The 230686-nt window shown below is 38.0% G+C and carries 213 protein-coding genes, 2 tRNA genes, 1 other RNA gene, 11 pseudogenes and 1 riboswitch (1 of these 228 cut by a window edge); of the genes and pseudogenes, 116 read left to right on the forward strand and 111 right to left on the reverse strand.

The annotated features are described in order from the left end of the window. Positions 1 to 41: 41 nt before the first annotated feature. A complete protein-coding gene (dacB, locus tag GG9_RS04010; protein ID WP_005631571.1) occupies positions 42 to 1481 on the reverse strand; it encodes a serine-type D-Ala-D-Ala carboxypeptidase in 1440 nt (479 codons plus the stop codon). A 163-nt stretch (positions 1482 to 1644) separates the two neighbouring features. On the opposite strand from dacB, the gene greA reads away from it, so the two are divergent. After that, positions 1645 to 2121, forward strand: coding sequence for a transcription elongation factor GreA (gene greA / locus GG9_RS04005; protein ID WP_005628917.1), 477 nt, complete (start codon positions 1645 to 1647; stop codon positions 2119 to 2121). Positions 2122 to 2160: 39 nt separating this feature from the next. Here the strand turns inward: greA and yhbY are convergent, their stop codons facing one another. After that, positions 2161 to 2460, reverse strand: coding sequence for a ribosome assembly RNA-binding protein YhbY (yhbY, locus tag GG9_RS04000; protein ID WP_005628915.1), 300 nt, complete (start codon positions 2458 to 2460; stop codon positions 2161 to 2163). A 126-nt stretch (positions 2461 to 2586) separates the two neighbouring features. On the opposite strand from yhbY, the pseudogene rlmE reads away from it, so the two are divergent. The 8 genes and pseudogenes from rlmE (at position 2587) to bioD (ending at position 9961) form a co-directional block, all read left to right on the forward strand. Next, positions 2587 to 3219: pseudogene (gene rlmE, locus GG9_RS03995) on the forward strand (23S rRNA (uridine(2552)-2'-O)-methyltransferase RlmE). Between the two features lie 89 nt (positions 3220 to 3308). Next, positions 3309 to 5216, forward strand: a complete 1908-nt coding sequence (gene ftsH, locus GG9_RS03990) for an ATP-dependent zinc metalloprotease FtsH (RefSeq protein WP_005631577.1) — start codon at positions 3309 to 3311, stop codon at positions 5214 to 5216. 111 nt (positions 5217 to 5327) lie between these two features. Beyond that, entirely contained in the window at positions 5328 to 6170 is an 843-nt protein-coding gene (folP, locus tag GG9_RS03985; RefSeq protein ID WP_005631580.1) for a dihydropteroate synthase, read from the forward strand. Positions 6171 to 6207: 37 nt separating this feature from the next. Further along, a complete protein-coding gene (gene glmM, locus GG9_RS03980) occupies positions 6208 to 7542 on the forward strand; it encodes a phosphoglucosamine mutase (RefSeq protein WP_005631581.1) in 1335 nt (444 codons plus the stop codon). 58 nt (positions 7543 to 7600) lie between these two features. Beyond that, positions 7601 to 8098: a phosphohistidine phosphatase SixA gene (sixA, locus tag GG9_RS03975; protein WP_005631583.1), complete on the forward strand. Its 498-nt coding sequence runs from the start codon at positions 7601 to 7603 to the stop codon at positions 8096 to 8098. Positions 8099 to 8318: 220 nt separating this feature from the next. Beyond that, complete coding sequence (locus tag GG9_RS03970) at positions 8319 to 8786, forward strand: hypothetical protein (RefSeq protein WP_005631585.1); 468 nt, start codon at positions 8319 to 8321, stop codon at positions 8784 to 8786. A gap of 78 nt (positions 8787 to 8864) precedes the next feature. Further along, on the forward strand, positions 8865 to 9131 hold the full coding sequence (locus tag GG9_RS03965; RefSeq protein ID WP_005631587.1) for a YcgL domain-containing protein: 267 nt from the start codon (positions 8865 to 8867) through the stop codon (positions 9129 to 9131). A 101-nt stretch (positions 9132 to 9232) separates the two neighbouring features. Then, on the forward strand, positions 9233 to 9961 hold the full coding sequence (bioD, locus tag GG9_RS03960; RefSeq protein ID WP_005631588.1) for a dethiobiotin synthase: 729 nt from the start codon (positions 9233 to 9235) through the stop codon (positions 9959 to 9961). 85 nt (positions 9962 to 10046) lie between these two features. Here the strand turns inward: bioD and metF are convergent, their stop codons facing one another. Then, positions 10047 to 10928 (reverse strand): methylenetetrahydrofolate reductase, encoded by an 882-nt coding sequence (gene metF / locus GG9_RS03955; RefSeq protein ID WP_005631590.1) that lies wholly within the window; start codon positions 10926 to 10928, stop codon positions 10047 to 10049. A 310-nt stretch (positions 10929 to 11238) separates the two neighbouring features. Between metF and rplM the strand changes: the two genes are divergently transcribed. From rplM to GG9_RS03935, 4 genes are all read left to right on the forward strand, one after another. Then, positions 11239 to 11667 (forward strand): 50S ribosomal protein L13, encoded by a 429-nt coding sequence (gene rplM, locus GG9_RS03950; RefSeq protein WP_005631592.1) that lies wholly within the window; start codon positions 11239 to 11241, stop codon positions 11665 to 11667. A gap of 16 nt (positions 11668 to 11683) precedes the next feature. Continuing rightward, positions 11684 to 12076: a 30S ribosomal protein S9 gene (gene rpsI, locus GG9_RS03945; protein WP_005631594.1), complete on the forward strand. Its 393-nt coding sequence runs from the start codon at positions 11684 to 11686 to the stop codon at positions 12074 to 12076. 173 nt (positions 12077 to 12249) lie between these two features. Continuing rightward, entirely contained in the window at positions 12250 to 12888 is a 639-nt protein-coding gene (gene sspA / locus GG9_RS03940) for a stringent starvation protein SspA (protein ID WP_005631597.1), read from the forward strand. Beyond that, complete coding sequence (locus GG9_RS03935; RefSeq protein WP_005631599.1) at positions 12888 to 13340, forward strand: ClpXP protease specificity-enhancing factor; 453 nt, start codon at positions 12888 to 12890, stop codon at positions 13338 to 13340. The genes sspA and GG9_RS03935 overlap by 1 nt, the downstream gene beginning before the upstream one ends. Positions 13341 to 13375: 35 nt before the next feature. On the opposite strand, the gene dxs is transcribed toward GG9_RS03935, so the two are convergent. The 3 genes from dxs to xseB all read right to left on the reverse strand — a co-directional run bounded on the left by dxs (position 13376) and on the right by xseB (position 16440). After that, positions 13376 to 15244: a 1-deoxy-D-xylulose-5-phosphate synthase gene (gene dxs, locus GG9_RS03930; RefSeq protein ID WP_237702620.1), complete on the reverse strand. Its 1869-nt coding sequence runs from the start codon at positions 15242 to 15244 to the stop codon at positions 13376 to 13378. A 66-nt stretch (positions 15245 to 15310) separates the two neighbouring features. Then, positions 15311 to 16201, reverse strand: a complete 891-nt coding sequence (gene ispA, locus GG9_RS03925; protein WP_005631604.1) for a (2E,6E)-farnesyl diphosphate synthase — start codon at positions 16199 to 16201, stop codon at positions 15311 to 15313. Further along, positions 16201 to 16440 carry an exodeoxyribonuclease VII small subunit gene (gene xseB, locus GG9_RS03920; protein WP_005628882.1) on the reverse strand — a complete coding sequence of 80 codons (240 nt, stop codon included), beginning with the start codon at positions 16438 to 16440 and terminating at the stop codon, positions 16201 to 16203. Before xseB ends, ispA begins: the two co-directional genes overlap by 1 nt. 159 nt (positions 16441 to 16599) lie before the next feature. On the opposite strand from xseB, the gene thiI reads away from it, so the two are divergent. From thiI to cspD, 5 genes are all read left to right on the forward strand, one after another. After that, positions 16600 to 18060 carry a tRNA uracil 4-sulfurtransferase ThiI gene (thiI, locus tag GG9_RS03915; protein ID WP_005631606.1) on the forward strand — a complete coding sequence of 487 codons (1461 nt, stop codon included), beginning with the start codon at positions 16600 to 16602 and terminating at the stop codon, positions 18058 to 18060. A gap of 10 nt (positions 18061 to 18070) precedes the next feature. Further along, on the forward strand, positions 18071 to 18391 hold the full coding sequence (locus tag GG9_RS03910; protein WP_005631608.1) for a YqcC family protein: 321 nt from the start codon (positions 18071 to 18073) through the stop codon (positions 18389 to 18391). Beyond that, entirely contained in the window at positions 18385 to 19104 is a 720-nt protein-coding gene (gene truC / locus GG9_RS03905) for a tRNA pseudouridine(65) synthase TruC (RefSeq protein ID WP_005631610.1), read from the forward strand. Before GG9_RS03910 ends, truC begins: the two co-directional genes overlap by 7 nt. Further along, positions 19097 to 19255 carry a YoaH family protein gene (locus GG9_RS03900; protein ID WP_005628875.1) on the forward strand — a complete coding sequence of 53 codons (159 nt, stop codon included), beginning with the start codon at positions 19097 to 19099 and terminating at the stop codon, positions 19253 to 19255. The genes truC and GG9_RS03900 overlap by 8 nt, the downstream gene beginning before the upstream one ends. 144 nt (positions 19256 to 19399) lie before the next feature. Continuing rightward, on the forward strand, positions 19400 to 19618 hold the full coding sequence (gene cspD, locus GG9_RS03895) for a cold shock domain-containing protein CspD (protein WP_005628872.1): 219 nt from the start codon (positions 19400 to 19402) through the stop codon (positions 19616 to 19618). A 67-nt stretch (positions 19619 to 19685) separates the two neighbouring features. Here the strand turns inward: cspD and matP are convergent, their stop codons facing one another. Then, positions 19686 to 20132: a macrodomain Ter protein MatP gene (matP, locus tag GG9_RS03890; protein ID WP_005628871.1), complete on the reverse strand. Its 447-nt coding sequence runs from the start codon at positions 20130 to 20132 to the stop codon at positions 19686 to 19688. A gap of 126 nt (positions 20133 to 20258) precedes the next feature. Between matP and GG9_RS03885 the strand changes: the two genes are divergently transcribed. Both GG9_RS03885 and fabA read left to right on the forward strand, forming a co-directional pair. Next, on the forward strand, positions 20259 to 22034 hold the full coding sequence (locus GG9_RS03885) for an AAA family ATPase (RefSeq protein WP_005631613.1): 1776 nt from the start codon (positions 20259 to 20261) through the stop codon (positions 22032 to 22034). Between the two features lie 169 nt (positions 22035 to 22203). Then, entirely contained in the window at positions 22204 to 22737 is a 534-nt protein-coding gene (gene fabA / locus GG9_RS03880) for a bifunctional 3-hydroxydecanoyl-ACP dehydratase/trans-2-decenoyl-ACP isomerase (RefSeq protein WP_005631615.1), read from the forward strand. A 108-nt stretch (positions 22738 to 22845) separates the two neighbouring features. Here the strand turns inward: fabA and GG9_RS03875 are convergent, their stop codons facing one another. Further along, a complete protein-coding gene (locus GG9_RS03875; RefSeq protein ID WP_005631617.1) occupies positions 22846 to 23418 on the reverse strand; it encodes a YceB family lipoprotein in 573 nt (190 codons plus the stop codon). A 79-nt stretch (positions 23419 to 23497) separates the two neighbouring features. Between GG9_RS03875 and GG9_RS03870 the strand changes: the two genes are divergently transcribed. The 6 genes from GG9_RS03870 to infB all read left to right on the forward strand — a co-directional run bounded on the left by GG9_RS03870 (position 23498) and on the right by infB (position 29266). After that, positions 23498 to 24214 (forward strand): BUD32 family EKC/KEOPS complex subunit, encoded by a 717-nt coding sequence (locus GG9_RS03870; protein WP_005631619.1) that lies wholly within the window; start codon positions 23498 to 23500, stop codon positions 24212 to 24214. Between the two features lie 2 nt (positions 24215 to 24216). Then, positions 24217 to 24354, forward strand: a complete 138-nt coding sequence (locus GG9_RS03865) for a hypothetical protein (protein ID WP_005631621.1) — start codon at positions 24217 to 24219, stop codon at positions 24352 to 24354. A 107-nt stretch (positions 24355 to 24461) separates the two neighbouring features. Beyond that, positions 24462 to 24538 (forward strand) — tRNA-Met (locus GG9_RS0108725). A 222-nt stretch (positions 24539 to 24760) separates the two neighbouring features. After that, the gene (gene rimP, locus GG9_RS03860) at positions 24761 to 25216 is read left to right on the forward strand and encodes a ribosome maturation factor RimP (RefSeq protein ID WP_005631623.1); all 456 of its coding nucleotides are present in this window, start codon (positions 24761 to 24763) and stop codon (positions 25214 to 25216) included. 16 nt (positions 25217 to 25232) lie between these two features. Continuing rightward, the gene (gene nusA, locus GG9_RS03855) at positions 25233 to 26720 is read left to right on the forward strand and encodes a transcription termination factor NusA (protein WP_005631625.1); all 1488 of its coding nucleotides are present in this window, start codon (positions 25233 to 25235) and stop codon (positions 26718 to 26720) included. Between the two features lie 11 nt (positions 26721 to 26731). Then, positions 26732 to 29266 carry a translation initiation factor IF-2 gene (gene infB / locus GG9_RS03850; RefSeq protein WP_005631627.1) on the forward strand — a complete coding sequence of 845 codons (2535 nt, stop codon included), beginning with the start codon at positions 26732 to 26734 and terminating at the stop codon, positions 29264 to 29266. A gap of 54 nt (positions 29267 to 29320) precedes the next feature. Here the strand turns inward: infB and GG9_RS09780 are convergent. The 3 genes and pseudogenes from GG9_RS09780 to GG9_RS03845 form a co-directional block, all read right to left on the reverse strand. Next, positions 29321 to 29849 (reverse strand): annotated as a pseudogene (locus tag GG9_RS09780) (IS3 family transposase); the annotation flags it as partial. Positions 29850 to 29900: 51 nt separating this feature from the next. Next, a pseudogene (locus GG9_RS09795) lies at positions 29901 to 30146 on the reverse strand (IS3 family transposase); the annotation flags it as partial. Then, positions 30131 to 30484 carry a helix-turn-helix domain-containing protein gene (locus GG9_RS03845; protein WP_005631634.1) on the reverse strand — a complete coding sequence of 118 codons (354 nt, stop codon included), beginning with the start codon at positions 30482 to 30484 and terminating at the stop codon, positions 30131 to 30133. The gene GG9_RS03845 and the pseudogene GG9_RS09795, both read right to left, overlap by 16 nt. 234 nt (positions 30485 to 30718) lie before the next feature. Between GG9_RS03845 and rbfA the strand changes: the two genes are divergently transcribed. The 9 genes and pseudogenes from rbfA (at position 30719) to pntB (ending at position 41951) form a co-directional block, all read left to right on the forward strand. Beyond that, positions 30719 to 31105, forward strand: a complete 387-nt coding sequence (gene rbfA, locus GG9_RS03840; RefSeq protein WP_005631636.1) for a 30S ribosome-binding factor RbfA — start codon at positions 30719 to 30721, stop codon at positions 31103 to 31105. Beyond that, positions 31105 to 32026, forward strand: a pseudogene (gene truB / locus GG9_RS09315) (tRNA pseudouridine(55) synthase TruB). Before rbfA ends, truB begins: the two are co-directional and overlap by 1 nt. 89 nt (positions 32027 to 32115) lie before the next feature. Beyond that, the gene (gene tyrA / locus GG9_RS03835; RefSeq protein ID WP_005631642.1) at positions 32116 to 33240 is read left to right on the forward strand and encodes a bifunctional chorismate mutase/prephenate dehydrogenase; all 1125 of its coding nucleotides are present in this window, start codon (positions 32116 to 32118) and stop codon (positions 33238 to 33240) included. A gap of 77 nt (positions 33241 to 33317) precedes the next feature. Further along, on the forward strand, positions 33318 to 33671 hold the full coding sequence (locus tag GG9_RS03830; protein WP_005631644.1) for a helix-turn-helix domain-containing protein: 354 nt from the start codon (positions 33318 to 33320) through the stop codon (positions 33669 to 33671). Continuing rightward, positions 33659 to 34477 (forward strand): IS3 family transposase, encoded by an 819-nt coding sequence (locus GG9_RS03825; protein ID WP_237702622.1) that lies wholly within the window; start codon positions 33659 to 33661, stop codon positions 34475 to 34477. Before GG9_RS03830 ends, GG9_RS03825 begins: the two co-directional genes overlap by 13 nt. Before the next feature lie 114 nt (positions 34478 to 34591). After that, entirely contained in the window at positions 34592 to 36022 is a 1431-nt protein-coding gene (gene glgA, locus GG9_RS03820; RefSeq protein ID WP_005631647.1) for a glycogen synthase GlgA, read from the forward strand. A gap of 227 nt (positions 36023 to 36249) precedes the next feature. Beyond that, positions 36250 to 38718, forward strand: coding sequence for a glycogen/starch/alpha-glucan phosphorylase (locus GG9_RS03815; protein WP_005631650.1), 2469 nt, complete (start codon positions 36250 to 36252; stop codon positions 38716 to 38718). 259 nt (positions 38719 to 38977) lie between these two features. Further along, positions 38978 to 40516, forward strand: coding sequence for a Re/Si-specific NAD(P)(+) transhydrogenase subunit alpha (pntA, locus tag GG9_RS03810; protein WP_005631652.1), 1539 nt, complete (start codon positions 38978 to 38980; stop codon positions 40514 to 40516). Between the two features lie 10 nt (positions 40517 to 40526). Further along, entirely contained in the window at positions 40527 to 41951 is a 1425-nt protein-coding gene (pntB, locus tag GG9_RS03805; protein ID WP_005631654.1) for a Re/Si-specific NAD(P)(+) transhydrogenase subunit beta, read from the forward strand. Positions 41952 to 42010: 59 nt separating this feature from the next. On the opposite strand, the gene GG9_RS03800 is transcribed toward pntB, so the two are convergent. Continuing rightward, positions 42011 to 42928: a LysR family transcriptional regulator gene (locus GG9_RS03800; protein ID WP_005631657.1), complete on the reverse strand. Its 918-nt coding sequence runs from the start codon at positions 42926 to 42928 to the stop codon at positions 42011 to 42013. A 95-nt stretch (positions 42929 to 43023) separates the two neighbouring features. Between GG9_RS03800 and topA the strand changes: the two genes are divergently transcribed. Beyond that, positions 43024 to 45630: a type I DNA topoisomerase gene (gene topA, locus GG9_RS03795; protein WP_005631659.1), complete on the forward strand. Its 2607-nt coding sequence runs from the start codon at positions 43024 to 43026 to the stop codon at positions 45628 to 45630. Between the two features lie 75 nt (positions 45631 to 45705). On the opposite strand, the gene GG9_RS03790 is transcribed toward topA, so the two are convergent. After that, the gene (locus GG9_RS03790; protein ID WP_005631661.1) at positions 45706 to 46290 is read right to left on the reverse strand and encodes an FMN-dependent NADH-azoreductase; all 585 of its coding nucleotides are present in this window, start codon (positions 46288 to 46290) and stop codon (positions 45706 to 45708) included. A 283-nt stretch (positions 46291 to 46573) separates the two neighbouring features. On the opposite strand from GG9_RS03790, the pseudogene thrS reads away from it, so the two are divergent. Next, a pseudogene (gene thrS, locus GG9_RS0108740) lies at positions 46574 to 48512 on the forward strand (threonine--tRNA ligase). 122 nt (positions 48513 to 48634) lie between these two features. On the opposite strand, the pseudogene GG9_RS0108745 reads toward thrS, so the two are convergent. The 5 genes and pseudogenes from GG9_RS0108745 to ttcA all read right to left on the reverse strand — a co-directional run bounded on the left by GG9_RS0108745 (position 48635) and on the right by ttcA (position 55716). Then, positions 48635 to 51416 (reverse strand): annotated as a pseudogene (locus tag GG9_RS0108745) (M16 family metallopeptidase). A 103-nt stretch (positions 51417 to 51519) separates the two neighbouring features. Next, positions 51520 to 53964: a TonB-dependent receptor plug domain-containing protein gene (locus GG9_RS03785; protein ID WP_005631670.1), complete on the reverse strand. Its 2445-nt coding sequence runs from the start codon at positions 53962 to 53964 to the stop codon at positions 51520 to 51522. A 162-nt stretch (positions 53965 to 54126) separates the two neighbouring features. Beyond that, positions 54127 to 54336 (reverse strand): TOBE domain-containing protein, encoded by a 210-nt coding sequence (locus GG9_RS03780; protein ID WP_005631673.1) that lies wholly within the window; start codon positions 54334 to 54336, stop codon positions 54127 to 54129. Between the two features lie 107 nt (positions 54337 to 54443). Beyond that, positions 54444 to 54773, reverse strand: coding sequence for a TusE/DsrC/DsvC family sulfur relay protein (locus tag GG9_RS03775; RefSeq protein ID WP_005631675.1), 330 nt, complete (start codon positions 54771 to 54773; stop codon positions 54444 to 54446). 1 nt (position 54774) lies between these two features. Next, positions 54775 to 55716, reverse strand: a complete 942-nt coding sequence (ttcA, locus tag GG9_RS03770; RefSeq protein ID WP_005631677.1) for a tRNA 2-thiocytidine(32) synthetase TtcA — start codon at positions 55714 to 55716, stop codon at positions 54775 to 54777. A 149-nt stretch (positions 55717 to 55865) separates the two neighbouring features. On the opposite strand from ttcA, the gene mukF reads away from it, so the two are divergent. The 7 genes from mukF (at position 55866) to ftnA (GG9_RS03735) (ending at position 66681) form a co-directional block, all read left to right on the forward strand. Beyond that, positions 55866 to 57200, forward strand: a complete 1335-nt coding sequence (gene mukF, locus GG9_RS03765; protein WP_005631679.1) for a chromosome partition protein MukF — start codon at positions 55866 to 55868, stop codon at positions 57198 to 57200. Between the two features lie 149 nt (positions 57201 to 57349). Then, positions 57350 to 58084 carry a chromosome partition protein MukE gene (gene mukE, locus GG9_RS03760; RefSeq protein WP_005631681.1) on the forward strand — a complete coding sequence of 245 codons (735 nt, stop codon included), beginning with the start codon at positions 57350 to 57352 and terminating at the stop codon, positions 58082 to 58084. Next, positions 58084 to 62616 (forward strand): chromosome partition protein MukB, encoded by a 4533-nt coding sequence (gene mukB, locus GG9_RS03755; protein ID WP_005631684.1) that lies wholly within the window; start codon positions 58084 to 58086, stop codon positions 62614 to 62616. The genes mukE and mukB overlap by 1 nt, the downstream gene beginning before the upstream one ends. Positions 62617 to 62685: 69 nt before the next feature. Further along, positions 62686 to 63561: a DMT family transporter gene (locus GG9_RS03750; RefSeq protein ID WP_005631685.1), complete on the forward strand. Its 876-nt coding sequence runs from the start codon at positions 62686 to 62688 to the stop codon at positions 63559 to 63561. Between the two features lie 12 nt (positions 63562 to 63573). After that, positions 63574 to 64995 (forward strand): exodeoxyribonuclease I, encoded by a 1422-nt coding sequence (sbcB, locus tag GG9_RS03745; protein WP_005631687.1) that lies wholly within the window; start codon positions 63574 to 63576, stop codon positions 64993 to 64995. 684 nt (positions 64996 to 65679) lie between these two features. Then, a complete protein-coding gene (ftnA, locus tag GG9_RS03740) occupies positions 65680 to 66168 on the forward strand; it encodes a non-heme ferritin (RefSeq protein ID WP_032825091.1) in 489 nt (162 codons plus the stop codon). Between the two features lie 15 nt (positions 66169 to 66183). Further along, complete coding sequence (ftnA, locus tag GG9_RS03735) at positions 66184 to 66681, forward strand: non-heme ferritin (protein WP_005631690.1); 498 nt, start codon at positions 66184 to 66186, stop codon at positions 66679 to 66681. A 116-nt stretch (positions 66682 to 66797) separates the two neighbouring features. Here ftnA (GG9_RS03735) and GG9_RS0108750 read toward each other — a convergent pair. Continuing rightward, positions 66798 to 66883: transfer RNA gene (locus GG9_RS0108750), tRNA-Leu, on the reverse strand. Between the two features lie 284 nt (positions 66884 to 67167). Here GG9_RS0108750 and fnr point away from each other — a divergent pair. From fnr to GG9_RS03720, 3 genes are all read left to right on the forward strand, one after another. Beyond that, positions 67168 to 67941 carry a fumarate/nitrate reduction transcriptional regulator Fnr gene (fnr, locus tag GG9_RS03730; protein WP_005631691.1) on the forward strand — a complete coding sequence of 258 codons (774 nt, stop codon included), beginning with the start codon at positions 67168 to 67170 and terminating at the stop codon, positions 67939 to 67941. A gap of 133 nt (positions 67942 to 68074) precedes the next feature. Continuing rightward, positions 68075 to 69004, forward strand: coding sequence for a universal stress protein UspE (gene uspE / locus GG9_RS03725; RefSeq protein ID WP_005631692.1), 930 nt, complete (start codon positions 68075 to 68077; stop codon positions 69002 to 69004). Positions 69005 to 69209: 205 nt separating this feature from the next. Continuing rightward, on the forward strand, positions 69210 to 70046 hold the full coding sequence (locus tag GG9_RS03720) for a DUF4198 domain-containing protein (protein ID WP_005631693.1): 837 nt from the start codon (positions 69210 to 69212) through the stop codon (positions 70044 to 70046). Between the two features lie 83 nt (positions 70047 to 70129). Here GG9_RS03720 and purN read toward each other — a convergent pair whose 3' ends face one another. After that, entirely contained in the window at positions 70130 to 70768 is a 639-nt protein-coding gene (purN, locus tag GG9_RS03715; protein WP_005631694.1) for a phosphoribosylglycinamide formyltransferase, read from the reverse strand. Positions 70769 to 70822: 54 nt separating this feature from the next. Further along, positions 70823 to 71857 carry a phosphoribosylformylglycinamidine cyclo-ligase gene (gene purM / locus GG9_RS03710; RefSeq protein WP_005631696.1) on the reverse strand — a complete coding sequence of 345 codons (1035 nt, stop codon included), beginning with the start codon at positions 71855 to 71857 and terminating at the stop codon, positions 70823 to 70825. Positions 71858 to 72036: 179 nt separating this feature from the next. Here purM and GG9_RS03705 point away from each other — a divergent pair, with 179 nt between their 5' ends. From GG9_RS03705 to trpA, 3 genes are read left to right on the forward strand one after another with little or no spacing between them, the layout of a single operon-like run. Continuing rightward, positions 72037 to 72795 (forward strand): SDR family oxidoreductase, encoded by a 759-nt coding sequence (locus tag GG9_RS03705; protein WP_005631698.1) that lies wholly within the window; start codon positions 72037 to 72039, stop codon positions 72793 to 72795. A 16-nt stretch (positions 72796 to 72811) separates the two neighbouring features. Then, on the forward strand, positions 72812 to 74008 hold the full coding sequence (gene trpB / locus GG9_RS03700; protein WP_005631699.1) for a tryptophan synthase subunit beta: 1197 nt from the start codon (positions 72812 to 72814) through the stop codon (positions 74006 to 74008). Continuing rightward, positions 74008 to 74814 carry a tryptophan synthase subunit alpha gene (gene trpA / locus GG9_RS03695; protein WP_005631700.1) on the forward strand — a complete coding sequence of 269 codons (807 nt, stop codon included), beginning with the start codon at positions 74008 to 74010 and terminating at the stop codon, positions 74812 to 74814. Before trpB ends, trpA begins: the two co-directional genes overlap by 1 nt. Before the next feature lie 46 nt (positions 74815 to 74860). On the opposite strand, the gene GG9_RS03690 is transcribed toward trpA, so the two are convergent. Together GG9_RS03690 and GG9_RS03685 are read right to left on the reverse strand one after the other, a co-directional pair. Continuing rightward, complete coding sequence (locus tag GG9_RS03690) at positions 74861 to 75217, reverse strand: DsrE/DsrF/TusD sulfur relay family protein (protein WP_005631701.1); 357 nt, start codon at positions 75215 to 75217, stop codon at positions 74861 to 74863. 25 nt (positions 75218 to 75242) lie between these two features. Next, a complete protein-coding gene (locus GG9_RS03685) occupies positions 75243 to 76196 on the reverse strand; it encodes an oxidoreductase (protein ID WP_005631702.1) in 954 nt (317 codons plus the stop codon). Between the two features lie 58 nt (positions 76197 to 76254). On the opposite strand from GG9_RS03685, the gene ybaK reads away from it, so the two are divergent. After that, positions 76255 to 76731, forward strand: coding sequence for a Cys-tRNA(Pro) deacylase (gene ybaK, locus GG9_RS03680; RefSeq protein WP_005631703.1), 477 nt, complete (start codon positions 76255 to 76257; stop codon positions 76729 to 76731). Positions 76732 to 76776: 45 nt separating this feature from the next. On the opposite strand, the gene recD is transcribed toward ybaK, so the two are convergent. The 14 genes and pseudogenes from recD to GG9_RS09500 all read right to left on the reverse strand — a co-directional run bounded on the left by recD (position 76777) and on the right by GG9_RS09500 (position 91518). Further along, entirely contained in the window at positions 76777 to 78699 is a 1923-nt protein-coding gene (gene recD, locus GG9_RS03675; protein ID WP_005631704.1) for an exodeoxyribonuclease V subunit alpha, read from the reverse strand. Next, on the reverse strand, positions 78699 to 82334 hold the full coding sequence (gene recB, locus GG9_RS03670) for an exodeoxyribonuclease V subunit beta (protein ID WP_005631705.1): 3636 nt from the start codon (positions 82332 to 82334) through the stop codon (positions 78699 to 78701). Before recB ends, recD begins: the two co-directional genes overlap by 1 nt. A 136-nt stretch (positions 82335 to 82470) precedes the next feature. Beyond that, entirely contained in the window at positions 82471 to 83055 is a 585-nt protein-coding gene (locus tag GG9_RS03665) for a tetratricopeptide repeat protein (protein ID WP_005631706.1), read from the reverse strand. A gap of 146 nt (positions 83056 to 83201) precedes the next feature. Further along, on the reverse strand, positions 83202 to 83783 hold the full coding sequence (locus tag GG9_RS03660; protein WP_005631707.1) for a hypothetical protein: 582 nt from the start codon (positions 83781 to 83783) through the stop codon (positions 83202 to 83204). Positions 83784 to 83795: 12 nt separating this feature from the next. Further along, positions 83796 to 84107, reverse strand: coding sequence for a tetratricopeptide repeat protein (locus GG9_RS03655; RefSeq protein WP_005631708.1), 312 nt, complete (start codon positions 84105 to 84107; stop codon positions 83796 to 83798). Between the two features lie 337 nt (positions 84108 to 84444). Beyond that, on the reverse strand, positions 84445 to 84798 hold the full coding sequence (gene rplT, locus GG9_RS03650; protein ID WP_005596075.1) for a 50S ribosomal protein L20: 354 nt from the start codon (positions 84796 to 84798) through the stop codon (positions 84445 to 84447). A gap of 65 nt (positions 84799 to 84863) precedes the next feature. After that, on the reverse strand, positions 84864 to 85061 hold the full coding sequence (gene rpmI, locus GG9_RS0108755) for a 50S ribosomal protein L35 (protein ID WP_005596065.1): 198 nt from the start codon (positions 85059 to 85061) through the stop codon (positions 84864 to 84866). 210 nt (positions 85062 to 85271) lie between these two features. After that, complete coding sequence (gene infC / locus GG9_RS03645; RefSeq protein WP_474509138.1) at positions 85272 to 85817, reverse strand: translation initiation factor IF-3; 546 nt, start codon at positions 85815 to 85817, stop codon at positions 85272 to 85274. Positions 85818 to 85946: 129 nt separating this feature from the next. Then, positions 85947 to 86759: a D-hexose-6-phosphate mutarotase gene (locus tag GG9_RS03640; protein ID WP_005631711.1), complete on the reverse strand. Its 813-nt coding sequence runs from the start codon at positions 86757 to 86759 to the stop codon at positions 85947 to 85949. Between the two features lie 84 nt (positions 86760 to 86843). Next, positions 86844 to 88289 carry a sulfatase family protein gene (locus GG9_RS03635; RefSeq protein WP_005631712.1) on the reverse strand — a complete coding sequence of 482 codons (1446 nt, stop codon included), beginning with the start codon at positions 88287 to 88289 and terminating at the stop codon, positions 86844 to 86846. Then, a complete protein-coding gene (locus GG9_RS03630; RefSeq protein ID WP_005631716.1) occupies positions 88289 to 89968 on the reverse strand; it encodes a solute:sodium symporter family transporter in 1680 nt (559 codons plus the stop codon). The genes GG9_RS03635 and GG9_RS03630 overlap by 1 nt, the downstream gene beginning before the upstream one ends. A 203-nt stretch (positions 89969 to 90171) precedes the next feature. Next, positions 90172 to 90421: pseudogene (locus GG9_RS0108760) on the reverse strand (serine/threonine protein phosphatase); the annotation flags it as partial. A gap of 54 nt (positions 90422 to 90475) precedes the next feature. Continuing rightward, complete coding sequence (locus GG9_RS03625; protein WP_005631720.1) at positions 90476 to 91321, reverse strand: SIR2 family NAD-dependent protein deacylase; 846 nt, start codon at positions 91319 to 91321, stop codon at positions 90476 to 90478. Next, positions 91318 to 91518: pseudogene (locus GG9_RS09500) on the reverse strand (DNA translocase FtsK). The gene GG9_RS03625 and the pseudogene GG9_RS09500 overlap by 4 nt, the downstream one beginning before the upstream one ends. 217 nt (positions 91519 to 91735) lie before the next feature. On the opposite strand from GG9_RS09500, the gene GG9_RS03620 reads away from it, so the two are divergent. After that, positions 91736 to 92737 carry a virulence RhuM family protein/type II toxin-antitoxin system death-on-curing family toxin gene (locus tag GG9_RS03620; RefSeq protein WP_005631724.1) on the forward strand — a complete coding sequence of 334 codons (1002 nt, stop codon included), beginning with the start codon at positions 91736 to 91738 and terminating at the stop codon, positions 92735 to 92737. A gap of 51 nt (positions 92738 to 92788) precedes the next feature. On the opposite strand, the gene GG9_RS03615 is transcribed toward GG9_RS03620, so the two are convergent. The 8 genes from GG9_RS03615 to GG9_RS03580 all read right to left on the reverse strand — a co-directional run bounded on the left by GG9_RS03615 (position 92789) and on the right by GG9_RS03580 (position 100532). Further along, on the reverse strand, positions 92789 to 93499 hold the full coding sequence (locus GG9_RS03615) for an SIR2 family NAD-dependent protein deacylase (RefSeq protein WP_005631726.1): 711 nt from the start codon (positions 93497 to 93499) through the stop codon (positions 92789 to 92791). 3 nt (positions 93500 to 93502) lie between these two features. Beyond that, positions 93503 to 94393 (reverse strand): 5' nucleotidase, NT5C type, encoded by an 891-nt coding sequence (locus GG9_RS03610; protein ID WP_005631727.1) that lies wholly within the window; start codon positions 94391 to 94393, stop codon positions 93503 to 93505. A 58-nt stretch (positions 94394 to 94451) separates the two neighbouring features. Next, positions 94452 to 95405, reverse strand: coding sequence for a helix-turn-helix transcriptional regulator (locus GG9_RS03605; protein WP_005631728.1), 954 nt, complete (start codon positions 95403 to 95405; stop codon positions 94452 to 94454). Between the two features lie 64 nt (positions 95406 to 95469). Further along, on the reverse strand, positions 95470 to 95955 hold the full coding sequence (locus GG9_RS03600) for an NlpC/P60 family protein (RefSeq protein ID WP_005631729.1): 486 nt from the start codon (positions 95953 to 95955) through the stop codon (positions 95470 to 95472). Between the two features lie 52 nt (positions 95956 to 96007). Then, positions 96008 to 96298 (reverse strand): integration host factor subunit alpha, encoded by a 291-nt coding sequence (locus tag GG9_RS03595; protein ID WP_005631730.1) that lies wholly within the window; start codon positions 96296 to 96298, stop codon positions 96008 to 96010. A gap of 1 nt (position 96299) precedes the next feature. Continuing rightward, complete coding sequence (pheT, locus tag GG9_RS03590) at positions 96300 to 98687, reverse strand: phenylalanine--tRNA ligase subunit beta (protein WP_005631737.1); 2388 nt, start codon at positions 98685 to 98687, stop codon at positions 96300 to 96302. Positions 98688 to 98720: 33 nt separating this feature from the next. After that, complete coding sequence (pheS, locus tag GG9_RS03585) at positions 98721 to 99710, reverse strand: phenylalanine--tRNA ligase subunit alpha (protein WP_005640625.1); 990 nt, start codon at positions 99708 to 99710, stop codon at positions 98721 to 98723. A gap of 144 nt (positions 99711 to 99854) precedes the next feature. Beyond that, positions 99855 to 100532, reverse strand: a complete 678-nt coding sequence (locus GG9_RS03580) for a hypothetical protein (protein WP_005631744.1) — start codon at positions 100530 to 100532, stop codon at positions 99855 to 99857. 48 nt (positions 100533 to 100580) lie between these two features. Between GG9_RS03580 and yfaE the strand changes: the two genes are divergently transcribed. After that, entirely contained in the window at positions 100581 to 100829 is a 249-nt protein-coding gene (yfaE, locus tag GG9_RS03575; protein ID WP_032825099.1) for a class I ribonucleotide reductase maintenance protein YfaE, read from the forward strand. On the opposite strand, the gene dapB is transcribed toward yfaE, so the two are convergent. From dapB to ribH, 6 genes are all read right to left on the reverse strand, one after another. Beyond that, positions 100824 to 101636: a 4-hydroxy-tetrahydrodipicolinate reductase gene (gene dapB, locus GG9_RS03570; protein WP_005631750.1), complete on the reverse strand. Its 813-nt coding sequence runs from the start codon at positions 101634 to 101636 to the stop codon at positions 100824 to 100826. The genes yfaE and dapB overlap by 6 nt on opposite strands. 16 nt (positions 101637 to 101652) lie before the next feature. Continuing rightward, complete coding sequence (locus tag GG9_RS03565) at positions 101653 to 102282, reverse strand: LysE family transporter (RefSeq protein WP_005631753.1); 630 nt, start codon at positions 102280 to 102282, stop codon at positions 101653 to 101655. After that, a complete protein-coding gene (locus GG9_RS03560) occupies positions 102282 to 102773 on the reverse strand; it encodes a phosphatidylglycerophosphatase A family protein (RefSeq protein WP_005631756.1) in 492 nt (163 codons plus the stop codon). The genes GG9_RS03565 and GG9_RS03560 overlap by 1 nt, the downstream gene beginning before the upstream one ends. Beyond that, entirely contained in the window at positions 102770 to 103756 is a 987-nt protein-coding gene (thiL, locus tag GG9_RS03555; RefSeq protein WP_005631763.1) for a thiamine-phosphate kinase, read from the reverse strand. The genes GG9_RS03560 and thiL overlap by 4 nt, the downstream gene beginning before the upstream one ends. A 66-nt stretch (positions 103757 to 103822) precedes the next feature. Continuing rightward, positions 103823 to 104257, reverse strand: a complete 435-nt coding sequence (gene nusB, locus GG9_RS03550; RefSeq protein WP_005628659.1) for a transcription antitermination factor NusB — start codon at positions 104255 to 104257, stop codon at positions 103823 to 103825. A gap of 3 nt (positions 104258 to 104260) precedes the next feature. Continuing rightward, a complete protein-coding gene (gene ribH, locus GG9_RS03545) occupies positions 104261 to 104734 on the reverse strand; it encodes a 6,7-dimethyl-8-ribityllumazine synthase (RefSeq protein WP_005628657.1) in 474 nt (157 codons plus the stop codon). A 227-nt stretch (positions 104735 to 104961) separates the two neighbouring features. On the opposite strand from ribH, the gene asnS reads away from it, so the two are divergent. Both asnS and can read left to right on the forward strand, forming a co-directional pair. Next, positions 104962 to 106365 (forward strand): asparagine--tRNA ligase, encoded by a 1404-nt coding sequence (gene asnS, locus GG9_RS03540; protein ID WP_005631768.1) that lies wholly within the window; start codon positions 104962 to 104964, stop codon positions 106363 to 106365. A 75-nt stretch (positions 106366 to 106440) separates the two neighbouring features. Continuing rightward, positions 106441 to 107130, forward strand: a complete 690-nt coding sequence (gene can, locus GG9_RS03535; RefSeq protein WP_005631770.1) for a carbonate dehydratase — start codon at positions 106441 to 106443, stop codon at positions 107128 to 107130. A gap of 26 nt (positions 107131 to 107156) precedes the next feature. Here the strand turns inward: can and GG9_RS03530 are convergent, their stop codons facing one another. The 4 genes from GG9_RS03530 to GG9_RS03515 all read right to left on the reverse strand — a co-directional run bounded on the left by GG9_RS03530 (position 107157) and on the right by GG9_RS03515 (position 111818). Further along, on the reverse strand, positions 107157 to 109100 hold the full coding sequence (locus tag GG9_RS03530) for an ABC transporter ATP-binding protein (protein WP_005631772.1): 1944 nt from the start codon (positions 109098 to 109100) through the stop codon (positions 107157 to 107159). Between the two features lie 93 nt (positions 109101 to 109193). After that, positions 109194 to 110549 (reverse strand): anti-phage deoxyguanosine triphosphatase, encoded by a 1356-nt coding sequence (locus tag GG9_RS03525; RefSeq protein WP_005631774.1) that lies wholly within the window; start codon positions 110547 to 110549, stop codon positions 109194 to 109196. A 122-nt stretch (positions 110550 to 110671) separates the two neighbouring features. Continuing rightward, the gene (locus GG9_RS03520) at positions 110672 to 111367 is read right to left on the reverse strand and encodes a CidB/LrgB family autolysis modulator (RefSeq protein ID WP_005631777.1); all 696 of its coding nucleotides are present in this window, start codon (positions 111365 to 111367) and stop codon (positions 110672 to 110674) included. Positions 111368 to 111386: 19 nt separating this feature from the next. Continuing rightward, on the reverse strand, positions 111387 to 111818 hold the full coding sequence (locus GG9_RS03515) for a CidA/LrgA family protein (RefSeq protein ID WP_005631778.1): 432 nt from the start codon (positions 111816 to 111818) through the stop codon (positions 111387 to 111389). 119 nt (positions 111819 to 111937) lie between these two features. On the opposite strand from GG9_RS03515, the gene GG9_RS03510 reads away from it, so the two are divergent. Genes GG9_RS03510 through queF form a run of 5 tightly spaced genes read left to right on the forward strand, consistent with a single transcriptional unit; the run spans position 111938 to position 115668 of the window. Continuing rightward, positions 111938 to 112432, forward strand: coding sequence for a thermonuclease family protein (locus GG9_RS03510; protein WP_005631779.1), 495 nt, complete (start codon positions 111938 to 111940; stop codon positions 112430 to 112432). Then, a complete protein-coding gene (locus tag GG9_RS03505; RefSeq protein ID WP_005631780.1) occupies positions 112422 to 113621 on the forward strand; it encodes a cysteine desulfurase in 1200 nt (399 codons plus the stop codon). Before GG9_RS03510 ends, GG9_RS03505 begins: the two co-directional genes overlap by 11 nt. Next, on the forward strand, positions 113618 to 113998 hold the full coding sequence (locus tag GG9_RS03500; protein ID WP_005631781.1) for a SufE family protein: 381 nt from the start codon (positions 113618 to 113620) through the stop codon (positions 113996 to 113998). Before GG9_RS03505 ends, GG9_RS03500 begins: the two co-directional genes overlap by 4 nt. Next, positions 113989 to 114774, forward strand: coding sequence for a Zn-ribbon-containing protein (locus tag GG9_RS03495; protein ID WP_005631782.1), 786 nt, complete (start codon positions 113989 to 113991; stop codon positions 114772 to 114774). Before GG9_RS03500 ends, GG9_RS03495 begins: the two co-directional genes overlap by 10 nt. A gap of 54 nt (positions 114775 to 114828) precedes the next feature. Continuing rightward, a complete protein-coding gene (gene queF / locus GG9_RS03490) occupies positions 114829 to 115668 on the forward strand; it encodes an NADPH-dependent 7-cyano-7-deazaguanine reductase QueF (RefSeq protein ID WP_005631783.1) in 840 nt (279 codons plus the stop codon). Positions 115669 to 115712: 44 nt separating this feature from the next. Here the strand turns inward: queF and GG9_RS03485 are convergent, their stop codons facing one another. The 9 genes from GG9_RS03485 to glnS all read right to left on the reverse strand — a co-directional run bounded on the left by GG9_RS03485 (position 115713) and on the right by glnS (position 126801). Further along, positions 115713 to 116303, reverse strand: coding sequence for an IS3 family transposase (locus GG9_RS03485; protein WP_005631784.1), 591 nt, complete (start codon positions 116301 to 116303; stop codon positions 115713 to 115715). Next, positions 116221 to 116421, reverse strand: coding sequence for an IS3 family transposase (locus tag GG9_RS09785; RefSeq protein ID WP_420167075.1), 201 nt, complete (start codon positions 116419 to 116421; stop codon positions 116221 to 116223). The genes GG9_RS03485 and GG9_RS09785 overlap by 83 nt, the downstream gene beginning before the upstream one ends. Before the next feature lie 95 nt (positions 116422 to 116516). After that, on the reverse strand, positions 116517 to 116870 hold the full coding sequence (locus GG9_RS03480) for a helix-turn-helix domain-containing protein (protein ID WP_032825100.1): 354 nt from the start codon (positions 116868 to 116870) through the stop codon (positions 116517 to 116519). A gap of 78 nt (positions 116871 to 116948) precedes the next feature. Continuing rightward, on the reverse strand, positions 116949 to 118250 hold the full coding sequence (gene glgC, locus GG9_RS03475; RefSeq protein ID WP_005631787.1) for a glucose-1-phosphate adenylyltransferase: 1302 nt from the start codon (positions 118248 to 118250) through the stop codon (positions 116949 to 116951). A 22-nt stretch (positions 118251 to 118272) separates the two neighbouring features. Beyond that, positions 118273 to 120249: a glycogen debranching protein GlgX gene (glgX, locus tag GG9_RS03470; RefSeq protein ID WP_005631789.1), complete on the reverse strand. Its 1977-nt coding sequence runs from the start codon at positions 120247 to 120249 to the stop codon at positions 118273 to 118275. 3 nt (positions 120250 to 120252) lie between these two features. Next, complete coding sequence (gene glgB / locus GG9_RS03465) at positions 120253 to 122442, reverse strand: 1,4-alpha-glucan branching protein GlgB (protein WP_005631791.1); 2190 nt, start codon at positions 122440 to 122442, stop codon at positions 120253 to 120255. Positions 122443 to 122451: 9 nt separating this feature from the next. Beyond that, positions 122452 to 124542 (reverse strand): 4-alpha-glucanotransferase, encoded by a 2091-nt coding sequence (gene malQ / locus GG9_RS03460; RefSeq protein WP_005631792.1) that lies wholly within the window; start codon positions 124540 to 124542, stop codon positions 122452 to 122454. 70 nt (positions 124543 to 124612) lie between these two features. Next, on the reverse strand, positions 124613 to 125065 hold the full coding sequence (locus GG9_RS03455; RefSeq protein WP_005631793.1) for a YcgN family cysteine cluster protein: 453 nt from the start codon (positions 125063 to 125065) through the stop codon (positions 124613 to 124615). 65 nt (positions 125066 to 125130) lie between these two features. Next, the gene (gene glnS / locus GG9_RS03450; RefSeq protein WP_005631794.1) at positions 125131 to 126801 is read right to left on the reverse strand and encodes a glutamine--tRNA ligase; all 1671 of its coding nucleotides are present in this window, start codon (positions 126799 to 126801) and stop codon (positions 125131 to 125133) included. Positions 126802 to 127104: 303 nt separating this feature from the next. On the opposite strand from glnS, the gene tdeA reads away from it, so the two are divergent. Together tdeA and GG9_RS03440 are read left to right on the forward strand one after the other, a co-directional pair. Continuing rightward, the gene (gene tdeA, locus GG9_RS03445; protein ID WP_005631795.1) at positions 127105 to 128472 is read left to right on the forward strand and encodes a toxin/drug exporter TdeA; all 1368 of its coding nucleotides are present in this window, start codon (positions 127105 to 127107) and stop codon (positions 128470 to 128472) included. A 90-nt stretch (positions 128473 to 128562) separates the two neighbouring features. Further along, complete coding sequence (locus GG9_RS03440; protein ID WP_005631796.1) at positions 128563 to 129192, forward strand: histidine phosphatase family protein; 630 nt, start codon at positions 128563 to 128565, stop codon at positions 129190 to 129192. Between the two features lie 180 nt (positions 129193 to 129372). Here GG9_RS03440 and pepT read toward each other — a convergent pair whose 3' ends face one another. Continuing rightward, positions 129373 to 130611, reverse strand: a complete 1239-nt coding sequence (gene pepT, locus GG9_RS03435; protein ID WP_005631797.1) for a peptidase T — start codon at positions 130609 to 130611, stop codon at positions 129373 to 129375. 296 nt (positions 130612 to 130907) lie between these two features. Here pepT and potA point away from each other — a divergent pair, with 296 nt between their 5' ends. The 4 genes from potA to GG9_RS03415 all read left to right on the forward strand — a co-directional run bounded on the left by potA (position 130908) and on the right by GG9_RS03415 (position 134851). Continuing rightward, complete coding sequence (gene potA, locus GG9_RS03430) at positions 130908 to 132026, forward strand: spermidine/putrescine ABC transporter ATP-binding protein PotA (RefSeq protein WP_005631799.1); 1119 nt, start codon at positions 130908 to 130910, stop codon at positions 132024 to 132026. Further along, positions 132010 to 132870, forward strand: a complete 861-nt coding sequence (gene potB, locus GG9_RS03425; RefSeq protein WP_005638601.1) for a spermidine/putrescine ABC transporter permease PotB — start codon at positions 132010 to 132012, stop codon at positions 132868 to 132870. Before potA ends, potB begins: the two co-directional genes overlap by 17 nt. Beyond that, the gene (gene potC, locus GG9_RS03420) at positions 132870 to 133640 is read left to right on the forward strand and encodes a spermidine/putrescine ABC transporter permease PotC (protein WP_005631803.1); all 771 of its coding nucleotides are present in this window, start codon (positions 132870 to 132872) and stop codon (positions 133638 to 133640) included. Before potB ends, potC begins: the two co-directional genes overlap by 1 nt. Positions 133641 to 133768: 128 nt before the next feature. Beyond that, positions 133769 to 134851 (forward strand): extracellular solute-binding protein, encoded by a 1083-nt coding sequence (locus tag GG9_RS03415; RefSeq protein WP_005631805.1) that lies wholly within the window; start codon positions 133769 to 133771, stop codon positions 134849 to 134851. Between the two features lie 107 nt (positions 134852 to 134958). Here GG9_RS03415 and folE read toward each other — a convergent pair whose 3' ends face one another. Beyond that, positions 134959 to 135615 carry a GTP cyclohydrolase I FolE gene (gene folE / locus GG9_RS03410; RefSeq protein ID WP_005631807.1) on the reverse strand — a complete coding sequence of 219 codons (657 nt, stop codon included), beginning with the start codon at positions 135613 to 135615 and terminating at the stop codon, positions 134959 to 134961. A gap of 137 nt (positions 135616 to 135752) precedes the next feature. On the opposite strand from folE, the gene moeA reads away from it, so the two are divergent. The 3 genes from moeA to GG9_RS03395 all read left to right on the forward strand — a co-directional run bounded on the left by moeA (position 135753) and on the right by GG9_RS03395 (position 138092). Further along, positions 135753 to 136967 (forward strand): molybdopterin molybdotransferase MoeA, encoded by a 1215-nt coding sequence (moeA, locus tag GG9_RS03405; RefSeq protein WP_005631809.1) that lies wholly within the window; start codon positions 135753 to 135755, stop codon positions 136965 to 136967. A gap of 3 nt (positions 136968 to 136970) precedes the next feature. Beyond that, positions 136971 to 137702, forward strand: coding sequence for a molybdopterin-synthase adenylyltransferase MoeB (gene moeB, locus GG9_RS03400; RefSeq protein ID WP_005631811.1), 732 nt, complete (start codon positions 136971 to 136973; stop codon positions 137700 to 137702). A gap of 66 nt (positions 137703 to 137768) precedes the next feature. Continuing rightward, positions 137769 to 138092, forward strand: coding sequence for an HI1450 family dsDNA-mimic protein (locus GG9_RS03395; protein ID WP_005628170.1), 324 nt, complete (start codon positions 137769 to 137771; stop codon positions 138090 to 138092). Positions 138093 to 138159: 67 nt separating this feature from the next. Here the strand turns inward: GG9_RS03395 and GG9_RS09615 are convergent, their stop codons facing one another. From GG9_RS09615 to msrAB, 4 genes are all read right to left on the reverse strand, one after another. Further along, positions 138160 to 139077, reverse strand: coding sequence for a LysO family transporter (locus GG9_RS09615; protein ID WP_005631813.1), 918 nt, complete (start codon positions 139075 to 139077; stop codon positions 138160 to 138162). A gap of 237 nt (positions 139078 to 139314) precedes the next feature. Beyond that, a complete protein-coding gene (locus tag GG9_RS03385) occupies positions 139315 to 139785 on the reverse strand; it encodes a redoxin domain-containing protein (RefSeq protein ID WP_005631815.1) in 471 nt (156 codons plus the stop codon). Between the two features lie 41 nt (positions 139786 to 139826). Next, complete coding sequence (locus GG9_RS03380) at positions 139827 to 140468, reverse strand: cytochrome c biogenesis protein CcdA (protein ID WP_005628783.1); 642 nt, start codon at positions 140466 to 140468, stop codon at positions 139827 to 139829. 11 nt (positions 140469 to 140479) lie between these two features. Further along, positions 140480 to 141541, reverse strand: a complete 1062-nt coding sequence (gene msrAB / locus GG9_RS03375) for a bifunctional peptide-methionine (S)-S-oxide reductase MsrA/peptide-methionine (R)-S-oxide reductase MsrB (RefSeq protein WP_005631817.1) — start codon at positions 141539 to 141541, stop codon at positions 140480 to 140482. Between the two features lie 174 nt (positions 141542 to 141715). Here msrAB and GG9_RS03370 point away from each other — a divergent pair, with 174 nt between their 5' ends. After that, positions 141716 to 142579, forward strand: coding sequence for a DMT family transporter (locus GG9_RS03370; protein ID WP_032825094.1), 864 nt, complete (start codon positions 141716 to 141718; stop codon positions 142577 to 142579). A 95-nt stretch (positions 142580 to 142674) separates the two neighbouring features. Here the strand turns inward: GG9_RS03370 and GG9_RS03365 are convergent, their stop codons facing one another. The 6 genes from GG9_RS03365 to rng all read right to left on the reverse strand — a co-directional run bounded on the left by GG9_RS03365 (position 142675) and on the right by rng (position 148000). Further along, entirely contained in the window at positions 142675 to 142848 is a 174-nt protein-coding gene (locus GG9_RS03365) for a zf-HC2 domain-containing protein (RefSeq protein WP_005631822.1), read from the reverse strand. An 8-nt stretch (positions 142849 to 142856) separates the two neighbouring features. Beyond that, positions 142857 to 143402, reverse strand: a complete 546-nt coding sequence (locus tag GG9_RS03360) for a sigma-70 family RNA polymerase sigma factor (RefSeq protein ID WP_032825095.1) — start codon at positions 143400 to 143402, stop codon at positions 142857 to 142859. Positions 143403 to 143659: 257 nt separating this feature from the next. Continuing rightward, on the reverse strand, positions 143660 to 145177 hold the full coding sequence (locus tag GG9_RS09705) for a YadA-like family protein (RefSeq protein WP_005631827.1): 1518 nt from the start codon (positions 145175 to 145177) through the stop codon (positions 143660 to 143662). Between the two features lie 611 nt (positions 145178 to 145788). Then, positions 145789 to 146181 carry a type II toxin-antitoxin system VapC family toxin gene (locus GG9_RS03355; protein WP_005631829.1) on the reverse strand — a complete coding sequence of 131 codons (393 nt, stop codon included), beginning with the start codon at positions 146179 to 146181 and terminating at the stop codon, positions 145789 to 145791. Next, positions 146182 to 146442 carry an antitoxin gene (locus tag GG9_RS03350; protein ID WP_005631831.1) on the reverse strand — a complete coding sequence of 87 codons (261 nt, stop codon included), beginning with the start codon at positions 146440 to 146442 and terminating at the stop codon, positions 146182 to 146184. A gap of 82 nt (positions 146443 to 146524) precedes the next feature. Next, positions 146525 to 148000 (reverse strand): ribonuclease G, encoded by a 1476-nt coding sequence (gene rng / locus GG9_RS03345; RefSeq protein WP_005631834.1) that lies wholly within the window; start codon positions 147998 to 148000, stop codon positions 146525 to 146527. Between the two features lie 114 nt (positions 148001 to 148114). Between rng and putP the strand changes: the two genes are divergently transcribed. Both putP and cmoB read left to right on the forward strand, forming a co-directional pair. Then, a complete protein-coding gene (putP, locus tag GG9_RS03340; RefSeq protein ID WP_005631836.1) occupies positions 148115 to 149629 on the forward strand; it encodes a sodium/proline symporter PutP in 1515 nt (504 codons plus the stop codon). Beyond that, positions 149626 to 150591 (forward strand): tRNA 5-methoxyuridine(34)/uridine 5-oxyacetic acid(34) synthase CmoB, encoded by a 966-nt coding sequence (gene cmoB / locus GG9_RS03335; RefSeq protein ID WP_005631838.1) that lies wholly within the window; start codon positions 149626 to 149628, stop codon positions 150589 to 150591. Before putP ends, cmoB begins: the two co-directional genes overlap by 4 nt. Positions 150592 to 150638: 47 nt before the next feature. Here cmoB and cdd read toward each other — a convergent pair whose 3' ends face one another. Next, positions 150639 to 151517 (reverse strand): cytidine deaminase, encoded by an 879-nt coding sequence (cdd, locus tag GG9_RS03330; RefSeq protein WP_005631840.1) that lies wholly within the window; start codon positions 151515 to 151517, stop codon positions 150639 to 150641. A gap of 269 nt (positions 151518 to 151786) precedes the next feature. Between cdd and GG9_RS03325 the strand changes: the two genes are divergently transcribed. The 16 genes and pseudogenes from GG9_RS03325 (at position 151787) to GG9_RS03250 (ending at position 166144) form a co-directional block, all read left to right on the forward strand. Continuing rightward, the gene (locus GG9_RS03325; RefSeq protein ID WP_005631842.1) at positions 151787 to 152269 is read left to right on the forward strand and encodes a Dps family protein; all 483 of its coding nucleotides are present in this window, start codon (positions 151787 to 151789) and stop codon (positions 152267 to 152269) included. A gap of 245 nt (positions 152270 to 152514) precedes the next feature. Continuing rightward, positions 152515 to 153396 carry a glycosyltransferase family 2 protein gene (locus GG9_RS03320; RefSeq protein WP_005631844.1) on the forward strand — a complete coding sequence of 294 codons (882 nt, stop codon included), beginning with the start codon at positions 152515 to 152517 and terminating at the stop codon, positions 153394 to 153396. Positions 153397 to 153499: 103 nt separating this feature from the next. Next, positions 153500 to 155050, forward strand: coding sequence for an anthranilate synthase component I (trpE, locus tag GG9_RS03315; protein WP_005631847.1), 1551 nt, complete (start codon positions 153500 to 153502; stop codon positions 155048 to 155050). Positions 155051 to 155062: 12 nt separating this feature from the next. Beyond that, entirely contained in the window at positions 155063 to 155644 is a 582-nt protein-coding gene (locus tag GG9_RS03310) for an aminodeoxychorismate/anthranilate synthase component II (RefSeq protein WP_005631848.1), read from the forward strand. Between the two features lie 48 nt (positions 155645 to 155692). Then, a complete protein-coding gene (locus tag GG9_RS03305) occupies positions 155693 to 156079 on the forward strand; it encodes a tautomerase family protein (RefSeq protein WP_005631850.1) in 387 nt (128 codons plus the stop codon). A gap of 52 nt (positions 156080 to 156131) precedes the next feature. Further along, positions 156132 to 157133 carry an anthranilate phosphoribosyltransferase gene (gene trpD / locus GG9_RS03300; protein ID WP_005631851.1) on the forward strand — a complete coding sequence of 334 codons (1002 nt, stop codon included), beginning with the start codon at positions 156132 to 156134 and terminating at the stop codon, positions 157131 to 157133. Between the two features lie 40 nt (positions 157134 to 157173). After that, positions 157174 to 158606 (forward strand): annotated as a pseudogene (trpCF, locus tag GG9_RS03295) (bifunctional indole-3-glycerol-phosphate synthase TrpC/phosphoribosylanthranilate isomerase TrpF). 184 nt (positions 158607 to 158790) lie between these two features. Beyond that, positions 158791 to 159936, forward strand: coding sequence for a hydrogenase 2 small subunit (gene hybO / locus GG9_RS03290; RefSeq protein ID WP_005631853.1), 1146 nt, complete (start codon positions 158791 to 158793; stop codon positions 159934 to 159936). Between the two features lie 2 nt (positions 159937 to 159938). Further along, entirely contained in the window at positions 159939 to 160955 is a 1017-nt protein-coding gene (hybA, locus tag GG9_RS03285) for a hydrogenase 2 operon protein HybA (protein WP_005631854.1), read from the forward strand. Continuing rightward, positions 160939 to 162173 (forward strand): annotated as a pseudogene (gene hybB / locus GG9_RS03280) (Ni/Fe-hydrogenase cytochrome b subunit). The gene hybA and the pseudogene hybB overlap by 17 nt, the downstream one beginning before the upstream one ends. Before the next feature lie 109 nt (positions 162174 to 162282). Next, a pseudogene (locus tag GG9_RS03275) lies at positions 162283 to 162876 on the forward strand (nickel-dependent hydrogenase large subunit); the annotation flags it as partial. After that, positions 162876 to 163364 carry a HyaD/HybD family hydrogenase maturation endopeptidase gene (locus GG9_RS03270; RefSeq protein ID WP_005631859.1) on the forward strand — a complete coding sequence of 163 codons (489 nt, stop codon included), beginning with the start codon at positions 162876 to 162878 and terminating at the stop codon, positions 163362 to 163364. The pseudogene GG9_RS03275 and the gene GG9_RS03270, both read left to right, overlap by 1 nt. 96 nt (positions 163365 to 163460) lie before the next feature. Continuing rightward, positions 163461 to 163970, forward strand: coding sequence for a hydrogenase-2 assembly chaperone (gene hybE / locus GG9_RS03265; protein WP_005631860.1), 510 nt, complete (start codon positions 163461 to 163463; stop codon positions 163968 to 163970). A 29-nt stretch (positions 163971 to 163999) separates the two neighbouring features. Further along, positions 164000 to 164275, forward strand: coding sequence for a hydrogenase maturation factor HybG (gene hybG, locus GG9_RS03260; protein WP_005631861.1), 276 nt, complete (start codon positions 164000 to 164002; stop codon positions 164273 to 164275). A gap of 310 nt (positions 164276 to 164585) precedes the next feature. Next, entirely contained in the window at positions 164586 to 164864 is a 279-nt protein-coding gene (locus GG9_RS03255) for a helix-turn-helix domain-containing protein (protein WP_005631862.1), read from the forward strand. After that, entirely contained in the window at positions 164864 to 166144 is a 1281-nt protein-coding gene (locus GG9_RS03250; RefSeq protein WP_005631863.1) for a type II toxin-antitoxin system HipA family toxin, read from the forward strand. The genes GG9_RS03255 and GG9_RS03250 overlap by 1 nt, the downstream gene beginning before the upstream one ends. A gap of 82 nt (positions 166145 to 166226) precedes the next feature. Here GG9_RS03250 and valS read toward each other — a convergent pair whose 3' ends face one another. From valS to GG9_RS03225, 5 genes are all read right to left on the reverse strand, one after another. Next, positions 166227 to 169091, reverse strand: coding sequence for a valine--tRNA ligase (gene valS / locus GG9_RS03245; RefSeq protein WP_005631864.1), 2865 nt, complete (start codon positions 169089 to 169091; stop codon positions 166227 to 166229). 69 nt (positions 169092 to 169160) lie between these two features. Continuing rightward, positions 169161 to 169868, reverse strand: coding sequence for a DUF8095 domain-containing protein (locus tag GG9_RS03240; protein WP_005631866.1), 708 nt, complete (start codon positions 169866 to 169868; stop codon positions 169161 to 169163). Between the two features lie 25 nt (positions 169869 to 169893). Further along, positions 169894 to 170214, reverse strand: coding sequence for a N(4)-acetylcytidine aminohydrolase (yqfB, locus tag GG9_RS03235; RefSeq protein WP_005631867.1), 321 nt, complete (start codon positions 170212 to 170214; stop codon positions 169894 to 169896). Between the two features lie 77 nt (positions 170215 to 170291). Continuing rightward, positions 170292 to 170750, reverse strand: a complete 459-nt coding sequence (locus GG9_RS03230; protein WP_005631868.1) for a hypothetical protein — start codon at positions 170748 to 170750, stop codon at positions 170292 to 170294. A gap of 15 nt (positions 170751 to 170765) precedes the next feature. Continuing rightward, a complete protein-coding gene (locus GG9_RS03225; protein WP_032825104.1) occupies positions 170766 to 171200 on the reverse strand; it encodes a DNA polymerase III subunit chi in 435 nt (144 codons plus the stop codon). Positions 171201 to 171436: 236 nt separating this feature from the next. Between GG9_RS03225 and fumC the strand changes: the two genes are divergently transcribed. Both fumC and GG9_RS03215 read left to right on the forward strand, forming a co-directional pair. Further along, positions 171437 to 172831: a class II fumarate hydratase gene (gene fumC, locus GG9_RS03220; RefSeq protein ID WP_005631870.1), complete on the forward strand. Its 1395-nt coding sequence runs from the start codon at positions 171437 to 171439 to the stop codon at positions 172829 to 172831. Between the two features lie 127 nt (positions 172832 to 172958). After that, on the forward strand, positions 172959 to 173567 hold the full coding sequence (locus GG9_RS03215; RefSeq protein WP_005631871.1) for a chalcone isomerase family protein: 609 nt from the start codon (positions 172959 to 172961) through the stop codon (positions 173565 to 173567). Positions 173568 to 173665: 98 nt separating this feature from the next. Here GG9_RS03215 and rnm read toward each other — a convergent pair whose 3' ends face one another. The 6 genes from rnm to GG9_RS03185 form a co-directional block, all read right to left on the reverse strand. Next, entirely contained in the window at positions 173666 to 174490 is an 825-nt protein-coding gene (rnm, locus tag GG9_RS03210; RefSeq protein ID WP_005631873.1) for an RNase RNM, read from the reverse strand. Continuing rightward, positions 174490 to 175509 (reverse strand): quinone-dependent dihydroorotate dehydrogenase, encoded by a 1020-nt coding sequence (gene pyrD, locus GG9_RS03205; protein WP_005631875.1) that lies wholly within the window; start codon positions 175507 to 175509, stop codon positions 174490 to 174492. The genes rnm and pyrD overlap by 1 nt, the downstream gene beginning before the upstream one ends. Before the next feature lie 181 nt (positions 175510 to 175690). After that, positions 175691 to 177961, reverse strand: a complete 2271-nt coding sequence (gene metE / locus GG9_RS03200) for a 5-methyltetrahydropteroyltriglutamate--homocysteine S-methyltransferase (protein WP_005631877.1) — start codon at positions 177959 to 177961, stop codon at positions 175691 to 175693. A 199-nt stretch (positions 177962 to 178160) separates the two neighbouring features. Next, positions 178161 to 179021 carry a BRO family protein gene (locus GG9_RS03195; protein ID WP_005631879.1) on the reverse strand — a complete coding sequence of 287 codons (861 nt, stop codon included), beginning with the start codon at positions 179019 to 179021 and terminating at the stop codon, positions 178161 to 178163. Positions 179022 to 179054: 33 nt separating this feature from the next. Then, complete coding sequence (gene pepN / locus GG9_RS03190; RefSeq protein WP_005631881.1) at positions 179055 to 181664, reverse strand: aminopeptidase N; 2610 nt, start codon at positions 181662 to 181664, stop codon at positions 179055 to 179057. A gap of 53 nt (positions 181665 to 181717) precedes the next feature. After that, complete coding sequence (locus GG9_RS03185) at positions 181718 to 182062, reverse strand: type II toxin-antitoxin system HicB family antitoxin (protein ID WP_005631883.1); 345 nt, start codon at positions 182060 to 182062, stop codon at positions 181718 to 181720. Between the two features lie 317 nt (positions 182063 to 182379). Between GG9_RS03185 and purE the strand changes: the two genes are divergently transcribed. The 3 genes from purE to GG9_RS03170 all read left to right on the forward strand — a co-directional run bounded on the left by purE (position 182380) and on the right by GG9_RS03170 (position 185362). After that, complete coding sequence (gene purE, locus GG9_RS03180; RefSeq protein WP_005631885.1) at positions 182380 to 182874, forward strand: 5-(carboxyamino)imidazole ribonucleotide mutase; 495 nt, start codon at positions 182380 to 182382, stop codon at positions 182872 to 182874. Positions 182875 to 182943: 69 nt separating this feature from the next. After that, positions 182944 to 184032 (forward strand): 5-(carboxyamino)imidazole ribonucleotide synthase, encoded by a 1089-nt coding sequence (purK, locus tag GG9_RS03175; RefSeq protein ID WP_005631886.1) that lies wholly within the window; start codon positions 182944 to 182946, stop codon positions 184030 to 184032. Positions 184033 to 184171: 139 nt separating this feature from the next. After that, positions 184172 to 185362: an amino acid aminotransferase gene (locus GG9_RS03170; protein WP_005631887.1), complete on the forward strand. Its 1191-nt coding sequence runs from the start codon at positions 184172 to 184174 to the stop codon at positions 185360 to 185362. Between the two features lie 45 nt (positions 185363 to 185407). Here GG9_RS03170 and moaE read toward each other — a convergent pair whose 3' ends face one another. The 4 genes from moaE to moaA all read right to left on the reverse strand — a co-directional run bounded on the left by moaE (position 185408) and on the right by moaA (position 187692). Beyond that, positions 185408 to 185860: a molybdopterin synthase catalytic subunit MoaE gene (gene moaE, locus GG9_RS03165; RefSeq protein WP_005631888.1), complete on the reverse strand. Its 453-nt coding sequence runs from the start codon at positions 185858 to 185860 to the stop codon at positions 185408 to 185410. Next, positions 185861 to 186106 (reverse strand): molybdopterin synthase sulfur carrier subunit, encoded by a 246-nt coding sequence (gene moaD / locus GG9_RS03160; RefSeq protein ID WP_005631889.1) that lies wholly within the window; start codon positions 186104 to 186106, stop codon positions 185861 to 185863. A 1-nt stretch (position 186107) separates the two neighbouring features. Further along, entirely contained in the window at positions 186108 to 186590 is a 483-nt protein-coding gene (moaC, locus tag GG9_RS03155) for a cyclic pyranopterin monophosphate synthase MoaC (RefSeq protein ID WP_032825105.1), read from the reverse strand. An 88-nt stretch (positions 186591 to 186678) separates the two neighbouring features. Next, positions 186679 to 187692 (reverse strand): GTP 3',8-cyclase MoaA, encoded by a 1014-nt coding sequence (moaA, locus tag GG9_RS03150; RefSeq protein ID WP_005631891.1) that lies wholly within the window; start codon positions 187690 to 187692, stop codon positions 186679 to 186681. Continuing rightward, positions 187681 to 187821, reverse strand: a riboswitch (molybdenum cofactor riboswitch). It overlaps the preceding gene by 12 nt. A gap of 315 nt (positions 187822 to 188136) precedes the next feature. On the opposite strand from moaA, the gene ytfE reads away from it, so the two are divergent. Beyond that, positions 188137 to 188808, forward strand: a complete 672-nt coding sequence (ytfE, locus tag GG9_RS03145) for an iron-sulfur cluster repair protein YtfE (RefSeq protein ID WP_005631892.1) — start codon at positions 188137 to 188139, stop codon at positions 188806 to 188808. Positions 188809 to 188884: 76 nt separating this feature from the next. Here ytfE and rnpB read toward each other — a convergent pair. After that, positions 188885 to 189261, reverse strand: an RNA gene (gene rnpB, locus GG9_RS09200) — RNase P RNA component class A. Positions 189262 to 189422: 161 nt separating this feature from the next. Here rnpB and GG9_RS03140 point away from each other — a divergent pair. Beyond that, a complete protein-coding gene (locus GG9_RS03140; protein ID WP_005631893.1) occupies positions 189423 to 190358 on the forward strand; it encodes a KpsF/GutQ family sugar isomerase in 936 nt (311 codons plus the stop codon). Between the two features lie 9 nt (positions 190359 to 190367). After that, the gene (locus GG9_RS03135; protein ID WP_005631895.1) at positions 190368 to 190910 is read left to right on the forward strand and encodes a KdsC family phosphatase; all 543 of its coding nucleotides are present in this window, start codon (positions 190368 to 190370) and stop codon (positions 190908 to 190910) included. A gap of 131 nt (positions 190911 to 191041) precedes the next feature. On the opposite strand, the gene yccS is transcribed toward GG9_RS03135, so the two are convergent. Both yccS and GG9_RS03125 read right to left on the reverse strand, forming a co-directional pair. Beyond that, the gene (gene yccS, locus GG9_RS03130; RefSeq protein ID WP_005631896.1) at positions 191042 to 193177 is read right to left on the reverse strand and encodes a YccS family putative transporter; all 2136 of its coding nucleotides are present in this window, start codon (positions 193175 to 193177) and stop codon (positions 191042 to 191044) included. 67 nt (positions 193178 to 193244) lie between these two features. Further along, positions 193245 to 193913 carry a curli polymerization inhibitor CsgI-related protein gene (locus GG9_RS03125; protein WP_005631897.1) on the reverse strand — a complete coding sequence of 223 codons (669 nt, stop codon included), beginning with the start codon at positions 193911 to 193913 and terminating at the stop codon, positions 193245 to 193247. Between the two features lie 202 nt (positions 193914 to 194115). On the opposite strand from GG9_RS03125, the gene sohB reads away from it, so the two are divergent. The 10 genes from sohB to GG9_RS03075 all read left to right on the forward strand — a co-directional run bounded on the left by sohB (position 194116) and on the right by GG9_RS03075 (position 204786). Then, entirely contained in the window at positions 194116 to 195177 is a 1062-nt protein-coding gene (sohB, locus tag GG9_RS03120) for a protease SohB (protein ID WP_005631898.1), read from the forward strand. 177 nt (positions 195178 to 195354) lie between these two features. Then, a complete protein-coding gene (locus GG9_RS03115) occupies positions 195355 to 196209 on the forward strand; it encodes an OmpA family protein (RefSeq protein WP_005631900.1) in 855 nt (284 codons plus the stop codon). A gap of 223 nt (positions 196210 to 196432) precedes the next feature. Beyond that, positions 196433 to 197011: an electron transport complex subunit RsxA gene (gene rsxA / locus GG9_RS03110; RefSeq protein WP_005631902.1), complete on the forward strand. Its 579-nt coding sequence runs from the start codon at positions 196433 to 196435 to the stop codon at positions 197009 to 197011. An 87-nt stretch (positions 197012 to 197098) separates the two neighbouring features. Beyond that, a complete protein-coding gene (gene rsxB / locus GG9_RS03105; RefSeq protein WP_005631904.1) occupies positions 197099 to 197680 on the forward strand; it encodes an electron transport complex subunit RsxB in 582 nt (193 codons plus the stop codon). Then, on the forward strand, positions 197681 to 199711 hold the full coding sequence (rsxC, locus tag GG9_RS03100) for an electron transport complex subunit RsxC (protein ID WP_005631906.1): 2031 nt from the start codon (positions 197681 to 197683) through the stop codon (positions 199709 to 199711). Positions 199712 to 200124: 413 nt separating this feature from the next. Further along, entirely contained in the window at positions 200125 to 201201 is a 1077-nt protein-coding gene (rsxD, locus tag GG9_RS03095) for an electron transport complex subunit RsxD (RefSeq protein ID WP_005631909.1), read from the forward strand. Beyond that, positions 201201 to 201824: an electron transport complex subunit RsxG gene (gene rsxG / locus GG9_RS03090; RefSeq protein WP_005631912.1), complete on the forward strand. Its 624-nt coding sequence runs from the start codon at positions 201201 to 201203 to the stop codon at positions 201822 to 201824. The genes rsxD and rsxG overlap by 1 nt, the downstream gene beginning before the upstream one ends. Before the next feature lies 1 nt (position 201825). Next, the gene (locus GG9_RS03085; RefSeq protein WP_005631915.1) at positions 201826 to 202533 is read left to right on the forward strand and encodes an electron transport complex subunit E; all 708 of its coding nucleotides are present in this window, start codon (positions 201826 to 201828) and stop codon (positions 202531 to 202533) included. Positions 202534 to 202718: 185 nt separating this feature from the next. Further along, positions 202719 to 203354 carry an endonuclease III gene (gene nth / locus GG9_RS03080; protein ID WP_005631918.1) on the forward strand — a complete coding sequence of 212 codons (636 nt, stop codon included), beginning with the start codon at positions 202719 to 202721 and terminating at the stop codon, positions 203352 to 203354. 58 nt (positions 203355 to 203412) lie between these two features. Then, positions 203413 to 204786, forward strand: coding sequence for a sodium-dependent transporter (locus tag GG9_RS03075; RefSeq protein WP_005631920.1), 1374 nt, complete (start codon positions 203413 to 203415; stop codon positions 204784 to 204786). A 49-nt stretch (positions 204787 to 204835) separates the two neighbouring features. Here GG9_RS03075 and qseC read toward each other — a convergent pair whose 3' ends face one another. From qseC to GG9_RS03055, 4 genes are all read right to left on the reverse strand, one after another. Then, positions 204836 to 206191, reverse strand: coding sequence for a quorum sensing histidine kinase QseC (qseC, locus tag GG9_RS03070; RefSeq protein ID WP_005631921.1), 1356 nt, complete (start codon positions 206189 to 206191; stop codon positions 204836 to 204838). Beyond that, positions 206188 to 206853, reverse strand: coding sequence for a response regulator (locus GG9_RS03065; RefSeq protein ID WP_005631922.1), 666 nt, complete (start codon positions 206851 to 206853; stop codon positions 206188 to 206190). Before GG9_RS03065 ends, qseC begins: the two co-directional genes overlap by 4 nt. Positions 206854 to 206915: 62 nt before the next feature. Continuing rightward, positions 206916 to 207281 (reverse strand): YgiW/YdeI family stress tolerance OB fold protein, encoded by a 366-nt coding sequence (locus GG9_RS03060; RefSeq protein ID WP_005631924.1) that lies wholly within the window; start codon positions 207279 to 207281, stop codon positions 206916 to 206918. 131 nt (positions 207282 to 207412) lie between these two features. Next, on the reverse strand, positions 207413 to 208300 hold the full coding sequence (locus tag GG9_RS03055; protein ID WP_005631929.1) for a Dyp-type peroxidase: 888 nt from the start codon (positions 208298 to 208300) through the stop codon (positions 207413 to 207415). A gap of 181 nt (positions 208301 to 208481) precedes the next feature. On the opposite strand from GG9_RS03055, the gene GG9_RS03050 reads away from it, so the two are divergent. The 8 genes from GG9_RS03050 to GG9_RS03015 all read left to right on the forward strand — a co-directional run bounded on the left by GG9_RS03050 (position 208482) and on the right by GG9_RS03015 (position 216443). Beyond that, a complete protein-coding gene (locus GG9_RS03050; protein WP_032825097.1) occupies positions 208482 to 210389 on the forward strand; it encodes an FTR1 family iron permease in 1908 nt (635 codons plus the stop codon). Positions 210390 to 210416: 27 nt separating this feature from the next. Beyond that, positions 210417 to 210938, forward strand: coding sequence for an iron transporter (locus tag GG9_RS03045; protein WP_005626197.1), 522 nt, complete (start codon positions 210417 to 210419; stop codon positions 210936 to 210938). Positions 210939 to 211034: 96 nt separating this feature from the next. Further along, a complete protein-coding gene (locus GG9_RS03040; protein ID WP_005631931.1) occupies positions 211035 to 212450 on the forward strand; it encodes a Fe-S-containing protein in 1416 nt (471 codons plus the stop codon). Between the two features lie 2 nt (positions 212451 to 212452). After that, positions 212453 to 213793 carry an ABC transporter permease gene (locus tag GG9_RS03035; protein ID WP_005631932.1) on the forward strand — a complete coding sequence of 447 codons (1341 nt, stop codon included), beginning with the start codon at positions 212453 to 212455 and terminating at the stop codon, positions 213791 to 213793. Further along, positions 213780 to 214934 carry an ABC transporter permease gene (locus GG9_RS03030; RefSeq protein WP_005631933.1) on the forward strand — a complete coding sequence of 385 codons (1155 nt, stop codon included), beginning with the start codon at positions 213780 to 213782 and terminating at the stop codon, positions 214932 to 214934. The genes GG9_RS03035 and GG9_RS03030 overlap by 14 nt, the downstream gene beginning before the upstream one ends. 41 nt (positions 214935 to 214975) lie before the next feature. After that, positions 214976 to 215650: an ABC transporter ATP-binding protein gene (locus GG9_RS03025; RefSeq protein ID WP_005631935.1), complete on the forward strand. Its 675-nt coding sequence runs from the start codon at positions 214976 to 214978 to the stop codon at positions 215648 to 215650. Next, on the forward strand, positions 215637 to 216119 hold the full coding sequence (locus GG9_RS03020) for a TlpA family protein disulfide reductase (RefSeq protein ID WP_005631937.1): 483 nt from the start codon (positions 215637 to 215639) through the stop codon (positions 216117 to 216119). Before GG9_RS03025 ends, GG9_RS03020 begins: the two co-directional genes overlap by 14 nt. Before the next feature lie 3 nt (positions 216120 to 216122). Continuing rightward, positions 216123 to 216443 carry a c-type cytochrome gene (locus GG9_RS03015; protein WP_005631938.1) on the forward strand — a complete coding sequence of 107 codons (321 nt, stop codon included), beginning with the start codon at positions 216123 to 216125 and terminating at the stop codon, positions 216441 to 216443. Between the two features lie 33 nt (positions 216444 to 216476). On the opposite strand, the gene GG9_RS03010 is transcribed toward GG9_RS03015, so the two are convergent. Genes GG9_RS03010 through lsgA form a run of 7 tightly spaced genes read right to left on the reverse strand, consistent with a single transcriptional unit; the run spans position 216477 to position 223242 of the window. Then, on the reverse strand, positions 216477 to 217568 hold the full coding sequence (locus tag GG9_RS03010; RefSeq protein WP_005631939.1) for a lytic murein transglycosylase: 1092 nt from the start codon (positions 217566 to 217568) through the stop codon (positions 216477 to 216479). Positions 217569 to 217576: 8 nt separating this feature from the next. Continuing rightward, the gene (lsgF, locus tag GG9_RS03005; RefSeq protein WP_005631940.1) at positions 217577 to 218380 is read right to left on the reverse strand and encodes a lipooligosaccharide biosynthesis galactosyltransferase LsgF; all 804 of its coding nucleotides are present in this window, start codon (positions 218378 to 218380) and stop codon (positions 217577 to 217579) included. A gap of 1 nt (position 218381) precedes the next feature. Continuing rightward, positions 218382 to 219266, reverse strand: a complete 885-nt coding sequence (lsgE, locus tag GG9_RS03000) for a lipooligosaccharide biosynthesis N-acetyl-glucosamine transferase LsgE (RefSeq protein ID WP_005631941.1) — start codon at positions 219264 to 219266, stop codon at positions 218382 to 218384. Positions 219267 to 219277: 11 nt separating this feature from the next. Next, complete coding sequence (gene lsgD / locus GG9_RS02995; RefSeq protein ID WP_005631942.1) at positions 219278 to 220051, reverse strand: lipooligosaccharide biosynthesis galactosyltransferase LsgD; 774 nt, start codon at positions 220049 to 220051, stop codon at positions 219278 to 219280. A gap of 11 nt (positions 220052 to 220062) precedes the next feature. Next, positions 220063 to 221124: a lipooligosaccharide biosynthesis family 4 glycosyltransferase LsgC gene (gene lsgC / locus GG9_RS02990; protein WP_005631943.1), complete on the reverse strand. Its 1062-nt coding sequence runs from the start codon at positions 221122 to 221124 to the stop codon at positions 220063 to 220065. A 1-nt stretch (position 221125) separates the two neighbouring features. Continuing rightward, positions 221126 to 222040: a lipooligosaccharide biosynthesis sialyltransferase LsgB gene (lsgB, locus tag GG9_RS02985; protein ID WP_005631944.1), complete on the reverse strand. Its 915-nt coding sequence runs from the start codon at positions 222038 to 222040 to the stop codon at positions 221126 to 221128. After that, on the reverse strand, positions 222037 to 223242 hold the full coding sequence (gene lsgA / locus GG9_RS02980; protein ID WP_005631946.1) for a lipooligosaccharide flippase LsgA: 1206 nt from the start codon (positions 223240 to 223242) through the stop codon (positions 222037 to 222039). Before lsgA ends, lsgB begins: the two co-directional genes overlap by 4 nt. 134 nt (positions 223243 to 223376) lie before the next feature. Between lsgA and GG9_RS02975 the strand changes: the two genes are divergently transcribed. Together GG9_RS02975 and hypF are read left to right on the forward strand one after the other, a co-directional pair. Then, positions 223377 to 224120 (forward strand): YdcF family protein, encoded by a 744-nt coding sequence (locus tag GG9_RS02975; RefSeq protein WP_005631948.1) that lies wholly within the window; start codon positions 223377 to 223379, stop codon positions 224118 to 224120. Between the two features lie 99 nt (positions 224121 to 224219). Continuing rightward, positions 224220 to 226490: a carbamoyltransferase HypF gene (gene hypF, locus GG9_RS02970; protein ID WP_005631950.1), complete on the forward strand. Its 2271-nt coding sequence runs from the start codon at positions 224220 to 224222 to the stop codon at positions 226488 to 226490. Positions 226491 to 226577: 87 nt separating this feature from the next. Here the strand turns inward: hypF and hycI are convergent, their stop codons facing one another. The 5 genes from hycI to GG9_RS02945 all read right to left on the reverse strand — a co-directional run. Beyond that, positions 226578 to 227036 (reverse strand): hydrogenase maturation peptidase HycI, encoded by a 459-nt coding sequence (hycI, locus tag GG9_RS02965; RefSeq protein ID WP_005631952.1) that lies wholly within the window; start codon positions 227034 to 227036, stop codon positions 226578 to 226580. Next, positions 227029 to 227436: a formate hydrogenlyase maturation HycH family protein gene (locus GG9_RS02960; RefSeq protein ID WP_005631954.1), complete on the reverse strand. Its 408-nt coding sequence runs from the start codon at positions 227434 to 227436 to the stop codon at positions 227029 to 227031. The genes hycI and GG9_RS02960 overlap by 8 nt, the downstream gene beginning before the upstream one ends. Before the next feature lie 255 nt (positions 227437 to 227691). Continuing rightward, positions 227692 to 228468, reverse strand: a complete 777-nt coding sequence (locus tag GG9_RS02955) for an NADH-quinone oxidoreductase subunit B family protein (RefSeq protein WP_005626090.1) — start codon at positions 228466 to 228468, stop codon at positions 227692 to 227694. Then, positions 228465 to 229040 (reverse strand): formate hydrogenlyase complex iron-sulfur subunit, encoded by a 576-nt coding sequence (locus tag GG9_RS02950; protein ID WP_005626087.1) that lies wholly within the window; start codon positions 229038 to 229040, stop codon positions 228465 to 228467. Before GG9_RS02950 ends, GG9_RS02955 begins: the two co-directional genes overlap by 4 nt. Before the next feature lie 10 nt (positions 229041 to 229050). After that, a protein-coding gene (locus tag GG9_RS02945) for a hydrogenase large subunit (protein WP_005631956.1) crosses the window boundary here: on the reverse strand, positions 229051 to 230686 show its 3' portion. It continues 95 nt past the right edge of the window; only the last 1636 of its 1731 coding nucleotides appear in the window; its start codon lies off the right edge, out of view — the gene reads right to left on this strand; it ends in the stop codon at positions 229051 to 229053.

Below are 230686 nucleotides of genomic sequence, written 5' to 3' on the forward strand. Positions count from 1 at the left end.
GTAGTAGTAGAGTGGTCGTGGTGTTTTTTTAGAAGGCTTTATTAGTATTTATAGATTTCATTATATAAGCCACTCTCAAATTGTACTAATGGGGCTCGTTTGGTTTTGCTTTCCAAATCGCCTGTTGAGTAGCCATTAATAAATTGAACAAAGGCCACTTTTTCCCCTCGAGCGTTTGTCATAAACCCAGCGAGGTTATAAACCCCTTTCAAAGAGCCAGTTTTAGCAATAACATTTTTTACTAATGGCGGGCTAATTAATCCACCTCGCCCACTGATCGTGCCATCTACACCTGCGATGGGGAAAGCTTCCATTAAATGTAATTTATCTTCGTTTTTGGCGATGTATTCTAAAACGGATAGCATCGTTTTAGGTGCTACAAGATTATGGCGAGATAGACCTGAACCATCGGCTAAAATACTATTACCAAAACGAATTCCCTGTTTTTGTAATATGGATTTAACCGCTAATGTGCCTAATTGAAAGGATGCTGGGCGTTTATAGTAATTGAATGCCACTGCTCGGAATAATGAATCGGCAATTTGGTTATCCGATTTTTTCATCATTTTTTTCAATAAGTCAGGCAATGGTTTTGATAAATGTTTCGCTAATAGCTGACCTTGTTGTGGTTTTTGGGGCAGCATGACTTTGCCATTAAACTCAATACCTAATTGTCTTAATTGACGTTGAATAATCGCGGCAGCATAAGCATCCGTATCTTGCACGGCAAAGCTTAAGCCAAAAGGTTTAGATTGACGGGCTAAACATCCTTTTACTTGATAGCGATTATTGTCGTGTACAACGACATCGAGCTGACAATAAGGTGCTTCATTGCTATCCGCTACATAAACTTGTCCGAACACTTGAATTGGAAATTGTGCAGGCACATTGATTTTTACTGTTTCGCCGGGATTTTGATTCGCATCTAGTTCCGCATAAAAACAGTTGTTATCAATATTCGCAGCGGATGGCGGAGAGTTGAAACACATGGTCAGATCGTTCCAAATCCAACCTAATCCTCGGTCGTGACTAGAAAAAACAGAGGTATCTAATACTAAATCGCCATTAATTTTTTTGATGCCTTGTTTTTTTAATTCTGCAAGTAAGGTATAAAGCTGGCCACTGGTAAGATCAGGATCGCCTGTGAAACGCACGATTAAGTGACCCTCTAAATTCCCATTTTGAATTTTTCCATTACTCAAAAGAGCGGTCTCAAATTGGAATTGATCACCTAATGCAAGTTTAGCGGCAACAGCTGTAAAAACTTTTTGTGTGCTCGCAGGAAGCATAAAGGTTGAGCCATTATAATCCGCAATAATTTGGTTTTGATTTATATTTTTGGCGATAAAACCTACGCTGGAACCTTCAGGCAATTTTTGTGTTAAATCTGAAACATTAATATTGGCGAAAGTTGGCAGGCTAAAACTTACTGAAAGTAAAAAGGATCCAAGTGCGGTGGAAATTGAAGATAATTTTTTCATATTAGGTTTGTTATGGTTGCTATTTTTTTTTAGACGAACAATAATAAGCCCCGAATGAAATTGAGTAAATCATTTTCTCATTTCAAGTTTATTTTTAATAATACTGCGGCAAGATTTTAGGATTTTGCCGTGGTTTTTGTTTTATTTAGTAAAAGGAAAAACAATGCAACAAATTCCAATGACTGTGCGTGGCGCAGAACAATTACGTGAAGAATTGGATTTCTTAAAAAATGTACGTCGTCCTGAAATTATTAAAGCGATAGCAGAGGCCCGCGAGCACGGTGATTTAAAAGAAAATGCAGAATATCATGCTGCTCGTGAGCAACAAGGTTTTTGTGAAGGCCGTATTCAAGAGATTGAAGGTAAACTTGGTAATGCTCAAGTTATTGATGTAACCAAAATGCCAAATAATGGTAAAGTTATTTTTGGTGCAACAGTTGTGCTTGTAAATACTGATACAGACGAAGAAGTTACTTATCGCATTGTGGGCGATGATGAAGCTGACATTAAATCTGGTTTGATTTCGGTTAATTCTCCAATTGCGCGAGGTTTAATTGGTAAAGAATTAGATGATACCGTTAATATTACAACGCCAGGCGGTGTCGTTGAGTTTGATATTATTGAAGTGAATTATATTTAAATAAAAAAAGTGCGGTTGAAAATAACCGCACTTTTGTTGTTATTTGCGTGGAAGCTGAATTTTTGCTTCTTCGCTTGGGCGATAAAGCACCAAAATATGCCCGATAGTTTGTACTTGTGCTGCTTTAGTTTCACGCACAATCGCATCGATAATAAGTTGTTTGGTTTCGCGATCGGCACCAGCAACTTTTACTTTAATGAGTTCGTGATGATTAAGTGCATTTTCAATTTCAGCAAGTACGCCTTCGGTTAAGCCATTTCCACCAAGCATAACGACTGGGTTAAGATGGTGCGCAAGACCTTTTAAAAATTGTTTTTGTTTGGTTGATAAGGTTGTCATAAGGATTCCTAATTAAAAAGAGCGGTTGATTTTCTCAATGTTTTTCACTGATTTCAATCTGCCTTGGCTTGAATTCGGCAGATTGTAACCAAATATAAGCAAAACTACTACCAAAAATAGAAGATTATGGGAAAGAAAAAACGTTCAGCGAGTTCTTCTCGCTGGCTAAATGAACATTTTAGTGATCAATTTGTGCAAAAAGCGCATAAGCAAAAGTTACGTTCACGCGCTTATTTTAAGATTGATGAAATTCAGCAAACGGATAAATTATTTAAACAAGGAATGACAGTGGTCGATCTTGGCGCTACACCTGGCGGCTGGTCACAATATGTGGTGGGGCAAATCGGTGGTAAAGGTCGAGTGATTGCTTGTGATATTTTAGAAATGGATCCCATTGTCGGTGTTGATTTTCTGCAAGGCGATTTCCGTGATGAAAATGTTTTGAATGCTTTATTAGCGCGCGTAGGCGAAGATAAAGTTGATGTTGTGATGTCTGATATGGCACCAAATTTTAGTGGAATGCCATCAGTGGATATTCCACGCGCAATGTATTTGGTCGAGCTTGCTTTAGATATGTGTAAACAGGTCTTGGACAACCAAAGGAAGCTTTTGTTGTTAAAGTTTTCCAAGGTGAAGGCTTTGATGAATATTTAAGAGAAATTCGTTCTTTTATTTAATGTGGTGAAAGTGCGTAAGCCTGAAGCATCACGCGGACGTTCTCGTGAAGTATATATTGTGGCGACAGGCTATAAAGGCTAATTGCTTTGATAGCTTTTCATCGCTAATGATGTGTAGTATCTTGTAAAAAATTTTTTAACTTAGGAAAGGTAGGTTAGACTTTGAACGATATGGTCAAAAATCTGGTGCTTTGGGTGGTAGTAGCGGTCATTATGATGACAGCATACCAAAGTTTTAATTCCTCTTCGGTAGATAATTCTACTGATTATACAACCTTTGTTTACGATGTAAGCAATGGTCAAGTGACGGAAGCGCGTTTTGATGCCAATGAAATTACGGTAACGAAAACGGATGGTTCTAAATATTCAACCGTAATGCCGCCACTTGAAGACAAAAAATTGCTTGATGATTTGTTAAGCAAAAAAGTCAAAGTGGAAGGCACGCCATTTGAAAAACGTGGTTTCTTGTCCCAAATTTTAATTTCTTGGTTCCCAATGTTATTCCTTGTTGGCGTATGGGTATTCTTTATGCGTCAAATGCAAGGTGGTGGCGGCAAAGCAATGAGCTTTGGTAAAAGCCGCGCCAAAATTCTGAATCAAGATCAGATTAAGGTGACTTTTGCAGATGTTGCTGGTTGCGATGAAGCAAAAGAAGAAGTGGGCGAAATCGTTGATTTCTTGCGTGATCCTAATAAATTCCAAAACTTGGGTGGTAAAATTCCAAAAGGTATTCTGATGGTTGGTCCTCCAGGTACTGGTAAAACCTTACTTGCTCGTGCGATTGCAGGGGAGGCAAAAGTTCCATTCTTCACTATTTCTGGTTCTGATTTCGTAGAAATGTTTGTGGGTGTTGGTGCATCACGTGTACGTGATATGTTTGAACAGGCTAAGAAAAATGCACCCTGCTTAATCTTCATTGATGAAATCGATGCAGTGGGTCGCCAACGTGGTGCGGGCTTAGGTGGTGGACATGATGAACGTGAACAAACCTTAAACCAAATGCTAGTTGAAATGGATGGATTTAGTGGTAATGACGGCGTAATTGTTATTGCAGCAACTAACCGCCCAGATGTGCTTGACCCAGCTTTAACTCGTCCAGGCCGTTTTGACCGACAAGTGGTTGTTGGTCTGCCAGATGTGAAAGGTCGTGAGCAAATCTTAAAAGTGCATATGCGTAAAGTGCCTGTTGCGCAAGATGTTGATGCAATGACATTAGCGCGTGGTACGCCGGGCTATTCTGGTGCAGATTTAGCAAACTTAGTGAATGAGGCTGCTTTATTTGCTGCTCGAGTGAATAAACGCATGGTCACCATGCTTGAGTTCGAAAAAGCAAAAGACAAAATCAATATGGGGCCAGAGCGTCGCACAATGATTATGACGGATAAGCAAAAGGAATCAACCGCTTATCACGAAGCAGGTCACGCCATTGTGGGGTATTTAGTTCCTGAGCATGATCCTGTACACAAAGTGACTATTATTCCTCGTGGTCGCGCGTTGGGTGTGACATTCTTCTTACCTGAAGGTGATCAAATTAGCATTAGCCAAAAACAATTAGAAAGTAAGCTTTCTACCTTGTATGCAGGGCGTTTAGCAGAAGATTTGATTTACGGTGAAGAAAATATCTCAACGGGTGCATCAAATGATATTAAAGTAGCGACTAATATCGCGCGTAATATGGTGACGCAATGGGGATTCTCTGACAAATTAGGTCCGATTCTTTATACGGAAGATGAGGGCGAGGTTTTCTTAGGTCGTTCAATGGCGAAAGCAAAACATATGTCGGATGAAACTGCTCATGCAATTGATGAAGAAGTGCGTGCAATTGTAAATCGTAACTATGCGAGAGCAAGACAGATTTTGACTGATAATATGGATATTCTTCATGCGATGAAAGATGCATTAGTCAAATATGAAACCATTGAAGAAGAACAAATCAAACAATTGATGAATCGCGAACCCGTCACACCGCCATCAGGTTGGGAAGAGCCGAAAACTCAACAGGCTGCTTATGCAAATTCAACAACGAATGATACAAAGCCTGAAAGTGCGGTAGAAAATACCGACGATTTTAATGTTTAACTTATCAAAGCCTTTCTTCGGAAAGGCTTTATTTTTTCCTAATGATTTTTTTCTTGGATGTATTTCGCTATAATTGCCCACCAAAATCACTCTAAAAACTAACCGCACTTTATGAAACTTTACGCGAATAATAAATGTCTTGATTTAAGCGTTCCTAAGATTATGGGAATCCTTAATTTTACGCCTGATTCTTTTTCTGATAGAGGACAGTTTTTTAGCTTGGATAAAGCGCTTTTTCAAGTTGAAAAAATGTTGGAAGAAGGAGCGACAATTATTGATATTGGTGGTGAATCTACGCGTCCGTCATTCCTTTATAATGATGCGGATGAAGTCTCTGAACAAGAAGAATTGCATCGTGTTGTGCCAGTAGTGGAGGCGGTGCGAAGCCGTTTTGATTGCTGGATTTCTGTCGATTCTTCAAAAGCAGTTGTGATGCGTGAAGCAGCAAGTGTTGGAATGGATTTGATTAATGATATTCGTGCTTTGCAAGAGCCAAATGCGTTAGAAACCGCAGTAAAACTAGCTTTACCTGTTTGTATCATGCATATGCAAGGGCAACCTAGAACGATGCAGGCAAATCCTCATTATGAGAATGTCGTACAAGATGTATTCGCTTTTTTACAGAAACGTACTAATGAATGTCTTTCTGCTGGTGTTAAAAAAGAAAACTTAATTTGGGACATGGGATTTTGTTTTGGTAAGTCTGTACAGCATAATTATCAATTATTACAAAATCTGAATGAATTTTGTCATAGTGGATATCCTGTGTTAGCGGGATTATCTCGCAAATCAATGATTGGTGCGGTGCTTGATAAACCCGTCGATCAGAGAGTGATAGGCAGTGCGGCAGGCACGCTTATTGCAGCGCAAAAAGGTGCAAAAATTTTACGCGTACATGATGTTGCTGCAACATCAGATATGCTCAAAGTTTGGCAGGCAACAGAAAATGCCTGATGATTTTATAACGATAAAAAATTAAAGGAATTGTGTTATGGTAAATCGTAAATATTTTGGAACAGATGGTGTGCGTGGAAAAGTGGGTACTTATCCAATTACACCAGATTTCGCATTAAAATTAGGTTGGGCTGCAGGAAAAGTATTAGCTTCTCAAGGTTCTAAAATGGTTTTAATCGGTAAAGATACTCGCATTTCTGGATATATGTTGGAATCAGCCCTTGAAGCAGGTTTGGCTGCTGCGGGGTTATCTGCTGCATTTACCGGCCCTATGCCTACACCCGCTATTGCTTATTTAACCAGAACTTTCCGTGCTGAAGCGGGTATTGTGATCTCGGCCTCTCATAATCCTTATTATGATAATGGCATTAAATTCTTTTCAGCAAAAGGGACTAAATTACCTGATGAAATTGAAGAAGCCATTGAAGCGATGTTAGAGCAACCGATGGATTGTGTGGAATCTGCAGAATTAGGTAAAGCAAGTCGTATTAATGATGCAGCCGGACGCTACATTGAGTTTTGTAAAGGCACATTCCCAGCTCACTTAGGCCTAGAAGGTTATAAGATCGTGGTAGATTGTGCAAATGGTGCGACCTATCATATTGCGCCTAACGTGTTGAGAGAGCTTGGTGCGGAAGTCATTGAAATTGGTACAGATCCAAATGGTTTGAACATTAATGAAAAATGTGGCGCAACGGATGTGACAGCATTGCAAGCGAAAGTAGTTGAAATGAAAGCTGACGTTGGCTTAGCTTATGATGGCGATGGTGACCGCATTATGATGGTCGATCATTTAGGAAATAAAGTTGATGGCGACCAAATTCTCTTTATTATTGCACGTGAAGCATTGCGCTCAGGCCAATTAAAAGGCGGTGTCGTTGGCACATTAATGAGTAATATGAGCTTAGAGATTGCGTTGAAAATGCTTGGCGTTCCTTTCTTACGTGCAAATGTGGGCGACCGTTATGTATTGGAAAAAATGGTTGAAAACGATTGGACGCTTGGTGGTGAGAATTCTGGACATATTATCATTGCGGATAAGAATACAACGGGTGACGGCATTGTTGCGTCATTGGCTGTATTGGCGGCGATGGCACAGCATAAATTATCATTAAATGAATTAGCGAGTGCGGTTAAATTATTCCCACAAGTGTTAATCAATGTACGTTTTGCGGGTGGGGATAATCCACTTGAAAGTGACGCTGTAAAATCTGTTGCCGCAGACGTTAAAAAACGTTTAGAAGGCAAAGGTCGTATTTTATTGCGTAAATCGGGTACGGAACCACTTATTCGAGTTATGGTGGAATGCCAAGACGCTACACTTGCACAACAATGTGCAGAAGAAATTGCAGAAGCAGTTAAATCTCATTAATTTTTTAACCGCACTTTATTTAGTGCGGTTTATTTTTATCAAATACTTAGGAAAGCAAATGAATATTTTTATTATGCGTCATGGCGAGGCTGAAGTAATGGCTAATAGTGATAAAGCTCGTCGCTTAACTGCCTATGGTATTAAGCAAGCTTTTTTTCAAGGAGAATGGTTAAAACAGCATTTAAGTACGCTAGTAATTAATTCACTAGACCGTATTTTAGTGAGTCCTTATGTCAGAGCTCAAGAAACCTTTCATCAAGTTAATCAAGCGTTTGATTTTGAATTAGAAAATAAACTTGAAACTTGGGAGGGTATAACTCCTTATGGCCATGCGCATTCAGTCATTGATTATTTAGAAGTGCTGAAACATGATGGGGTTAAATCTGTATTGATTATTTCTCATTTACCTTTAGTTGGAGAAATCGTTGCTGAACTGTATGGAAAACGAAATCCAATACCATTTTATCCTGCAACCATTGCTCAATTATTATGGGATGGTAATAAATCAGAAATATTGATGCATCAAGCATCTAAAGAAATTCATAAGATTGATTAAATCTAAAACATATATTCATATACATTTCTTTACAAAAAATAAAATTTTTCTATGGAACTTTTTTAAAATATATTTAATATCAATGTGTTAATGCTCTTTTTTACACTTATTTATTTATCAGAAATGTAAATTTTTGTATTAGCTATTTTCTTTTAATAAAACTTCCGTAAACTACGCCACATCAAAGCAATAGGGCTTTGCCGTAATCAAGATTTATTCTATGGAGAAAATTATGAAAAAATTAACACTAGCATTAGTTTTAGGTTCAGCTTTAGCGGTAACTGGTTGTTTCGATAAAGAAGAAGCTGCACAAAAAGTTGACGCAGCTAAACAAGCGGCAACATCAATGGTTTCTGAAGCAAAAGACGCAGCAACTAATGCTGTTGCTGATGTTAAAGATGCGGCTAAACAAGCTTCAACTGAAGTGAAAAACACTGCAGTAGAGAAAACTGCTGAAGTTAAAGATGCAGCAATGGCTCAAGTTGAACAAGTAAAAGATGCTGCTGCAGCTAAAGTTAGCGAAATGAAAGATGCTGCAACCTCTAAAATTGATGCAATGAAAGATGCTGCATCATCAAAAATGGATGCGATGAAAGACGCTGCGACTTCTAAAATGACTGAAGTTAAAGAAGCCGTTTCTGAAAAAGCAACTCAAGCAGCTGATGCCGTAAAAGAAGCTGCAAAATAATGCTTTAAGCAATTTAATAAATGGTAAAATCCCTGTTAAAGAAATTTAATAGGGATTTTTTATTTAGGAAAACAAAATATGTTATGTGCAATTTATAAAAGTAAAAAGAAACCGGGAAGCTATCTGTATATCGCAAAAAGAGAGGATTTTTCTCAAGTGCCAGAAGTGTTACTGAGCCACTTTGGAAAACCAGAATTAGTCATGATGTTTAATTTACTTGGGAGCAAACCGCTACATAATGTAGATAGTAATGAGGTATTGGAAAAAATTAAACAACAAGGATTTTATTTGCAAATACCAAAACAAGATGATGGTTTATTTAATAGCTTGAGTGAGATCAAATAAATTGTTTATTTTTGATACGAAAAAGAGAAAATTTGCGTTATCTCAAATTTTTAAAGGAAAAATTCTTTTAAAATCCACCGCACTTTTTAAAGGAGATAAAAATGAGTAGCTTTTTTGTTGCGGGGACAGATACAAATGTGGGAAAAACCACAGCAACCCGTGCGATTATTCAAGCCTTGCAAAAGCAGGGTGTGCAAGTGGTTGGCTATAAACCCATTGCTTGTTGCGGTGAGGAAAGTATTTATCCAGCGATGCAAGAAGAAAATACATCAGATTATGATAATTTATCAAATTCAGATGTATTAACATTAATGGATTCAACTAAAGAAAATGTGTCCTACAAGGATATTAATAGTTATACCTTTAGCCATAGCGCACCGATGCTGACACAAGATAGGACGCGTATTAAGTTAGATAAAATTAATCATGATTTAACTCGATTAAATCAAAATTATCAGTCTGTTGTGGTTGAGGGCTCGTTTGGTTTAATGACTCCAATGGCGGAAGGAAAAAGTTTTGCTGATTGGGTTGCACAACGAAAAATGCCTGTGGTTCTTGTGGTTGGTATTAAAGATGGTTGTGTGAATCACGCATTATTAACTGTGCAAGCGATTCAACAGCTAGGCGTGCCGTTATTGGGCTGGATAGCTAACCGAGTTAATCCATTATTAAGCCACTATGCAGAAATTGTTGATTTGCTTGTTGAGCATATTGATGCGCCGCTTTTAGGGAAAATTCCTTATTTGCATAAACCAGAAGAGCAAGAATTGGGACATTATTTGACGGATATTGATCGATTAATGTATATGCAAACAGAGTTAGTCAAATAATAAAGTGCGGTTAAAGTTTTTTATATTTAAATAAGGGCGTAAATAACGCCCTTATTTTATGGAAGAAAAATATCTTATCTTTAAGTTATTCTGGTCTTACACCTAACATATGACAAATTGCATAAGTTAGTTCACTACGATTTAGTGTATAGAAATGGAAGTCATTCACGCCTTCGCGAGATAAAATTTTCACCATATCCATTGCAACACTTGCTGCTACAAGATTACGAGTAGTTTGATCATCGTCTAATCCTTCATAAGCATTAACAAGCCATGCCGGAATTTTCACATTAGTGAAAGAGGCCATTTTTTGTAATTGCTTAAAGTTAGTTACAGGTAAAATGCCCGGCACGATTTCTGTATCAATACCAATTGATGCACAACGATCACGGAAACGTAGGTAGCTTTCAATATCAAAGAAAAATTGAGTGATAACATGGTTTGCACCTGCATCAATTTTACGTTTTAAATTAATCAAGTCTGCTTGTGCTGATTTTGCTTCGGGATGAACTTCTGGATAAGCTGCTACAGAAATATCAAAATCAGCGACAGAACGGAGTAATTCCACAAGATCTGACGCATAAAATGGTTTTTTAGCATATCCTTTTGGTTCGTCACCGCGTAACGCAACGATGCGACGAATACCACTGTCCCAGTAATCTTTAGCAATTTGTTTTAATTCTTCAGGTGTGGCATCAATACCAGTTAAATGCGGAGCAGCCTCTAAGCCAGTTTCTTGTTTGATTGCTTTTACAATACCATGAGTGCGGTCACGCTCGCCAGAATTTGCGCCGTAAGTAACAGAAACAAATTTGGGTTTTAACACTTTTAAACGATGAATAGAATCCCACAAAAGCGTTTCCATTTTTTCATTTTTGGGTGGGAAAAATTCAAAAGAAACATTAATTTTTTTATTGAAGTCAGCGATGTGCTGATTAAGCGTGTCAATTTCTTTAGCGTAGCTCATAAAAATTCCTATAGCTAGTATGATGATATTTGAGTTAACAATAAAATAACTTTATGTATGAGTCAATTTTAATAAATTCATTAAAAACATTAATTTAGTTAATGTAAATAGGTTTCAGCAAAAATACTAAAATATTGCATAAAAAATTAGCATTCATGAAATAAATATGTATAATACACCGACCCTGTAAATGTGCGAATTCCCATCGTACATTATTTTATCGAGATCTCACTCGAAGGGGTGGCGATTAAGATCAATGGTTGTGTTCATAAGAACACTGGGTATCAAACTAATTTTTGGTAATTAATTAATGAAAACTTTTGTAGCAAAACCAGAAACGGTTAAACGCGACTGGTACGTAGTAGATGCGACAGGTAAAACTTTAGGTCGTTTAGCGACTGAATTAGCACGTCGTCTTCGTGGTAAACACAAGGCTGAGTACACTCCACACGTAGATACTGGTGATTACATCATCGTTATCAACGCAGAAAAAGTGGCAGTAACTGGTCGTAAAGAAACAGATAAACTTTACTACTGGCACACTGGCTATGTAGGTGGTATTAAACAAGCGACTTTCAAAGAAATGATCGCTCGCCGTCCTGAAGCAGTGATTGAAATTGCGGTTAAAGGTATGTTGCCAAAAGGTCCATTAGGCCGTGCAATGTTCCGTAAATTAAAAGTGTACGCGGGTGCTGAACACCAACACGCTGCACAACAACCACAAGTATTAGATATTTAATCACGAGGTTTAGAAAATGGCAGAGAATCAAAACTACGGCACAGGTCGCCGCAAAAGCTCTTCAGCTCGTGTATTTATCAAACCGGGCAGTGGTAAAATCACTATCAACCAACGTGAATTAGACGTTTACTTCGGCCGTGAAACTGCGCGCATGGTAGTACGTCAGCCATTAGAATTGGTTGAGTTAACTGATAAATTAGACCTATACATCACTGTTAAAGGTGGTGGTATTTCTGGTCAAGCGGGTGCAATCCGTCACGGTATCACTCGTGCATTGATGGAATACGATGAAACATTACGCCCAGCACTTCGTGCAGCTGGTTTCGTTACTCGTGACGCACGTCGCGTTGAACGTAAAAAAGTGGGTTTACACAAAGCACGTCGTCGTCCACAATACTCAAAACGTTAATTTTTATTTTCGTTTCGAAAAAGAAAAGCAGAGAGAAATCTCTGCTTTTTTGTTATCTAACTTATTGATTATAAAACAATAAAAAAGAATTGTTTGGCAAATGACCTATGCTTTGTGATAGAATACACACCCCTTATAAAATATAGAATATTTTTGGATCTTCGGAGGAATAAATGTCCAGCGCATCAAGTAAACGTTCAGTAATGACCCTTTTTTCAAATAAAGATGATATTTACTGTCATCAGGTAAAAATTGTTTTAGCTGAAAAAGGTGTACTTTATGAGAACGAAGAAGTTGATTTGCAAGCATTACCAGAAGATTTAATGGAATTAAATCCGTATGCTACGGTGCCAACGTTAGTTGATCGTGATCTTGTTTTGTTTAGTTCACGAATTATTATGGAATATCTTGACGAGCGTTTTCCGCATCCACCATTAATGCAAGTGTATCCAATTTCTCGAGCAGAAGATCGTCTTTTAATGTTACGAATTGAACAAGATTGGTATCCAACTCTCAAGAAAGCAGAAAATGGTACAGAAAGTGAAAAAGCTGAAGCGCTCAAACAATTAAAAGAAGAACTTTTAGCGATTACACCAGTTTTCCAGCAAACACCTTATTTCATGAATGAAGAGTTTGGCTTAGTGGATTGTTATGTTGCGCCATTGTTATGGAAATTAAAACATTTAGGCGTGGAATTTACAGGTCCAGGTAGTAAACCGATTAAGGGATATATGGATCGTGTATTTAGTCGAGATTCATTCTTGCAGTCTGTAGGTGAGGCTGCACCAAAAAATTTAATGGATGATAAATAATGGAATACAAAGCTTCCCCTAAGCGCCCTTATTTATTACGCGCTTATTATGATTGGCTAGTAGATAACAGTTTTACGCCTTATTTAGTTGTTGATGCGACTTACTTAGGTGTGAATGTTCCTGTCGAATATGTGAAAGATGGGCAGATTATATTGAACTTGTCTGCTAATGCTACGGGCAATTTACAACTGACAAATGATTTCATCCAGTTTAATGCTCGCTTTAAAGGTGTTTCTCGTGAATTGTATATTCCAATGGGCGCAGCGCTTGCGATCTATGCTCGTGAAAATGGTGATGGCGTGATGTTTGAGCCAGAAGAGGTTTACGATGAACTTAATTCTGAGCCAGATACTGAACAACCAACTAGTTTTTATAAGGCTGTAGATAGCCCTAGAAAACAAGAAGAAAAAAAGAAAACAAAATCAGTTTCCCATTTAAGAATTGTTGATTAAGAAAAAACGCGATGAAGTTATCATCGCGTTTATTTTTATAAATTACCTTGTTTTGCAATAAAGTTGAGAATTTTTTCTTCAATGCCTTTTGTATCCAATCTTAAATCTGCCAATGCTTCTTGCTGTGTCGCTTGTGGAATAAAATAATCTGGCAAGCCAAGTTGTAAAAGTGCGGTTGATTTTCCTGATGAATTTAGTACTTCTGCAACAGCAGATCCCGCTCCACCTTGAATTGCATTTTCTTCTAATGTGACTAAATAATCATGACTTTGAGCAAGCACATCAATCATTTCAATATCAATCGGTTTCACAAAACGCATATCGACAACCGTTGCATTGAGTTTTTCTGCTGGCTCTAAAGCGGATGGTAACAGGGTACCAAAGTTTAAAATCGCAATTTTTTGACCTTCTCGAATTAAACGTGATTTACCGATAGGAAGCATTTCTAAAGGTGTTAGTTCAACACCAATGGCATTTCCGCGAGGATAACGCACTGCCGCTGGTTTCCCGCATTGATAACCTGTATAGAGCATTTGACGGCATTCATTTTCATCACTTGGTGTCATGATGATCATATTTGGAATACAACGCATAAAACTGAGATCAAATGCCCCTTGGTGTGTTGGGCCATCAGCACCTACGATACCCGCTCGATCAATCGCAAAATAATACAGGCAGTATTTTGAATGGCAACATCGTGAATTAATTGATCGTAAGCACGTTGTAGAAATGTCGAGTAAATCGCAACTACGGGGTTTATATCCGCCAATAGCAAGTCCAGTAGCAAACGTGACGGCGTGTTGCTCTGCAATCGCTACATCAAAATATTGTTCTGGAAAACGTTGAGAAAACTCCACCATGCCAGAGCCTTCACGCATTGCTGGTGTGATACCAATAATTTTTGAATCTTTTTCTGCCATTTCGCATAACCAATCACCGAAAATTTTCGAATAAGTTGGCTTAGTATTGTGTTTAGGCAATTCACCACTGATTGGATCAAATTTTGGTACGCCGTGGAAACCAATAGGATCTTTTTCTGCGGGCGCGTATCCTTTACCTTTTTTCGTTTTTATATGTAAGAATTGTGGGCCTTTCAGATTACGCATATTCGTAAGTGTTGCCACTAATTCGTCAATGTTATGTCCATCTACCGGGCCAATATAATTAAAACCGAGTTCTTCAAATAATGTACTTTCTGGTGAGAACATCACCCCTTTCATGTGTTCTTCGGTTTTTTTCATAAAGTTTTTTACAGGTGGAACTTTATCGAGAATTTTTTTACTTCCATCTCGTAATGTGGAGTAGATAGAACCAGAGAAAATACGAGCAAGGTGATTATTCAATGCGCCAACATTTTCTGAAATAGACATTTCATTGTCATTTAAAATAACCAACATATCAGTGTGAACAGAACCTGCGTGATTCAGCGCTTCAAAAGCCATTCCAGCAGTAATTGCGCCATCACCGATTACGCATACCGTTTTTCTACCTGCATTTTCTCGTTCTGCGGCGACAGCAATACCCAATCCAGCACTAATAGAAGTAGATGAGTGGCCAACGCTTAATACGTCAAATTCACTTTCTTCACGCCAAGGGAAAGGATGAATACCGTCTTTTTGGCGAATAGTGGACATTTGATCTCGACGACCCGTTAAAATTTTATGTGGATAAGCTTGATGCCCAACATCCCAAATTAACTGATCAAATGGTGTTTTATACACGTAATGAAGTGCAACGGTTAGCTCTACAGTGCCTAAACCTGATGCTAAATGCCCGCTAGTTTGACTAACAGATTCTAAAAGATAACCGCGTAATTCTTGGCAGAGTTGGGGTAGCTGATCTTTATTTAAAAGACGCAAATCTTCTGGTGAATTAATCAAAGATAATAAGGGGTAATTGTTCATATTGTTAGTCATTTTAAAAACGTTATAATTTTTGACCGCACTTTGTGAGCATTGATGCGGTCGGTATTAACTTTTTCTAGTAATAATGAATTCAGCTAATGCACGAAGTGCGGTTGTATCAAAAGGAATCTTTTCTAATTCAGACAAAGCACTTTGATATAAATCTTGTGCTTTTTGTTTTGCGCCACTTAACCCAAGTAATTTGGGATACGTACTTTTATCTAAATCAAGATCCGCACCGACTTGTTTGCCAATTTCTGCACTATCACCTTCAATATCTAAAATATCATCTTGAACTTGAAAGGCTAAGCCAATGGCTTCCGCATATTGTGTTAAGGATTGTTCTAAAGTTTTGTCGGTAAAATGCGGAGAACAAATAAAACCTAATTTTAATGCAGCAATCAGCAATGCGCCCGTTTTGTTACGATGGATTAATTCTAATTCGCTTAAACTAATTTGTTTATGCTCAGAGATAAGATCTAAACTTTGCCCTAAGCACATTCCTTGTACACCCGCGCCTTGCGCTAAAATTTGAACTAAAGCCAGTTTTTGTTCAGAAGAAATATTTGGCGTTTTAGTTAATATTTCAAAAGCGAAACTTTGCAGCGCATCGCCCGCAAGAATAGCCGTAGCTTCATCAAATTGGATATGGCAAGTAGGGTGCCCACGACGTAGACTGTCATCATCCATTGCGGGTAAATCATCGTGAATTAAGGAATAGGCATGAATGGCTTCAATAGCGGCAGCGGCGTAATCTAAGGTTTGTTTCTCTGCGCCAAGCATTTGACCTGTTGCGTAAACTAAAAAAGGCCTAACCCGTTTACCACCAAGTAATAATGCGTATTTCATCGCCTCAAGCAAAGGCGCATTATGACTTTCAATTCCCTCAAATTGAGCTTCTAAAAAGTGGTTAATACGAGTTTGAACCTGTTGTAATTCTTCAGAAAAGTTACCCATTAAGCATTCCCTTCATAATCATTCAGTGGGGCATCTTCTGTTTTTTGCAATAAGATCTGAATACGTTGTTCTGCTTGTTGTAAACGTTCTTGTCCTAATTTAGCCAATTGCACACCTTGTTCAAATTCTTTTAACGCTTCTTCTAATGGTAGATCGCCATTTTCTAAATGTGTAACAATATTTTCTAACTGCGCTAACGTTGTCTCAAAATCTTGTGAAGATGCGGGTTTACGCGCCATGGAATTATCCTTTTTTCACGGTAAAAATTGCTTGTCATTGTACTGTATTTTACTTGAGTTGTTAAAAAATTATTTCAAGCTAGGACCAGTGGACTTTTCACTATCTTTGCGTAAAATACTCGCCACTTTAAATACCCAAGAAATACCTAAGCTATTTATATGAAATTTATCGTTAAACTTTTTCCTGAAATTATGATTAAGAGCGAAACTGTTCGTAAACGTTTCGCAAAAATTTTAACCTCTAATATTCGCAATATTTTACAGAAATATGATGAAGAAACTGCAGTTGTACGTCACTGGGATTACATTGAAGTGCGGTCAAAAAATGAAGAAAATCGTGAAGAATTAATTGCTTTGTTACAACGTATTCCTGGTATTCATCATTTTTTAGAAGTTGAAGAAAAACCGTTTACCGATTTACATCATATTTTTGAATTGACGCTTGCTGATGTCTCGCAACAACTTCAAGGCAAAACTTTTTGTGTTCGAGTAAAACGTAAGGGGAAACATAAATTTAGTTCGATTGAAGCAGAACGTTATATCGGTGGTGGATTAAATCAACATATTGAAAGCGCAAAAGTGCGGTTGAAAAATCCAGATGTGACTGTTCGTATTGATATTGAAGATGACAAAATGATGTTAGTTAAAGCACGTCACGCTGGTATTGGCGGTTATCCGATTGGGACGCAAGAGGATGTGCTTTCTTTGATTTCTGGGGGATTTGATTCAGGCGTATCGAGTTATATGTTGATTCGTCGTGGTTCCCGAGTTCATTATTGTTTCTTTAATCTTGGCGGCGCAGCCCATGAAATTGGCGTTAAACAAATGGCTTATCATATTTGGCAACGCTATAGCGCTTCACATAAAGTACGCTTTATTGCGATTAACTTTGAAGGGGTTGTCGGTGAGATTTTAGAGAACGTCGATAACGGCCAAATGGGCGTTGTATTAAAACGGATGATGGTGCGTGCCGCAAGTAAAGTCGCTCAACGTTTCAATATTGAAGCGATTGTGACAGGGGAGGCATTAGGGCAAGTTTCTAGCCAAACTTTAACCAATTTACGCTTGATTGATGAAGCTGGTGATGCCTTAGTATTACGTCCGTTAATTACCCATGATAAAGAACAAATTATCGCAATGGCGAAAGAAATTGGTACTGACGATATTGCAAAATCTATGCCGGAATTTTGTGGCGTGATTTCAAAAAATCCTACGATCAAAGCTGTTCGAGAAAAGATTCTAGAAGAAGAAGGGCATTTTAATTTTGAGATTCTTGAAAGTGCGGTACAAAATGCGAAATATTTAGATATTCGCCAGATCGCAGAAGAAACAGAAAAAGAAGTCGTGGAAGTAGAGGCAATTTCTGTATTGGGTGAAAATGAAGTGATTTTGGATATTCGTAGCCCAGAAGAAACGGATGAAAATCCATTTGAATCAGATACACATGAAGTCATTCAAATGCCGTTCTACAAACTTTCCTCTCAATTTGGTAGCCTTGATCAAAGTAAAAATTACGTGTTGTATTGTGAACGTGGTGTAATGAGTAAATTACAAGCCTTATATTTGAAAGAAAATGGTTTCTCAAATGTGCGTGTATTTGCAAAAAAATTCATTAATTAGGACATAAAATATGCGTAATCAAACTAAACAGCATCTTGAACAGCTTCAAATTACCATGCAGCAGCTTAATTTATGGCAAACGATGCCCCCTGCTGCAGAGGCGTTTTTAAGTGAAGAACCTTTTTCAATTGATACGATGTCTGCCGAAGAGTGGCTACAGTGGGTATTTATTCCACGTATGCAGGCATTGTTAGAAAGTGGTTCAACCTTGCCAAATAAAATTGCTATTTCTCCTTATATTGAAGAAGCAATGAAGGAATTTAATGAGTTACAACAATTATTAACTCCTTTAGTTGCTTTAGAAGAACTTCTGAACAAGAAAGAATGTTAGAAATTTTATATCAAGATGAGTTTCTCGTTGCGGTGAATAAGCCTGCAGGCATGTTGGTTCATCGTAGTTGGTTAGATCCTCACGAAACTCAATTTGTGATGCAAACTTTGCGAGATCAAATTGGCCAACATGTATTTCCTATTCATCGTTTAGATCGACCGACATCTGGCGTGTTGTTATTTGCATTGAGCAGTGAAATTGCGAACCTAATGTGTGAACAGTTTGAACAAAAGTGCGTTCAGAAATCTTATTTGGCTGTAGTGCGAGGGTATCTACAGGGAAAAGAGCGGATAGATTATCCACTAAAAATTCAATTGGATAAAATCGCAGATAAATTTTCTCAAGAAGATAAAGAGTCTCAAGAAGCCATTACTGATTATGAAGGATTAAAAATAGTCGAAATGCCTTATCCTGCTGGGCGTTATCAAACGGCGCGTTATTCTTTGGTTAAATTAATCCCTCATACAGGCAGAAAACACCAATTACGTCGCCATATGAAACATATTTTTCACCCAATTTTAGGTGATACGCAATATGGTGATTTGCATCAAAATCGTGCGTTAACCTTGCATCTTGGCTGTTCTCGGTTATTTTTACATTCTAATAGTTTGTCTTTTATTCATCCAATAACGAAAGAGCAAATAACAATTACAGCAGGTTTAGATGAACAATGGCATCAATTAATGAATCAATTTGGGTGGGAAAATGTTTGATATTAACTTAACACACGAACAGCAGCAAAAAGCAGTTGAACAAATTCAAGAACTTATGGCAAAAGGGATTAGTAGTGGAGAAGCGATTCAAATAGTGGCGAAAGCACTACGAGAAATTCATAAAAATGATAAAAAAACTCCAGAAAATTAAATTTTTTGTGATCTACTTATCATTTTTGAATATTGCTCATTGCATAACCGATCAAAATATTTGAATATAACGTCCATACGAGGTGATAAGGCGAGAGTCTTATTGATTTATTGTTTTAGTAGGCGAAGCCTAGAGAGGTCTTTTATGGAAATTGGTGTTGTGAAATGGTTCAATAATGCAAAAGGATTTGGTTTCATTTCCGCAGAAGGCGTGGATGCTGATATTTTTGCACATTATTCAGTGATTGAAATGGACGGTTATCGTTCATTAAAAGCAGGTCAAAAGGTGCAGTTTGAAGTTATCCACGGAGACAAAGGATCTCATGCCACGAAAATAATTCCACTTGTGGATAATCAAGAGTAATGCGAATGCTCTAAATTTTTCTCTATTAGTCCTAACTCAAAAAGACAAGAATTGCAGCTTGTCTTTTTTATTTTAATAAATTCTTTAAACTGGTTTTCATTGCTGCCATTTGGTTTTCAAATTGCGCTTTGCTTTCTCTTTCGTCAATCATATACGTAATTGTTTCCGAAAGTGTCATTTTCATTTTTCTAGAATATTTAGAAAGACGTAGCCAAACCGCATATTCTAAATCAATGGATTTTTTCTTGGTATGTTGTTTTTCACCATTAAAAAAGCGTTTACGGCGTGCACGAATGGCCTGATCGAGCTTAATCGGTAAGGCTGGAGAAAGATGATTCTTAATCCATTCTTCAATTTTTTCCGGATAATTTTGGGATTCTAATAATTCTTGGGCTTTAGCTTCTTGTAAACTTCGTTCTTCATAACGCGTGATATTTTCCCCTTCGCGATGTTTACGAATTAGGTAAATCCATTTCCAATTTGCTTCTTGATTTTCGAGTTTTTGATATTTCATTTTTTATCATTGAGTGACGTGGTAACTGCATTAATATACGTGTTTTTATGCTGATTTTCTAGTGGATTTTCACAAGGCCATTAAATATGCGATAATGTGGTCAATTTTTCTAGAAAGAGACCAGCCGTGAGTTCATTATTTTCTCAACAACAAGCTATTGAGCAATCTTTAAATTGGCAGGCATTACAACCTGATTTGGCAATTCAAGATTTTCCTTTAGAACCAGTGGATTTTTGGGCATTACAACCGAATGCCACACAGGCTATCGATTTATTTTTACGCCATCCAACGCGTTCCTTATTGATGATGAAAGTAGGTGAACCGGTTGAATATGCGGAATTATTACAAAATTTTATATCGAAAAACCATCACAAAGAGCGATCAATTTTCGGTGTGAATTATGTGATAGAGCAAGGCGACTCTTTTTCTTTTCCTCATGTTTATACCGAGCCAGTAAAATCTTTAGATGATAATTTTGCCAGTCAAGGTGAGGCGTTAAGCGCATTGTATTGCGATCAATTCCAGCTTTTCGGCAGTTTTCGGATTCATCCAAGTTCACAAGATATTCAATTAGTGCCAGGATTAGTGCATAAAGCTAATGGCGGTGTTTTGATTTTAAGTGCGGCAACATTGTTATCTCAATTTGATTTATGGGGGCGATTAAAACAAATTCTGCAAACCCAAACTTTTGATTGGTATTCAGCCCATCCATTTAAAAATTTACCTTGTGATATACCAAGCTATGCGCTGAACTTAAAAGTGATTGTACTTGGTAATCGTACCGAATTAGCCACTTTGGCTGAGTTAGAAGAAAACCTTTATTCTTTCGCCGATTATGCTGAAATTGAAAGTTATGTTTCTGTGGCTGAAGTTGAGGAACAAAAAACTTGGGCGGGTTATGTACAACAAATAGCTCAAGAGCAAAATATTGCGCTAGATTTTTCGGCGTTAAATAAACTCTATCAATTATTGGTGCGTGAAAGTGAAGATCGCTTTTTAATTAACGCATCACCTCTCAAATTAAAAGAAATATTACAGGATGCTTCAACTTTTGCTGAAAAAACTGCATTAAGTGCGGAGGATTTTGAGGATGTTTTTCAGCAAAAATTGGCACAATATGGTTTCCTAAAAGAACAAACTTATGCCGATATTTTAAATGAGCAAGTTTATGTCGAAACTCAAGGAGAAATTGTTGGGCAAATTAATGGTCTTTCAGTAATTGAATATCCTGGTACGCCCGTATGTTTCGGCGAACCTTCGCGTATTAGTTGTATTGTACAATTCGGCGATGGGGAAGTGATCGACGTTGAAAGAAAAAATGAACTCGCTGGAAATATTCACGGTAAAGGCATGATGATTGCGCAAGCTTGTCTTTCCAATATATTAGATTTGCCATCGCAATTGCCATTTTCTGCCTCATTAGTGTTTGAACAGTCTTATGGAGAAATTGATGGTGATAGTGCATCTTTGGCAATTTTTTGTGTGTTAGCAAGTGCTTTAGCCGATTTGCCTTTGCCTCAACATATCGCAATTACAGGATCGATTGATCAATTTGGACTTGTTCATTCTGTTGGTGGGGTAAATGATAAGATTGAAGGCTTTTTTACTATTTGCCAACGTCGTGGTTTAACTGGAAAACAAGGTGTCATCATCCCAATGACGACTATTCAGCAACTGAGTTTGTCTGATGAAGTGAAAAGTGCGGTAAAAAATGGTGAATTTTTTATTTATCCTGTAGAAGATATTTATCAAGCTTGCGAATTATTATTTAATCGTGATTTGCTAGATGAAAACAAAGATTATACAGAAAAAACTGAGCCTTTATCTCGTCTCATTCAACGTCGAATTGAGGGGAGAGCTGATTCAGAAAGGAAAGGTTTTTGGAATTTCTTCCGTCCTTAATAGATAAAAAGCGAACATTTGTTCGCTTTTATTTCTTCTATAATCTATCAAAGTGACTGCTCCGACAAGTTTTGCGAACAAGTGTTAGCTATTTACACTTTGCTATGTTCTCTTTAGAATGTTTTATATCAGTTTTAAACTGAATTTATCATATATAAAGGAACCTAAAATGCAAAACACTTGTACACCTAATAAAAAAAGTAGCTATTCTTATGATGATTTGCTCGCATCAGGTCGCGGCGAATTATTCGGCAAAGAAGGGCCTCAATTACCTGCTCCAACTATGCTGATGATGGATCGCATTATTGAAATGAATGAGGAAACAGGTGCTTTTAGTAAAGGGTATATTGAAGCCGAACTTGATATTAAGCCTGAATTGCCATTTTTTGGTTGTCATTTCATTGGCGATCCAGTGATGCCTGGTTGTTTAGGATTAGATGCTATGTGGCAGCTTGTTGGGTTTTATTTAGGCTGGATTGGTGGCAAAGGAAAAGGCAGAGCATTAGGCGTTGGTGAAGTAAAATTTACAGGGCAAATTTTGCCAACAGCTAAAAAAGTAGTTTACCGAATCCATATGAAACGAGTTATTAATCGTAAACTGGTTATGGGAATGGCTGATGGTGAAGTTGAAGTTGATGGCCGCGTTATTTATACAGCAACAGATTTAAAAGTTGGGCTATTCCAAGATACCTCTGCATTTTAATTTTTCTTTATTAATTCATACAAAAGGGCGGTGAAAATTTTTCTTAGATTTTCATCGCCCTTTTTATCCTTCTATCAACAAGCAACGTTCAATTACATCATATGAATATCATTGGAACATGCTGGTCTCTAAGGATAGTTGTCCTTTTTCTATACGGATTTCTTTAGCAAATTTTTTTATAAGCACATCACGCATATTGTTTTTATCTAATGTATAAACCGGAATATGTTCCAGTAATTTAGCGACATTCTCATTTAAAAAAGGCATGATTGCTTGCATTTGTTGCATATATTGCTGTGGTTCTCCTGACCAACGTAAAATACGCATTTTCTTTAAATAAACCGCGCCTTCTTCAGGATTATAATAAGGAATTGTATCGAAGGTCAGATTTAATTTTCCAGGCAGTTTTTTATTGCCAAATTGAAATAAACCCTCTAAAGTACCGCTCATTTCTACACGTTTATCATTAGTTTGCCCAATTTTCGTACTCAAATTTCTTATTTGATAATCAAGAAAAAATAATCCGGGTAAGCCAAATTTATCTGCAATAGCTCCTTTCTCTTGTAGATATTGATTAATTTGATATTCAGTTATTGAAAAAGGTGAAGCCGATATATTAGGGGATACCGTTAAAGTTAAAATAGACGTTAACGTAAGAAATAATAATTTAATTTTTTTCATATTTAATTTTTAGTTAAGTTAAAAGCAAAATAAAAATAGTGGATAAATATACCACAAATAGCAATGGAGTGATGTAGTAATGAGCCCTGAATTTAAAGAATATGTTAACCAATTAGTTATAGCACATCGTGATGAAAGAATTTATCCTTTTCAATATGAAGGCAAGAAATTTTGGTTGAAGCAACCTGAAAAATTGAAAGGGATTTGGTTATTATTGAAACCGTATCCGAAGCAATCTTTTAAAAATGAACTACAAACTTTGTTAAATCTTGCTGAAAAAAATGCACCTGTTCCAATAGTCTCTTATCATGATGAGGATTTTTTTGTTTTGGAAGATGCGGGAGCCACTGTATCACAATGGCTATGTGATAAGAAGATAGATGATCAGCAAAAATTTTCGATTATTTATGACGCTTGTCTCGCTTTGATTGATTTACATACTAAAAATCTGGTGCATGGTCGTCCTGCTATTCGAGATATTACTTGGGATAAGGGAAAAGTTACTTTTCTTGATTTTGAATCTCGTTCAAGTAGTCAAAATCAAAATTGGTTAATCGTTCGAGATATGCTATTTTTCTTTGATAGTTTATGTCGAGAAGAAGATATTTCAGATGATTTTATTCAAAAAGTAGCATTGTATTATAAAGCACATTGTGAGGTACAAAATTGGCATAATATGATTATGTATTTGCAGCGTTTTCGCTGGATTTACTATCTTTTGTTACCTTTTAAACCTATTGCAAAGACAGACTTAATTGCCGTTTATCGATTATTTGAAATTTTATTAATAAAGTAAAAATGATGAAGAAAACACTTTTTATTATTGTATTATCAAGCATATTAGCTGCTTGTACTGTAGGTGGTGGCGTCAGCACTGGTGGCGGAAGTAACGGCGTTGGATTAGGACTAGGGATTGGCTCTGGTATTCGATTCTAGTGATGATGAAAAGTGCGGTAAGTTTTTAGTAAAGTTTTTTAAGGAACTTAGTAAAACTTCTTGCATTTTTAAATTTTTTACCACTATAATGCACCTCATGTTTCGGACGCGGGGTGGAGCAGCTTGGTAGCTCGTCGGGCTCATAACCCGAAGGTCGTTGGTTCAAATCCAGCCCCCGCAACCAATAATAAGTTCAGTAAAAGAACCCCAGTTTTGGGGTTTTTTTCTATAAGAAATTTAGTAACTGGGCTTAGGTTCTTATGAACCTAACCCTTTTTTTATGCCTGAGATTTAATAAACTATCTTCTTACTATTACTAAAATAGAGGAGATAAGTATTGTTTAGAATAAGGTTTCATAAGGTTATGATATAGTGCGATGAATTGCACCTTATATAGGAGTAGAAATTGGCTACATTAGAACAAAATTTACAAGAAATGCTACAAGATGCAGTAGAAGATTTAGGCTGTGAATTGTGGGGGATTGAGTGTCAGCGTACGGGACGTTTTATGACAGTGCGTTTATTTATAGATAAAGATGGTGGTGTGACGGTTGATGATTGTGCTGATGTGAGTCGTCAAGTGAGTGCAATTTTAGACGTGGAAGATCCAATTGCGGATAAATATAATCTAGAGGTATCCTCACCAGGTTTAGATCGTCCGCTATTTACCTTGTCGCAATTTGAACGCTATATTGGGCAAGATATCGCAGTGCATTTGCGAATTCCAGTGATGGAACGCCGTAAATGGCAAGGTAAGTTAGAGCGTATTGAAAAGGATATGATTACTTTAATCGTTGATGATCAAGAACAAATTTTAGTCTTTGGAAACATTCAAAAAGCGAATGTTGTTGCAAAATTTTAAAAGGAGAAAAAGAGAAATGAGTAAAGAAATTTTACTGGCGGCAGAAGCGGTATCCAATGAAAAATTATTACCACGTGAGAAAATTTTTGAAGCATTAGAGAGTGCGATTGCGATTTCTACTAAGAAGAAGTTTGAATATGAAACGGATATTCGCGTTTCAATTAATCCAAAAACAGGGGAATTTGATACTTTTCGCCGTTGGTTAGTCGTAGATGAAGTAAAAGTACCAACGAAGGAAATTACTTTAGAAGCGGCACAATTTGATGATCCAAATTTGCAACTTGGAGAGTATGTGGAAGATCAAATTGAATCTATTGCATTTGACCGTATTGCAATGCAAACGGCACGTCAAGTTATTAGCACTAAAATTCGTGAAGCTGAACGTGCAAAAGTGGTTGAACAATTTCGTGAAGAAGAAGGAAAAATTGTAACAGGCACCGTAAAAAAAGTAAGTCGAGACAGTATTATTTTAGACCTTGGCAATAAAGCGGAAGCGATGATTGCACGTGAAGATATGTTACCACGTGAAAACTTCCGTCCGGGAGATCGTGTTCGTGGGGTGCTTTATAAAGTAAATCCTGAAGGCAAAACTGCACAATTATTTGTGACACGTTCTAAACCAGAAATGTTGATCGAATTATTCCGTATTGAAGTGCCTGAAATTGGCGAAGAAATGATTGAAATTCGTGGTGCAGCTCGTGATGCTGGCTCTCGCGCTAAAATTGCAGTGAAATCAAATGATAAGCGAATTGATCCAGTTGGTGCTTGTGTAGGAATGCGTGGTGCGCGTGTTCAGGCAATTACCAATGAACTTGGTGGTGAGCGTGTAGATATCGTGCTTTGGGATGATAATCCAGCACAATTTGTGATCAATGCAATGGCACCTGCGGATGTTTCTTCTATTATCGTTGATGAAGATAATCATTCTATGGATATTGCCGTTGAAGCTGATAACCTTGCTCAAGCCATTGGTCGTAATGGTCAAAACGTGCGTTTAGCAACACAATTAACGGGTTGGACACTAAACGTAATGACGACTGATGAGTTAAATGCAAAACATCAAGCAGAAGATAACAAAGTGTTAAACTTATTTATTAACGCATTAGAACTTGATGAAGAATTTGCTCAAATCCTTGTAGAAGAAGGCTTCACAAGTTTAGAAGAAATTGCTTATGTGCCAATGAATGAATTGACAGCAATTGATGGTTTAGAAGATGAAGATCTTGTTGAAGAACTTCAAACCCGTGCTAAAAATGCGATTACAGCCGCAGCAGTAGCTGAAGAAGAAGCACTGAAAAAAGCGAATGTTGAAGATCGTTTATTGAATTTAGAGGGAATGAATCGTCACGTTGCGATCAAACTAGCAGAAAAACAAATTACCACCCTTGAAGAACTCGCAGAACAAGGCGTTGATGATTTAACTGATATTGAAGAATTAACCGCAGAACAGGCCGCAGATTTAATTATGGCTGCACGTAATATTTGTTGGTTTGGCGAAGAATAAGGAGAGTAGTAATGACTGAAGATGTTAAGGCTGATGCGCCAAAAAAATTAAGCATCCAACGCAGAACAAAAACAACAGTGAGTAGCACCACAACTGGTGGTAAAAGTAAAGAAGTACAAGTAGAAGTACGTAAAAAACGCACAGTAAAAACTGATATTGCTCAACAAGAAGAAGCAAAATTAAAAGCACAGCAAGAAGCGGAAGCGAAAAAAATTGCTGAACAAAAAGCAGCAGAAGAAAAAGCTCGTTTAGAAGCTGAAAAAGCGGCAGCTAAGAAAGACGCTGATGAAAAATCAAAAGCTGAAAAACCGAAAGCAGAAACCGCTAAATCAGCAAAAAGTGCGGTAGATTCTAAAGCTAAATTCGTTGATCCTGAAAAAGAGAAACGTAAAGCAGAAGAAGCGGAACTTCGTCGTAAAGCTGAAGAATTAGCTCGTCAAAAAGCAGAAGAACAAGCTCGTCGTGCAGCAGAAGAAGCTAAACGTTATGCTGAGGCAGATGATTCAGACAATGAATCTTCTTCTGAAGATTATTCTGATTACAACTTAAGTTCAAAATATGCACTTGAAGCAGAAGATGAAGAAGATCGTCGTAATGAAAATCGTGGTCGTGGCAAAAATAAAGTAGCGAAAGCGAAAAAAGGTGGTCGCGACGATGAAAATAGCAAAAATTCGAAAAACGAGCGCGAATCTAATCGTAAAAATCAAAAAGATGCTAAGTTTGGTAAAGGTAAAAACGGCAAAAAAGGTGCCGCACTTCAACAAGCCTTTACTAAACCGGCTCAAGTAGTTAAAGCGGACGTAGTTATTGGAGAAACCATTACTGTCGCTGAATTAGCGAACAAGATGGCTGTAAAAGCAACTGAAATCATCAAAATGATGATGAAGATGGGAGAAATGGTTACTATCAATCAAGTTATCGACCAAGAAACCGCTCAATTAGTAGCAGAAGAACTTGGCCATAAAGTGATTCTTCGCAATGAAAATGAGCTTGAAGAAGCGGTATTAGGCGATCGTGATGTAAACGCAGAAAAAGTAACCCGTGCGCCAGTTGTAACCATCATGGGTCACGTTGATCATGGTAAAACCTCTTTACTTGACTATATTCGTAAAGCGAAAGTTGCTGCAGGCGAAGCGGGTGGTATTACTCAACATATCGGTGCGTATCATGTAGAAATGGATGATGGCAAAATGATTACCTTTTTGGATACTCCGGGACACGCTGCGTTTACTTCTATGCGTGCACGTGGTGCTAAAGCAACAGATATTGTTGTTCTTGTTGTTGCTGCCGATGATGGTGTGATGCCTCAAACTATCGAAGCGATTCAACACGCAAAAGCAGCAGGTGCACCTTTAGTGGTTGCAGTAAATAAAATCGATAAACCAGAAGCAAACCCAGACCGTGTTGAGCAAGAATTATTACAACATGATGTCATTTCTGAAAAATTCGGTGGTGATGTGCAATTCGTTCCAGTATCAGCGAAGAAAGGTACAGGGGTTGATGAGTTATTAGATGCAATCTTACTTCAATCTGAAGTACTTGAATTGACCGCTGTAAAAGACGGCATGGCAAGTGGTGTAGTCATTGAATCTTATTTGGATAAAGGTCGTGGCCCTGTGGCAACTATCTTGGTGCAATCAGGTACACTACGTAAAGGTGACATCGTACTTTGTGGTTTTGAATATGGTCGTGTACGCGCAATGCGTGATGAAAACGGAAAAGAAGTGGATGAAGCAGGCCCTTCAATTCCAGTTGAATTATTAGGTCTTTCGGGCGTGCCGGCAGCGGGTGATGAAGCAACCGTTGTACGTGATGAGAAAAAAGCACGTGAAGTGGCGTTATATCGTCAAGGTAAATTCCGTGAAGTGAAATTAGCTCGTCAGCAAAAAGCGAAACTTGAAAATATGTTTAGCAATATGTCTGAAGGCGATGTGGCTGAATTGAATGTCATTGTGAAAGCGGACGTACAAGGCTCTGTAGAAGCGATTGTTCAAGCGTTAAATGAACTTTCTACCAATGAAGTAAAAGTTAAAGTTGTTGGTTCTGGTGTAGGTGGTATTACTGAAACTGATGCAACTTTAGCAGCTGCATCTAATGCTATCATTGTTGGCTTTAACGTTCGTGCTGATGCATCTGCACGTCGTGTCATTGAAGCGGAAAACATTGATTTACGTTACTACTCAATCATCTATGAATTGTTGAATGAAATTAAAGCAGCAATGAGCGGTATGTTAGAGCCTGAATTTAAACAAGAAATTATTGGCTTAGCTGAAGTTCGTGATGTCTTCCGTCATCCGAAATTTGGTGCAATCGCAGGCTGTATGGTGACCGAGGGTGTAGTGAAACGTAACAACCCAATCCGTGTATTACGTGACAACGTCGTTATCTTTGAAGGGGAATTAGAATCTCTTCGTCGTTTCAAAGATGATGTATCTGAAGTTCGTAACGGTATGGAATGTGGTATCGGCGTGAAAAACTACAACGATGTAAAAGTCGGCGACCAAATCGAGGTGTTTGAAGTGGTTGAAGTTAAACGTTCAATCTAACCTTTAACAAAATAAAGGGCGGTTAAAATGATCTGACCCCAAAAAGTTAGACAGTTATTTAAAGGATTGTTTTCGATATTGTATCGGACTCAGTCCTTTTAATTTTAGTTGAATCCGTCGGTGGTTATAGTAATCCAAATAATCCCTGACGGCATCAACTATCTCCTCTTTTGTTTTAAATTCCCGACCATAAAAACATTCCGTTTTTAACCGCCCAAAGAAAACTTTCCATTGCGGCATTGTCCAAGCAATTCCCTTTTCTCGACATACTTTGAATGATGCCATGTTCAGCTAAGATTCGACGATAAGCTACCATTTGATATTGCCAGCCTTGGTCTGAATGTAAAATGACACCATAAGCTTTGTTTAATCCTTTTGACGGCTTGCATTAACATGTCCTCTACTTGTGCCCCAGTTTGGGGAATAGCTGAGATTATAGGAGACTATCTCATTGTTAAATAAGTCTAAAAATAGGGGATAAATAGACTTTACTTCCATCTTTCGCCTTAAACTCGGTGATATCAGTTACCCATTTTTGTTTCGGGGCTGTTGCACTAAAATCGCGTTCAAGATGATTTGGTGCAATCACCCCTATCGTGCTTCGATAGGTGGTAAATTTCTTGCTTTTTCTTGACCGCACTTGAAGCCCAAGTGCCTGCATTAAGCGTTGGACTTTTTTATGATTTACGCCTGGCAAGCAGGCATGAACGCGTCGGTAGCCATAATCAGGATGATTGGCTTTGATGCGTTTAATGGCCTTTTTCAGCGGCTCATCCTTATCTAGTTTAATCTGAAGTTTAGCAAAAAACGTACTACGCGCTAACTGTGCAAAGCCTAAAAGCCATTTTAACGGATAGCGGGTTCTTAACCTTTGGATAATTTCTGTTGCTCGGCTTCGTCCTGAAGTCTGAGCCTTCTCAACTCCTTTAGGTAGGCTACCTCCGCTTCAAGCTGTAAAATTCTCAAACGTAAACGCTCTTCTTCAGTTTTGGGTGGCGGCGACATTCTGGCATATTTGGGTTTCATCGGCGGTCGTCCTGATGGTTTACGGGGAATCAGTCCTTTTATGCCATTTTTTTCAAACCGTTTCAACCATGTCCCGACTAAGGCGTTGGAAGGAATATTATAAAAACGCGCAGCTTCTCTAATACTCATTTTCCCATTCAAAATAGGTTGGAGAACCTGTAATTTAAATTCTATTGTGTAGTGTTTACCCATAAAAAATCTGCACCTCAATTGTTGGTTTGTTTAGTCCAACTTTTGGGGTGCAGATCAAAAATCATAGTGTTTTTAATCGCCCTTTTTCTTATCAACCCTCTTAAATAACCTTATTTTTAGATAAAAGAATATATTTAATTTGTCTAAAAACAGTACCAGGTTGAAAGGGATTTTTGCGTGCTAAATCCTATGATTTCCAGTAGAATGAGGCGCTTTTATAAATAAGGAATAACTATGGCAAGAGAATTTAAACGTAGCGATCGCGTCGCTCAAGAAATACAAAAAGAAATAGCAGTCATTTTACAACGCGAAGTGAAAGATCCCCGTATTGGGATGGTGACGGTTTCTGATGTGGAAGTGTCGAGTGATTTATCTTACGCAAAAATCTTTGTGACTTTTTTATTCGATCACGATGAAACGGCAATTGAGCAAGGCATGAAAGGCTTAGAAAAAGCATCGCCTTATATTCGTTCGTTACTAGGCAAAGCGATGCGTTTACGTATCGTGCCAGAGATTCGCTTTATTTACGATCAATCCTTAGTGGAAGGGATGCGTATGTCAAATCTTGTGACAAATGTTGTGCGTGAAGATGAGAAAAAACACGTTGAGGAAAACAACTAATGTCTAGACCTCGTAAACGCTGGCGTGATGTTGATGGTGTGTTTTTGTTGGATAAACCACAAGGCATGTCATCAAATGACATTATGCAAAAGGTGAAGCGTTTATTTCAAGCGAACAAAGCAGGGCATACTGGCGCGCTCGATCCGTTGGCAACGGGGATGTTGCCGATTTGCTTGGGGGAAGCAACTAAGTTTTCACAATTTTTGCTTGATGCCGATAAACGTTATCTTGTTACGGCAAAATTAGGCGAACGTACCGATACTTCCGATGCGGAAGGGCAAGTCGTGGAAACACGTGAAGTTCATGTTGAAACTCAGCAAATTTTGACCACACTAGAACAATTTCGTGGTGATATTTTGCAAGTACCGACCATGTTTTCTGCATTAAAACATAACGGCAAACCGCTTTTATGAATATGCGCGCCAAGGTATTACGGTTGAGCGTGAGGCACGTCCAATTACGATTTTTGAACTCAATTTTATTGAATATCACGCACCTTATTTAACCTTAGAAGTGCATTGTTCAAAAGGCACTTATATTCGCACTTTAGTAGATGATTTGGGTGAAGTGCTAGGTTGTGGCGCACATGTGACAATGTTACGCCGTACAGCAGTAGCGGATTACCCCGTAGCAGAAATGATGCCAATCGATGAGTTACAACTACTTGCTGAAAGTTTTCCATTAAGTGAATTAGATCGTCTATTACTGCCAACAGATACCGCAGTAAGTAAATTGCCCGCTTTTCATTTGAATGTAGAGCAGAGTAAAGCCATTGGTTTTGGTCAGCGAGTGAAATTTGCTAACGACCAGCAATTAAGCGGTCAAGTGCGGTTATTTTCAGAGGAGAATTTATTCTTAGGCGTGGCATTGATCGATGGAAATATTATTCGCCCACAACGGTTAATTACGCAATCCGCATAACTTCATTGCCTTTCTTATAAAATTCTAGTAATCTCATCTGTAATTAATTTTTTACAATATGTGTGAATTAAATTTTACAGGTGAGTTTTATGGAAGCCCTTAAGGATTTACGTTCTGAAATTGATTCGCTTGATCGCGAACTTATCCAACTTTTTGCTAAACGTCTTGAATTGGTTTCTCAAGTCGGTGAAGTTAAACATCAACATGGATTACCTATTTATGCGCCTGAGCGTGAAATAGCAATGCTCCAAGCTCGTCGTTTAGAAGCTGAAAAAGCAGGCATTTCAGCCGATTTGATTGAAGATGTCCTACGCCGTTTTATGCGCGAATCCTATGCCAATGAAAACCAATTTGGCTTTAAAACCATCAATCCTAATATTCACAAAATTGTTATTGTGGGCGGTTATGGTAAATTAGGTGGTTTATTTGCCCGTTATTTACGAGCATCTGGCTATCCAATTTCTATCTTAGATCGCGAAGATTGGGCGGTGGCTGAAAGTATTTTAATGAATGCTGATGTCGTGATCGTTTCCGTTCCTATTAATCTCACCTTAGAAACAATTGAACGCTTAAAACCTTATTTAACGGAAAACATGCTACTTGCAGATTTAACCTCTGTTAAGCGTGAACCGCTAGCGAAAATGCTTGAAATCCATTCTGGTGCTGTTTTAGGTTTACATCCAATGTTTGGGCCAGATATTGCAAGTATGGCAAAACAAGTGGTTGTACGTTGTGATGGACGTTTTCCTGAACGTTACGAATGGTTACTTGAGCAAATTCAAATTTGGGGCGCAAAGATTTATCAAATAGATGCCGCAGAACACGATCACAATATGACTTATATACAAGCTTTGCGCCATTTTTCAACTTTCGCGAATGGTTTACACCTTTCCAAACAGCCCGTTAATCTTGCTAATTTATTGGCGCTTTCTTCTCCTATTTATCGCTTAGAACTTGCGATGATAGGTCGTTTATTTGCGCAAGATGCAGAGCTTTACGCCGATATTATTATGGATAAGCCAGAAAATTTAGCGGTAATCGAAACGCTAAAAAAAACTTACGAAGAAGCTTTAACTTTCTTTGAAAATAATGATCGTCAAGGTTTTATTGATGCTTTCCATAAGGTGCGTGACTGGTTTGGCGATTATTCAGAACAATTCTTGAGAGAAAGCCGTCAGCTATTGCAACAGGCAAATGATTTGAAGCAAGGGTAGGGGAAAGTGCGGTGAAATTTGATCGGCACCCCAAAAGTTGGACTCAACAAACCAACAATTGAGGTGCAGATTTTTTTATGGGTAAACACTACACAATCGAATTTAAATTACAGACTCTCCAACCTATTTTGAATGGGAAAATGAGTATTAGAGAAGCGGCTCGTTTTTACAATATTCCTTCCAACGCCCTAGTCGGGACATGGTTGAAACGGTTTGAAAAAAGTGGCATAAATGGACTGATTCCCCGTAAACCATCAGGACGACCGCCAATGAAACCCAAATATGCAAAAATGCCACCGCCACCCAAAACTGAAGAAGACCGTTTACGTTTGAGAATTTTACAGCTTGAAGCGGAGGTGGCCTACCTAAAGGAGTTGAGAAGGCTCAGACTTCAGGACGAAGCCGAGCAACAGAAATTATCCAAAGCTTAAGAACCCGCTATCCGTTAAAATGGCTTTTAGGCTTTGCACAGTTAGCGCGTAGTACGTTTTTTGCGAAACTTCAGATTAAACGGGATAAGGATGAGTTGTTGAAAAAGACCATTAAACGCATCAAAGCCAATCATCCTGATTATGGCTACCGACGTGTTCATGCCTGCTTGCCAGGCGTGAATCATAAAAAAGTTCAACGTTTAATGCAGACACTTGGACTTCAAGTGCGGTCAAGAAAAAGCAAGAAATTTACGACCTATCGAGGCACGATAGGGGTGATTGCAGCGAATCATCTTGAACGCGATTTTAGTGCAACGGCCCCGAAACAAAAATGGGTAACTGATATCACCGAGTTTAAAGCGAAAGATAGGAGTAAAGTCTATTTATCCCCTATTTTAGACTTATTTAACAATGAGATAGTCTCCTATAACCTCAGCTATTCCCCAAACTGGGCGCAAGTAGAGGACATGTTAATGCAAGCCGTCAAAGGATTAAATAAAACTTGTGGTGTCATTTTACATTCAGACCAGGGATGGCAATATCAAATGGTAGCTTATCGTCGAATCTTGGCTGAACATGGCATCATTCAAAGTATGTCGAGAAAAGGGAATTGCTTGGACAATGCCGCGATGGAAAGTTTCTTTGGACGATTAAAAACAGAATGTTTTTATGGTCGGGAATTTAAAACAAAAGAAGAGATAGTTGATGCTGTCAGGGATTATTTGGATTACTATAATCACCGACGGATTCAATTAAAATTAAAAGGACTGAGTTCGATACAATATCGAAAACAATCCTTTAAATAACAGTCTAACTTTTTGGGGTCAGATCAAAATTAACCGCACTTTCTGAACCTCCTCTTTAGCAAAGAGAGGAGTTGATCGAGCATTATTTACATTTACAGGGAAAACAAACACTCAATGAAAATCTTACACGTTTGCTCGGAACTCTATCCGCTCTTAAAAACAGGCGGGCTTGCCGATGTTTTAGGGGCATTACCCCAAGCACAGAACCAAATAGGGCTAGATGCCCGCGTTTTATTGCCTGCTTATCCTGCAATTACAGCAGGCATTCCGAATACCCAAGTGGTTGCCGAATTTGATAACTTCGCTGGGCACGTGGAGTTGCGTTATGGAGAATATAACGGTGTCGGGATCTATTTGATTGACGCACCGCACTTATATGGTCGCGAGGGCAATCCTTATCACGATGCCTATTACAATGACTACGGCGACAACTACAAACGTTTTGCCTTGCTCGGTTGGGTGGGCGCAGAATTAGCTACAGGTTTAGATAGCTGGTGGCGTGCAGAAATGGTACATGCTCACGACTGGCACGCAGGCTTATGTGCAGCGTATCTATTCAACAAAGGTCGCCCTGCGAAATCGGTGTTCACTATTCATAACTTGGCGTATCAAGGGCGGTTTTCTTATCATCATTTGTACGAAATTGGTTTGCCTGCGGGAATGTTTAATGTGGACGGTTTGGAGTTATTCGGACAAATTTCTTATTTAAAATCAGGCTTGTTCTATTCTGATGCAAGCACGGCGGTAAGCCCAACTTATGCAGAAGAAATCACGACACCTGAATTTGCCTATGGTTTGCAAGGCTTGCTTTCTGGCTTAAAAGCTCAAGGTCGTTTGGTGGGGATATTAAACGGCGTGGACGAAAATATTTGGCATCCGAACGTGGATCAATACATTCCGCACCATTACAAACTGAAATATATGGCAGGCAAAAAGAAAAATAAAGCCGAACTGCAGGCGTATTTCAATTTGCCACAAGATGAAAACGCGTTAGCTTTTGTGATGGTTACCCGTTTAACCGAGCAAAAAGGTGTCGATTTATTAATCGAAAGTGCGGATGAAATTGTTAAACAAGGCGGGCAGTTGATGATTTTAGGTTCAGGTGCACCGCACTTGGAACAAGGTATTCGTGAGCTTGCAGTGCAATATCCTAACAATATTGCGGTAAAAATAGGCTATGATGAAACCCTTTCGCATTTAATGGTGGCAGGTGGCGATGTGATTTTAGTGCCAAGCCGTTTCGAGCCTTGTGGCTTAACCCAACTTTATGGTTTGCAATATGGCACACTTCCACTTGTTCGTAAAACGGGTGGTTTGGCAGATACGGTGGTGGATAGCACTTCAGAAAGTATCAAAGCTCGCACTGCAACAGGTTTTGTGTTTAAACAGGCAACGGCAGATGATTTACGCCGCACCCTTCAGCACGCATTTTCAATTTGGAAGAAACCTAGAGCTTGGTCAATGATACGCACGGACGCAATGGAACAAGACTTCAGCTGGCGTAAAGCTGCAGAGCAATATAGAACGCTTTATGAACGCTTGTAGTTTTATTCATAAACTTTCTTAACAATCACACCGCTTGTGTAAGAATCTTTTGCAAGCGGTGTGATTGTGCTTGTTTTTTACAAAGATAAGCATAAAATTCGAACTACTTTTGTAGGCTGTGTAAACAACATTCATGCATGCAAAGAGCGGTCAAATTTTGATTGATTTTTGCAAATTCACACACTCTACGTTAATCATTTCTTAGCATTCTAATAGAGGTTTTACCTATGATAATGGATAACTTTGATTCTCCATTCCAATATAATCGTCCTGAAATGACCGTTGAAGCGATTAAAAAATCAATCGTTTACAAACTCATTTTCTTAATCGGTCGCTCACCGCGTGAAGCGAGCCAACGCGATTGGCTCAATGCAACACTTCACGCTGTGCGTGATTTGGTTACCGAAGGTTGGATTACCACTGCTCGCCAAACTCGTGCGGAAGTATTCTCGCCGTTGTTTACTACCTTTCAATGGAAATTTTTAATCGGGCGTACGCTATCTAATGCGATGATTGCAGAAGGCATTTATGGATTAGCACAGGAAGCACTTTCTGAATTAAATGTGGATTTAGAAGAGGTTTTAGAAAAAGAAGTTGATCCTGGCTTGGGTAATGGCGGTTTAGGTCGTTTAGCAGCGTGTTTTATGGATTCTATTGCGACCCTTGGTTTACCAGGTATGGGCTACGGTATTCGTTATGAATATGGTATGTTCCGCCAAAAAATTGAAAATGGTCAGCAAGTTGAGCGTCCAGATGCATGGCTTGAAAAAGGTGCACCTTGGGAGTTTATTCGCCCATCTAAACGCTTTACCGTAGAATTTGGTGGAAACATTCATTTCGAAGGCAAAAAATGTATTTGGCAAGATACCGAAAAAGTGACCGCACTTGCTTACGACCAAATGATTCCAGGTTATCAAAATAATTCTGCTGCGACATTACGTTTATGGTCGGCTCACGCAGGCGAAGTGTTTAACCTTGCTGACTTCAACCGTGGCGAACATTTAGCCGCATTGGAAGAACACTCCGCAAATAAAAACTTATCTCGCGTGCTTTACCCTGATGATTCTACGTGGAATGGTCGCGAATTGCGTTTACGTCAAGAGTATTTCTTAGTCTCTGCATCGCTTCAAGATATTTTACGCCGTCACAAACGCACCCACGATAGCCTTGAAAACTTGGCAGATAAAGTGGCGATCCACTTAAATGACACTCACCCAGCGTTAGCGATTCCTGAATTAATGCGTATTTTAGTGGATGATGAAGGTTTTGAATGGAAAAAAGCTTGGGAGATGACGCGTAACATTTTCTCTTATACCTGCCATACTTTAATGTCCGAAGCGTTAGAAACTTGGCCAGTGGAAATGATGGCGAAAATCTTACCACGTCATTTACAGATGATTTTTGAAATCAATGATCATTTCTTAGAGTATGTTCGTTCTTACGTAACTACGGACAACGATTTTATCCGCCGTGTTTCTCTTATCGAAGAAGGCTACCAACGCAAAGTGCGTATGGGCTGGCTATCCGTGGTAGGTTCACACAAAATTAACGGGGTTGCCGAAATCCATTCCGATTTAATGGTAACTTCAACCTTTGCAGATTTTGCTCGCATCTTCCCAGAACGTTTCACCAATGTAACAAATGGTATCACACCGCGTCGTTGGTTAGCCGTGGCGAACCCACAATTAGCCGCATTATTTGATAAATATATCGGTTCAGAATGGCGTTGCGATTTAAGCCAAATCGAAAAACTCAAACCGTTCGCACAAGAAAAAGCATTTAAAGAGGCTGTCGCTGATATTAAATTTGCTAACAAAGTGAAATTAGCGGAGTACGTAAAACGCGAGTTAGGGGTAGAGCTTGATCCGCATGCCTTATTTGACGTACAAGTAAAACGTATTCACGAATACAAACGCCAAATGTTGAACGTGTTGCATATTATCGCTCGCTACAATGAAATGCTTGCTAACCCTGAAAAAGATTGGCAACCGCGTGTATTTATTTTAGCTGGTAAAGCGGCTTCGGCTTATTATGCTGCGAAACAAACCATTCACTTAATCAATGATGTGGCGAATGTAATTAACAACGATGAACGTTTGAAAGGTCGCTTGAAAGTAGTGTTTATTCCAAATTACAGCGTGAGCCTTGCACAGCTTATCATCCCAGCAGCAGATATTTCTGAGCAAATCTCACTTGCAGGTACAGAGGCTTCTGGCACTAGTAATATGAAGTTTGCCTTAAATGGTGCATTGACACTGGGTACACTTGACGGTGCAAACGTGGAAATCTTAGAAAACGTGGGTAAAGATAACATCTTTATTTTTGGTAATACTGTGGAACAAGTGGAACAACTTCGTCGCGACGGTTATCGATCATTTGAATACTATCAAAATGATGCTCAATTACGCACAGTTGTGGATCAAATTATTGAAGGTAAATTCTCACCAGAAGATCCTCAACGTTATCATCAACTATTACAAGGCTTGCAATACCACGATTATTATCAAGCGTTCGCTGATTTCCGTAGTTATGTAGAAACTCAAAAAGCCGTAGATGAAAAATATAAACAACGCGATCAATGGATTGAAAGCACCATTCAAAATATCGTGAATATGGGCTTCTTTTCATCTGACCGCACGATTAAAGAGTACTCAGAGAGAATTTGGAAAGTCGAGCCTGTTCAATTAGGTGATTAATAATAAAATAGAAAACACCACAAGTTTTTGCTTGTGGTGTTTTTTATAGAAAGTGCGGTAAATTTTTGAGATGTTTTTTATATGAGATTTTTCGTGACCCCTATCACAATATCTTGTAAAACCACTTAAAAACGTTACCTATTTTCATTCAATCAATGATACAGTTGTATCCGTTTGACTTTTTGTCATTTTAACGATGAATAGGCGAAGGTTTGTTCATTAATCTCATCAACCCAATCATCAATCAGAGGGAAACAGTATGTTAATTGGTGTACCTAGAGAGCTGCTTGAGAATGAGAGCCGTGTGGCGGCAACGCCGAAAACGGTTCAGCAAATATTGAAATTGGGCTTTGACGTGATCGTGGAACACGATGCAGGTTTTAAAGCTAGTTTTGAAGATCAAGCATTTTTAGAGGCGGGCGCGAAGATCGGTACGTCGGCTGAAATTTGGCAATCGGATATCATCTTCAAAGTAAATGCACCGACAGATGAAGAAATTGCTCAAATGAAGGAAGGGGCAACGCTTGTGAGTTTTATTTGGCGTATGCAAAATCCTGAGTTAATGAAAAAACTCACAGCGAAGAAAATTAATGTGTTAGCAATGGATGCGGTGCCTCGTATTTCTCGTGCGCAAGCATTGGATGCGCTTTCTTCTATGGCGAATATTTCTGGTTATCGCGCTGTTATTGAAGCTGCACATGAATTTGGTAGCTTCTTTACTGGGCAAATTACTGCAGCAGGTAAAGTTCCACCTGCAAAAGTGTTGGTAATTGGTGCGGGCGTGGCTGGTTTGGCGGCAATTGGTGCGGCAAATAGCCTTGGGGCAATTGTTCGTGCTTTTGACTCTCGTCCTGAAGTGAAAGAGCAAGTTCAGAGTATGGGTGCGAGCTTCTTAGAAATTGATTTCAAAGAAGAAGGCGGCAGTGGAGATGGTTATGCGAAAGTGATGTCGGAAGAATTTAACCGTCGTGCGATGGAGCTTTACGCAGAACAAGCTAAAGAAGTCGATATTATTATTACTACGGCAGCCATTCCAGGTAAACCAGCACCTCGTTTGATTACTAAAGAAATGGTGGATTCAATGAAACCAGGTTCGGTAATTGTGGATTTAGCCGCTGCAACTGGTGGTAACTGTGAATATACTCAAGCAGGGAAAGTTGTTACAACTGAAAACCAAGTGAAAGTGATTGGTTATACAGATTTTCCAAGCCGTTTACCAACGCAATCTTCCCAACTGTACGGCACAAACTTAGTCAATTTATTAAAACTTTTGTGCAAAGAGAAAGATGGCAATATCAATATTGATTTTGAAGATGTGGTTCTTCGTGGTGTAACCGTTGTTCGTGATGGAGAAGAAATTCCACCAGCACAAATTCAAGTGTCTGCACAACCAAAACAAGAAACCAAAGCTGCACCAGTGGCAGAGAAAAAAGAATCTAAACCAACAGATCCTCGTGTGAAATACGGTGTGATGGCAGGTGTTGGTGTGTTATTCCTTTGGTTAGCTTCTGTTGCACCAGCGGCATTTTTATCACATTTCACTGTATTTGTTTTAGCTTGCGTGGTGGGGTATTACGTGGTTTGGAATGTTAGCCATGCACTTCACACACCATTAATGGCAGTAACAAATGCAATTTCAGGCATTATTATTGTTGGGGCGTTATTACAAATTCGTCAGCCAACAGGCAATCTATTTATCGATGCCTTAGCTTTTGTGGCGATTTTGGTGGCAAGCATCAATATTTTTGGTGGTTTCCGTGTCACACAACGTATGTTAGCAATGTTTAGAAAAGGTTAAGGGGCGCACAATGTCTGAAGGTTTAGTACAGGCTGCGTATATTTTAGCAGCATTACTTTTCATTATGAGCTTGGCAGGACTTTCTAAACATGAAACTGCTAAAGCAGGTTGTTGGTTCGGTATTGTTGGTATGACAATTGCCCTTATCGCAACAATTTTTGGGCCTCATTCTGAAGGAACATTTTGGATCATTATTGCAATGATCATCGGTGGTGCAATCGGTGTTCAACGTGCATTAAAAGTAGAAATGACTGAAATGCCAGAACTTGTGGCGATTCTTCACAGTTTCGTCGGTTTAGCGGCTGTACTCGTAGGCTTTAATAGCTATGGTTTACACCATGAGACATTAATGCCAGAAGGATTAGATGCAGCAGCACAAGCCGCATTTGTAGCTGAACAAGCGGTATTAACGAATATTCATAATGTCGAAGTATTTTTAGGTATTTTTATCGGTGCAGTAACTTTCACTGGTTCTGTTGTCGCATTTGGTAAATTGAGCGGGAAAATTAATTCAAAAGCATTAATGTTACCGCATCGCCATAAATTAAATTTAGCCGCACTTGTGGTATCTGCATTATTGATGGTTGCATTCTTGAATAATCCAGAAAGCATTTTCCCTGTGTTATTAATGACAGCGATTGCGCTTGCATTTGGATGGCACTTAGTGGCATCAATCGGTGGGGCAGATATGCCAGTTGTGGTATCAATGCTTAACTCTTATTCAGGTTGGGCAGCGGCAGCAGCAGGTTTTATGTTGAATAATGATTTGCTCATCGTTACAGGCGCGCTTGTTGGTTCTTCTGGTGCAATTCTGTCTTACATTATGTGTAAAGCGATGAACCGTTCATTTGTGAGCGTAATTGCGGGTGGTTTTGGTAACGATGTTCAAGTTTCTTCAAGCGAAGAACAAGGCGAACACCGTGAAACTACAGCGGAAGAAGTGGCTGAATTGTTGAAAAATGCAAGTTCTGTAATTATCACGCCGGGATATGGTATGGCTGTGGCACAAGCACAATATCCAGTCGCTGATATTACGGCAAAATTGCGTGAACGTGGTGTGAACGTTCGTTTTGGTATTCATCCTGTTGCAGGACGTTTACCGGGGCATATGAACGTGCTTTTAGCTGAAGCAAAAGTGCCTTACGATGTGGTACTTGAAATGGATGAAATCAACGACGATTTCGCTGATACAGATGTGGTATTGGTTATCGGTGCGAACGATACGGTAAACCCAGCTGCGATGGAAGATCCAAATAGCCCAATCGCAGGAATGCCAGTGTTAGAAGTATGGAAAGCACAAAATGTGATTGTGTTCAAACGTTCAATGGCTGTGGGCTACGCTGGCGTACAAAACCCATTATTCTTTAAAGAGAATACGCAAATGCTCTTTGGTGATGCAAAAGATCGCGTTGAAGATATTTTAAAAGCATTATAAAAACACCTCTAAAAATAACCGCACTTGGGATTGCTAAGTGCGGTATTTTTTTATAGCGTTTAGTGGCTATCTTCAGGATTTTGCAAAATTTCTGAACTCAAGCCTAAGCCAGATAAAAATTCAATAAATGCCCGCACTTTTATTGGCAAATGTCTTCTGTTTGGATAGACCACGTGAATTTCTAATTTTTGTTGTTTATATTCTGGCAATATTTCAATAAGCTCGCCTTTTTCAAAGGCTCTACCTAAAATAAATTTTGGTAAATTAGCAATACCTAGTCCCGCTTTTGCCATATTTAATAAGGCAAAACCGCTATTACTTACTACTTTGGATTGGATTTTGAAACGTTGGGTTTGATTTATACGTGAACCAACCCAATTTACCTGATTCATTGCATTTTTATAAAGTAAGCCATTGTGATGTTCTAAATCATCAGGCGTTTGTGGAATACCATTCGTTTCAAGATAATTAGGCGACGCTGCAAAATGAACAGTAGTAGTTCCTATTTTACGTGAAACCAACGAGCTATCTTCCATATAACCAATACGAAGAGCAAGATCATAGCCTTCGGATAATAAATCGATTTTCTTATCATTAAATTCAACTTCAATATGCAAATGAGGATGCTTAGCCATAAAAGTGGGTAAATTTGGTGCAATAAAAAGTAAACCAAAATCACGAGGAACGGAAATCAGTAAATTTCCTTGTAATGAACTGGTAAGCTGAGTAATGCTGGAATCTGCTTCATCTAAATCAAGCAAAATTCCTTGGCAACGTTGATAATACATCATTCCAGCTTCAGTAGGCATAATTTTTCTGGTGGTACGTTGTAACAATCGTGTTTTTAAATGTTCTTCTAATTGTGAAACTAATTTGCTTGCCATCGCCACAGAAATATTTTGTTGCTTTGCTGCCAAAGTAAAACTTTGGGTTTCAATGACTTTGCAGAAAATAGAAATCGCGTTGAGTTTATCCATTTATAGACCTTTTTTGAAAAAATGCTTGATTTTGCCAACATAACTTTGCACTATACCGCCAATTTTACAAAATTCTAGTAATATTAGGTAATCAAATGAGTAAATCCTTGGTGATTGTGGAGTCGCCAGCAAAAGCAAAAACTATTAATAAGTATTTAGGTAGCCAATATGTCGTGAAATCGAGCGTGGGACATATTCGTGATTTGCCGACGGTTGGTTCTAGTACAGGTGAAAAAGCTAAACCAATTTCAACCAAAGGTATGGATGCCGAAGAAAAGGCAAAAATTAAGGCAGAAAAGGAACGTAACGCCTTAGTTAAACGTATGGGGATTGATCCTTATCACGATTGGAAAGCAAATTATCAGATTCTGCCTGGTAAAGAAAAAGTGGTTTCCGAATTAAAGTCGCTTGCTAAAAAAGCAGATCACATTTATCTCGCAACCGACTTGGATAGAGAAGGGGAAGCGATTGCGTGGCATTTACGTGAAGTGATTGGTGGTAACGATGATCGTTTTAGTCGCGTGGTGTTTAACGAAATCACTAAAAATGCCATTAAACAGGCTTTTGAAAAGCCTGAACAATTAAATATGGATCGTGTTAATGCTCAACAAACTCGTCGTTTTTTAGATAGAGTAGTGGGCTTTATGGTATCTCCGCTACTTTGGAAAAAAGTCGCGCGCGGGCTTTCTGCTGGTCGAGTTCAATCGGTTGCGGTTAAATTACTAGTAGAACGCGAGCGTGAAATTAAAGCGTTCCAGCCTGAAGAATATTGGGAAGTTGCCGTCCTTACGAATAATCAAAATAAACAAGCTATACGCTTGGATATTACGGATTATAAAGGCGAGAAATTTGATCCAAAAAATCAAAAAGAAGCACAAAGTGCGGTAGATTTTCTGAATGTTTCAGATTACGTTGTCACAGATTTGGAAACTAAGCCAACAAGTTCTCGCCCTCGTGCGCCATTTATTACATCAACACTTCAACAAACGGCAAGTACTCGCTTGGGATTTGGCGTTAAAAAAACAATGATGTTAGCCCAACGTTTATATGAAGCGGGTTACATTACTTATATGCGTACGGATTCAACCAATTTGAGTCAAGATGCGCTTAATATGGCGCGTAGCTATATTGAAAATCATTTTGGTGCACAATATTTACCAGAAAAACCAAATTTCTATTCTAGTAAAGAAAATGCGCAAGAGGCGCATGAGGCTATTCGTCCATCAGATATTCGAGCATTGCCTGAATCTTTAGAGGGAATGGAAAAAGACGCAGTACGCCTTTATGATTTAATTTGGTGTCAATTTTTAGCATGTCAAATGCCACCTGCACAATATGATAGTAGCACGCTGACCGTTACCGCTGGCGATTATACCTTGAAAGCAAAGGGCAGAATTTTACGTTTTGATGGTTGGACAAAAGTATTACCACAAATAGGCAAAAATCCTGAAGATCAAGAATTGCCTTCAGTTGCTGTGTCAGAAAAACTTGCTTTAAAAGAAGTGCAACCAACACAACACTTTACTAAACCACCTGCTCGTTTTACTGAAGCGGCTTTAGTAAAAGAATTGGAAAAACGTGGTATTGGCAGACCTTCCACTTATGCGGCAATTATTTCCACTATTCAAGAACGTGGTTATGTTCGTACTGAAAATCGTCGTTTCTATGCAGAAAAGATGGGCGAAATTGTAACTGATCGCCTCAATGAGTCTTTTGGTGAATTAATGAATTACGATTTCACCGCGAATATGGAAGATACTTTAGATAAAATTGCCTCTGGTTCAGTAAATTGGAAAACTGAATTAAATCAATTCTTCAAGGATTTTTCTAGCCAACTTTCTAAAGCTGAATTAGATGAACTTGAAGGCGGTATGCGCCCGAATAGCCTTGTGGAAACAGATATTAAATGCCCAACCTGTGACAGAAATATGGCCATTCGCACGGCAAGTACAGGGGTGTTTTTAGGATGTACAGGTTATGCATTGCCGCCAAAAGAGCGGTGTAAAACGACGATTAATTTAATTCCTGAAGCAGAATTATTGAATGTTTTAGATGAATCTTCAGAAACCAAAGCATTAATGGATCGTAAACGTTGTACAAAATGTGGAACGGCAATGGACAGTTATGTAATCGATGCCCATCGTAAAATCCATATTTGCGGTAATAATCCAAATTGTGATGGATATTTAATTGAAGAAGGTTCATTCAAAATTAAAGGTTATGATGGCCCTGTTGTTGAGTGTGATAAATGCGGTGCAGATATGCATTTAAAACTTGGTCGTTTTGGCAAGTATATGGGATGTACAAATTGCGATAACACGCGCAAAATTTTGAAAAATGGCGAAGTTGCACCACCGAAAGAAGATCCAGTACATTTTCCTGAGCTAAAATGTGAAAAATCTGATGCGTACTTTGTATTGCGTGATGGTGCGAGTGGTGTATTTATGTCAGCGCATAACTTCCCGAAATCCCGTGAAACACGCCCAGTTAAAATCGCAGAACTAGTGCAATATCGCGAGCGTTTACCTGAAAAATTAGCTTATTTAGCCGATGCACCACAAAAAGACCCAGAAGGGAATGAAGCGATTGTTCGTTTTAGTCGTAAAGAGAAGAAACAATATGTGACTTCTGAAAAAGATGGAAAAGCAACGAAATGGATGGTTGATTTCATCAATGGAAAATGGGTTGAACGAAAGAAATAAGAAGAAAAGTGCGGTAAATTACCGCACTTTTTTGTTTGTAATACATTTTCTTATATTTTTTAGATTATCTGAGAATTAAAGGCTTGCGATAAGTTCATTAATTTTATTTTTCGCAGATGATTGTGCTTTTTCAATGGCTTCAGCACCCAATCCAATGCCTTGTGCATAAACAAATTGCACATCTGTGATACCGATAAAACCTAGAATTGATTTCATATATTGTGTTACTAAATTTTCTTCATCATACAACCCGCCAAATGCACATAACACAATGGCTTTTTTGCCTTTTAATAAACCCTCAGGGTCGTTTGCTGTATATTGGAAAGTAACGCGAGGACGTGCGATAAAATCAAAATAGCTTTTTAATTGTGTTGGTATGTTTAAATTATACATTGGTGCACCAATTATTAATGTCTGTGCGTTTTTTAATTCTTCGATTAATTCATCAGACAACGCGAGAAGTTGTTTTTCTTCTGTTGTTTTTGGTTCTCCACGCACAGCAATTGCAGCTGCGGTATCAAAATATGGAAGAGGTTGTTGGGCTAGATCGCGTACGACAATGTGATTACCTTGTAATTTTTTGATAGCATAATCAGCTAATTGATTAGTTTGCGAGTTATTTCCTGAAATGCTAGATTTTAATACTAATACGTTGTTCATTTTTATTCCTTGCTACCTAGTTAAAAGTGCGGTTATTCTAGCCTTTATTTTGAAGACATAAATCCTTTAGTCAGAAAAACATTATTTCCTTTTTGTAAAATATGGACATTTATTTAACAATACTTCAAGAAAGTGATAGAATTTGCCACGCATTTTTTGCCTAATTTTGCTCGTTCAATGGTAGGAATGAAGCCAAGTAGGGCTAAAGTGCGGTTAATTTTTATAGAATTTTAAACGAACACGTCACCTTTCGTATGGGTGACCACTGTATAAGGAAAAAACAATGCCAATTATTACTTTACCTGACGGTTCCCAACGTCAATTCGATCATCCTGTTTCTGTTCTTGAAGTCGCACAAGATATTGGTGCGGGTCTTGCTAAAGCCACTATTGCAGGCCGTGTAAACGGAAAACGTCGCGATGCGTGCGATGTTATCGAGCAAGATGCAACGTTAGAAATTATTACTGCAAAAGATGAAGACGGTTTAGAGATTATCCGCCATTCTTGCGCTCACTTGCTTGGACACGCTATTAAACAATTATTCCCAGATGTAAAAATGGCAATTGGCCCAACCATTGAAAATGGCTTCTATTATGATGTAGATTTAGATCGCTCTTTAACCCAAGAAGATATTGATGCAATCGAAAAACGTATGTTGGAATTGGCAAAAACCAATTATGACGTCGTGAAAAAACGTGTTACTTGGCAAGAAGCGCGTGATACCTTTGAAAAACGCGGCGAGCCATACAAAATGGCAATTTTAGATGAAAACATTGAACGTACTGCAACGCCTGCGTTATATCATCACTTAGAATATATTGATATGTGCCGTGGGCCACACGTGCCAAATATGCGTTTCTGTCAGCATTTCAAATTACAAAAAGTCGCTGGTGCGTACTGGCGTGGCGACAGTAAAAACAAAATGTTACAACGTATCTATGGTACGGCTTGGGCGGATAAAAAACAGCTTGCTGAATACTTAACACGCTTAGAAGAAGCGGCAAAACGTGACCACCGTAAAATTGGTAAAGCATTAGATTTATATCATATGCAAGAAGAAGCACCAGGTATGGTGTTCTGGCATAACGATGGTTGGACAATTTTCCGTGAGCTTGAAACGTTCGTGCGTACTAAATTAAAACAATACGATTATCAAGAAGTAAAAGGCCCATTTATGATGGATCGAGTGTTGTGGGAAAAAACAGGTCACTGGCAAAATTACGCAGATTTAATGTTCACAACCCAATCTGAAAACCGTGAATACGCAATTAAACCGATGAACTGCCCAGGACACGTTCAGATTTTTAATCAAGGTTTAAAATCTTACCGTGATTTACCAATCCGTATGGCGGAATTTGGTTCTTGCCATCGTAATGAACCATCAGGTTCTTTACACGGTTTAATGCGTGTGCGTGGCTTTACTCAAGATGATGCGCATATTTTCTGTACTGAAGATCAAATTGAGAGCGAAGTAACTAGCTGTATCAAAATGGTGTATGACATTTATAGCACCTTTGGTTTCACTAATATTGCAGTAAAACTTTCTACTCGCCCTGAAAATACGTATCGGTTCAGATGAAATAGTGGGAGTCGTGCGGGAAGCAGGTCTTGCAGCTGCATTAGCACATAACGGCTTGGAATATGAAATACCAAGAAGGCGAAGGCGCATTCTATGGCCCAAAAATTAGAGTTTGTCACTACGCGATTGTTTAGGTCGTGAGTGGCAATGTGGTACAGTGCAATTAGACTTCGCGTTACCAGGTCGTTTAGATGCAACTTATGTGGCAGAAGACAATAGCCGTAAAACCCCAGTAATGATTCATCGTGCGATTTTAGGCTCAATTGAGCGTTTTATTGGTATTATTACCGAAGAATATGCAGGTTTCTTCCCTGCGTGGTTAGCCCCAACTCAAGTAGTTGTAATGAATATCACTGATAGCCAATCCGACTATGTACAACAAGTCGTTAAAACCTTATCTGATGCAGGTTTACGTGTTAAAGCAGACCTCCGAAATGAAAAAGTGGGCTTCAAAATCCGTGAACATACTTTACGTCGCGTGCCTTATATGCTCGTTTGTGGCGATAAAGAAATCGCAGAAGGTAAAGTGGCAGTACGTACCCGTAAAGGTGCAGATTTAGGCTCATTTACAGTGGAAGAATTTGCGGAAATCTTGAAAAATCAAGTAAGAAGCCGTGAATTAAAGTTATTGAATGAAGAGTAATACTTTTCGAAAATAACCAATATAATTTATTGTTTCAACAGTGATTTTAATTTAACGGTGATCGTTTAAACGATCACCGTTATTTTTATCTGTTTCAGATCTATTGAGATTTCATTTATTTTCTAATAAGTAGCTGCTTTTAATACGCTGACAAATCTGCCTGATTTTTTTAGGGCTTTTTGCGCCAACGCATCTATTGTGGCTTTTGTCGCTAACTGATCTAAATGTTGATAGGTATAAATAGCATCTGGATTATCTTGTTGCCAGTAACTTTCTTCAATAATCGAAGCAACTGAAACTAAAGAATCAAATTCACGTCGAATCTGAGTATGTTGTTCCGCTAGTTTTTTACGTAATAAGTTTTCATCAATGCCATTTTTTACAATATCATCTAGTACCTGATTTGTAAGATGCGTAAGTTCCTCTACGCGCTTAGGGTCGCAACTAAATTCAATTTTTCCCTCAATTTGTGGTGTATGAACATCTTGCATAAACCAACTATTTACAGAATAAATACCAGAAACTTTTTCACGTAGAATTAAGCGTAATTTTTCTTGCACAATATCCGCAAGAATATTGAATAAATATTTTTGTTCCGCTCGCCAAGTATTATCTGCGGTAAGGTATATTTCTACATCAGCTCTCGGTTCTTTCAAACCATTCATAATAAATGATTGAGTTGGTGTATGAATAATAGTCGGGACAAAATGGCGGATCTGAGTTTTTGATTCAATAGAAGCTAAATAACGTTCCGCCAATTTCTTTACTTGATTAAGTTCAATGTCGCCAATAATAAAATAGGTAAAATCTGTTTTATTTAAAATATAACGTTGATAAGCGTTACTTAATTGGTTTTTATCAAATGCGAATTGCTGTGCTTGTTTTTGAGTATAGACAGTTTCAATATTTGGAAAGCGTAGTTTTGAAACGGCTTGCATAAATTGTGTTTCTAAATCAATCTGTTTGAAATAATCACGGGTTTCACGTCGATATTTTTCTAAGGCAAGATCGGATATAGGGGATGAACGTAATTTTAAGCGGAACAATGTCAGTAAATTTTCCAAATCCTTAGGTTTAGATACACCAGTAAAACCTTGTTTATCATCATCAATCACAGTTGCAATTACCAATGGATCACGCGAAAAAATTTGATTAACCGCAGAAAGAGAAAGTTCTCCAACACCTGTTTCATCAACTACACTAACGGCAGCACGTAATAAGTGATAGTCCTTATCTGGGATAGAACGTAAACCACCTTGAGTAACAGCACGAAAATGTACTTGATTTGGAGTTTTGTCACTATAGTGGTAGATCAATTTACTTCCATTACTTAAACGAAATTCATAAATATCGCCACGATCCCAGTATTTTTCTTGAGAAAGTGAGCCTGTGTTAAATGTTAAGTGCGGTAATTTTTCGAGTTGTTTTTTTTCATCCCATTGATGTTGTTGCATTTTCATTGCATTGTTCCAACGAGTTTCTATTTCTGCTACATCAAAAGGCAAGGCTTTTTGTGGCAAGGGTTGAGTGATTAATAATAATTTTGCTTTTAATGTTAAGGTTTGATTTAACGTGCGTTGTAAAATCAGCTAATGTAATTTGAGATAAAAAACGTTTATTGAGTTCATAACGATCATTCACGCTCAATACCACTTGCTTATTTGCCACAGAAGTAATGAGATCATCAGCAATTTTTAAACTACCAGAACGAATATTTAATTGTTTTTCATTGAGTTGAGTTAAGCGTTTAATCTCTCCGTTTAATTCATTTTGAGTAAAACCTTGTTGTTTTATACTGGCAATAAAGGCAAATAATTTATCTATCGTTTTTGAATATTGTGTATCTATAAGCTGGAGAGAAAAAATGCTTTGTAGGGTTTCTTTACCTAAATGAGTACGATAAAAATTTGCAGAATCTACGCCATTTTCTGTCTCTTTTCCCCATTGCTGTAAACGTAAATTAAGCAATCGAGTGGTAATTTGCTGAATTAATTCTTGTTTATAACTCGCTAATGTATTGGTTTCAATTGTATTTTCAAAAAAACTTAATTCAATACTCGGAATTGTTGTGCCTTGTTCAGAAATAGAATCTAATCGCCATTTGTTGATAAGAGGAATATTAAAATCAATTTTTTCCAATGTTGTTTTAGTTATTGGGTTTTCTTGGGATAGGTTTTGTTTTAATAGTTTTACTACTTGTTTTGTATCAATATCGCCTACAATAATTACTGACATATTATCTGGTCGATACCATTTGTGGTAAAAATCAGCGACGCGTTTAGCTGAAATTGTTTTAATAATATCCATATCTCCAATAGGATCACGCAATACATAACGAGAACCAGCCATTTCAATAGCACTTTTCTTATTGCCAATACGTAGCATTGGGCTTAAACGTCTCCGCCATTCTTCTTGTACTACACCACGTTCGCCATCCACATCTTTAGGCAAAAAAGTAATATTATTCATCCATTCATTGATAACATCAAAAGCCAATTCTAATTTTTGCTGATTATTGCTATCTAAATTTAAAGTATAGACTGTATTTTCAAAATCGGTAAAAGCATTAATATCTCGTGCAAATTTCATTCCAAGTTTTTCTAACGCATTAATAATTTGATTTTCTGGATATTTCTTTGAGCCATTAAATGCCATATGTTCAACTAAATGGGCAATGCCTTTTTGATCATCATCTTCGTGCATTGAGCCTGCATTAATTACTAATCGAATATAAACGCGTTCTTTGGGTTCAGTATTTTTTAATACAAAGTATTGCAAACCATTTGATAGTTTACCGTGCTGAATATTTGGATCAAAAGGTAAATCACTATTGGGCGATAGTTCCAAGGATTGACAAGCAATTAGTGAAAAGATAAGTAAAAAAAGTGCGGTTATTTTTTTCATTATTTTTACCTAGAAAAAAGAAAACTCTACGCTAAGTAAAACTAGCGTAGAGTAGGGCTGGTGGACATTTCAAAAACCCATAAGCCCTATACATTGAAGATAATTAGAATTGATAGCCAACTTCTAGCCAAAATTCACGTCCAGGCGTATAAACACCATATTCATCGCTGGTAGAGATAGCAGTAGCGACTTTATTTTTACGTGTTTTATTGAGAACATTTAAAATATCTACTTGCATATAAACGCTATGCTTACCTCTAATGGTTGGTTGCCAACGAATGCTGCTATCCCATTGTGTATGTCTGCCATAGTGATAGCTACGATAGCGTGGAGTGTCATCATCGTTATCGCTGTCAATCAAATCATAACGACGAATTGGTGCTTTCATATACACTTTATTTGACCAAGTAATATCGTAATCTGGTATCGTCATATCAATACCTAAACGAGCAATCCAATCTTCAGTGTTACTATTAACTTGTCGTAACATTTCACGATAAGTCATTAATTTACCATCTAAAGAAACAAGTTTATTCAGATCAAATTCTTCGCCATCAGCTCGTTTTGTATTTAACCAATCAAAACCAAGTGACGTAGTCCAATAAGTTTTACCTAATTTCCAAGGTTCTATATTGTTAAGTTGGAAAGTATAAATATCAACACCAAACGGACGCCCATTAATATAACTATTTTTCTTTATTCCCCCTACAATCTTTCCTCGTTTCAATATGATACGATTTTTATTATCACGATGAATATAACCAAGTTTGAGTGCCAAATTACCCATATTCTGATCAAAGCTTAAGCTTAATTCATCTGCATAAGGGCTTTTTAGGGATGAAAAGTTTTGATGCTGACGTGTTGGATTATTATTAAGCTTTAAAATACCATTCGCTAATTTTAACGAAGCAAAAGAACGACCGTAATAACGATTTAAACCCAATGTAAATCCTGTATTATCCCAAAGTCGGTAACGTGCAACAAAACGCGGGGCGATATTATTATTTTTTAAATAATCATCACGTTCAATGCGAATGCCTGGTCGAAATTCAAATTTACGCCATTTAATTAAATCTTCAGCATAAATAGCGATATTTTGATAGCTGGTTTTAACACGACCTTTTGATGTTGTACTTTCTATAGGATCTGAACTATCCATAGTCCCATCACTTTGTAAAGTAGATAATATTATTTTTGAATGAACATCCTGTGGGCGATAGAATTGATATTTGGTTGCCTGATAAATTCCACCAATAGAAATAGAATGCTCCGTAGAAGCTAAATAAAAAGGATCCATTACATATTCAGTAGAAAAATGTAAATTATCTTGGGTTAAACGGCTATTACCATGCCCGCCTTTTTCGAAATTATAAAGTTGCTCATAATCTTCATTTGACACCGATGTTGTTTCAACATTATTCGAGGATGATTTACGCTTATCCTTAAAACGATCGTATGCTAAGGTATTTGTCCAAACGCCAGAGTTGAATGAATGCACCCAAGCTAGTGTTGTCCCCAATGCTTGATGATAATCGCTTACGTTGTTATTTATATTTTCCTTGAAATATTTCAATTCTTTATAATTTGAATAACGTAAACCGAGTTCAATACGTTCTTTTTCTTGCGGTGTCCAATTGAAATTTAATAAAAGATTATCAGAAAGTCGTTGATGATTTTGTTTGTCTAACTGTGCTTTGTTATTGGCATTTTGATCAAAGCCAATTAAACGATTTTGTTCAATAGATGATGTTCTACGGCTATAGCCAAAAACCATTCCTAAATTATCATTTAGCCTTTTTTCAGCCAAAATATTGAATGTTTGTTTATCATATTTAGGTTGTAGCTCTGCCACTCCGACAAGATCTGGTCTTACTTGTTTAAGTATTTTTTGTACTGAGTCGCCAGCTTCCATTTTTGCCCAAGAGGAATTTGTCGTGCGATATTTAAGTTTTATGCTATCAGTGCCGCTATATTGTTTTGTTTTAGCAATAACGGCACCACCCATAAAGCCTCCTAAACTAGCAGAAATATTACTATCTTGTACTTCCACTTTAGAAAGCATAGAGGCATCAAAAAAATAAGCTTGAGTGTGACTAATTCCAGGTACAACTTGCATAGAACCATCAAAAATGTCGCTATCAGCAGTAAGTTCATTATTTATATTGACATTATCAACAAAATAAGCAGTTTGATTTGGATCGGCTCCGTTAATTGAAATATTTTCAGGCTTGATTTCTCCACGTTGAAAACCATCTTGGTCGCTATTTTCATAACGAATATGGGGATTAGAACGAAGGTAATCAGTGATATTACCATTTGATGTAGGCGTTTTACTTATCTCGTCAGAAGAGAGTGTTTTAACGGAAGAAAGTGATTTATTATTGTCGCCATACACAACAATTTCGGGCAATATATTTTTGTTGGTTGTTGGTTGTTGGTTGTTGGTTGTTGGTTGTTGGTTGTTGGTTGTTTCAATAGTTTTCCCCATAACAAATGGACTAACAAATGTTGTGCAGAATAACAACATTAATGGCTTTTTTTGATACATAGTATAGTTCCCTAAAATAAAAGATATAAATAAGAATGATTATCATTATATTTTTAAAATTTATGAATGCAAGGGGAATTTGACTTAAAAGAGGTATCAAGAAATAAAAAAACCGCACTTTTAAAAGTGCGGTTATATTCAATTCTGTTTTTATGGAAGAAATTATTCTACGCCAACCATTACAGAAGTTGCTTTGATGATTGCGTACGCTTCTTTACCAACTTCTAAGTTTAATTCTTTAACTGCGGCTAAAGATACAGTAGAAGAAAGCACGTTACCGCCACCGATATCGATGTGAACGATTGCATTTACAGAACCGTTTTCGATTGAAACAACTTTACCTTTTAATTGGTTTCTTGCACTAATTTTCATAACATTTCCTTGTTAGTTAGGGTTTAAAAGAGCCTGCATTTTATCTTACAAAAAACAAGTCGTAAATAAACCCAGCGTTTAAAACTTTCAAAAAATTGACCGCACTTTTATAGGCATTTTGCAGGTTTCGGCAAGCCTGCTAATTTTGTAGCTTGTTTTGCAGGGCCCTCAGGAAATAATCGCTGCAAATAACGGCTATTACCTTTATCTGCACCAAGCTTTTCCGCCATGGCTTTTACCAACATACGGATGGCGGGGGAGGTGTTATATTCTTGATAAAAGTCTCGCACAAAATAAATCACTTCCCAATGGGCATCTGTTAATTCAATACTTTCTAACTGCGCAATAGCACGAGCGACATTTTCGTTCCATTGTTGGCTATGGAGCAAATAACCGTCTTTGTCAGTTTCAACTTCAATTCCATTGATATTCAACATATTAATTCACTTCTTTAAAGTTAATCATTTCGTTGTTTGAAAAATCGGTTTGATCTTCGTCCTCAAATTGCATTGGCGTGATTCGTTCTTCATCAAATGCGGTATCGCCTTCAATTCCATCAATTAGTTGCCCATGTTTGATGTCTTTGAAATCAAATAATTTCGGATCACACATATGTGACAATGTAATGTTTTGCATTGCGCTAAACATAGTTTCTAAGCGTCCAGAATATTGGCGATCCCAAGTATTAAGCATTTCTTTCACCACTTGGCGTTGAAGATTTGGTTGTGAGCCACATAGATTACAAGGAATAATCGGAAATTCTTTCGCGATGGCATATTTTTCAATATCTTTTTCTTTGCAATAAGCAAGCGGACGAATCACAATTTGTTTACCATCGTCAGAAATTAATTTAGGTGGCATGGATTTCATTTTGCCGCCATAAAACATATTTAAAAATAGTGTCGCTAACATATCGTCTCGGTGGTGTCCTAAAGCGATTTTGGTTGCGCCAAGTTCTGTGGCGGTACGATATAAAATCCCACGGCGTAAGCGAGAGCAGAGCGAACAGGTGGTTTTTCCTTCTGGAATTTTTTCTTTCACAATTCCGTAAGTATTTTCTTGTACAATTTTGTAATCTACGCCAATACTTTCTAAATATTCGGGCAATACGTGTTCTGGAAACCCTGGTTGTTTTTGATCGAGGTTTACTGCCACGATATCAAATTTAATCGGTGCACTTTGCTGTAAATTCAACAAAATATCGAGAAGCGTATAACTGTCTTTGCCTCCGGATAAACATACCATGACTTTATCGCCATCTTCGATCATTCCAAAATCCGCAATGGCGTTGCCTACGTTACGGCGAAGACGTTTTTGTAATTTATTGAAATTATAGGTTTGTTTTTTTTCTTGTTGGGCTAATTGGGTTAATTCGCTCATTCTGTTATCTTTAGTTATTCATGAAAGGGGCACATTATACGTGAAAAATAGGAAAAGTGCGGTCAATTCAAAAGAAGATTTTTAAGATCCGCAAAAAATCCTGTATAATCTTTCCAATTTTTTGTTAAATTTTAACGCTTTGCAATTCAATGATTGAAACATCCCAAACTATTCCTGAACTCGTCTCTTGGGCAAAAGATCGCGAGTTTTCTTTGAATTTACCTACCGAGCGCTTGGTTTTCCTGCTGGCGATTGCAATTTATAACAACGAACGTTTAGACGGCGAAATGTTAGAAGCCGATCTTGTGGATATTTTCCGCCACACGATGAATGCTTTTGAGCAATCCACCGATGCCATTGCAACACGAGCGAATAATGCAATTAATGAATTAGTGAAACAACGTTTGTTAAACCGTTTTAGTAGCGAATTTACTGAGGGTTTGGCGATTTATCGTTTAACGCCATTAGGTGTTGGCGTGTCTGATTATTACATTCGTCAGCGTGAATTTTCCGCATTGCGTCTTTCAGTGCAACTTTCCATTGTGGCAGATGAAATTCAACGCGCTTCTGATTCTGCAGAAGAAGGCGTGGAGAATAATGAAAGCGAACATTATTGGCGTCGTAATGTGTTTGCGCCATTAAAATATTCCGTTGCAGAGATTTTTGATAGTATCGATCTTTCACAGCGCATTATGGATGAAAACCAGCAAAGTATTAAAGATGAAATTGCAGAGCTTCTCACTAAAGATTGGCAAGCTGCAATTTCAAGCTGTGAACGTTTATTAGATGAAACATCAGGGAATTTGCGCGAATTGCAAGATACGCTAAATGCCGCGGGGGATAAACTTCAAGCGCAATTATTGCGTATTCAAGATTGTGTGATTGGACGAGACGATTTGTATTTTATCGATCAATTAATTACCGATTTACAATCTAAACTTGACCGAATTATTAGCTGGGGACAACAAGCCATAGACTTATGGATTGGTTATGACCGCCATGTGCATAAATTTATCCGTACCGCCATTGATATGGATAAAAATCGCGTGTTTTCACAACGTTTACGTAATTCTATTCATCATTATTTTGATCATCCTTGGTTCTTATGGACCGCGCAAGCTGAGCGTTTAGTCGATCTACGCGATGAAGAAATGGTGTTGCGTGAAGATGATGCATTGGGTGAATTGCCGGAAGAATTGCAATATGAATCCCTTTCTGATTTACATGATCAAATTGTAGAGCATATGCAAGGCTTACTGATTGCTTATCGTGAAAATAACCGTCCGATTGATTTAAGTTTAGTGTTAAAAGAACAACTGGAAAATTATCCACTTTCTCGTCATTTTGATGTGGCTCGAATCATTGTTGATCAAGCCGTGCGCCTTGGTATGGCAAATGATGATTTATCGGGTATTTATCCAGATTGGCAAGCAATTAATAAACGTGGCGCAGAAGTGCAAGCGCATGTGATTGATAAGTATTGATTTTAAGATAATTTAAAAGCTAATTTCGACGGAATTACTTCTGTTAAATATGCCCAAACCTCTTTTTAGCAAAGAGGGGCTAGGGGAGATTTGGCAATAATGATTAACGAAGAAAGTAACTGAATAAAGTTTTAATAGAGAAATAACCTATGACAGACAACCTTCAAGATGTAATTTCCCCAAAACTCGCTGTGGCGATTGCAAATCCAATATTTCCAGCGGTGGATAGTCTATTGCGCTCGGGTCGCCATATCAGCACGGAGCACTTAGATAATCACGCATTTTTAATGGATTTCCAAAATGAATTATACGGATTTTATCGTCGCTATAATGTGGAACTAATTCGTGCTCCAGAAGGATTTTTCTATCTTCGTCCGAAAGCAACGACATTAATTGCGCGTTCTGTGCTTTCTGAGTTGGAAATGCTTGTTGGTAAAGTGCTTTGTTATCTTTATTTAAGCCCAGAACGTTTAGCTCAACAGGGCATTTTTAGTACACAAGAAGTGTATGATGAATTACTAAATCTTGCCGATGAAGGAAAATTATTAAAAGCAGTTAATCAGCGTTCAAGTGGCTCTGACCTAGATAAACAAAAATTGGCAGAAAAAGTGCGGGCAGCAATTGGTCGTTTACGTCGTCTAGGTATGATTCAAACTGTTGGCGAACAAAATAGTGGTAAATTTACGATTTCTGAATCTGTATTTCGTTTTGGTGCAGAAGTGCGTAGCGGAGATGATCCATTAGAGGCGCAAGCTCGACTCATTCGTGATGGGGAAGCGGCAACACCAGAATCCTTAGCGTTAGAAAAACAAGCGCAATTAATGGAAAACGATACGGAAAGTGCGGATGAAATTGACGAAGAATTTGACGGAGAACAAGAATAATGTCTGATGTTTTTGAATTAGAAAATGAAATCGAATTAGAGAGCGATGAAGTCATTATGGAAAATGAAAACGTCGAAGAAATCGTTGAAGCACCTATGCCTTTTAGCATGACGCCAAATAATGGTGTAGAGCGTGGTAAATTCCGTTCTTTAACCTTAATTAACTGGAATGGTTTTTTTGCCCGTACTTTCGATTTAGATGAATTAGTTACCACGCTTTCTGGTGGTAACGGTGCGGGTAAATCAACCACAATGGCTGGATTTGTGACAGCATTAATTCCAGATTTAACCCTTTTACATTTCCGTAATACTACTGAAGCAGGCTCTACAGGCGGTTCTCGCGATAAAGGTTTACATGGTAAATTACGTCCAGGTGTTTGTTACGCGGTATTAGATACCATTAATTCTCGCCATCAACGTATTCTTGTTGGTGTGCGTCTGCAACAAATTGCGGGGCGAGATAAAAAGGTTGATTTAAAAACTTTCTCAATTCAAGGTGTTGAATTATCTCAAAATCCGACCGCACTTTTCACTGAAACAGTAGGCGAACGTCAAGCACGCGTCCTTAATTTAAACGAACTCAAAGATAAAATTGAAAATATCGGTGCTCAATTCAAACAATATCATTCCATCACCGATTATCACGGCATGATGTTCGATTTAGGTATTATTCCGAAACGTTTACGTTCAGCATCAGACCGAAGCAAATTCTATAAACTTATTGAAGCGTCTTTATACGGTGGTATTTCCAGTGCAATCACACGTTCTTTACGTGATTATTTATTGCCAGAAAATTTAGGTGTGCGCAAAGCTTTCCAAGATATGGAAAGTGCATTGCGTGAGAACCGTATGACTTTAGAAGCGATTAAGGTCACGCAATCAGATCGCGATTTATTCAAACATTTAATTACTGAAACCACCAACTATGTTGCTTCGGATTATATGCGTAATGCGAATGAACGCCGTGGCAATATTGAGGCTGCATTAGAATCTCGTCGCGAGTGGTATAAAGCAAAAGCAGAGCAGAATTTATCTCAACATCGTTTAGTTGATTTAAGTCGAGAAGCGGCTGAATTGGCAGAAAATGAACGTATTTTAGAAGTTGATCACCAAAGTGCGGTTGATCATCTTAATTTAGTGTTAAATGCTTTACGTCACCAAGAAAAAATCACGCGTTATCAAGAAGATATTGCAGAACTCACCGAGCGTTTAGAAGAACAAAAAATGGTGGTTGAAGATGCGAATGATGCATTAGAAGAAAGCCAAGCCCAATTTGAGCAAACCGAAATAGAAATTGATGCGGTGCGTGCCCAATTAGCAGACTATCAACAAGCATTAGATGCCCAGCAAACTCGCGCACTTCAATATCAACAAGCCATTGCTGCTCTTGAAAAAGCGAAAACATTATGTGGTTTAGCGGATTTAAGTGTTAAAAATGTAGAAGATTATCATGCAGAATTTGAAGCTCATGCAGAAAGTTTGACGGAAACCGTACTTGAGCTTGAGCACAAAATGTCTATTTCTGAAGCAGCGAAATCTCAGTTCGATAAAGCGTACCAATTAGTATGTAAAATTGCGGGTGAAATGCCTCGTTCTGCGGCGTGGGAAAGTGCGAAAGAATTATTACGTGAATATCCAAGCCAAAAATTGCAGGCACAACAAACGCCACAACTTCGCACAAAATTAAATGAACTTGAGCAACGTTATGCACAACAACAAAGTGCGGTCAAATTACTTAATGATTTTAATCAACGTGCTAATTTAAGTTTACAAACAGCAGAAGAATTAGAGGATTATCACGCAGAGCAAGAAGCGTTAATTGAAGATATTTCTGCTGAACTTTCAGAACAAGTGGAAAACCGTTCTACGCTTCGTCAAAAACGTGAAAATTTAACCACACTTTATGATGAAAATGCGCGTAAAGCACCGGCATGGCTGACAGCTCAAGCTGCATTAGAACGTTTAGAGCAGCAAAGTGGCGAGACGTTTGAACATAGTCAAGATGTGATGAACTTTATGCAATCACAACTTGTGAAAGAACGTGAACTCACGATGCAGCGTGATCAACTTGAACAAAAACGTTTGCAATTAGATGAACAAATTTCTCGTTTAAGTCAGCCAGATGGTTCAGAAGATCCTCGTTTAAATATGCTGGCAGAACGTTTTGGTGGTGTGCTGCTTTCAGAGCTTTACGATGATGTAACAATTGAAGATGCGCCTTATTTCTCCGCACTTTACGGGCCTGCGCGTCATGCTATTGTTGTGCGTGATCTCAATGCTGTGCGTGAACAACTTGCGCAATTAGAAGATTGCCCTGATGATTTGTATTTAATTGAAGGCGATCCTACCGCATTTGACGATAGCGTATTATCCGCACAAGAACTTGAGCTAGGTGTTGTCGTGCAAGTTTCAGATCGTGAATTACGCTATTCAAGATTCCCTGAAATTCCGCTATTTGGGCGTGCAGCACGTGAAAAACGTTTAGAAGAATTACAAATTGAACGTGATGAAGTGGCAGAACAACATGCCCAAATTGCGTTTGATGTACAAAAATGCCAACGTTTACACGAACATTTCAGCCAATTTGTTGGGTTGCATTTGGCTCTGGCGTTCCAGCCAAATCCAGAAGAGCTAATGTCTGAAATTAATCGCGAACGCAATGAAATTGATCGTGAATTAAACCAATTTAATAGCGGCGAACAACAATTACGTATTCAATTAGATAATGCAAAAGAAAAACTGCAATTACTTAATAAATTGATTCCACAACTCAATGTATTAGCTGATGAGGATTTAATTGATCGTATTGAAGAATGTCGCGAGCAATTAGATATTGCAGAGCAAGATGAATATTTTATTCGTCAATATGGCGTAACGTTGTCACAATTAGAGCCGGTTGCAAATAGTTTACAAAGTGATCCTGAAAATTACGAAGGATTAAAAAATGAATTAACTCAATCGATTGAGCGTCAAAAACAAGTTCAACAACGTGTATTTGCGTTAGCTGATGTTGTACAACGTAAACAGCATTTTGGTTATGAAGATGCAGGGCAGGCTGAAACTTCTGAACTCAACGAAAAACTTCGCCAACGTTTAGAACAAATGCAGGCACAGCGAGATACGCAACGTGAGCAAGTTCGTCAAAAACAAAGTCAATTTGCAGAATATAATCGCGTATTGATTCAGTTACAAAGCTCTTACGATAGTAAATATCAGCTCTTAAATGAGTTGATTGGTGAAATTAGCGATCTTGGCGTGAGAGCTGATGATGGTGCTGAAGAACGTGCCCGTATCCGTCGTGATGAATTACATCAACAACTTTCAACAAGCCGTCAGCGTCGTTCTTATGTAGAAAAACAACTCACATTAATTGAAAGCGAAGCGGACAACTTAAATCGTCTTATTCGTAAAACCGAACGTGATTATAAAACTCAACGTGAATTAGTTGTAGCAGCGAAAGTGAGTTGGTGTGTAGTTTTACGTCTATCACGTAATTCTGATATGGAAAAACGCCTCAATCGCCGAGAGCTTGCCTATTTATCTGCAGATGAATTACGTTCAATGTCAGATAAAGCATTAGGTGCGTTGCGTACAGCAGTGGCAGATAATGAATATCTACGTGATAGTCTAAGAATGTCTGAAGATAGTCGCAAACCTGAAAATAAAGTGCGGTTCTTTATTGCGGTGTATCAGCACCTACGTGAACGTATTCGCCAAGACATTATTAAGACGGATGATCCAATTGATGCCATTGAACAAATGGAAATTGAGCTTTCTCGCTTAACGGCTGAATTAACTGGTCGTGAGAAAAAATTGGCAATCAGTTCTGAAAGTGTAGCAAATATTATGCGTAAAACGATTCAGCGTGAACAAAATCGTATTCGTATGCTCAATCAAGGTTTGCAAAACATCTCGTTTGGTCAAGTGAAATCTGTGCGTTTGGTAGTGAATATTCGTGATACCCATGCCATGTTGTTGGATGCACTTTCTGGTCAGCAAGATGAATATCAAGACTTATTTAACGACAACCGCATTACTTTCTCTGAAGCTATGGCGAAGCTCTATCAACGCATTAATCCACATATTGATATGGGACAACGCACAGCACAAACAATCGGCGAAGAATTGTTAGATTACCGTAATTATCTTGAACTTGAAGTGGAAGTATTCCGTGGCGCAGATGGTTGGTTACGTGCCGAAAGTGGCGCACTTTCTACTGGTGAAGCTATCGGTACAGGTATGTCAATTCTCTTAATGGTTGTTCAAAGTTGGGAAGAAGAAAGCCGTCGAATTCGTGGTAAAGATATTGTGCCTTGTCGCTTGTTGTTCTTAGATGAAGCAGCGCGTTTAGACGGTAAATCTATTTCTACCTTATTTGAGCTTTGTGAACGTTTAGATATGCAGTTACTTATTGCTGCGCCAGAAAACATTAGCCCAGAAAAAGGTACAACCTATAAACTCGTGCGTAAAATCGCAGGCAACCAAGAGCACGTACACGTTGTTGGTTTACGCGGATTCGGTGCGACAGAATAAAAAATAGAAGGGAAGTGCGGTTAAAATTTTAAGATTTTTGACCGCACTTTAATTATATAAGGAATTTAAATGCACAATCTTATTCTTGCCATTCTTTGTAGCGTAGCGGTTTCAGTTTTACTAAAAATTGCCCGTAAAAAAAATATTATTATTGAACAAGCTATCGCATTCAACTACATCACAGCCATTACTTTTAGTTATTTCTTACTCAAACCTGATTTTAAAGGCTTAGAATTTACTGATTACATTGTACAAAGCGAAAACTCACCCATTTTTTTAGCACTAGGTTTATTGCTACCTAGCGTGTTTATTATTATGTCAAAAGCGGTGGAGTTTGCTGGAATTGTACGTTCTGATGCTGCACAACGTCTTTCGTTGTTTCTTCCTATTTTATCGGCATTTTTAATTTTTCATGAAACACTAAGCCAATCTAAAATCATTGGCGTTGTATTAGCCTTTATAGGTTTATTTTGTTTATTAACTAAGCCAAATCAAGGGCAAAGTGCGGTAAATTTTAAAGGTGTTTTAGGATTAATCGGCGTGTGGTTTGGGTATGGCATTATTGATATTTTATTCAAACAAGTGGCGAAAAGCGGCGGTGCATTTCCTGCAACATTGTTTATTTCTTTTTCGCTTGCAGCTTGCGTTATGTTTATCTATTTATTCCTAAAACGTGCCCAATGGACATCATCAAGTGTAATTGGTGGCATCGTTTTAGGTGTATTGAATTTCTTTAATATTTTATTCTACATAAAAGCACATCAAAGTTTTGCTGGAAATCCAACGCTTGTTTTTGCGGGAATGAACATTGGAGTGATTTGTTTAGGTACGATAATTGGCGCATTAGTTTTTAAAGAAAAAATCAGTAAGCTAAATTGGATAGGTATTATTTTTAGTTTATCAGCTATTTTCTGCCTATATTATTTAGATAAACTTATTGCGTAAAAGAGAGTAGTCATGGCAAAAGATTTCAGCTTTTTTATTTACGATTATGAAAGTTTTGGTGTAAATCCAGCAACAGATCGCCCTGCGCAATTTGCGGGTATTCGTACAGACGCTGATTTTAATATTATTGGCGAACCAATAATGTTTTATTGTAAACAAACCAATGATTATTTACCGGCTCCTGAAGCGGTAATGGTGACAGGAATTACACCACAAGAATGTAATGAAAAGGGGCTTTCTGAGCCTGAATTCGCCGCAAATATCTTAGCAGAATTTTCCCAACCCAATACTTGTGTCATGGGCTATAACAATATTCGCTACGATGATGAAATGACGCGTTATACGTTTTATCGTAATTTCATTGATCCTTATGAATACAGCTGGAAAAACGGGAATTCACGCTGGGATTTGTTAGATTTAGTGCGAGCCTGTTATGCCTTGCGTCCAGAAGGAATTAATTGGGCTTATGACGATGATGGAATGCCAAGTTTCCGTTTAGAAAAACTCACTAAAGCAAATGGTATTGAGCATGAAAATGCTCACGATGCCATGGCGGATGTATATGCAACTATTGCTATGGCGAAACTAATTAAAGAAAAACAGCCTAAATTATTCCAATATTTCTTTGAAAACCGAGGTAAAAAAGAAATCGAAAAATTGGTTGATACAGGTGCAATGACACCTTTAGTGCATGTTTCTGGGATGTTAGGGAATTATCGTGGAAATTGCACTTGGGTTGCACCTTTAGCTTGGCATCCGACAAATCAAAACGCATTAATTGTGTGTGATTTAACTGGCGATATCAATAATTTATTAGCCAAAAGTGCGGATGAATTACGAGCAGATTTATATACCAAAAAATTGGAATTAGAAGAAAGGGGAGTTTCATCTGTTCCATTAAAGCTTGTGCATATCAATAAATGTCCTATTTTAGCGCCCGCCAAAACCTTGTTACCAGAAACAGCAAATCGCTTGGGTATTGATCGACAATTATGTTTGGATAATCTTGCAAAATTACGAGCATCTTTTGATATTCGTGAAAAAGTGGCTGATATTTTTAATGAAGAACGTCAATTTGAATCGAATGATAATGTAGAAACTGAGCTATACAATGGCTTTTTCAGCAATGCTGATAAAAATAATATGTCTATTTTACGTAGTTTACCTGCAGAAAAATTAGCTGAACACGGTTTAGCTTTTGAAGATAAACGTATCCCTGAATTATTGTTCCATTATCGTGCTCGTCATTTTTATAAAACCCTCACACGCGCTGAACAAATTAAATGGCAAAAATACCGACAGAATAAACTTGAAAAAAGTGCGGTAGATTTTGAATCAAGTTTACAACGTTTAGCAGAGAAACATTCAGATAATCCTGAAAAACTATCTTTATTACAACAAGTATATGAATACGGTATAAAATTACTAGGTTAGTCGATACGTTGTCACATTTTGTCAAAAAGCACGTTTCAAGAAAAACGTGCTTTTTTGTTGTTTTTTTCTGGGAAGAATTATCCCCAAAATTATTCAGATTTTACGTAGCGTAATCGCATAGATTTAGCTTATGTCACTTTACATTTCCTTTACATTTCAATTTATTCGTTCAATAACTCTATAAAATGACGCGTTACAACGTGTTATTTATCCTTATATTGTCTTGTTTTAGTAGTATCTGTGACTTGTGTATAACTCTGTGATTTATTTAATCCGTAGTTTCCGCTAACCCGATAACTAATTTCGTATAATGTATATTATGTTAAATTAACTGGGTATAAAGTAACTTTTGTGAGGCGATCAAAAAGGATACTCTGCTTCTTCTCTAGTTAAAGTTATAAGATTTAATTTTGGAGTTGGATTGCGCTACGTAAAATCTAAATGAATTTATGGATGGGATATTATTAATAATTTAAAATCTTTTTTATTGTGACAACGTCATATTTGATTTGTATAGAATTATGTAAATGATAATAATTGTTTTTTTATTTTTCTTTTTAAAATTAATGAGTTATATAAATTTTTTTTGATAAAAAACTTGCAATTATCATTTGTGAATTTAAAATGATTGCCGCAAATTACGCTTTATTGCATTTTATCAATCAAAACGGAAAGGAATTAGTTATGCTTAATCAAATAATCATAAACAAGCTGAACGACCAAATTAACTTAGAGTTCTACTCTTCTAATGTTTATTTACAAATGAGTGCATGGTGTTCAAAACACGGTTATGAGGGGGCTGCTGCCTTCTTACTTCGTCATGCTGATGAAGAATTAGAACATATGCAAAAATTGTTTAATTATGTAAGTGAAACTAGTGGTATGCCTATTTTAGGAAAAATTGATGCACCTAAACATGATTATTCTTCATTAAGAGAAGTTTTTGAAATAACTTTAGAACATGAAAAATTAGTCACTTCAAAAATCAATGAATTAGTTGAAGTTACTTTTGAAAGCAAAGACTACTCTGCTTTTAACTTTTTGCAGTGGTATGTAGCAGAACAGCATGAAGAAGAAAAATTATTTAGTGGCATTATTGATAGATTTAATCTTGTTGGCGAAGATGGCAAAGGATTATTCTTTATTGATCGTGAACTAGCAACTTTGGAATAGATAGGAGAAAATAATATGTTATCAGAAAATGTAGTAAAACTATTAAACGATCAAATGAATTTAGAGTTTTATTCTTCTAATTTATATTTACAAATGAGTGCTTGGTGCGAGCAAAAAGGTTTTGAAGGGGCAGCAAAATTTTTATCAGCTCATGCTGCTGAAGAAATGCAACACATGCGTAAATTATTTACTTATTTAAATGAGACAGGCTCAGTTGCTCTAATTTCTGCAATTGAAGCACCATCACACGAATATAAATCATTAAAAGAAGTGATTGAAATTACCTATGAACATGAGAAATTGATTACAAGTAAAATCAATGAATTAGTAGGTAAAACTTTTGAAGAAAAAGACTACTCTGCATTTAATTTCCTACAATGGTATGTAGCAGAACAGCATGAAGAAGAAAAATTATTCAGTGGCATCTTGGATAAATTGAATCTTCTTGGCGAAGATGGTAAAGGTTTATTCTTAGTTGATAAAGATTTAGGTAATCTTGCTAACGAAGCTTAGTCTAAGAGTATAAAATATTTATGAGCCTAGTATTACACTAGGCTTATTTTTTTATTTGAGATATGGATTTTATAAAGAAAAACCCCGCATAAAATTATGCGAGGTTAAAATAAATATGGTGCCTAGGGTCGGACTCGAACCGACACGTTTATTCAACGGCGGATTTTGAATCCGCTGCGTCTACCAATTTCGCCACCCAGGCTTAATGGTTTTGAATTATACGTATATATAAATGTGTGACAAGTAAAATTTATTAGAAACAATTCATTTGTTTTAAAAATGAGCAAGGATTTTCTGTTTTCTAAAAATATCGCCAAATAAATGCAATAACTAAAATACATAACATGATTAAAATCTGAATCAGCCGTTTTTTTGTTAATTTTTCTGCTGCCATAATGCTTTACTCTTCTTAAAATGACTATTTAGTGGTATAATTATTGAGTTAGATCAATTTTACACTAATTTTTCGAAATATTTGAGGCTTACATGAAAAATTTCGTTGCAGAAACCAAGGCAGGACGCCGGGTTCAATCGGGAGGTTGTGCTATTCATTGCCAGGATTGCAGTATTAGTCAACTTTGTATTCCTTTTACGCTGAACGAACATGAATTAGATCAGCTTGATAATATTATCGAACGAAAGAAACCCATCCAAAAATCACAAGTTCTTTTTAAAGCAGGTGATTCCCTCAATTCAATTTATGCAATCCGCTCTGGTACGATTAAAAGCTACACTATTAGTGAATCTGGCGAAGAACAAATCACTTCATTCCATTTACCTGGTGATTTAGTTGGATTTGATGCAATTACTCAAATGCAACACCCTAGTTTTGCACAAGCTTTAGAGACTGCAATGGTATGCGAAATTCCTTATGATATTTTGGATGATTTAGCAGGTAAAATGCCAAAATTGCGCCAACAAATTTTGCGCTTAATGAGTAATGAAATTAAAAGTGATCAAGAAATGATTTTGTTACTGTCCAAAATGAATGCAGAAGAACGTTTGGCTGCTTTTATTCATAATCTTTCTAAACGATACTCTGCCCGTGGTTTTTCAGCTAAAGAATTCCGCTTAACGATGACGCGTGGTGATATTGGTAACTATCTAGGTTTAACCGTTGAAACTATCAGTCGATTATTGGGACGCTTTCAAAAACTAGGCGTTCTTACAGTACAAGGAAAATATATTACAATTAATGATCTCAATGCTTTAATTAAATTAACTGGCACGAATAAAACCAAAATAACATTAGTTGAATAATTTTTAAGGCGTGAATTTCACGCCTTTTTTGTATTCATTAAAAATAAATTTTGCACTAGATCACCTTTTTGAAAATCGAACCTTGCCATTCAAAAGATTCTTTCTTATTCTATGGTGAATTTTGGAGGTTGTTATGAAATTTAAAAATATCCTGGTTGTTCTCAATCCTGAAAATGAAAAACAATATGCCCTTGCGCGTGCCGTGCGTTTGGTGAAAGAACAAAAAAATGAAACTAAGGTAAAAATCACCGCACTTTTATCTGTATATGACTTATCTTATGAAATGTCGGCTTTACTTTCTTCTGAAGAACGTTCAGAAATGCATCAACAAGTAATCAAAAAACACCGACATGCGGTTCAATATTACTTAGATAAATATGCAGATCCTGAAATTGAATTGCAATCTCACATTGTTTGGAATAGTAATGAAGCTGAGGCGATTAAAGAAGAAGTCGAAGGCAACAATTATGATCTTGTGGTGAAATATACTAAAGATGAAGAAAGTTTTACCTCACTTATTTTCACACCAGTGGATTGGCAGCTTCTTCGTAAATGCCCTGTTCCTGTTTTGATGGTTCGCGATGGCGATTGGAAACATCAACGCCGTATTCTTGTGGCAGTAAATGTTTCTGGTGAGCAAGACTATCAAGATGAATTTAATCAAGAATTAGTGGAAACAGGTATGTCACTCGCTGAAAATTTAAATCGTGGCAATGTTCACTTAGTTGCCGCTTACCCTTCTGCTCCAATCAACATGGCTATTGATTTACCAGAATTTAATACTTCAGGCTATGAAAATGGTATTCGTGGCCAACATCTTATTAATATGAAAGCATTGCGTCAAAAATTTGGTATTAGTGAAGACCATACTCATGTGCGTGAAGGTTTCCCTGAAGAAGTGATTCCTGAAGTCGCAAAAGAAATTGAAGCTGAGTTAGTGATTTTAGGCACAGTTGGCCGTACAGGTTTATCAGCTGCATTATTAGGCAATACTGCGGAACATGTGATTAGTAAATTAAGTTGTAATTTATTAGGCATTAAGCCATCTAAAAAAGACGATTAATAACAGTCATCTACATTTAGACATTCCCTAAGTACTAAGTATTTAGGGAATTTTTTTATATGCTTTATATAGATGTTTTGTGATCTAGATCACAAATCTTAAATTTTTTCTAAATCACCATTTAAATGATAGTTATTTTCATTTAATATTCGAGCTCATTTTATAAATGCTCACCTCTATTCTCTATTTTTTATTAAGGAAAGGTATGAAAAAAACATTAATTGCAAGTTTATTGGTTTTAGCTGGTGCAGCGCAAGCTCATGAAGTTTGGGTTCAAGCGCCTGCAAAATTGGCATCTGGTTCTGTATTAAAAGCAGAATTAGCTTATGGGGACTACCCTTACGTAGAAAAAATTCCTGAAGCACGTTTAAAAATTTTTGCTCCAATGGAAATTATTCATCAAGATGGTGAAAAACAAACCTTAGTTCAAAAAGGTGAAAACTATCAATATCAATCAGAGAAAGCATTGTCTGATGGCTCTTATTGGATAACAGCGACCTATAAACCAACTTTTTGGTCACAAAATGCTGAAGGTTGGAAAATGGATAATTTAAAAGGATTAGAAAATCCAACTTATTGCGAACAAACTCAAATGTTTGGTAAAAGTTTTATTACTGTAGGGAAAAAGCCATTAAATGCAGAAATGGCAATGACAAGAGTAGGTTTACCGCTTGAAATTGTTCCTTTGCGTGATCCTAGCAAAGTGAAATCAGGCGAACCCTTCCCTGTTCAAATTTTCTACCAAGATCAGCCATTAGCGGGCGAAACTGTAATTGCAACCGCTGATACTATTGTCGTGAAAGATCTTGAAGCAAGTACAAGCCATCGTGAACCACAAGGTTTTTCAGGTAAAACAGATAGTCAAGGACGTGTGAATATCATCCCATTAATTGATGGTATTTGGAAAATTAAAGTTATTCATAAAACACCATTTGCAGATCAACAAATTTGTCAGCAATCTGCAAGCTATAGCACATTAATTTTACCGGTTGGTAAAGGATTAGCTAAATTACCACCAAAACCAGAACACCATCATCATTAATCTTGAAAGTGCGGTGGAATTTCACCGCACTTTTACATCCTAATTCAATAAAAAATACAAAAATAGTCTATCTAAATTCTAAGTTATTCATTTGCATATCCAGATTTTGGCAGAGCTTTTCCATCTAAATATGCCAAATTATCTTTAAGTCTTAACCTCCCTTCGGTAAACCATTTAATCACAAGCGGATAAATTTGGTATTCTTGCTCACGGGTTCTAGCTTCCACTTCTTCGATGCTATCTTCAGGGAAGATTGGCAATTTTGCTTGTAAGACAATCGCACCACCATCTACTTCTTCATTGACAAAATGAACGGTTGTGCCGTGTTCATTGTCGCCTGCTTCAATCGCACGTTGGTAGGTGTTTAAGCCTGCGTATTTAGGAAGAAGAGAAGGATGGATATTTAACATTTTCCCTGCAAAACGTTGAGTAAATTTTGGGGTAAGAATTTTCATATAACCAGCAAGGACGATCAAATCTACGGCTAGGCTTTGCAAATAATCGCCAATGGCGTCGTCCATTTCGAGGTTATTAGCAAAATTTTTGCGAAGAAAGACCGCTTGTGGAATCTGTGCTTGTTTGGCTCGAACTAAGCCGTAAGCATCAGCTTTGTTACTTACCACACAAGCAATTTTGGCGGGAATATCGCCTGAATGGCAGGCATCAATAATAGTTTGTAAATTCGTTCCTTGACCAGAAATAAGGACGGCAATTTTTTTCATTTTCTTCCTTATAGAAATCAGCCCCAAAGGGCTGAATTGAAATTTAAGATTTTATTATTGAATCTCAACTTGTGCTTCGCCTTCGCCAAGATATTCAATTTTGCCAATAACCCACGCTTTTTCGCCCGCTTGTTCAAGCAATGCAAGAGCGGTTTCAACCTCTTTTTCTGGTAATGCAATTACCATACCTACGCCACAGTTAAAGGTGCGATACATTTCATAACGGCTGATATTGCCTTTTTCTTGTAACCAATTGAAAATCGCAGGCCATTGCCAGCTTGATTCATCAATCACCGCTTTTGTGTTTTCAGGTAATACACGCGGGATATTTTCCCAGAAGCCACCACCTGTTAAGTGAGCAATGGCGTGAACTTCAGTCTGTTTGATAAGTTGTAAAATAGACTTCACATAGATTTTGGTGGGTGCTAAAAGGTGTTCACTAAGTGGTTTGCCTTCTAATAAGTCCGCTGAATTTGCACCGCTCACTTCAAGTACTTTGCGAATTAACGAATAACCGTTTGAGTGTGCACCGCTTGAACCAAGAGCAATAAGTGTGTCGCCTGTTTTCACGGCTGTGCCGTCAATAATCTCTGATTTTTCTACCACGCCCACGCAGAAACCTGCTAAGTCGTAATCGCCTTCGTGATACATTCCTGGCATTTCGGCGGTTTCGCCACCCACTAATGCACAGCCAGACATTTCACAACCATCTGCAATGCCTTTGATTACATCTGCTGCCACATCTACTTCTAATTTACCTGTTGCATAGTAATCTAAGAAGAAAAGCGGTTCTGCCCCTTGCACGATTAAATCGTTTACACACATTGCCACTAAATCCTGACCAATGGTATCGTGTTTTTTCAAGTCAATCGCAAGGCGTAATTTTGTACCCACGCCGTCTGTACCAGAAACTAAAATTGGCTCTTTATATTTGGTTGGTAAAGCACATAATGCTCCGAAACCACCCAATCCGCCCATGACTTCAGGGCGGCGAGTGCGTTTTACATCGCCTTTGATACGTTCGACTAATTCATTCCCAGCGTGAATATCGACGCCAGCATCTTTGTAGCTCAGTTGTGTGTTGCTCACGATTAACCTCAATCAGTTGAAATAAAAATTGGGCAGATTATATCATTAAGCAAACGTTTGCGGTATTGTTAAATTAATTCATTTAATGGCATTTTTAAAATTAAAAGGAAATTGCTTGCAATCAAAATTTATTTGTACTACTTTAATAGTACAAATAAGCTCAAGATCTAGGAGAAAAAATGAAAACTACTACTGCATTAGTTACAGGTGCAACCGCAGGCTTTGGCTTGGCAATCTGTAAGAAATTGATAGAAGCAGGCTATAAAGTGATTGGCACGGGCAGACGTGCAGATCGATTAGCAGAAATCCATTCACAATTAGGTAACAATTTTCTACCGCTTGCCTTTGATATTCGCGATGAACAAGCCACAATTAACGCTCTAAATACCCTTCCTGAAGGTTGGCAAGCGGTCGATTTATTAGTGAATAATGCAGGTTTAGCCTTGGGATTAGAGCCAGCACATAAAGCGGATTTACAAGATTGGCATCAGATGATCGATACCAACATCAAAGGATTGGTTACTATCACTCGTCTTGTGTTGCCGAATATGGTGGCTCGTAATCACGGGCAGATTATCAATTTGAGTTCAATTGCCGGTACTTATCCTTATGCAGGCAGTAATGTATATGGTGGAACTAAAGCTTTTGTCACACAATTTAGCTTAAATTTACGAGCCGATCTGGCAGGCACAAAAATTCGAGTAAGCAATGTTGAACCGGGTTTATGTGGCGGTACGGAGTTCTCTAATGTGCGTTTTCACGGCGATGATGAAAGAGCTGCAAAGGTGTATGAAAACGTACAATCAGTTCAGCCTGAAGATATTGCGAACATTGTATTATGGCTTCATCAACAACCTGAACACGTGAACATTAATCGTATTGAAGTAATGCCAACCGCTCAATCTTTTGCAGGAATGAGCGTTTCAAAAGAAAAATAAAATAATAGGAAAAAATATGTCAGACACACTTCTTAACCCTTATTTTGGCGAATTTGGCGGAATGTATGTGCCAGAAATTTTAGTGCCTGTTTTAAAGCAATTAGAACAAGCCTTTGTGGAAGCTCAAAATGATCCTACATTCCAAGCAGAATTTGCTGATTTACTCAAAAATTATGCGGGCAGACCGACCGCACTTACTCTTTGTCGTAACTTAACCAAAGGTACAAAAACTAAACTTTATCTTAAACGTGAAGATTTATTACACGGTGGTGCACACAAAACCAACCAGGTGTTAGGGCAAATTTTATTGGCTAAACGTATGGGCAAAACGCGTATTATTGCCGAAACAGGTGCGGGTCAGCATGGTGTTGCGACCGCCCTTGCTTGTGCTATGTTAGATATGCCGTGCCGTGTTTATATGGGGGCAAAAGATGTTGAGCGTCAATCACCGAATGTATTTCGTATGCGTTTAATGGGTACGGAAGTGATTCCTGTACAAAAAGGCTCTTGCTCTTTAAAAGACGCTTGTTGTGAAGCTATGCGTGATTGGTCAGCAAACTATGAAACCACCCATTATTTACTTGGAACCGCTGCAGGTCCTCACCCCTTCCCGACGATTGTGAGAGAATTTCAAAAAATGATTGGAATTGAGACGAAACGTCAAATTCTCGAACGAGAAGGTCGTTTACCTGATGCAGTGATTGCTGCGGTTGGCGGTGGTTCTAACGCAATTGGCATGTTTACTGATTTTATTGATGAACCAAATGTTCGTTTAATTGGTGTTGAACCTGCGGGGAAAGGCATAGAAAGCGGTGAACATGGCGCACCATTAGGTCATGCAAAAGTTGGCATTTATTTCGGGATGAAATCCCCTTTAATGCAAACAGAAGATGGTCAAGTAGAGGAATCCTACTCTGTTTCAGCTGGGCTAGACTTCCCTTCTGTTGGGCCTCAACATGCTTATTTACAAAGTATTGGACGAACAGAATATCCAAGTATTACCGATGATGAAGCATTGAATGCTTTCCAAGAGTTAGCTAAACATGAAGGCATTATTCCTGCATTAGAAAGCTCACACGCTCTTGCTCAAGCTTTAAAAATGATTCATCAAGAACCTAACAAAGAACAAATTTTAGTCGTGAATCTATCTGGCCGTGGTGATAAAGATATTTTCACTGTAGATAAAATTTTGACAGAAAAAGGAATGAAATAATGAGCCGTTTTGAAACTCAATTTGCTTCGCTTAAAGTAAAAAATGAAGGGGCATTTGTTCCTTTCGTCACCTTATGTGACCCTACTTTTGATCGCTCTTTTGACATCATCTGCACACTCGTGGATAACGGTGCGGACGCCTTAGAGCTGGGCTTTCCTTTTTCCGATCCGTTACTCGATGGCCCCGTGATCCAAGCGGCGAATAATCGCGCTTTAACTGCGGGACATAGCACTGAAGATAGCTTTAAGTTATTAGAAAAAGTGCGGTCAAAATATCCAGAGATTCCGATTAGCTTATTACTTTGTGCTAATTTAATTTTTGCCAAAGGTTTGGATGCTTTTTATCAACGTTGTGCAGAAGTTGGTGTTGATGCTGTGCTTGTGGCAGATATTCCGTTACTCGCAAAAGAAGATTATGTACAAGCAGCTAAAAAACACGGCATTCAACCGGTATTTATTTGCCCGCCAAATGCAGACGAAAAAACGATCCAAGGTGTAGCCGAAAATAGCGAGGGCTATACTTATTTAGTCTCACGCGCAGGCGTAACCAGTGCTGAAAATCAAGCTCACGCAGCAAATTTAGATACCCTTGTAGAACAGCTTAAGGCGCATAATGCCCCGCCAATTTTACAAGGCTTCGGCATTGCTCAACCAGAGCAAGTGAAAGAAGCATTGTCTTTAGGGACTACCGGTGCGATTTCAGGTTCGGCAACGGTGAAAATCATTGAGCGAAATTTAGATAATCATGAGCAATGTTTAGCTGAATTAGCTGAATTTGTTCAAGCAATGAAAGCTGCAACAAAATAAGCAAAAAAGAACCCGCACTTATGGCGGGTTTCTTTTATCGAGAAAATTAAAAATTTAATACTTTATCGGCTTCCATCGTCCAGTCTGCCAGCTCTGCTAACGTGCCTATTTCCACGCCCTCTGCCAACGGTAATTCAGTGATACCACGAGCATTTGTACAGGTTTTACAAAGTTTAATTGTCGCCCCTTGTGCCGTTAAAATTTCCAACATTTGTTGTAAATGATACCCTTCTGCTGGATTTTGTTTTGCTAAACCGCCAGTTACCGCATCAGACATTAAAAATATTTTTAAATTAACCGCACTTTTATGCTGCTCTTGCAACTGTAATGCTAAACGTAATGCACTAAAAAAATGTTCGTCCCCATAAGGGGATGAATGGATAATAAATAGAATATTTTGCATACTCTTCTCCTTAATTTTCTTGGTATTAATAACCTTGCTGATAAATTCCTTCCAACAATTTCACTGAAAGTAAGGCGAGATTAAAGCGTTGTTCATCTGCCACAGACCAAAATTCTACGCCATTTTCTACCGCACTTATTTGACTTAAATGAAGTTTTACTGATTCTTCGCCATTTTCTTGTTCTCCATTAAGTACAGGCGTAATTAAGGTTTCTTCTAAAGCAATAAGCTCGCTATTTTGAGGCTGATAGTCGAAATCATAGTCTGAAAGTGCGGTGACTTTTTGTGCCAATCCATAAAATACAGGTACTTGGATTGCGTGGAATGTAGCACGATCTAATTGAGGAAAAATTCGTTGTAATTGATTTGATAAATTAGGTGCTTGATATGGATAAACATCAAATGCTAAGCGCGTTTCTTCTTCATACAATGGAATACCGTTTAATAAACGGGCTGTTTGTCCCGCAAGTTTAGCCACGGTTTTTGCATCCGTATAAGAAGCTGGCAATAAAGAGGTGACAAACACTTGATTAAGATTCGTTTCTTGTAAAATCGGGGCAAGCGTTAAAGCAAGTTGGCTTACTTGTGGATCAGGCAAGCTAACAATGTTACGTTGTCTCAGTTCAAATAGTTGTGATTCATTTACCGTTGGAACAACAACGGGCACATCAGAAAGCGCACTACAAACGCCTAACATATCAATGACAATACAGCCCTGCTCTGCTGCTTGCGCAATATGGGCAACTTGCTCAAGTTTTCCTGCAAAAAAGACATAATTAAAATCAACCCACTCAACTTCATTTGGCGAAAGTTGTTCAACGCCTTTATTGCGAAAACGAATATTTTGTTCTTCTTCAAAAGGTGTTATTTCAATAATAGAAACGCTGCTAATTTCAAGCACACTTTGTTCTAAACGCTCTACAATTTTTTCACTTAATTCAAATTCTGCTGCTATCGCAATATTTAAGGTTGCGTCCATTTTTCTCTCCGCTGTAAAATAATCGGCATTATTTTACACCAAAACCAGGAACGAAATAATGACACCTGCAATTGATTTACTTAAAAAACAAAAAATTCCGTTTATCTTGCATACTTATGATCATGATCCGAATAATCAACATTTTGGTGATGAAGCGGCAGAGAAATTAGGCATTGATCCTAACCGCTCTTTTAAAACCTTACTTGTGGCGGAAAATGGCGATCAGAAAAAACTTGCTTGTTTTGTGCTTGCAACGGCCAATATGCTGAATTTAAAGAAAGCAGCAAAATCTATCGGTGTGAAAAAAGTAGAAATGGCAGATAAAGATGCAGCGCAAAAAAGTACAGGCTATCTTGTAGGTGGAATTAGCCCGCTAGGTCAAAAGAAACGCGTGAAAACCGTGATAAATTCAACCGCACTTGAGTTTGAAACGATTTATGTGTCAGGCGGAAAACGTGGGCTAAGCGTAGAAATTGCGCCACAAGATTTAGCAAAAGTATTAGGCGCAGAATTTACTGATATTGTTGATGAATAAGTGATGGACTTATAAATTTAAAGGCGGATTCATTCCGCCTTTTGACTACTTCAACTCTTCCAATAATTTACCCAATCCGCTCTGGCGTCTTACTGTCTGGCGAATTGCTGTTTTCCATATTTTTTCATCGGCAAATACAGTGAGTTCTTTTTTCGCACGAGTCACGCCCGTGAAAACTAATTCTCGCGACAGTACTGGATTTACTTCTGTTGGAAGTACCATTACAGTGTGTTCAAATTCTGAACCTTGAGATTTATGAATCGTCATCATAAAAGCGGGCTCATGTGCTGGAATTCGGCTTGTCAGCACTTCTCGATTGCCAAACCATACTTTACCATTTGCCAAGCACAGGCCAATATCGCCGTTATAAAGGCGAACATTATGATCGTTTTCAGTAATCATAATTGGCTTGCCTATATACCAATCTTGTTCATTACGGAACCAAAGCAATTTTTCCTCTCGCAACGCTAACGCGATTTCTTTATTGAGATTTTCAACACCTAAATCGCTATTACGAAGTGCGGTTAAAAATCTCACAGAATTAAACTGCGCTTGAATAGCCTCGGCATAGGAAATGCCTTGTTCATTTTTTGCATTAGGATCAATTTTTTGTTTACGTAAATCATCCAACATTTTTAAGAAAGTGCGGTAATTTTCCACCGCACTTTTCACCACTTGATTGACCGCATCGCTTTCATCATTTAGAGCATTAAAGTGCAATTCTTGTGGATAATGTTCAAATAACTCAAGGCTATCGTCTGCTTTGCCTTTTTGAATAAATTCAGCCAACTTGCCAATACCTGAATCTTTATCAAAACGGCGACTTTCTATTAGATGGCATAAACAATCACGTATTGGATTTGAACAATCAGCACCTTCTACTTTGTAGCCTGTTGTCGCTTGTAAATACGCAGCTTGTTCATCGCTATAAGGTTGATTAACAAATTGTGCCAATTCCCCCAATAGTGCCCCCGCCTCAACAGAGGCTAATTGCGCCTGATCGCCTAATAAAATTAATCGGGTTTCGGGCTTTAACGCATTGATAAGTTTTGCCATCATCGGCAAATCAATCATTGATGTTTCATCAACGACTAATACATCTAACTGCAAAGGGTTATGGCTGTTATATCGTGTGTAATCATTAAAGGCATTCACACCCAGTAAACTATGTAAAGTGCTGGCTTTTTGCGGAATCGCATTGAAAAGTGAATCGGATAAATTCATTTTTTCTTGCATAAAACCTAACGCATTTTTAATCGACTCTTCCAAACGAGAGGCAGCCTTACCAGTCGGTGCAACCAATTTGATGTGTAATTTACAATCAAATAATTCTTGTAGAACGAGCAGTAAACGCGTAACTGTGGTGGTTTTTCCTGTTCCTGGGCCGCCTGTAATAATCGAAAATGGACTTTTAATCGCCGTTGCCACCGCCACTTTTTGCCAATCTGTTTTTTCCTGTTTTTCAGGGAAATATTTATCCAATTTTTGACGAATTTCATCATAAGAAAAGGCTAAAGTGCGGTGTTTTTTTAAAGTGTTTTTTATGTATTGTGCGATACGGTATTCATCTTGCCAAGCGCGATAGAAATACAACGCGCCAAATTGAAATGCCATTGGCGCAATTTGATTGACGGGATCTTGCGTAAATGCCATATGCCCGCACAACGCACATTGCCAATCTTCCACAGCTAAATAACCAATTTTTTCACTAATTTCAGCTAAATAATCTTCTTCCGTTGTACGATAAGCCAAACCAAATAAATTATGTTCTAAATAGCGATCTAATTGGCTGCAAGTATTTCCCTGCGTATAACGCCAGCTACAAAGTGCGGCTAATAATATGGCTAAATTTTTGACTAGTTCCGCATAATCCGTATGGCATTGTTTATCAGCTATCAATTTAGCAAAATAATAATCACCTTGAGAAAGAATGCCCTGCTCTTTAAGTTTTTGTAATACAGATAACATTAAAACACCCCGTCTAATTCTGTGATTAATTCAACGCTTGGACGATCATAAAATACGCCAGATTGTGGCTCTCCGTTCATTCCACGTAAGAAAAGATAAAATACCCCGCCGAAATCTCGTGCATAATCGTAATGAGGCACAACGCTTTGTAAATAACGGTGTAATGCCAGCGTATAAATTAAATATTGCCAATCATAGTGACTGTGTAACATTTCTTTTTTCAATGCCTCTTGATTGTAATCAGCAAGGGTTGAACCTAAGAAATTAGATTTATAATCAACAAGATAATATTTCCCATTATGGCGGAAAACTAAGTCAATTGAACCTCTCACCATGCCCTGAATTTGTTCAAATTGAAGTGGCTCGCTTGACAAATGATGATGGGCTTTCAACGCGTGATTAAACGCTTCAACATCAAAATGTTCCCGAATAGCCAGATAAAATGGCATTTCTTTAATGCAATCTTTATTTGCCAAATCAGCTAATGCTATTCCTATTTCATGAGAAAGTGGCGTATGTGAAATCTGTTGTAGCCAATTTTGTAGCGGTTCTATAAAGGTTTCATCTAACTGTAAGGATTGTCTTAATTTGTCAATTTCTTCTGTATTTGCCAAGTCAGAAAAATAGTAATTTTCAAAATGACGATGCAATGCCGTCCCGACTTGTTTACCTCTTGGTAAATCTAAAATGTTTGATTTATTTTCGTTTAAAAGTGCGGTAGACATTTCAATAGCATTTTGGCTATCGTAATCTTTTGCGTCATCAAAAACAGCGTGTTTTTTACCCGCACTTTCAGTAAAATAATTTTGTCTGCGATGTGCTTGTTCAATTGAAGTAAAACTGGTTATTCGCCAATCTTGCTCAATATTGCCCGTAAATTCTGCGGCTTTAAGCTCATCATTTTTTGTATTGATTGATAAAGCCGGAAAAGCCTCTAGATTTGACTTAGTGCAGATGTCCACATTATCTTGCATTTTTTCTTTAAAGGTTTGCAACAATGTTTCGGTATTTTTAGAATCTGACAAATTTATTTCTTTGCCTATTTCGCCTTGGCTTAATACATAATGTAAGGCATTCCATTTTTTATCAAATTGACTAGGCAAAGCGAATGCCATTTGATATTTGGCACGCGTTAAAGCCACATAAAGTAAACGTAACTCTTCCGCAAACGTTTCTTCATAAAGTGCGTTTAAATTACGATTTTCCATATCCCATAAGGTTTCATCTCGTTCTTTAGAATAATAAATATTAATGTCTTTTTTACTTGGATCTTTGCTCGGCACAGCTAAAAATGGTAGCCAAACTAAATCGTATTCTAAGCCTTTAGATTTATGGATTGTCACTATTTTTACCAACTGACGTTCACTTTCTAAACGAATTTGAGCCTCTTGACGACCTTCGCCTTGAATTTGTTTTTCAAACCAACTGAGCAATGCCGCTTCACTTTCGTGTAGCGTGGCAGCTTGTTGTAAAATTTCTGCCAAATGTAGGAAATCCGTTAAATCTCGCTCGCCCGTGGCTTGACTTAATAATCGCTCTGAAATGCCTTGCTCCAATAAAATTTGATGTAGCATTGCCAATATTCCTTGGCGTTGCCAAGTTTGTTGATATTGAGCAAAGCTATCTGCCCAACGTTGCCAGTCTGCCTCATTTTGCTGAATTTGATGAATATCTGCTGTATTTAAGCCAAAAAGTGCAGTCGCAATTGCGTTCAAAATTAGACGTTCTGCCACATTCAAACAGGCTTTTAGCACCCAAGCTAATTCTTTCGCAACATTGCTATCAAATACGCTATTTTGATCAGAAAGATAAACTGACGCGATCCCCAATTTTTGCAATTCATTTTTTACTAAAGCCGCTTCATTTTTATCACGCACCAATACGGCAATATTCGCCGCTTGCACTGTTTTACAAGTATCTTCATTTTGAAAAACTGCCTGATTTTCTGCCGCACTTTTTAGCCAATGTTGAATAGAAATAGCACATATTTTTGCCATTTCAGTTTTATTCACTTTGTCACTTTCTGTCAGATAAAAACGATAAGCTGGTTCGGCTTTGCCATTTAAATAAAATCGCAGATGATCATCACGAGAATCAACAGCAGTAAAGTTAATATTTTGATAAATAAATGGCAATTGAGGAAAATCAAATAAAGCATTCACACCATCAACCAAATGCTTCTCTGACCGATAATTTTTAGTGAGTTCAAAGCGAGATTGAGCTTCGTCTGAGGCTTTTAGATAAGTAAAAATATCTGCACCACGGAAACGATAAATCGCCTGCTTCGGATCGCCAATCATAATAAAACCAGTATTTTTTTCGGGATTATCACGATAAATTTTTGAAAAAATAGCGTACTGTTGTGAATCCGTATCCTGAAATTCATCAATCATCGCAAAAGGATATTGGAAACGAATCATTTCCGCTAATTCATCTCCTTGCAAACCTTGCAAGGCTTCGCAAAGCAAACGCAATAAATCATCAAAGGATTTTTCTTGATGATTAAGTTTATAGTCTAAAAGTTTTTGTTGTAGCCCTTGGTGATAATGATAAAGAGTGAGTTTGCTTAGTAAATCTGGTGTCATTAAGGCATTAACACGCTTTTCAAGCTCTGCAAAAATCGGGGAATAAAAAGGCGTTGCGGGTTTTTTATCTTTATTTTTATCAGTTTGTTCTTCGTAATTTTTCTCAATAGATGATTGTAGGAAATAGTCTTTCAATGTGGTATTAATTTGATAATCTCTAGGATTATTTGACCATTGATTGATTTTATTAATCCAATCCCCTAAACGCTTTACTTGGTATTTTTTACGATTTAACGATTTCAACTGATCTTTTGGATAATCTTTCTCCAGTTCATTGGTAATAATCGCTGAAATTTCATCCGCACTTTCTAACCAAAATGCCTTTAATTCATTCAATGCTTTTTGATAACCACCAAGATATTGCGGTAAAAAGATTTGTATTGGTACAGATAACGCCTGTTTATTTTCAATCTCCACCTGCAAATCTTTACCTAAATCCGCTTTCAACAAAGACAACACATTTGCTGGCGATACTAATTCTGTCGCGATAAAATTCGCAGATTCAAAATCCAACGGATAAAAATGCTCTCGCCAAAATTCATTAGCAAAACGAGCTAACAAATCAGATTGATCTTTAATTAATTCTAAATTGAAGTGAATGCCAGAATGGAAAGCATATTGCATCAACATACGGCGACAAAAACCGTGAATGGTATAAATCGCCGCCAAATCCATATTTTGCTCAGCTAATTTTAAGCGATGAATTGCCTCAAAAATGTTTAAATTATCACAAAGTGTGGTAAGAAATTCATCATTTTTAAATGCGGATTTATCTTGGGTTTCTGCAAAGGCTGTGAGTTTATGAATCGCATCTGTTATACGCTCACGAATTTTTTTCTTAAGTTCTTCTGTCGCCATTTCCGTAAAGGTTACCACCAGAATTTCTTCCACATTTAACGGACGAGAAAAGTTATTTTCTCCAGCCTTTAATAAAAGTCGGAGATATAAAGAACCAATAGTATATGTTTTCCCTGTACCAGCAGATGCTTCGATTAAGCTAATTTGATTTAAAGGCAATGTGATGGGATTCAGTGGGATTGTTTCGGACATAGATTTTAACAGATGAGAACTAATGGCATTATTTTACAAAATTTGAAGTTAAAAATGCAAAAAAGACGCTTTTCAGCGTCTTAATAAATTTACTTTTTATAAAGTATTTATACAAATTTTAAGGAAAGTTAATCTATTACTTATTCTTATTTAGATAATTATATACTTCACAAGCTTCTTTTAAGCCATTATTACAGGCTTGCTTAAAAAATTTCTTTGCTTTTACTTTATCTCGCTTTATCTCAAATCTCTCTGCTTTACTAGAATCTAAATAAATTGTACCTAACTTAGCTTGAGCAGCAGGGTTACCTTGCTCAGCTAATTTTTCATACAATTTCATTGCCTCAGCATAATTTGCTGTCATACTCTCATAAATAACAGCTAAGTTTAACTGAGCATCTACGTGCCCCTGTTTAGCTGCTTTTTTATACCATTTAATACTTTCTAGTAAAACCTTACTTTTATTAGAATCTAAGAGAATCATAGGATCCTTTTGAAACATTAAGTGATACATCAAACCTAAATTAAATTGAGCTGATACGTTACCTTGTTCAGCCAAAGGTTCCCAAAGTTTCAAAGCTGTTTGGTAGTCTTCTTTTTCAAGAGCTTCAATACCTTGCTGTAATTGCTGTTCTGTTAAATCAGCCCAAGCAGTAGATTGAAAAGAAAAAATTAAAGTACCTAAAAGTACAGTGGTAAGAAATGTTTTTGTGAATTTCATATATAACCTTTAAATATATTAAAAAATAAATTATTTGGTAAAATATTTTATTGGTATCTCTGTAAAGAAATACCAATAAACTGTAAGAATAAAAATCATTATGGTCCAAAAACGAATTTTATTCAGATAATATTTTCCTGTAGTTATTAAGTTTCCTTTAATCCTTCAAATCCTACCCCTTTTAATAAAATACGAGTAACATTTTTATTAAGAGATTCAGCTCTTCCTTTAAAGCCTCGCATATCGCCAAAAGGTGTAAAGCCTGCAATAGTTGCTATTTCTTGATTCATTAATCTCGCATATTCAAAACAATCAATAATTGCGTCTCGTAAATCATCATCTTTAACTTTTTTACCGTGTACGACACGATCTCGTATGTTTTCAGCTTTTTTAAGCTGTTTACTGATATTTTCAGGCAATGGACATCCAAAAATATTATTGTAAATTTTTCCAAAATCATTTCGCTTTAAATGATGATAATTGATAATGCTTGTTGTTACTTCTGCTTCAGCCCCTAAACACTTCACTGATCCGCCATAAAGTAATCTATTTTGTCCTTGTTCAATTTTTAAGAAAAGATAGGCTATGACAATTTCATATTCATAATCATCATTAATCAACTTTGGAATATGTCCGAAATATTTTCGAATATTTTCTGGTAAAGCTTGGTATTTAGTTAATATACCCTTATAGCTTTTTACTTCTTTTTTAGTATTTTCAATCTTCATAAATAATCTCCACTATTGCAAATGTTTGCAAGCTTTTTGATAACCGTTATCACAAGCCTTACGGAACCATTTGTTAGCAGTAGAAATATTACTTTTTACCCCCATTCCTCCGGCATACATAAGACCTAAAAGATATTGGCTATCTGTATGTCCCTGTTTAGCCAAAGGCTGAAGAAGTTTAAGGGCTGTTTCATAGTCATTTTTTTCAGCGGCTTTAAGAGCTTGTTGAAATTGACTTGTGGTATCTGCCCAAGCAGTAGATTGAAAAGAAAAAATTGAAGTAGCTAACAATGCGCTAGTGAGAAGTGTTTTTGTCAGTTTCATAACATACCTATTAATTAACCTTAATTGAAATACTAAACTTTTTTGTTTAGCAAGATGTTTTGTTGTTATCTCTGTAAAGAGATAACAACACCCAGTATACTGGGTGCGAAAAGGTTAAAAATTAAACTTTAAATAACTAACAAAAATGCTTTTTTCTTATTTATATTTAATCATTTAAAAAATAGAAATAGGCTAAAAAACACACACTGGTTTTAGGAGGACAATTTAGCGAAATTATCAATTTAGAATGTATAGAAAAGATAGACTTATCTATCATAATAATGAAAAAAGGACGCTTTTCAGCGTCCTAATTCTTCTTTATCTAAACTTTAAAAAATTAAAGTGCAGATTTTGCTTTTTCAACTAATGCAGCGAACGCTACTTTGTCGAATACAGCGATATCAGCAAGAATCTTACGGTCGATTTCAACAGATGCTTTTTTCAAGCCGTTGATGAATTTGCTGTAAGATAAACCATTTTGACGCGCTGCAGCGTTGATACGTGCAATCCATAATTGACGGAATTGACGTTTACGTTGACGACGGTCACGATATGCGTATTGACCAGCTTTGATCACCGCTTGGAAAGCAACGCGATACACGCGTGAACGTGCACCATAATAACCTTTAGCAGCCTTAAGAACTTTCTTATGGCGTGCTCTTGCAATAACACCACGTTTTACACGAGCCATTATTTAATCTCCTATGTAATATTTTTCTAAAATGAACTAATCGTACGTTTTGCTTAAATAACGGCTTATGCGTATGGTAAGCAAGCTACTACTAAAACTTGGTCTGCTTTCGCAACCATTGATTTATGACGTAAATGACGTTTACGTTTAGTTGTTTTTTTAGTCAAAATATGACGTAAGTGAGATTGTTTACGCTTGAAACCACCAGAAGCAGTTTTTTTGAAGCGCTTCGCTGCGCCGCGTACTGTTTTGATTTTAGGCATTGTTAAAATAACTCCGCATTTTTCGTTTAAAACAACATAATCAGGCGAACTTAAAAAGTTACTTGGAAGCACTGATCATTTCCATCATAAGGCAAATTAAATTGCCTTTTCAAAAGCAGTTAGGCTGCGTAGTGTGCCCAACGTGCAGTTGTCTTTTCATTTAAGTCAAACTTAAACAAAAAGATTTGCTGAGAAATCTCAGCAAAATTCTTATTTTTTCTTCGGTGCTAACACCATTACAGCCTGACGGCCTTCTAATTTACCTGGTGCAGATTCAACGACAGAAATTTCAGCTAAATCATTTTTTACGCGCTCTAACACATCAAAACCAATGTCTTGGTGAGCCATTTCACGACCGCGGAAACGCACAGTAATTTTCGCTTTGTCACCGTCTTCTAAGAAACGGATTAAGCTACGTAATTTAACTTGATAGTCACCTTCGTCTGTGCCTGGACGGAATTTAATTTCCTTAACTTGCACAACTTTTTGTTTTTTCTTTTGTTCTTTAGCGGTTTTACTTTTCTCGTAAAGGAATTTACCGTAGTTCATAATGCGGCAAACCGGAGGCTCTGCATTTGGGCTAATTTCAACAAGATCAAACTCTGCTTGTTCTGCCATTTCTAGGGCTTGTTGAATAGAAACAATCCCTGCTTGTTCACCATCTTGGTCAATTAAACGAACTTCTTTTACACGAATCTCTTCATTGATACGGTTTGGGCGATTTACTGCCGGCGCTTTTTTTACGGTTTTAATAATCGTATTCCTTCTATTGGTTAATAGTAAAAATCTTTTCGCTAAAAATAAAAGATTTCAAATTTATTGCCCGCAAGGAACGAGCAAAATCCCGCGAATTCTATAGTATTCACACCACTTATGCAACAAAATTTAGCCTTTAAGCGAAATTTCTACGCTTAAACTTTCGCCAAATTCAAGCAAGTGATGAATGCGAGCAGTTTCTAAGCACAACATCGTTTGATAGCCAGTTTCACTCATTCCACTCATCTTTTTATGCCAAGGATTCCAAAGAACAAATTGGCTTGCATTATGATGATGCAGTGCAATCGTACGATTGAAAATTTTATCTACGATCTGATTCTGCATTTTTTCTGCGGAATAAATACAATCAACATTTTCAGAAATGTGACGCGGTGACGGAACATTTTCTTGTTGTTGGTTTAAGCTATTAAAACAAGTTTCAGGTAAACCTTGTACTTCCACTTGATTAATATCCCCAATATTAAAATAGGTATGTAATGCTGCTTGGGCTGGTTCTTCGCCATAATGGGTAAAAGTTAAATGACATTTATCTGTAAATACCATTGAGACTTTAGCTTCGATAATATTTAAATCAGAAAACAACTCAAATTCTAACCGCACTTTATGGGCTGAAATATCATAATGGCTTAACTGCCATAAACGAATACGAGCTGTGCCGTGCGCAGGTTGTTTTACGCCACCAAACCAAGGATAACAAATCGGTATGCCACCACGAATAGCATTGCCATTTTCGAAGGGTTCTACTTCACTTAACCATAATACATCTTGCTTCGCATTTTGCGGTTTCCAACTAATAAGCTGTGCCCCTTGTAAGGAAATTTTTGCTGTTCCAACAGCATGTTTTAAGTGAAGAACTGGGAGGTTGTTATGTTGAACAAGATTAAGCTCTGGTGTCAGTGTTTTTAGTAATGTTGTTTTCATGTGTATTCCTGTGGTTTTAAAAGATAAATAAGGCGTAGAGATAACAAAGGGCGTATCAGATACGCCCTTAATCTACGACTTTGGTTAAATTTCGTCAATAATTCGATAAACCCAATTTTCCAGTGGGTCATTCAGACGTTTCATCTCTGCGCGCATTTCTTCCAACATCTCTTTTTTGATGCTGTTATATTGTGAATCATAGAATAAATTATGCATTTCTTCCGGATCGTTACGGATGTTGTAAAGTTCGCAAACATCAGTCGCATTAAATACGAGTTTGTAATCTTTACGACGCCACATACGTTGTTCAAAATACACAAAATGCCCCGCAAGCTGACCAAGCACACCTTTTCTTTGGTTATCTTGGTGTTGACGCATAATCGGGAGAATACTCTGCCCTTCAAAACTTTCAGGAACTTTTTGATTAGCTAAATCAAAAACTGTCGAGGTTAAGTCGTGAAGATAGACAAAGTTATCATCTTCTTGATTGACTCGGTCTGAATTTGGGTCTTTGATAATCATCGGAATGTTGTAGGTGGCATCAAACATAAATTCACCTTTTTCAATCATTCGATGCGCGCCCATTGCATCGCCATGATCTGCGGTTGCCACTAAGAAAGTGCGGTCATAAAGACCGTTTTTTTCTAAGTAGTTAAATAATTCACCGATTGCATCGTCAATTAAGGTGATATAACCCCAGAATTTTGTGATGACCTCTTTCCAATGATCTTCGCTCGCCTCCCACATTCCCCACATTTTTGAAATTGTGCGAAAATGCCCTGGTTTACCCTCTAACGGTTTAAAGAAACTTTTATCAAGTACCACATCTTCTTTTCGATACATGGAATAATAAGGTTCTGGCACGATACAAGGAGTGTGAGGCCCCCAGAAGTTTATCCATGCAAAGAACGGCTTGCCTTCATCTAATGATTCTTGAATATATTTTTTCGCTTCATCAATAATGAAATAAGGGATGGTTTGATCTTTTGTGCCTGAGAGTAAACCGCAAAGTTCTTGTACCCTTAAATGCGGGTTATCACCAAAGTAGGCGCGGCTTACTTCTGGGATTTCATACCCCTTTTCTTCTAACCATTCTTTATAACGATTGGAATGTGTTGGCGGTTGGTTGAAGACTAAATTTTTATATACTCCACTACCGGGATAGCCATAACCATCAAAGTTATGGCCTTTAATCCCGTAATCTTCGGGTACGGATTTAGTACCTACGTGCCACTTTCCTACAACATAAGTGTTATAGCCAGCCAATTTACCGATATTCGGTTTTTCTTGGCTAATTTCACCTGCACCGCCTTTTTCCCCATTTTTAATAATGCCGTGAGACGACGGCATTAATCCGGTAAAAAGTGAAGTGCGTGCAGGACCGCAAACAGACGCTGGAGTGAAGGCGTTATTAAATCGAACGCCATCTTTTGCCAAACGATCTAAATTCGGGGTTTTCACAATTTGGTGACCATAAGGTCCCAACATATCTTTACGAATTTGATCCAGTAGAATATAAATAATGTTCATTATTTAGCCTCTTTATCTCGTACAACAAATAACACGATAATTTGTAACACCGCCCATATGCCAAGCACCATTGATGGATTGCCGGATTCTGATGCCATACCAAGTGGTGAAAGGAAAGTGTAAAGCGCAAGTAAACCTAAGATTAAAGATACGCTGGTTACTTTTAAGTATTTCCAGTTAGTTAAATCTACGTTACCTAAGTTTTCTTTGTTTTCAATATAAGGTTCGCGGCGTAAGAATTGTCCTAAGATGAGCATTAATACGACATCAAATACGAATAATCCGCCCATAACATACACAAAGTTGATTTTGACATTAAACACCCAAACGATGCAGAAGTACAAGATAACGTGAGCAAGTAAAGCAATACGTGCCGCTTTGCCAGATACAGTTTTGTTAAACATACCTACGGCAAATAAAGCAACAATTGGAATATTCACAAATCCTGCGAAACGTTTAGTGATTAAGAAGATACCATCTGTACCAAACATGAGTAACGGAGCGAAAATCATAGTAACAATCGCCATAATAGTAGAAACTTTTTTCGCATAAGAAATTAATTCTTCTTCTGACCGCACTTTTTTGCTGATAGAAGGTAATAAGTCTTTACAGTAAATGGTTGCTGCTGAATTTAAGAATGAGTTAAAGGTACTTAAAATTGCACCAAATAATGCAGCAATAAAGAAACCTTGTAACCAAGTTGGTAATACTTTGTTTACTAATAATGGATAAGACGCATCAATTGGATTTACGCCTTCACCTAAAATATGGAAACTCAATAAACCAGGAAGGTTTAAAATGATCGGTAAAGTTAATAAGAATAATGCCGCGATCAAAATACCTTTTTGACCTGATTGTAAATCTTTTGCCCCTAAACAACGTTGTACGATGGCTTGGTTCGTTGTCCAATAGAAAAAGTGAACAACCATAATACCGGTGAAAATCGTTGGCCAAGGTGTGGCATCGGTTTCGCTACCAATCGCATTCCATTTTTCAATGTGCGTTGTTGTGATTGTGTGTAAACCTTCAGAGAAACTGCCATCGCCTAAATACATCAAGGCAAAGAATGGTACAAGCAATGCGCCAATGACTAAAATCACCGCATTGATCGTGTCTGATACCGCCACTGCTTTCAAACCACCAAAAATCGCATAAATAGCCCCAACAACGCCAATTGCAATGACGGTGTAAGTTATAGCTGCCCCATAGCTTAAGCCAAATGCGGTTTCTAAGTTGAAGATTTTATTGAAGGCGATTGCACCAGTATAAAGTGCGGTTGGAATTACGATGAAAAGATAAAAGACTAAGAAAAGCGTGGACATAATCAAGCGTGTTTGACGGTCAAAACGGCTTTCAAAAAACTCTGGCACTGTTGTGTAACCGTTACGCAAATATTTCGGCAACATATAAAGCGCCAAGAAACAAAGCGGAATAACCGTTGGAACGGTCCAAGCAATCACAGAGAAATTGCCTTTATAGGACACCGCATTGACACCGATAAGTTGTTCAGTTGAAAGCGATGTGAGCACCATTGAGCAACCAATCACTAAACCACTTAATCCGCGGCCTGCCAAAAAATATCCTTTTGAAGATTTTAAATCATCCCCTTTTGTTTTTAACCAAGAAATATAAGCAACCACACCGGTTACAATGAGGAAGCTGAGTATCGTCATGAGCATATGTTGTCCTCCCTATATCGATCAACATAGCGTAACGATAATATAACGCGCTCTAAAGGGTTATGATAATTGTCATATTAAGATTGTGAGGTGGATCACAGAAATGATAATTGAAGATAAATTCAATGGTTTTTATTTTCTGGCAGTTGAAAAAACAATAAAAATGCGATCAAAAAACCATAAAAATTTTGACCGCACTTTGATTAGAATCCTATTCGTCTTGTTGTTGCAGAAAACGCTGGTTTCACTTCACATTCCCCTTGTAATGCACTCAGCCAATCTTGCACCTTTTTGAAAAGGGGAAAATTGGTGACGACGAGCCACTGCAGCAAAATCCCCTGGCATCAGCAGATTAAGAGATTCAATCTGACTTAAATCCTCTTTCGATAACAACTGCAACCCTAAAATTTCAGCCTGTTGTTTAGCAAAATCTAAGCGTTGTGGCATCACGACTGTCGCCTACGCTACCAATTTGTTGGCAGAAGGTAATTTCGCAAAAATTTTCCATTATTTAACCGCTTGTTGAGAAGGATTTAGAAGGCGATCAATCTCTTTTAGAGCCTCTAACGCCTTCATTTCGAGACTTAAAAAATGCATTTTCGGTACGCCTGCATCTTGTGGGTTAATACGAATAAATCCGCCTTTTTTTGCTTTCGCCGTACATTCAGAAAATCGACGCACAGTTGGAATGGCTTTCCCCGCTCCCAGTTCGATGACGACGAGATTTTGCACTTCTTTTAACCACGACTCTAACCGCACTTGTTTAAAATCCTGATATTGACTTGCATAACTCCAATCATTAAACATTAGTACATTTTGACGAGCAAAGCCCCCACAATAAGGACAATGTGGTTTTTCACTGGTTAAACATAAGTTTTCATTATCCACGACAGGTTGAAAACTTGATGCAGACCAACTTAATCTTCGACAATTATTGACACACTGAATACGCTCCAAAGTACCGTGTACTTCATAGACATGGCTATCATCAAAACCAGCCTTTTGAAAATGCCCATCCACATTACTGGTAAAAACAAAATATCCGTGAGATTTAGCTCCCGCCCAACGTTTTAAAATCTGATACCCTTCGTGAGGAATAGTATTTCGGTATTGAACTAATCGATGTCCATAAAACCAATAGGCAAGTTCTTGATTATGCTTATAAGCTAGTGGCGTCGCGATGTTTTCAAAAGATATATTATGTTCTTTAAACATAGGATAAGCATTCCAAAATCCACCAACGCTGCGGAAATCGGGCAGACCAGAATCCACGCTCATACCCGCACCAGCTGTAATTAAAATGCCATCCGCTTTGCGAATAAGTTCTACTGCATAATTTAAATCATTTTTCATAATACTTTTCTCTGTCCATTTTTCATTGGTGAAATAATACCCGCTTGTTCTAACTGTTCTAAAATTTGTCCAGCTCGATTAAAACCCAACATAAATCTGCGTTGAATCATCGAGCAAGATGCAACTTTTTGTTATTGCACAAATTTTTTTACATCCTCAAAAAGTGGATCTCTTGCCATAATTACTTTCATTGCCATTATTTGCTCCTTTTATTGATTAAAGGCTTGATAGATATGTAAGAAGTAGAAAATCTCTCTTTATGGCAAAATTATATGAAAGGAAGCGACAACTTGTGTCGTTTGCGAATGTTGAAAGCGGTTATTTTTAGAAGATTTTTTGCAAATAAAATTATCTGTATTGCAATATGCATATTTATATGGTTATATATACATAAAACTTATTAAGGAAAATAATATGAATAACCAAAACCCGATTGAAATTTACCAAGCTCAAGATGGCACAACGCAAGTAGAAGTGAGATTTGAAAATGACACTATCTGGCTAAGTTTACAGCAGATGGCTGATTTATTTGGGCGAGATAAGTCAGTCATTTCACGTCATTTACGCAATATCTATACTGATGGCGAGCTAAATAGAGAAGCAACTGTTGCAAAAAATGCAACAGTTCAAATTGAAGGCAAAAGACAAATTAATCGAACAATCGAATACTATAATCTTGATGTAATTATATCTGTGGGCTATAGAGTTAATTCTATTTTAGGTACTAAATTTAGGATTTGGGCAACTGCACGCTTGAAAGAATATCTGACTCAAGGCTATACCATTAACCAAAAACGTTTACAGCAAAATGCTCACGAATTCGAACAAGCACTTGTGCTTATTCAAAAAACGGCAAATTCATCGGAATTAACGCTAGAAAGTGGTCGTGGATTAGTGGATATTGTCAGCCGTTATACACATACGTTTTTATGGCTACAACAATATGATGAAGGTTTACTTACCGAGCCACAAACACAGCAAGGCGGTACATTACCGACTTATGCTGAGGCTTGTTCTGCACTAGCAGAGTTAAAATTACAGCTAATGGAAAAAGGTGAAGCAAGTGATCTGTTTGGACGTGAAAGAGATAATGGCTTATCTGCGATTTTAGGCAATTTAGATCAAAGTGTATTTGGTGAACCCGCTTATCCAAGCATTGAAGCAAAAGCAGCACATTTACTTTATTTTGTCGTCAAGAACCATCCTTTTTCAGATGGTAATAAACGAAGTGGCGCATTTTTATTTGTGGATTTCTTACATAGAAATGGGCGTTTATTTAAGCAGAATGGACATCCGGTTATCAATGATACTGGACTTGCAGCACTCACTTTATTAGTTGCAGAATCTGATCCGAAACAAAAAGAAACACTTATTAGGCTTATTATGCATATGCTTAAACATAAGCAAGATAAATAATGATAAATAGCGACCGAAGTCGCTATTTGTTTAAAAAGTGCGGTTGTTTTTCTATGATTTTTTAATTTTCTCCAATAACTCGGCGACCACTTTCGGAACCCCCTCACCCGCTTTTTCTTTTATTGCAATTACTTTCTTACGAACAAATCCTGTATTAGGATTAGGATCAATCAAATAGATAAGTGAACCATATGGAGCCAGATTTACCAATCCATTAGCTGGATAAACTTGTAATGAAGTGCCAATAACAATCACAATATATGCCTTTTTCACTAACTTTTCTGCTTTAGGAAACATGGGTACATTTTCCCCAAAAAAGACTATATGTGGACGCATTGGATGACCGTGATTATCCTTATCCTCTAACAGTTGATCACCCAAACATGGAACAATGTAATCCGTATTAAAACTGCTGCGAGCTTTATTTAGTTCACCATGTAAATGGAGTACGTTAGTACTTCCCGCTCGCTCATGTAAATCATCCACATTTTGAGTGATTATATGAACTTCATAAAACGCTTCCAATTCAACTAAAGCCAAGTGTGCTGCATTAGGCTCTGCAGCTTGAGCATTACGACGTCGTTCATTATAAAACGCCAATACTTTTGCTCGGTTTTTCTTTAAGGCTTCTGGAGTGCAAACTTCTTCTACTTTATGCCCTGCCCACAAGCCATCTTCCGCTCTAAAAGTTGGAATACCACTTTCGGCACTAATTCCAGCGCCCGTTAATACCACGCAAATTGGTTTCTTTTTCGCCGTCATTTTTCACGCTCTTTTTTCTTCTAAAATTTCATCAATCTGTCTATCTCTCGCCATCATGCCAAATATATTCCCCGCTTTATAAAGGGGTTGATAACTATAGCTTTCAATGTGCAAAAATGGCTTATCTGAAAGGCATTGGAAATATTGTTTTAGCTGTGATTTTGAGCGTAATAACACGTCATATTCTGCTTGAATATGAGCACACATAGCTTCAATACGCATTTTAAATTCATCACTGAGATAAGGGCTGATAATTAAATAGACCGTTTTCTGTTCGGTTGCTGTTTCATCCGCATAAACACATGCCAAATTAAACACTTGCCATTTATATCGATCTGCAAAAGCACCAATGATTCGGCTTTTATCCTCATTTTCAACTTGCACAAGGGCGGCAGGCTTTTTCAAACAATCTTGCAAAATATCACTTGGTGTAAAAGGCCCACAGCCTAAGTAAGATAATACACAATTCCAATTAGCAAACCGTTCTGTACCAAAATGAATATGTTCGCCTTGAAATTTGCCAGCACCATTTTTAGTACGATCATCAATTAAATAATCGCCTTGGTTGAGATTTTTATGATGGGATAAAATCAATCGTTTGTATAAGGCTGAACCTTTTTCTTCACCGAAATAATGTTGAATCCATTTTACTTTATCACTCCAAGCGGAAGGATTATGCCAAGGCGCAGTAGAAAGCACATAAATATGATATTTCTTCATCAATTTATGCACCGCAGAAATCGCGTTTGGCATTGGTTCCATTAAGCTAAAAATACCCTCTACTTCATCATATCGACCTTCATATTCTCGCTTGGTTTTATCATCTAGTTTTGCAATACCTGATGGAAAATCTACCATCACATTATCCATATCAATGTACACAATCTGTTTCATTTGAATGTCCTCTCTTCAGATAGACTTATCATAAAGGACAAAGCGACAATTTATGTCGTTATACTGTTTCTTCTAAATATACACGCTCAATTTCTTGATAATTTTCACCAAAGTGAGCTATCCACCAATCCAGCATTTGGCTTTCGATCACTGTTGCTGAAATTTCATAATCATACCCAGAATCTTTTACTGTTTGATCTGTTGATAATGGTGTTTCTGTTAAAAATCCACCAATATCTTTATTAATGCGGAAAGTTAATCGGATTTTTCGACCATAGGTAAAACCAAACTTTTGGCTTTCTACATAAGATTTCAAATTAAAATCAGGGCGTTCAAATATCATTGTACTTACTGTTACCTTAAGCAAGCGATGCAAAGCCAAGTGTAAAATATCGCCATTCTCATATTGTGCGACTAAATAGCTACTTGGCCCTTGTTGTACCAAAGCCAATGGCTTGACCTGTGCCTTATGTTCTTTACCGTGAATACTCCGATAATGCACCTGTAAAAATCGATTTTGATAAAGTGCGGTACTAATTTGAGAAAAAATTTCTGGATTAATTTTGGCAGGTAATAACGGCTGACTAGTGGGCGCAATAGCAACTTTATTAAGCCATTCTGCCCCTGATTTTTTATGGCTGTCATAAACCAAATTATATTCGGCCTGTTGAAAGAACGCTTCCATTGAGCTCATAATGCTAGAAGGCAAAATGCCATTGAGATATTGTTTAGCAAGCATAAGCACAAGTGATTGCTGTTCATTTAAAATTGGTAAATCCAAGCCTTTAGCATTTGATTTCCATCGGTAGCCATAAGGTTTATCACGCATATCACGCTCAATTTCAAACTGTTGAGACAAACTTTCTAGCTGGCGTTGAATTGAACGAATATCACGTTGAACGCCAATATCAGCAAGTTTTTGTAAGATTTCTTCGGCGGTAATGAAACGTGTTTTCGGAATAAGGCGTAAAATTTCAAGTTGAATTTGAAGTGCGGTTAAGTTTGAGGACATTTTATCTCCCAAATTTGAAAAAAATCACTATAAAAAATGCTGGAAAATTCCAGCATTATACTTTCTAAATCCGTCTGACTTGCCAGAAGGCTTTCGACCAATAAGGGTTATTCATTGAAGAATAGACAACCCCCCCTCTGGTGGAAGCATGAAGGAATTTGTCTTCTTTTACATAAATTCCTACATGATAACCATTAGGGCCACGGCCGGTTTTAAAGAAAATTAAATCACCCGTTTGAATATCTTCTTTGCGTATATGTTTACCATAATTGGCTTGTTCAGTTGTACTTCTTGGTAAACGAAGATTAAAACGATCGAAGAAAGTTTTCTGCACAAAACCGGAACAATCTACGCCACGACGTGAAACACCGCCGAGCACATAAGGTGTACCCGCCCATTCATGTTGTTGTTCGCTCAACATGGCTATGGCCATAATAGGATCGCCGATTTGACCTTTATAGTTCATCGCATAATCATCGTTTTGAAAACTAGAACAAGCGAATAAAAACAGCGAGGCAGTAGCGATTAAAAATGATTTATATACTTTCATACCTTTTCATATGAAAAGTGCGGTAGAAATTCACCGCACTTTTTGTTCCTTGCTATTTAGTTTTTTCTACACGAGCACGTAACTTTTGCCCTGGTTTAAATGTCACTACTCGGCGAGCAGAAACTGGCACAACATCACCAGTTTTCGGGTTACGACCTGGGCGAGATGACTTATCACGTAGTTCAAAATTACCAAATCCTGATAATTTTACATCATGACCAGATTCTAGCGACGAACGAATCTCTTCTAAAAAGTTCTCCACCACATTTTTCGTATCTTGTTTAGATAAGTGATATTTATCGCTTAAATATTCAATAATATCAATTTTGGTTATCGTAGCCATATTAATCCCTTAATTCAGCATTAAAGCGTTGTTTTACCTCCGCTAATACTGCTGAAATCACTGCATTAATTTCTTCATCTTCAAGTGTTTTTTCATTATCTTGGACGATCAAGCTAATCGCTAAACTCTTATAGCCTTCAGCGATGCCCACACCTTGATATACATCGAACAAGTTCACTTGCACCAATTTTTCGCCGCCTGCTTGTTTACATGCTGCGATCAATTCCCCTGCTGGTACGCTATCTGCTACGACTAAAGCTAAATCACGACGGTTTGCTGGGAATTTAGAAATTTCTTTTGCTTGCACCACATTACGTGCTGCAATTGCATTCCAAAGAATTTCAAATACAAAAGTTTTGCCATTTAAGCCAAGTTTTTGGTTAATGGATGGATGAATTGCACCAATAAAACCAATTTCTTCGCCATCTAATTCAATAGCCGCTGATTGACCAGGATGTAATGCATCAAATTGTTTTGCAACAAAACGAACTCTATTCCCCCCCTCTGTTAAAGAAAGTACTGATTCTAAATCGCCTTTAAGATCAAAGAAATCTACAGATTCTGCTTTACCTGCCCAATGTTCAGATTTTGCCGTTCCAGTAATCACCGCACTTAAAACAAATTCTTGACGCACGCCAAATTCAGTATTGGCATCTGGCACAAAGCGCAATCCAGTTTCAAATAAACGAACACGAGATTGTTGGCGATTTTGGTTATAAAGCACTGCACCTAATAAACCACTCATTAAAGACACACGCATTGCGGACATTTCCACAGAAATAGGATTTGGCAATACAAGTGCCTCTTGATGTGGATGTAATAAACTTTGAATTTTTGGATCCACAAAGCTATAAGTAATAGCTTCTTGATAATCAGCATCCACAAGTGCGGTCTTAATTCGAGCTAAATCTAAATCAGATTCTTTGTGCTCACGCATGCGGAGATGCGCTAATGGCGCATTGTTTGGAATGCTGTTATAACCATAAATACGCGCCACTTCCTCAATTAAATCTTCTTCGATTTCAATATCAAAACGCCAGCTTGCAGAAGTTACCGTCCAAATATCATTTGCATAAGTAACATCGAAACCAAGACGGTGGAAAATTTCTGTTACGCTTTCTGTTTCAATATGATGACCTAAAAGTGCATCTAATTTACTACGGCGAAGTTGAACTGTATTGACTTTAGGAAGATGAGTTTCACTGCTTGCTTCACAAATCTCACCCGCTTCACCACCACAGATTTGAAGTAATAATGCGGTTGCTCGTTCCATTGCTTTACGCGCTAATTCAAAATCCACACCACGCTCAAAACGGTGTGATGCATCAGTATGTAAACCATATTGTCTTGCACGCCCAGCAATCGCTAATGGAGAGAAAAATGCTGATTCTAAAATCACATCTTTCGTTTCACTATTCACGCCACTGGCTGCACCACCAAAGATTCCTGCCATTGCTAAAGGACCATTTTGGTCGGCAATTAATAAAGTATTTGATTGAAGTTTTGCGGTTGAGCCATCTAATAATACTAATTCTTCGCCCTCTTTTGCGAAGCGAACTTGAACAGGTTGTGCAACTTTAGCCGCATCAAACGCGTGCATTGGCTGACCAAGCTCAAGCAAAATATAGTTAGTAAAATCAACAATAGGATCAATAGAACGAATACCACAACGACGCAATTTTTCTTGTATCCACATTGGCGATTCAGCCTTCACATTGACGTTTTTCACCACACGTAATAAATAAAGCGGGCACGCTTCTGGCGCTTGTAAATCAATTTGAACTTTATCTGAAATTGTTGTTGGCACCGCTTCAAAGTGCGGCTGATTTACTGGCTGTTTATTTACCACGCCAATTTCACGCGCAATACCCGCAATGCTCAAACAATCCGCACGGTTTGGCGTTAAGCTAATTTCGATGGCATTATCATTTAAACCTAAATATTCGCGTAAATCTGTACCTATTGGTGCATCAACTGGCAGCTCAATGATGCCGTCTGCTTCAACATCAATACCTAATTCAGAAAATGAACAAAGCATCCCCTCTGATGGCTGACCGCGTAATTTCGTTTTCTTAATTTTGAAATCGCCAGGTAATACCGCACCTTCTGTTGCGCAAGCGACTTTTAAGCCTTGACGACAATTTGGTGCGCCACACACGATATCCAATAAACGATCACCGCCTACGTTCACTTTAGTTACACGTAATTTATCCGCATCTGGATGCTGTGCACATTCCACTACTTCACCAACAACGACACCATTAAATGTACCCGCAACGGCTTCTACACCATCCACTTCTAAGCCAAGCATAGTAATTTGCTCGCATAATTGCTCGGTGGACACCGCAGGGTTCACCCATTCTCTTACCCACTGTTCACTAAATTTCATTTGTTGTTATCCTTTTAATCCAAATCCGAGAAATTACTTAAATTGTTTTAAGAAACGTAAGTCGTTTTCAAAGAACGAACGTAAATCTGTTACGTTATAACGTAACATTGTTAAACGCTCAACACCCATTCCCACTGCAAAACCAGAATATTCATTCGGATCAATACCAACGTTACGCAACACATTTGGGTGCACCATACCGCAGCCCAACACCTCTAACCATTTACCGTTTTTACCCATCACATCCACTTCCGCTGAAGGTTCAGTAAACGGGAAATAAGATGGACGGAAACGTACTTGTAAATCTTCTTCAAAGAAAGCGCGTAAGAAATCGTGCAATAAGCCTTTCAATTCTGTGAAATTTGCTTTTTTATCCACATAAAGTAGTTCAATTTGATGGAACATTGGCGTGTGAGTTTGATCGTAGTCATTACGATATACACGTCCCGGAGCCATAATGCGAATTGGTGGCTGCATTTTTTCCATAGTACGAATTTGCACGCCAGAAGTTTGAGTGCGAAGTAATAATTCTGGATTAAACCAAAAAGTATCGTGATCCGCACGTGCAGGGTGATGTTTAGGAATATTTAACGCATCGAAGTTGTAATAATCACTTTCAATTTCAGGGCCATTTTCAACTGAAAAGCCAAGTTCTGAGAAAAATTTTGTTACGCGATTAATCGTCATAGTGACTGGGTGTAAGCCACCTGTTTCAACTTTACGCCCCGGCAAACTCACATCTACGCGCTCTTTTTCTAATTTTGCGTTAAGTTCAGCCTGTTCCCACTCCGCTTTTTTAGCATTTAAAAATTCTAACGCAGCTTGTTTTGCTTCGTTAATTTTTGCGCCCATAGCTGGACGTTCTTCAGCTGACACGTTACGCAATTCTTGCATTAATTGAGTAAAATGCCCTTTCTTACCAAAATATTCGACACGGATTTCATCCAAAGCCGTTAAACTTTTATCCTGAATGGATTCAATCGCTAATTTCGCTTTCTCAACAAGCTCGTTCAGATGTTGCATAGTTTCCCCTGCTTCTCTTTTCTCTATAAAATAAAAACCGAGTAATGATAATACCAAGTCCTTAAAAAGTAAAAGAATAATACGAAAAATCATTGGTTTATCAAAAATAAAAATGGAATAATATCGCTATTACATTTTTTCTTGTTACCAACAAAATCGTTCATTCACAAAATTTTCTGACCGCTCTTTTTGCCATTTTTCTTTATTGTTTGGATTAGCAAAAAAACGTGCTTGTTCCTGTAAACGCTGGACTAATTTTTCTTCTGCTTCTTTTAACGCTTTTCTACGATCCGCAAATTTTGCGGGCAATGCTGGTAAGAAAATCACTTCATAAGGATGCGTAATTGTCCATTTCACCGCATTTTCGGCAGCACGACTTTGTTTATCAAAATCACAAAACGCATAAGCATTAACAAACTGCCCTACTACGTGGCTAAACCCTGTATTATCTTGCACCGTTTGTTTTGGCAAATCCAACACATAAAATGCGGTGATCAAACGATTTTGTCCACGATAAAACCAAGTAACTGCTTCATCTCTTAAGTCAAAATCGTAAGCCCGAGCAGCTAACGTGAACATCGTCATTGGTGAAATACGAGCTGGATTTTCTTCTACAAATTTCACCGCACTTTTATAACCTTTTATCGTATTTTCACGTAGCATCGGATCAATTTCTTTATGTACAAATACATTTTCTGCTTTTCCATTTTCAGCAGAATAATAAGGTTTGATATAAACATCTACCGTTTTCACTGGTTCTTTGCGAATAGAACTACAAGCAGTAATAAAAAGTGCGGTTATAAAACACAGTATTTTTAACATATGGATTTTCCTTATATAATGCCCAGCAAATTTCACTGCATTGTTATTATGAAAATTCATCTAATCTACAGTAAAACCGCATTAGAATTCAATAATGAAACAAGTTTACTTGATCATCTCGAGAAAAATAATATTCACCATGAATATCAATGCCGTAGTGGCTATTGTGGTTCTTGTCGTGTGAAAATTAAAAAAGGCAAGGTATCCTATAAAGATACGCCCCTTGCCTTTATTCAACCTGATGAGATTTTACTATGCTGCTGTCACGTAGAAAGTGACCTTGAAATTGATTTATAAATTATTTAAATCTAATACATCGGTCATATCAAATAAGCCATTCGCCTTATTTTCTAACCATTTACCAGCACGCACTGCGCCATTAGCGAAAGTCATACGACTTGATGCTTTATGGGAAATTTCTACACGCTCGCCAATATCTGCAAACCAAACCGTGTGCTCCCCCACCACATCCGAAGCACGAATAGTTGAAAAACCAATTTCATCGCGTTTACGTTCGCCAGTGATTCCTTCACGGCAGAAAACTCCGTGCGTTTTTAAATTGCGACCTAAGGTTTTTGCGATATGTTCGCCCATAGAAAGTGCGGTGCCAGATGGTGCATCGACTTTATGACGGTGATGTACTTCGATCACTTCAATGTCGCAATAATCGCCCATCACTTTTGCTGCTTTTTCTAAAAGCTTGAAGACTAAATTCACGCCAACACTGAAATTTGATGCAAATACAATAGCAATTTTATCTGAAGCAGCCTCAATTACAGCTTTACCTTCATCATCAAAACCAGTTGTACCAATCACCATTTTTTTATTATTCGCTACGCAAAATGCAATATGTTCAAGGGTGCCTTCTGGTCGAGTAAAATCGATTAATAAATCGAATTTATCTTTTTGGCTTTCAAGATCGTCTGATACTGTTACACCAAGTTGACCAATTCCCGCCAATTCTCCCGCATCCGTCCCGACTAAAGATGATCCTTTGCGTTCAAAAGCTGCACCTAGTTCTACGCCTTCCGCAGAATGAACCGATTGAATTAATTGGCGCCCCATTCTTCCGCCAGCACCGGAGATTGCAATTTTTAATGTCATGTTACTTCCTTTTTTATTAATGAATTATTTCGTTGATGCCGCTATAAACAAGCACACAACCAAAAAATAAAAATACGATACCAGCCATATTATCAATATAACGGCTATATTGACTGTATAAACGCTTGGCAATATTACGTGAAAAAATCAATGAAATCACATAAAAATAACAAAATGTTTCTACCACAATCACCATAAAAGCCAAGATAATTTGCCACATTTCAGTGATATTTACTAAGACAAGCGACATCACGCTACTAAAATACACCACGACTTTTGCATTGGATAAATTCACTAAAAGCCCTTTCACAATTTCTTTTTTGATCGTGGTTTGTTGATTGAATTCTGTTGTAGAGTGCGGTTCAAATTGAGCGTATTTTTTACTGCGAGCCATTAAAAAACCGAGATATGCTAGGTAACTACCGCCTAGTAACATAATCACGCCATGTAATGCAGGAATAGTAACGAATAACACCGCCAATCCCAACATAGAAAGCATTCCCCAAAAGGCGATGCCAAGCGTTATGCCTAAAATGCCACAAACTGTATTACGACGAGAGTTACTTGCCGCCATCCTACTTACATAGAAGAAATCAGGCCCCGGCGTCATTAATCCAAATAAATGCACAATGATTAAATTCAGCATCACAACATCCAATACTGAATAGCAAATACGACAATCACGGCATAAATTGCCGCTAATACATCATCGACCATAATACCAAAACCACTTTCTAGTTTTTCGTCAAAATAAAGAATTGGGAATGGTTTTAAAATATCGAAAAAGCGGAATAACACAAAAGCAGCCAAAATCCATTGCCAAGATAATGACGGGATCGCCGCTAATACAATAAATACGCCAACAAATTCATCCCAAACGATAGAACCATGATCGTGCACGCCCATATCTGCTGTGGTTTTTTGACAAAGGTAGCAACCGAGTAGAAAACAAAGTGCGGTAAAAATTAAAAAGATTTTTACGCCTAGTAAAGAAAGTAAAATCACGCCTAAAATTGTTCCAGCCAAACTCCCCCAAGTACCAGGAGCAGGATGAATTAAGCCCGAGCCAAAACCAACAGCAAGCAAATGAATAGGATTTAAAAGAGAGATTTTTTTAAGAGGATTATTTTCTGTCATTTTGATTCCTTAAAATGATCGAAACCACTTGAAAACGTAATATCCACAGGTTTTCCATCCCGTAAAAAACGGGGAGAAAAGTCGCCGCACTTTTCAATGATTTTACCAATACAAGTGCAAGGTACGTTTAGTTTTTTCAAGCGTAATTCTAATTCATCTTTAGATTCGGGCGGTATGCTAAAACAAAGTTCATAATCTTCTCCACCACTTAAGGCAAATTGTTCCGCTTGAGTGCGATCATATTTATTTAAAATCGATGATGAAAGAGGTAATGCAATAAGTTCAACTTCAGCACTACATTGGCTTCGCTCAAGAATATGCCCTAAATCAGAAATTAACCCATCGGAAAGATCAATGGCTGCGTGAGCAATATCAATTAACGCCCGCCCAAGTTCAATTCTAGGTGTGGGTCTAAGATGACGTTGTTGCAGAAAAACATCATCAGAATCAACCGCACTTTTACCTGATAAAATTTGTGTTAAACCTGCTGCGCTATCGCCTAAAGTGCCTGAAACATAAATTAAATCACCAACTTGCGCTTTATGCCGACAAATCGCCTTACCTTTTTCGACAAAACCTTGTGCCGTAATCGTAATAGATAAGTTGCCTTTTGTGGTATCACCACCAATTAATGTGACATTGTATCGCTTTAACGTGTGCAATAAACTTTGGCTAAATGTTGAAAGCCAATTTTCATCTACATTTGGCAAAGTTAATGCCAGTGAAACCCATTTTGGCAATGCCCCCATTGCAGCAAGATCACTTAAATTTGTTGCAACCGCCTTATAAGCTAAATCTTCAGGTGAAATGGTTGGTAAAAAATGCGTATTTTCTACCATTGTATCGGTCGTAATAGCAAGATGATAATTCTCTGGCACGGAAACCAACGCACAATCGTCGCCAATAGATAATTGAACGGAATCATCAACTAATATTTGTTGCTGAAAATATCGTTTAATTAAATCAAATTCACCCATAGCCATTTTTCACCTATCTTATAAAAGAAAAGGCACGCGTTAAAAACGCGCGCCATTTTCAGTTTAAAAGGATTATTTACGCCCTAATGCGGGTGCGATTTTATCAAGTACGCCATTGATATACTTATGGCTTTCATCTGCACCGAATACTTTTGCTACTTCAATCGCTTCATTGATAACCACTTTATATGGCACATCTAATTCAAAGCGTAATTCATAAACGGCCAAACGCAAAATTGCAGTTTCAATAGGATCAAGCTCATCAAAAGCGCGGTCAATATAAGGCGAAATTGAAAAATCAACGGTTTCAATATTTTCTACTGTTTGACGAAATAATTTACGGAAGTAAGGTTTATCTACCCCATCCATATCTTGATCTAACACAAAGGCTAATTCAACTTGTTCTGCAGTATTGCCAGATACCGCCCAAGAATACAAGGCTTGAACAGTACATTCACGCGCACGACGACGAGCAGAAGGCTTTTTCACTTGTTTTTGTTCAGTCATGATTTATGCCGCATCAATTTGTTGAATAAGATTAACCATTTCAAGTGCGGTTAAGGCTGCTTCTGCACCTTTATTACCTGCTTTAGTACCAGCACGTTCAATTGCTTGTTCAATATTTTCTGTGGTTAATACCCCAAAAGCGACAGGGATTTCAGCATCCATTGCAACTTTTCCTAAACCACTGCTTGCTTCCCCTGCTACATATTCAAAGTGTGCAGTACCACCACGGATAACTGTACCTAATGCAACAATCGCATCAAATTTTTTACTTTCAGCTAAACGACGAGCAACTAATGGCAACTCATACGCACCAGGAGCACGCACGATAGTGATATTTTCATCTTTCACTTGGCCGATACGTTTTAATGCATCAATTGCGCCTTCTAATAAACTTTCATTAATAAAACTGTTAAAACGAGCAATTGCTACTGCAACTTTTGCATTAGGTGCTGCGACTGAGCCTTCTAAAACTTTCATATTTTTTCCTATATATTAGCCATAATGATTTTGGCCCGAGATTTTAGCATAAAATCGCGTATATTCAATATTAATAAGGCTTTACCCTATTTTATTTAGGACTCATTTTTAAGGCTATTTTATTGTTCATAACCCGCACCAACACTATATTTTTATGGAAAATTTCCTTCATTAAGGTAAACTATCGGCAATTTTATGTGAATTACATTCAGTTACAGAGGTTTAATATGTCTAAAGTGGCATCAATTGTTGATGTATTACAAGGGAAAGTGGCGATTGGTGAAATCGTCACAGTGCGTGGTTGGGTACGTACCCGTCGCGATTCTAAAGCAGGCTTATCTTTCTTAGCAGTTTATGACGGTTCTTGCTTTGCTCCAATTCAAGCGATTATTAATAACGATATTGAAAATTACGAAAGCGAAATTTTACGTTTAACAACGGGCTGTTCTGTGATTGTAACAGGTAAAGTCGTTGAATCACCTGCAGAAGGACAAGTAGTTGAATTACAAGCAGAAAAAGTGGAAGTGACAGGGTTTGTTGAAGATCCTGATACTTACCCAATGGCAGCAAAACGCCACTCTATCGAATATTTACGCGAGGTAGCTCACTTACGCCCTCGTACCAATATTATTGGTGCGGTCGCACGTGTTCGCCATTGCTTATCTCAAGCAATTCACCGTTTCTTCCATGAGCAAGGTTTCTACTGGGTGGCAACTCCATTAATTACTGCATCAGACACTGAAGGTGCAGGTGAAATGTTCCGTGTTTCTACACTTGATTTAGAAAATCTTCCACGTGGTGAAAATGGAAAAGTAGATTTCAGCCAAGATTTCTTCGGTAAAGAATCATTTTTAACGGTTTCAGGTCAGTTAAACGGCGAAACCTATGCTTGTGCATTAAGCAAAATTTATACTTTCGGTCCTACATTCCGTGCAGAAAACTCAAATACTACCCGTCACTTAGCTGAATTCTGGATGGTTGAACCTGAAGTTGCATTTGCAACTTTAGCGGATAACGCAAAACTTGCAGAAGATATGTTGAAATACGTATTCCGTGCAGTATTGGCTGAGCGTAAAGACGACTTACAATTCTTTGAAAAACATGTAGATAAAGATGTTATTACTCGTCTAGAAAACTTTGTAAACTCAGATTTTGCGCAAATTGACTATACTGATGCCATTGATGTGTTATTAAAATCTGGTAAGAAATTTGAATTCCCTGTTTCTTGGGGTATCGATCTTTCTTCTGAACACGAACGTTTCTTAGCGGAAGAATATTTCAAATCACCAGTTGTGGTGAAAAACTATCCAAAAGACATTAAAGCATTCTATATGCGTTTAAATGATGATGGAAAAACTGTGGCAGCAATGGATGTGTTAGCACCTGGAATTGGTGAAATCATCGGTGGTTCACAACGTGAAGAACGTTTAGACGTGCTTGATAAACGCATGGAAGAAATGGGATTAAATCCTGAAGATTACTGGTGGTATCGTGATCTTCGCAAATACGGTAGCGTTCCACATTCTGGTTTTGGTCTTGGTTTTGAACGTTTAATTGTCTATGTAACTGGCGTGCAAAATATTCGTGATGTAATTCCATTCCCACGCGCGCCAAGAAATGCGAATTTCTAATTCAATTTAACTTTAATATTGACCGCACTTACGCCAAAGTGCGGTCAATTTTTTCAGAATTTTAAGGAAAGTAAAATGGATAAAATTAAACAACTCTTTGCCAACAATTACAGCTGGGCGCAAAGAATGAAAGAAGAAAACTCTACTTACTTCAAAGAGCTTGCGGATCATCAAACGCCACATTACCTTTGGATTGGTTGCTCTGATAGCCGTGTGCCTGCTGAAAAATTGACAAATCTTGAACCAGGCGAGCTTTTTGTTCACCGTAATGTTGCTAACCAAGTAATTCACACAGATTTTAATTGCCTTTCTGTTGTGCAATATGCCGTCGATGTGCTTAAAATTGAACATATTATTATCTGTGGTCACACCAACTGCGGGGGAATTCACGCTGCTATGGCAGATAAAGATTTAGGGCTTATCAACAACTGGCTCCTTCATATTCGTGATATTTGGTTTAAACACGGACATCTTCTCGGTAAACTTTCTCCAGAAAAACGTGCCGATATGCTGACGAAAATTAACGTAGCGGAACAAGTTTACAATCTTGGGCGCACATCAATTGTAAAAAGTGCTTGGGAACGCGGACAAAAACTCTCATTACACGGCTGGGTATATGATGTAAATGATGGATTTTTAGTGGATCAAGGCGTAATGGCAACCAGCAGAGAAACCCTTGAAATTTCCTATCGAAACGCTATTGCTCGTTTATCAATACTTGATGAAGAAAATATTTTGAAAAAAGATCATCTTGAAAATACATAAAAAAACGCCCTTTCGGGCGTTATTTTTTAAGCTTTACCGTCAGTCAAATTTTTCTTTTCTTCCAATTCTTCCCAGCGTAAAAATGCTGTTTCTAATTCGGCTTCAGTATCCGCCAATTCTTTTAATTTAGCATCGGTAATATCATGAGCCTGTTGGAAAAATGCTGGATCGGCTATTTCAGCTTGAAGTACGGTGATTTTAGTTTCCAACTTTTCCAATAGTTGTGGAAGTTGTTCTAGCTCTCGTTGTTCTTTATAAGAAAGTTTCACGGATTTCGGCTTAGAAGTGCGGTCATTTTTCACCGCACTTTCTTCTTTTAGTGGTTCAGATTTCTTCGCTTTAGCCTGTTCTTCCACTGCTTTGCTTGCCCAGAAATTGGCTTGTTGCTGTTTCGCATCAAAGAATCCTCCCACATACTTATTCAAAAGCCCTTCGCCTTCGAATAAATAACATTCTGTCGCAGTATTATCGATAAATTGACGGTCGTGGCTCACAATTAACAATGTGCCTTGATAATCAGTCAAAATTTCTTCTAAAAGCTCCAATGTTTCTACATCAAGGTCATTAGTTGGTTCGTCAAGAATCAATAAATTATTTGGTTTGAGTAATAATTTTGCGAGCAATAAACGATTTCGTTCTCCCCCCGATAAGGCTTTAACTGGGGTCATTGCACGTTTGGGTGGGAACAAGAAATCTTGCAAATACCCTAGTACATGGCGTTTTACACCATTGACTTCAATATCTTGTTTACCATCCGCCACATTATCCATTACGGTTTTTTCAGGATCTAAATCAGCACGATATTGGTCAAAATAAGCAATATCTAATTTAGTACCACAACGAATTTTACCTGATGTTGGCTGAATTTCACCCAACAATAATTTAATGAACGTGGTTTTCCCACAGCCATTTGGCCCAACAAGGGCAATTTTGTCTCCACGTAAAATGGTTGTTGAAAAATCTTTTAACAAAGTTTTTCCTGCGATTTCATAGCTCACATCTTCCATTTCAAAGACAATTTTACCTGAACGACTTGAGGTATCTAACTGTAATTTGGCTGTTCCCATTACGTCACGGCGTTGGCGGCGTTCCTCACGCATCGCTTTTAATGCTCGCACTCGCCCTTCATTTCTTGTACGGCGCGCTTTGATACCTTGGCGAATCCACACTTCTTCCTGTGCAAGACGTTTATCAAATAATTCATTCTGCAAGGCTTCAACGCGTAGATTTTCTTCTTTCGTGGTTAAATATAAATCGTAATTTCCAGGATAAGACACTAATTGACCGCGATCTAAATCCACAATGCGTGTTGCCATTTTTCGAATAAAAGAACGGTCATGGGAAATAAATACAATACTACCTTGGAAATCCAGTAAGAAATTTTCCAACCATTCAATAGCTTCCACATCCAAGTGGTTGGTTGGTTCATCAAGTAATAACACATCAGGATCGCACACTAATGCACGTGCTAATGCTGCTTTACGTAACCAACCGCCCGAAAGTGCGGATAATTTTGTGTTTGGATTTAAGCCTAGTTTTAACAACACTTCATTGATTTTATTTTCAAATCGCCAGCCATCAGCGTGTTCTAATTTAGCCTGAACTTGCTCTAATTGACTTAAAATTTGATCACTGTAATTTTCTTCCAATTGAACAGAAATATGATGATATTCTTTCAATAAATCCGTTAAATGCCCTACGCCTTCCGCGACATAATCAAAAATATTGCCTTGCGCATTACGCGGTGGGTCTTGTTCTAAACGAGAAACCACAAGATCTTTTTCGTATTGGATTTTGCCATCATCCATGAGCACATCGCCTGCGATAATTTTCAATAAAGTTGATTTACCTGCGCCGTTACGCCCAACTAAACAAACGCGTTCATTCGGTTCAATATGTAATTCTGCGTGATCTAACAAAGGTGCATCACTAAAGGAAAGGTATCCATTGGTTAAACTAATTAATGCCACAACTGCCCCATAAAAATTCAGTGAAAATTAACCGCACTATTCTATACGGTTTGCATAAAAAATCCCATCAATTCGATGGGATTCTCTCTTAAATCAAAGTTGTTGATATACCCGCAATGCGTGTGCATCCGACATGCCTGCAATATAATCGCAAATAATCCGTTTCTTTCCTTCTTCTGGTGCATTACACCAACAATTTGCAGTATTTCGCGGTAATAAACGTTCTGGATCAGATTCAAAAATCTGGAACATTTCTGTCAACATTCTCTGCCCTTTATATTCGATTCGTTGGGTATCCACATTGCGAATAACATAATCCCAAACGAATTTTTTAAATACACCAAGTGCAGCAATCACTTCAGGTGGTAACTCCGCGTTATAACGCAACAAAGGTTCATCAAAATTTGCCGTTAATTTCCACCGCACATTGGTAATAAAAAAGTTCACCAATGCACCAATCGCTTGCTTGCGCTCAAAATGTTTATCAGAGAAAAGTCGTTGGCTAATTGAATCAATATTTTCATGCAACCAAGCTGAAGGAATTTGTTTCAATGCAGTATGTGCCGATTGCCATTGATGAGGATTGACAACACCAGTCACAATCGCATCTTCTAAATCATGCACGCCATAGGCAATATCATCAGCCAATTCCATAATGCTGCAATCCAGAGATTTAAACCGAGTATGTAAAGATTCAGCTGAATTTTCCCGCACTTTTTTAAATTGACAGAATAAAGTGCGGTCATTTTCAGAAAGATTTTCCAGCAACCAATTAAACATTTTTAAATCATCGCGGAAAATGCCTTTTCCTGGAATCCAATCGTGAATACGCACAAAACGAGGAGCAATATTGCGAGAAAAATTAAGTTCTGCATATTGAGGCGAAGCCACATCTAACAACGCGGGATATTTCACTACCCCCAATAGCGTTCTACGCGTTAGATTCATCCCTGCATTTTCAGTATAAGGCTCAAGTTTTGTTAAAATTCTAAAGGTTTGTGCATTGCCTTCAAAACCGCCCTGCTCTGCCATCATATAGTTTAATGCCGTTTCGCCACCATGCCCAAAAGGCGGATGCCCAATATCATGAGCAAAGCACAAACTCTCAATAAGATCGTTACTCGGCAATAAAGGTTTTAATTGTTTTTGCAACTCGTTTTTATCAATATTTAATGTTTGCGAAAGGCTTTCAAAGGTTTCTAAAAATTTAAGCTGTGCAACGAGGCTGCTGCCAATCTGTGCGACTTCTAAAGAATGGGTTAAGCGAGTGCGATAAAAATCATTTTCGCCAATCGCGTGAATTTGGGTTTTCGCCTGTAAGCAACGAAAAGCAGCAGAATGTAAAATTCGCCCACGATCCCGACGAAATGGTGGACGATTATCTTTTTCGCGTGGCGGATCGGGAAGAAAACGTTCTGTCCAAGAAGAATCAATGATAAGTGGTTTCATATCGCTTTATTTTATTGCGTTTTTCTGCATTATCTAATCATTTAGCACAAAAAACAACCGCACTTTATCTAGAACAAACAAAATCTAGAATGAATAAAGTGCGGTTGAATTTTTATTGATATTTAAACAAAGAAATAAATCAGCTTAAATACAAATGGCGCGAGAATAGAACTAATAATCCCACAAAGCACAAGAGAAATAGAACTGTAACTGCCTGCAGTTGGGTTGGTTTCCATACAACTTACCGTACCAAGTGCGTGGGACACTGCCCCAACCGATAAGCCAATTGCTTCTTGATGTTTAACGCGTAATTTTTTCAACACTAAATAACCAAATACAGAACCTTGCAAGCCTGCAACAACGACCCCAACAGCGGTTACGGCTGGAATCCCGCCTAGATTATGCGAAACTTCCATCGCGATTGGTGTGGTGATTGATTTTGGTAATACCGTCGCCACCATTTCAGGTGATGCGCCAAGTATGAGCGCTAACACCGCCCCACTTAGCATCGAGAAAAAAGACGCGATCACCACAATAGATAAAATAATCTTCCATTGTTTGGCAATTTGGCGAAGTTGCTCATAAAGAGGTAATGCAAGAGCAACAATACTCAAGCCAAGTAAATTATTAATAGGCGCATTTCCTGCCATATAATCATCATAAGGAATCTTGCCTATCACTAAAATCACGACCAAAATTAATACCGTTAAAATAAAAGTATTAAAAATCATTGATTTCCAACGTTTGCTAATTTGTAGTGCGAGCCAAAATCCGAAAATTGTCAAAAATGTATAAAGATAAATAATGTACTGCTGCATATAAAACTTTCCCACTATATTAAGCTGATTCATTCATTTGTTTAGCTTGGTTTTCACGGCGTTTAATCACTTTTTTACGTTTATGTGTAAAAGATTGTAAATGGAATAAATGATTCCCTAACAAGCCCATGATGACCAACGTTACGCAAGTGCTGACAACATTAGGAATCAGTAAAATATTCACTTGTTCTATTAATAAATCTGAATACTTAATGATTCCAACACTCACTGGCACAAAAAGCACCGCCATAAAACGAATTAATAAGCTCGCGCCTAAATAAATCCAATCTAAATGAATTAATCGTGTCGTTAAACCTAAAAAGAGTAATAACAATCCCCAAATACTCCCAGGTACACCGGCTGGCACATAATGAGCGATAAGATTTCCGAGATATAACATAATGTACAAAATGACCAACGAACGGGCCAATAAAAATGATTTTTGAATCATATACAACCTTTTTTTTCAACTTTTCTCATAATGTTTCAAAATTATTTTACGCTTTTTTTTTCTGAATTGACCAGTTTTTTTCGGTAAAATAACCAGACTTAGATCAAGAACCTTGCAAAATGATAAATCAAAAAATACTATTGACGAGTTTATTACTCATTTTCACCGCTCTTTCTGCTTGTTCTCGCGAAAAAAATACTTGTCGCGTGGTTAAAATTAGTGATGGCGATACGCTCACTTGCCTAGCTAAAGGCAATAAATCCATTAAAGTTCGTTTAGCCGAAATCGACGCGCCAGAAAAAAAACAAGCTTTTGGACAAAAATCTAAAAAAGCGTTATCTGATATGGTTTACCTTCGTGATGTACGTCTTTCTTTAAAAGGTCAAGATCGCTATCAACGCACATTGGCAATTGTTTATTATCAAGATAAAAATATTAATTTAGAAATGGTTAAACAAGGTATGGCATGGGCTTATAAGCAATATTCCCATAATCCGATTTATCTTCAAGCGCAAGAAAATGCACAAGCCAAAGGAATTGGTCTTTGGGCGGACAATAATCCGATTGAACCAAGTCAATGGCGCAGACAAGAGAAAAATCAATATGGCTTTTGATTATCAAACTTTCCGTCAAGAATTTCCTTATTTCCAACGTGAAGATGCGGTTGTTTATTTAGATAACGCTGCCACCTCGTTGAAACCTCAAGTATTAATTGATCGCACCGCCGAATTTTATGTTTCTGCAGGCTCGGTGCATCGTAGCCAATATGATTCAGCCCAAACTGTGCAATATGAACAGGCTCGCACACAAGTTAAAGAATGGGTTAATGCTGAAGATAAACGCGCTGTTATTTGGACTTCGGGTACAACTCACGCGATTAACTTAGTGGCAAATGGATTGCTACCGCAATTAAATGCAGAAGATGAAATTCTGGTTAGCCAAGCAGATCATCATGCCAATTTTGTCACTTGGCATGAAACGGCGAAAAAGTGCGGTGCAAAAATTCGAGTTTTACCGGTTTTAGATAATTGGCTAATTGATAAAAATGCGCTTATTTCTGCACTTTCTGAAAAAACAAAACTGGTTGCTCTGAATTTTGTTTCAAATGTCACGGGCACAGAACAGCCAATTAAACGCCTGATTCAACTTATTAGAAAACATAGCAATGCCTTGGTTTTAGTGGATGCTGCACAAGCGATTAGTCATATCAAAATTGATTTACAAGATTTAGATGCAGACTTTCTCGCATTTTCTGCCCATAAAATTTATGGCCCAAATGGGATCGGTGTTTTAACAGGAAAATTGACCGCACTTTCTCAACTTCAACCGCTCTTTTTCGGTGGAAAAATGGTTGATCGTGTATCAAATGATCGAATTACTTTTGCCGAGTTGCCTTATCGTTTAGAAGCTGGCACACCCAATATTGCTGGGGTTATTGGCTTTAATGCCATACTGAATTGGCTACAAAAATGGGATTTTACCGCAGCAGAACAGCACGCTATATCTTTGGCTGAATCCGTCAAAGTGCGGTTAAAATCTTACGAGAATTTCCGATTATTCGATTCCCCTCAACCAAGCACCGTTGTTTGTTTTGTATTTGACGGCATTGACTGTTCTGATCTTTCAACGCTTTTGAGCGAACAAAATATTGCGCTTCGTGTGGGCGAACATTGCGCCCAGCCTTATTTAGCACGCTTAGGCGAACGCACCACATTGCGTCTTTCTTTTGCGCCTTATAATACGCAAAAAGATGTAGAGGCATTCTTTACCGCCTTAGATAAAGCACTGGATTTATTACAATGATAGAACAATTAAAACAAGCTAAAAATTGGGAAGATCGCTATCGCCTGATTATTCAAGCAGGCAAAAATTTACCTCGCCCAAGCGATAATGAACTCGCTCAAATGCAACCTATTACTGGCTGCGAAGCACAAATGTGGTTTCAAATTATGCCTAAACATGACCGCACTTTTCAATTCAGCGGATTTAGCGAAGCCAGAATTATGAATGGCTTGCTTTGGATTTTATTCAATCAAATCAATGGCAAAACAGCGGATGAATTGAATACATTTGATATTATTGCCTTTTTTAGCGAACTCGGCATTTCACAACGTTTAAGTGAAATGCGTTTAAACGGCTTAAACCAAATCAGACAGCAATTAAAAAATTTATGTATTTAATCGAAACCTATTTTCGCCTGACTACGCTTGAAAATAACATTGAATCGCAAAGCCGTTTACTTAATACAGTGATCGATCAATGGCGGTATAACGGGCAAATTATCGGACGTGAAATTCCTTTATATTTAGCGGAAGAAGATGGCGCACAAGGCTTTGCTATGCGTGTCATTTGCCCTGAGCAAGATAGTCTTTTCCCGCAAAATAATAACGCAGAAGTGAATCGCGCATTACAAGAAGCCGAAAAGTGCGGTGTAATTTTTGATGGTTTTCAAGTTGTGGGCGATGATTTCAATTCAGATCAAACGGCTGAAAATACATCGCCAGCTTGGCAAGTACTTTACACAACTCATTTACAAAATTGCTCTCCGATTCATAGTGGAGAAAATCTCGCACCAATTCCGTTGTATAAACAGTTGAAAAATCAGCCGCACTTAAGCCAAGATCTGATTAAATGGCAAGAAAATTGGCAAGCCTGCGATCAACTACAAATGAATGGTGCGGTATTAGAACAACAATCTTTGGCAGAAATTTCGGAGCACCAAAGCACCCTTTCAAAACATGGGCGCTATTTAGCCCAAGAAATAGAAAAAGAAACCAGCATACCGACTTACTATTATTTATATCGTGTAGGTGGACAATCTTTAGAATCTGAAAAATCCCGTTGCTGCCCTTCTTGTGGTGCAAATTGGGCGTTAAAAGACGCGATTTTTGATACCTTTCATTTTAAATGCGATACCTGTCGATTAGTTTCGAATCTATCGTGGAATTTTTTGTAATTAATTTATAAAGTGTCGAAATTTGCAAAACTCGAACACCTAATCGGAGAAAAGATGAATTACCAAGACAACAGCTTAAAATCCTTAAAACTCGGTCAAAAAACAGAATATGCCTCTCAATATGACCGCACTTTATTACAGCCTGTGCCACGCGCGTTAAATCGTGATGGATTGGGCATTACTCAAAACCAACCATTTACTATCGGTGCCGATATTTGGACGGCTTATGAAATCTCTTGGCTCAATGAAAAAGGCTTGCCACAAGTGGCTATCGCAGACATTTATCTGGATTATCAAAGCCAAAATTTGATTGAATCAAAAAGTTTTAAACTTTATTTAAATAGCTTCAACCAAAGCAAATTTGCCGACTTCAACTCCGTTCAACAAACAATGCAACGCGATTTAAGCGAATGTGCGCAAGGCGATGTAAAAGTGCGGTTAAATCCAGTGACAGTTTATGATTCTCAAAAAATTGATCATTTACAAGGCGATTGCATTGATGAACAAGATATTGAAATTACCAGCTACGAATTTAACGCTGATTGGCTAAAAGATTGCGTATCTGATGAAATTGTTGAAGAAAAATTAGTCAGTCATTTGTTGAAATCTAACTGCCTGATTACCAATCAACCAGACTGGGGAACGTTACATATTCACTATATTGGTAAAAAAATCAATCACGAAAAATTATTGCGTTACGTTGTATCGTTCCGTCAACACAATGAATTCCACGAACAATGTGTCGAACGTATTTTTTGTGATTTAATGCACTACGCAAAACCAGAAAAACTCACCGTGTACGCACGCTATACTCGACGTGGCGGATTAGACATCAACCCGTTCCGCTCTAATTTTGAGAATTTACCTGAAAATTTAAGATTGGCGAGACAGTAAAAAAATGCGGTGAAAATTTGATCTGACCCCAAAAAGTTAGACTGTTATTTAAAGGATTGTTTTCGATATTGTATCGGACTCAGTCCTTTTAATTTTAATTGAATCCGTCGGTGATTATAGTAATCCAAATAATCCCTGACGGCATCAACTATCTCTTCTTTTGTTTTAAATTCCCGACCATAAAAACATTCTGTTTTTAATCGTCCAAAGAAACTTTCCATCACGGCATTGTCCAAGCAACTCCCTTTTCTCGACATACTTTGAATGATGCCATGTTCAGCTAAGATTCGACGATAAGCCACCATTTGATATTGCCAGCCTTGGTCTGAATGTAAAATGACACCACAAGCTTTATTTAATCCTTTGACGGCTTGCATTAATATGTCCTCTACTTGCGCCCAGTTTGGGGAATAGCTGAGATTATAGGAGACTATCTCATTGTTAAATAAGTCTAAAATTGGGGATAAATAGACTTTACTTCCATCTTTCGCCTTAAACTCGGTGATATCAGTTACCCATTTTTGTTTCGGGGCCGTTGCACTAAAATCGCGTTCAAGATGATTCGGTGCAATCCCCCCTATCGTGCCTCGATAGGTGGTAAATTTCTTGCTTTTTTGACCGCACTTGAAGCCCAAATGCCTGCATTAAGCGTTGGACTTTTTTATGATTCACACCTGGCAAACAGGCATGAACACGTCGGTAGCCATAATCAGGATGATTAGCTTTGATGCATTGAATGGTCTTTTTCAACAACTCATCCTTATCCAGTTTAATCTGACGTTTAGCAAAAAACGTACTACGCGCTAACTGTGCAAAGCCTAAAAGCCATTTTAACGGATAGCGTGTTCTTAACCTTTGGATAATTTCCGGGGCCCGGCTTCGTCCTGAAGTCTGAGCCTTCTCAACTCCTTTAGGTAGGCCACCTCCGCTTCAAGCTGTAAAATTCTCAAACGTAAGCGCTCTTCTTCAGTTTTGGGTGGCGGTGGCATTCTGGCATATTTAGGTTTCATAGGCGGTCGTCCTGATGGTTTACAGGGAATAAGTCCATTTATGCCACTTTTTTCAAACCGTTTCAACCACGTCCCGACTAAGGCGTTGGAAGGAATATTATAAAAACGCGCAGCTTCTCTAATACTCATTTTCCCATTCAAAATAGGTTGGAGAACCTGTAATTTAAATTCTATTGTGTAGTGTTTACCCATAAAAATCTGCACCTCAATTGTTGGTTTGTTGAGTCCAACTTTTGGGGTGCCGATCAATTTTGACCGCACTTTTCCTAACTAATCTAAATGTCCTTCTTCGCCAATCTCATGTCCCTCAAGTTTCTTTAACATTTTCGAGGTCACAAGAATCACTTTACCTGTTGAGCTAATACGGAAACGTTTTTTATCTTCTTCCATATTCACACCAATTTCCATGCCATCCGGAATAATACATTCACGGTCGAGAATACAGTTTTTCAATATACAATTCTTACCGATTTTAACTTGTGGCAATACCACGCAATGATCCACTTTTGAAAAAGCATCAATTTTAACGCGATCGAATAGCACGGAATTACTGATAGAGGCATCAGTAATCACACAACCACCGCCAATTAAAGAATTATCGACTGGATGAACATTTGAATTTTTGTAGAAGAATTTTGATGGGTAAGCTTGAATTGGATTACCGCGAATTGGCCAACTTTGGTCATAAATATCAAGCTGTGGATTTTCAGATACTAAATCAATATTAGATTGCCAGAAGCTATCTAATGTACCCACATCACGCCAATAAATTTCACCTTCAGTATTGCGCCCCATGCAAGAACGGCTGAAAGGATGCGCATAAAGAGTTTCTTCTGCTAAACATTTTGGCAATACATCTTTACCAAAATCGTGGCTAGTTTGTGGTGTATTGACCTCTCTCTCCAACATTTTGTAAAGATAATCCGCATCAAACACATAAATCCCCATTGATGCGAGTGAAATATCAGGTTTACCTACCATTGCTGGCGGATCTTTTGGTTTTTCAACAAAGGCTTTTACTTTTAAATTTTCGTTTACCGCCATGACACCAAATTCATGAGCTTCAGAGCGTGGTACTTCAATACAGCCCACCGTACATTTTGCACCGCTGTTAACATGGTCCATCAACATGACGCTATAGTCTTGTTTGTAAATATGGTCACCCGCTAAGATCAAGACATATTTAGGGCGATAGTGATCACGAATAATCGCCATATTTTGATAAACAGCATCCGCCGTACCACGATACCAAGTTGAATCATCAATTTGTTGACGAGCAGGAAGCATATCAACAAACTCCCCTTTTTCTTGTGGTAAGAAAGACCAACCTGTTTGCAAATGACGAAGTAAAGAGTGTGCCGCGTATTGAGTCACTACACCAATTCGGTTCAAACCAGAGTTAATACAATTAGAAAGTGCAAAGTCAATAATACGGCGGTTACCACCAAAATAAAGGGCAGGTTTTGCACGTTTATCGGTAAGTTCATGCAAGCGTGAACCACGTCCACCCGCAAGAATAAGCACCAAAGTATTTTTAACTAAATCATATTTATTAAGGTCGCCAGCTTTCATAAGGATCTCCATAATCTTATAGTTATTCGTCACTCAGCATACAAAAGCCCATTGAGCTAAGCTCTGCTTGTTGTGCATCGAGGGTTAAATTATGTGTGCCGATTTGAGGTTTCCATTTTCCATCGGGTAAGTGAAAAACCTGTCCTTCGGCTTTGGCATTAATCAATAAAAGACAATGCTTATCTAAAACTACTTGTAATGCTTTGGTTTGTTGATTTTGCCAATCGTCAACTGTCATCTGGTTACCGTGAATGTTAAGCCATTGCACATTGTCACCTGACCACCATTGATTCCGATTTAAACTACCAATTTGCTTACGCGCTGCAATCGTTTGATTGGTCAGTTCAAATAATTCCTTGTTAAAATTTGCCCATTTCAGCCAAGTAATTTCGTTATCTTGGCAATAGGCATTATTGTTACCATATTGAGTGTTGCCAAACTCATCACCCGCCAAAAGCATAGGCGTGCCATTCGCCAGCAATAAACTCATTAATAATCCGCTTTGTGCAAAAGTGCGGTTATTTTCCACCGCACTTTTTTGCGGTTCAGAAAGGCATTCAGTAGAACCTTCTACCCCATGGTTATAACTGTAATTTTCATTGCGACCATCACGATTTTCTTCACCATTTGCTTCGTTATGTTTTTGGTTATAACTCACTAAATCTTGCATGACGAAACCATCATGGGCGGTAATAAAATTAAGCGTTGTGTGTGGCAAGCGATCATTTTTCTTAAATAAATCGCTAGAACCTGCAAAGCGTTCTGCAAATGCGCCGATTTCACCACTTTTCCATAACCAAAAACGGCAAAGATCATCACGGAAACGATCATTCCATTCAGCAAAGTAACTTGGGAAATTTCCGACTTGATAGCCGTAATGTCCGATATCCCAAGGCTCTGCAATCAATTTAATATTTTGTAAACTTGGCTCATTTTTTATGTCAGTAAAAAGCTGAGCTTGTGCATTAAAATCTGGTGTATCACGCCCAAGCACGGAGGCTAAATCAAATCGAAAACCATCAACATGACACTGTTCAGCCCAATAACATAAACAATCTACGACCCATTTTCGCCCAACATCAGAGGATAAATTGAGCATATTGCCGCAGCCTGTCCAATTGATATAACGCCCTTGATCGTTGCGCCAATAGTAAGTTTGATCATCAATACCACGCTGGCAGAATGTTGGGTAAGTTTGCTCTGACTCTGCGGAATGGTTAAATACCACGTCTAAAATAACTTCAATGCCCGCTTTGTGAAACGCCTTCACCATCGCTTTAAATTCTGCTAATGCATTATTTGTTGCCGCATATTTAGGTTCCACCGCAAACATCGCTAAGGGATTGTATCCCCAATAATTTTGTAAACCTCGAGCTTGTAAGTGCGGTTCATTTATATGGAAATTTACAGGCAGCAATTCCACTGCTGTCACGCCTAATTCTTTTAAATAAGCTAAATTAATAGGATGACTTAAGCCCGCATAGGTGCCGCGTAATTCAGCAGGAATCTTGTCGTTAAGTTGGCTAAAACCTTTAACGTGCAATTCATACACAATGGTTTCCGCCCAAGGCGTATTGGGTGCTGTTTCATTTTCCCAATCAAAATCTTCTGGAATAATCACCGCTCTTGGCGCAATATGAGCATTATCGCGATGATCATTCATTAAGAACCAAGAACGACTTTCTTCAGTAGTTAAATCCGGTTTCCCATTCACCGCTTTAGCATAAGGATCGAGCATTAATTTATTCGGGTTAGCATGTTCGCCGTGAATGCGGAATCCATATTCTGTCCCAACCTCAACGCCTGCTACAGCTAAATGCCATACATTATTTGTGCGAACCATAGGAAAGCGCGTTTCCTTATCACCATAAAAAAGGCAAAGTTCCACACCACTCGCTGCAGCAGAGAACAGTGCAAAATTAGTCACCTTCACGCCATTCTCGGTAAATATTGAATAGCCCATTGGCGCTGGTTTGCCGTTGTTATAAATCGTAAACATATCTTACAAATTGTATTTCAAATAAACTGTCGCCAATGGTGGAATAGAAATCGAAATAGAATTTTCTCGTCCATGGCTTTCAATTTCTTCACTTGTTACATAGCCAAAATTGCCCACGTTAGAGCCTTGATAATACATAGAATCAGTATTCAGAATTTCTTCATAAGTGCCTGCAACATTTACCCCAATACGGTAATTATGGCGAGGCACAGGGGTGAAGTTACTGATGACGATAATGCGCTCACCATTTGAGCTGCGACGCTCAAAAGCAAATACAGAATTTGCCGCATCATCAACGACAAGCCAATCAAAGCCTTCAGGTGAATAATCCAGTTCAAAGAGTGGTGAGTTTTCTCGGTAAATATGATTCAAGTCTTTTACTAATTTCAATATGCCTTTATGCCAGCCGCCACCGATATTTTCATCAAGCAAAAACCAGTCCAAACTTTCTTCGTAATTCCACTCACGACCTTGAGCAAATTCATTTCCCATAAAGAGCAATTTTTTACCCGGATGGCCCCACATATAGCCGTAATAAGCACGTAAGTTCGCAAATTTTTGCCATGCGTCTCCCGGCATTTTATCGAGGAGCGAATATTTGCCATGCACCACCTCATCATGTGAAAGCGGTAGCACAAAATTTTCGCTGTATTGATACATCATCCCAAAAGTCATTTTATTGTGATGATATTGGCGGTAAATTGGGTCAAGCTGCATATAGGCGAGCGTATCGTTCATCCAGCCCATATTCCATTTAAAATTAAAGCCCAATCCACCATTTTCACTCGGGTGAGTCACACCAGAAAAAGAGGTTGATTCCTCCGCAATAGAAATCGCTCCCGCCATTTCGCTGTGAATTTTCCAGTTGGTATGTTTTAAAAATTCAATGGCTTCTAAGTTTTCACGTCCACCATATTGATTTGGAATCCACTCACCTTCCGCACGGCTGTAATCGCGGTAAATCATCGAAGCCACAGCATCCACGCGAATACCATCTACGCCAAAGCGTTCAAGCCAATACAATGCATTACTGGATAAGAAATTTTTGACCTCATTACGCCCATAGTTATAAATCAAGGTATTCCAATCTTGATGATAGCCTTCGCGAGGGTCTTCATGCTCATATAAAGCCGTGCCATCAAACGCGACTAAACCATGCGTATCACTTGGGAAGTGACCTGGCACCCAATCTAAAATCACATTAATTCCCGCATCATGTGCACGTTTTACTAAACAACGGAATGCCTCTGGTGAGCCAAAGCGACTGGTTGGCGAATAAAGCCCAAGTGGTTGATAGCCCCAAGAACCATCAAATGGAAATTCAGAAAGCGGTAAAAATTCTATATGGGTAAAGCCCATCTCTTTTACATAAGGAATTAATTCATCAGCAATTTGATCGTAATCTAGCCAAAAATTGTTTTCTAAATTACGACGCCAAGATCCTAAATGCACTTCATAAATGGAAATCGGTTGATTCGCTTGATTTGCTTGACGACGTTGTTCCGTCATTTCCACTACATTTGGTAATGCACTGACTTGTGATGCTGTATCAGGGCGAAGTTGCGAACTAAAGGCAAATGGATCGGCTTTCAAACGAAGATTTCCATGGCAATCAATTAATTCAAACTTATAGAGCTGTCCTAAACTGGCTTTTGGTAAAAACAGCTCCCAAACACCACTTTTTAGATGAAAACGCATAGGATGACGGCGACCATCCCAATAGTTGAAATCACCTACAATAGAAACTCGTCTTGCATTAGGTGCCCACAAGCGGAAATTCACCCCGCTCACACCATCACATTCCATAAAATGCGCACCAAGTATTTCATATGGGCGAAGCATAGAACCTTCAGAAAGTAACCATTGTTCTAAATCATCAATCATAGGATGAAAACGATAAGGATCTTCGACTATTTGCGATTCATTGCCCCAAAAAACCTGTAATTGATAAGCAAAAAAATGATGACAATTTGGAATAACATCAACAAAAAAGCCACGCTCATCGACACAATCCAGTTCCGTTATTTCTTTACCACTTTCACGCTCAATCACCACCACTCGATTGGCATCTGGCAATAATGTACGGATTTCAATTCCCTGCTCGGTTTCGTGCATACCAAGCGTAGCAAAAGGATCGCCATTGCTCGCATCAAAAAAACCATCAATAATTGCTTGTGTTACTGTGGTTGTCATATTTACTCCTTATACATTTCGCCCTTGGTTAATTTGCACAAAGAACGTTTTTAAAGCTTCATTGCTAAAAATAAACGCTAACGGTTGAGCAAGTTTCTTACACCAGTTTGGGTATTCATTTGAGGTGCCCGGCAAATTAAAACTGATTTCTTGGCTAAGTAAATTTTCTAATTGCACACCAATCAATCGGCTGTTACTTTCCGCTAAATAATGATGGATCATTCGGTTTAAATGATCGTGCATCGCCATAGAAAGCGCATCGCCTTCATAATGCGGCGGTAAATAATTATCACGATGTAAACTATTTAATAAGGCTTGTTTATCCACGACACGTTGATCGTATTTTTGCTTGAGCACTTCCCCATTCAGAATACCGAGTTGATTAAATAATTCTAAATCACGGCAATGCCAAAAACTTTGTAATGAGGGAACATCATGCGTGCCAATAGTGGCATAAGCATTTCGAGGATAATCAGATATACGAGGAAATTCGCCATTTCGTTGGGCGAAATACAATACAAAATAAGAGAAAATTTGAAACTCGTTTAATTTCCACCGCACTTCATCGGGCACAGTGCCGAGATCTTCACCAATAATCAAGCATTCATTACGTACACTTTCAATGGCAAGAATCGCCATTAATTCATCAAAAGGATAATGTACATAAGCACCGTCAGCCGCGGTTTTTCCTTCTGGAATCCACCACAAACGGAATAAGCCCATAACATGATCGATGCGTAGCACACCGAAATATTGCATATTGGCACGTAGCATATCGATAAATGGTGCAAAGCCACGTGCTTTTAGCACCGTTGGATTATAAGGTGGCAAATTCCAATTTTGTCCGACAGGGCCTAAAGGATCAGGTGGCGCGCCAATAGAGGCATTTACACAATATAAATCAGGATCACTCCATACATCAGCACTGCCACGAGAACTATTCACCGCTAAATCGCCATAAATACCCAACTTCATACCAGATTGTTTACAAAGATTTTGTAATGCGGAAAGCTGCTCTTCAGTAAGCCATTGCAACCAAGCAAAAAATTGAATTTGCTCATGGTGTTTTTTCAATAGGGCTTTTCTTTTTGCCGCACTTAAATGCTGCCATTCCTTACGCCAGCCAAGCCAACCGATGGTATTTTCTTCTACTTGATGATCGGCGTGTTCTTGTAAATCTAATACATTAAATAGCCCCTGTAACAACAAAGGTTCACCTTTGTTTTTTAAATAATCAGAAAAGATTTTTCGACGTGTCACAATTTCAGCGGATTGACTACGTTGAAAGAAATCAAAAAGAGACTCAAGTGCGGTTAATTTTAAAGTCAATATTGAAGAATAATCGACGCAATCACTTTCACGCAAAGCGCCAATTTTTGCTTGAATATCCTCACGCTTAAACCAATTTTGCACTGAACGGCAACGCTTAAATTCTGGTAACTCTGGAATCGCTAAATATAAAAAATTCAACCAACGACGAGAGGATGAACTATAAGGGCTGGCCCATGTTGGCACGGCAGGATACGGCAAATGTAATGGATTAATTCCCACATAATCCGCACCTTGTTTTGCACTTTGTTCGATCAAATAAGCTAAATCACCAAAATCGCCAATGCCCCAGTTTTGTTCTGAGCGTAAACTGTAAAGTTGCACATTTACGCCCCACACTTTTTTATTTTTTAATACGGGTGGTTGAAACGCTGTTTTAGGAGAAATAAGTAAACGAACGATGTAATGTTCAGTATCGGAAAAAATAGATAATTGATAATAGCCAAAAGGAAGTGGAGGCAAAGAAAGTGCGGATAAATTTGAAAGTGTTTTTTCTAACAGAATGACATTAGATTCATCAATCAGCTGATAACGATATTCCGCAGACAGCGGCAAATCTAGACGATTGAGTCGATAATCAATCGGTTCATTTTCAAATGCAGCCAGTACATCGTCAAACTGTCCTTTCGCTTTTGGCGGAGGCTGCAAAAGCTCAACAAAAGTTGAAACCGTCTTTTCATCTGCGAAAATAAGATGTCCATCAATATCATAGTGAGAAAGCGCGATACCGCATTTTTCCGCTTTTTGTTTGAGAAAATCCGAGATTTGCATAGACACCACATGACAACTGTATAACTCTTGTTAGGGATTATAACCAAGCTGAAAGTGATGACAACCGACTTTATTTAAAAGTGTGATCTTCGTCAATAATAAATTCAAACCAATCAATTACATCGCGTTCATGCACCCCATTTTTGATTAAAACATCAGCATTTTTCAAGGAATCCGCATGACCAGAAATGAGTGGATGCCATTCAGGGAGTGTTTTTCCTTCATAAAGCAAGCGATAGGCACAAGTGTCAGGTAACCAATGAAAATCAGGTAAATTCTTTTTGGTGAGTTTGGTGCAGTCGGTTTCAATTTTAAAACGCTCTGAATAATTACCGCACTTTCCAGTTTCTACATCTAAAAGGTTACAAGCAATTCGAGTGTAATAAAGTTTTTGGCGTTTACCTCGCCCTTGAATATATTTGCGATAACAGCATTTGCCGCAGCCATCACATAAGGCTTCCCATTCAGATTCGGTCATTTCAAGCAGGGATTTTGTTTGCCAAAAATTAGGTTCAAGTTGCATAGTTGATACAAATAAAAAGTGCGGTCAAAATCGCATTTATTTTGACCGCACTTGGTTGATTAAAATTAGAAGCCTTCTTTTAAGCTTACTGTTAAGTTAAATACCAAATGTTCAGGACGGCTATCTTTACTATCTGCACAGAAATAACCTTCACGTTCAAATTGATAACCTTTCTCTGCTTCTGCCACAGCCAAGCTTTGTTCTACAAAACCATGTTTTACCACGAGAGAATGTGGATTTAACACGCTTTCAATATCATCTTCAGCACCTGGATTTGGCACGGTAAATAAGCGATCATACAAACGGAATTCAGCTGGGTGATTATGTACTGCAGAAACCCAGTGAATGACACCTTTCACTTTACGACCATCTGCTGGATTTTTACCTAAGGTTTCAGGATCGTAAGTACAGAAGATCGTGGTGATTTTACCATTTGTATCTTTCTCTACACGTTCCGCTTTAATCACATAAGCATTACGTAAACGCACTTCTTTACCTAATACTAAGCGTTTATATTGCTTGTTCGCTTCTTCACAGAAGTCTGCACGATCAATATAAAGCTCTTTTGTAAATGGTAATTGGCGCTCACCTAATTCAGGGCGATTCGGGTGATTTGGCGCCGTTAAGGTTTCTTCGCCTTCAAAGTTTTCAATCACGACACGAACAGGATCAATCACTGCCATTGCGCGTGGTGCGTTTTCATTTAAATCTTCACGGATACAGGCTTCAAGCGCAGAATACTCTACAACGTTATCTTGTTTAGTCACACCGATACGACGACAGAATTCACGTAACGAAGCTGGGGTATAACCGCGACGGCGTAAACCTGAAATTGTTGGCATACGCGGATCGTTCCAACCATCCACAATACCTTCATTCACTAATTTTAATAATTTACGTTTAGATGTTAACGTGCCTTCTAAATTCAAACGTGAAAATTCATATTGATGCGGTAATGGACGTTCAATACTAATATTTTCCAACACCCAGTCATATAAACGACGGTTATCTTGGAACTCTAATGTACATAAAGAGTGTGTAATACGCTCAATCGCATCAGAGATACAGTGAGTAAAATCGTACATTGGGTAAATGCACCATTTGTTACCGGTTTGGTGATGGTTCGCAAATTTAATACGATAAAGCACGGGATCACGCATAACCATAAATGGTGAAGCCATGTCGATTTTCGCGCGAAGACTTAATGTACCTTCGGCAAACTCACCGTTTTTCATTCTTTCGAATAACGCGAGATTTTCTTCTACGCTACGATCACGATAGGGACTGTTTTTGCCCGGTTCGGTTAACGTACCACGATATTCACGCATTTCTTCTGGAGAAAGCTCATCCACATAAGCCAAGCCTTTTTTAATCAATTCAATCGCATAGCCATAAAGCGCATCGAAGTAATCAGATGCATAATGCGGTTCGCCTTCCCATTTGAAACCTAACCATTCCACATCAGCTTTGATGGAATCTACATATTCCACGTCTTCTTTCACTGGATTGGTATCGTCAAAACGTAGGTTACATAAACCTTGATATTCTTTGGCTAAGCCAAAGTTTAAACAAATAGATTTAGCATGACCGATATGTAAATAGCCGTTCGGCTCAGGCGGGAAACGGGTATGAACGCTTTTATGTTTACCCAAAGCTAAATCTTCATCAATAATTTGGGTAATAAAATTGTGAGTGCGGGTATTTTCTGCACTTTCTAGAATTTCTGTATTGCTCATAACTTTCTCATAAATAGAAAAAATAATTCTACTATTCTATACGAAAAGCAAGGCTTTGTGAATTTGATCACCAAACTAACCGCACTTTCTATTTAATAACTTATGACTTTTTCAGCATTTTTGTTTAACAGCAATATTTTTCGTGCAAAAAATAGAATAAATCATTACAATGCCGCCTTTCATGAACAATCGTTCAGTGAATTGTTTTATAATTGAGTTCGCAAGGGAATAATTTTGTAAAACACAAAAGTACGGTTAAAATCATCCGCACTTTCCACTCATTTTCGTAAGAAGGAAAACTCAATGTTTAAAATAAAAAATATCACGCTTGCTTTGTTGATGTCTGGTGCATTGGTGGGATGTGCCAATATTGGTGATTCTTATCAAGCTAGCCTTGAAGATTACAAGCAATATGAAGAAATTACCAAGCAATATAATGTAAAAGAAAATTGGTGGTCATTGTATAACGATACGCAATTAAATCGCGTCGTAGAACAAGCGTTAATAAACAACAAAGATTTAGCTAAAGCAGCAGTGGCAGTAAACCGTGCGCTTTATAGCGCAAATTTAGTGGGCGCAAATTTAGTGCCTGCATTTAATGGTTCAACTTCATCTGCGGTACAACGTCGAGTTGATACCAGTGCAAACTCTGCCATTTCACACAAAGGTTCTTTAAATGTGAGCTATACATTGGATCTTTGGCAACGTTTAGCCAATGCCGCTGATGCGGCGGAATGGTCGCACAAAGCAACCGCTGAAGACATGGAATCTGCTCGTTTATCATTAATCAATTCTGTGGTCACGACTTATTATCAAATTGCTTATTTAAATGATGCAATTAGCACAACCAACGAAACGATAAAATATTACACTGACATTGGTAATATTATGCAAACGCGTTTATCACAAGGTGTGGCTGATGCGGTTAGCGTAGATCAAGCACAACAAGCAGTATTAACAGCGCGTAATAACAAATTAAATTTTGAAACACAACGCAAAACGGCAGAACAAACGCTACGTAATCTGCTGAACTTAAAACCAAACGATGCGTTAAATATCACTTTCCCACATATTATGAATGTGAAAACAGCTGGGGTAAATTTGAATGTTCCTGTATCTGTGATTGCAAATCGCCCTGATGTAAAAGCAGCACAATTTCGTTTAAGTAGCGCATTCAAAAATGCCAAAGCAACTCAAAAAAGTTGGTTCCCTGAAATTAATTTAGGTGGAAGTCTATCTTCAACAGCAAGTACTGTTGACACGGCGTTACACAATCCTGTGGCTGCAGGCACAGTAGGAATTAGCTTGCCATTCTTAAATTGGAATACCGTAAAATGGAACGTTAAAATTTCTGAAGCTGACTATGAAACCGCGCGTTTAAATTACGAACAACGTATTACCACGGCTCTCAATAATGTGGATACCAACTACTTTGCCTTTACCCAAGCGCAAAGCACATTAAGGAATTTACAGCAAACCCATAGTTACAATCAGCGTATCACGCAATATTATCGAAACCGCTATAATGCGGGCGTATCAGAATTGCGTGAATGGTTAGTTGCAGCCAATACGGAAAAATCATCACAACTTGCAATTTTGAATGCAAAATATCAAGTGTTGCAAAGTGAAAATGCGGTATATAGCTCAATGGCGGGATATTACTCTCGTTAATAAAACCAAACATAGGGCGTTTTTAAGCGCCCTTTTTAATATTACATTCCTCACTTAAGGTATAAACCTTACCAATAAATATTCCTAAAAATGAAAAAACAACTGACTTTTTATTTTATTCGTCATGGCCGTACTGTTTGGAACGAACAAGGATTAATGCAAGGCAGTGGAGATTCTCCATTAACAGAAGAAGGCATTCAAAGTGCGGTAAAAACTGGGCAAGCTTTACAAAATGTCGATTTTATTGCGGCCTATTCGAGCTGTTTACAACGTACCATTGACACAGCCAATTATATTATTGGCGATCGTGGCATTCCCTTATTCCAACATCGTGGATTAAATGAACATTATTTTGGTAGTTGGGAAGGAACAAATGTGGAACTGATCCGACCTTTGTCCGAATTCCAACAAATGATTAATGATCCTGCAAACTATAAAGCTGAATCGAATGGTGGAGAAACTTATGAACAACTAGCAAAACGAGCTATCGCAGCAGTACAAGACATCATTAAGATTCATCAAGAAGGGAATATTTTAGTGGTATCGCATGGCCATACCTTGCGTCTATTGATTGCTTTACTCAATGGCGCAACTTGGCAAAATCACCGAGATAAAGACAAATCAGTATCTTTATTAAATACAGCTATTAGCATCATGCATTATGACAGTGAAAAAGGCTTTAGCCTTGAAAAACTAAATGACATAACGCATTTACAATAGATAAAAAAAAAGCCCCTAAATCATTAGGGGCATCAAAAAGGAATTTATGAATAAAATCTCTAAAGTTTAGCTTTATCAAAGGAATCTCGATAAAACAAGGTCATTATATTGACTAATCTAAAGAATAGCAAGAAAAATCTTTACATTTCTTTACAAATCTTTACATTTCCTTACAAATCTTTACGTTTCTTTACATTTCAACATTTCGATAATTACTTGAACCGTCTTTTCCATGCCTTGTAAAGAAACCAACTCGTGTTTACTATGGAAATTATAGCCACCTGTAAAAATATTTGGGCACGCTAAACCTTTAGAGGCTAAAAATGCCCCATCTGTACCACCTCGAATCGGCTTATGACTTGGTTTAACCCCTACCGCTTTCATTGCACGATCAACAAGTTCAATTGATTGAGGAACATTTTTTACCACATCATACATATTTTGGTAGCTATCTTGAATGTCTAACTCAATAGGCTTTTTCAAACCTTTTTTAGCATTAAATTTTTCCACCTGACTTTTAATAAAAGCTTTTCTTTGTGCGAAATTCTGCTCATCAAAATCACGAATCAAATAAGTGAGCTCAACTTGCTCAATATCGCCACAAAAATCTTCTAAATGATAAAAGCCCGCTTTCCCATCTGTTTTTTCTGGGACTTCATCAACTGGAAAAACTTGCTGAAATTCACAAGCTAAAGTCAGTGCATTTACCATTTTTCCCTTTGCATAACCAGGATGAATACTCCGCCCGAAAAACCGGACTTTTGCCGTGGCAGCGTTAAAGTTTTCGTATTCTAATTCCCCTACGTCTCCCCCATCAATGGTATATGCCCAATCACAGGAAAATTTTTCCATTGGGAAATAATGGATACCCAAACCAATTTCTTCATCAGGCGTAAAAGCAACACGAATATTGCAATGAGGAATATTCTCTTTCTGAAGAATGGAAAGTGCGGTCATAATTTCTGCAATTCCCGCTTTATTATCAGCTCCAAGCAAAGTAGTTCCATCGGCAACAATCAGAGTCTGCCCCACCAATTTTTGCATAAAAGAATAATAAACAGGACTAATAAACTCCTCGCCAATACCTAATGCAATATCTCCACCACGATATTGATCTATCACTTCGGGGCGTATATTTTTACCACTACATTGCGGAGATGTATCAAGATGCGCAATTAAACCAATGGTTTTCGTTAAGTTAGGATCATTAGCGGGTAAAAATGCTGTCACAACCGCGTATTTACTTACTTCAACATTCTCCAAACCAAGTTGGATGAGCTCTTTTTGCAACTGTATAGCTAACTTCATTTGCCCGACAGAGCTGGGAGAATGCTTAGCGTTAGGTTTTGATTGGGTGTCAAAAGACACATAATGTAAAAATCGTTCTAGAAGTTCCGTTTTATCCATTTGAGAAATCATATTCTCACTCCTTTTAAAAATATCTTTTTTAGTTTAACGAGAAAAATAGAAAACATCTTGATATATAACAATATTTATAAAATTAACGAAGTAAAATTCATCTAAAGTGCGGTTAAATTTCTTATTATTTTTATGAACGACAGTTTTTTTACTTTCTAAGGCATTAAGTCCTTTTAATTATTAATAATTCACTATATCATAGGCGTCTATTTTTATATGTCGCCCCTGCAGTCTTGCAGGTTTTATTTCTACTCAGTACCAAATCATTGGTGAAATTAGGGAGAAAACCAAAGCTAGTGGAAAATCAGCTTCAAAACAAGCCTATTATTGAGCTTCGTTCAATCAAAAAATCCTATGGTTCTAACACCATTATTAACGATTTCAATCTTACAATTAATAACGGTGAATTTGTCACTATTCTCGGCCCTTCAGGCTGTGGTAAGACCACAGTTTTACGCTTACTTGCAGGCTTAGAAGAATTGGATTCAGGTAGCATTATTTTAGATGGTGAAGATATCACCAATGTGCCAGCGGAAAAACGTCATATTAATACGGTATTCCAAAGCTATGCGCTATTTCCACATATGACAATTTTTGAGAACGTGGCTTTTGGTTTGCGTATGCAAAAAGTACCAAACGATGAAATTAAATCGCGTGTTTTAGAAGCCTTGCGTATGGTACAGCTAGAAGAAATGGCAGATCGTAAGCCAACCCAACTTTCTGGCGGACAACAACAACGTATTGCTATAGCTCGCGCCGTAGTAAATAAACCAAAAGTGTTGTTACTTGATGAGTCTTTATCCGCATTGGATTACAAATTGCGTAAACAAATGCAAAATGAACTCAAAATGTTACAACGTCAGCTTGGCATTACCTTTATTTTCGTTACCCACGATCAAGAAGAAGCGATCACAATGTCTGATCGTATCGTGTTATTACGTAAAGGTAAAATCGCACAAGATGGTTCTCCACGTGAAATCTATGAAGATCCAGCTAACTTATTCGTTGCTCGTTTCATTGGCGAAATTAACGTATTTGAAGCGACTGTGATTGAACGTAAATCAGAACAAGTTGTACTCGCGAATGTTGAAGGTCGAGTTTGTGATATTTACACAGACATGCCTGTTGAGAAAGATCAAAAACTTCAAGTACTCCTTCGTCCTGAAGATATTGTAATTGAAGAATTAGATGAAAATGAACATTCTAAAGCAATTATCGGCCACATTGTTGACCGCACTTACAAAGGAATGACATTAGAATCAACGGTAGAATTTGATCATAATGGCATGCGTGTCCTCGTAAGTGAATTCTTTAACGAAGACGACCCACATATGGATCATAGCGTAGGTCAACGCGTAGGCATCACATGGCATGAAGGCTGGGAGGTTGTTCTCAACGATGAAGATAATCAATAATAAATTCCAGAAAATTACTGTTGCGATTATCTTCAGTTGGCTCATCTTCTTTGTGTTGATTCCAAACTTATTGGTATTCGCCGTAAGTTTTCTGACTAGAGACGGTAGCGACTTTTACGCTTTCCCAATCACCATTGAAAACTACACAAACTTGTTTAATCCGCTTTATGCACAAGTTGTGTGGAATTCATTGTATATGTCGGGCATAGCTACCATTATTTGCTTATTAGTTGGCTATCCATTTGCTTTCATGATGAGCAAAATTAATCCTAAATATCGACCGCTCTTATTGTTCCTTGTGGTTTTACCATTCTGGACAAACTCATTGATCCGTATTTATGGAATGAAAGTCTTCCTTGGTGTGAAAGGTGTGCTTAATACCATGTTGATGGACATGGGAATTTTGAGTGAACCCATTCGCATTTTAAATACAGAAATTGCGGTAATCATTGGCTTAGTTTATTTACTATTGCCATTTATGATTTTGCCACTCTACTCTGCGATTGAGAAATTAGACGGTCGCTTATTAGAGGCTGCAAGAGATTTAGGTGCAAATGCATTCCAACGTTTCTTCCGTGTTATTTTACCACTAACCATGCCAGGCATCATCGCAGGGTGTTTATTAGTGTTATTACCGGCAATGGGTATGTTCTACGTTGCAGACTTACTTGGCGGAGCAAAAGTATTGCTGGTTGGTAACGTAATTAAGAGTGAATTCTTAATTTCTCGTAACTGGCCATTTGGTTCTGCAATCAGTATTGGTTTAACTGTTCTAATGGCATTGTTGATTTTCGTGTACTACCGCGCGAACAAACTATTGAATAAGAAAGTGGAGTTAGAATAATGAGTCGTTTACTACGTAATGGATTTATGTTTGTGGTATACGCTTATTTGTATATCCCAATTATTATTTTAGTCACTAATTCCTTTAACGAAGATCGTTATGGTTTAAGTTGGAAAGGCTTTAGCTGGAACTGGTACGAGCGTTTATTTAATAACGACACCTTAATACAAGCTGCGATTCATTCGGTAACTATTGCATTTTTTGCGGCTACTCTAGCTACTATTGTAGGTGGATTAACTGCAATCGCACTTTACCGCTATCGATTCCGCGGTAAACAAGCGGTAAGCGGAATGTTATTTATCGTCATGATGTCACCAGATATTGTAATGGCAGTATCTTTACTTGCGTTATTTATGGTTGTCGGTATTTCATTAGGTTTCTGGTCTTTATTACTGGCCCATGTAACCTTCTGTTTACCGTATGTGACCGTAACTATCTTCTCTCGCTTAAATGGCTTTGATTCTAGAATGTTAGAAGCGGCAAAAGACTTAGGCGCAAGTGAAGTGACCATTTTACGTAAAATTATCCTTCCTTTAGCATTACCTGCTGTTGTATCTGGTTGGTTATTAAGTTTCACTATTTCATTAGATGATGTTGTGGTTTCATCATTCGTCAGTGGTGTAAGTTATGAAATCTTACCATTGAGAATATTCTCTTTAGTGAAAACTGGTGTAACACCTGAAGTTAATGCTTTAGCAACGATTATGATCGTGCTTTCACTGGCTCTTGTTGTTTTAAGCCAGCTAATTACACGAAAAAATAACCATTAATAAACAAAAGGTTTCACAAACCTTTGAATTTAAAATAGAATACGCCTTGACGCACAATCAAGGCGTTTTTTTATGCCTGTCATTCGGCAGGTGGTTTTTTTACGACTCTTTACGGAGAACAAACAAAAATGAAAAAATTCGCAGGTTTAATTACTGCAGGCTTAGTAGCTGCAACTTTAACTGCTTGTAATGATAAAGATAGCAAAGCTGAAGCTGCAAAATCTCCGGCTACTGCCAATGACACCGTGTACCTCTACACATGGACTGAATACGTACCTGATGGTCTTTTAGATGAGTTTACTAAAGAAACTGGCATCAAAGTTATCGTTTCAAGCCTAGAATCAAACGAAACAATGTATGCAAAACTCAAAACTCAAGGCGCAGCTGGCGGTTATGATGTGATTGCACCATCTAATTACTTTGTTTCTAAGATGGCTAGAGAAGGCATGTTAATGGAGCTAGATCACAGCAAATTACCTGTTATTAAAGAATTAGATCCTGATTGGCTCAATAAACCTTATGATAAAGGTAACAAATACTCGCTTCCACAATTATTAGGCGCACCAGGTATTGCATTCAATACCAACACTTATAAAGGCGCTCAATTCACTTCTTGGGCTGACTTGTGGAAACCAGAATTTGCAAACAAAGTTCAGTTATTAGACGATGCGCGCGAAGTATTCAACATCGCTTTATTGAAAATTGGTCAAGATCCAAATACTCAAGATCCAGCAATTATCAAACAAGCCTATGAAGAATTATTAAAACTACGCCCAAACGTACTTTCTTTCAATTCTGATAACCCTGCGAACTCTTTCATCTCAGGTGAAGTGGAAGTGGGTCAATTATGGAATGGTTCGGTACGTATTGCTAAAAAAGAAAAAGCACCTTTAGACATGGTATTCCCGAAAGAAGGCCCTGTACTTTGGGTTGATACTCTAGCAATTCCTAAAACTGCTAAAAACCCAGATGGTGCACATAAACTTATTAACTATATGTTAGGTGCTAAAGCTGCAGAAAAATTAACCTTAGCAATTGGCTATCCAACAGCTAACTTAGAAGCGAAAAAAGCATTACCAAAAGAAATCACTGAAGATCCAGCGATTTATCCACCGGCTGATGTATTAAAAAATAGCCACTGGCAAGATGATGTTGGCGATGCAATTCAATTCTATGAGCAATATTATCAAGAATTAAAAGCAGCTAAATAATCTAAAATCCAAAAGTGCGGATAAATTTCCCCGCACTTTTCTATTCGAGACAAATATAAAAAATAGCCGCACTCATCTTAAAGTGCGGCTATTTTATTAACTATTTTTTACTTCTGAACTGTAGCTAAAAATTCTTTACGAGTATCTCTATCTTCTAAGAATACGCCACCATAAGCAGATGTGACAGTATAACTATTCGTATCTCTAATACCACGCGCTTTCACACAGAAATGGGTCGCTTTCACATATACCGCAACATCATCTGTCTCAAGAATTGTTTGAAATGCTGTCAAAAGTTGCTCGGTTAAACGTTCTTGAACCTGTGGACGTTGAGCAAAAAATGAAACAATACGATTAATTTTAGAAAGACCAATCACCCAATCTTTTGGATAGTACGCCACACAAACTTCACCATCAATCGTAACAAAATGATGTTCACAAGTGCTTGTTAGCGTGATGTCATTCACTTGCACCATTTCGCTGACTTTCATCTGATTTTTGATTTTCGTCATTTTAGGAAAATTCGCATAATCCATTCCGCTAAAAATCTCATCAATAAACATTTTAGCTAAACGATTTGGTGTTTCTTCCAAACTATCATCTCGCAAATCTAATCCAATCAGCTTCATTACTTCATGCATGTGTTTTGCAATGCTTTCTCGACGTTCATCTTTAGCCTGTGTGGGATCAATCATGGGTGTCTCAATACCTTTTTCAATCAAGGCATTTCTTACATTCAGTGCATCCAGTGAAATTTTGCTCATAATAGTCTTTCCTAAAAAAATAATCGGCTATTCTAGCAAAGGATAATAGGATGGTAAAATGAGAAAAATTGCAAATTTGAATGAATTAGGCTTTAGATATAGAATAGCTGACAAATTTTATCAAATAAGGATTTTCTATGCTTACATTGGATCAAGCTCGCTCGAAAATGCTCGAACAGATTCCCTTCCCGACTCAAACTGAATACCTAAATTTACAAGAAGCTGCCAATCGAATTTGTGCAGAAAATGTTATTTCACCTATTAATGTTCCCTCTTTCGATAATTCAGCAATGGATGGCTATGCTGTACGTTTATCTGATTTACAACAATCTTTAACACTTTCGGTAGCAGGGAAATCTTTTGCAGGTAATCCATTCCAAGGGGAATGGCCATCAAAAAGTGCGGTCAGAATTATGACTGGCGCGATGATTCCTGAAGGCGCAGATGCAGTGATAATGCAAGAGCAAGTGACACTCAATGAAGACGGCACCGTCACTTTTAGTGAATTGCCTAAACAAAATCAAAACATCCGTCGTATTGGCGAAGATGTAAAAAAAGGCGATGTGGTATTAGAACAAGGCGCACCGCTTACTCCTGTTTCCTTGCCATTATTAGCCTCTCTAGGCATTGCAGAAGTAAAATGCTATCGCCAATTAAAAGTCGGCGTACTCTCAACTGGCGATGAACTTGTCGAAGTCGGCAAGCCATTACAAAGCGGACAAATCTATGACACCAACCGTTTCACTGTAAAATTATTACTTGAAAAACTAAACTGTGAAGTCATTGATTTAGGACTATTGCCTGATAACGAAGCGGAATTTGAAAAAGCATTTATTGCCGCACAAAACCAAGCCGATTTAGTGATTACCAGTGGCGGTGTTTCCGTTGGAGAAGCGGATTTCACTAAAGCGGTATTGGAAAAAGTAGGTCAAGTAAATTTCTGGAAAATTGCAATCAAACCGGGCAAACCATTCGCTTTTGGTAAATTAGAAAACGCTTGGTTCTGTGGTTTACCCGGTAATCCTGTTTCTGCATTAGTGACATTTTATCAACTTGTACAGCCATTAATCGCTAAACTGCAAGGGCAAAAACAATGGAAAAATCCACCGCACTTTTCAGCCATTGCCACAATGAATTTGAAAAAAGCAGTGGGACGTTTAGACTTCCAACGAGGTTTTTATCACATCAATGAACAAGGCCAAATTGAAGTGCAATCAGTAGGTTTCCAAGGTTCTCATCTCTTTAGCGCTTTTGTAAAAAGCAATTGTTTTATCGTGTTAGAACAAGAACGTGGCAATGTCTCTGCGGGCGAAACAGTGACAATTGAGCCTTTCAATCATTTATTAGGATAAAAAATGATCGAACTTAGTCACGAAGAAGAATTGCGTTATAACCGTCAAATTATTCTTAAAAGCGTAGATTTTGATGGGCAAGAAAAACTCAAAGCAAGCAAAATGCTGATCGTTGGACTTGGCGGTTTAGGCTGTGCAGCCAGCCAATATCTCGCAGCGGCAGGCGTTGGCAATTTAACACTGTTGGATTTCGACACAGTTTCTCTTTCGAATCTTCAACGCCAAGTCTTGCACTGCGATGCGCGCTTGAATATGCCCAAAGTAGAATCAGCTAAAATTGCACTGGAACAAATCAATCCACATATAAACATTGAGACAATTAATGCTAAGTTAGACGAAAAAAAACTCGCAGAAATCATTCCGCACTTTGATATTGTTTTAGATTGTACAGACAATGTGGAAATCCGTAATCAGTTGGATCGTCAATGTAATCATGCAAAAATTCCTCTTATTTCTGGTGCGGCGATTCGAATGGAAGGTCAGGTTTCCGTTTTCACTTATGAACCGAATACGCCTACTTATCATGATCTCAGTAAATTATTTGGACAAAATGTATTAAGCTGTGTAGAAGCAGGCGTGCTTGCACCAATCGTCGGCATTGTGGGAAGCATTCAAGCCTTAGAAGCAATTAAAGTGCGGTTAAAAATCGGTAAGAATTTGTGTGGACGCTTATTGATGATTGATGGTTTTTCGATGAATATCCGAGAAATTAAACTTCCAACCAGCGTGGCATAAAACGCTTAAAAAGAGAAAAAAATTTAACCGCACTTTTTATTAACCATAACCTTTACGACAAACATTATGACAACAGAAATTAAAAAACTTGATCCCGATACAGCCATTGATATTGCTTACGATATTTTCTTAGAAATGGCTGGAGAAAACTTAGATCCTGCCGACATTCTTTTATTCAACCTACAATTTGAAGAACGTGGTGGTGTGGAATTTGTTGAAACCGCCGATGATTGGGAAGAAGAAATTGGTGTACTGATTGACCCAGAAGAATACGCTGAAGTATGGGTGGGCTTAGTCAATGAGCAAGATGAAATGGATGATGTCTTTGCTAAATTCTTAATTTCTCACCGAGAAGAAGATCGCGAATTTCACGTTATTTGGAAAAAGTAACGATAACGTAAAAATAGGGGAAATCATCTGATTTCCCTTTTTCTTTTCTATTAAAATTAACGCCCCATTAAATTGGAAAACTCGAGAAAAAAACTAACAACAACGGCGGTAATAAATTTGTCACCATACCAAAAGAAATGGCGATAGGCGTTACTTCAATTCCACCTGATTTTTGAATAATAGGTAATGTACAATCTAGTGCTGTTGCGCCTGTAATTCCAATAGCTGTAGAACGATAATGTTGCATAAACAGTGGAATTAAAAATAAACTCAAAATTTCACGCGATAAATCATTAAAAAAGGCAATACTCCCCTGCATCGGCCCCCAAGCATTTGTTAGCACGACGCTTGATAAAGAATACCAACCAAATCCCGATGAAAAGGCTAGACCTTGAGTAATCGGCATACTCAGAAAAAATGCTGAAATAACACCACCTACTAAAGAACTTAGGGTAAAAATTGCCCCCATCATTAAACCTTGCTTATTTAATAAGACTTCTCTCAAGGAAATACCATTGTTACGAAGCTGAATCCCGACAAAAAAGATCAATGCAATAAGCACGTAAAGATTAGAGCCATTTGGGAAATGCAACCAATCATTGCACAACCAACCTAAAATAACGCCGATAATCACCGCACTTAATAATTTAATTGAGTCCATTAACGAATGCCAACGAGAGGGCAATTCTCCCTGTAAGTAATTAACTGGCTTAGGCAAAGTGCGGTCATAAATAGCCAAGCCTAGGATATTACAAGTCAGAATGATAGCGGACAGCCCTAAAGCGGTCATACCAATAATTGGCAATTTTTGTTCTAAATGCTCTAGCTGCCCAAGCATAAACCCCATCATAAATAAAATGATGTAAAGCAATAACATCACAATTTTATTAATGAATGCCAACGCATTTTGATTCTGTATTTTGACTAAATAACCCAACATCATCGGCACAAGCACGATAAGCAATCCGTTAATAATTTCTTCCATTGTTTTCCTTTTTGTAGATCACTGCACTTTATTTAATATTCAAAGATAATCTGAATAAATATTACAGTAAAAATAAAAATTACTTATACAAGCAATAAAATCATACTGCTTATAATATATATTTTTTATCAATCTACCAAATGCTCAATGTACAAACGCCAATCTTAGATACTTTGTCTCTTTACTCTGTAAAAATGGAATATAAAAAACGGCTTAAAAATAAGCCGCTTTTCATCATTATTTCCCTGCAAAAACTTTAATTTGCTCTGCCCCTAAATGTCCTGGTACGGTTTTTTTCAGGTTTAGATCGCTATCTAAAAAGAGATTGAACGGATAGCCACGCACTCTTGCTTTGTCAATGATTTCGCCTTTTTCATCTAAAAGCACCGTGATATTTTTATATTCTAATCCCTTGTACCACTCAATAAAATCAGCGGTGTCTTTTTCGCCTTTGTGATCGGGCGAAACAATGGTAATCACTTCAAAATTGCGATCTTTTTCCGCACTTAAATCATCAATTTCAGCTAATCCTGCCAAACAAATTGGACACCAAGATGCCCACATTTTTACATACACAGGTTTGCCTTTATATTGGCTTAAAGTAACTGGCTGATTGTTTAAATCTTTGAGTTGCACGTCCGCCAAATTAGTTTGTGCAAAAGCGTTTAGGCTGAATGCCATTAGAAATATTGATAGTAGTTTTTTCATTGCTTTTTCCTTTTATAAATTTCTTTTGTTGAGGTTATGTTTTACGAAAAATTATTCGTAATCAATAAAATGCCCATCACGATAATTAAAATTCCGCCACCGATTTTAAATTTGTCTAAGTGTTTATTTAACCCTTTAGCACGTTTTAGCAAGCTGTCTGAGAAGAATGAAAATAATACAAACGGCGTTGCCAAACCTAAAACATAAACGAACATCATTGATGCACCGTAAAGTGCAGAGCCTTCATCGCCTGATAAAGCTAACACGGAAGCCAAAATCGGGCCAATACAAGGTGTCCAACCAAGACTAAACGTTAAACCAAGAACAAATGCCTCAAGTGCGGTTGATTTTCCTGATGTTTTTATTTCCACCAATTTCGTGCGTTCCAACAAACCAATTTTGAAAATGCCAAGTTGATGAATACCCAAAATAATCACGATAACGCCAGCGATAATGCGGGTAGTGTTACTAAATAAAATATTCCCTAAAAAACCAAAACTAAAGCCTAAACTGACAAATGTAAGGGAAAGCCCTAAAATAAATAAAAAAGTATTTAAGACTTTTTTACCGCCTTTACTCAAAATACCAAAATAAATTGGAATAATCGGGAAAATACAAGGCGAAAGAAAAGAAGCAAGCCCAGCTAAAAATACAGTTCCAATAAGGAGTTGCTGATCTAACATCCTACATCTCCTTATTTTTTAATGGATTGAATCAAATATCCGTATCCTGCCTTTTCCATTTCAGCTAACGGAATAAATTTAATTGATGCACTGTTAATGCAATAACGCAAACCGCCTTTATCTTTCGGGCCGTCATCAAATACGTGACCTAAATGAGCATTGCCCGCACGGCTTAACACTTCGGTACGTTGCATATTGAAGCTGTTGTCGGTTTCATAATGCACTACATCTTTAATGATCGGTTTCGTAAAGCTTGGCCAGCCACAACCTGATTCAAATTTATCATTTGAAGAGAAAACAGGCTCGCCTGTGGTGACATCAACATAAATACCCGGTTGGAAGTTATCCCAATATTCGTTACTAAAAGAGCGTTCAGTATGTTTATTTTGAGTAACGGAATATTGCAATGGTGTCAATTTCGCTTTAAGTTCTGCATCACTCGGTTTCGGATAATCTTTTTCATCAATCACAGGTTCATCTGCTTTGGTAATATCAATATGGCAATAACCATTTGGATTTTTCTTCAAATAATCCTGATGATATTCTTCCGCTACGATGTAATTTTTAATCGGTTGTACCTCAATTTGCACTGGTTTTTTATATTTGGTTTGAAGCTGGGCGAGAGCTTGTTCGATCACCGCTTTATCTGCCCCATCTTGATAATAAATCCCTGTGCGATATTGTCTACCACGGTCGTTACCTTGTTTGTTTACACTCGTTGGATCAATCACTTTAAAATAATATTTAAGCAATTTATCTAACGAAATTTGGTTTGCATCGTAAGTGACTTTTACCGTTTCTGCGTGATCGGTTAGCCCAATCATATGATAACTGGTTTTCCCCGTATTACCATTGGCATAGCCAGAAATCGCATCTTTCACACCGTGAATACGCTCCATATATGCTTCCATACCCCAGAAACAACCACCAGCAAGATAAATTTCTCGAATGTTTTGTGTATTTTCCATTGCCATTTTTTGTTCTCCAGATGATGATGTTGAATTTTGTATTGCTAAAGTTGGTGCTGCACAGCAAAGTGCGGTAATAAATAGAAATGTTTTTGATAGTTTCATTGCTTTTCCTTATGAAGTAAAAATTAACGTTACATGAGGTTAGACGGCGGATAATTCGATTTCTTACAGATTTTTGTAAAATTTTTAAAGAAATTGACTAAAATCCATTGTTATAACCAATAATAAAGCGTTAAGATGCCCAATCTCCCCCTCTTTTCTAAGGTAAAAATCTATATGCAATCACATTCCACTCCTTCGCTTTATCACAAAGCGATTAGTTTTATGGTATCAGCGTACTTTTCCATTACCTTGATGAATGTATTTGTTAAAACCGCTTCTCAAACAATTCCTGCAAGTGAAACCTTATTTTCACGATTTTTAATCGGCTTGCTTTTCTTACTTCCTTTTGTGATTAAAGATCGAGATTTTAAAGTGGATACTCATCAATGGAAATTTTTAATCCTGCGTAATGCCGCGGGTGTATCGAGTATGTTGATTAACTTTTATGTCGTGAAGTTCTTACCGCTTTCCATCACTGTCTTGTTGATGAATACCTCTGCCCTATTTATCCCGATTTTATTGCTCTTTTTCCATCAAAAAACACCGCTTAATGTGCTTTTATGTAGCTTAATCGGTTTTCTTGGCGTTTCCATTATTTTACTCACCAATCACAATGGCAATGTTGATCCTATTTATGTGTTGGTAGGATTATCTGGTGCTGTATTGGCAGGAATGGCATTTATTGGCTTACAAGAATTAAACAAATACAACACACCAAAAAATATCGTATTTTATTTTCATCTGATTGGTACATTCATGTTACCAGTCTTCTTTATTAACCAATGGAAAATCCCTAATTTATACGAGCTTGGCTTATTGCTATTAGTGGGCGGATTTGGATTGATTTTCCAATTATTACTCACGCGCGCTTTTAAATACGCACCCGCCAATATCATTACTCCTTTTGCGTTCACTGGCGTAATTTTCTCTAGCGTTTTCGACTGGCTCTTTTGGCATCATACACCTAACCTCTATTTTTGGCTCGGTGCAGTTATAATTGTGGGCGCAGTGAGTTTATTGGCGAAGCTGAAGAAATAAAACCTTTGAGATTATAAAATTCCGTGCGGATAAGTTAGAAATACCGCTATAAAGTGCGGTCAAAATAGCGGTATTTTTTAATACTTTCATCACTCTTAATGTGAATCTTTAAATTTCTTCATCATCATACTTAAGGTTTTGCAATTTCTTTGAAAACGACGGCAATGTGGGCAGGTAACTAAATGTACTTTTAGCCCCACTTTTTCTTGTATATCTAATGAACGTTCGTGCGATTCGGAAATCATTCGAGTGGCTTGGCGACAACGCATAATCTCTCCTAAAGTTTTTTTGAAAGACAGTTTTGCAACTGTAAACGTGCCCGATAAAGGGTGGTATGTAAATTAGACGAAGTTAAATGCGTTTCTTGACAAATTTCTTCAGATGAAAGCTCTAAAAACTCTCGCATCATAAAAATTTTTGCCTGTTTAGCGGGTAAACAAGTCAAACAAGTTTCAAAAATCAGCCAAAATTCATCGGAATACACAGTTTCTTCTTCGCCTTGTAATTCACTCGGGTAATATTCTGGTTTCCAATGCCCCTTTTCCTCAAAAAATGAATTATTGGTATTTTCATCTTCAAGTTCACTTTCTAAAACAAACCGCCCTTTCTGACGTAAATAATCAATAATCTTATTTTTAAGAATGGCAAAAATCCAAGTTTTAAATGCAGATTGATGCTTGAAATTATCAAGATTTTTGAATGCACTTAAAAAGGCTTCTTGTACTAAATCTTCGGCAAGATCAGCTTGATTAACTTGCAATCGTGCAAATGTCAGCATTTGAGTACGAATTTGCTGAAGCTCAAGATCAGATATAACATTCATTTTAATTCCTTTAAAACTTATATAAGAAATGAAATCCACTTCCTTTAACATACTGAGGTAGCTATTTTTACACTCAAAAAAGGAAATTTAAAATGAAAAATTTTACATTAAATCTGTTTCGCAAAGTTAAGAAAAATCTGGTGTTTAAGAAAAGAATAATTAAGACAAAAAACGAGCATTTTCGATTTAGATTAATACTAAACAAAAAATGCTCGTTTTAGATACTAATTTATCCGATTAGATTGGTTGTTTTATCCTTACCAAACCCAACCAGCTCCCATTTGATAGGAAATTTTACTGTTTTTGCCTGCATTTACGGCGATACCGCTTTTTAATGTAATATTCGCTTTTGGTGTATAGCCTACGCCAATCGCCACCGCATTACGGCTGCCATAACCACCCACCGCAGCAGAAAAACTCGCTTTTCCGACCACTTGTGGCAAGACTAAACCAGAAAGTGCGTTAGCCGCCGCTAAACCACGTTCCAATTTGCCGTCTAATTTTCCTAATTTGCCATTTAGCTCGTTAAAATCTGATTGGAAATTATGTACTTGAGTTTGCAATGTGCCTAATTTGAGATCGGTATATTGATTTGCAGTTTGTAAAGTTTGTGTATCGCCCGCTTCACGTTTAACAGCTTCTTCCATAATTTGTGAAACTACTTCATTTTTTGCTTGAACAATTTTACTATCCACACCAACAACTTTAGTTTCTACATCAGTAACTTTATCTTCAACTTGAGTAATTTTATCCTCTGTTGCAGTTATTTTATTTTCGAGATTTGTTACTTTTGTATTTAATGGGCTGAATTTTTCATCGGTATATTGTTTTGCATCTGCTAACGTTTTTGCATCGCCTGCTTCACGTTTAAGTGCTTCTGAAACAATTTTTCCAGCGGTAAATAATTTAGCACTTGCCAATGTGGCTTTATCGCCATCATCCATTTGTTTTTTATTTACAGCATCGGTATCTTTTACGGCTGTTTTTACATTAGCAATAAATTTTTCACTGCCCGACTTACCCACAGAAACTTCATTCGATCTTGTTGTTTCTGAGTTAGAACCTAATGCAACGCTATCACTATATTCAGCTTTTGCACCGTCGCCAATTGCCACTGTATAATTTGCCAATGCCTTACTTTCTTTCCCTAATGCGACAGATTTTCCACCTGAAGCATTTGCCTCTTTACCAATTGCCGTAGAACCATCATTTGCTTTGGTTTGCTTGCCAATTGCCACGGCATTATCTCCAAGGGTTTTCACGCTATATCCTAACGCCACTGTATAATTTACCTTAGGTTTGGTATTGTCAGATGTCTTCGCTTCATTTTCTTCGCCAAATACAATATTATGCTCCCCCTCCACTTTATTTTTATAGCCTGATACAACGTTGTAGGTATAATCATTTACATTACTGCTATATTTGCCTACTTCATTATAAAAACCAGACACAGTGTGATAGACACCATACACTTTATTTCCTTGCCCAAACACCTGACTTGATGCGCCTTGTACCTTATTACTGAAACCGTAAACCTGTAAGTTGCCATTGCCTCCGCCATAATCCTTTCCCGTTACAGTATTACTAAGCCCTACAACTACCGTACTATTGCCCGTTAAAGTGTTGTTATCGCCGACGATTAAATTATTAGTTGCGTGAGATAATTTAGCATTAGAAGTATCAGTACCTTTAACACCATTAATAGTATTAGTTTCTAAATTACCGATAATGATATTGTTATTGCTCGTACTCTCAGATGTACTAATATCTTTCATTCCAAAATTTTGTGAAAAGTTAGTATTTGAAGTGGTTGGGGGAGAGGTATCTGCTAAAGCTGGATTAGTGAATATTCCACCAATAATGGAGAGAGCTGTAGTTATTGTGCAAGATGGGAAGAAAAGGTTAGTGTTTGTTTGTTTGTTTGTTTGTTTGTTTGTTTGTTTGTTTGTTTGTTTGTTTGTTTGTTTGTTTGTTTGTTTGTTTGTTTGTTTGTTTGTTTGTTTACAGAATTATATAAAAACATATTTAGATCCTCACTATTATTAAATAAAAGATACTCAATTTTACGTCATATAGATTAAGATATAAAGGAAATATTGTTTTTATACATAAAAAGTGCGGTGAAAATCTTAAAAATTTTTACCGCACTTTCAATAGCAACAACTAAAACAGCTCATTCTATTACTGTAATAATCTCTGCTCCTGCATTCACTAAATTATCAATATCTTATGAAAACAGAATATTTGGACGTATAAAACACCCTAAAACGAGAACCTTTTTAGAATAAGAATACCTAGAAATCTTATTTTTAAGCTAAGAAGGAAGAAATGAAACAAAATCGACCAAATTATATAAAACTTTTGCAAAATTTGACTGTTTCGCAAGTTAAATACTACGCCAATTTTCTAAAATCAAGTTGGGGACAAACTCAAAGGCTTTATCACTCGTGACTAAAACACATTCATTGGCTAAAGCGTGAGCTGCAATCATTTGATCTTGCACGCCCATTACCTTGCCTTCTTTTTCCATTTCAGCTCTTAGCTTGCCATAACTTTCAGCGGTTTTCGTATCCCATTCTAAAATAGAAATCGCAGATAAAAATGTATCTAAAAACTGTAAAAGTTGCAGATTATTACGCTTTGCCACACCATAAAATAATTCAGCGGCGGTAACAGAAGAAATACAGAGGATTTCAGGATTAAGCTGTCTTAATCGTTCTACCACAGAAGGTACTTTACGGAAAAAATAACTCACAGTATTCGTATCTAACATATACATTTAAAAGCCCTCAAAAGGATCTCGCGTTGCCACTTCTTGCTTACGTTCTTTTTCCGATAAAAAATCTTCATCACATTGAATTGTAGGTAACAATTCGAAAACTTTCTGCCAATTTTGCTGGCTACGAGAACGAGTTGAAAGCGTAATATCGCCATTTTCTTCTTTGAAAACATAAATTTGAGTGGCATCAAACTCAAATTCCACAGGTAAACGAACGGCTTGATTGCGACCATTTCTAAATAAACGTGCAATTTTTTCCATTATGCTCCTCCTTAAATATATGCTTTAGTATATGCCAAAATACTAGCCTGAACAAACACGATTAAATTTAACCGCACTTTAGTTACATTACCACCACATCAAACTGTTCTTGGTTATAAAACTGTTCTGTTTTTACTTTTACTCGTTTGCCAATAAACATTTCCACTTCTGGTAGCAAACCGTGAGATTCTTCGTTAATAAGATATTCTGAAACCGCTGGCGAGGCGTAAACAACAAATTGTTCACTACTGAATAAATGATAAACCCGAATAATTTCACGCATAATTTCGTAGCAAACTGTCTCGACAGTTTTCACTCGACCACGTCCATGGCAAGTTGGGCATTCATCGCATAGCACATGCTCAAGGCTTTCACGAGTTCTCTTACGGGTCATTTCTACAAGGCCTAATTGCGTAAAGCCATTCACATTGGTTTTCACACGATCTTTAGAAAGCGCATCACATAAAGATTCCAACACTCGATTACGGTGTTCATCTGTTTGCATATCAATAAAATCAATAATGATTATGCCACCCAGATTACGTAGTTGTAATTGCTGTGCAATGGCTTTAGTTGCTTCAATATTGGTATTGAAGATGGTTTCTTCTAGATTACGATGCCCCACAAATGCGCCTGTATTAATATCAATGGTAGTCATTGCTTCTGTTTGCTCGATAATCAAATAGCCGCCCGATTTGAGATTAACACGTTTATCTAAGGCTGTTTGGATCGCATTTTCAACCCCATACACATCAAAGATAGGTTGGTTACCAGAATAAAGAACAAGTTTATCGCTTAATTCAGGCATAAATTCATCAGTAAACTCTTTCACTTCGCCAAAGCAAAGTTTAGAGTCGATACGAATTTTTTCTAAGTTTGTGCCGATAAAATCACGCAAAATGCGTTGCGGAAGTGCAGGCTCTCCGTAAATTTTTGATTTGGTTGGATATTTAGATTTACGCTCTAAGACTTTACGCCACAAGCGTTTTAAAAATTCAGCATCTTGACGTAATTCTTCTTCGCTTGCCCCTTCTGTGGCGGTACGAATAATAAAACCGCCAAGTTCATCACAAAATGGTTCAACCAAGGCTTTTAAACGGGCGCGTTCTTCTTCGCTTTCAATGCGTTGTGAAACGCCTACGTGGCTATTTTCCGGCATAAAAACAAGATAACGCGATGGCAATGTGATGTCTGTGGTTAAACGCGCGCCTTTTGTACCTAACGGATCTTTTACCACTTGTACAACAATATCCTGCCCTTCTCGTACTAATTCTGAAATACTCTTAACTTTAAATTGCTTTTGTTCATTTTCATCTACACATTCCGTGTGAGATACAATGTCGGCAGCGTGTAAAAAAGCCGCTTTTTCCAAACCAATATCGACAAAAGCAGACTGCATTCCCGGTAGCACTCGAGTGACACGACCTTTATAAATATTTCCGACAATTCCTCGTTTAGCTTGGCGTTCAATATGCACTTCACGCAACATTCCTGTTTCGACTAGCGCAATGCGTGTTTCGTTAGGCGTTACGTTCATCAATAACTCGACAGCATCCATTTTATATTCCTAATTTCTTAAATTTCATCAAATATTTAGTCTAAATAGAATAATAGCCCGAAATAAGGTAAAATGCACCCTTTCTGAAATTTTAACCCATTTTGGACTTATAAAATGTTTGGATTCGACCCAACTCTTGTTACTTTTACTATTTATATTTTCGGGATGTTGCTGATTGGCGTACTCGCCTATTATTACACGAATAATTTATCAGATTACATTCTCGGTGGACGTCGTTTAGGCAGCTTTGTCACGGCAATGTCAGCTGGTGCTTCAGATATGTCAGGTTGGCTTTTAATGGGCTTACCGGGTGCGGTCTATTTATCAGGCTTGGTAGAAGGTTGGATTGCTATTGGTTTAACTATCGGGGCTTATTTTAACTGGCTTTTAGTGGCTGGTCGTTTGCGTGTTTATACAGAATTAAATAATAATGCCCTCACTCTCCCAGAATATTTTCACAATCGTTTTGGTTCATCACACAAATTATTAAAACTTGTTTCTGCTACGATTATTTTAGTGTTTTTTACTATTTATTGTGCTTCGGGTGTCGTGGCAGGTGCAAAATTATTCCAAAATATATTTTCTGTAGAATATTCCACCGCACTTTGGTACGGTGCAGCGGCAACCATTGCTTACACGTTCATCGGTGGTTTCCTTGCGGTAAGCTGGACAGATACCATTCAAGCCACATTAATGATTTTTGCATTAATTTTAACCCCTGTTTTTGTGTTATTAAGTTTCGCCGATACCGCTCAATTTTCCGTCGTATTAGAACAAGCTGAAGCAGCAGTCAATAAAGATTTCACGGATTTATTTACTTCTACCACACCACTTGGTTTATTAAGCCTTGCCGCTTGGGGATTAGGCTATTTCGGGCAACCGCATATTTTAGCACGCTTTATGGCTGCAGACTCTGTCAAATCACTTATCAAAGCACGCCGTATTAGTATGACTTGGATGGTGCTTTGCTTAGGAGGCGCAATTGGCATTGGCTTATTCGCTATTCCGTATTTCTTTGCAAATCCAGCTATTGCAGGCACAGTTAATCGCGAACCAGAACAGGTTTTTATTGAATTAGCTAAACTTTTATTTAATCCTTGGATCGCAGGCATATTACTTTCAGCTATTTTAGCCGCTGTAATGAGTACATTAAGTGCGCAATTATTAATTTCTTCTAGCTCAATCACAGAAGATTTCTACAAAGGTTTTATTCGCCCTAACGCATCTGAAAAAGAGCTCGTATGGCTTGGAAGAATTATGGTGTTGGTTATTGCCGCACTTGCTATCTGGATCGCACAAGATGAAAATAGCAAAGTATTAAAACTTGTCGAATTCGCTTGGGCTGGTTTTGGTAGTGCATTTGGCCCCGTTGTACTTTTCTCTCTTTTTTGGAAACGAATGACATCATCGGGCGCGATGGCAGGTATGCTGGTAGGCGCAGTAACAGTATTTGCTTGGAAAGAAGTTGTTCCAGCTGATACCGATTGGTTTAAAGTATATGAAATGATCCCTGGTTTTGCTTTCGCCAGCCTTGCAATTATTGTTATTTCATTGCTGTCCAGTAAACCTGAACAAGATATTCTTAATACCTTTGATAAAGCAGAAAAGGCTTATAAGGAAGCAAAATGATCGATTTTCGCCCTTTTTATCAACAAATTGCGACCACAAATTTATCGGACTGGTTAGAAACCTTACCGCACCAATTAAAAGAGTGGGAAAATCAAACTCACGCTGATTATGCGAAATGGAGCAAAATTGTTGATTTCCTACCTGATTTACAAGCTGACGAAATCGATCTAAAAAGTGCGGTAAAATCTGACCGCACTTTTCCCCTTTCAACAGGAGAAAAACAACGAATTATCCACCATTTAAAGCAATTAATGCCGTGGCGAAAAGGGCCTTATCATCTTTTCGGTATTCATATTGATTGTGAATGGCGTTCTGATTTTAAATGGGATCGTGTTCTTCCTCACTTATCGCCATTGCAAGGTCGCACTATTTTAGATGTAGGCTGTGGCAGCGGTTATCATATGTGGAGAATGCTAGGGGAAGGTGCAAAAATGGTCGTAGGGATTGATCCTACCGAGCTTTTCCTTTGCCAATTTGAAGCAGTACGCAAGCTACTTAATAATGATCGTCGAGCAAATCTTATCCCCCTTGGTATTGAGCAAATGCAACCATTAGCGGCATTTGATACGGTATTTTCAATGGGCGTACTCTATCATCGTAAATCCCCATTAGATCATTTAAGCCAGCTGAAAAATCAATTGGTAAAAGGTGGCGAATTGGTATTAGAAACCTTAGTGGTAGATGGCGATGTCAATACTGTACTTATACCAGCAGATCGCTATGCAAAAATGAAAAATGTTTATTTTATCCCCTCTGTCGCTGCACTAATCAATTGGCTAGAAAAAGTTGGCTTTACCAACGTACGTTGTGTTGATGTAGCGACAACTACATTAGAAGAACAGCGTAAAACTGGTTGGTTGGAAAATGAAAGCCTGATTGATTTCTTAGATCCAAATGATCACAGTAAAACCATTGAAGGTTATCAAGCACCGAAAAGAGCGGTAATTTTAGCGAACAAATAAAAAAGGGATTAATCCCTTTTTTATTTTCCATCAAGAATCTTGCATACTTACAAAGAATGGTACTCTAATTTCACCGATGTTAATGTAGAAAGTAGCGCTTCAGCCATCGTTTTATGGCTTAGTTTTAATGCTTTTTCAGCCATCACAATTCGCTCAATATCAGTCAATTTTTTATCATTTAAATAAGCAAAATTAAGTGCAGTTTGCAACGCTGGCAAACTCGGATTAAATGCAGCGTTTTCTGCATAACGTCCTGTCACCACATCGCCATTTTTAAATAAAATCGCAATGCCATGCGGGCTATTTGAATAAGGACAATGAGATTGATTTGCCGCCAAAATAGCTTGATTAACCAAATCATCTTGGTGATCAGCCACTAAATCATGATTTTCTTCCGCTAAAAGATGAACCGCAATATCGAGATCTTTCGGTCCAAACGCATCCGGTAAATAAGAATGCAATGGATTATTTTGGCTATGTGGCAAATGAATTGAAATTTTTTCAGCACCATGCAATTCATTCATAAATTGACGACAATGCCCGCACGGCGTGTAATTGACCACCATGTCTGAAATACGACGTTCATTACGCAACCATGCATGAGAAATTGCACTTTGCTCTGCATGAATTGTTTGCTGAATAGCTGAATTCGAAAATTCTTGATTCGCACCAAAATAAAAATCACCTTGTTCACCAATAGCAATGGCTCCCACATTAAAATGAGAAATAGCGGTATGGCTATAAGTCGCCGCAATCGGCAACAAATGCATAGCTAATTTTAATGGCGTAAGTTTAAAATCACGACAAAGCTGCTCCACTTGGGAACGATTTAAAAAGCCAGCCCAATTTTGCAAACGAATTTCATCAACAATCGCTTGATTGAGTGCATCATCTTGTGGCAATGCGTGCTTAATAAGTTCTTGCATAAGACATCCTTAAAATATTAAAAATTATAACTGCACTTATTAAAGCAAAATTTACTGTTAGCCGCGACCCTTTACTAAAGTATTCCTTATAACTGTGATCCCGATCACTTATTTTGATAGTTTAAATTTATTACAATTTATTAACATATAGTCAAAGGCTATCAATTTTATTGAATAGAACAATTTCACAGCAAATTCTAGAAACGTATAATACCCATATCAAAGGCAGGGCATTAGCTCAATTATTCAACTAGAAAAAGGAAATTATTATGTCAAAAACATCTATCGGATTAGACAAAGTTCAATCAGCAGAATTAGCCAATAAACTTAACGAATTACTTGCAACCTACCAAGTATTCTATACTAACGTACGCGGTTACCACTGGAACATTAAAGGTGTAAATTTCTTTGCATTACACGCAAAATTTGAAGAAATCTACACAGATTTAATCACCAAAGTTGATGAAGTGGCTGAACGTATTTTAACTTTAGGTTACACACCAGATAATGCATATAGCCAATACTTAAAAGTATCTCGTATTAAAGAAGATATTGCAGTAAGCGGTGCACAAGAATGTTTATCAGGCACATTACAAGGCTTAAAAACATTACTCGACCAACAACGTGAAATTCTTGCTCTTGCAGGCGATGCTGGTGACGAAGGTACTGCATCACAAATGAGTGACTACATTAAAGAACAAGAAAAATTGGTGTGGATGTTCCAAGCAGCTTGCCAAACTTGCCATGCTTAATGGGTAAATTTCAGCTCTAACGAAAACTAACCTGCAATCTATCTAACTTAACAAAGTTAGATGTATTTAAGAACCAAGTTCTACTTTTCTAAGAACTTGGTTTTTTTATTTTAAATTGAGTTTACAAAAATAAAGTGAAAAAAATCTCATAAGTGCTATCATCCGCCGACTTTATATTTTTCCTCGCATACATTTAAGAGCAAAAAATTAAGTGTATTTTGTGTTAGTCAAAGGTTATTGTAAAAATGAAAGGAATTTATACTGATGAATTATCCAACCAACCAACCAACCAACCAACCAACCAACCAAATAGTAAAACTGTTGCGGTAGTTACTTCAACAATTGGTCGTCCAGAATTAACACTCGCTATTGAAAGCGTGCAAAATCAAACTTATCCATGTAAGCATTATGTATTTGTCGATGGCAATATTTTCTGGGATAAGGCTAAATCTATATTAGAACAATTCCCTGATGTGATTCCTATTTACTTACCAATGAATACAGGAAAAAACAGAATCCTTAACGGAGCCATTAATGCTGCTGCAGCTTTCCTTGTTGAAGAAGACATTATTTGTTATTTAGATGATGACAATCAGCTACGAGAAGATCACGTAGAAAGTTTAGTAAAAGTGATTGAACAAGGTGCTGATTTTGCTTATTCCTTACGATCTTTTTACGATTCAAATCATCAATTTATCTGTCATGATGATTTTGAATCACTCGGAAATTGGACTACAAAAAGCGATATTTTCGTAGATGTTAAAATAGAAGATATTCAGCAACAAATACATTTTAATTTTAACGGAATCAATGCTCATATCGATACCAATTGTTATGCCGTGCCTCGCGAAATAGCGCAGAAAGCTGCACATGGTTGGCATACTCCATCTATCGGTGATCGAGGATTTTTGTCTGCTTTAAAAAATTTGGGGTTAATGGGACAAACCTCTGGAAAATATACTGTCAAATATACCGTAGATTTTAATAAATTAATCGTTGCTCGTAGTTTTTTCCCTCAATTAATACTATCAGATGAAATAAATGATCATATTTCTGCCGGCATATTAAAGCTGATTAATCAGCAAAATATTGAATATTACAGAGGTCGCCCTTGGGCAAAGGAATAAAAGTAAACATTTTTCATCAAAAAACATAAAAAATTAAAATTAGGCTTGACTTATCTCTTTTGCACTAGTTTAATAGTACAAAAGTTTTCTAAAGGATATCAATATGCAAACTCAAGCCTTTATTGCGATGACAGCTCAACCCATTCCCTATTATGCTGACACCACCGCTATTTTTAATACACTTTGCCAACCTAATTCAAATTCTCTTCTACTCGACTCTGCCGAAATCGGGAGTAAAAATAGTTTACAAAGTCTTATCTTAGTCAATGCGGCGGTTAAAATAACCTGCTTAGGTCACAACGTCACATTTAAAGCATTAAATGAGAATGGAAAACAAGTTCTAAAAGAAATTTATCCAAAATTAACCGCACTTGGAAAAGTAAGTGCGGTCAATTTTGAAGAGGAATTTTCTGTACAATTTTCGCCACTTGATAATCAACTCGATGAAGATAGCAAATTACAGTCTGCCACTATTTTTGATGGACTGCGTATTATTTCTAGTCTTTATCAACATAGCCAAACGCCTATTTTTTTAGGCGGATTATTTGCTTACGATCTCGTCGCAAATTTCATTCCAATGGATGGCATTACATTGCAAAATGATGGTATCAACTGCCCTGATTACAGTTTCTATCTTGCCGAACACCTCATTACTATCGACCATCAAAATCAACAAGCGACACTAAAAAGTTTCTGTTTTGCTCAAGAAGAACAAGTCAATATTGCCAAAACCTCGCTTTCTATAGCACAAAAACTAAAAAATATTGATCACGTTCTTTCTATTAAAGCAGCAAGTGATGAAGTTAAAACAAACTTTGACGATCCTGAATTTACTGGCATTGTGAAAGCCTTAAAACACCATATTAACATTGGTGATGTATTCCAAATTGTGCCCTCTCGCCGTTTCTCCCTTGCTTGCCCAAATACATTAGCCAGTTACGCTCAACTCAAACAAAATAATCCAAGCCCTTATATGTTCTATATGAATGATGAAGACTTTATTTTGTTTGGTGCATCACCAGAAAGTGCTCTGAAATATGAACCAGAAAATCGTCAGTTAGAAATTTACCCTATCGCAGGTTCACGCCCTCGTGGTTTTGATGCTCACGGCAATATCGATCCTGAATTGGATGCTCGTTTAGAACTAGAACTTCGCCTTGATCACAAAGAACAAGCGGAACATCTGATGTTGGTTGATTTAGCGCGTAACGACATTGCTCGAGTTTGCCAAAGCGGTACGCGTAAAGTAGCTGAATTAATGCAGGTGGATCGCTATTCTCATATCATGCATTTGGTATCTCGTGTAGTGGGTAAATTACGCCCTGAGTTAGATGCGCTTCACGCCTATCAAGCCTGTATGAATATGGGCACATTAACTGGTGCGCCAAAAATCAAAGCAATGCAGCTTATTTATCAATTTGAGCAGCAAAAACGCCATAGTTACGGTGGTGCGGTGGGTTATCTCACGTCCGATGGACATTTTGATACCTGTATCGTAATTCGTTCTGCTTTTGTACAAAATGGAATAGCTCATGTACAAGCGGGTTGCGGCGAAGTGTTAGATTCTGATCCACAAATGGAAGCTGATGAAACACGCCACAAAGCCGCGGCTGTCTTAAAAGCAATTCGTCAAGTTAATACACAAGCAAAATAGGGAAGAATTATTATGGCTAATATTTTATTTTTAGATAACTTCGATTCCTTCACTTACAATCTTGTGGATCAATTCCGTGTGTTGGGTCACAACGTCACAATTTACCGCAATGACTGTGACTTAGAAAAACTGGTAGAAACCGCACTTAATACGCCTGATACTATTCTTGCACTTTCTCCCGGGCCAGGAACACCATCAGAAGCAGGGATTTTACTCCCATTGATCGAACGCTTAAAAAATCAAGTACCGATTATTGGAATTTGTTTAGGCCATCAAGCATTGATTCAAGCCTTTGGCGGGAAGGTTGTTCACGCTGGCAAAGTATTGCATGGTAAAGTTTCTCGTATCACCCATGATAATCAAGCCATGTTTAAAAATCTTGCTAATCCAATTCCTGTGGCGCGTTATCATTCTTTAATGGGACAAAATTTACCAAAAGAATTTATCGTCAATGCGGAATATAATGGCATTATCATGGCAATTCGTCATCGCGATTTACCCATTTGCGCATTCCAATTTCACCCTGAAAGTATTTTAACTGTGCAAGGTTCGCAATTATTACAACAATCAATTGAATGGTTGTTAAATAGATAAGACACCAAAAAGTGCGGTGATTTTTAACCGCACTTTAAAGGAGAAAAAATGATCACCGTATTCGGACTTAAATCCAAACTCACACCACGTCGTGAAAAACTGGCAGAAGTCATTTATAACAGTCTCTATCTCGGCTTAGATATTCCGAAAGGTAAACACGCGATTCGCTTTTTGTGTTTAGAAAAAGAAGATTTTTACTACCCTTTTGATCGTAGCGATGATTACACGGTCATCGAAATCAACCTGATGGCTGGTCGTATGGAAGGCACAAAAAAACGCTTGATAAAAATGCTATTTAGCGAATTAGAGTACAAACTTGGCATCCGTGCTCACGATGTGGAAATTACGATTAAAGAACAGCCGGCGCATTGCTGGGGTTTCCGAGGAATGACAGGCGATGAGGCGCGCGATTTAGATTACGATATTTATGTTTAATAAAATATAGAAAATTAACAAATCCATATACAAAGAAAAACAGGAATAGACTATGCAACACAACCAATTATTAGAACAACTTTATAGCGGACATTCACTTTCAACCTCAGAAAACACCGCTCTTTTTAATGCAGTCATCCAAGGTGAACTTTCCAATGAACAAATTGCTGCAATGCTTATCGCTTTAAAAGTGCGGGGAGCAAATACTGAAGAAATTACTGGCGCGGTTGCCGCCTCATTACAAAATGCCAAAGCATTTCCACGTCCAGATTATCCTTTTGCGGATATTGTAGGAACGGGTGGTGATGGACAAAACACCATTAATATTTCTACTGCCAGTGCAATTGTTGCAGCATCAATGGGAGCAAAAGTGGCAAAACATGGCAATCGTAGCGTGTCGAGTAAATCAGGTGCTAGCGATGTATTAACGGCACTTAGTGTTAATGTGAATGCTACACCAGAGCAAGCTCGACAAGCATTAGATGAAATAGGTGTCTGCTTTTTATTTGCTCAACAATATCATTCTGGTTTCCGTCATGTTGCACCTGTCCGTGCCGCTTTAAAAACGCGCACTATATTTAATATTTTAGGTCCGCTTATCAATCCTGCCCGCCCGACTTATCATTTACTTGGCGTATATGCGCCTGAATTAGTGAAAACCTATGCTGAAACTGCGGTTGCCTTAGAACATCAACATTCCTTTGTTGTACATGGTTCTGGCTTAGATGAAGTCGCATTACACGGTGAAACACAAGTGGCAGAAATTAAAAATGGCAAAATTGAATATTTCACTTTAACGCCTGAAGATTTTGGCTTAAAAACGCAATCCCTCGAGAGTCTTCGCGGCGGTGAACCTCAAGAAAATGCTCAAATGCTCACCGCACTTTTACAAGGCAAAGGAATATCTGAACATGCAAATGCTGTCGCAGCAAACACAGCATTATTATTGAAATTATTCGGTCATGATGACTTAAAACAAAATGTGCAAAATGTGTTGGCTCATCTAGCATCAGGTAAAGCGTTTGAAACATTACAAAAATTAACCACATATTAATAAAAAGCTAATTTGATACACCACAATAAGAAGAAAAATGATGATCACTCAAGATTTTACCAAACCCATTGATTCCGCTACGGTGCTACAAAAAATCGTCTTAGACAAAGCACAATGGGTTAAAGCAAAAAAAAGGAATTTCCCCTTTCTCAGTTTAAACAAAACATTCAAAAATCTGACCTCTCTTTTTATGATGCGTTAGCAAAAGGTACGCATCAAAAGCCTGCCTATATTTTGGAATGTAAAAAAGCCTCCCCTTCCAAAGGATTAATTCGTGCTGAATTTAATTTGGAAGAAATCGCCAATGTGTATAAACATTATGCCTCTGCTGTATCTGTGCTGACAGATGAAAAATACTTCCAAGGGAATTTTGAGTTCTTGCCTTTAGTTCGCAATATCGTGAGCCAACCTGTTCTTTGCAAAGATTTTATGATCAGCGAATATCAGGTTTACCTTGCTCGCTACTATCAAGCTGATGCGATTTTATTAATGCTTTCCGTGGTAAATGATGAAACTTATCGTGTACTGGCAGATCTTGCACATTCTCTTGGTATGGGCGTATTGACAGAAACCAGCAATGAACAAGAATTTGAACGTGCCCTTGCGCTTGGTGCGAAAATTATTGGTGTCAATAATCGTAACTTGCACGATTTAACTGTGGATTTAAATCGTGTTGTTGAACTCACTGAAAAATTCTCAGATCGTATCCCTGCTGATGTACGTATTATTAGCGAATCAGGCATTTACAATCACAAGCAAATTCGTCAATTACAAAAAGTGGCGCATGGTTTCTTAATTGGGAGCAGCTTAATGGGCAACCAAGATTTGAATAATGCGGTTCGCTCAGTGATTTTTGGAGAAAATAAAGTATGCGGTTTAACACGCGCGCAAGATGTCAAAATCGTTTACGAAAATGGTGCGCTTTACGGCGGATTAATCTTCGTAGAACATTCAAAACGTTGTGTGAGTTTACGCCAAGCACAAGAATTGGTAACCGCTGCTCCACTTCGATTTGTTGGTGTTTTTCAGAATCAAGAAATTGACTTTATCGTAAAAATAGCCAACCAGTTACAGCTTTATGCAGTGCAATTACATGGTGTAGAAACTGAAGCATTTATTACCGCACTTCGCCAGCAACTCCCCGAAAGTACACTAATTTGGAAAGCGATTTCAGTCAATATCGAATCCCAAAGTGCGGTCGATTTTACAGATGATTTGAATGTGAATCGTTATATTTTTGATAGCCAAACAGCAAACCAGCAAGGTGGTACTGGAAAAACCTTTGATTGGTCATTAATTCCTGAAAATCTTAAACACAAAATTATTTTAGCTGGAGGCATCTCAGCAAATAATGTGGAACAAGCCATTGCACAAGGCTGCTTAGGTTTAGATCTTAATTCAGGGGTAGAAAGTTCTGCGGGCGTAAAAGTTCAAGAAAAAGTGCGGTTAGTTTTTGAAAAAATTTGTTCTTAATCCAATCTAAGGCTGTATTCTACAGCCTTTATTTTTGTTCTTTTTCAATTAAATAAGAACAACTCTCAAATACGATAACATTCCGTTCACAATTTGGACATACTTCTGTTATAAATTCTTTATTTTTTAAAACATTTATCATTGCGCAATTTCCACAATAAATGTGTGTCTTTGGAGTGATACTATGAATAATCTGGATGGCGTTTTTTCTGCGTTGGCAGATGTTTCTCGCCGAGATTTTATGAAATTATGTACCGCACTTGCGGCTACGATGGGGTTAAATTCTAAAGCTGGTGCAGAAATGACGGCGGCAATGACCAGTCCAGCACGTCCACCAGTGCTTTGGATTGGTGCGCAAGAATGTACTGGCTGTACCGAATCTTTACTGCGTGCAACCCACCCAACTGTTGAAAATCTCGTGCTAGATTTAATATCCCTTGAATATCACGAAGTGCTTTCTGCCGCATTTGGTGAACAAGCGGAAGAAAATAAACATAATGCTATCCATAACTATTACGGCAAATATGTGCTTGTAGTGGATGGTTCTATTCCAATTAAAGACGGCGGTGTTTACTGCATGGTGGCAGACAAACCAATTGTGGAACATATTCGTGAAGCCGCAAAAGGTGCCGCAGCTATTATTGCGATTGGGTCCTGCTCATCTTGGGGCGGTGTTCCATCTTGCGGTGGCAACCCAACAGGTGCGGTTAGTCTTTCTGAAGTTTTACCAAAAGGCACACCAATTATTAACATTCCTGGTTGCCCTCCTAACCCACATAATTTCTTGGCAACCGTTGCCTATATCATCACTTATAAAAAATTACCAGCAATGGATAAATTAAATCGTCCATTATTTGCTTATGACCGTCTAATCCATGAAAACTGTTATCGCCGACCGCACTTTGATGCAGGCCGTTTCGCAAAAGAATTTGGCGATTATGGTCATCGTCATGGCTGGTGTTTATACCACTTGGGTTGTAAAGGGCCCGAAACTTATGGCAATTGCTCTACACTAGAATTCTGTGATGTTGGCGGCAATAACTGGCCAGTGGGTATCGGACATCCTTGCTATGGCTGTAACGACCAAGGCATCGGCTTTACTAAAGGCATTTTCCAATTAGCGAACGTTGAAAATCCAACGCCACGGGTGGAAAAACCAGATGTGAACAATGTTGAAGGCGAAGGAGCCTCAATGACGGCGATTGGTCTATTAGGTGGTGCTGCAGCCATTTTAGCGGGTGTCAGCGTTGTAACATTGAAAGAATTAAGCAAACAACATAAAGCGAACAAAGCTGCAGAAAATCAAGCCAATCAAGATCAAGGACATTAAAGATGGATAGACGAAATTTCCTAAAAGCAGGTCTGCCCGTAGCAAAAGCTGAAGCGGTGGAAAATCTTCCGCCCATTCCTGGCGCACTTGGGATGCTTTATGACTCCACACTTTGCGTTGGCTGTCAGGCTTGTGTCGCAGAATGTCAGCAAGTGAACAAAACTCCTGTTAATCCAAAAGGTGAGCAAACTTGGGCAAACAATGACAAACTCACACCGTTCACACGCAATGTGATTCAAGTATGGAGCGATGGCGACGGGAAAAATAAAGATAAAACTGAAAACGGTTATGCTTATGTTAAAAAACAATGCATGCACTGTGTTGATCCAAACTGCGTTTCTGTTTGTCCAGTACAGGCTTTAACCAAAGATCCTAAAACAGGTATTGTTAAATACGATCCTGATATTTGTACCGGTTGCCGTTATTGCATGGTTGGTTGCCCATTTGACGTGCCAAAATATGATTACGACAATCCATTTGGTCAAATCAGCAAATGTGAACTTTGCAACCAAAAAGGTGTGGAACGCTTAGATAAAGGTGAATTACCAGGTTGTTGTCATGTTTGTCCAACCGGGGCAATTATTTTTGGTACCCGTGAAGAACTTTTAGCAGAAGCAAAACGTCGTTTAAGTTTATTACGTGGCACGAAATATGACTATCCTCGCCAACATGTAAACAGTAAAGACACTTATCGCGCAACTGTGCCAGCCTATCAATATCGTATTTACGGTGAAAAAGAAGGTGGCGGAACACAAGTTTTAGTGTTAAGTGCGGTTCCACAAGAAAATTTGGGTTTCCCTGAGTTAGATGATATTGCTACAGGTGCACGCGCAGCGCATTTACAGCACTTCTTGTATCGCGGTTTGGCATTGCCACTGGTAGCGTTAGCTGGTTTAACAATGATGACTTATAAGAATATGCACGGCGATAAGATTCGTGAACGAATTGAAGCGCAAAAAGAAGCAATGCGCCAAGCGCGTAAAGAAATGGAAGAAGCGGAGGATGAACATCACGGGTAATCCACGTCCAGTGGGCGGCCGATTAGTTTCCGCCAGTATTCTCTTTTTTGCACCTTTGGCTGTAATTTGTATCTTATTAATTATCAAACGTTTGTTCTTAGGTATCGGTTCCGTCACCGCACTTAACGGCGGTTATCCTTGGGGATTATGGATATCCTTTGACTTACTTGTAGGTACAGGTTTTGCATGCGGTGGTTGGGCATTAGCTTGGACAGTATATATTTTCAACAAAGGGAAATATCACCCTCTTGTGCGTCCAGCATTGCTTGCCAGCTTATTCGGCTATTCATTAGGTGGTCTTTCTATCACCATTGATATGGGACGTTACTGGCACTTGCCTTACTTCTACATTCCAGGTCAATTCAATACAAACTCGGTGTTATTTGAAACCGCATTTTGTATGACGATTTACATCATTGTCGTCACCCTTGAATTTGCGCCAGTTTGGCTCGGCTTCTTAGGATTGAAAAAATGGTTTAATAAGCTCAACAAAATTATGTTCTTTGTCATCGCACTTGGCGCACTATTGCCGATGATGCACCAATCATCTATGGGATCATTAATGATTGCTGCAGGTCATAAAGTTCATCAAGTGTGGCAAAGCTATGAAGCATTACCAATCCTATCATTGCTCACAGCATTTATTATGGGCTTTTCTATCGTCATTTTTGAAGGTTCTTTAGTGCGCGCAGGTTTAGCAGGAAAAACACCAGATGAGCGTTCACTCTTTACCCAGCTAGCAAAAGTGACCGCGGGATTAATCGCACTTTTCCTTGCAGTACGCTTTGGCGAATTAATTTACCATGACAAACTCCATTATGTATTCGGATTCGATAAACTTGGTAAATTTGAAGCTTGGATGTTTTGGATGGAAGTATGGCTAATGACATTACCATTACTCACTTTATTCCTTGGTGAGAAAAAATCTGATTCTCGTTGGCTATTTATTTCAGCCTTGAGCATGTTACTTGGCGCAGCCCTATGGCGTTTAAATTACTCAATGATTATGTACGATCCTGGTAATGGCTATCGTTACTTCCCATAAGCAGAAGAATTGCTAATTTCTATTGGTTTCGTATCCATTGAAATTTGCGCCTATATTTTAATTATTCGTCTATTCCCTGTCTTACCAGTGTTGAAAAAAAACATCATGAAAACTCGGAACAAATTATTGCCGAAAAAGCACAATTCAGTAAAAAAATGAGCGGAGCAGAATAATGACTGAAAAAAAACGTATCTCAATCGACCCTATCACACGCATTGAAGGCCATTTGCGCATCGATTGCGAAATTGAAAATGGCGTAGTAACAAACGCTTGGTCATCATCTACGGAAAAGTTGTTGAGGTAGACCCTCTTGCCTATTTAATGTGTAACTTAGCAAACGAAAATAAAGATACATTACATCACTTCAACCATATTAAAGGGTTATATGAAAAACTAAGCGGCAATACCTTATCTGTTGACCATTTACATTCAACATTAGGACGTATTATTGCTCGTACCGTACATTGTTGCGTGCTAAATAATATTCTTGAACAACAATGGAAACTACTTGTTGATAATATTGGCACTGGTGATACTGTTGCTTATCTCAAAACAGACATTCCACAAACTGGTGAGTTTAAAGGTGTTGGTTTTGGTGAAGTACCTCGTGGCATGCTCTCTCACTGGGTTGTCGTTAAAAATGGCAAAATCGAGAATTATCAAGCCGTTGTGCCATCGACTTGGAATGCAGGCCCTCGTAACCAGAATGATGAAATGGGGCCTTATGAGCTTTCCATCATCGGTACACCTGTAGCAGATCCGACAAAACCATTAGAAGTTGTGCGCACAATCCACTCTTTCGACCCTTGCATGTCATGCGCAGTACATGTTGTGAACACAGAAAATGGTGAAGTCACACAAGTGAAGGTGCTCTAATGAAGCCATTAATCTTAGGCGTTGGTAATATTTTACTCGGCGATGAAGGCGTGGGCGTACGAATCGCCCAAGCCCTAGAAAATCGCTCTGAAATTTTACCGCACTTTGACGTGATTGACGGCGGCACTTGCGGCATGGAATTACTGGATGAAATGGCAAATCGTGAGCATATCATCATCATTGATGCTGTACTTGCCAATAAGCAGCCAGGAGAAATCATTGTGCTTCATGATGAGCAAGTGCCAGTATTTTTCTCACGTAAAATTTCACCAAACCAACTTGGTATTTGTGATGTGCTTTCTGCGTTAAAATTAACGGATGAATTCCCTAAAAACCTATGTTTAATTGGGATTCAACCAGAAACGTTTGAGCCGCAGATTGCATTAAGTGAAACAATTCAAAAACAATTTCCAGTGATTTTTGAGACATTGGAGAATGTTTTAAAAGAATATGGTCTTTCCTCCGTGGGTAAGTATACCCACGGTTAAACATTGTCGCTCCCCTTTGGGGAGCATTACCTTGTCCTAAAAGGACAAAATTATAACTAACCAAAGGTATACTTACTCTAGGTTAGAGTAAATATTATGTATCGACACGAAAAAACACCAGAAAATACCACCGCACTTGAAAGTGTCATTCAAGGCTTCGCCGAAGAGCCATCTTCAATCTTCCAAAACGAAATGCAAAAAGTTGCAGAAGAAATGAAAGATCTTCCTTTCTATCGAAAAGGTATCGACTGCTATTGTCCTAAATTTGTACTTTTTGAAAACCAATGGATAGGTACAGTTGTGACACCTTGGATGTTAAGTATTGTCATTTTGCCAGGCAAAGATCAAGAATGGGAACCGCGCGAAATTGGCGATAAACTTTCAGTACAACTACCCTATAAAACCTTCACTTTCACAGTGAGTAGTTTAGAAAATATTCCACAATATCTTAGTTGCTCCCTTCATTCTCCGATTGATCCTGCCATGACAAATACTCAAGCTGCTCAACTCGCGCAAGATTGCCTCAGAATGATTTTATCGATGCCAACAAAAGCAACAACTTTTGATCCAGATCGACGTAACTTATTCCGAGCAATAGTAAAATAGACACAAATTTCAATAGGAGTGAAAGTATTATGTGTTTAGGTGTTCCAGGCCAAATTGTTAAAATTGGCGAAAGCGCTCTTCAACTTGCCACCGTGGATGTATGTGGCGTACAACGTGATGTGAATATTTCACTGGTCTGCACTGGAGATCCTGCCGATTTACTTGGCAAATGGGTACTCGTTCATGTAGGCTTTGCAATGAGTGTTATTGATGAAGATGAAGCCAAGAAAACCCAAGAAGCCCTGCTCGCTATGAGTCAACTAGAACACGAAGTTGGGGGTTTTTTAGGATTAAATCAAAAATAAAAAAGTAGGCATTGCGCCTACTTTTTTATTTCAATTTATACCTCTCAATCTCTCTAATTTTTCTAATCTAAGCCAATATTTCTCTTATCTTTTTGTTTAATAGCTATCTCTATAACAATGTAAAAAGTCTATTAATTGAATCGTTTAATTACACTGTAAAATATGATAGTGCGGTGGAAATTTTAATCGTTTATAGTTTATATCTCATAGGATATAAAGAATAAATTATACTTTACAAGATATAAAATAAACTTTATACTTCATAGCGTATAAAACAATTTCTATACGCTATAGCGTATGAGGAGTCACAATGGTTATTACCACCGCAAAAATGCTTTCTCATGTAATTCGGGAATTTCGCTATCAAGGCGATCTATCTCAAACTGATGTTGCTAAACTCGCCGGAACGACCCAAGCTAGAATTTCAGCGTTTGAGAATGAGCCGGAGCGTACTAAATTAGAAACGCTATTTAAAATTCTAGCAGGATTAGAACTAGAGCTTATTGTACAACCTCGCAAAAAATCATCTGATACTGCCCTGTCAATTAAAGAACCAACAGCAACATACGATGACGATGAGGCATGGTGATGAGTAACTCGATTCTAAACGTTGCCATGAATGGCTTGTTAGTCGGTGAATGGCGAAAACTGACCAGTGGCGCAACCGAATTTCAATACGCTGAAAAATGGTTGGAGTCTGTGCGTTCGCGCCCTATTTCATTGTCACTACCTTTGTCGCACAAAATTTATCGAGGAGATTCCGTTTACAATTTCTTCGATAATCTCCTCCCGGACAACGAACAGATCCGTTCACGCATTCAACAACGTTTCCAAACATCAACAAAATCCCCATTTGATTTGCTTTCTGCGATTGGACAGGATTGTATCGGCGCGATTCAGCTTTATCAGGGCGAGAGCCGCTCGGTACGTCAAATTTATGCAGAACCACTAAATGACAAAGAGGTGGAAAACGTGCTGAAAAACTATCGCACTTTTCCTCTCGGCATGGAAGAAAGCGAGGATTTCCGAATTTCTTTAGCCGGAGCTCAGGAAAAAACAGCACTGCTTTATTATCAAAATCAATGGCAACGCCCTTTGCATTCCACTGCGACCAGCCATATTTTTAAACTCCCGATTGGTATGGTGGCAAAAGGGCAGCTTGATCTTTCCGGCAGCTGTGAAAATGAATGGCTTTGCTTGAATATTATGAAAGCCTTCTGTTTGCCGGTTCCTCGAAGTCAAATTCAGTATTTCGGTGAAATGAAAGTGCTGATTGTGGAGCGCTTTGATCGCCGTTGGTCTGAAAACAGGAGTTGGCTAATTCGTTTACCACAGGAAGATATGTGCCAAGCACTCAACATCGCCCCTGCGCGAAAATATGAAAATGACGGCGGGCCAAGCATTCTTCAAATTATGTCGCTTCTCAACGGTTCATCCAACGCCCAAGCAGATCGCAAGCAGTTTTTTAAAGCGCAAATTGTTTTCTGGCTACTTTGTGCCATTGACGGCCATGGCAAAAATTTCAGTTTATTTTTGGAACAAGAGAATCGTTATCGTCTAACGCCTTTTTATGACGTGATGTCAGCCTATCCGCTCATCAAACACAACGGACTACAAAAGCAAAAAGTCAAAATGGCAATGGCGTGGCACGGCGAAAATAAACATTATTTATGGGATAAAATACAACTCCGCCACATTTTTAATACGGCTAAACTCGCCGGCCTAGCAAAGGAAACGGTAGAAGACATTTTGCATGAGATCTGTGCACTATATCCAAGAGTAAGTGAAATAAATACCCATGGATTACCTGATGAAATTGTTGAGCCTATTTTAATGGGATTGGAAATGCAGATGAAAAAGATAAGTTAAAAAGTGCGGTGGAAATTCACCATACTTTTTAATTGCTGAAAAGAAAAAACGTCGGAGAAACCGACGTTTTTTATAATTATAGTTAAAGTGCCTCAATAGCCTTATACTGCTCTTGGATTTTTTCTAATCCAGATTGGTATTCCGCTTGTTTTTCGCGTTCTTTCGCAATCACCGCTTCAGGTGCTTTAGCCACGAAAGCTTCATTGCTAAGTTTGTTTTCGATACGTTTAACTTCATTTTGATATTTTTCAATCTCTTTGGTTAAACGGGCAAGCTCGGCTTCTTTATTGATAAAGCCAGCCATTGGCACAAGTAATTCAGCATTGCCGACGAGTTTCGCTACCGCAAGTGGTGCGGTTTCGTTTGCTGCTAACACTTGAACATTGTCTAATTTCGCCATTGCTTTTAAAAGAGCGGTCTGTTTTTCGAGAATTTTTGCATTTTCTGCACTTAAATTACGGAATAACAGATCTAAGCCTTTGCTTGGTGCGATGTTGCTTTCTGCTCGAATATTACGTACCGCAACAATCACTTCTTTTAACCACTCAATTTCAGCTTCTGCTTCTGGATCAAAACCGCTCTCTTCCACTTGTGGGAAAGGTTGTAACATAATGCTGTCAGCAGTAATATCCACAAATCCTTTCACTTTTTGCCAAATTTCTTCGGTAATAAATGGAATCAGCGGATGTGCTAAACGTAATAATTTTTCTAACACATGAACCAAGGTTTGGCTTGCCGCACGGATTTGTGCTGCGTTGCCGTTGGCAAATACTGGTTTAGTTAATTCTAAATACCAGTCACAGAATTGGTTCCAAGTAAACTCATAAATCGCATTGGCACAAAGGTCGAAACGATATTGGCTTAATGAATTACGGAAAGTTTCCACCGTGCGGTTGAATTCTGATTGAATCCAACGATCCGCTAATGAGAATTCGATCTCACCTTCACTTAAATCCAATTTTTCATTTGTTAAGACGAAACGGCTTGCATTCCACAATTTATTACAGAAGTTACGGTAGCCTTCTAAACGTTTCATATCCCAATTGATATCACGGCCGTTTGAAGCCAATGCCGCTAATGTGAAACGTAATGCGTCTGTACCGTGAGCAGCAATGCCTTCAGCAAATTCTTTGCGCGTTGCTTTAGCAATTTTCTCTGCCAATTGCGGCTGCATCATGTTGCCGGTACGTTTTTCAAGCAAATCTTCAAGACTGATACCGTCGATCATGTCGATTGGATCGAGCACGTTACCTTTCGATTTCGACATTTTTTGTCCGTTTTCATCACGGATTAAGCCTGTTACGTACACGGTTTTGAATGGCACTTTCGGTTTGCCGTTTTCATCTTTTACGAAGTGCATCGTAAACATAATCATACGCGCAACCCAGAAGAAGATGATGTCAAAGCCGGTAATCAACACATCCGTTGGGTGGAACATTTTGAGCTCTTTGGTTTGCTCTGGCCAACCTAAAGTGGAGAACGTCCATAAGCCTGATGAGAACCAAGTATCTAACACGTCTTCATCTTGCTTGAGTTCAACCGTAGAATCTAAGTTATATTTTGACCGCACTTCGGCTTCGTTGCGCGCGACATAAACGTTACCTTCCGCGTCATACCACGCAGGAATACGATGTCCCCACCAAAGTTGGCGAGAGATACACCAGTCTTGAATATCACGCATCCAAGAGAAGTAAAGGTTTTCGTATTGTTTCGGCACGAATTGGATTTCGCCATCTTCCACTGCTTTAATCGCCACATCAGCAAGCGGTTTCACACTCACATACCATTGGTCGGTTAACATCGGCTCAATCGGCACACCGCCACGATCGCCATAAGGCACTTTCAAATCATGCGGTTTGATTTCGTCTAATAAACCCAGCGCTTCAAAATCTGCCACAATTTTCTTACGCGCAACGAAACGCTCTAAGCCACGGTAATCCGCAGGAATAGTTGCTTCATAGCCAGCAAGTAGTTTGCCATCGGTGCCGACAATTTCCGCTTCATCACGAATATCCGCATTTAAGGTTAACACATTAACCATCGGCAAGCAGTGACGTTTACCGACTTCGTAGTCGTTAAAGTCGTGCGCAGGGGTAATTTTCACGACACCAGTACCGAATTCACGATCTACATATTCATCGGCAATAATCGGAATTTCACGGTTTGCCAATGGCAGAACGACTGTTTTACCAATTAAAGATTGATAACGCTCATCTTCAGGATGCACTGCAACAGCCGTATCACCCAACATGGTTTCCGGACGGGTAGTAGCGACGACTAAATAATCTTTACCATCTGCCGTTTTTGCACCGTTTGCTAACGGATAGCGGAAGTGCCAAAGAGAACCTTTGCTTTCTTTGTTTTCCACTTCTAAATCGGAAATTGCGGTGTGAAGTTTTGGATCCCAGTTTACCAAGCGTTTGCCACGGTAAATTAACCCTTCCTCGTGCAAGCGAACAAACACTTCTTTTACCGCGTTAGATAAACCATCGTCCATGGTGAAACGCTCACGTTCCCAGTCGATTGAGTTCCCTAAACGGCGCATTTGCTGGCTGATTGTGCCACCAGAATAGGCTTTCCAATCCCAAATTTTGTTGATGAACGCTTCACGACCATAATCATGGCGAGTTTTGCCTTCTTCTGCCGCAATTTTACGCTCTACCACCATTTGGGTCGCAATACCTGCGTGGTCTGTGCCCGCTTGCCATAAGGTGTTATGCCCTTCCATACGGTTAAAACGGATTAAGGTATCCATTAAGGTTTGTTGGAAAGCGTGCCCCATGTGCAAAGAACCCGTTACGTTCGGTGGCGGAATCGCAATGCAATAGCTCGGTGCGTTTTCATTTTCAGACGGTTTAAAATAACCGCTCTCTTCCCAATGTTGATAAAGGGCTTGTTCTACCGCAGACGGATTAAAACGGTCTGCCATTTCGAATTTTTGTGTCATTTATTTTTTCTCTTTGGTAGGGTGCAAATTGTTGCATCGTTTGATTAATTAGAGTCGTTAATTAAAAACTTATTTACAAATTTTATTAATTAAAATAGATGCTTTCTCATATAAATTATCTTTGACAACTTTATTTCCATATTTAGCTTCATCTTCTTTCATCATTTCTAATGTATTCTTATTAGTTGATGTAAATGTAGGTTTATAGTCTTTAAGTCTTACTTCTTCATTATTAATATTGGCGTTAATTAAACTAGAATAATAACTTTGACGATCATTTTTATCATAATAGCTAGTTGCAACAACAATATCTACACCATTCTTACTTCTAAAATCTTTACAAATTTGATTCTTGGCTGAGAACTTAGCATGCCCCACTCTTCCTTTTCCAAACTCGTAAAAATCAAATTGCTTAGATTTCGATAGAACATTAATATCATCATTCAAATATGGATTTAACGACTTTTTACCATCTAAAAAAATTGTCCCCATCGCATACCCATCTCCATCAACTGAAGCATATAAGTCACCTATAGATTTATAAGAACTTAAATTACTAAACTGCATCTTTTGAATTGCTTCCCCACGAACTATCTCTAATTTATTTGCATCTTTTTCAGCAATCACTCTTTGGAAAAAATCAACATATTGAGTAGAACCGTCAGTATCCAGATAAGGTGTCCAATTAAAAGGATCTTTATTTACATTTAATAAATCAGCGCAACCCGTTAGAGCAATAATAGTGGAGAAAATTAAAGTAGATTTATATAGTTTCATATATTTCCTTAGAAATTAAAACTTTTTAACGAATAGCATTAAGTTTAAATTTAATAACAAAAAAATTATCTTCATTCGGGTAAATCCCCCGAATCACGTCTTTCAACTCATCTAACCCCATATTCTCCTGCTTCGCATGCTGTTCCGTCAGTTTATCAAGGGTAATCGGTGAAACGCTTAACACTTCAATAGTGCAGAAATATTGATTATCTTCAAACCGCCCCACTCGTAAAATATCGCCTGCTTTAAAATGGCTTTCGGATTTGTCTCGAATGGTAATCGTTTTACGCCCCGCGAGAATGTCGGCTTCGAAGCGTTGGTAAAAAGTGATGTCATTGGATTGCATTTTGATCCTTAAAGTGCGGTTGAGTTTTAGAAAGTTTTTACAAAAACTATCTCAATTCTTTCTTTAAACGATCAATTTCATTTAATAAGCGATGTTCTTCTTGATGGCAAAAAACTCTCAGAACCGAGTTTCTCTCCCTCGCTAGTACAACGAACTTGCTGATATTGTTGTTCTAGTATTTGTAATATTTTTCGTTTTTCTGTATTTGGATCATTCTTCTGTTTTATTTTAGCTGGAGATACTTTAGATGAAACTTGAGCCTCTTGCGTTTTTTGTTGAGTTGTCATCTCTACTGTTTTTTCAGCTTCAACCATTTTTTCTTGTTCAACAGCTTCAGATTTCTGATCTACAACAGAAGTTTTCTCTTTATTTTCCTCTAAAAGAACTGTTTCCTTTTTAACATCTTGTTTTGTGGCTTGTTGAGTTTCTTCAACTTTAGGGGGGGCTTCAACTTTATTTTCTTGTTTCTCACAAGCTGAAATCATCAATACAGCTGTTCCCAATAATAAACTTAAGCAAAATTTGATTTTCTTCATAATTACTCCATTCTGTTATGCTATATTTTCTGTAGAAAGTGCCCATCCCAATGCTCTTAACTGTTTGTAACGTTCTCTAGCTTGTGTTTTTAAGGCATCATCTTTCGGTACAAAATCAATAAGTTGGGTAAAACTGTGGCTAAAATCTGGAATTTCTTGTTGCAAATTAATTAACACATCACGGCGTTGTAAATTTCGTTTCCCAAGCCATGAAATTTCAATCGGTGTGGGATATTGTGTTGCCTCCCCCGATAAATTATGCGGAACAAATTCATTGGGATCTCGTTGCCACAAACGCTCGTCAATCTCTAGCGCTTGAGCCTCACTTTCACAGCTAATTAATACTTTTTTCCCTGAGCGCCATATTGAGGCAGCTAGATTACAGGCTATTTCTTCGACAGTTAAAGTACAATTTTCCGTAAGAATATAAAATTGTGCATTTTTTGCCATTTTTTGCCCCATTATTTTCTCAATCTTGCCCCATACAAATTCGGGGGATTTTAACGAAAAAACCCTAAAAAATAAATAATTAAATATACATTATTACAAATGCGTGGAAATCCACCGCACTTTTATGATCTATGTCACAAAACTGATTTTTAACGTTTTTGTTACGTTCCACTCATAACTCTGAAGTGTTAAAATCAATCCAGTTTTAATTTTCATTCAATTCATAGGAGTACAGAATGGCATTTCGTATTGAAAAAGACACAATGGGTGAGGTTCAAGTTCCCGCAGATAAATACTGGGCTGCACAAACTGAGCGTTCACGCAATAACTTTAAAATTGGTCCTGCCGCATCAATGCCACATGAAATTATCGAAGCTTTTGGCTATTTGAAAAAAGCAGCCGCATTTGCTAATCATGATTTAGGTGTATTACCTCTTGAAAAACGTGATTTAATTGCTCAAGCTTGTGACGAAATTTTAGCAAATAAATTAGACGATCAATTCCCACTCGTTATTTGGCAAACTGGTTCTGGTACACAATCCAATATGAATGTGAACGAAGTGATGGCAAATCGTGCGCATGTGCTAAACGGTGGAAAATTAGGCGAAAAATCAATCATTCATCCAAATGATGATGTGAATAAATCACAATCCTCAAACGATACTTTCCCAACGGCAATGCACATTGCGGCATATAAAAAAGTAGTTGAGCACACTATCCCTTGTGTTGAACGTTTACAAAAAACTTTTGCGGCAAAATCTGAAGCCTTCAAAAACGTGGTAAAAATTGGCCGCACTCACTTAATGGATGCAACGCCACTCACATTAGGCCAAGAATTTTCAGCTTATGCAGCTCAATTAAATTTCGGCTTAAAAGCATTAAAAAATACTCTTCCGCATTTAAGTCAATTAGCATTGGGTGGAACTGCGGTTGGTACAGGTTTGAACACGCCGAAAGGCTATGATGTGAAAGTGGCAGATTACATTGCAAAATTCACCGCACTTCCGTTTGTCACCGCAGATAATAAATTTGAAGCATTAGCGGCTCATGATGCGATTGTTGAAACTCACGGTGCATTACGTCAATTAGCCATGAGTTTATTTAAAATTGCGAACGATATTCGTCTATTAGCATCAGGCCCTCGTTCGGGAATTGGCGAAATTTTAATTCCTGAAAATGAACCTGGTTCTTCAATCATGCCAGGTAAAGTAAACCCAACTCAATGCGAAGCGATGACAATGGTTTGCGCACAAGTATTTGGTAACGACACCACCATCGCATTTGTAGGTTCACAAGGTCACTTCCAATTAAATGTGTTCAACCCAGTGATGATTGCAAACTTCTTACAATCTGCTCAATTATTGGGTGATGCTTGCGTATCTTTCGATGAACACTGTGCAGTGGGTATTGAACCAAACTATCCTCGAATTAAACAACAACTTGAAAATTCACTAATGTTGGTAACCGCACTTAATACGCATATTGGCTATGAAAACGCAGCTAAAATTGCAAAAACGGCGCACAAAAATGGCACAACATTGCGTGAAGAAGCAATTAATTTAGGTTTAGTTTCTGCCGAAGATTTTGATAAATGGGTTCGCCCAGAAGATATGGTGGGTAGCTTAAAATAATTCACTGCACAAATTAACACCATTGATATTAAAGGCGAGTAAAATTACTCGCCTTTTTACTCGTTTCTCATTTGTTTTTTGATGCGGTTTGTTATAATCAACACAATTTTATTCACGGCAATTTATTATGAAAATGAAATCCCTTTTTGTGGCAATGATAACGTTTTTTTCTGCCGCACCTTTTGCCCATTGGCAACCCATCGGAAATGCCGAATATACTTGGGGTCCGTTCCATGTTTATACCATTGGTTTATTTTCCGAAACGGGCTCTTATCAAGAAAATGAACGCCCATTAATGCTCTCTTTCAAATATGAAAAACCCATTGAAGGAAAAAATTTTGCGATTACGCTTATTAAAGAAATCGAAACCTTAAAACTTAATGATGGCGATACTCAAAGCTGGCTTAAAGAAATGCAAGTGACCTTTCCAGATTTCTCACCAAACGATATCTTGAACTATATTGCCTTACCAGATAGAGGCTACTTTGTATTAAATGACACTGTTTTGGAACACGATTTTGATGCTAAATTTAATCAGGCATTTATCGGCATCTGGCTTGCACCAAATAGTACCTTTGCAAAACTTCAGCCACAATTATTAGGCAAAACGAAAAGCAATCATGAAGCGGCTGAATTTTATCTCAAACCTGAAATTGAATCCTTTGATGAACAAGATTCAATGCCTGAATTGCCGCCACATTATTTATTAGATAATCAGAAAAAATCCGAAGGATAACTTCAGTTTTTTATATTTTGCGCCATAAAAAATACCTGTTTCCGAATAAATTATTATCAAGGAAACAGGTATTTATTATTTGAACATTCTCTATCTGACTAAAATTTTTCCCAAACTGGGATGACGCCATCAACTAAATCTAAATTTTTTCCTAACTCAACCCAACCACAAGGAAAATGGAAATCAGAACCAACCGATCCCAACAGATCAAATTCTTTTGCCCAACGAGCAAGCATTTGACGCTGATCTTTTGCCTGACCACAATCTGCCATTTCCATGCCATCACCGCCCCAAGCCTTAAAATCGACTATCAACTTACGCACCCATTTCCCAGTCATGTTATAACGCAATGGATGCGCAATAATAGCTATACCGCCTGCGGCATGGATTGTCTCAATCGCCGTGGGAATATCTGTCCATTCAGCTTTAACAAATGCCGATTTTCCTTGCCCTAAATAGCGTTTAAAGGCCTGACCATCATTAGATACCTTACCAATCTGCACCAAATAACGTGCGTAATGAGCACGTGTGACTTCACCATCAGCTAAAGCTTTTGCACCTTCATAAGCATAAGGAATACCTGCTTTTTCTAATTTATCGCCAATTTCCACCGCTCTTTTTTCCCGTAATGCTTTTTGACTTTGCAAAAGTGCGGTCATTTTTGGATGAGTTTTATCGAAGTTTAATCCTACAATATGGATCCCTCGCCCTTCCCAATTTGTCGAGATTTCTACTCCAGTAATCAATTCAATGCCTACTTCTTTCGCTGCAATCTCAGCTTCATCAATACCCGCAATCGTATCGTGATCGCATAATGCCAGCACGTTCACGCCTTGCGCATAAGCACGATGCACTAATTCCGTTGGACTCAACACCCCATCTGATGCCGTGCTGTGGCAATGTAAGTCGTATTTTTTTGTCATTATTTAATATTTTTTACTAATTCTTTTACTAATTTTGGACCGTGATAAATCAATCCTGAATAAACTTGTAACAACTCTGCGCCAGCCTCAATTTTCTCTTGCGCATTTTGCAAGCCATCAATGCCACCGCTACCAATAATCAGAATCTGACCTTTCAGTTCTTGATGTAATCGCTTAATAATCTCTGTGCTTTTATGCTGCAACGGCTTTCCACTTAATCCGCCTTGCTGTTCCGCATTTTTCATCCCCATTACAGTATCACGAGAAATTGTAGTATTGGTTGCAATAACGCCATCCATTTTATGACGAACCAATGTATCCGCAATTTGCACTAATTCACTTTCCGTTAAATCTGGTGCAATTTTTACCGCAATCGGCACATATTTATTGTATTGGTTTGCCAAAATAGCCTGACGATCCTTGATGCTTCGCAATAAATCATCGAAATAATCACCATATTGTAACTGACGCAAATCCGGTGTATTGGGTGATGAAATATTTACCGTAATATAACCTGCGTAGTTATAGGCTTTGTTCAAACAGAAAATATAATCATCTTTGCCTTGTTCCAAAGGTGTGAATTTATTCTTACCAATATTGATACCAATCACGCCTTGATAACGGGCGTTTTTCACATTTTCTATAAGATAGTCAATACCATTATTATTAAAGCCATTACGGTTAATAATGCCTTCAGCTTCAATCAAACGAAACTGACGTGGCTTTGCATTCCCATCTTGTGCAATGGGCGTGACTGTTCCTACTTCGAGAAAACCAAAACCCAATGCACCAAAGCCGTCAATCGCCTCGCCATTTTTATCCGCCCCTGCCGCCAATCCAATGGGATTAGGGAAATTCACCCCCATTACCGTTTTCGGAAAGCCTTTGGGAGGATGAATAAGAGATTTTAAGATCGGTTGAAATAAAGGATTACTGGCTAATTTTAAGCATTGAATCGTGAAATTATGAGCCTTTTCAGCATCCATTTGGAAAATGCCGTGACGGAATAATTGATACATACTCGTTTATCTCTCGGGATAGTTGACTGTAAGAAAGTGCGGTCAATTTTCACCGCACTTTAAAGGGAAGATTGCTCGTATTCTACGAGGAACAAAGATGATGTGCAAATAAAAAACCGAACCCAATCGGATTCGGCTTTAATTATGTTATGTTTGATAATTATTCTTTCTGTATGATTACTTACGCTAATTCCGCACGTAATTTTTTGGTTACATCCACCATCACTTTTAATTGGTCGATGGTTTCTGCCCAACCACGTGTTTTTAAACCACAGTCTGGATTTACCCATAAGCGTTCTTTTGGAATGACATTTAACGCTTTGCGTAATAAGTGTTCAATTTCACCTGCGGTTGGTACACGTGGGCTGTGAATATCATACACACCTGGACCGATGTCATTCGGGTAGTTGAATTTCACGAAGGCATCTAATAATTCCATATCTGAACGTGAAGTTTCAATGGTAATTACGTCCGCATCTAATGCCGAAATGGCAGGTAAGATGTCGTTAAACTCGGAATAACACATGTGAGTGTGAATTTGCGTATCATCTTGCACGCCCATTGAGCTTAAACGGAATGCTTCGCCCGCCCATTGTAAGTATGCATCCCAATCTGCACGTTTAAGTGGTAAACCTTCACGAATGGCTGGCTCATCAATTTGAATGACTTTAATACCCGCTGCTTCTAAATCTAACACTTCATCAGATAATGCTACGCCGATTTGTTTACATACGGTTGAACGTGGAATATCGTTACGCACGAATGACCATTGTAAAATAGTCACTGGACCTGTGAGCATTCCTTTCATTACACGGTTAGTTAAACTTTGTGCATATTGTGACCAACGTACTGTCATTGGCTCTGGGCGAGTTACATCGCCGTAAATTACTGGTGGTTTCACACAACGTGAACCGTAGCTTTGTACCCAACCAAATTTAGTGAAGGCGAAACCATCTAATAATTCCCCAAAGTATTCCACCATGTCGTTACGCTCTGCTTCGCCGTGAACTAACACATCTAAATCTAATTCTTCTTGGCGACGTACTACATATTCGATCTCTTTTTTCATTGCCGCTTCGTAATCTGCTAGAGATAACTCGCCTTTTTTGAAACTTGCACGGGCGTGACGAATTTCAGTCGTTTGCGGGAATGAACCAATGTTTGTAGTTGGAAGAAGCGGTAAATTTAACCACGCATTTTGCTTAACAATACGTTCTGCAAATGGCGATTTACGTTGATCCGCACCTTTTGGCAAGTTTGCTAACCGTTCTGCCACTTCAGGACGATGAATTTCTTTTGAGGTTGCACGTGCATCTGCTGCCGCTTGGCTTGCATCTAATGCTGCTTGTACAGACGCTCTGCCATTATTTAAGGCTTGTTTTAATACATTTAATTCTTCCACTTTTTGTAGTGTGAAAGATAACCAGCTATAAAGTGCGGTATTTTTTTCTTTTAATTGCACTTCCACTTCTAAATCAAATGGGGTGTGCAATAATGAACAGCTTGGTGCAATCCATAAACGCTCGCCTAATTTTGCTTTTAATGGCTCTAATACATCTAACACTTTGTTTAAGTTTGCACGCCAGATATTACGGCCTTCAATCACACCAGCGGATAACACTTTGCTGTAATCATCAAAGGCTGCAAGTTGTTCTGGTGCACGCACTAAATCTAAATGTAAGCCTGCAACAGGTAAGGCTTTTAATAACTCAGCGTGTTGTGCAACGGAACCAAAATAAGTGGCTAGCAATAATTTTGCGTTCACTTTGCTTAATTCAGCGTAAACAGATTTATAGGCTTCAACCCATTCTGTAGGTAAATCTAATGCTAATGCAGGTTCATCAATTTGAATCCACTCTGCTCCTTCAGCTACCAATGCGTTTAAGATTTCAACATAAACAGGCACTAATTGATTTAATAAATCGAAACGGTTAAATGCTTCGCCTTTTTCTTTACCCAACCATAAGAATGTTAATGGGCCAACAATCACTGGTTTGAAGTTTAAACCTAAGGCTTTTGCTTCACGGATTTGGTTTACATAATGTGCTGGATTTGCCTTGAATTGTGTATTTTTATGAAATTCTGGCACGAGATAGTGGTAGTTCGTATCAAACCATTTGGTCATTTCAATTGCGAATTGATCTTTGTTACCACGTGCAAGTTGGAAATATTGATCAAGGGTTAAATTTTGGCTATCAAAACCAAAACGAGCAGGAATTGCCCCTGTTGCCACTTGTAAATCTAAAATATGATCGTAGAACGTGAAATCGCCCACTGCAACAAAATCCGCATTCGCCGCTGCTTGATGTTTCCAGTTTTTTTCACGCAACGCTTTCGCCAAATCTAATAAATCTTGCTCGGCTAATTCTTTACGCCAATAACGTTCTTGTGCGAATTTTAATTCACGTTTTGCCCCTACACGAGGAAAGCCTAAAATATGTGATGTAGTCATAATAACTCCCGTTTTAAAGTAATCTTCTTAATCATTTAGACGGCTAAACGTCTGTACAGGTATAGAATGCGTCATCTCAGTGTATTATGCAAACTTATTATTTTCAGGATTTGTATGAAATAAATTAATAATCAAACCGTGTATAAAACAAAGGGGCATACTAAATGCCCCAAAAACTATTGCAAAATTTACCGCACTTTTATGCATTTTCATCCTTATTCTGAATTTCTTTTATTACATCGCCAATTAATCGACCAAAATCAACGGCATTTTTAGAAGTAATAACAGGCTGTCCCGTTTCTTGTTCTAACGTCTCTTTCGCAATTTTTGCGACATTGCCTCCCCTTTTAGCGACTCTTTTATTTTCTTCAAAACCTTGAGGATTTGATGTATTAGCAATATCTTTGGTAGCGGTTTCCGCAAGCATATTTAAGATTAATTCAGTGGTGGACATATTGTCTCTTAAATTTTGTTTTTTCAGCCCTTTAAAATCTTTATATTCTCTTGTCGTCATTCCACTCCATGCTTTGGAAATTTCATTGGTAAGAATGGCATATTCTTTCCCTTCAGCTACGCCATGAGCTTGCCAAGTATCTGTAAGCTCTTTTCTTACTTGTATGGCTTGCAGCCTTTGATTAATCCATTCTCGGCTATAACCTTTTTGAAGATAAGTTTCTAAGGCTCTATCAATGGTTAATTCAGGATCAATGATTTCATCAATTCTGTCTTTACCGACTTCAGCTAACCACATTTTGAAAGGTTCCGCTTTAGGTGAGGGAACAGATTGAATAATGCGGAAAATGCCTTGCATATCAGCAACATCAGTTTTGTACATTTTACCGTCTTTAGGTGATTTCATTTTCAGTTGGTTACAATATGTAACCGACTCACTTCCTTCATCTTTCAATCTCTTTTTCAATACTTTCCAATAGTTATTTGGATTTTCACTCTCAGTCAAAACCCCTACTACATCCACCACAGAAAAATACCATTCTTCTTTTTCATTATCCCAAATAGAACGGATTTCATTTCCTTCAAACAATTTAATTTTATTATCCAAGCTAATTTTCCTTTTAATCTTCACCAACTCAACTTACTGTAACGCTTTCTCAATTTTTTCAAATAAATCTTTTGAAAGATTTTCTACGACGCTTAGGCGTTCTAAAGCACGTTTCATCAGCGTTTGGCGTTGGGTATCAAAGCGAGAAAAACGAATTAATGGCTCGATTAAGCGTGCAGCTACTTGCGGGTTGCTTTCATTTAAACGGATTAACACATCCGTTAAGAAACGATAGCCTGCTCCGCTTACATTGTGGAAGGCTTTTAAGTTGTGATTTGCAAAGCTACCTACTAATGAGCGTAAACGGTTTGGATTGTTGAAGTTAAAACTTGGGTGATCCATTAATAACTGAATAATTTCCAATACATTTTCATCTGGACGAGTGGCTTGTAATGCAAACCATTTATCCATCACTAATCCATCGTGTTGCCATTTTTGTTCAAAATCAGCTAATAACGTATCTCTGCAAGGTAATGCCGCTTTAGTTGCAACACTTAATGCCGCCAATATATCTGTCATATTATTCGCATTATTGTAGTATTTTTGCACTAGGTTGTTACCCAAATTGGTATAAGCCAAATAAGTTAAACAAAGATTACGCATTGCACGCAAGGCGATGTCTTGTTGCGTAACTTGATACTCATCAAGGCGAATATGGGTATAAACACGCAAGAAATCATCTTTTAAAGTCTCGGCAATTTGTGCTTGCATAAATGCTCTTGCGGCTGAAATACCATCAGGATCAATGGTTTTGAAACCTTCAGCAAATTCCATTTCTTTTGGAAGGGTGAGAATTAAGGTCGCCAGTTCAATATCTTTCTCATAATGGTTCAGAACATGAGAAAGTGCGGTCAACATTTCAGGGGAAATTTCTAGTTCCTCGCTTTGTTGAAAACGCACAACATTACGACGTAATTCTTGCGCAAATAGCATTTGTGCCGCATCCCAACGGATAAATTGATTATCTGCAAATTTCATCAAGCCTAATAACTGTTCCGTTTTATAATCATAATCAAGTTTTACTGGCGCAGAAAAATCACATAATAATGCTGGAATTGGACGACCATAAATGCCATGAAACTCAAAGACTTGGTCTTTTTCAGTAACATTTAATACATCACTCAACAATTCGCCATTATATTGTAGCATTTGTTTCGTGCCATTCGCATCATAAAGCGCGATTTTTAATGGAATATGTAAATTCACTTTTTCCATTTGATCTGCGGTTGGCGGTGTGGATTGTGAAACCGTTAAACGATAAGTATGCGTTTTTTCGTCATACGCATCGCTAATCAATAATTCTGGTGTACCCGATTGGCTATACCAACGGCGGAACTGGTTTAAATCGAGGTTATTTGCTCGTTCCATGGCAGAAACAAAATCTTCACAGGTTGCCGCTTTTCCATCGTTTTCAGCAATATAAAGTTGCATGCCTTTTTGGAAACCTTGTTCACCTAATAAAGTGTGCAACATACGAATCACTTCTGCCCCTTTTTCATATACGGTCACTGTATAGAAGTTATTCATTTCAATGACTTTTTCAGGGCGAATTGGGTGTGACATTGGGCTTGCATCTTCGGCAAATTGCACAGTGCGTAAAAATTTCACATTATTAATGCGATTCACGGCACGCGAACCTGTATCTGAAGAAAACTCTTGATCACGGAAAACTGTTAAGCCTTCTTTCAAACTTAACTGGAACCAATCTCGGCAAGTCACACGATTGCCTGTCCAGTTATGGAAATATTCGTGTGCAATCACGCTTTCAATGGCAAGATAATCTTCATCGGTTGCCGTTTGTGGATTGGCCAACACAAATTTAGAGTTAAAGATATTTAACCCTTTATTTTCCATTGCGCCCATATTGAAGAAGTCCACTGCAACGATCATGTAAATATCTAAGTCATATTCTAAATTAAAGCGATCTTCATCCCATTTCATCGCTTTTTTCAGACTTTCCATTGCCCAAGTTGCACGGTTAAGATTGCCACGATCCACATAAAGCTCTAACGCAACTTCTCGCCCACTTTTGGTGATGAATTTATCTTGTAATAAATCAAAATCCCCCGCCACTAAAGCGAATAAATAGCTTGGTTTCGGGAATGGATCGTTCCATTCCACCCAATGACGACCATCTTCTAATTCACCACTTGCAATGCGGTTGCCATTAGAAAGCAAGTAAGGATATTTGGTTTTATCTGCGGTAATTTTGGTTGTATAACGCGCCAGCACATCAGGACGATCAAGCATATAAGTGATTTGACGGAAACCTTCCGCCTCGCATTGCGTACAAATGCCCTCTCCAGACTGATATAGCCCTTGTAATGACGTATTTTCGGCTGGTACAAGGAAGGTCACAATTTCAAGTTCAAATTCTGCCGCACTTTTACCTTTTAAATCGAGCGTTAAACTCTCGCCATCTTGTTGATAGGCAGAAAATGGCTCACCATTAAATTTAATAGAGGAAAACTGGAAACTATGCCCATCTAAACGTAAAGAAGTCGCTTCATCATTTAAGCGTTGGAATTTTGTGGTTGCGGTTACCACTGTGTGTTTAGGATCGAGTTGAAAATCTAAATAAATGTCTGTGACCGTAAAATCTGGTTGTTTGTAATCTTTTCTATATTTTGCTTTGGCTAACATAATTTGCCCTACTTTGAAGAAAGAAAATGTGAATATGATATCGTTACGTTTTGTTATCTTAAACTTGGTTTTTCACGAAAAATTTTTTCTTGAATCGCTTCCGTCACAAAAGCATTAAGTGAACGATCGCCTGCTATTATCGTAGCTTCTCGATGCAATTCCTCGCCAATTCGTACATTAAATACACCTTTAAAAGGCTTATTCGGTTCTTTACCTAATTCCAAACAATCTTGTAAATATAACTCAACAGATTGACGAAATTCTTTTTCTAGCTCAGATAATGACTCTGCTTCGTAAGTCACTAAATCACGAATGTAAGCAAGTTTGCCAAATAATATATTGTTTTCTAAATCCGCCTCAATCGTGCCAACATAACCTTTATAATTTAATAACTTCATAGAATACCTACCTGTTTTAATGATTCTTTCACTGACTTTAAAGCACCGCCTTTAATATAATTTTCAGTTGTAGGGTGGGCTTCAGCCCACCTTTGTTATGGCTAAATGGATAAAAAACGGTGGGCTAAATGAATAAAAACGGTGGGCTAAAGCCCACCCTACGATCTATTCTTATAAAAATTGTGCTTAGGATAAAATTTTATCCTTAAAGTTGCAATGGTATTTTCCTATAAAACCCATTTAGCAAACGTTTGCCTGATATATGTAAGATGTGCTATTCTACGCCACGTTTTTAATTAAAAAATTGAGAAAATAGCATGTCAAAAATTGCACAAATTGCCATTGTGATGGGTTCCAAAAGCGATTGGGCTACCATGCAAGAGGCAACTCAGATTTTAGATGAATTAAAAGTACCTTATCATGTGGAAGTCGTCTCTGCTCATCGTACGCCTGATAAACTTTTTGAATTTGCCGAAAATGCACAAAAAAATGGCTACAAAGTAATTATTGCTGGTGCAGGCGGTGCGGCACATTTACCCGGTATGATCGCAGCGAAAACACTTGTGCCAGTGCTGGGAGTGCCAGTAAAAAGTTCTATGTTAAGCGGCATAGATAGTCTTTATTCAATTGTGCAAATGCCAAAAGGAATCCCAGTCGGAACATTAGCAATTGGCCCTGCGGGTGCGGCAAATGCTGGATTATTAGCCGCACAAATTCTAGCAAGTTGTGATGCAGAATTGCTTTCACGCTTGCAATCTTTCCGTGAAAGACAAACGAGTAATGTGCTTGATAATCCCGATCCACGCACATAAAAACATCTTTAGATCTGACCGCACTTTTAAAGTGCGGTTGTTTTTTTCGTAAATTTAACAAGAAATATTATGCAAAACTCCACCTTATACCCAACCGTTTATGTACTCGGCAACGGACAACTCGGCAGAATGTTACGTTACGCGGGCGCACCTTTAGATATTTATGTTGAACCCTTAGCCTTCAATGCGCCAGTTTTTGATTTACCTGAAAATGCGATCATCACGGCGGAAATTGAACGCTGGGAAAAAACGCCTTTGACTGAATTACTCGGCAATCATAAAAACTTCGTCAATCAACATGTATTTGGATTATTGGCCGATCGTTTTACCCAAAAATCTTTACTGGATGAGCTCAATCTCTCTACCTCGCCTTGGTGTTTATTAAAAGATAAAACGCAATGGAATGATGTTTTCCAAACTGTTGGCGAGAAAGTTGTCGTTAAACGCAGAACAGGCGGATATGATGGACGTGGTCAATGGATTATCAGCGATGAAAATAAAGCGGATATCACCGATGAATTATTCGGTGAAGTGATCGCAGAAAAATTTATTCCTTTCGATTATGAAGTTTCTATTGTAGGCGCAAGATTTAAAAATGGCGAAAAACGTTTTTATCCCGTTACACATAACCTGCAACAAAACGGTATTTTGCGTTACAGTGTGGTTGATAGTGCTTTTCCTCAACAATCCACCCAACAAAATCAAGCAGAAGCCATGCTAGGCAAAATTATGGATAAATTAGGCTATATTGGTGTAATGGCAATGGAATGTTTTGTTGTAGGCGACAAATTATTGATTAACGAACTTGCGCCTCGTGTACATAACAGTGGGCATTGGACACAACTGGGATGCTCGATTAGCCAATTTGAATTACATTTACGTGCGCTACTTGATTTGCCAACGCCTGACTTACAAACTTTCGCCCCTAGTGTGATGGTGAATTTAATCGGCACAAACCATAATCCAACATGGCTTAATACGCCATTTGCACAACTTCATTGGTACGGTAAAGAAGTCAGAACTGGGCGTAAGGTTGGGCATATCAATCTTTCTCATCCTAATAAAGCGGTCATTATTCAACAATTAGAAAAACTCCGCACTGAGTTACCAGAAGATTATCAATCGGGATTAAATTGGGCGATTGAAAAACTAAAATAATGTAAAAAATGACCGCACTTTTTGATGAATATTTAAAAATATCAAAGTGCGGTTAATTTTTATAAAAATCTTTCTTGATAAAACAAAACGGCTGAAGTATAAAATTATCCACCACACAACACATACATAAGGAAAAGCTATGTTTGAACATATCAAAGCGGCACCAGCCGATCCAATATTAGGCTTAGGCGAAGCATTCAAATCCGAAACGCGCGAAAATAAAATCAACTTGGGTATTGGCGTTTATAAAGATGCGCAAGGCACAACCCCGATTATGCGTGCGGTAAAAGAAGCTGAAAAACGCTTATTTGATAAGGAAAAAACGAAGAATTATCTGACTATCGATGGTATTGCTGATTATAACGAACGTACAAAAGCACTACTTTTCGGTAAAGATTCTGAAATCATTAAATCTAATCGTGCGAGAACAGTACAAAGTTTAGGCGGAACAGGCGCATTACGCATTGCGGCAGAATTTATTAAACGTCAAATCAAAGCACAAAATGTGTGGATCAGCACACCAACATGGCCAAACCACAATGCTATTTTCAATGCGGTGGGCATGACGATTCGTGAATATCGTTATTATGATGCTGAACGCAAGGCCCTTGACTGGGAACATTTACTTGAAGATTTAAGCCAAGCAAGCGAAGGTGATGTGGTGCTTTTACACGGCTGCTGCCACAACCCAACTGGCATTGATCCAACCCCTAAACAATGGCAAGAATTAGCCGCACTTTCGGCGAAAAACGGCTGGTTGCCGCTCTTTGACTTTGCTTATCAAGGTTTAGCCAATGGCTTAGATGAAGATGCTTACGGTTTACGTGCTTTTGCAGCAAATCATAAAGAATTATTAGTGGCAAGTTCATTCTCGAAAAACTTTGGTTTATACAATGAGCGTGTGGGTGCCTTTACCCTTGTGGCTGAAAATGCAGAAATTGCTTCAACGGCATTAACACAGGTGAAATCAATTATTCGCACACTCTACTCTAACCCAGCTTCTCACGGTGGCGCAACGGTCGCAACCGTATTAAATGATCCACAACTTCGCCAAGAATGGGAAAATGAATTAACTGAAATGCGTGAACGTATCAAAAAAATGCGTCATTTATTCGTTCAGTTATTAAAAGAATACGGTGCAGAACAAGATTTCAGCTTTATCATGGAACAAAATGGTATGTTCTCTTTCAGCGGTTTATCGCCTGAACAAGTTGATCGCTTAAAAGAAGAATTTGCGATTTATGCTGTTCGTTCTGGTCGTATCAATGTAGCGGGTATTACTGAAGATAATATTCGTTATTTATGTGAAAGTATTGTGAAAGTACTTTAATTCATAAAAAGCAAAAGTGCGGTTAAGTTTAACCGCACTTTGTCATTACCACTTCTCTAACGCTTCTTTATCGCTTTCTCTCGCTTCAATCCAACGTTCACCTTGATTGGTTTGTTCTTTTTTCCAGAACGGTGCTTTGGATTTTAAGAAGTCCATAATAAATTCGTTAGCATGATAAGCATCACCTCGATGAGCAGAACTGATACCGACTAAAACAATTTCATCACCAGTATGTAAAAGTCCAACACGATGAATAACCGACACCCGCTGGATATCCCAACGGGCTTTTGCTTGTTCAACAATTTCACGTAAGGCTTTTTCTGTCATGGCAGGATAATGTTCTAAGTATAAGCTAGATACCTCATCGCCTAAATTAAGATCGCGAACTTTACCCACGAAAATAACCGTTGCGCCAACTGAATGTTGCTCAGAAAGCCATTGATAAACGGCATTTTGATCAAAAGGTTGTTCTTGTACTGAAATTTGAATATCCGTCATTTAGCCCCCCGTTACAGGTGGGAAAAATGCAATTTCATCCCCATTTTTGACCGCACTTTCTAGTGGCATCAAGGTTTGATTAATTGCCACTAAAAGTTTGCCTTTTTCCAGTGCCAATGCCCACTTATCGCCTTTTTGAGCAAGGTGTTCACGCACCGCTTCCGCAGTGGCAAAATCATCTTCTAATTGAATGGCATCAATGCCAATTAATTCACGAGTTTGAGCAAAAAATAAAATATTTAACATATTATTTTTCCTCCGCAATAAAATGGCCAGATTTTCCACCGCTCTTTTCTAACAGGCGAACGTGCTCAATCACTATGTCTTTTTGTACGGCTTTACACATATCGTAAATGGTTAAAGCTGCCACACTTGCAGCCGTTAATGCTTCCATTTCTACGCCGGTTTTTCCGGTTAATTTACAAAGAGATTGAATACGAACTTGATTGGTTTCAAGTAACGGTTCTAAATTCACTTCTACTTTAGAAAGAAGCAATGGATGGCAAAGCGGAATAAGTTCCCAAGTACGTTTTGCCGCTTGAATGCCCGCAATACGAGCAGTAGCAAATACATCGCCTTTGTGATATTTTCCTTCCACGATCATAGCAAGGGTTTCTTTTGACATGGTGACAATGGCTTCAGCACGAGCTTCACGAACCGTCTCTGCTTTTGCAGAAACATCCACCATATTGGCTTCGCCTTGAGAATTGATATGCGTAAATGTAGTCATAATAAAATAAAGTGCGGTTAAAATATTGAATGTTTTACATGTGTGACGAAAGCAAAATAAGTGAACAGTAAAAGTCACCTATTTTCTTTTAGCCACCGATAGAAGCTAAATGATTTCTTACGCCACTATCACCGATATGCAAATAATGATGTTCACGTTTGCCTTGCAGAGCAGAAAAAATACGTGCTTGCAAAATATCCTGCTGTTCATGGGATTGCAATAAATCACGTAATTCAATGCCTTCTTCGCCGAATAAACAAAGATGAAGTTTGCCCTTCGCTGATACTCTAAGACGATTACAGCTTGCGCAGAAATTCTTCTCATAAGGCATAATTAAGCCAATTTCGCCTGTATAATCAGGATGCGTAAATACTTTAGCTGGGCCATCCGTGTGGGATTTATGCTGTAATGTCCAACCATTTTTCAGCAATTTATCGGCTAAGACTTGTCCTGAAAGATGGAATTTATCAAAGAAACTGTCCATTTCACCCGTTTGCATGAGTTCGATAAAGCGCATTTGAATTGGGCGATCTTTCACCCATACAAGGAATTGCTCAAACTCTTTGTCATTCAAATTTTTCATCAAAACTGAATTTACTTTAATTTTGTTGTAGCCCACTTCAAATGCACGATCGATACCACGCATCACGTCATCAAATTTATTGATGCCTGTAATTTGATGGAACATTTTTGGATCTAAGCTATCAACACTGACGTTAATAGATGTAATTCCTGCTTTTTTCCAATCAGCCACATCTTTTGCCATGCGATAGCCATTTGTCGTGACAGCTAATTGACGAATGCCATCAATATTAGCAATGCTTTCAGCAATAGAAATAAAATCTTTACGTAAAGTCGGTTCGCCACCCGTTAAACGGATTTTCTCTGTGCCCATTTCAGCAAACGCTTGAGCAAGATGGGTGATTTCTTTTAAGGTTAAGAAACTTGGTTTGTTAGCTTCGGGTTGATAACCATCAGGCAAACAATAGGTACAACGAAAATTACACTGATCGGTAATCGACAGTCGTAGATAGTAATATTGACGTTGGAAAGGATCGACTAAGCGAGACTCTCCTACGTTCTTGATAGGAATGGATTGCATTTTACACCTTTCTAAATATGGAGAGGATAAACCGTTTCCAGCGTATCCCTGAATAACGTACCGCGTTATTGGCTTGTCGCCGTATTTCTATGAAACTTAGGCCAAACAAGCTCGGAGTTATGCGTTAAATTTAATTTGTCGTCATTCTAAAAGATTTCACTTCATAAACACAATCAATAATATTGATGAAAATCAGTATTTTCCTAAATTCTTAAAAATCAATTATATAAAAAAATACATAATGAATTTAAGGCCGACTCATTAGTGATAATTAATCCTATTTATGTAAATAACCATAAATTTTGACCTGATTATTATGAGGTATTTTTATTGATTTAAATCATAATTTAATCAATAAATAAACCTCTCTACTTTTCATAATTAAAAAAATATCCTACTATTTTTATCGGATTTATTTTTACTTAATCAATATAGGAGTGATTTATGTCTTTTGCCCAACAAAAACTTAGCGAGCTCGCTGTTTCAATTCCAGGTGCAACTAAAATTTTTCGTGAATATGATTTAGATTTTTGCTGCGGGGGTTCTGTATTATTAGAAGTCGCGGCACAACAAAAGAATCTTAACCTTGCTGAAATTGAAAAACGTTTAACTGATTTACAACAAAGTAAAGCAGAAAATAATGATAAAGATTGGACTTCAGCATCTTATGCAGAAATGATCGAGCATATTGTTGCCCGTTTTCACAATCGCCACCGTGAACAACTCCCTGAATTAATTACATTGGCGGAGAAAGTTGAAAATGTACATGGTGATCGTGATGACTGCCCTGTCGGCGTAGCCGCACAGTTAGAAAAAATTTATGCTGAACTTAGCCAGCATTTAATGAAAGAAGAACAAATTTTGTTCCCTATGATCAAAATGGGAAATTATGCTATGGCCTCAATGCCAATTCGTGTAATGGAAATGGAACACGATGAAGCAGGGCAAGATGTGGAAGTGATCAAATCGCTTACTAATAACTGCACGCCACCGGCAGATGCTTGTTTCAGTTGGAAAGCCTTATATAGCGGTATTAATGAATTTATTGATGATTTAATGCACCATATTCATTTGGAAAATAATATTTTATTTCCACGTGTATTAAACGAAAAATAATTTAATATTCGTCAAAAAATAACCGCACTTTAATCTATTCTGAAAAACAAACTAAAGTGCGGTCATTTCTATAAAAATTTTGAGTTGGTCGATAAGCCGAGTTCTGTCGTGGACAATCATTCCTCTAGGCGACAAATTACTTTGCCGCTCAAGCAACCTACCCGAATCCTGAGCGGGCCACTCATTGGATTCCTATTTGGTCTTGCTACGAGTGGAGTTTACCCTGCTGCCAACCGTTACCGGAGGCACGGTGCGCTCTTACCGCACCCTTTCACCCTTACCGTTTACACGGCGGTCTGCTCTCTGTTGCACTGGTCGTCGGCTCACGCCGCCCGGACGTTATCCGGCACTCTGCCCTGTGTAGCTCGGACTTTCCTCTCGTTTACTTGTCCCACTAGGTCGTATAAATACGGTTAAGGGCTTCAATAAACCAGCGATTGTCTAACCAACTCGGCGCGTAGTATAGGGGCAATAATTAGTGCGGTCAATAAAATCCCCAATTTTTGAATATTGCTTCATCAATCTTATCAACAATAATGCCTAATTTTTCATTCGTATTTTTTTATGATTCCGCTAAAATAACGCCAATTTCAACCGCTCTTTTAGGAAGAAGAATGAACTATCTAAAAATTGCACAGGATTCCCTTTCAGTAGAAAGCAACGCACTTTTGCAACTCAGCCAACGTTTAGGTGAAGATTTTAATCAAGTCGTAGATTTAATCCTTGCTTGCGAAGGACGCTTAGTCATCGGCGGGATAGGGAAATCTGGTTTAATCGGTAAAAAAATGGTGGCTACCTTTGCCTCTACGGGCACGCCAAGTTTCTTTTTACATCCGACAGAAGCCTTCCACGGTGATTTAGGTATGTTGAAACCAATTGATATCGTGATGTTAATTTCCTATAGCGGTGAAACCGATGATGTCAATAAACTGATTCCAAGTTTAAAAAATTTTGGTAATAAAATTATTGCCGTGACGAGTAACAAAAATTCCACACTCGCACGTCACGCAGATTATGTTCTAGATATTACTGTTGAGCGTGAAGTGTGTCCAAATAATCTCGCGCCAACAACATCCGCACTTGTGACGCTTGCACTTGGTGATGCACTCGCCGTATCGCTCATTACGGCACGCAATTTCCAACCCGCTGACTTTGCCAAATTCCATCCAGGTGGCAGTCTTGGTCGTCGTTTATTATGTAAAGTGAAAGATCAAATGCAAACTCGCCTACCAACAATTTTACCCACTACCAATTTTACTGACTGTCTCACAGTCATGAATGAAGGTCGAATGGGCGTTGCCTTGGTGATGGAAAATGAGCAACTTAAAGGCATTATCACTGATGGCGATATTCGCCGCGCGCTTACAGCCAATGGTGCAGAAACGCTGAATAAAACAGCCAAAGACTTTATGACAAGTTCACCAAAAACTATTCATCAAGACGAATTTTTATCAAAAGCAGAAGACTTTATGAAAGCGAAAAAAATTCACTCGCTAGTCGTTGTTAATGATGAAAATCACGTGGTTGGTTTAGTGGAATTTTCAAGCTAAGGAATTTCAATGCAACAAAAATTAGAAAACATTAAATTTGTCATTACTGATGTAGATGGTGTACTCACCGATGGACAACTTCATTATGATGCCAATGGTGAAGCCATCAAAAGCTTTCACGTGCGCGATGGTTTAGGCATAAAAATGCTGATGGATGCAGGTATTCAAGTGGCTGTGCTTTCTGGTCGCGACTCCCCTATTTTACGTCGTCGCATTGCCGATCTTGGCATTAAATTATACTTTCTTGGCAAACTTGAAAAAGAAACGGCTTGTTTTGATCTTATGAAACAAGCAGGCGTCACAGCCGAACAGACCGCTTATATTGGCGATGATAGCGTAGATCTCCCCGCCTTTGCAGCGTGTGGAATTTCTTTTGCTGTGGCAGATGCCCCTATTTATGTGAAAAATGCCGTTGATTATGTACTTTCCACCCATGGCGGAAAAGGTGCCTTCCGAGAAATGTCCGATATGATTTTACAGGCACAGGGAAAATCTTCTGTGTTTGATAGCGCCCAAGGTTTCCTGAAATCAGTGAAAAACATGGGACAGTAATAACTAATTCGTCAGTGTTATTGCTTAATAAAAAATAAAGTGCGGTTAATTTTCAAGGAGTTTTAAAATCTCTCAAAAATCAACCGCACTTTTATATTTATAACGATCCTATGCTTTGATAGCTTATCCTTTTAACAAGACTCTTTCCTAAAATACTCATAGAACTGCGGTAAGAGTTGCGTAATCAAATTTAATTGCTGATACGGCAAACTAAAGACGGCGCGTTCTTCGGCAGTCATGTCTTGTTTTTCCAATTCTTTTAAATGTGTTTCAATACGTTCTTGCTGTTGGTTAAAAATAGCTTCAGGTATTTCTTCAATGTGTTCTAAAGTATAGATAATTTTCTTTGCTACAGGATAAAAACCAGATAAAAACTGTGCGGTCTGTTGCAAATTTTTCATTCTGTCGCGATAAGCGCCAAGGGCCGAAATATAGCTTAATAAAGAATAATTAAGCTTGAGCAAATCAAAACCTTTCTGTAAATATGCCTTGTATTTCACTGGCTCATTATTCATATTAGAAAGTGTTGTACTCAGTGCGGCTGCATATTGATGCGCATTACGACGTGCTATGCGATATTTAAGATCGTCACTTTTACCAAATTGCAATTGACTAATAATATGCAATAAATACACCGCATCACTACGCAATGCTTGATGACTCACTTTATCAAGTTGCAAATATTTCCAATCTGGCCATAAGTAAGATACGGCAAACCATGAAATCACGGCACCAAGTAAAGTATCAAGTAAACGAGGCATTAATGCGGCTGCCGTATCGAATCCCATGACATCAAAACTGAGCAATACTTGTAGTGTGATGAAAAAGGTCGAGAAACTGTAATTATTACTGCGGAAGAAAAAAAACAGCGTGCTTGTAAGCACCACAAGACCTAGTTTTAATTCTAAGGTTGGATTTAAATAAGGTAATAAAGACCCCACCACTACGCCTAATATCGTGCCAATAATACGCTGACGTAAACGTACTTTAGTTGCAGAATAATTTGGCTGGCACACAAATACAGTGGTCAATAAAATCCAATAACCAAGATTAAATTGGAAAAACTCGACAATTGCACAGCATAAAAATACCACAATAGATAAGCGGACTGCATGACGGAACAACGGCGACTCAAAAGTAAAATGGCTAAAAATCACCGCACTTATATTTTTTAACCCCGTGATCTGTTCCGTATGAATTTGAGCTAATTGTTCTGTATCTGTCGTTTCTTGTCCCAACTGGCGAAGTTGCCAGTTGATACTTTGTAAATTATCTAACAAGGTTTGAATATCAATCAGTTCATCTTGATCATTGAGATGTTGTGCTTTATATAGTTCAAAGGAATGCAATGTACCTAAAAGTGCACGTTCGACACGTTCATTAAAATGATAAGGTTTATTTTCACGCAAACTCGCCGTAATTTCTTTACACGATTGTGCTTGTAGCTCTAGCAAACGTTGAATACGGAAAATCAAATCTGTATTTTTTAGTTTTTCCGTTATTTGTTGATAATCAAAATGCGTTGAATTGACGCGCTCATGAATGTCTTGCGCGGCAAAATAATAACGTAACATTCTCTGGGTTCGAGGATGGCGATGTTGCCCTCTAATACGGTAAAAAAGTGCGGTGCGCACAATATTAAATGCCGTGACAACATTCGCATTTTTCATTGCGAAATTAAGATGTTTTTTTTCAATCTCAGCCACTTCGTCAGGATCAAAAAAACAGGATTTAGTATCTAAATATTCGCCCAACGCACAAAACGCTTTAGCGACACTTTCTTGCACGGGGCGATTTGGGAAAAACAGGTAAACAATGATAGCGACCACACTATAAAGCAAAGTACCGCATAAAATCATTACGGGATTAATAAACCATACATTTCCTTCAGGCACATAAGTCAATGTGGTATAAAGCGCAACCACTAATGAACCAAAAGCAATGGTACTATAACGCTGACCCACGGCGCCAATCATGGTGAAAATAAATGTCAGCACCGTCATTAACACAATATATTGGATAGGCTTACCGATATGTAACTGCACAATAAAGGATGAAATAGAAAAGGCAATGAGCGTAAAAAATACGTTTTTCAATCGTCCAGTTAAACGGTTATCCAAATCCACCAAACCACCTGCAATGATCCCTAGAATCAAAGGCATTGATTGAGAAGAAATATCAAAAGCCCATATTCCCACTGCCGCAATATTTACGGCAATAAAAACAGGAATCGCAGCGATTACTTTGGCATTTAACCGAATATTCATTTCAAATCCTTATCAAAATAGAAAAGTGAGCAACAAGGCTCACTTTTTATTGTATGAAGTGCGGTCATTATTTATGGGATTTTGCCCAATTTAAGAAACGTGTTTGAGTTTCTTTATCAGCTTGTTGGAACCAATATTGAAGCTGTTGCTCTGCAACGTTTTCACCTTGAACAACCACTTTGCCTTTATTCGCTTTTGCATTACCTGCTGGAGTAGCGACCATTGGACTAGCAGCTGTGGTTGCAGCAAATGCAGAAACAGAGGCAGTTGCACCAGACGCATTATATTCAGCAAGATCATTCACCACATTAGCACTTGGGAATAAACCTTCTTGTTTTAACACATCCACTTTTGCTGAAAGCATATTACCTGATTTTGTTTTTACGCTAATACTTGGCATCTCATTGAATTTATCACCTTCTGAACGACCACGAATAGCTGGAGCCGAAATGACAAGATCCTCTGCATTGCCTTGGAATGTAACAATTACAGGATTAGATTCAAAAAGAGTTTGGCTAGATCCAGAACCAATAATTTCACTTAAACGAACAACAACCTGATGGTTTTGGGTATCATTCACAGCAAAGGTTTTAGCGTCCTTCGCAAGAGATTTAGATGCCTTTTGACCATCAATGGCTAAAAGCTCAAGGTTAGATGACGTAGAAACCATGCCTGCAAAAGTTGCAGTGCTAGCACATAATGTTGCAAGACCTAATACAACAGCACGTAATTTCATAATTGCTCCTTTGGTATAAATGAAATTATTGCCTATGCTATGCTAAATCAGCAGAAATGAAAATAAAAAAAGTGAGAATTAGTTTAAAAAATCTTTGTTGTAATAGCACAAATACTCACAATATTTTATCATGTTGATGTCTAGCCTAGTCACAACTAGTAAAAAGTACAATGTAATCTATTAAATATCAATAGGAGTAACAATGTTAAACGATATTTTAACTGGCTATGGAATTTTTATTCTGGAAATCTTGACAATTTTATTACTAATTCTTGCTATTGTTGGTTTGGTGATTTCTTATCGTCAACATAACAAATCTAAAATAGGAGAATTAGAAATTAAAGACTTATCTGAAGAATTTGATCATCAAGTTCGTGTATTGCGTGATTTTAATCTTTCAGAAGAAGAGCTAAAACAGCAAGCTAAAGCAGAGAAAAAAGCTGAAAAACAAAAGTCTAAAAAACGTAAAGAAAAATTAAAAAAAGGTGAATCCTTAGATGAAGAAAAGAAAAACTGCGTATATGTCTTAGATTTTCATGGCGATATTTCAGCCTCAGAAACGACCGCACTTCGAGAAGAAATTTCAGCAATCTTAAATGTAGCAACACCAGAAGATGAAGTATTATTACGTTTAGAAAGCCCGGGCGGTATTGTTCATGATTATGGGTTTGCAGCCTCTCAGTTGTGTCGTTTGAAACAAAAAGGCATAAAATTAACCATCGCTGTAGATAAAGTTGCGGCAAGTGGCGGTTATATGATGGCTTGTGTAGCAGATAAAATTGTATCTGCGCCTTTTGCTGTTATTGGTTCTATTGGCGTCGTAGCACAAATTCCAAACGTTCATCGTTTATTGAAAAAATACGATGTTGATGTAGATGTGATGACAGCTGGTGAGTTTAAACGCACAGTAACTGTATTAGGTGAGAATACCGAAAAAGGCAAACAAAAATTTCAACAAGAGTTGGAAGAAACACATCAATTATTTAAACAATTTGTCTCACAAAATCGTCCTTGTGTAGATATTGATAAAATTGCGACAGGCGAACATTGGTTTGGCCAACAAGCAATTGACTTGAAATTAGTCGATGAAATTTCAACCAGTGATGATTTAATTTTGGAGAAAATGAAGGAAAAAGATGTATTAAGTGTGAAGTATCGCTTGAAAAAATCCTTGATAAAAAAATTAGGTCATCAAGCTGAAGAAAGTGCGGTAAATATTATTCATCGTTATACCACAAAGCCGTCAAATGATTTTATACACTAAAATAGATACCTTTACATTACTTTACAAAAAAGAAAGCTAGTTCACTAATTTTAGTATTTACAAGGCAATTTTTTGCCTTTAGTATGTGCGACCTAAGCTTCTATAGTTTTATAATACTTAATCCATAAAGTTTAATTATGTCCTTTGTAAGGGTTTTAACAAATAAAAGGTAAAAAAATGAAATTATCTCGTATTTTATTATCAACCGTTGCTATTGCAACTCTTGCTGCTTGTGGCAACTTAAGTAAAGTGACTGACGCAGGTACCCCAGAATATAAAGACTTAAATGGCGAACAAGTTCCTCAATTAGTATGGCCTAAAATTGATTCTGCGAAGTTCAATCATGATGGTAGCCAATTTGGTACTTGGCCAAATTGGGACAATGTTCGTACAATTGAAGCTGGAATGAATAAAGATCAAATTCGTCAATTAATTGGTGACCCACACTTCACTGAAGGCCTATATGGTGTATCTGAATGGGATTACGTGTTCAACTATCGTGAAGATGGTGCACATAAAGTTTGCCAATACAAAGTATTATTTGACAAAAATCACAATGCACAAAGTTTCTTTTGGTATCCAAACGGTTGTAACGGAAATTCAGCATTTAATTTGAGCGGTGATTTCTTATTTGATTTTGATAAGGATACTTTAACAGCTCAAGGTAAGAAAGTTATTGATAATGTTGCATCTCAATTAAAATTTACTGGCGCTAAAGAAGTTAAAGTTACAGGTTATACAGACCGTTTAGGTTCTGATGCTTACAACTTAGATCTTTCTCAACGTCGCGCAAATCGTGTGAAAAATCGTTTAGTTGAAGATGGTATTGCAGTTCAAATCACTGCAATCGGTTACGGTAAAAATCCACAAATAAAATCTTGTGATGGCATTCCTCATGGAAAGGAATTAAAAGATTGTTTACGTCCTAATCGTCGTGTTGAGATTATTGCCTCTGGTTCTGAATTAAAACCACAAGAAGGTAGCAAATCCAACGGTGGTACTCAAGGTCCAGTAAAACTATACCAAAAATAATTGATGTAGAACTTCAAGCAGTACTCTACTCACATAAATCAAGTTGAGTATCGTTAATTCAAGAATTGCGCAGTTAATCATTTAAATGATTAGCTGCGCTTTTTTATTCATATCTAACAAAACATGAAAATCTCAATTTTCTCTTTCTCCTACCCCAAATTTTCTATTGTTATCGCACCTATAAATGAGGATAATAGCCGACTTATACACAAGGCAGAAAGCAATGACGCACTATATTTTATTGATTATCGGCACCGCATTAATTAACAATTTTGTATTGGTAAAATTCTTAGGACTTTGCCCTTTTATGGGCGTATCCAAAAAAATTGAAACGGCTGTGGGAATGGGATTAGCAACAATGTTTGTTTTAACTGTTGCTTCCCTTTGTGCATATTTGGTCGATCACTATATTCTAATTCCCTTAAATGCCACTTTTTTACGTACATTAGTGTTTATTTTAGTTATTGCTGTAGTGGTGCAATTTACCGAAATGGCAATAAACAAAACAAGTCCAACATTATATCGTTTACTCGGCATTTTCTTGCCTTTGATAACCACAAACTGCGCAGTACTTGGTGTCGCACTATTAAATATAAATCTTGCTCATAATTTAACAGAATCTGTCGTTTATGGTTTTGGTGCATCTCTCGGCTTTTCCTTAGTATTGGTACTTTTTGCCGCACTTCGTGAACGTTTAGTCGCAGCTGATGTACCAGTCACTTTTCGCGGTTCAGCCATTGCTTTAATTACTGCAGGCTTAATGTCCCTCGCTTTTATGGGATTTACAGGACTTGTAAAGTAATAAAATGATTTACTTTTTAATGATAATAACTCTCTTAATTTTATTTATTGGGCTGTCTCAGTATTTTTCAGGAAAAAGAAAGAAATAATGACTTTTTTATTCATCGTAATTACGCTACTCGCTTTAATTTTCGGTGCAATTTTGGGCTTTGCATCAATTAAGCTCAAAGTGGAAGCTGATCCTGTCGTAGAGAAAATTGATGCTATTTTACCGCAAAGCCAATGTGGGCAATGTGGTTATCCTGGTTGTAAGCCTTATGCTGAAGCCATTTGCAATGGCGATGAAATCACAAAATGTATTCCAGGTGGTCAAACAACTATCGTAAAAATTGCCGAAATTCTAGGGGTTGATGTGCCAACAATGGATGGCGTAGAAGAACCTATCGAGAAAGTTGCTTTTATTGATGAAAATATGTGTATTGGCTGCACAAAATGCATCCAAGCCTGTCCCGTTGATGCCATTATTGGTACAAATAAAGCAATGCACACGATTATTCCCGATCTTTGTACAGGTTGCGAGCTTTGTGTTGCGCCCTGCCCGACAGATTGTATTTTAATGATTCCCGTGAAAAAAAATATCGATAATTGGGATTGGAAATTTGATGCAAAACTTGTTATTCCTGTAATGAATGTCGATGGCTCTGAAAAAAAATTGGTTGTGGGGGAATAAATGGCAGACGTATTATCTCGTTTCAATTCCGGTAAATTATGGGATTTCAAAGGTGGCATTCATCCACCAGAAATGAAATCTCAATCTAATTCACAGCCATTACGCCATCTACCTCTCGGCACGGATTTTTACATTCCACTCAAACAGCACGTAGGAACAACAGGCAATCTCTTAATAAAAGAGGGCGATTACGTGCTAAAAGGACAAGCCTTAACAAAAGGCGATGGCTTGCGTATGTTGCCAGTTCACGCGCCCACTTCTGGCATAATTAAATCAATTAAACCTTATGTCGCCCCCCATCCTTCAGGTCTTGATGAACCCACAATTCATTTACAAGCAGATGGTTTAGATCAATGGAGCGAACGTAATCCTATTGATAATTTTTTAACGCTATCGCCAGAACAACTTATTCACAAAATCTATCAAGCAGGTATAGCAGGTTTAGGCGGTGCAGTATTCCCGACTGCCGCCAAAATTCAGTCAGCAGAGCAAAAAGTTAAACTCTTAATTATCAATGGTGCAGAATGTGAGCCTTATATCACTTGTGATGATCGTCTTATGCGTGAACACGCTGATGAAATCATAAAAGGCATTCGTATTTTACGTTATATATTGCATCCTGAAAAAGTTGTCATTGCCATTGAAGATAACAAGCCAGAAGCCATAGCGGCAATCCGCAACGCGCTACAGGGAGCAAATGACATTAGCGTTCGGGTCATTCCAACAAAATATCCTTCAGGTGCTGCCAAACAACTGATTTATTTGCTCACAGGGATAGAAGTGCCAAGCGGTGCGCGTTCGTCCAGCATTGGCGTATTAATGCAAAATGTGGGAACAATGTTCGCAATAAAAAGAGCAGTTATAAATGACGAGCCTTTAATTGAACGTGTCGTCACCCTTACTGGAAATAAAATCGCTGAAAAAGGCAATTATTGGGTGCGTCTTGGCACACCCATTTCCCAAATATTGAGCGATGCGGGCTATCAATTTGACAATAATTTTCCTATATTTGCAGGCGGGCCAATGATGGGGCTAGAGCTTCCAAACCTAAATGCGCCTGTGACAAAACTTGTCAATTGTTTACTTGCTCCAGATTATCTTGAATATGCCGAACCTGAAGCAGAACAGGCTTGTATTCGCTGTTCTAGCTGTTCTGATGCCTGCCCAGTAAATTTAATGCCACAACAACTTTATTGGTTTGCGCGCAGTGAAGATCACAAAAAATCGGAAGAATACGCTCTCAAAGATTGTATTGAATGTGGGATTTGCGCCTACGTATGCCCAAGCCATATTCCTCTAATTCAGTATTTCCGCCAAGAAAAAGCAAAAATTTGGCAAATCAAAGAAAAACAAAAGAAATCAGATGAAGCCAAAATTCGCTTTGAAGCAAAACAAGCACGGATGGAACGTGAAGAACAAGAGCGTAAAGCACGTTCACAACGTGCAGCACAGGCTCGCCGTGAAGAATTAGCCCAAACTAAAGGGGAAGATCCAGTCAAGGCGGCACTCGAACGCTTGAAAGCGAAAAAAGCCAATGAAACAGAATCAACGCAGATTAAAACACTAACCTCAGAAAAAGGGGAAGTTTTACCTGATAACACTGATTTAATGGCACAACGTAAGGCACGCCGTTTAGCTCGTCAGCAAGCAGCATCTCAAGTCGAAAATCAAGAACAATCTGTTCAGCCAACCGATGCGAAAAAAGCCGCAGTTGCAGCCGCACTTGCCCGTGCAAAAGCGAAAAAACTTGCGCAAGCAAATAGCACCGCCGAAGCTATTTCAAACGCTCAAACCGTAGAAAATGAAGTAGAAAAAACAAAAAGTACGGTAGAAAAAACACAAGAAAATTCAACCGCACTCGATCCGAAAAAAGCGGCTGTAGCTGCAGCGATTGCGCGTGCAAAAGCGAAAAAACTTGCGCAAGCAAATAGCACCAGCGAAGCTGTTTCAAACTCTCAAACCGTAGAAAATGAAGTAGAAAAAACAAAAAGTAGCGGTAGAAAAAACACAAGAAAATTCAAGCGCACTTGACCCTAAAAAAGCGGCTATAGCTGCTGCTATTGCCCGTGCAAAAGCGAAGAAACTTGCTCAAGCAAATAGCACTAGCGAAGCTATTTCAAATTCTCAAACCGTAGAAAATGAAGTAGAAAAAACACAAGAAAATTCAACCGAACTTGACCCTAAAAAAGCCGCCGTAGCCGCAGCGATTGCCCGTGCAAAAGCGAAAAAACTTGCGCAAGCAAATAGCACCGCCGAAGCTATTTCAAACGCTCAAACTGCAGAAAATGAAGTAGAAAAAACAAAAAGTGCGGTAGAAAAAACACAAGAAAATTCAACCGCACTTGATCCGAAAAAAGCAGCGGTTGCAGCCGCCATTGCTCGAGCAAAAGCAAAGAAATTGGCAAAAACACAAACAACATTAGAAAATAATCAGGAATAACATAATGTTTAAAATGGTTAGCTCCCCACATACCCATTCGGGAAAACTCACAGCGCGTATTATGCTTTGGGTAATGTTGGCAATGATGCCCGCTTTTTTCACACAAATTTATTATTTTGGATTTGGCGTGGTGCTTCAATCCGCATTAGCCATTGGTACAGCAATCATTGCGGAGTTTATTGCAATAAAATTACGTGGTAAAAAACCGCTCAATTATCTTTCAGATTTCAGCGTATCCCTGACTGCGTTAATTTTGGCAATGGCTATTCCACCTTATGCACCTTATTGGGTCATCATCGTTGGAACACTCTGTGCGGTTTTATTAGGTAAACAAGTTTATGGGGGTTTAGGGCAAAACCCATTCAATCCCGCGATGATTGGCTATGTAATTCTTCTAATTTCATTCCCGTTACAAATGACAACTTGGATGCCACCAATTAATTTATTACAGGAAACACCAACTTTTTCAGATGCTTTTTCATTAATATTTTCAGGCTTAACCACTGACGGATTTACGCTTTCACAACTTACACATAACATTGATGGCATTACCCAAGCAACGCCTTTAGATAGTGCAAAAATTTTCTATAAAAGTCACAATCAATTAAGTGATTTTTATGAATTAATTAAACTGCCGATTTTTATAGGTAACGGAACAGACTTTGCTCAAGGCTGGTGGCAAGTCAATGTGGCTTTCTTAGTGGGCGGAATTTTCCTTATTTTAAAACGCATCATTCACTGGCAAATTCCAGTGGCAATGATCGTGACCTTTTTCTGTTTAGCCACCGCCACTGCTTTCACAGGCTTCACGCATTTAAGTGCGATTAGCCAACTCGTGAGTGGTGCAATGATGTTTGGCGCATTTTTTATTGCGACAGATCCTGTCACAGCCTCCATTACACCACGAGGAAAAATTTTTTTTGGCGCATTAGTGGGGTTATTTGTTTATCTCATTCGTTATCACGGAAATTATCCAGACGGCGTGGCATTTGCCATTTTATTAAGTAATATTTGCGTTCCACTTATCGATCATTACACACGTCCTCGCGTATCTGGTTATCCAATAAAAGGAAAAAAATAATGGGTACAGTAAAAATCACATCGCGTTACGGCATATTATTAGGCTTTATTGCCCTACTTTGCACAATAATTTCTGCAGGAATTTTCTTCCTAACAAAAGATAAAATTGATGCGGTAATCGCAGCACAACAGCGAGAATTACTTCTACAAGTTATTCCACAAGATTATTTCAACAATAATTTGCTAGAAAGTGCGGTTATTCCTCAAGATAAAAATTTGCTGGGCATTCAGAAAATTTATTTTGCGAAAAAAGATGGAAATCTTTCTGCCTATGCCTATGAAACCACTGCACCTGATGGTTATTCTGGCGATATTCGCTTGCTTGTAGGATTAGATCCGAAAGGCGAAGTGTTAGGCGTACGAGTAATTGAACATCACGAAACACCAGGCTTAGGCGATAAAATTGAACGCCGAATTTCTAACTGGATTTTAGGTTTCACAAATCAACCGATTAATGAACATAATTTAAGCGAATGGGCAGTCAAAAAAGATGGCGGAAAATTTGATCAATTTTCGGGTGCAACCATTACACCTCGCGCAGTGGTTAATCAAACTAAAGCTTCCGCATTAGTTATGCTAAATAACCGAGCCTTATTACAACAGCTTTCAACACAAGTGAAATAATATGACAGATTTAACTGAAAAAAATACCGCACTTGAAGAAGAACAAATAGAAAGTGCGGTTGAAAATCAACAAAAATCCATGTGGAAAGACATTTTTACTCAAGGAATTTGGAAAAATAATCCAGCCATTGTTCAACTTCTCGGGCTTTGTCCGCTTTTAGCGGTGTCTAGCACAGCCACCAACGCACTTGGTTTGGGTTTAGCTACAATGCTTGTACTCACTTGCACAAATACGGTCATTTCGCTTTTCCGTCAATATATTCCTAAGGAAATCCGTATTCCAATCTACGTGATGATCATAGCAACCACAGTAACAGCGGTTCAACTTTTAATGAATGCTTACACTTATACGCTTTATCAATCACTGGGGATTTTTATTCCATTAATTGTAACCAACTGCATTATTATCGGTCGTGCAGAAGCATTCGCTTCAAAAAACAGCTTACTCTATTCCGTTTGGGATGGTTTCTCAATGGGATTAGGAATGGCACTTAGTCTAACCATACTCGGTGCATTACGTGAAATTATTGGACAAGGCACGATTTTTGAGGGCATCGAAAATCTATTCGGCGAACAAGCAAAATTTTTGACGCACCATATGTACCATACAGACAATAGCTTTTTACTTTTCATTCTACCACCAGGTGCATTTATAGGCTTAGGCTTGCTCCTCGCCATAAAAAATCGAATTGATAATGTAAAAAAATAAGAGAACCAAATCTTACCTTTTCCCTGCTTAAGGGGAAAGGTATCACAAAGTGACAAAAAGAGGTTCAAAGAAAATCTTGCCTTCCCCTGCTTGTGGGGGAAGGTGTCACGAAGTGACGGAAGGGGGCTTACAGTCTTCTAAACAAATAATTCCAATAAATTAAATAGGCTAATTTCTACAAAAATATGAACAAAACAAAAAGAATAGAAATACTCACAAGATTACGAGAGCAAAATCCCCACCCAACCACTGAATTACAATATAATTCGCCCTTTGAATTATTAATTGCGGTCATTCTATCGGCACAAGCAACGGATAAAGGCGTGAATAAAGCAACAGAGAAACTATTCCCCGTGGCAAACACGCCTCAAGCAATTTTAGATTTAGGATTAGATGGTTTAAAAAGCTATATTAAAACTATCGGGCTTTTTAATAGCAAAGCAGAAAATATTATCAAAACCTGCCGTGATTTAATCGAAAAGCACAACGGCGAAATCCCCGAAAATCGTGAAGCCTTAGAAGCATTAGCAGGTGTTGGGCGAAAAACAGCCAATGTTGTACTAAATACAGCATTTGGTCACCCAACCATTGCCGTGGATACCCATATTTTCCGTGTTTGCAATCGTACTAATTTTGCAGCTGGTAAAGATGTGGTAAAAGTGGAAGAAAAGCTGCTTAAAGTCGTACCTAATGAATTTAAAGTGGATGTTCATCATTGGCTGATTTTACACGGACGCTACACTTGTATTGCACGCAAACCACGTTGTGGATCTTGCATTATTGAGGATCTTTGTGAATATAAAGAAAAAGTTGAGTTTTAATTTTGCGGTAAAACAGCCTAATTATTTACCGCACTTTTTATTAAAAATAGGATAAAAAATGACAACAAACAATAAACAGCGACAAACTTGGTCGAGCCGCCTCACTTATGTTATGACGGTCGCAGGTGCAACGGTCGGTTTCGGTGCAACTTGGCGTTTCCCTTATCTCGTGGGGGAAAATGGTGGCGGTGCCTACGTTCTACTTTTCTGCATCGCAATGATTGTAATCGGTATCCCAATGATTTTAGTTGAAAACGTGATAGGTCGCCGCTTACGTGTAAACTCCATTGATGCCTTCGGCGATAAAATTCTCGACAAAGGAAAAGGCATTTCTAAATATTGGAAAATATTAGGTTATATGGGCTTACTCGGCGCATTTGGCATTATGGCGTATTATATGGTGCTTGGTGGTTGGGTTATTTCTTATATCATCAGCCTAATTAACGGTACATTAGACATTTCAACCCCCATCACAAAAGACATTGCCAAAAATTTCTACGATCTTCATATCGGCAACAGCCCTTATGAAATTATGTTCTACACCTTCTTATTTGTTGTCGTGAATTACATTATCTTGGCAAAGGGTATCATTGGTGGGATTGAACGTTCAGTAAAATATTTAATGCCATTACTATTTATCTTCTTAATTGGAATGGTTATTCGCAACGTAACATTACCGGGTGCAATGGAAGGCATTACATTCTATTTAAAACCTAATTTCAGCAAAATTACCCCACAATTATTTATCTTTGTTTTAGGACAAGTCTTCTTCGCATTAAGCCTTGGTTTTGGCGTATTAATTACCCTTTCCAGTTACCTCAATAAAGAAGAAAACTTAATCCACACCGCCGTAATTACAGGTTTTACCAACACAATTATTGCTGTACTTGCTGGCTTTATGATTTTCCCCTCACTTTTCACTTTTGGGATTGAACCAAACGCAGGGCCAACTTTAGTGTTCCAAAGTTTACCTATCGTATTTTCTCACTTATGGGCAGGTAAATTCTTTGCGATTATCTTCTTCGGCTTATTATTAATTGCCGCACTAACGACTTCCATCACAATTTATGAAGTAATCATCACGGCATTACAAGAAAAACTCAGAATGCGTCGTGGTAAAGCCATTATTTTTACGCTTGGAGGGATCTTTCTATTAGGCAATATTCCTGCAATTTTAGGCGATAATCTATGGAAAAGCGTAACCATCTTTGGCAAAAGCATTTTCGATTTCTACGATTACGCCAGTGGAAATATTCTCTTTATGCTGACCGCACTTGGCTGTGCTATTTTCGTGGGTTTCGTATTAAAAGATGAAGCTAAAAAAGAACTTTCTTCAACAAAATATTCAACCTTCATCAACATTTGGTTTAACTATGTGAAATTTATTGTCCCCGTGATCATTTTAGTGATTTTTATCAGCAACCTGTTCTAAAAAAGAAAAAACCGAGTAAATGCTCGGTTTTCTCTTTTAAAGGAAATATCTATAAAAATATTTGTGCCTTTAAGCCAATTCGCTGCCCTTCTTTTATAACATTTTCTAACCGCACTTTGAATCCGTGTAATTCCGCAATTCGCATAACAATAGAAAGCCCTAAACCACTTCCCTTTTCATTTTGCCCAGCAGGACGATAAAAACGCTGTCCAAGCTTTTTCAAATCTTCAGGTTCAACGCCACCGCCATTATCTTCAACAATAATCTGAGAAGATGCTATTTTCACTAAAACGGTTGTGTCTTCAGGACAATATTTAATGGCATTATCAAGTAAATTTCTAAGCATCAATGAAACTAAAATTGGTTGCCCTTGTTTTGACTTTGGTTCAGATTCTTTCTCAAAAGCCAAGGTAATTTTACGTTTTTCTGCCACAAAATAACGCTCAGCAATCAGCGATTGAATGATACCTTCCCAATCAATAGGCTGTAATTCTTCCAATTCTTGTAAATTATCCAGTTTTGAAAGTGTCAAAAGTTGCTCAATTAACTGCGATGCACGATCAATCCCTTGGGTTAAATGCAAAAGTGCTTGTTCTCGTAATTCCCCATCATCACCCGCCAGTTGAGCTACTTCAGTTTGAATACGCAGTGCCGCCAATGGACTACGCAATTCATGGGCTGCATCGGAGGTAAAACGGCGTTCGCGTTGTAACATGGCCGAAGTGCGGTCAAAAAATTGATTTAAATTTTTTACTAAAGGTAAAATCTCAGCAGGTAAACCTTCTGGATTCAGCAATGATACATCACCAGATTTTCTCGTTTGTACTTCTTGGCTTAAACGTTTAATCGGTCTCAGTTCTTTATGAATCAACCATCCTAAAACAATGATCAAAATAGGCAAACTGGCAAACCAAATCCACATTTGCCCAAAGATCATTTCTTCAATTAAATCTTCACGATAATCTAATTCTTGCCCTACTGCGATAATCAATTTCCCATTCGCTGCCGTACGCCAGAAAATTCGCCAGTTATCGTCATCATCATAAGTATGAGAATTATGAAAACCCATTTTATTATTAAAAATAAAATCTTTTCCATTTCGTCCATCACTGAATAAAAGTTTCCCAGTTTTAGAAAAAATAGCAAAGGCTAAGGCATCATCGTCATAACTTTTTTTTAATACCGACTGTGAATTTTTATTTAGCGTTGTGCTAGATTCCAACAAAATAGTACTTAAATCTGAATTTGCGAGCCGTTCAGCAAAGAGAACTTGTTGTGCATCAAAAACTTTATTCACATCGTGGCGCACTTGCCACCAAGCGACAAGCGTAGAACCCAGCCAAACAAAAAGTGCGGTTAAACAAAGCACAGAAATAAGACGCAACGTAAGGCTTCTATTTTTCATTTTTCAATTTGTCCTAAAGCATACCCAACACCATGTACCGTGCGAATAAATTGTTTCCCCAATTTTTGGCGTAAATTATAAATATGCACATCTAATGCCCCGCTGCTAATTTCTTCATCCCAACTTGATAATTTTTCTTCAATCGATGAGCGAGACAGTACGCGATCTTTATTCAGCATAAATAATTCAAGCAATTTATATTCACGGCTTGTTAAAGAAATAGGTTGATTATTCAGCCAAACAGAACGCTGATTGGGATCGAGTTTAACGCCAGCGTGTTCAATCACCGAATGATGATGACCATAACGACGACGAATAAGTGCCTGCAAACGCGCGGCAACTTCCGCTAGAGCAAAAGGCTTACAAAGATAATCATCTGCTCCACTTTGCAATCCTTTGACTCGTTCATCTAAGGTATCACGGGCAGTTAAAATCAATACGGGAACATCTTGATGCTTGGAACGCCATTGTTGCAATACCTCTAATCCATCAAGTTTAGGCAATGTCAAATCCAATACCACCGCATCATAAGGTGCAGACGCTAAGGCATCCATTCCTGTTTTACCATCTGTAAACCAATCCACCGCAAAACCAAGTTTGGTTAAACCAATCTGTAAACCATTGCCGATTAGATTATCGTCTTCTATCAATAAAATTCTCATAAAAATTGACCGCACTTTATAAACAAAAACAGCGAGCTAATGCTCGCCATTTTCAAAAATGATTATTCTGCTTTTTCGATACGTAATACATCAAGCTCCGCTTTCTCAAATACCTCATTATCCAATTTTCCATAAATTTTCACTTTATCCTTTGAATCTACGTTTAAACCATTCCAAACGCGTTTTTTGATTTCAATCTTGATTTGCCCAGTCCCATCAGTAAACCAAAACTCATCGTCATCAATTTGCTGAGTGATATTCCCCACCAAAGTAATCATTGAATTATCAGCCGCAGATAACGCTTGTTTTACACTAATTGCAGCAGGGGCTGCTTGTTGAAAACCACCTTGACTATTATTGCCATTAAAACCAGCAAATGCTGAAGTGGTTGCTAATGCGAAGATTGTTGCTAATGCAAATTTTTTCATAATGTTTCCTTTTTAAGTCAGTTAATTTCAAGCACCATTGCTTGGATGTGTGTATTAAAACAAACAAATCTTAAGAAAAGATTAAGAAACATAAAAAAACCTAAATTTTTTTAATTTAGGTTTCTCATAAATTAAAGTTTATTCAACTGCTCAATAGACGGTGCGTAATAATAAGCGCCCGTTACAGCCTTAGTGAAACCTAAAATGCGGTCAGTTTTTCCGTCTTTTTCACCAAACATATTAAGTAACTGTTGTTCAATGTTATAAAGCGTTGCACAGTAAGCAATAAAGAATAATCCGTGCGTACCGCTCGCCGTACCATAAGGTAAACTCTGACGTAAGATTTTTAAACCTTTGCCATTCTCTTTCAAATCTGTACGACCGACATGAGAAGTATCTGCCTTATCTTCCATTTCTACGCTATCCGTTTTGGTGCGTCCGAACACATTTTCTTGTTTTGCTGTATTTAATTTTTCCCATTTAGCGAGATTATGTTCATAACGTTGAGTAAACACATAACTCCCATCTTTATCATCACCATTTGAAATTAATGCCACTTCTGCTCGTTGTGCCTCCTTTGGATTTTCAGTTCCGTCAATAAAACCAGTGAGATCTCGTTCCTCCACCCAACGGAAACCATGAATTTCTTGCTGAACATTAATAGCTTGAGCAAAAGCATTCACTGCAGCTTGTGCAACAGAAAAATTAACATCAGGGCGTAACGATTGAATATGCACTAAAAGATCAGTTTGTGTACTTGGCGCAGTTAAATCACCTTTTCCTAAAGTGACAAAAGGTTTAAGCTCTGGTGCGTCCTGCCCACCAAGGGTTTTCCAAGCTTTATCGCCAAAAGCAACTACCGCCCCCAAATGTGCCTCAGGATAAGATTGTTGAAGCTGTTCTAAGCGAGTAAGGAATTGGCGAGCTGCCGCTGGGATCTGAGAATAATCTGAGATATTTGCTTCTAAAAATACGCCTGCTTTGCAACCATCAAGCAAAATACCAGTTTGTGCTGTCATAAAAATCTCCTAAAAAGGCAATGGGAAAACGCTTGCATTATACAACAGCCATTAAAAAATCTTAAATTTTCAAATAAAACTTGATCTAAGTAGCAAAAATTCAAATTTATAGTTGAGATTTTTTATCATTAGATATATCTTTCAAATACGAATGGATTTCATTTATAAGGTTATTAGTTCTATGCCGTACCTTTTACGTTATATCAGCATATCTTTACTATTTTTATTTTCTCAAGCCGTCTTTGCCGATAACTATCAAAAATGGGTAGATGACATCACTCAACGTTTGAATCACACCGAACAACTCCTTAAAGAAAACAAAATTGATGATGCCAAAACCGAAGTACAAATGGCCTATTTTGAAGTATTTGAAAATTTAGAAGGCCCTATTCGCATTAATTTTTCTGCGCAAAAAAGCTATCAAATGGAAGCTACTTTTGGTGAAATTCGCAAAATGATTGGCGAAGGCAAACCAATGAATGAGGTTCAAGCCAAAATCAACGGTTTAAAAAATGAATTACAGCAAGTTTTACCTTCTCTTGTTGAAGGGCATCAACTCAATGCTGATAGTCAGCACGGCGTTTATGATAATCAAGCCATCAAGCCTTATTGGCAACAAAGTTTCAAAACCATTGATGATCTCGTTGCACAAGCTATTACCGCTTATGAAAGCGGCGATTTTGCCAATGCTAAAAAAGCATTCCAACAAGCTCAATATGACGGCTACAAAAATTCTGAAATGGAAATGTCGGTTAGAACCAACCGCTCTTCTGAAATTTCAGCAGCGATCAATCAACAATTCTATAATTTGATTCGTTTGAGCGAACAACCTGATCAAATGACAGAAATTGCTTACCAAAGCACACAACTCTTACAAGATATTGAAGAACAACTTCCTAATTTACCAACCACTCGCGATGAGCAAAACGCTCAAGCGACACAATCACAAGCGCAAACTTCAGATAAGGTTACAGATCAAGATTGGGCAAAAATTACGACTGAAATCAACCAACGTATTCAACAAGCTATTGCCCTTTATGAACAAGGCGATGCGAAAAAAGCCATGCTTGCGGTGCAAGACACTTACTTTGATGTATTTGAAAGTTCTGGCATGGAAAACAAAGTAGGCTCGCGCGATAGCAATTTTAAAGCAGAATTAGAAGGTTATTTCACTCGTTTAGTCAGCCTGATGAAAGCGGGAAATGGTGACAAATTACAAGAACAAGCTACAGGTTTAAGCCAAAACTTAGCGAAAGCCGTTCAAATATTGCAAGATGGCGAACAAAGTGATTGGTCTATGTTCTTATATAGCTTGCTTATTATTTTACGTGAAGGCTTAGAAGCATTGTTAATCGTTGCCGCTATTGTGGCTTATATGGTGAAAAACAATCATCACAATAAATTACCCGTCATTCGCCAATCCGTTTATGTGGCGTTAGGGGCAAGCATAGTTACTGCATTCATCTTCCAACTTATTTTTGAAAACTCAGGGCAAAACCGTGAATTGCTTGAAGGTTTCACAATGATTATTGCGGTCTTTATGCTGTTTAGTATGAGTTACTGGTTGTTTTCTAAAGTCGAAGCACAAAACTGGAAACGCTATCTCGAAGGCAAACTTTCAACGGCATTAACGGCAGGCTCGCTATTCGGCTTATGGCTGACCAGTTTCCTCGCGGTATATCGTGAAGGCGCAGAAACCGTACTGTTCTATTATGCCCTAGTTGGCGATGCGAAAAGTGCGGTCAGTTTAGCCTATCTTTTTGCTGGCTTTATTTGCGGAGTCATTTTACTTGCGATTTGCTACTTTGTGATGCGTTACACAGTAGTGAAATTACCACTTAAGCCATTTTTTATGTTCACAGGATCATTTATGTATTTAATGGCATTTGTGTTCGCTGGAAAATCTGTACTTGAACTGATTGAAGGTAAACTGTTTGAGCCGACATTAATTAACGGTGTACCGGAAATCTCGTGGTTAGGTGTTTATCCTTATGTGGAAACCCTTGTGCCACAAGCAATCTTAATTCTTGCTGCTATTTTTGCTTTGTTTGTTATGAAATATCAAAGCAAAAGAGCGGTTTCAAATTAACTCAAAACTCATCTCAGGAGAGAAACTATGAAAAAAGCACTTCTTAGCGCAAGTTTATTAGCAGGAATGTTTGCAGCAACTTCTGCTTACGCATTCCAAGAATATCCAATCGGTGAAGCGGTTACCATGAATGACATGGAAATTGCAGCGGTTTACTTAAAACCAGTGGATATGGAACCTCGCGGCATGGGCTTGCCTGCAGCAAAATCTGATATTCACTTAGAAGCAGACATTCACGCAGTGAAAGGTAACAAAAACGGTTTTGGTGAAGGTGAATGGATGCCTTATTTAACCATCAACTATACCTTAGTCAATACCGATACTGGTGCTAAACAAGAAGGTACCTTCATGCCAATGGTTGCTGGCGATGGCCCTCACTATGGCGCAAACATCAAAATGATGGGTGTGGGTAACTACAAATTAACTTATCATATCGATCCGCCACCAAAAGCAGGTATGCACCGCCACACTGACGAAGAAACTGGCGTGGGTCGTTGGTGGAAACCATTTGATGTAAATTATGAATTTAAATTTACTGGTTTAAAATAATAGTGCTGTAGGGTGGGCTTCTGCCCACCAATTAACAATCAGACATGAAAAAACGGTGGGCTAAAGCCCACCCTACCATTTAAAAATCCACTTTCTATGACTTATTTTTTCATTTTTGTTCTGCAATCTCTTTTGCCAATTTCGCTTTTACTCGGTGCATCTTGGGCAATTAAAAAAGGCAATATTTCGCCTAAAACGCTTATTTGGCTAAGCCTTATTGGCTTGGCTTTGGGTGTTGTCCTACGACTCAATATTCCTAATGGACAAACCACCAACCTTATTCTAACCATCGGCTTTTTAATTATCTTCTTACTTTTTGCAATCAGCCAATGGAGCAAATCATCAACCCTTGCCGCATTCTGGCAATTTGCATTAATGCTTATCGCGGGAGCAACTTGGGCGAAAGATCCAAACATCACCGCCCTCACCAACACAGATGTTATTAACACAGATTTTATTTTAAATATAAGTGCGGTCATTTTTGGTGTGATTTTTAGTTTAGCCTCAAGTGCATGGCTCTATTTCTTACTTAAACAGCAACAAAAAACACAAGGAAAATCCACCGCACTTTTTGCACTCAGCTTTTTACTTTTTATCGCTTTAATTCTTCCGCTTGTAGCAGAACTGTTGCTTACCTTGATGAAATTACAACTCATTGAACTCACTAAAGTACGGTTAAGTTTTGTGGCAAAATCAGGGGAAATCACCGCTTGGCTCAATATCATTTGTATTGTGTTAATGCTCGTTGTTTTGCGTATTTTTACCATTCAAACACATTCAAAACGTTTAAGAGAAGCAAAAGCCGAAAAAGATCTGATTGAAAAACGCAAAAAATTAGCTTTCGTACAAACATCAAAACGCACAATTTATTGGGGAATATTGGGTATTTTATTTGTTGCTGCAAGCCAACTTTATTGGGAAAAAATTGCTTCTCAACCGCCACAACTTTCTGAAGCGGTTCCTGTACAACTTAATGACAAAAATGAAGTACATTTAGCACTAGAACCACTTAAAGACGGTAAACTTCACCGTTTTGTTTGGATTGCTGATGATGGCAAAGCCGTACGCTTTTTCATTATCAATCGCCAACCGAATAAAGTCAGTCTAGCAGCCGTATTTGATGCTTGCCTACTCTGCGGCGATCAAGGCTATGTCATGCAAGGTAATCAAGTGGTCTGCGTTGGTTGTGGCGTGCATCTCTTTATTCCATCTATCGGTAAACCAGGCGGTTGTAACCCTGTACCCATTGAAAATTGGCAACAAACTGAAAATGAAATCGTGATTTCTCGTAAAAGCCTTGAAGATGGCTTAAATCTATTCAGTACGATTGTGGAAATTGAAGTGCAAGATCCGATTAGTGGCGCCAAACTCAAAAACACCAAAACTGAATATAAATATAGCCACGAAGGGCATACTTATTTCTTTGAGAACGAAAAAAATCTCGATTTATTCCGCGATAATCCCGATAACTATCTCGGCATTAACAAAAACGAAAATCCAAAAGGGGAATAACAATGCTTGCTAGAATGTTATTTCAATCTTGGCGATTTGGTATCAAACGTAAATTGCTCGCCATTATAACTATTTTCTTAGCCGCTGGCTTAGTCTCTGCGCTGCTTGCTGTTTCCATTGATATTGGTGACAAAATGGCGAAAGAGCTGAAATCTTACGGTGCCAATATTTTGGTGGAGCCAGCCAGCAATGCGGCATTGCCTGATGAACTCAGCCATAGTGCTTCATTATCTAGCCAAGATTTTTTAGATGAAAAAGAACTTCCCAACATCAAAGATATTTTCTGGCGAAATAATATCGTGGGTTTTGCCCCGTTGCTTTCAGCAAATGTACAAGCGACAAAATCTTCACAAAATTCCACCGCACTTTCAGCACCTAAAACAATTAATGTGCTTGGTACCTTCTTTGATCATAATATTGCCGTGCCTGATGAAGAGGATTACCACACTGGACAACGAATCATTAGCCCTTATTGGAAAGTGGAAGGGGAATGGGTTGATGATTTAAACAATGACTTTGGCGAAATCGTTCCTGCACTTGCTGGCGAACAACTAGCCAAAAGAAATGGTTGGAAAATTGGCGATAAACTTAGCTTAAGTTACACAAACGATAACGGCGAAAGCCAACAAAGTGCAGTAGAAATTAAAGGCATTTTAAGCACTGGTGGAACAGAAGATAATCAGCTTGTGATGCCCCTAAGTGCGGTACAAAATTTGCTGGGTTTAGAAGGCAAAGTGCAATCCGTTCGTGTATCTGCCCTCACCGTGCCAGAAAATGATCTTTCCCGTAAAGCGCGCGCGAATACTGATGCCTTAGATGCGGAAGCTTACGACCGTTGGTATTGCACTGCTTATGTTTCATCAATTTCCCATCAATTAGAAGAAGCAATTTCTGGCGCAATGGTTCGCCCAATTTGGCAAGTTGCTGCGTCTGAAGGTGTAGTCATTGGTAAAATCCAACTCTTACTGGCGGTCGTTACCTTCGCGGCATTAATCGCTGCGGCAATGGGTATCGCTTCCTTAATGAGCGCAGGAATTATCGAACGCTCAAAAGAAATTGGCTTAATGAAAGCACTGGGTGCTTATCAATGGCAAATCACCTTATTGTTCTACTGCGAAGCAGTGTTAAGTGCATTAGTAGGCGGAATATTTGGCTGTTTAGCAGGATGGGGATTAGCCAAATTTATTGGTGCCGCCTTATTCGGTGCGCCTCTTGATTTTGCTTGGATCGTCGTGCCTTGTGTTCTCGCACTTTCTATTCTTATTGCTGTGATTGGCACTTGGTTCCCAGCGCATAAAATCGCTAAACTTTATCCTGTCGAGGTGCTTTATGGCAGAGCATAAAAGCGCAAGCACTCAAAGCATGTTCTGGCGATTAATTTTCCGCGCGTTGCGATTACGCCTCCAACGAGTGTTCATTATTTTCACCGCACTTACTGTAGGAGCAAGCATTGTCACTGCAATGGCAGCGGTTTACTTCGACATCAATACCAAAATGAGCCAAGAACTCCGCACTTTCGGAGCAAATTTCTACATTGGTTCAGCCGATGGTGGAATGATGAATCAAGCAGAATTAAACGCAATTTTACAAAAAGCACCCGATGGTTTTATCACTGCTGCCAGTCCTTACCTTTATGGCGTCGCACGTAGTGATTTAGAAAAAATTGTACTGATGGGCGTAAATTTTGATGCCATGCGAATCCTCTCCCCTTACTGGCAAATTACGGGATCAGCAATCAACGTAAATTTTGACGATCGTAATGCAATGATTGGGAAAACCCTTGCGGAACGATTACATGTGAAAGTGGGTGATAGCCTACAACTCTCTAAAAATGCCGTGGAAAAACACAGTTTCAACATTAAAGGAATTGTAGAAGCCGGTGATGCAACTGACAATATGCTTATTGTAAATGTTGAATTTGCACAAAATTGGTTGGATAAAGAAGGTGTAGTAAACAACGTCTTACTCAATGTGCAAAATGAGCTAGGCGTCAATACAGTGGATCAATTTGCCGAAAAAATCATGCAACAATATCCCGATTTAACCGCTCGCCCGATCCGTAAAGTTTCCGCTTCAGAAGGACAAATTTTAGAAAAAATTAAAGGCTTAATGGGCTTAATTTCCCTTGTAATTTTGGTGCTTGCAACCTTATGTGTGAACACCACCTTAATTGCAATTGTCGGCGAACGCTCCAAAGAATTTGCCTTACAGAAAGCACTGGGCGCGAGAAAATTAGACATCATTCGCCAAATCAGCACTGAAATTTTAATTATCGCGTTTTGTGCGATTATTATCGGACTTGGATTGGGTTATTTATTAGCTCAAGTATTGGGAATAACCGTATTCAAATCTTATATTGATATGCGACTGCCTGTATTGCCAATTACGATTGTACTTTCGTTATTAGTGGCATTTGTGGCTGTTATTATTCCAACACGTCGAGCATTAAGTATTAATGTTGCGAATGTGTTGAAGGGTGAGTAAAAGTGAAATGCTTATAAATTAGATAATAAAAGAGAAAAACTATGACCAACTTTGTAATAGAAACCCAACATTTATACAAACGCTTCGGGCAAGTTACCGCGCTGGAAGACATTAATATTCAAATCAAACAAGGGGAATTTGTTGCGATTATGGGGGCATCAGGCTCTGGTAAAACTACCTTGATGAATATTTTAACGGGCTTAGATACCGCTAGCGAAGGTAAAGTCATTTTAGATGGTGTTGATGCTGCCCAATTAGATGAAGTCGGTCGTCAACGTTTCCGCGCAGAAAAAATTGGCTTAGTATTTCAACAATTCCATTTAATCCCTTATTTGACCGCTCTTGAAAACGTGATGCTGGCACAACATTATCACAGCGTGATTGATGAAGTATCTGCCAAAGCGGTATTAGAACAAGTAGGCTTAGGCCATCGTATTGATCATCGCCCTAGCCAACTTTCAGGCGGTGAGCAACAACGTGTTTGCATTGCACGTGCGTTAGTGAATCAACCGCCCGTTATCTTTGCCGATGAACCAACGGGAAATTTAGATGAGCAAAACGAATCTTTAGTACTAGATTTACTCACAAAACTTAATCAACAAGGGCGCACTATTGTAATGGTGACGCATAATCCAGAGTTAGGTGAACTCACCGATCGTGTTATTTATTTACATCACGGAAAATTTGTAAAGGAAGAAAATCATGCGAACAAATAAACTATTGAAATTAGTTGCCATAAGTGCGGTTATTTTTGGCGCCGTTTCTTGTAAAGATGAAGTTGCCTCAGTAGGGCAAAAAGCGCCTGATATTGCTGCCTATGATCTTCAAGGCAATCCTGCAAACCTTGAAAATTGGAAAGGCACACGCTTACTTATTTTTTGGTCAGAAACTTGCGGACGTTGCATCGCAGAATTAAAAGAATTTGAAAAACTCGCAGAAGAGAATCCTGGAAAAGTTTCACTTATTGCGATTAATGTGGATAGCGATAAAATGGACACCAAAGCCGTCGTGGCTAAACGTGAACTCCATTTGCCTGTAATTAAAGATCAAATGAAAATTACAGCAGAACGTTATCAACTTATCGGCACACCAACTTCATTTGTCATTAGCCCTGAAGGAAATATTCAAGCTAAATATGAAGGCAAAATTCCCGAAGGCGATTTAAGTAAATTATTTAAAGGATAATCCATGAAACGAATTTACAAAGCTACTCTACTCTCTTTAAGCTTGCTCACCGCCAGCCAATTTGTATTAGCAGATGTTGATATGGAAAAAGCTGAAAATTTTTATAAACGAACCTGTGCCACTTGCCACGGGAAATCTGCTGAAAAATCAGCATTGGGGCAATCCCAAATTATCAATACGCTAAATTCAGAGGAAATTTACACCGCACTTTCTGATCGTAAAAGCGGAAAAATACAAGGTGCAGGCAACATGATAAAAATCAGATTGAGTGAAGAAGAGATAAAAATGCTATCTGAGTTTGTACCGACATTAAAAAATAAGTAAACAAAAATGCGGTCAATTTTGACCGCATTTTTATCACAACCCTACATTATCTTTAATCCGTTCAGCAAACATACCGATACTCAAGGCAAAATAATTAGATTTATTCCAATCTAAAATAGTACGGAAATTATTTGAAACTAAAAATGCTCTGCCCGCTTCACGATCAGGGCGAACTAACCAAAGCTGAGCATTTTCAAGTATACTTAATTTTGCTTGCTCCTGTGGATTTGTGCTTTTTAAAATTAACCCCATCGCTTGCCAATCTTTCAAAGAGCGAGCTTTATTGCTTTCTGTGCCAGAATAACTCAAATCAATAGGTTGCGTAAGCATCACCTCTACGCCCCAAGGCAAAGTATTATCCCAGCCTACTGTATGCAAATAATTGGCGATAGAAGCGAAAGTATCAAACTGGTTTTTCCAAATATCTTTTACGCCATCATTATTTCCATCAGCCGCATAACGTAAGAACGTGCTTGGCAACTGAGTTTGTCCCATCGCGCCCGCCCATGAACCTAACATACGTTCACGTTGAATATGATCTTTTTCAAGCATTTTCATGGCTGAAATAAATTCTTTCGTAAATAATTTTTCTCTACGACCTTCAAAAGCCAAGGTTGCCACTGCAGAAAGTACATCATATTTGCCTTGATAATGCCCGAAACTACTTTCCATTCCCCATAACGCAAGCAAATACTCCTGCTGAACACCATATTTTAGGCTTGCTTTTTGCAATGAGGCTTGCACTTCCCAATAACGCTCACCCGCGACATTCACTTTATTTTGAGTTAGTACTCTATTGAGATAATTGCTCGTACCATTAGGATTAGCCACTGTAGGGAAATTAGGATCTCTTTTACGAATTTTACCGGCTTGTTCACGATCTAAATCTACTGCCTTTTGCATATAGAGAATATTATTTTGAGCATTTAATACTGATAATGACACACCTTCAGCAGCTGCTTTACCTTTTAAAAATTGAACATAATCATTAAAATTTTCTGGCGTTCTTGGTTTAGCATAATTGGTGCTATTAACCACTGACTTAATATCAGACGAACTAGAACAGCCAACTAAAAAAAGTGCGGTGGATAATGCAGAAATTTTAAATAACATATTCAATTTCATCGTATTTCCTATTTACGTAAAAAAGTTTGATAAAGGTTTTTCAATAACGAGGTTGGCAATAAACGAGAACCAAAACGCAATGCAAAAGTAAATAATCCAGATAACAAACCCTGAATTCCCAAACGATATTTTAATTTGAACAAACGCCATTCTGCTTTAGCTTGATTGACACCACGGCGGCGACTCACCATACCATTTCCCACACGCGCATAAACTAAAATATCTGGCAAATTCGCCATATATAAACCTTGTGCGACAAGTTTGATCCACAAATAATAATCTTCTTGAAGATCTTCATATCCACCACAATTAATGACCGCACTTTTTTGATATGCCACCGTCATATGATTAAACGGACAACGTTTTTGCGTGAATTTGATAATTTCTTGAGCAGACGTTGGCACATTACGATATGCCACAATATCATTGATATTTTCACCAAATTCAGCAATTTGTCCGCCAAAAATGATGGTTTCAGGGTGCTGTTCAATAAACGCTACTTGCTTTTCAAAACGATCAGGCACGCAAATATCATCGGTATCCATACGGAAAACCCAGTCATAATCACAATGCAATAAACCTTCGTTCAAGGCTTTGCCTAAGCCCCGATTTTGCGGCAATTTAACTAATTTTAATGGCAGTTTTGTTTCAAATTCTGTCACAACAGATTCTAATTCTGGCGTTACTGCGCCATCAAAAACCAAGACAATTTCATCTGCTTGACGAGTTTGTGCCACAAGACTTTCAAAACACTCTCGCAAGAATTGAGGATTTTCCTTAATATATAAGGACATTAGGACTGAAAATTTCATTTTATTTTCCCAACCGTTTTAAATTAATGGCTAATTTTGGCGAAATTAAAATAACCAACGTAATAATGAATTGTTTAATGCTTTTTGTTTTCTTAAAAATATCAAAATAATATTTTGCTGCTTTACGCGATAAATTCATGACATGGGGATAAGCCAAAATATAGCTCGCGTTAATATCAAAATTACGAGCTTGCTCTACCGTTTTCACATAATGCTCGCGAATATAATCAATGGCTTTTTGCGTATTAGTGGTATCCGTAGACACACTTGAGCGTTTAGTATGGAAAGTACAATAAGTTAGTGGTTCATTAATTTTATAAGGGGTAAAACTTGGCTCTTGTAACAGTTTTAACAAGAAATCATAGTCTTCCAAAGAACGAAGTGCGGTGGATAATCCACCTATTTTTAAAAACATCTCTTTTTTAATTGCAACCATTGGCATGCCACCAATCTTATTGGCTAACAAAATACGTTCTATCGAGATTTCTTGGGGTTCAATCGGTCGAGTCACATAAGTAAACCCTTCATTGACCATTTCACACTTAGCTGGATGATAAATAAAATTAATATTCGGATTTTGCTTAATAACTTGTAATACTTTTTCACATTTTTCCGGCATAAAACGATCATCATCATCGAGAAAAAGCAACCAATCTCCCTTTGATGCACGCGCGCCAATATTACGACTTTCCGCTGCACCTTGATTGGTTTCATTACGAATCACTGTAACTGGAAAAGAATAGCGTTGCTCAACGATGACTTTTTCTTTTGAGCAATCATCCACAATAATTACTTCAAAATGAGTCGATGTTTGGTGAGTTAAACTTTCTAATAAGGCTGGCACTTCTGCTTTTCGATTATAAGAAGGCACAATAATGCTTAACATAATTCCTTCCTTTAATTAGCCAAATTTTTCTTAATCGCAAAGATTTTTTTCAATGGATATTTCATTAATTTTTTAAACAAATTATTGGATAAAGATCCACGAACACTTTCTAAATTGCTTATCAATACAGGATTTTCAATGACCATGAGAGGGCGAACCACTTTATTTCTTATATTAAAATCCTGTTCAAAGAGTAAAAAATCATCCGCTAACCAAAACGGTTTATTTTGAGAAATTTGCTGAATAAATCTTCTTGCAGCTGATTTTTTTATAAGGTACCCCACCGTGCCAGCAAAATAACTTTTATAAGGAAAAGCGTAATTTACATTGCCTGTTTTTTTGCATAAAAAAGAGAAGGTTGTCGGATAATTAATTTCTAAATCAAAATCATTGAAATCATTAATTTTTGACTGCCCAACCAATATAATTTCAGACTCAAGTTTTTCTGCTAAAAGTGCGGTTAAATTTTTCTGAAAATCTGGATGGAATAAAGCGTCATCTTCGCAAACTAACGCATAACTATCTTCAGCGATATCATTGTCTTCAACAATTTTTTGGTATACAGAAAGATGACTTAATGTACAGCCGATTTCGCCCTTAGTGACATTACGGCCATAATGTGCTTTAAATTGTTCAATATTAAAAATAGTAGCTAATTCATCCCAATCTTTTTGCATGGTATTAACGGCAGAAAAAATTTGAAAATCCTCAGTGTTTTTTTGAGAAAAGAATAATTCCCGACGCTGAATATCTTTATCTAAAGAGATCAAATATTTTTTTAACATAAAATTATTCCTTATAAAATCGCTTTCCATTCTTCAATAATTTTCTCAATGCCATAATCTTCACTCATTAAACGAGATTTGTCTGACATTTGCTGATAAAGTTCAGGATTATTCATTAATAAATCTAAACCATTAACCATTTCTTCAATATTATTTTGTTCACAAAGAAAACCATTTTCTTTATGTTCCACTAATTGCTTTACGCCCGGAGAACAATTAAAGGCAACAATAGGCAAGCCAAATGCCATCGCCTCAATAACGACTAAAGGCAACCCTTCTGTTTGTGAAGGTAAACAATAAATTGAACTGCTTTCATAATAAAAAGCGACATCATTGGTACGAGGAATAAAATTAACTGAATCTTCAATATCCAATGCTTTAGCAAGATTTTTTAAATTCTCTTCTTCCTCACCCGATCCCACTATTTTTAAATTCCAATCTGGGTGATCTTTTGCTAAAACTTGCCAGGCTTTTAATAAATAATCAAAACCTTTATAAGAAAATAAATGCCCTACAGATAAAATAGTTTTATTTTCCAATTTTGCTAATTTATTTTTTGGCAAAAGCGTATTTGGGTTAGCTATACTGATTATATTGTTCGTTTTAAATTTTGCTTGCCACAGCATTTTTTCTGACTCAGTTAATGTGACGATTTTATCACATCTTGTTGAAGCTAAATATTTACCGAGCGTACGAACTAGACGATTGCCAGTAAAGTTAAAAGAATAATGCTCCCATAAAATATGCTTTACATGTAAATTGACCAACGCCAAAGCTGAAAAGAGCATAATCGCACCATCAACCACAATTAAGGTATCCAGCTGTAATTCTTTAACCAATTCTCTTAATTTTTTTGTGATAGAAAAATAATCTTTTTTCAATGAATAGGGCAATTTATTCATTGCGTAAATATTAATTTTTTCATCGACTTGGAAAAAAGGCTTGTTACCGCCAATGCTAATAAAAGAAACATCATATCCCTGTTTAGCAAGAGCATTAGCAACATTAATGGAAACGCGCTCTGTTCCCCCCGTACTTTCGATATTCATAATAAAGAAACCAATTTTTTTCATCTTAAATTTCCTTATAAATCGTTAATCCAAGCTTAGGAAATGAATCGTAACAGAATTGCCATCTTGGAATACTCGTTCTAATAAAACGAATTTCCACATTAGGATGACTTAATAAATTAAACGCAACAGAACTGAAGAACGTGTAAATAATCACCTTTTTATTCGCTAAATGTTTAAATACGTAATCTTCAAAAATAAGTTCTGATTCAACATAATTTACCCCATCCACTCGATAATCTTCTGCTGGATGAGGAAAATAATAGTCAAAAGGAATCTGATCTTTTAATTTTTTTATTAATGAGATGTTTTCCTCTTTTGTATTTAACAAGGGTTGTCCAATAAAAAATGAGACTTCGCCATCTATCTCACCATCTACTTTATTATCCCATAAGGAAATAGGTTCAACATTGGAAACAATATTTTTGTAATTAGGATAAACCGTATAATGTTTTTTTATTTTTTTAAATAATTTATGCACACTATATCTATCGCCAATAAAGGCTTTAATCAGTTTGTATTTAAATGTATCAGGCTCTCTCAATAAATTGGGATGTGGGAAAATATTATCTGAACCATCATCAAAGGTATAAAGCTCTTTAAATGAAACATGACTAAGATAAGTTTGTAGCCATAATGAATTAAGATTGGCGAGAAAAACCTTATCAAAACCTTTGTGCGTAATTTTATTCTTGAGCTGGCGCATTAACTTGAAAGAATCGAAACCTTTTAGATCTTTCCCCGTATCAATGTTCATCGAATCACTACAAGCCTCTGCTAATTTACTCGCATACAAGGTTCTTTTTTTATCCCATACACCACCAAACATGACGCCAAAGAATTGCTCGTTAGGATGTAATTCAATGATTTTTCTCGCAATTAATACTTGCAATGGTGTGCAACAAAGAATGAGATTCATAGGGTTCTACTCACTTTAGATGTCATAACATAAAGAATAGGAATAATGGAAAGCGAACCAATAATTCCAGCATAAGGGATATATTTAATTTCTGTAAAAGTTAAAGCTACAAGGCTTGCCACATAAATAACTGTAGATAAAACCGAACATTGGGAAATAAGTTTATTTTTTCCATAATAGAAAAGATAATTAACTAAAATTAAATAAGGAATACTTAATGTAGTCGAAATTAAAAATAAAATAAAATAATATTTCGTTCCCATAAATTGGCTACCTAAAATCCAAACTAGCACATCTTCAGGAATAATCCACATAATTAAAGCAGGAATAGGTATCAGCAAAAAGGAAAATAACGCCCATTTATGTAACTGTTGAATCACTAATTTCTTTTGTTTCAAGGCTTCATAAAAATAGGGAAGAATCGCTTTATTAAGAGCTTGAATAGCAATAGAAAAAATTAAAGCAAGTTGAGCCCCCATCGCATAAAGCCCTAAATCTGTTTCACTGAATTTATGATAAATAAAAATACGATCTAACTGCCCTTTTAAGAAAAAGCTCGCATGATGCAAAATAAGCGGCAATCCAAATCCTAAAATATAAAATAATGCAGATTTATAATGTTTAAATTGATATTTCTTAGATTTTGCATTCTTTCTGTAAAGAAAATAAGAAAAAAACCAGACGACTAAATTACTCAACAAAATGGCCAAAATTCTTTTTTCAACAAGATCATTTTGATAATACTCGAGCAATGCTACGGTAAATACCGCACCAGTAATAGTGAGTGAAAATTGAATAAAAGCATAAGACCAAGCTTTTTTCTGGCATTGTCTTACACTTAGCTGAACATTTAAGAAAGATTGAAAAATTGAGGAAAGTGCGGCATAAAATAATATTTCAGACTGAGCAATCCAACAACCCATTAAAATAATGCATCCAATTATAGTGGTATAAGCATAGCCGGTATTCACCACTAAATTTAATGAACGTTTTCCGTAAAAATAAAAATAACGGGAAATTGCGCCTTCTTGAGTTAAAGAAACCACAATCAAAAATAAACTTAAAAAAGTTTGATAGTAAGAAAGTGAGCCATACCCTTCTACGCCCAATTTACGTGATAAATAAGGCAAAAGTAAAAAAGGAACTAACTTTGACGATAATTCCCCAACAAGGTAAATGACACTGTCTTTAAAAACTTTCATAAATATAACCGCACTTTTTGTGAATTCGAGCGTTTGTTTATCAAAAAATAAGGGGACTTATTTTAACAAAATCAACATAGACAAGCTATGACTAATCATTATAATGAAACCGCTCTATATCAAGGATCTTATCTATGTTAGAACTAGGAAAACTTCTTACCGCACTTATCGCACCACCTCTCAATACCTTTGTATTACTGATTATTGCAGCGATTCTTTATCGTGTTCATATCAAAAAATTAGCCAAATTTATTGCGCTCATCAGTTTCACCTGGCTTTATATCATGAGTGCGCCTTTTACAGGTTTATTGCTAACAGATAATGATGATTCTCCAGCCCTTACCCTAGATGACTATAAACAAGCTCAAGCCATCGTCATATTAGGCGGTGGATCTTACCCCACTAAAGAACTGTATGCAGAAACTGCTTCTGGCGCACCGCAACTAGAACGGTTACGTTATGCGGCATTTTTACAAAAAGAAACTGGCTTGCCTGTTTTAACTACTGGCTATTCTTTGATAGGCATTTCTGAAGGCGATTTAATGGCAAAAGAACTTAACCAATTCTTTAATGTGCCAACACAATGGATCGAAAATAAAGCCTGTAATACGGAAGAAAATGCCAGTTTAACTAAAAATATTTTAGTGAAAGATCATATTCAAAAAATTATTTTAGTAACAAATCAATGGCATATGAAACGAGCCAAATACCTTTTTGAAAAACAAGGATTTGATGTGCTTCCTGCTGCAGCGGCAAGCTATGGCAACAAAGGAAATCTATCTGCAAAATCTTTTGTTCCTGACTTAGGTGCATTGAATAGCAATATGGTTTTATTAAAAGAGTGGATTGGTTATTGGAAAGCCCATTACGCACAATAATTTACTTATAAAAACGAACCTTCTTTGATGAAAATCACAGCTTGCACATATATTTTCGGTTACCATAAAAATCACTCAATTTGATGTAGAGAACAAGTTATGAACGGAATCGAATTACGCATTAAAGGCAAAGTGCAAGGTGTGGGATTTCGCCCTTTTGTGTGGTTATTAGCAAATGAATATGGCCTAAAGGGCGATGTAAATAATGATGGGCAAGGAGTGTTAATTCGATTTGTAAATCCAGAAAAAGAAGCACTCACGCATTTTTTAAAAGATTTACAGGAAAAACTACCGCCCTTAGCACTGATCACAGATATTCAACAATGTGAAAAACACTGGGAAAATCTACCGCACTTTACTGAATTTGTCATTCGAGAAAGCGAAAACAATGCAATGGACACACAAATTGTGCCTGATGCCGCCACTTGTCCCGCTTGCGTAGAGGATTTATTCAATCCTGAAAATCGTCGTTATCACTACCCTTTCACTAATTGTACCCATTGCGGGCCTCGTTTTACGATTATCAAAAAGATTCCTTATGATCGTAAAAATACATCGATGTCTGATTTTCCTTTCTGCCCAGATTGTGAACATGAATATAAAAATCCAGCGGATCGTCGATTTCATGCCCAACCTAATGCCTGCCCAGTTTGCGGCCCGCATATTTGGTTACAAGATAGCGAACATCAACTTGCAACACATCAAACAGCCTTAAAACAAACCGCACTTTTGCTCAAAGAAGGGAAAATTTTGGCAATCAAAGGGATCGGCGGTTTTCATTTAGCTTGTGATGCACAGAATTTCGATACAGTTCAATTACTGCGAGATCGTAAACATCGTCCAAGCAAACCTCTTGCCGTAATGGTACCAAGTTTAGATTTTTTACAAAATTTAACAGAAACCGAAATCAAATTACTCACTAGCACAGCTGCGCCAATCGTTTTGTTACAAAAAAATAAGGTGCCCAATCTTGCAGAAAATATCGCCCCGAATCTAAATGAAATTGGGGTGATGTTACCGAGTAATCCATTACAGCATTTGCTTTTACGTGAAATCAATCAACCGCTCGTCATGACATCTGCCAATCCTAGTGGTGAGCCACCTGTTTTAGACAACAAAAGTGCGGTGAAAAAATTAAGTAATTTGGCAGATTTCTATCTTTGCCATAATCGCGATATTTTGCAACGCGCTGATGATAGCTTAGTGAGAGCCTCTTTTGATGGTGTGGAAACGCTACGCCGAGCACGTGGCTACGTTCCTGATGAAATGCTATTGAAAACGGAAAATACAAAAAATATCTTGGCGTTAGGTTCTGATCTTAAGAATACATTTTGCCTACTAAAACAAAATAAAGCCGTTGTTAGCCAACATATTGGTGATACCGCTAATGAACTTGTGCAACAACAATTAGAAAATAATATCGACTTATTTTGCCAAATTTATCAATTCAAACCGGATTTAATCGCGGTTGATGCTCACTCAGGTTATTTTTCATCAAAAACGGGGAAAAACCTCGCAAAAAAATTATCGGTACCTTATGTGGAAGTTTTACATCATCACTCACATATTGCTGCCGTATTGGCAGAACATCATTGTCATGAAAAAGTGATTGGTCTTGCTTTAGATGGTATTGGAATGGGGGCTAACGGGCAACTTTGGGGCGGTGAATGTTTATTAGTAGATGGCGAACAATCTCAACATTTAGGTGGATTGCCCGCCGTTGCTTTGCCAGGTGGCGATCTTGCCGCCACCCAACCTTGGCGTAATTGGCTTGCTCATCTTCAAAAATTTGTACCCAATTGGCGTGACATAGCGGCTAAAACTTGTTCCGAATTACCTTGGGAACCCCTCTCCAATGCTATTGAACGTAATCTTAATTCTCCCCTTATTTCATCGGCTGGGCGACTATTTGATGCCGTAGCTTATGGGTTAGGTATTGTGGGTGACAAACTCTCTTGGGAGGGGGAGGCAGCTTGTTATTTAGAAGCACTAGCCACAAAATCTGATTTTATCAAAGATGAAAAAAATGCGGTCAATATTCACGTTAAAATGCCAATCAAAAATAATCAATTGGATTTATCCACATTTTGGCAAAGTTGGCTAGATTACGATGATTCCAAAGAAAACAAAGCATTTATTTTCCATTATGCGCTGGCAAAAGGTTTTGCTGAATTAGCTCGTCAGCAAGCCAAACGCCACAATTGCAAAACCATTGTACTTTCAGGCGGTGTAATGCATAACCAATTATTACGTCGTTTGTTGAAACAAGCGCTTGCAGAATTTAATGTGTTAAGCGCACATCAATATCCAATGGGAGATGGCGGATTAAGTTTAGGGCAAGCGATGATCGCATCAAGATTGTCTGGCTAATGCCAAATTCATTTAAGCAAATGTTGCTTATTAACATATAAAAAAACGATCGCAAGTTAAGCTATCGTTTTTTATGAATGAAGGCAATTACAATCGGGTAATTTCGCCTAAATCGCCCCCATCCTTCAAAAATTCATAGAAAAATTCTACCGCACTTTTTACAGCTTCACTCATCGGAAAACCAAAGGAAACAAGATCAGGCTGGATACCAATAAAAATAACCTCAGGAATATCTTCCTCTAATTGCTCGATTAAAAAATTAAGTGGCAAATTATGCGTGCTGACGAAGAACATTTCTGCGATAAGTTCTTTGTCAATAATACGAATTTTACCAACGGGCAGTTCCATTTCTGTTGCATCAAAGATAATTAAACGCTTTGGTTTCATGACTCGGATCTGATGCACAAGATTTTCCGGTGCAGAACCACCATCAAGTGCGGTCCAATTTGGCAACGGATTTTCACTACAAAGCTGAGCAAGATAAGGACCAGCCCCATCATCGCCCATCATTGTGTTACCAACAGTTAGAATTAGATTTTCATTCATCACGACGTTTCACCATTATATACATCACAGGTTCACGCTGGATGGAAGCAAGCGTGTCCATTAAAATATCGACCCATTTTTGATGTTCAGGCGAAAAATTGGCTCTATTTTCATCAAGTGCCTTAGCCAATAAATTCACATGACTTGAATCAATCACTATTTCACCAAATTTCATTAAGCCCGCAAACTTACGTTTTGCATCCCCTTCAGGGAAGGTATCTACAAAACGTTGGTAATCGGCATAATCACAAATCAGCAATTTTTTAAAGCAGTCAATTACACCAACGTGGTGACCAATAGCAAGGGAATAATACATTACTTGCTTGGCTTGCTCTGGGACTTGCTCATCGTTTTCAACAAAACGCTCATTGAGTAAATAGAAAAAAACTTGGGTTGTCATGGTACGTCCTATAAAACTTGTAAAGTAATTTCTTCGCTAATCAATACTGCCAAATCTCCCCTTACCCCTCTTTGCTAAAGAGGGGGATTATTCTTTAGCAAGAAAGTATCTCCTCTCTCATTTTTATTTTCTGTTGTTAATGCAGAAAACTAGATTGAAATTGACCGCTCTTATTCCCCTCTTTATCAAAGAGGGGTAAGGGGAGATTTGGCAGAAATCAAAACGGAGCTATTAGTTTATTTATCAATCGTTAGACTATCCCGAAAACGGCATACTAATTGCATGTAATCGGTTTACGATTTCACTCAAACGAGGATCCGCTTCACGTTCCAAAAATTCGCCAAGGCGAACTCCAAATGGAACCTGATCTTTTTCAGACATCATACTCATAAATTGATTAGCAATGTCTCCACCTTGTCGATACCCTGCCAAGCGACGCGCTTCACGTTCTAATTCCACACGTAAATCTAATGGAATATTTGGGAAACGTAATTTAGCCTCTGCATTAGGATCGGCAATTTCTTGTTTACCTTTGAGTTTTTGATCAAGTAAACCAAGTGCCATTGCAAAACCATAAATAGTCGCTGCTGGAGTTGGAGGACAACCAGGAATATACACATCAATTGGCACAATTTGATCGCTACCGCCCCATACGCAGTACAAGTCATGGAAAATACCGCCACCACAACCGCACGCTCCATAAGAAATACAGATTTTTGGATCGGGTGCAGCTTGATAAGCACGCATCGCAGGTGTACGCATTGCACGAGTTACCGCGCCAGTAAATAATAAAATATCCGCATGGCGAGGTGATGCAACAACCTTAATCCCAAAACGTTCTGCGTCAAAGGTTGGTGTAATGGTACTAAAAATTTCAATTTCGCAACCATTACAACCGCCACAGTCAACACGGTAAACATAAGCGGAACGTTGAATATTTTTCAACAAAGTTTGTTTCATTTTCGCAATGTTTTCATCCACGCTAAATGGCGTTGAAATACCATTCACGGGCATTGGGATTTGTGTGTTCATCTTGCAATCTCCCTAACGTGATCAAATAATGCCAATTTCACGCGCATATTGGATTCCATATCGGCGGTTTTTTCCAAACTGTTTTGGCGTTTACAGGTTGGGCAAGTGTTGAGCACCGCTAATTTATGTTTTACCAGTTCATCGTTATCCAACGTTTGTTTGAATAAATCCACGGCATAATTGAGTTCTTTATGAGAAACAAAAGGTTGGCCACATTGATGACAAATCGTTGTAGTAAAGGTTGTTTCTTGATAAAGATCCTGTTTATTGCTAACTGATAATTCAAAATCTTGGCTTAAACGAATCGCTTTTGTTGGGCAAACTTCTTCACAACGGCCACAGAAAATGCAGCGGCCTAAAAATAATGACCAAGTACGTTCGCCTGTTTCTGGATCGGTACGCATGGTAAGCGCATTAGCTGGACATGCCATTGTACAGGCTGCACAAACAATACATTGATCAGAGTTCAGTTCTGGTTTACCACGGAAATCAGGATCAACTTCATAGGGTTTAAACGGATATTTAGTGGTAACATCCCCCGCATTTAATACGGTTTTAAGTAATTTAAACATTGTGCGCCCCCTATTTTAATGGTGAATTTTTACGTTCAATGCCGTAGCGTTCGATTTCTTTGTAAGAAACCGTTTGTGCTTTGCGTTTACGTACATCCACCACCGTCACACGGTCAGTACAAGAATAGCAAGGGTCAAGGCTACCAATGATAAGCGGCGCATCTGATACCGTATTGCCACGCAACATATAACGTAAAGTTGGCCAGTTTGCATAAGTCGCTGCACGACAACGCCAACGATATAATTTTTGGTTATCGCCAAGCATTGACCAGTGAATATCTTCACCACGCGGCGCTTCCGTGATACCTAACGCAAAACGTCCAGGGGTGTAATTGAAACCTTCAGTGATAATCGCACCAGTTGGCAAGTTATCTACCATATAATCAATGATATTCATGGATTCAAACACTTCATTTACCCGCACTTTCACACGAGAAATGACATCACAACCATCTTCAGTGAAAACATTGAATGGCACATCGCCATAGCCTGAGAATGGATGAATTTTACGCACATCACGAGCAAAACCAGAGGCACGAATTAATGGTCCAACAGGGCTGAAATCACGTGCTACTTGGCGTTCTAATTTACCCACACCGACAGTACGTTGTTCCATATTTGGCGTATTGAGTAAAATATCCACCAATGTTTTGAGTTCTTCACGCATTTCACCGATAAGCTTGATACATTGCTCACGCTGATGTTTCAACATATCACGACGCACACCACCGATAAGGTTAATACCATAGGTTTTACGTGCACCAGTTAGCACTTCAGCCAAGGTCATGGATTTCTCACGAACACGGAAGAATTGCATAAAGCCGGTATCAAAGCCGGTAAAGTGGCTAGATAGACCTAAGTTTAATAAGTGACTGTGCAAGCGTTCAACTTCCAACAAAATTGCACGAATCCATTGTGCACGTTCAGGAATTTGAATACCTAATGCATTTTCGACTGAGTTAGCATAAGCAACACTATGGGTAAAACCACAGATACCGCACACACGGTCAGCCAAGAAATTGACTTGATCGTAATCCATTCGAGTTTCTGCCAATTTTTCCATACCACGGTGTACATAGAATAAACGGTAGTCCGCATCAATAATATCTTCCCCATCGACAAACAAACGGAAGTGTCCCGGTTCATCTGATGTAATATGGAGAGGACCGATAGGCACAATACGCGCTTCGCCTTTTTCGTTAATAAACTCATAGGTTTCTGTTGCCGTAGTTGGATCTGGACGCAAACGGTAATCCATCGAATCTTTACGCAATGGGTAAAGATCATCTGGCCAGTCATCTGGTAACACTAAACGACGTTGATCGGGAAGACCGACGGCTTTTAAACCGTACATATCGAATAATTCACGTTCGCCCCACACCGCCGCTTTGACTTTCGGTGTCACAGAAGGAAATTCCAGTGTAACAGGATCTACGAGTGCTTTAATCGTCACAAAAGTTTTGACGACACCTTCCATAGAAAGCACGTAATAAACAGCATAATGACCATGAATTGAGCGTTCATCGTTACCAAAAACTAATGGCAACCAGCCTTCATGTTGATAGTAAAGATATTCCACCACATCAGGTAACATATTGGTTTTCACCGTTAAAGTGACTTGATTTGGTGTAGACCACTCCTCATCT

Source organism: Haemophilus haemolyticus M19501 (assembly GCF_000222025.1).
Taxonomy (GTDB): Bacteria; Pseudomonadota; Gammaproteobacteria; order Enterobacterales; family Pasteurellaceae; genus Haemophilus; species Haemophilus haemolyticus_G.

Bases quoted from the DNA above. Each gene is read 5' to 3' on its own strand.
- sixA (WP_005631583.1), top strand. From the start codon at position 7,601: ATGAATATTTTTATTATGCGTCATGGCGAGGCTGAAGTAATGGCTAAT.
- GG9_RS03045 (WP_005626197.1), top strand. From the start codon at position 210,417: ATGAAAAAAGCACTTCTTAGCGCAAGTTTATTAGCAGGAATGTTTGCA.
- GG9_RS03610 (WP_005631727.1), bottom strand. From the start codon at position 94,393: ATGAAACAGATTGTGTACATTGATATGGATAATGTGATGGTAGATTTT.
- dxs (WP_237702620.1), bottom strand. From the start codon at position 15,244: ATGAACAATTACCCCTTATTATCTTTGATTAATTCACCAGAAGATTTG.
- GG9_RS03240 (WP_005631866.1), bottom strand. From the start codon at position 169,868: ATGAAACTATATAAATCTACTTTAATTTTCTCCACTATTATTGCTCTA.
- cmoB (WP_005631838.1), top strand. From the start codon at position 149,626: ATGATCGATTTTCGCCCTTTTTATCAACAAATTGCGACCACAAATTTA.
- rsxA (WP_005631902.1), top strand. From the start codon at position 196,433: ATGACGCACTATATTTTATTGATTATCGGCACCGCATTAATTAACAAT.
- GG9_RS03630 (WP_005631716.1), bottom strand. From the start codon at position 89,968: ATGCTCATGACGATACTCAGCTTCCTCATTGTAACCGGTGTGGTTGCT.
- ytfE (WP_005631892.1), top strand. From the start codon at position 188,137: ATGTCTTTTGCCCAACAAAAACTTAGCGAGCTCGCTGTTTCAATTCCA.
- ftnA (WP_005631690.1), top strand. From the start codon at position 66,184: ATGTTATCAGAAAATGTAGTAAAACTATTAAACGATCAAATGAATTTA.
- GG9_RS03900 (WP_005628875.1), top strand. From the start codon at position 19,097: ATGTTTGATATTAACTTAACACACGAACAGCAGCAAAAAGCAGTTGAA.
- glgA (WP_005631647.1), top strand. From the start codon at position 34,592: ATGAAAATCTTACACGTTTGCTCGGAACTCTATCCGCTCTTAAAAACA.
- GG9_RS03385 (WP_005631815.1), bottom strand. From the start codon at position 139,785: ATGAAAAAACTACTATCAATATTTCTAATGGCATTCAGCCTAAACGCT.
- GG9_RS03815 (WP_005631650.1), top strand. From the start codon at position 36,250: ATGATAATGGATAACTTTGATTCTCCATTCCAATATAATCGTCCTGAA.
- GG9_RS03440 (WP_005631796.1), top strand. From the start codon at position 128,563: ATGAAAAAACAACTGACTTTTTATTTTATTCGTCATGGCCGTACTGTT.
- putP (WP_005631836.1), top strand. From the start codon at position 148,115: ATGTTTGGATTCGACCCAACTCTTGTTACTTTTACTATTTATATTTTC.
- GG9_RS03215 (WP_005631871.1), top strand. From the start codon at position 172,959: ATGAAAATGAAATCCCTTTTTGTGGCAATGATAACGTTTTTTTCTGCC.
- rbfA (WP_005631636.1), top strand. From the start codon at position 30,719: ATGGCAAGAGAATTTAAACGTAGCGATCGCGTCGCTCAAGAAATACAA.
- GG9_RS03310 (WP_005631848.1), top strand. From the start codon at position 155,063: ATGGCTAATATTTTATTTTTAGATAACTTCGATTCCTTCACTTACAAT.
- GG9_RS03035 (WP_005631932.1), top strand. From the start codon at position 212,453: ATGCTTGCTAGAATGTTATTTCAATCTTGGCGATTTGGTATCAAACGT.
- GG9_RS03185 (WP_005631883.1), bottom strand. From the start codon at position 182,062: ATGAAGTTATTAAATTATAAAGGTTATGTTGGCACGATTGAGGCGGAT.
- rsxG (WP_005631912.1), top strand. From the start codon at position 201,201: ATGGGTACAGTAAAAATCACATCGCGTTACGGCATATTATTAGGCTTT.
- folE (WP_005631807.1), bottom strand. From the start codon at position 135,615: ATGAGCAAAATTTCACTGGATGCACTGAATGTAAGAAATGCCTTGATT.
- GG9_RS03270 (WP_005631859.1), top strand. From the start codon at position 162,876: ATGAAGCCATTAATCTTAGGCGTTGGTAATATTTTACTCGGCGATGAA.
- GG9_RS03705 (WP_005631698.1), top strand. From the start codon at position 72,037: ATGAAAACTACTACTGCATTAGTTACAGGTGCAACCGCAGGCTTTGGC.
- fumC (WP_005631870.1), top strand. From the start codon at position 171,437: ATGGCATTTCGTATTGAAAAAGACACAATGGGTGAGGTTCAAGTTCCC.
- GG9_RS03565 (WP_005631753.1), bottom strand. From the start codon at position 102,282: ATGCTGAATTTAATCATTGTGCATTTATTTGGATTAATGACGCCGGGG.
- GG9_RS03125 (WP_005631897.1), bottom strand. From the start codon at position 193,913: ATGAAATTACGTGCTGTTGTATTAGGTCTTGCAACATTATGTGCTAGC.
- GG9_RS03870 (WP_005631619.1), top strand. From the start codon at position 23,498: ATGAGCCCTGAATTTAAAGAATATGTTAACCAATTAGTTATAGCACAT.
- GG9_RS03365 (WP_005631822.1), bottom strand. From the start codon at position 142,848: ATGCGTTGTCGCCAAGCCACTCGAATGATTTCCGAATCGCACGAACGT.
- GG9_RS03030 (WP_005631933.1), top strand. From the start codon at position 213,780: ATGGCAGAGCATAAAAGCGCAAGCACTCAAAGCATGTTCTGGCGATTA.
- pepT (WP_005631797.1), bottom strand. From the start codon at position 130,611: ATGATTTCTCAAATGGATAAAACGGAACTTCTAGAACGATTTTTACAT.
- bioD (WP_005631588.1), top strand. From the start codon at position 9,233: ATGAGTAGCTTTTTTGTTGCGGGGACAGATACAAATGTGGGAAAAACC.
- GG9_RS03970 (WP_005631585.1), top strand. From the start codon at position 8,319: ATGGAGAAAATTATGAAAAAATTAACACTAGCATTAGTTTTAGGTTCA.
- cdd (WP_005631840.1), bottom strand. From the start codon at position 151,517: ATGCAAGAACTTATTAAGCACGCATTGCCACAAGATGATGCACTCAAT.
- msrAB (WP_005631817.1), bottom strand. From the start codon at position 141,541: ATGAAACTATCAAAAACATTTCTATTTATTACCGCACTTTGCTGTGCA.
- can (WP_005631770.1), top strand. From the start codon at position 106,441: ATGGATAAAATTAAACAACTCTTTGCCAACAATTACAGCTGGGCGCAA.
- hycI (WP_005631952.1), bottom strand. From the start codon at position 227,036: ATGAATGAAAATCTAATTCTAACTGTTGGTAACACAATGATGGGCGAT.
- malQ (WP_005631792.1), bottom strand. From the start codon at position 124,542: ATGCAAATCTCGGATTTTCTCAAACAAAAAGCGGAAAAATGCGGTATC.
- recD (WP_005631704.1), bottom strand. From the start codon at position 78,699: ATGTTATCTGTATTACAAAAACTTAAAGAGCAGGGCATTCTTTCTCAA.
- pepN (WP_005631881.1), bottom strand. From the start codon at position 181,664: ATGTTAGCCAAAGCAAAATATAGAAAAGATTACAAACAACCAGATTTT.
- GG9_RS03640 (WP_005631711.1), bottom strand. From the start codon at position 86,759: ATGAAAACAACATTACTAAAAACACTGACACCAGAGCTTAATCTTGTT.
- pheT (WP_005631737.1), bottom strand. From the start codon at position 98,687: ATGAAATTTAGTGAACAGTGGGTAAGAGAATGGGTGAACCCTGCGGTG.
- GG9_RS03135 (WP_005631895.1), top strand. From the start codon at position 190,368: ATGCAACAAAAATTAGAAAACATTAAATTTGTCATTACTGATGTAGAT.
- qseC (WP_005631921.1), bottom strand. From the start codon at position 206,191: ATGAAAAATAGAAGCCTTACGTTGCGTCTTATTTCTGTGCTTTGTTTA.
- pntB (WP_005631654.1), top strand. From the start codon at position 40,527: ATGTCTGAAGGTTTAGTACAGGCTGCGTATATTTTAGCAGCATTACTT.
- moeA (WP_005631809.1), top strand. From the start codon at position 135,753: ATGCTTACATTGGATCAAGCTCGCTCGAAAATGCTCGAACAGATTCCC.
- lsgB (WP_005631944.1), bottom strand. From the start codon at position 222,040: ATGAATCTCATTCTTTGTTGCACACCATTGCAAGTATTAATTGCGAGA.
- GG9_RS03655 (WP_005631708.1), bottom strand. From the start codon at position 84,107: ATGAAACTGACAAAAACACTTCTCACTAGCGCATTGTTAGCTACTTCA.
- pheS (WP_005640625.1), bottom strand. From the start codon at position 99,710: ATGCAACATCTGAACGAGCTTGTTGAGAAAGCGAAATTAGCGATTGAA.
- GG9_RS03935 (WP_005631599.1), top strand. From the start codon at position 12,888: ATGGAATACAAAGCTTCCCCTAAGCGCCCTTATTTATTACGCGCTTAT.
- fnr (WP_005631691.1), top strand. From the start codon at position 67,168: ATGAAAAATTTCGTTGCAGAAACCAAGGCAGGACGCCGGGTTCAATCG.
- GG9_RS03790 (WP_005631661.1), bottom strand. From the start codon at position 46,290: ATGAACAACGTATTAGTATTAAAATCTAGCATTTCAGGAAATAACTCG.
- GG9_RS03780 (WP_005631673.1), bottom strand. From the start codon at position 54,336: ATGAAAATTAGTGCAAGAAACCAATTAAAAGGTAAAGTTGTTTCAATC.
- GG9_RS02950 (WP_005626087.1), bottom strand. From the start codon at position 229,040: ATGTTTAAATTACTTAAAACCGTATTAAATGCGGGGGATGTTACCACT.
- GG9_RS03515 (WP_005631778.1), bottom strand. From the start codon at position 111,818: ATGATTCAAAAATCATTTTTATTGGCCCGTTCGTTGGTCATTTTGTAC.
- GG9_RS03520 (WP_005631777.1), bottom strand. From the start codon at position 111,367: ATGCAGCAGTACATTATTTATCTTTATACATTTTTGACAATTTTCGGA.
- sbcB (WP_005631687.1), top strand. From the start codon at position 63,574: ATGGCAAAAGATTTCAGCTTTTTTATTTACGATTATGAAAGTTTTGGT.
- topA (WP_005631659.1), top strand. From the start codon at position 43,024: ATGAGTAAATCCTTGGTGATTGTGGAGTCGCCAGCAAAAGCAAAAACT.
- nusB (WP_005628659.1), bottom strand. From the start codon at position 104,257: ATGACTGAACAAAAACAAGTGAAAAAGCCTTCTGCTCGTCGTCGTGCG.
- GG9_RS03560 (WP_005631756.1), bottom strand. From the start codon at position 102,773: ATGACAGAAAATAATCCTCTTAAAAAAATCTCTCTTTTAAATCCTATT.
- glmM (WP_005631581.1), top strand. From the start codon at position 6,208: ATGGTAAATCGTAAATATTTTGGAACAGATGGTGTGCGTGGAAAAGTG.
- GG9_RS03020 (WP_005631937.1), top strand. From the start codon at position 215,637: ATGCGAACAAATAAACTATTGAAATTAGTTGCCATAAGTGCGGTTATT.
- valS (WP_005631864.1), bottom strand. From the start codon at position 169,091: ATGACACAAAAATTCGAAATGGCAGACCGTTTTAATCCGTCTGCGGTA.
- GG9_RS03380 (WP_005628783.1), bottom strand. From the start codon at position 140,468: ATGTTAGATCAGCAACTCCTTATTGGAACTGTATTTTTAGCTGGGCTT.
- GG9_RS03230 (WP_005631868.1), bottom strand. From the start codon at position 170,750: ATGAAGAAAATCAAATTTTGCTTAAGTTTATTATTGGGAACAGCTGTA.
- uspE (WP_005631692.1), top strand. From the start codon at position 68,075: ATGAAATTTAAAAATATCCTGGTTGTTCTCAATCCTGAAAATGAAAAA.
- GG9_RS03800 (WP_005631657.1), bottom strand. From the start codon at position 42,928: ATGGATAAACTCAACGCGATTTCTATTTTCTGCAAAGTCATTGAAACC.
- purE (WP_005631885.1), top strand. From the start codon at position 182,380: ATGTCAAAAATTGCACAAATTGCCATTGTGATGGGTTCCAAAAGCGAT.
- GG9_RS03600 (WP_005631729.1), bottom strand. From the start codon at position 95,955: ATGAAAGTATATAAATCATTTTTAATCGCTACTGCCTCGCTGTTTTTA.
- folP (WP_005631580.1), top strand. From the start codon at position 5,328: ATGAAACTTTACGCGAATAATAAATGTCTTGATTTAAGCGTTCCTAAG.
- GG9_RS03225 (WP_032825104.1), bottom strand. From the start codon at position 171,200: ATGGCAAAAAATGCACAATTTTATATTCTTACGGAAAATTGTACTTTA.
- recB (WP_005631705.1), bottom strand. From the start codon at position 82,334: ATGTCCGAAACAATCCCACTGAATCCCATCACATTGCCTTTAAATCAA.
- trpB (WP_005631699.1), top strand. From the start codon at position 72,812: ATGTCAGACACACTTCTTAACCCTTATTTTGGCGAATTTGGCGGAATG.
- GG9_RS03250 (WP_005631863.1), top strand. From the start codon at position 164,864: ATGAGTAACTCGATTCTAAACGTTGCCATGAATGGCTTGTTAGTCGGT.
- cspD (WP_005628872.1), top strand. From the start codon at position 19,400: ATGGAAATTGGTGTTGTGAAATGGTTCAATAATGCAAAAGGATTTGGT.
- rng (WP_005631834.1), bottom strand. From the start codon at position 148,000: ATGGATGCTGTCGAGTTATTGATGAACGTAACGCCTAACGAAACACGC.
- ftsH (WP_005631577.1), top strand. From the start codon at position 3,309: ATGGTCAAAAATCTGGTGCTTTGGGTGGTAGTAGCGGTCATTATGATG.
- potC (WP_005631803.1), top strand. From the start codon at position 132,870: ATGAGTCGTTTACTACGTAATGGATTTATGTTTGTGGTATACGCTTAT.
- purN (WP_005631694.1), bottom strand. From the start codon at position 70,768: ATGAAAAAAATTGCCGTCCTTATTTCTGGTCAAGGAACGAATTTACAA.
- GG9_RS03830 (WP_005631644.1), top strand. From the start codon at position 33,318: ATGGGTAAACACTACACAATCGAATTTAAATTACAGACTCTCCAACCT.
- GG9_RS03065 (WP_005631922.1), bottom strand. From the start codon at position 206,853: ATGAGAATTTTATTGATAGAAGACGATAATCTAATCGGCAATGGTTTA.
- yfaE (WP_032825099.1), top strand. From the start codon at position 100,581: ATGAAAATTCATCTAATCTACAGTAAAACCGCATTAGAATTCAATAAT.
- GG9_RS03010 (WP_005631939.1), bottom strand. From the start codon at position 217,568: ATGAAATTGAATATGTTATTTAAAATTTCTGCATTATCCACCGCACTT.
- GG9_RS03615 (WP_005631726.1), bottom strand. From the start codon at position 93,499: ATGACGGCGAAAAAGAAACCAATTTGCGTGGTATTAACGGGCGCTGGA.
- rsxC (WP_005631906.1), top strand. From the start codon at position 197,681: ATGGCAGACGTATTATCTCGTTTCAATTCCGGTAAATTATGGGATTTC.
- GG9_RS03620 (WP_005631724.1), top strand. From the start codon at position 91,736: ATGAATAACCAAAACCCGATTGAAATTTACCAAGCTCAAGATGGCACA.
- GG9_RS09705 (WP_005631827.1), bottom strand. From the start codon at position 145,177: ATGAAAGATATTAGTACATCTGAGAGTACGAGCAATAACAATATCATT.
- GG9_RS03115 (WP_005631900.1), top strand. From the start codon at position 195,355: ATGAAATTATCTCGTATTTTATTATCAACCGTTGCTATTGCAACTCTT.
- GG9_RS03415 (WP_005631805.1), top strand. From the start codon at position 133,769: ATGAAAAAATTCGCAGGTTTAATTACTGCAGGCTTAGTAGCTGCAACT.
- ftnA (WP_032825091.1), top strand. From the start codon at position 65,680: ATGCTTAATCAAATAATCATAAACAAGCTGAACGACCAAATTAACTTA.
- GG9_RS03085 (WP_005631915.1), top strand. From the start codon at position 201,826: ATGACAGATTTAACTGAAAAAAATACCGCACTTGAAGAAGAACAAATA.
- GG9_RS03910 (WP_005631608.1), top strand. From the start codon at position 18,071: ATGCGTAATCAAACTAAACAGCATCTTGAACAGCTTCAAATTACCATG.
- GG9_RS02960 (WP_005631954.1), bottom strand. From the start codon at position 227,436: ATGACAACCCAAGTTTTTTTCTATTTACTCAATGAGCGTTTTGTTGAA.
- GG9_RS03055 (WP_005631929.1), bottom strand. From the start codon at position 208,300: ATGACAGCACAAACTGGTATTTTGCTTGATGGTTGCAAAGCAGGCGTA.
- rsxD (WP_005631909.1), top strand. From the start codon at position 200,125: ATGTTTAAAATGGTTAGCTCCCCACATACCCATTCGGGAAAACTCACA.
- GG9_RS03635 (WP_005631712.1), bottom strand. From the start codon at position 88,289: ATGAACATTATTTATATTCTACTGGATCAAATTCGTAAAGATATGTTG.
- ribH (WP_005628657.1), bottom strand. From the start codon at position 104,734: ATGAAAGTTTTAGAAGGCTCAGTCGCAGCACCTAATGCAAAAGTTGCA.
- GG9_RS02975 (WP_005631948.1), top strand. From the start codon at position 223,377: ATGTTAGAACTAGGAAAACTTCTTACCGCACTTATCGCACCACCTCTC.
- yqfB (WP_005631867.1), bottom strand. From the start codon at position 170,214: ATGCAATCCAATGACATCACTTTTTACCAACGCTTCGAAGCCGACATT.
- GG9_RS03075 (WP_005631920.1), top strand. From the start codon at position 203,413: ATGACAACAAACAATAAACAGCGACAAACTTGGTCGAGCCGCCTCACT.
- GG9_RS03845 (WP_005631634.1), bottom strand. From the start codon at position 30,484: ATGGGTAAACACTACACAATAGAATTTAAATTACAGGTTCTCCAACCT.
- nth (WP_005631918.1), top strand. From the start codon at position 202,719: ATGAACAAAACAAAAAGAATAGAAATACTCACAAGATTACGAGAGCAA.
- GG9_RS02955 (WP_005626090.1), bottom strand. From the start codon at position 228,468: ATGAACACACAAATCCCAATGCCCGTGAATGGTATTTCAACGCCATTT.
- rplM (WP_005631592.1), top strand. From the start codon at position 11,239: ATGAAAACTTTTGTAGCAAAACCAGAAACGGTTAAACGCGACTGGTAC.
- sohB (WP_005631898.1), top strand. From the start codon at position 194,116: ATGTTAAACGATATTTTAACTGGCTATGGAATTTTTATTCTGGAAATC.
- GG9_RS03865 (WP_005631621.1), top strand. From the start codon at position 24,217: ATGATGAAGAAAACACTTTTTATTATTGTATTATCAAGCATATTAGCT.
- glgX (WP_005631789.1), bottom strand. From the start codon at position 120,249: ATGTTTACGATTTATAACAACGGCAAACCAGCGCCAATGGGCTATTCA.
- tyrA (WP_005631642.1), top strand. From the start codon at position 32,116: ATGGAAGCCCTTAAGGATTTACGTTCTGAAATTGATTCGCTTGATCGC.
- sspA (WP_005631597.1), top strand. From the start codon at position 12,250: ATGTCCAGCGCATCAAGTAAACGTTCAGTAATGACCCTTTTTTCAAAT.
- dacB (WP_005631571.1), bottom strand. From the start codon at position 1,481: ATGAAAAAATTATCTTCAATTTCCACCGCACTTGGATCCTTTTTACTT.
- yhbY (WP_005628915.1), bottom strand. From the start codon at position 2,460: ATGACAACCTTATCAACCAAACAAAAACAATTTTTAAAAGGTCTTGCG.
- rplT (WP_005596075.1), bottom strand. From the start codon at position 84,798: ATGGCTCGTGTAAAACGTGGTGTTATTGCAAGAGCACGCCATAAGAAA.
- GG9_RS03495 (WP_005631782.1), top strand. From the start codon at position 113,989: ATGTATTTAATCGAAACCTATTTTCGCCTGACTACGCTTGAAAATAAC.
- truC (WP_005631610.1), top strand. From the start codon at position 18,385: ATGTTAGAAATTTTATATCAAGATGAGTTTCTCGTTGCGGTGAATAAG.
- GG9_RS03170 (WP_005631887.1), top strand. From the start codon at position 184,172: ATGTTTGAACATATCAAAGCGGCACCAGCCGATCCAATATTAGGCTTA.
- trpA (WP_005631700.1), top strand. From the start codon at position 74,008: ATGAGCCGTTTTGAAACTCAATTTGCTTCGCTTAAAGTAAAAAATGAA.
- ispA (WP_005631604.1), bottom strand. From the start codon at position 16,201: ATGGGTAACTTTTCTGAAGAATTACAACAGGTTCAAACTCGTATTAAC.
- metF (WP_005631590.1), bottom strand. From the start codon at position 10,928: ATGAGCTACGCTAAAGAAATTGACACGCTTAATCAGCACATCGCTGAC.
- GG9_RS03775 (WP_005631675.1), bottom strand. From the start codon at position 54,773: ATGTTGAATATCAATGGAATTGAAGTTGAAACTGACAAAGACGGTTAT.
- GG9_RS03060 (WP_005631924.1), bottom strand. From the start codon at position 207,281: ATGAAAAAATTTGCATTAGCAACAATCTTCGCATTAGCAACCACTTCA.
- metE (WP_005631877.1), bottom strand. From the start codon at position 177,961: ATGACTACATCACATATTTTAGGCTTTCCTCGTGTAGGGGCAAAACGT.
- dapB (WP_005631750.1), bottom strand. From the start codon at position 101,636: ATGACATTAAAAATTGCAATCTCCGGTGCTGGCGGAAGAATGGGGCGC.
- yccS (WP_005631896.1), bottom strand. From the start codon at position 193,177: ATGAATATTCGGTTAAATGCCAAAGTAATCGCTGCGATTCCTGTTTTT.
- GG9_RS03325 (WP_005631842.1), top strand. From the start codon at position 151,787: ATGTCAAAAACATCTATCGGATTAGACAAAGTTCAATCAGCAGAATTA.
- infB (WP_005631627.1), top strand. From the start codon at position 26,732: ATGACTGAAGATGTTAAGGCTGATGCGCCAAAAAAATTAAGCATCCAA.
- GG9_RS03785 (WP_005631670.1), bottom strand. From the start codon at position 53,964: ATGTATCAAAAAAAGCCATTAATGTTGTTATTCTGCACAACATTTGTT.
- purK (WP_005631886.1), top strand. From the start codon at position 182,944: ATGCAAAACTCCACCTTATACCCAACCGTTTATGTACTCGGCAACGGA.
- GG9_RS03965 (WP_005631587.1), top strand. From the start codon at position 8,865: ATGTTATGTGCAATTTATAAAAGTAAAAAGAAACCGGGAAGCTATCTG.
- GG9_RS03660 (WP_005631707.1), bottom strand. From the start codon at position 83,783: ATGAAGATTGAAAATACTAAAAAAGAAGTAAAAAGCTATAAGGGTATA.
- mukF (WP_005631679.1), top strand. From the start codon at position 55,866: ATGATTGAAACATCCCAAACTATTCCTGAACTCGTCTCTTGGGCAAAA.
- mukE (WP_005631681.1), top strand. From the start codon at position 57,350: ATGACAGACAACCTTCAAGATGTAATTTCCCCAAAACTCGCTGTGGCG.
- GG9_RS03025 (WP_005631935.1), top strand. From the start codon at position 214,976: ATGACCAACTTTGTAATAGAAACCCAACATTTATACAAACGCTTCGGG.
- GG9_RS03875 (WP_005631617.1), bottom strand. From the start codon at position 23,418: ATGAAAAAAATTAAATTATTATTTCTTACGTTAACGTCTATTTTAACT.
- GG9_RS03350 (WP_005631831.1), bottom strand. From the start codon at position 146,442: ATGGAAAAAATTGCACGTTTATTTAGAAATGGTCGCAATCAAGCCGTT.
- GG9_RS03140 (WP_005631893.1), top strand. From the start codon at position 189,423: ATGAACTATCTAAAAATTGCACAGGATTCCCTTTCAGTAGAAAGCAAC.
- rnm (WP_005631873.1), bottom strand. From the start codon at position 174,490: ATGACAAAAAAATACGACTTACATTGCCACAGCACGGCATCAGATGGG.
- lsgE (WP_005631941.1), bottom strand. From the start codon at position 219,266: ATGTTAAGCATTATTGTGCCTTCTTATAATCGAAAAGCAGAAGTGCCA.
- lsgA (WP_005631946.1), bottom strand. From the start codon at position 223,242: ATGAAAGTTTTTAAAGACAGTGTCATTTACCTTGTTGGGGAATTATCG.
- tdeA (WP_005631795.1), top strand. From the start codon at position 127,105: ATGTTTAAAATAAAAAATATCACGCTTGCTTTGTTGATGTCTGGTGCA.
- pyrD (WP_005631875.1), bottom strand. From the start codon at position 175,509: ATGTATCAATTATTCCGTCACGGCATTTTCCAAATGGATGCTGAAAAG.
- trpD (WP_005631851.1), top strand. From the start codon at position 156,132: ATGCAACACAACCAATTATTAGAACAACTTTATAGCGGACATTCACTT.
- matP (WP_005628871.1), bottom strand. From the start codon at position 20,132: ATGAAATATCAAAAACTCGAAAATCAAGAAGCAAATTGGAAATGGATT.
- hybO (WP_005631853.1), top strand. From the start codon at position 158,791: ATGAATAATCTGGATGGCGTTTTTTCTGCGTTGGCAGATGTTTCTCGC.
- ybaK (WP_005631703.1), top strand. From the start codon at position 76,255: ATGACACCTGCAATTGATTTACTTAAAAAACAAAAAATTCCGTTTATC.
- GG9_RS03040 (WP_005631931.1), top strand. From the start codon at position 211,035: ATGACTTATTTTTTCATTTTTGTTCTGCAATCTCTTTTGCCAATTTCG.
- pntA (WP_005631652.1), top strand. From the start codon at position 38,978: ATGTTAATTGGTGTACCTAGAGAGCTGCTTGAGAATGAGAGCCGTGTG.
- moeB (WP_005631811.1), top strand. From the start codon at position 136,971: ATGATCGAACTTAGTCACGAAGAAGAATTGCGTTATAACCGTCAAATT.
- GG9_RS03050 (WP_032825097.1), top strand. From the start codon at position 208,482: ATGCCGTACCTTTTACGTTATATCAGCATATCTTTACTATTTTTATTT.
- GG9_RS09615 (WP_005631813.1), bottom strand. From the start codon at position 139,077: ATGGAAGAAATTATTAACGGATTGCTTATCGTGCTTGTGCCGATGATG.
- ttcA (WP_005631677.1), bottom strand. From the start codon at position 55,716: ATGAGCGAATTAACCCAATTAGCCCAACAAGAAAAAAAACAAACCTAT.
- glnS (WP_005631794.1), bottom strand. From the start codon at position 126,801: ATGAGCAATACAGAAATTCTAGAAAGTGCAGAAAATACCCGCACTCAC.
- moaE (WP_005631888.1), bottom strand. From the start codon at position 185,860: ATGACGGATATTCAAATTTCAGTACAAGAACAACCTTTTGATCAAAAT.
- GG9_RS03685 (WP_005631702.1), bottom strand. From the start codon at position 76,196: ATGGACGCAACCTTAAATATTGCGATAGCAGCAGAATTTGAATTAAGT.
- hypF (WP_005631950.1), top strand. From the start codon at position 224,220: ATGAACGGAATCGAATTACGCATTAAAGGCAAAGTGCAAGGTGTGGGA.
- GG9_RS03360 (WP_032825095.1), bottom strand. From the start codon at position 143,402: ATGAATGTTATATCTGATCTTGAGCTTCAGCAAATTCGTACTCAAATG.
- rpmI (WP_005596065.1), bottom strand. From the start codon at position 85,061: ATGCCTAAAATCAAAACAGTACGCGGCGCAGCGAAGCGCTTCAAAAAA.
- lsgF (WP_005631940.1), bottom strand. From the start codon at position 218,380: ATGAAATTTTCAGTCCTAATGTCCTTATATATTAAGGAAAATCCTCAA.
- GG9_RS03525 (WP_005631774.1), bottom strand. From the start codon at position 110,549: ATGAAACCACTTATCATTGATTCTTCTTGGACAGAACGTTTTCTTCCC.
- GG9_RS03750 (WP_005631685.1), top strand. From the start codon at position 62,686: ATGCACAATCTTATTCTTGCCATTCTTTGTAGCGTAGCGGTTTCAGTT.
- GG9_RS03355 (WP_005631829.1), bottom strand. From the start codon at position 146,181: ATGTATATGTTAGATACGAATACTGTGAGTTATTTTTTCCGTAAAGTA.
- GG9_RS03510 (WP_005631779.1), top strand. From the start codon at position 111,938: ATGATAAATCAAAAAATACTATTGACGAGTTTATTACTCATTTTCACC.
- GG9_RS03305 (WP_005631850.1), top strand. From the start codon at position 155,693: ATGATCACCGTATTCGGACTTAAATCCAAACTCACACCACGTCGTGAA.
- GG9_RS03480 (WP_032825100.1), bottom strand. From the start codon at position 116,870: ATGGGTAAACACTACACAATAGAATTTAAATTACAGGTTCTCCAACCT.
- GG9_RS03720 (WP_005631693.1), top strand. From the start codon at position 69,210: ATGAAAAAAACATTAATTGCAAGTTTATTGGTTTTAGCTGGTGCAGCG.
- GG9_RS03595 (WP_005631730.1), bottom strand. From the start codon at position 96,298: ATGGCTACGATAACCAAAATTGATATTATTGAATATTTAAGCGATAAA.
- GG9_RS03690 (WP_005631701.1), bottom strand. From the start codon at position 75,217: ATGCAAAATATTCTATTTATTATCCATTCATCCCCTTATGGGGACGAA.
- mukB (WP_005631684.1), top strand. From the start codon at position 58,084: ATGTCTGATGTTTTTGAATTAGAAAATGAAATCGAATTAGAGAGCGAT.
- thiL (WP_005631763.1), bottom strand. From the start codon at position 103,756: ATGGCTATGGGTGAATTTGATTTAATTAAACGATATTTTCAGCAACAA.
- queF (WP_005631783.1), top strand. From the start codon at position 114,829: ATGAATTACCAAGACAACAGCTTAAAATCCTTAAAACTCGGTCAAAAA.
- GG9_RS03625 (WP_005631720.1), bottom strand. From the start codon at position 91,321: ATGAAAAATGATTTAAATTATGCAGTAGAACTTATTCGCAAAGCGGAT.
- xseB (WP_005628882.1), bottom strand. From the start codon at position 16,440: ATGGCGCGTAAACCCGCATCTTCACAAGATTTTGAGACAACGTTAGCG.
- glgC (WP_005631787.1), bottom strand. From the start codon at position 118,250: ATGAAAGCTGGCGACCTTAATAAATATGATTTAGTTAAAAATACTTTG.
- GG9_RS03580 (WP_005631744.1), bottom strand. From the start codon at position 100,532: ATGTTAAAAATACTGTGTTTTATAACCGCACTTTTTATTACTGCTTGT.
- glgB (WP_005631791.1), bottom strand. From the start codon at position 122,442: ATGACAACCACAGTAACACAAGCAATTATTGATGGTTTTTTTGATGCG.
- moaC (WP_032825105.1), bottom strand. From the start codon at position 186,590: ATGACTACATTTACGCATATCAATTCTCAAGGCGAAGCCAATATGGTG.
- potB (WP_005638601.1), top strand. From the start codon at position 132,010: ATGAAGATAATCAATAATAAATTCCAGAAAATTACTGTTGCGATTATC.
- GG9_RS03455 (WP_005631793.1), bottom strand. From the start codon at position 125,065: ATGCAACTTGAACCTAATTTTTGGCAAACAAAATCCCTGCTTGAAATG.
- nusA (WP_005631625.1), top strand. From the start codon at position 25,233: ATGAGTAAAGAAATTTTACTGGCGGCAGAAGCGGTATCCAATGAAAAA.
- GG9_RS03370 (WP_032825094.1), top strand. From the start codon at position 141,716: ATGCAATCACATTCCACTCCTTCGCTTTATCACAAAGCGATTAGTTTT.
- lsgC (WP_005631943.1), bottom strand. From the start codon at position 221,124: ATGAAAAAAATTGGTTTCTTTATTATGAATATCGAAAGTACGGGGGGA.
- hybE (WP_005631860.1), top strand. From the start codon at position 163,461: ATGTATCGACACGAAAAAACACCAGAAAATACCACCGCACTTGAAAGT.
- moaD (WP_005631889.1), bottom strand. From the start codon at position 186,106: ATGTTAAATATTTTATTTTTTGCTCAAACTCGTGAATTAATTGGCATT.
- GG9_RS03500 (WP_005631781.1), top strand. From the start codon at position 113,618: ATGATAGAACAATTAAAACAAGCTAAAAATTGGGAAGATCGCTATCGC.
- rpsI (WP_005631594.1), top strand. From the start codon at position 11,684: ATGGCAGAGAATCAAAACTACGGCACAGGTCGCCGCAAAAGCTCTTCA.
- GG9_RS03605 (WP_005631728.1), bottom strand. From the start codon at position 95,405: ATGTCCTCAAACTTAACCGCACTTCAAATTCAACTTGAAATTTTACGC.
- lsgD (WP_005631942.1), bottom strand. From the start codon at position 220,051: ATGTTAAAAAAATATTTGATCTCTTTAGATAAAGATATTCAGCGTCGG.
- trpE (WP_005631847.1), top strand. From the start codon at position 153,500: ATGCAAACTCAAGCCTTTATTGCGATGACAGCTCAACCCATTCCCTAT.
- GG9_RS03255 (WP_005631862.1), top strand. From the start codon at position 164,586: ATGGTTATTACCACCGCAAAAATGCTTTCTCATGTAATTCGGGAATTT.
- hybG (WP_005631861.1), top strand. From the start codon at position 164,000: ATGTGTTTAGGTGTTCCAGGCCAAATTGTTAAAATTGGCGAAAGCGCT.
- thiI (WP_005631606.1), top strand. From the start codon at position 16,600: ATGAAATTTATCGTTAAACTTTTTCCTGAAATTATGATTAAGAGCGAA.
- rsxB (WP_005631904.1), top strand. From the start codon at position 197,099: ATGACTTTTTTATTCATCGTAATTACGCTACTCGCTTTAATTTTCGGT.
- fabA (WP_005631615.1), top strand. From the start codon at position 22,204: ATGCAAAACACTTGTACACCTAATAAAAAAAGTAGCTATTCTTATGAT.
- moaA (WP_005631891.1), bottom strand. From the start codon at position 187,692: ATGCAATCCATTCCTATCAAGAACGTAGGAGAGTCTCGCTTAGTCGAT.
- asnS (WP_005631768.1), top strand. From the start codon at position 104,962: ATGTCTAAAGTGGCATCAATTGTTGATGTATTACAAGGGAAAGTGGCG.
- GG9_RS03015 (WP_005631938.1), top strand. From the start codon at position 216,123: ATGAAACGAATTTACAAAGCTACTCTACTCTCTTTAAGCTTGCTCACC.
- hybA (WP_005631854.1), top strand. From the start codon at position 159,939: ATGGATAGACGAAATTTCCTAAAAGCAGGTCTGCCCGTAGCAAAAGCT.
- GG9_RS03395 (WP_005628170.1), top strand. From the start codon at position 137,769: ATGACAACAGAAATTAAAAAACTTGATCCCGATACAGCCATTGATATT.
- greA (WP_005628917.1), top strand. From the start codon at position 1,645: ATGCAACAAATTCCAATGACTGTGCGTGGCGCAGAACAATTACGTGAA.
- GG9_RS03320 (WP_005631844.1), top strand. From the start codon at position 152,515: ATGAAAGGAATTTATACTGATGAATTATCCAACCAACCAACCAACCAA.
- GG9_RS03665 (WP_005631706.1), bottom strand. From the start codon at position 83,055: ATGAAATTCACAAAAACATTTCTTACCACTGTACTTTTAGGTACTTTA.
- GG9_RS03505 (WP_005631780.1), top strand. From the start codon at position 112,422: ATGGCTTTTGATTATCAAACTTTCCGTCAAGAATTTCCTTATTTCCAA.